The following is a 230,686-nucleotide window of genomic DNA, read 5'->3' on the forward strand; positions in this document are numbered from 1 at the left end:
GTATAGTTTTGGTTGTTGGGGAGGGCAACGATCTTTTTAAATTCTTCCACGCGCAGGTGGTTGATGTAATCATAAAAGCTTTTCTCTGTTTTTGAGTTGATCACCTGCGAGAGGATGCCGCTATGAATATCCAGTTGATCGGCCACATCGCCCAGGGTCAGTTCGGCATTTTTAAATAACAGTGTATCCCGCATCAGTTTCACCAGCCGCCCGTGAATTTCCGTTGCATCTTCGTCGGTCAATGTCGATTTTTCATATTTTACTTTTTCGGGGGCTGCATGTTTCATAAGAACGGCCGGTGCCTGTGCCGCCGGGATCGCCATCACCTCCTTTAACAAAACCGGGCTTTCATCCGGCAATTGCGGCGGCAGCGGGTTTCCGGAACTGCTTCTGTTAAAGATACCTTCCTGCCGCACTCCAAAAAATCCCAGGAAAAAGATAAAAAGGGAAACAGAAATATACAGCGTTTGCGCGGTCAGGTAAAACGTTACAAAAAACCAGATCACCCCGATGCCTCCGATTAAATAACGCAGCCAGTTGAGGGTAATCTTTCCCGTATTTGAAAACTGTCCGGCAATATTCCGGCGATGGCGTTTGAGCAATACCAGCGATGCAATTACATAGCCTACCCCCGAGATAATCGTTGCAATGGTTTGCCCGATGATGACCCCTTTATAGCCCGGTACGCCATGCTCATAGGTATACAGCTTTTGCTCCGGCGACTGGATGAGTACCGGTATCCATATAAGATAATCGACCAGGAATGGTAAAAAATGCCAGATCCAACGGTTTTTATGCCGCTGCTGGTTGGTAAGATATAAGGTATATAAAAACAGGAAGGGGCCATGAATAAAGGGAAAAGGCAACTCCCATCCCAATACACCGGGCACATCCTTGTACTGATCCGTAACGAATAAATAAAGATATACCAGGTGTATGGTAGCCAAAAACTGCCATGCCGTAAGGATCTTATCGGCGGTGGTTTTTTGCGGCTTTGCGATCAGTAGTATTAATAAGTATACCGATACAATAATCCCCGTAAGGTACAGCATGGTTTTGTTTATTTTTCATCCGATCGTTATCAGATCGGGTTCCAGCCCTGGGCGGTAATGGCATGTCGTCCGCCACCTTTGGTAATGATATGCGCTCCGTCCCCGGCTTCCGTCATATAGCCGATAATGCTGATGGCCGGGTTCGCGTTAATTTTTTCATAATCATCCTGTGCCACGGTAAACAGCAGTTCATAGTCTTCGCCCCCGCTCAATGCACAGGCCGTGGGATCGATCTCAAATTTGAATGCCGCGTTGCGGGTTTCTTCGGCAACCGGAATTTTATCTTCATACAATACGCAGCCCAGCTGGCTGTCTTTACAAATATGCAGAATCTCCGAACTCAATCCGTCGCTGATATCCATCATAGCGGTAGGCATTACCGATGCTTCTGCAAAAAATTCAATAATGTCTTTCCGGGCTTCGGGTTTCAGCAACCGTCCGATCACGTAGCTTTCACCTTCCAGATCCGGTTGTACACCCGGGCTTTCGAGGAATATTTTCCGTTCCCGTTCCAGGAAAAGCAGGCCAACATAGGCGGCACCCAGATCCCCGCTTACACAAAGCAGGTCACCCTTTTTTGCGGTGCTCCGTTTTACAAATTTATCCGGGGCCACTTCGCCCAGGGCGGTAACCGAAATCACAAATCCTTTTTGAGACGTGGTGGTATCTCCCCCAATCAGGTCTACACCGTAATGAGTGCAGGCCGCATATACCCCTTCATAAAACTCATCGAGTGCCTCCAGGCTAAAACGGTTGCTGATACCAATGCTGAGGGTAACCTGGGTTGGTACCGCATTCATCGCATACACATCGCTAAGGTTTACCACAATCGATTTGTAGCCGAGGTGCTTCAGCGGGGTATACATCAGGTCGAAATGAACCCCTTCCAGCAGCAGGTCGGTGGTTACCACGGTCTGCTTGCCAAAATGATCGATCACGGCCGCATCATCGCCCACACCTACCAGGGACGACACATTCTGAAGTTCTATGTTTTTGGTTAAATGATCAATCAGACCAAATTCACCCAATTCGGATAATTCTGTACGTTCTGACATACTTTTTACTTTTTTATGTACGAGGTATGATGTACGTTGTACGCCATCACAATGTCAAATTCTCTTTTTGCGTAAAGTTATAATTGTCGCTACAATGATCCTGAGTAAAATCTCTCCTCTTTATAAATAACATCTATTCTTTCTTTAAATACAGGATTAAATGCTGTCAACAATTCAAGAAAGAACAAACTTTCATCTAACTCTTCTTCAACGATTTTCAGCTTATGCAGATGATCGGCATCAGACTTTGCTCTTCTGGACGCCCCTGTAGTTAGCGCCTGTTGAACTAGAGGATCGTATAATTTGTCTTTTGTACGCTATATTAACATGGGTCTCCGGTAATAATTCTGATAAACGGCCAACGTCAATGGCAAATTGCTTCGTTTTGGTTTTTAATTCTTCCGCGTCCATGTTTTATAGGTTTCATAATGATTAAGCAGATATGTACATCCTACATCTACTATCGTACATCATTAATAATATTCAACAATTCTTCGTGTATCCTTCCGTTTGTGGCAATAATCCGGTGCTGATAAGGAGAATAGCGGTCTCCGTTAAAGTCGGTAACCCGGCCACCGGCCTCTTCCACTATTAAAAAACCCGCGGCACTGTCCCAGGCTTCCAGTTTATGCTCATAAAAACCATCAAAGCGGCCGGCGGCTACCCAGCAGAGGTCAATAGCCGCAGCACCGAGGCGGCGTACGGGCACCCCTTCTTTAATCAGCCGCTCAAACACCTGCAACGGTCCATTCTCCATTTGAAGATAAATATAGGGGAAGCCCGTTACCAGGCAGGAGCGCATGGCTTCTGTTTCGGTGCTCACCTTTATTGGTTGCCCGTTCAGCGTGGCGCCCTTGCCTTTTTCCGCAAAGAACAATTCGTTCATATGGGGATTATATACCATTCCCAAAATGATCTCCTTTTTATATTCTATCCCAACAGACACACAATTGATGGGCACCCCATGTGCAAAATTAATGGTGCCATCCAGCGGATCGATGATCCACTTATAATCCGACTCCTGTGCCAGTTCACCACTTTCCTCGGTTAATATAAAATGATCCGGGTAATACTTTCGGATCACTTCGATAATGGCCTTTTCAGATGCATGATCGGCATCGGTAACCAGGTTATTACGGCCTTCTTTATGCTGCACAGAAAACGACTGCTGAAAATAGCGGGTCAGTTCAGCAGCACCTGCTCTCACGGCTTCTTCTAAAACAGTTGCTAACATGATGACAAAGATAGCGATTTGGCTTTCAGCGGTCAGATTTCAGAATTGAGAATCGAGATTTGAGATTTGAGAATCCAACGGCTGAAAGCTGATGGCTCCATGCCCGGTTCCCAAATCTCAATTCCTAATCCCTCAATAACCGAATTCATTTATTTTTGTACACTGCTCCTGCTTTTATAAAAATGACCCTATCTGTTATTATAGTCAGCTACAACGTAAAGTACTTTTTAGAGCACTGCCTGATATCCGTACTGCGTGCTTCAAAAGGCCTGGAAACGGAGATCATTGTTGTAGACAACTGCTCTACAGACGGAAGCCTGGAATACCTGTTGCCGTTGTTTCCGCAGGTTTTGTTTATTGCCAATAAGGAAAATGCCGGTTTTGGCCGTGCCTGTAACCAGGGGCTTCACAACGCTACCGGCCGGTTTGTGCTGTTCCTGAACCCAGACACATTATTGCCGGAGGACGCGCTGGTAAAAAGCCTGGCCGTTTTTGAGAGGGATGCCTCCGTTGGGGCTGTTGGCATCCGGATGTTTAACGGCGAAGGCCGTTTTCTGAAAGAATCCAAGCGTGGATTCCCATCCTTTTCTGCTGCTTTTTTCAAATTATCCGGCATTCACCGTTTTTTTCCGGGATCCAGAATATTTGACCGGTACTATATGGGGCACCTGAACGATGAAAAAGACCAGTACATTGAAGTGCTGGCCGGGGCCTTTATGCTGATTCCCCGGGAGGTGCTCGAAAAAGCAGGAAGTTTTGACGAAGCCTTTTTTATGTATGGAGAGGATATCGATCTCAGCTACCGTATTTATAACGGCGGTTATAAGAACTATTATTTATCTGCCCCACCCATTATTCATTTTAAAGGAGAAAGCACCTCAAAGAACAGCCTGGTATACATTAAAAATTTTTACCAGGCAATGGGTATTTTTGTAAACAAGCATTACCGGGGCGGCAGGCGCATCGGGCTTCGGTTACTGGTGCACCTGGGCATTTGGGCACACGCCTCCTTAAAATATCTATCCGGCCGGATCCGGGCCGGAAAAAAGCAAGCGCCGGAGGACCATGCATCCGTTATCATTATCGGCTCCGAAGCGTCCGTCGCCGGTTTGGTCCGGCAGCTTCCCAACAGTGACCCGGGCATTACCGTTGTTGCCCCCTCCGAGCCCCAACTGGTAGCCCTTCTTAACGCACATCCGCATACCCCGGTATACCTTTGCGAACAGGACATGCATTTTTCGGAACTGATCCGCATCGTTTGCCAAAGCACACATCGCTATCTGAGCTTTTACAGCGGCAATAGTATCATCACCGGAAGCCAGGACCAGTAAAACCGTTCCGGGAGGGTATTAAAAAAAGGCCGCTAACAACTGTATGGTTTCTATCGGTTTTATAGTTACCTTGCAGGCCTTGTTGCCGCGCATTACAGTTGTGCCTTAAAACCCGGTTAAAATACCCGGGGGGAAACATCTATGCGGAACAGGCGTTTCGCTGATACCCGTTTGTTAAAATCGGAAAGCGTTCCACACGAGAGGTACAATTTAGTTTATATGAGCAGACCGGCGTTCAAAGTTGTATCTTTACCGGTTACAGTAGTTAGTAGAATATGGCATCAATAATAGATATTAAATTACCGCGATCGATTGCCAGTGCACTGCGACTTCCTAAGCGTAATGCAAAAACACAGCAACAGAAAGTATTAAAAAAGCTATTAAAAAAGGCAAGATTCACAGAATTTGGCCAGGAATACCGGTTTGACGAGATCCTTCTCTCTAAAAATATTGAAAAAGGTTTCCAACAGCTGGTTCCCGTTTTTGATTACAATAAGATCTATGATCAATGGTGGATAAAAACGCTGGAGGGAAAACCCGATATCACCTGGCCGGGCAAGATCAAATATTACGCGCTGAGCTCAGGAACTTCCGAAGCCTCCAGCAAGTACATCCCCGTTACCACAGACCTGTTGAAAAGCAACACCATCAATTACATCAAACAGCTCATCAGTGTTTTTAGCTATAAACAGGCCAATAAAAAATCCCTCACAAAAGATTTTCTGATCATTGGCGGAGCCACCAACCTTCAAAAAGGAGAAGCCGGCTGGTTTGCCGGGGATCTGAGCGGTATACTTGCAAAAAAACGGCCGTTCTGGTTTCAAACCTTTTATAAGCCCGGAGGCCGGATCGCGGCCATTGCCGACTGGAACCAGAAGCTGAATGAAATTGTAGACAATGCGCATAAATGGGATATCGGCTATATTGTAGGCGTGCCCGCCTGGTGCCAGATGTGTATGGAAATGGTTATTGAACGCTATAAACTGGCAAATATTCATGAAATATGGCCCAATTTTGGCGTTTTTGTACACGGAGGTGTTGCCTTTGAGCCTTATAAAAAATCCTTCGATAAGCTGTTGGGTAAACCCATCGTATATGTAGAAAACTATTTATCCAGCGAAGGCTTTATCGGGTATAAGATGAAAGAGGACCGGGGTATTCAGCTGGTAACCGATAATAATATTTTTTTTGAATTTGTGCCGTTTGACAATTGCAATTTTGATGCGGAAGGCACAATTATCGACCGTCCGGAAGTAAAGCTGATCGATGAGGTGGAGGAAGGCAAAGAATATGCCCTGCTGATGAGTACCAACGCCGGCAGCTGGCGCTACCTGATCGGCGATACCATTAAATTCCTGGATAAGGAAAAAGCCGAAGTGATCATCACCGGGCGAACCAAGCATTTTTTAAGCCTCGTGGGAGAACACCTGAGTGTTGAAAATATGAACCGGGCCATCCAGGATGCAAATGATCATTTTAATATCAGCATACAGGAATACACAGTTATCGGCTTTCCCTACGAAGGCTATTTTGCCCACCGCTGGTATGTGGCCACCAGCGACACCGTGAACAATGAAGCCCTGATGGCGTTTATAGATAATAAGCTCCGCGAGATCAATGATGATTATGCAACGGAACGAACCAGCGCATTAAAAGAGGTGTTTATCGAAGTATTGCCCCCGGAAACATTTATGAAGTTTATGGAACTAAAAGGCAAACTGGGCAGCCAGCATAAATTTCCCCGGGTGATGAAAGGCCGAATACTTTTAGACTGGGAAAATTTTTTAAAAACAGGGAAAATTTGATCCCCTTTTTAAAAACTTCGGCTATATTGTTATCCGATTATGATTGAAGCCTTTATCAAAGGAATAACCCTGGGTCTGCTGCTCTGCATTGCAGTGGGGCCCGTACTCTTTTCAGTCATTAAACACAGCATCAACGTTGGGCACAGGGGCGGACTTGCTTTTGTACTGGGTGTGTCCACCAGCGATACCACCCTGGCGTTTATCAGTAATTTCTTTTCACAATTCTTCACCAGTCTTAGTTCACACAAGGTAGCCATCAGTATTGTGGGTAGTACCTTTCTGATCGTACTGGGCATTTATTATGCCTTTTTTAAAAAGATCCGCATCCGGGACCGCATTAAACGAACGCCACCCGTTTTCCGTAAGCGCGATTATCTTCAGTTATTCCTTTCAGGATTTTTTCTGAATACGCTGAACCCCGGCATTTTTATTTTCTGGCTCACCGCATCCACCACCTTTATTACACATACCATCAATGAACGCCTCGTTATTTTTATAACGGCCTTGCTGATCGTTTTGGCCACAGACATTGCAAAAGTAATGCTGGCGAATAAGATCCGTACCCGGCTTACACCCCGCAATATTCATTTGCTGAACCGCATTAATGGTTTTGTACTGATGTGCTTTGGCATTGCGCTCATCATTCGGCTGGTTATTTAAAGCGGAGCAGCTTTTCATCCATTGGTATTTTTATATATTTAACATCTAACAGGGATTAAATAATCCTATTTTTGTTAAGAGGTTGTATTTGAAATCATTAAGAAATTAAACGATTAAAAGACGCTTAATCATGGATACGGTTTTCAACCCGGTGGCTATAGTATGCATTGGGAAAACCGGTACAGACGGGTGCAGGTTTTTATCAAATCTGCAAAACCGCTGTTGATGCGCATGAATAACGGATCTGTTTTAACACAATGAAGATTCTGAAAGGCATATGGAAATGGGGCAAGCGGCTATTTGTGCTGTTGTTCGTAGGCCAGCTGCTTTATATCGGGCTGCTTAAATGGGTAAATCCGCCCATTACCTTTACACAAATCGGCAGTGTGCTGGATGGCCGGGGGTTTCACCAACAAAACCGGCCGTCGGCCTCTGTTTCTGAAAATGCACGCCTGGCGGTTATTGCTTCCGAAGATCAATTATTTCCGGATCATAACGGGTTCGACTGGAAAAGTATTCAGAAAGCGATGGAATACAACCAGAAAAAGCCGGGCCGGTTAAGAGGTGCCAGCACTATCAGCCAGCAAACCGCAAAAAATGTTTTTTTATGGCAGGGCAGAAGCTGGGTACGCAAGGGGCTGGAAACTTATTTTACTTTTATGATCGAAAAAATATGGGGTAAAAAAAGAATCCTTGAAGTATACCTGAACGTAGCGGAAATGGGCAACGGTATTTTTGGAATTGAACAGGCGTCTCAAACATATTTTAATAAACCTGCAAAAAACCTTACGCAATATGAAGCGGCGGCCATTGCCGCTATTTTGCCCAACCCGGTAAAAATGAGTGTAAAACCCATGTCGCCCTATGTTTCTTCCAGGGCAAGAAAAATTGTGCAGCAAATGAATTTCCTGAAACCCGACCGGGATATACAAAACCTGATCCGTCAGTGACCTACCGTTACGTCGCATTCAGCAGCGGGCCCCATCGTTATAGGTCTGGAGCAACCAACTGCTATTCTTCAATTGTGTTTAAAGATACGCGCGTTACGATAGCATTTTAACAGGAGCAGCCGGTGTATCATTCTGCTTCGTTTTGCAGATCCTGCACCATGCCGTCCACACTTTTAAGAAAGGTGTCCCAGTAATCCTGGTCCTCGGCCAGTATTCCTCTTTTTTTAAGGAAGGCTTCCCCGCCATTGGCCACTACCCGGTACAGCACATGCCCGGCCCCTAAAGGCGAAAAGGTAGATTTGATACGATGCAACAATCGCCTGGCCTCTGCCATATCATTTTCTCGGAATGTCTGTTCCAGGCGAAGCCGGTCTTCATTCCACTGAACCTTTATTTCCGTTACAATATCATTGACGGCATCAATATCGTCACCCAGCAATTCTCTCAGATAATCCAGATTGTTATACTGGGGTTCTGTATCATCCAGAATGGGCTCTGTCATGGTCGCTAGCATTTTGTCAATCTATTTAAAATGGTTTAAGAGCGTCTGTTTCAAAACGGGCATATTCCGCAGCAGGGGCGGATGCACAGCTATTACTTAACGTTTATGATGGTTGTTTTTTATAAAAGGTGCAGCTTTGCCAGCAATGCATCTTTATAACTTTCTGAAACGGGTATGGGTTGGTTTTTGATATACACCAACCTGTTTTCAATATACTCTACCTTGTCTATCGCAATTACATAACTCCGGTGAACCCGCACAAACTTATCCGGTGAAAATTTATCCTCGATGGTCTTAAGGCTTCCGTGAACCATGTACATTTTATCCGGCAGGTTAAACTGTACATAATCACCCTTTGCCTCCATCCATAAAATATCGTCTACATTTATTTTACGGATCACCTTATTTTCTTTTATAAACAGGTGCTTGGGAGTAATGGCATCCGATTGCTGCGACTGCTTAAACCGGATCAGCTCCTGCACTTTGTCAATAGCGGCCATCACCCTGGTTAATGTAAACGGCTTTACCAGGTAATCCATTACATTCAGTTCAAATGCCTCTACTGCATATTGTTCTTTTGCCGTGGTTAAGATCGTATGTGGGCGGTTGGGTAATAATTTTAAAAGATCCAGGCCGCTCATCTCCGGCATCTCCACATCTAAAAATAAAATATCTACATGATTGGCTTCTAAAAAGCTTTTGGCTTCCAGTGCGCTTTCGCATTCTCCAATAACATCGATATTGCTTACATTAAGAAGAATTTTTTTTAAAATAACCCGCGCTACTTTGTTATCGTCAACCAATAAGCATATGAGAGGGCCGTTCGCGTTCATTTATATCGTCTAAAGTTGCCTAAAATTACGGAAAACTTATCATTTGCAAAAATCGATTGCCGTTTAAATTAAAAAAAGCCACTATATAACTCATTTTCGGCCATAAAAAAGGGCCATCCTTTCGGACAGCCCTTAAAAAATCAGTTACACTGCTTATTTCTTAAACTGGGGGATAAGGCCATTTGCCAGCTCCACCATTTGTTTTAATCCTTCTTCCGGCAGATTTCCTTTTTTAAACTCTGCCAGTACCTGCGGATATTTGTTTTCCATTTCCAGGAGGAACATTTCTTCAAATTCCTTCACCTTGTTTACCGGAACGTCTTTGATCAGACCGTTGGTACCCAGGTAAATGATGGCTACCTGTTTTTCTACAGAATAAGGAGAATATTGCGGTTGCTTCAGGATCTCTACGTTCCGGGCACCTTTATCAATTACGTTTTTGGTAGCGGCATCCAGATCACCCCCGAATTTTGAGAAGGCTTCCAGCTCGCGGTATAATGCCTGGTCAAGCTTCAGGGTACCGGCTACTTTTTTCATGGATTTGATCTGCGCGTTACCACCCACACGGCTTACGGAGATACCCACGTTGATCGCCGGACGGATACCGGAGAGGAACAGTGAAGATTCCAGGAAGATCTGTCCATCGGTAATGGAGATCACGTTGGTAGGAATGTAAGCAGATACGTCACCCGCCTGTGTTTCAATAATGGGCAGAGCAGTTAAGGAACCACCACCTTTTACCAGGTGTTTGATGGATTCCGGCAGGTCGTTCATGTCTTTAACGATCTCGTCGTTGTTGATCACTTTTGCAGCTCTTTCCAGCAAACGGCTGTGCAGGTAGAATACGTCACCGGGATATGCTTCACGGCCCGGAGGACGACGCAGCAGCAGGGACACCTCGCGGTAGGCCACCGCCTGTTTAGACAGATCATCATAAATGATCAGCGCCGGGCGTCCGGTATCGCGGAAATATTCACCAATAGCAGCACCTGCAAACGGAGCGTAGAACTGCAGCGGAGCCGGGTCAGAAGCAGAAGCAGCAACGATGGTTGTATATTCCATCGCACCGTTATCTTCCAGGGTTTTCATCACACCTGCAATGGTAGATGCTTTCTGTCCGATGGCTACATAGATACAATATACAGGCTTGCCTGCTTTAAAAAATTCTTTCTGGTTGATAATAGTATCGATCGCGATCGCAGTTTTACCGGTCTGACGGTCACCGATGATCAGCTCCCGCTGGCCACGGCCGATGGGGATCATTGCATCGATCGCCTTGATACCGGTCTGCAGCGGTTCTTTTACCGGCTCCCGGAAAATAACCCCGGGGGCCTTCCGCTCCAGCGGCATTTCATACAATTCGCCGGAAAGCGGTCCTTTACCATCAATGGGCTGTCCCAATGTGTTTACCACACGACCGGTCATGCCTTCGCCTACTTTAATAGAGGCGATCTGGCTGGTACGGCGTACCTTGGAACCTTCTTTAATATCCTTGCCTTCACCCATCAATACCACACCCACGTTGTCTTCTTCCAGGTTCAGCGCAATGGCACGTACACCGTTTTCAAACTCAACAAGCTCACCATACCTTACATTTCCAAGGCCATAAACGCGGGCGATACCATCCCCCACTTGTAATACGGTACCAATTTCCTCTAAATCCGCCTGAGCATTAAAGTTGCTCAGCTGCTCCCGAAGGATGGCACTTATTTCGTCTGGTTTTATTTCCGGCATAAATAATGATATTTAATACGTTGTTGTATAGAAACAGGGCCTAACGCCCGTTTTCAGGCTGCAAAAGTAGTGTATTACCACATTCCCAACAAAAAATAAGGAAGTGAAAATTTTTTGCCATGCATTGTACTGCCGGTAAAATACAGGCGGTCAATCGCTCATCGCCTGCTGTGCCATTTTCAGGGTGGCCGGAGGACCGTTTAGGGGTTGATAATTAGATCACCAGTACTCCTGCAGCTTCAAACCGCACCTGTTTTTCGGGTTTTGTGATCGCATCAATCTCAGCCTGCGGCTTTTTGGCGTCCTCCGCATAATGTTTCAGCTCATTTACCGATACCAGTTTCTGGCGGGCCACTCCTTCCAGCACGACTGTTTTACCGGTAATAGCCGTTGGTACAAAAAAGCCATAGTCTTTAAACTTAACCTGCATTTTGGTCTTGTCCGGCAACTCCATGGTAAGCCAGCATCCTTTTTTTGCGCAAACCGCCAAAACAGGTCCCTTTATCTTGGCCTTTACCTCCTCGTCTTTTGAAGAAGACAGTTTTCCGGCCAGCTCCTCCAGGGAAAGGGCGTCTTTCGCGGTTATTTTTTCACCGTAGGCGTCTCCCTTCCGGGCGCTTCCGGCAGGAGGCTGCGCATATAATAAGATACCTGCAAAAAGGGGCAGCATCAGCAACAGTACTTTTCTCATATTTAGAAGATTAGGTTTCGGATTGGTAAAATCACCATTTAAAGACAATTATCGATCTTTTTTGCCAGTTTGTAATCTTTTTCGGTCACCACATCTCCGGCATCATGTGTAGAAAGCCAGACTTCCACGGTATTATAGGTATTGGTCCAGGTAGGATGGTGGTCCATTTTTTCGGCTGCCAGCGCCACCCGGGTCATAAAGCCAAAGGCTTCATTGAAATCCTTAAAGGAAAATTTCCGGTACAGCTTATGATCGTTTTCCGTCCACATAACAAAAGTTTTAAAAGATCAGGTAATCCTTGTTTTTTATTTTTTCGTTGGTGAGCTCGGTAATCAGCTGCACCCCAGGGATCTCCCGCAGCCAGGCTTTTACCTGCTCCAGGTATTCATCCGTTACCGTGTCATTTTTCATCAGCCACAGGAAATCGAGGTGTTTAAATTCCGGTAACAGAAACTCCCCGTCGTACAGGTTATTATATAAATAATGACAAAGCGAACTGTTGGGATCCCGGTATTCGTATACTGAAAAGAAATAAAGCCGTCTTTTCCGTTTTAATTTGATCTCAATATCATGGTTGATCCGGAAATCCAGCTCGAGCAGATTATTCAGGTTCCAGCAAAATTTATAATCCTTAACCGTAGTTACAATCCCCAGGAGCTTTGTGTCTTCAAAGAATTCCTCGGTGATCTGTTCGGTATTTAAAGATAATTTTACTGTAGCCATGAATGAAACGGGTTTCCGGGAAGCCATATAACAACCGGTCTTCCCCGCCGGACTGATGCGGTAAAGGTAGCAAATAATGCGCCGGAGCCGCGCCCGTACAACGGCATTTTATTTTTTATACCTCTTTGCCGGAAATTTTCCCGGCGCCGTTTTCAACCGATGGCCTGTTTTCCTCGCGGGCTCTCATTTGTTTTCCCGGCCATAACAAAGTTGCAGAACACCTTTTTCCAGTTGCTGTACCTGCATCAGCTCCAGGCTGGCATGGATGCCGGGAAACAGGTTGCCCGCGCCCGTACCCATAATATGTGGCTGAACCAGCAGTTTCCATTCATCTACAAGACCGGAAGCAGCCAGCGTTTTTACAAGTGTTGCACTGCCCTGCACCAGAACCGGACCGCCTTCCTGGCCCCTAAGCTCGGTAATTGCCCTAACCGGATCCTCCTTAATAATGGTGGTGTGCTCCCAGGGAGCCTCCGTTAAGCTGGCGGAAACTACATACTTTTTTGAGGTATTCAGCTTTTCGGCAACACCCATTTCATTATTCTTCAGGGCGCTCCAGTAGGGATAAAGCATCTGATACGTAACGCGTCCATACAGCATGATTTCGCTGTTATGAATGGTTTCCCGGATGGCATTTGCCCTGCTGTCGCTGTGATAAGGATTGAACCATTCGGCCATAGTGCCGGCGTCGGTGATACCGTCCAGCGACATCCATTCTGTTACAATTATTTTTCTCATTGTGATAAAATTTATACCGCAAAAATGCATCGCTGAGGAACCGGAAAATAGAACGGAACCGACAAAATCAGAATTCGGGATTATAGGGCGCCCGCTTTGCCAGGTATTCATTAGGCGTTAAGCCGGTAAACTCTTTAAACACCCGTATAAAATGGCTTTGATCAGCAAACCCGCTGTCATAGGCAATATCCGTAAGTTTCAGTATTTTTTTTTGGTTGACCTGCTGAAAGGCGAACTGGAACTGGCAGATGCGCCGGTAAAGATTGGGAGCAATACCAATATGGCTCTCAAACAGCCGCTGAAAGCTTCTTTCGGTTGTGTGCAGCTCTTTTTGCAGGTTGCTCAATGTATAGAGGCCATTGCTTTTGCGTAACCGGCTTGTGGCAAAAACAATTTTTTCATCGCTTTTAGCTTCCTGTTCCGCCAGCTTTAAAATATACGTATCGATCAGTTCCAGCCGTTTCGCAAGCGAAGTGGTACTCAGCAGCTGCGCTTCCAGGTTGATATCTTTTGCCTGTTTTAACAACATTATATCAAGATCACCCCCGGTTATTTCCCGGGGATTAATACCGAAAAGCGGTTTTAGCGCATGCGGATAAAAAAAGTAGGCGATAAAGACAAAGGGATCTTTAAATTTCAATTCTCCGGGCTGTACCGTTTGCCCGTAAAGCGAAAGATGGCCGGTTGTTTGCCCGGCTTTGATTGCCGGCACAGTCTGAAAAACGAGGGTCGGACAGCCATTGGCAAAAAGGGGAATCACAAACTCGTGCGGGCTACCGAACGCTTCAATAACCAGGATACCACTTACATACTGCGCAATTGGCAAAGGCGGTATAAAAAAAGCGGTTTTCATCATTCAAATATAAAACAGTTGACTGCAAATGTGCCCCGGTCAAAGATCCGCTCATCAGCGCCGCACTGTTTGCTGCCGTTCAGGATTACAACACCGCTAACCGCTCCGCCCATTTTAACCCGTTTGGCATCTCCCTGTCCGAAAACTCAATATGGATCACCCGCCGCGACCGGCTGTTCTGAGTACGCCCCGAGCTATGCAGCAAAAGTGGTTGCATGATCATTATCCCACCCTCAGGAACGCAGCAGGTATGCTCTTTTTCCACCGCCCAGTCGATATTTTCCGGCCGGTAAATGCCTTTCCTATGCGACCCCGGCACTACGTTTAATGCACCGTTGGCAGCATCAGTATCATCCAGGTGTATCCGTACCGTAAAAATATTTTCCAGAAGAGGAACCGGCGGCTGTACGGCAAACTGATCTTGTTTTACCGTCCAGGGACCAAAACCCGCAACGGCGGCCTTCCGGTCAACGGAAATCGTAAGATCCTGGTGGTAGCTTACAAACCAATTGGAAGCAGCAGGCTTATCAAAGTAAATGCTTTTTACTACAAAATAATTACTGCCAAAAAGCCGGTTGATCAGTTGTTTGAGCCGGGCATTAAAAATCAGTGCACGGGTTTCCGGAATCTCCTTCAGAAACTGGCGGATAGCAAAAAGACCACCCGATTTCCGGAAGGTGTCTTTTAATGAATCGGCCCGTTCTATTTCCTGCAGTATTGCAGCTACTTCCTGTGATGTAAAAATACCCGGAACCACCGCAAATCCATTTGTCCCCAGCTCGGGTTGCAGTGTTTGCAAAGGTTCCTGTTCCGTTATTGCCATTATCAAATATACGCAGAGATAGCGGTTCGTGTTTTGCCCTTTACCAGCACCATGCTGAGCCGGATAAATGAAGCCTGCAGGTGGCATCCATGCTGCCAATACCCCATACAAATCACTGCAAAAAATTACCAGCGCTATTTCCCCGATCTTCGCACAAAATGACCAATACGCTTACCGCCTTCGCGCGGGCGTTTAAAAAAACGGGGTTTTATGAATAACTATTTTTTGCTTCTTTTTTTACTGACCGCTTCGGTTGCCAATGCCCAGATATCCGAAAAAAAATTAAAAAAGCACATCCATTACCTGGCAGCAGATCATATGAAAGGCCGCCAAACGGGCAGTAAGGAAGCTGAAACCGCTGCAACCTATATCGAAACACATTTTAAGAAATATGGGCTCAGGCCAATGGGTACGGATGGGTTCCGCCAGCAGTTTGAAGCGAAGGTTAAACGAGTGGTAGTTAAAGACAGCATCCGGAGCTCCGCCAATATTATCGGCTTCTTAGATAACGATGCGCCCTATACCATTGTTGTGGGCGCGCATTATGACCATATCGGGTATGGAGACCTGGGCAATAGCAAAGACTCCCTGAATATTGGAAAAATACATAACGGTGCAGACGACAATGCATCGGGAGTGGCCGGGCTCCTGGAGCTTGCAAAATATTATGCGAAAAACGGGGTTAAAGAGCGTTTTAACCTTCTTTTTATTGCCTTTGGAGCCGAGGAATTGGGACTCCTGGGATCAAAATATTTTGTGGAGCACCCCGTGATGCCTTTAAATACGATCCATTGGATGCTGAATATGGATATGATCGGGAGATATAACCCGGATAACGGGGTGGCCGTAATCGGGTATGGTACCAGCACTGGTTTTCCTGAGATATTTAAAGGAATTACAGCCGGTATAAAATTCTATACAAGCAGAGACGGGAGTGGTGGTTCGGACCAGACCTCCTTTTACAGAAAGCAGGTCCCGGTACTGTTTTTTCATACAGGGGGGCACCCAGACTATCACAAAACCGGTGATGACCCCGCCAAAATAAACTTCAACGCCCTAAAATCCATTCTGGAACTGGAGATCCGGGTTATCGACCGGTCTATGACTGTACCGAAAATGGCTTTTACCCCCACCAATTAAAGCCCCGGATCATCCATAAAATTAGCGATCGGAAACCGCTCGTCTTTATTGTACATTGGCGTTTTATTTATCCGGCAATCCGGATCTAAAAACAAGCCATCATGCCACAACCTGTTTCCCGTTATCATTTTACAGCCGATTGGGGCGGATCCCGGACGGGGTTTGCCGAAATATCCGGACTGAACATTGAAATAGAACCCGTGCTCTTCCGCGAAGGTGCCAGCCCGGAAGACCAGATGCGTAAACTACCCGGCCTGCGCAGCTATTCCAATGTTGTTTTAAAAAGAAGCATCCTTAAAGGTGATAATGATTTTTTGACTGGATCAATACCAAGCAAATGAACCAGATCCAGCGGCGTGATATTGTTATTTCGCTTTTAAATGAAAATCACGAGCCTATTGTTATATGGCGGGTTAAGCATGCATTCCCGGTAAAATATACCGGACCGGTGCTTGCCGCAGGGGCCAATAATATAGCGATGGAAAGCCTGGAGCTCACCCATGAAGGACTAACAGTGGTAAAAATATAACCAACCTTCTTAAGCGGAGCGGTTTGCACGGGACAGCCAGCAGCCAAACCCTACAAATACAGCGGAGACCAGCAGGAACCCTCCTGTTAAAATAAGGCTGTTTAACAACGCCCGCGGATATCCCAGCACCGTTACGTCAACAAAGGGATACGGGTAAAAACCTGATTGTGCGCCCCGTAAAAAAATACAGATGGCATATACGGCCGGATAGATCAGCCACCCGGGAATACGCTTCCAGTACAGCGTGGATTTAGGAATCGCAATCAGCCAGTACAGAATGAACAGCAGGGGAACACCCACATGCAGCAGTTCATCCACCAGCCATTGCCACCCTTCAGGGCTCCATAACCGGCGTAATACCAGGTTATACACCAGGCCCACTATGGTAATATATACCGCAACAGCCGTTGCCGTTCCGGGCCGTATCAAAAACAATCCTGCCCGGCCGGAAGGTTTTACCAGCAGCACGGTGCCATAAACGGCCACGAGCACATTGGTGAGAATGGTATAATAACTGAAGAAACGCAATAAGGTTTCCCCGATCGGATTTTTTGTATTCAGCAGCATCAGGTAAAGCTGCAGGGCCACGGCAAACCAGGCCACTACCGTTACAAGGATCAACAACCAGCGTTTTCTTATTTGAGTATGCATCATATTCGGTTCGTTTGATCCAGGCAATGGGGGTTGGTTCAGTTATTTTGTACGTATTGCAGGGTTAATTGCAAATGATAGTAGCTGGGCCTTATCAGTCCCAACCGGGGATTGTTCAGATCGCTGATGACCAGCATGGTCAGTGATACGGTTACAAAGTATATAAGCGGCACCATATAATGCACCCGCTCTTTTACACCGTTCATAAACCCGACTAAAAATCCGATCAGCATTGAAACAACCACCAACAGGAAAATAACGAAGGCCGGTGTTCGCTCATAGTTTGAATAGGCAAATAGTGAAACCGTATCCTGTAACTGATCAAAATATTCCGCCACTTTATCGATAGCGGCATTGTGTGGTTGATTTTTCAGGGCGATAAGGTTTGCCCAATAGGCATCGCTTTGTTTTTTGGAATTGTAAAAAAAGTCAATATTGCCGGACTGTTCATAAGCCAGCTGGTGCTTTAAAAATGCCTGCAGCATGCTTTTTGTATACAGCCGGAATGAATCCGGCAGCTCCCTGCTGTACCGGTAGAGCGCATCTACATTATTTGCCTCCTTATGCAAATAAGCAAACCGCTCGCGATGCGCATTTCCTGCCTGTAAAAAAGTGAAGGAAATGATGAGGCCAAATATGCCTACGATGGAATTTTCTATACCGGAGTGCTCCCAGCGAGATGTTTTCCGGTAGCGTAGGGCATACCAGATTCCCCCGGCAACACTAAAGAATAGTAGAACAATATAAAGACCAATCACCCATAAAGCGTCCAGCATAACCTGATGCGATTTGACCATTATAATAAAAACAGGAAAGTACGGACCCGGTATTGTTCCGCGTTCCCTGCAACATGCACCTCCCGAATTTACAAAAAAATCGCTGTATTGTTTTAATAAGAACCCGCACCCTGCGCTCCATATAACCGTTTCATCGGATAAGACTGCTTCCGCCGGGTACCGTTTTTTACACCGGAAATTTCGGCCACCAGGGAATCCGCCCCCACCCTGGCATACCGGATCTGCTGGGGAAAATCATGCCGCAGGTTTTCAAATACCAGTTCGGTATCCGAAACCGTTTTAGAAGCAAAGGCAACCGGCACACCATTGTTCTGCTGCCGGACGGTTGCTATGTACAACAACTGCTCATTTTTTTGTACCAGCTTTACCGTTTCAAACACCAGGGTATCTTTTTCTTTGAGCATATAACTGACCCCCGATAATGTTTCACCACCCGATCTTGTCCAGGTTTCATAAATGCTTTTTCCCGGGGCAGGGCGGTACGCCCAGGTTCCCAGCAGCCATTCCGCACTGCGGAGTTGCGGGCGGGTATCTGCTTTCCAGCAGCAGAGGAAAAAAAGTGCGGAGATCAGTAAGATCTTTGTTTTAGAATACATCGGCAACCATTTTAGAGGAACAAAGCTAACCGGTATTGAAAAGCGGGAATTGTAAAAATGCGACAGGCTATTCCACACCATAGAACAATGCCGAGAGTTGCAGGTTGCGCCCATAAAAATCGCCGGGTGTTTTGCCGGTAAATGCCCGGAAGTCCCTGATAAAATGCGCCTGGTCATAATACTCCCCTTCATAGGCAAGGCCGGTAAGGCTGTCGTATTGCTTGTTCAGCAACAGGCGCAGCACGGTTTGCATGCGAACGATCCGGGAAAGTTGTTTCGGGCTAAGCCCGATCATCGTGGCAAACGTCCGTTCCAATTGCCGGCGGTTTACCTGTAACTGTCCGGAAAGCTCATCAACAGCGCAGCGCCCATTCGCCGAAAGGATCATCTCAACCGTTTGTTTGGCTATGCGGTCGATGGTGCGTTGATCCTCCAGCCGCGTCTGCAAAAAGGTTTCCGTTATCGCAATACGTTCCGCAGTTGTTCCGGCTCTTAATATATTCCTGTTCAACCGGCTGCCGGCAGCTGCAAACAGCAGCCTGGTCGAAACGGCCTTATTCTCCATTTCCTTTACCGGCAACGTGGCAAAAGGAATAAACCCTTCCGGCCGGAAACGCACCGCAAAGATACCTGTAGCTCCGGTGGGTTCTATTTCAAGCGGACGGGTGAGCTGTCCGATCACAAAACACCGGGGTTGTACGATACAATGGCTTTGATCCGTATACTGCTTGTACCGGTCGCCATAATGAAAGATCATTTCCATACAGCCATCCGGTACGATCCGTTGCCGCTGCGCCGATGCTTCCGTGCTTTCCAGCGTCCAGTAACATTTTATAAAGCCATCCACGTTCTCCCCTGGCGAAAATGTTTGATAGTTCATAATGCCCGCTATTTTTTAATAGTGCCCCTGATACGAAAACCGCAAATGCGAAACCCCGCTTTTAACAGCGTGGATTTGGACACCTGGTTTTCAATGTTACACCGGGCAGCCGGCACCCGGCCCATGCGATAGGCTTCCTTCTTTAACTCCTGCACGATCAACGTGCCCAATCCCCGCCCGCGGAATGGTTCTTTAACCTGCATATAGATATCTGCATAGGGGATATTATAATTCAGCATCAGGCCGCCACTGGCAGCAATTACACCGTCCTGTACCAGTACATGCGTACTGTCGTCATCTCCCATATCATCCGTGGCCTTCCGTTTACGGAATACAACACCAGGCACCGCCAGCCGGGTGGTATACTGTTCCTCAAAAAGGATCGCTTCCGCATAAATATTCCGGGTGGTTTCATATAGCATGGCGGTCAGCAACCGGTCGTTGGTCTGGCTTTCTACCTGTATCGTATTACTGACTTGCTGAAACTCCCCGAAAATGCGGCTGGCCATTCCCCGGTAGGGAGGCTCCAGGTAAAATTCAAAAATGGTGTCCCGGTCTTCGCGCTTATCCGTTCCCCATACGGCGCCATACCCAGCAGGGGTTCCGTCAACGGTAAAAAGATACGTATCGGCCCAGCCATACAGGTGGCATTTATTACATACAAACTGAAAGCCCCCTTCATTCAGGAAAAGGACCCTGAAAGGCTCGATCACCTCCAACGTTGTTTTTGTAATCTGAAGTGCCATGTGCGTAAACTAAATGTTCATTCCCCGCCGGTTCCTGCAGCCTGTACAAAGCTAAAAAATTTTATGCCTTTATTGCCGACAGGTAAATCCAGGCAATAAAAAACAACTGCAGCGGTACCCGGAACCATAAATAGGCCGGTCCGCTTCCGTGAAATGTGGCTTTCTGGTAATCCACATGCTTCAACGCGGCATATACATTTGCCGGAAGCAGCAGCACAAGGAACAGGATCAGGAACCAGGCCGCAGGCAGCCTCAACGCAGGAATGAGCAAGGCTACAGCAGCACCTATTTCAAGAACCCCGGTGCTATACACAAGCGCTGCCTTTCCGGGGATAAACGCCGGCAGCATCATCGACATCCCTTTTGTAAAAGCAAAATGCCCTGTTGCCGTAAACACCAGCATTACGGCCATAGCAACGCGGGCAGACAGGGCCCAGGCTCCGGGGCGGTGCATGTATGTGGTAATAACAGCGGTAATTGCAAATGTGACGAGTAATACAAGTAAGGGTTTCATTTTTTTTATGCAAAGTTCCGCCCGCCTGTAACGCAAAACAATGAACCTGGATTAATAAATCCGCCTCCGGATGCGGCTCAATGCCTGCGGGGTAATGCCAATATACGATGCAATATATTTTAAAGGGATTTTCTGCAGCAGCTCCGGCTGTTCTGTAAAAAGCTTCAGGTACCGCTGTTCGGCCGTTTCATTGAGTAGTGAAAGTTCCCGCCGGGATTTTTTCAGGAACAGCTCTTCTCCCGCAAACCGCCCGATTGCATTGCCAACGGCGGTTTGCCTGTATACGGCCTGAAGGTCTTCATAAGTCAGCTGCCAAAGGACCGTTTCTGTAAGCGTTTCGATATGGTATCCCGAAGGCAACCGCGTAAGAAAGGAATCGTAGCCGCTTACAAATCCATTGGCAAAGGCAAAAGCAAAGGTTAGTTCCCGTTCTTCCCGGTCTATATAAAACCGAACCGCTCCTTTTTCAATAAACGATAAATAATGCTCGGTTTGGCCGGTTTTTAACAACCGTCTTTTTTTACTGAAAGATCGCTGCACCAGTTTTGAAGCAAAAAAATCCCAGTCAGCATCGCTCAGCTGCACGCTCTGTTCAAAAAGCTTCCGGATCTGTTCCATTCTGTTCTTTATAATCGTTTGTTGGTGAAGCGGCATCCCGCGGGGATTAAAAGTACGGTTTATCATTTTAAAACACCGGGCCTCCCGGCTGGTCCTGAAAAATACCGGACCATCCACCGGCAATACCCGTAATGCATCCTTTCCTTTAGCTGCATATGCCGGGCTCCTAAAACTTTATTACCGGCGGCAAATCCCCTATCTTTAGAACGGAGCGCGGCTGTAAAACCAGCTGTAGCGGTAAGAATAACGGAATATGCACACCTTATTAATTCAGCATATAAACGCCCTGGTTCCCTTAACAAAAGCGGAAGAACTATTGATTGCTGAGGGGTTTCACCAGAAAAATCTAAAACGCAGGCAGTTCCTGGTACAGGAAGGCGATCCCTGCCGGTATTTGAGTTTTGTAACAAAAGGATGCCTTCGTTCCTATTTTACCAACGACAACGGCCAGGAATATATCATCCAGTTTGGCATTGAGGGTTGGTGGCTGAACGACAATGAAAGCTTTTTATTCAATACGCCTTCACAGTTCAATATCGAAGCCCTTGAACCCACAACGGTGTTACAGATCGACCAGCCGGGGCTCGACACGCTTTACCAGCACGTTCCGCAACTGGAGCGCTTTTTCCGCATGCTTTACCAGCGCAGTTTTATTATGTTGCAAAAAAGGGTTATCGCCGCCATGAGCCAACCCGCAGAACAGCGCTACCTCGAGTTTGCAGCCCGGTACCCCGAAATCAGCAGCCGCGTGCCCCAATACCAGCTGGCCGCATACCTGGGCATGTCTGCAGAATTCCTCAGCAAGATCCGGCATAATATTGCCCGCAAAAAATCTTAAACCAGTTCAAGCATTTTTCCTGTACGGCTTCATTTTTTTTGAATGCAGCAAATAGCAGTTTTGCTTTTTGATCACTTAAAAAAAATGAACATGGAAATCCTTAATCAAACACCAGCAATCACTTCCCTGGTACTCCGTCTTACACTGGGCCTTGTAATGCTGCCGCATGGCTGGCAAAAAGTTACGCATTTTCAAAATACGCTGATGCACCTGCAGCAGGACTATCGCCTGCCCTGGCTGCTGGCCGTTGGGGTAATCCTTGCCGAATTTATTGCCCCGCTTTTTTTAATTGCCGGCTTCAGCACCCGCCTGATGGCCCTCCTGCTGATTGTGTTGATGATGGGCGCGGTGATTATGGGACATCACTGGCAACACGGTTTCTTTATGAACTGGTTTGGCAATCAGAAGGGGGAAGGTTTTGAATACCACTTACTGGCCATTGGTCTGGGCATTGGCATCCTGCTTTTGGGAGGCGGTAAATGGTCTGCAGACCTGCTGTTCCTGCGGAAACAATAACCCGGCAGCGGTCCTTTATAAAAGATGAAAGACCGCTGCCCCGCAAAAATGCGCATCCATCTACCTCTTTAAAAAAGGCCGCTTCAAAATCCGGTTCATAGCAGATGATGCTCGTATATTACCCTGAATTTTTATTTATGAACACCATACCGGAGGGCATACAAACAGGTTCGTCTTCGCCGGTTCCTACAGACCCCGAAAAATGCTATATATTTGAAACACGGTTGGTTGTTCATAAAAAAATTCAACAGATTGTATGAAAAGAAGAAACTTCATTGGCCAAACAGCGAAAGGCGCGTTGGCATTTACCATTATTCCCCGTTCTGTATTGGGAGGCAACGGGTTTGTTGCACCCAGTGATCGTATTAACCTCGGATATATCGGTACGGGGAAGCAGTCCTATGGCCTGGTCAATGCCATTAACGGTCCTAAAGAAACGCTGGTACTGGCGGCCTGCGACGTGTATGAAAAAAAACTGGAGCATTTTATCGGGCTGGCCCAGAAGGCCAATGAAAAAAAAGTAGCCACCGATGTAAAAGGGTACAAACATTACCGCGAGCTCCTGGATCGCAAAGACATCGATGCCGTTGTTATTGCCACCCCAGACCACTGGCATGCACAAATTGCCATTGACGCCGCAAAAGCGGGTAAAGATATTTACTGCGAAAAACCGCTGGCGCTTACGATTGCCGAAGGACGTGCGATGGTAAATGCCACACGTAAATACAAGCGTGTTTTTCAAACCGGCAGCATGCAACGTTCATCGTTTAACTTCCGGCAGGCTGCAGAACTGGTAGCAAACGGCTACATCGGTAAAATAAGTGAGATCAACGTTTCGGTGGGTGAGCCGGTAAAACAATGCGACCTGCCTACGGAACCGGTTCCGGATGGACTGGATTGGGATCTTTGGATCGGGCCCTCATTATACCGGGGCTTCAACAAGATCCTGGCGCCTCCGCTGGAAGCAAAGGAATGGGCCTGGTGGCGTGGCTACCGCGATTTCGGGGGCGGCTATATCACCGACTGGGGTGCACATATGTTCGACATTGTACAATGGGCATTGGGCATGGATAACTCGGGTCCTGTACAATTTATTCCTCCGAAAGAACCGGGAGCAAAAAATGGATTGTCGTTTGTTTATGCAAACGGAATAAAAGTCAACCATAAAAACTGGGGGGAAGGCAATGCCATCCAGTTCCTGGGCGATAAAGGCAAGATAGAAGTGAGCAGGGGATTTATCAGGAGTAACCCCGAAAACCTGGCATCACTGAAATTTAAGACCAGCGACAAACGGTTGTACTTTAGTGATAATCACTACCAAGATTGGGTGGATGCCATTAAAAAGCGCTCCAAGCCGATCTGCGATGTGGAAACCGGGCATCGTACCGCTTCGGTTTGTAATGCGGTGAATATCGCTTACGAATTACAAAAGGATCTGAAATGGGATCCTGCAAAAGAGGCCTTTGATAATCCTTACGCCAATATCATGCGCAGCCGGCCCTACCGGGGTGCATGGGATTTTAATAAATTTTAGCAGCGCTTCAAAGCAGCAATATGGAACCAGAAGCGCATTCTTCAAAAACCGGACCTGCAACGTCCGGTTTTTTAAATAACACCTCCATCCCGCTGGGCGTTCAGCTCTGGTCGGTAAAAAATGACCTGGCCCGGGGCATCGATCCCACCCTGGCAAAACTGGCCGCAACAGGATTCCGTTTTGCGGAAGCCGCGGGTTATGATGTAAACAGCCGGACCTTCTTTGGGTTGAAACCCGGTGTGTTCCGGCAAAAGCTTGTGGCTACAGGAATGCAGTGCATCAGCGCCCATGCGCCGGTTTCACCCGAAACGATCCACCAGGCACTGGAAGATGTTTATACGTTAAAAGCAGCCTATCTTATCTGTTCGCTCTATCCGGATGCCGGACGCAGCGCTGCGGACTATTACCGGATCGCAGAAAATTATAACCATATCGGAGACATTGCCCGGAAGGCCGGTGTTCATTTCGGCTATCATAATCATCATTTTGAATTTGCCCCCGTGGAGGGCGAGCGCCCGATCGATATCCTGTTGAAAAATACGGATCCTGAACTGGTAACCTTTGAACTGGATCTTGGCTGGGCAGTACAGGCCGGCACAGCACCGGAAACCCTTTTTGAAGCCTACCCCGGACGTTTTCCGCTCTGGCATTTGCGGGACGTGGATGCGGAAGGAACAGCCGTAAATGCCGGTGACGGTATGGTGCACTTCCACGCATTGCAGCCGCTGAAAAAACAGGCCGGATTTTTGTACGGGATTGTGGAAACCCCCTCCGCCGCCACCGATGGCACGGACCGTGTGACGGCCAGTTTTAACTATATCCGGAGGGAGCAGCTTTACTAAAGGATACCAGCTATCGTATAATATAGTAAGGCGTTTTTGCAGACGCGCGATTTTAATTTTGAGCCACTAAACCCAGCAAAATGAAAATTGTAAAACAGATCGTTTTTACCCTGTTTGCATTGATGTTCCTCAATGCCGGTCTCAACAAATTCTTCAATTATATGCCGGTGCCCAAACTTACGCCGGAACAAATGGAAGCATTTGGTGCCTTTATGAAAATAAAATGGCTGATGCCCCTGCTGGCTACCATGGAAACCACCGGGAGTATACTGGTGATCATTCCTAAAACGCGGGCCCTGGGCGCATTGGTGCTTTTCCCCATCATGACCGGTATTTTGCTGCATCATTTTACCATGGACCCCTCCGGGTTGCCCATGGTGCTGCCGCTGGCAGCGGTCCTGCTCTGGATCATCCTGGACAACCGGAAAAAATATGCGCTGCTGTTGCAGTAGTCCTGCGGGAATACACAATATGGCAACCGGTAAGAACGGTACTGATCTTTAGGGGGTGGTATGCATCCTACCCGGGCCTGCTATAAAAGAAGTATCTTTGACAGATACAAAAATATCCTGTTATGAATACCGGGAAACCTCATTATAGTTATGATACGCTGAGCGAAGCCGTGGATGACCTTATCCGCCGGGGATATACAGAAGATTTTCTGGCAATGGAAGAAAAGGATTGTCTTTATTGCAATCAGCACTCCCTTGAATTGTCGCCGGAAGAATTTGAAATTGACGAGGTCTATCGTTTTGAAGGCATGACCGATCCGGCAGATGAAAGCATCGTATTTGCCATTTCGTCTCAGAAGCACCAGATCAAGGGAACGGTGATCAATAGCTTCGGGGCAGATTTCGGGTACCGTTCTTCCAAACTGGTAGCGCATCTGAAACAGCACCGGGGATAAGCGGGTAACAGATTTTTAGTTTTTTTAACGCAAGGGGCGCGAAGATTACGCAAAGGGTGCTAAGAGGTTGCAACGGGCCGCGTCCATTGCGAACCTTGTGGGTGCGTTGTGTACATAGCGGTTGCTTTTACCGCTAAGAGCACGAGGATTACGCGAAGGGCGCGAAGAAATTACGACGATCCGGCCGTCGTTGCGAACCTAGCGGATGCATTGCGTACATTGCGGTTGCTTTTTCACCGCAAAGGCACGAGCGATACGCGAAGGGCGCGAAGAGATTACCACAGTCAGCCTCTATTGCGAACCTTGCGGATGCGTTGCGTACATTGCGGTTTCTTTTTCACCGCAAAGGCACGAGGGATACGCGAAGAGATTACCACAGTCAACCTCCATTGCGAACCTTGTGGGTGCGTTGCGCACATAGCGGTTAAAGAAGAACCAAAAGATAAGCTGACGAGTTCTGCGTCATAAATGATTTGCAATTCTTCTTATCCCATTTTTAATAAGGGTTACATTAAAGTTGATCAACATTCCGAGCTTACAACCCGAAAGTTTTAAATAGGTTAATACCTGCGCCAAATGAATATCATTTAGTGATTCTACAGCTTTTACTTCCACAATCAGTTTATTTTCGATCAGTAGATCTACGCGATATCCTGCATCCAGTTTTATTTCTTCATAAATGAGCGGCAACGCATCTTGTTTCCGGATAAAAAGCCCGCTTTTGCATAACTCATAAAACAAACATGCCTCATAAGCACTTTCCAGTAATCCCGGGCCTAAATGCTGATGAACTTTTAGCGCAGCGTTAAATACGATTCTGGATAGTTCATTTTCTGTCATAGGTAGCTATTTTGATGTTTAACAATAGGTGTGCGCCTGTGCGAGAGCGCATTCCGGTAGCATTGTAAATATAAATTAAAAAAGCAAAAGGTAGGTGGTTTTGCATTTATCTTATCATGGCGTCCTTACATTGCGGTTTCTTTTTTTAACGCAAGGGACGCGAGGATTACGCGAAGGGCGCGAAGAGATTACCACAGTCAGCCTCTCTTGCGAACCTTGCGGATGCGTTGCGTACATTGCGGTTGCTTTTTCACCGCAAAGGCACGAGGGATACGCAAAGAACGCGAAGAGATTACGACAGTCAGCCTCCATTGCGAACCTTGCGGATGCATTGCGTACATTGCGGTTTCTTTTACCGCTAAGACGCGAGGATTACGCGAAGGGCGCGAAGAAACTACAACGATCCGGCCGTCGTTGCGAACCTCGCAGATGCGTTGCGTACATTGCGGTTTCTTTTACCGCTAAGAGCGCGAGGGATACGCGAAGGGCGCGAAGAGATTACCACAGTCAGCCTCTATTGCGAACCTTGCGGATGCGTTGCGTACATTGCGGTTTCTTTTTCACCGCAAAGGCACGAGGGATACGCGAAGGGCGCTAAGAAAATACAACAATCCGCCTTTATTGCGAGCCTAACGGATGCATTGCGTACATTGCGGTTGCTTTTACCGCTAAGACGCGAGGATTACGCGAAGAGCGCTAAGAGATTACAACGGCCCGATTGCTCCCGTTACCGCTTTCTGTTGGCAGAAATCCAACCACAAAAGACTTATGCCTCTTTTGTGGCGCCGGTAAGTGCATCGGGCACAACTTCATCTGTTTTCTCAACATTTATACTTACCCGTAATGCGCGGAGCCCCGTTACGCCCTGTAACTCTTCGAGCTCTACGGCTTCGAGGTCGTTCAGCAGCAGTCCTTCTTCCTGCAGGTAGGCAATATAATCCCGGTATTCACGGGTTTCACTTTCGTTGAGGTATACCAGCGCAATCTTTCCTGGCTGCGTAAGCCGTTCACCGGTGTTCAGGATCCGCACTTTATCGATCCTTTTTTTGATCACCTGGTACCGGATATTATAACTTCCCTCTACATCAAATTTGTGCTCATCCTGCCGGAATACGATGTCGATGGGTGCCGAACGGATATAGATGAGCTGTGTGGTTTGCAGCGGAATTTCCAACCGGGGCAGCAGTGCATGTGTTTCCCGCGCAATCTCTGCCATTGCCTGTAACTGTCTTAGTCGCAGGTTTTGCAGGTAGTACCGGCTGAAGGGCTTATGCGGCGCAATATCCTGGCCGATATAGATATCAAATTCAAAACCGTCGGTTCTGAATTTTTCAAAATAATAGGGATAAAAAGTCTGCAGCTCATTATTAAACTGCTCCAGCCGTGCATTGATCGTATTGTTCACGGTTTTGAGCGCATTGTCAAACACACGGATGTGCTTAAGCACGCTGCCGGTATTGCTTTCGATCTCCACCAGGTACGGTTGAATGAGCGGCCGCAATGCCAGGTCTTTTTCATTCAGATCCTTCAGGAACGGGGTTATTTTATTTTCCAGGAACTCGTTGAGCTTGCCATATTCCGAATCGCGGATATCATGACTGATCCCCGAAAGCCATTTACGGCATTTGCCGATCATATCGTCTACAAGCAACAACCCGGTCCGCTCACGGATCTGCTCCAGCAAACCGATCAACAGTTCCAGCTGAAAAGCAGCATCGGCCGCCATGGCCTTATTCCGCTCGATGGTAGAGTTGCGGATATCAATCGCTCCATAAAGCGGGTACACTTTTTTAAACGATACTTTACCGATGGTACGTTTCTGATCCGACAGTCGGTTATCGCGCAGGTAATCCCATGCGGCCTGGTTAAACTTCCACTGCACTGCCGGCTGCAGGGCAGTAAACTTATCTTTTACGATGCTGTCCAGATGGTTGTCGAACTCGTCGATTGCATTTTTTAACAACTGAGCAATCACCGGGATGGCATCTTTCAGCTTCACCAGGCTTTGAAGATTGAGCACATCTTTTTTATAGGAATAGATCTCCAGCACACCGGCCACTTCGTTGCTGTGAAAAATGGGGAACAGTGCATAGGCCTGGATACCGGCCATATTTAAGAACTGCAGTAATTGCCGGGCATCTTCCGTTTGAACGGTTTCATCGATCAACACCGGCTTGGGATGATTCAGGTACTCTTCTGCAAGTTTTTGAAAACTTTTCCCGTTATCGATGCAGTGGTTGGGCTGCAGCAAAATACTGTTATTGCCGCTTTCAAGTGTAAATACCAGTTTATTGTTTACCCGCAGGTTGGGCAGCAGCCCAAATTCGATGGCCGGGCTTCCCATTAACACTTTCAATGAGTGAATAACCTGTTCGGTGTCCTCCTTAAGCGCAAACCGGTGCCGGCTGAGCACCACTTCCTTGATGCGCTCTACCGCATGTTCCTGTGTAATTTCTGTTACGGTGATGATGGCCAGTCCCCGGAACTTAAATAAATGCAGCGGCAGCTGTTTGATTCCCTGGCTCCAGTCATAATCCTCTCCCTTTATATCTTTTGCCCACTCAATCAGATTGAGCGGGGGTAGTTCGCCTTTGGCAATCACATCCACAAACCGCGTATCGATATTGATCTTAAAATACCGGGGCAATCCATCTTCCACATAAGACATGGCATAGCTTACCTCATTGCCCATGGGGATCTGCTGGCCGTACAACTTTTCGAAGACGACGGAATATACAAACTCCATGCGCTTCTGCACCATGGATTTGTCCTGTATCGACTGGATCATGGACCGGTGTAACACCTCGTTATTGCCTTCCATCATTTCATAAAAAGCGTCTGTGCCACATATAATCTGGGGGTCCAGGGGCACACTCAGTGCCCAGATCATTTTTTGCTCTTCTGCAAGCGCCGGTTCCACCAAACAGTACACCAATTCCAGTTCGTCTTTAAAGTGCACCATTTCCTCCGGCTTCAGTTCTTCTTTAAGATGCGGATTAGCCAGCAATTTTTCAAGAACAAATTCAAAGAAATGTTTTTTTAAAGTCGTTTCCCGGCTGATCCGGTCTTTAAGATATTGGATCAGCGGGTCAAAGGAAAGCACATTCTCCAGTCCGTCTATACGCACTGCTTTCCATTTTGCTAAATCGAGTAATTTGGTTTGCATGATAGTTTAAAATCTGAATCCAAGACTAAAATGAGGATACCACCCCTCCCTGGAATACCCGGCGAGCAGCTGTACCACCGCGATCTGCGCCGGCACAAAATACAGCCCTCCGCCTACACCGGTATGAATTTTCGGACTATTATACCCTTCGGCCCACACTTTACCGGCATCAAAGAAACCGGAAAAGCCCAGTTGCCCGGGCAGGATATAACTGCCTACATCCGCAATTTTTATGCGTAGCTGCAGGTTATTGTATAAAAGATGCTCCCCGGCAAACCGGAATTTCCGGTATCCCAGCAGGTTTTCCTGTCCGCCTAAAAACAGCGACTGATAAAACGGCGCATTTCCCACCGTAGCTCCACCGCCGATACGATCGGAGAAGACCACATTTCCGGTGGCGCCTAGTTTCCGGAAAAACGATAATTCCAGCAATAGCTGCGCAAAATCACGGGCTGCGGCGTTCAACCCTTTAAATCCCTGAACACGCAGGTTCAAAAGTCCTCCCGATGTGGGCAACAACTGATCATCCCTGGAGTCCGCCTCATAGTTTAAAACAAGTCCTGTGTAATTTTTGTTCTGATCTACCGAAGAACTGTCGTACGTTCCAACAAGCGAAGGCGTTGCAATCAGCTTTCCCAGGTTGTGATCGGCATCATAACGGTAATGCTGGAAAAACGGGGAAACCGACAGGGTTCTTGTATTTTTAAGGCGCCACCGCAGCCCCGGGGCAATATCTACCAGCGTAAACCGGGCACGGTAGTACCCTACGCCTTTTGATTTGTCGTATTCCGTTCCATTACCCAATCCGAAGAAATTCTGCACATTATCGGGAGCCATTACCCGGCCCGTTACCACCAGGTCTGCATTTCCGATGGCATGCAACCAGTCGCTTTTAAAGCGGAAACTGTTTGCCCCGGATGAGAAGGAATGCAGGTACGATAACTGGTGCGAATTGGCATAGGGCTTTTTCCGGAAACCCTGGTTTACAAACCGTACACCCAGCCCCAGCATGATGCCGTCATCCCTGTTAAAACCGAGGTTGGGCCGTATAAAGTACCGGTTGTAGAGGTCTGTGGGCACAAAGGCGGTATTGCTGCTGTCATTCGACAGCCGTTTCCGGATCTGCTGGTCTTCCCCGGTAAAGCTGACCTGTTCTTTTTTCCCGTATATGCGGATATTCTTTCTTCCGTTAAGTACCTGGTATTGCTTTTCATCGTTGTTCCCAATGATCCGCAATCTTATTTTGGAGCGGGTATTGATCACCACCCGGTCGTTACCGGAATGTATATACAGCCGGATCTCTTTCGTAACACCCGGATCAAATACGCGTTCGAACAGCTGATCCGAAACAGCATCTTCCTTATTGATCTTATGAATGCTGATCTTTAGCCCCCCGTTGCCGGCATCGGTGATCTGTACCTGCTCTTTCTTATCGGAGGTTTGTATGTCTACCACCCGGTTATAAAACCGGTAGTAAGTGGTCATTGCTTCCGGAAGCCGGCTCCGCCGTTCTTTCAGGATCGCCAGGAACCGGTCGTGATCCATTGCATAGGAAGATGCCGGGAGCCGTTTCAGCGCAGCTTCCAGCACCGAGTCCGTAACCGCAGCAGCAAAATGATGTACCAGCTCCATCCACTGATCATAATTATACTGGTTAAAAAAGCTGCCGTTTAATCCCCGGCCCGCCATGAAATAGGCATTTATTTTTTTGATCCGGCCCGTAAAGTCATGAAACCGCGGCATGATTGAAGGACCGGATGCAATGGTAGGCAGGATGCCCTGCACCACATGAAAAACCTGGTCGCGGTCACGGGGCACCGGCAGATACCGGCGGTCCTTCTTCTTTTTATCGTAGGCCCAGCGCCACTGGTCTTCATGCCGGTCCCAGTCTCCCACAAGCAGGTCTACCAGGCGGGCTTTGAAATAGGTGGCCGTGTCTACGGTATTGTCGTTATCCTTTAGCAGGTTCTTATACATTTTCTCGGTGTTGTCCGATTTCCCGATCGGCTCCCGCTCTTCCAGTAAACAAACCTTGTTGAAAAAATTATCGGCATAGGGCAGCAATGCCGTATCGGGTGCCACTACACCAATTACCGGGTTGGCATGGGGCACCCCTGCCGCTTCCGCAATCGGAGGCACAATGAGGGCCGAATAGGGATGTTGCCCGCTCAGGGCATCCGTAACGGCGTCCCTGGCAAACGTATTCCGCAACGCTTCCGGCAGCAGGATCTCCATATTCTTGTTCACGTTGCGCAGCACCCATTCTTCCCCGGAAGGACTTACCAGCCGGAGCGATTTGGTTTGAAGTCCGCCACCTTCTTTTACCGGTGTGAGTCCGCCGCTGATCTGTGAAATCCGCAGCACCGGCAGTTTAGCCGGAGCTGCCCATTCTTTTCTGAAATTTTCCCCGAACCAAACCCGGTGCCCACGTCCCGGCTTATCAAGCGCCGCGTTGGTGCGTACCACCACACTATCCATTGTTGCCAGGGATGCATCGTTCACCGCCTTTAACTGCTGCCCGGGTGTCATAAACGGCAGGCGGTATGTAAAGGCCTCCTGCATGCGCCCGCCTTCCATCATATAATAGCGGATCTTCAACACGCCGCCGGTAATAATATCTACGGTTACAAAGCCGCTGTTCTTTTTAGCAAAAAGACTATGCGGTCCTTTTTTTACGTAGGCATTTTTTGCACCCGCCCCGCTTACAATCTGCACTTCCTGCCCTTTTATAAATTGTAGCCCATGCTCATGTCCCGCCACATGCACCAGGTTTTTATACCCGCTGAATACACTGTCAATGAGGGCCGTCATTTCTTTATAGTCCGGATGCCCCTGGTCCTCGGGGTTGGGAATACTGCTCCGGAGCAGGGGATAAAGCGATCCGATCACCGGCAGGGGAATATAAAGGTTCTTATTCAGGTTGGTCAGCGGAAAGATATGGTCCTTCAGGTTATAACGGCCTCCATGCACGCCATAACTCTGGAACGGGTGGTGGCAAACCAGGAAGATCATTTTACCGCGGTTGCGGTTTACGATCTCAGAAAGTTTTTCCAGGAATGCTTCCTTTGTACTGCAGGCACATTCTTCACTGTTCTTTTCATGCTGAAACAACCACCATTCACTGTCGAAGGCGATCAATACCACATTTTCCGAAACCGGAACCTCTTCCGGACCGGGGCAGCCTTTTTCGGGCAGCAGCTTCAGGCGCGGATTGTTTTGTCCGTTCAAAAAAGCACCCTGGGCCAGGATCTTCCGGTATCCCTGTTTGCCCATCCGGTCCCAATCGTGGTTACCCGGTACAAACAGCACTTTTGCCCCCTTCTGAAGCATGGGTTCATACTGGGCAGACAGGACCTTTTCCGCAGCAGTAATGGCGGCCGCATCTTTCAGCGGCATCCCATTGGGATAAATATTATCCCCCAGGAACAATACCGTGGTTTTTTGATCCAATACCTTCTCCGCGGCTGTTTTAATTACCTCCGACTGATGGGGATTGATTTCACCCGCATCCCCGATCAATATCAGGCGGTTTTGAACGGAGTCCTGCGCCTGTATCCCGGTAAGCGGAATGAATAATAAAAGATATCCGATCATTTTCTTCAGCATAAGGGCTATGGTTTAAGCGCGAACTTTAAAACGGTGCCATAAGCTGCCTGATTTTTTTCGTTGCTGATCCATAAATTCCCCGCTTTGTCAAAGGCAATTCCCTCGGGCTGCGGAAACAGGGATGGCTTCAGGGCATGGGTTTCTTTTACATGCCACTCCGGATCGGCTACCAGCAGCAACTTATTTACAGAAGACAATATATACCATTCACCGGTTTTGGGGTTGCGGGCCAGGGCACTGGGCTTCAGCGCCGTTTTTTTCGATTTATTGTTCTGCCGGCCTGCCGCATCCAGCGTAAACGTTGTTTTTGTAACCAGCTCTCCACCGGTCCATTGTAAAATATACCCAGTAACCTGGCTGGTCTTTTTATCCGCTTCACATTGCTTGCACAGCACATACACCTCGTTATTCAGCGGGTCTGCATACAGCGCTTCATATTCCCCCGCAGGTACGGCCTTTTTCCACTCCTTTACGGAAGCCGCTTCGGGTTGCGCCGTTTCATTCAACGGGAAAGCATACAAACTGCCATCGCTCCTCAATACAACGATGTTACCGTTGCTTACAGACAGGTCTTCATAATCGCCTTTCTTACCAAATTTTGTAGCGGCCAGCGCTTTGCTGCCCGGTTGAAAATGAAATACGGTTCCATTTTCATCCTGAACGGCATAAACCGTATCACTGTTTGTGAAGGTAATTCCGGAGATCTCATCCAGTATCACCGGCATGTTGAAGGTTTCCGGCCGGGACAGGTCGTAACCGGCCGGGCTCGTATATTCCTTCTGCCCCATGCAGGAAACCGCCGCAAGGGAAAAAAGCAGCATACCGAATTTATTCATTTTCCGTATTTTTCTTTTAAGTAAAGGTAAATACCCCTTTGCGATCTGAAATCATTTTTGTTTCCGGTCAGGGGTATATTCTGGGCTGCTTCGCCGATCCATACAGCTGCTGCGGTATCCTCCCACTGCATTTGCAGGATCGTCATCAAATCCTTTTTCAACATAGGATCAAGTACAGGAAAACAAACCTCTATTCTCCGGTACAGGTTCCGGTTCATCCAGTCTGCCGACCCCAGGAATACCTGCGGGTTCCCGTTGTTCTCAAATAAAAAGATGCGCCCATGTTCCAGATAACGGTCTACAATTCTTTTTACTTTAATCCGTTCGCTTAAGTTTTCCACACCGGGTACGATCCGGCAAATACCGCGTACAATGAGGTTCACCATTACCCCGGCACAGCTGGCTTCATAAAGCTTAGCGATCATGACCTCCTCCTCAAGATTATTGAGTTTAATGGTAATGCCGGCCTTCCGGCCTTCGCGCGCATGGGCAATTTCCGTATCGATCAGTTTCAGGAATGCCTGCTGCAGGTTAAACTGTGCCACCAGCAGGGTATTAAAAATGCCGCGCTCTTCCGGATGGGGTTTCCGCCGCTTTGCCAGGAAAATAAAAAGGAGTTCCAGCTCCCGCAGCAGTGCCGGCCGCGCGGTAAATAAAATATGATCGGTATAAACCCGTGCAGAGGATTCGTTGAAGTTACCGGTGGAAAAAAGACCGTAGTCTTTTAACCGCCCCTCGTTGCTGATCCGCACCAGGGCCACTTTGGCGTGTACCTTCAATCCCGGAATGCTGTAAATGATCTTTACCCCTGCCGCCTTCATAGTCTTGGCCCAGCGGATATTGTTCTCTTCGTCGAACCGGGCTTTCAGCTCTACAAAAGCCGTTACCTTTTTCCCGTTCCGGGCAGCCGTGATCAGCGCATTGGCGATCCTGGAGTCCCTCGCCACACGGTACATGGTGGTATATATTTCTGCTACCTCCGGCCGCAGCGCTGCTTCATTAAAAAACCGCAGCACCGCATCATAGGAGGCATACGGTGTATGCACGATAAAATCTTTTTCCGCCACCTGTTCAAACAGCGAGACTGCTTCTTCCGGCACCATTGAAAACGGCGGCTCCGGAGGGTACAGCAGGGATGCTGGCCTTACCGGAAACGAAAAAAAATCTTTCAGGTTATGATAGTATCCGCCGGATGTGGTGCTGGCACCCTGCAACCCGTAGGTGTCAATGAGCGTACGCAGCAGTACGGGTGGCAGATCGGGCGGATACAACAGGCGCGTGGCCAGCCCGAAATCCCGTTTCTGGATCTCCTCTTCTATTTTTACAGCAATATCTCCCGCATATTCGTCCTGCAGGTTCAGTTCCGCATCACGCGTTATTTTAATATTGTAGGCGCCTTTAATAATGGCATTTGTAAAGATCACATCCAGGTGCATGCGGATGATATCATCAATAAAAAGCACATAGGTGATGCCGTTGTAAACAGTGGGTAAAAAGCGGGGTACTTTATCTGAAGGGATATTTACGATGCAGGCGCTCCGCCCGGTTTGCTGCTCCAGATCTACCAGCATGTATAGCTTATTGTTTTCGAGGAATGCCGGTTTTTCCGCATCCAGAGGTATCAATACGATATATGCCGCCAGCACGTCGAAAAAATAGGCATTCAGTGTGGCGCGGAGCCCCTCCGGAACGGGTTCATTATATACCAGGTGGATCTTTTCGAGCCGGAGCGCGGGAATGATCTGTTCCCTTAAAATAAACCCAAACTGCTGCTGCTGCTGGTTGATCAGTTCTATTACCACCTCCGTTACCGGGGGGCTTGTATCGGCTTCCAGCTTGCCGATGGCCTTTATTACCGGCATGCGCACCCGGTAAAACTCGTCCAGGTTCGATGAATAAATAGCCAGAAAATTAATCCGCTCCAGTAAGGGCACATCCTGCCGGGCTGCTTCTTCCAGCACCCGTCCGTTAAACTGCAACCAGCTGATATCACGGTCGTTCCGTTTTTGCAATAACTCCATCGCGCTTTATTGACCGTTAGTCGTTAAGGATCATGGCAATTAAAAACCCGATCACCGAAAAAATGATCCCGAACATAAAAATATTATAGGCCAGCCGCAGTAATTTGTATTTACGGCCCAGCACCACGCCTTGTGAAAACACATCTTTGATCAGCGTATCATACAAAAAATCCTTGTCGCCCATGATCTTGCGCATACCCGACGCATACTCATCCAGGTGCATGCGGTAAAAATTACCAAAGAACAGCAGGTTGATCTTTTTTGAATCCACTTCGTCCTGCGTAAACACTCCGTTGGGTAAACTGGGCCTTGTGGCCAGGATGCCCACCACCATGGTTACAACAGCGGTGGAAAGGATCAGGAAGGTGGGATATACCAGCGGGTCCTTTCCATCCAGCTTTCTTAATAATAAGGTGATGATGGCTGAAAGAATGATCGAATTTACGGTGATGAGGATCTGGGCCTTGTTATCGGCCATATCACTCAGCCGCTGATTATTGGTGGAGGTGATCCGGAACATGGTTTCGATACCGCGGCCGGGATCCTTCGGATTCTTTTTACCCGAAGCCGCCGCTTCACCCGCCTGGTCAGTCACCGGCAGCGGGGCCTCCTGCTTTTTTTCCTGCTGTTTGGCCAGCAGTTTTTCCAGGTTTTCCTGTTTTTTATCATTTAAAAGCAACCGGCAGTAGTCGGTATGATACCGATGTTGTTGCAACAGCAGGATAGCACTGTTGCGCCAGTCTTCCTTGGAGATCTTTTTCTGAAAAACGGCTTCTTCTTCTTTACGCATCAGTTTGTTAAACACCTCAAAATCGGCGGTGCCCAAATGAAAAAGATCCGCATCGCATACAATGGCCTCGAGCTGGTTGGTAGGCTGCTGGGGCATCTTTGTAGCTTGTATACACCCGGCAACGGCTGCTATAAACGAGGCATCCGCGTCCTTTGTGGTAAGATATTCGGTGGCCAGGCGGGCACCGGTGTCTTCATGTCCAACCCGCTCGCCGGCATAATATCCCAGGTCATGAAACCAGGCGGCAATCACCACCGTTGCATATTCCGGTTCCGGAAGCTGGTAATGATCTGCAATTTGTTTTGCTGCGGCAACCGCATGGGTAATATGTTCCAGGTTGTGATAATACAACTCCGGTTTGGGATGCCGGGCAATATATTGCCCCACGTATGCTTCAGCATCCTGCAATAAGGCCGTGTACTCCATTTTATTTTTTTAAGTGGCTCGCTAAGGCTCTGTTTACAAAGAAAATAGCGCAGTTAAAGATACGACGCGGATTTCAAAATGATTCAGTTTCAACGGCAGGAGCGCCAGGGTTCCGCCACATACGCCGGCCATCCTACAGAACCGTTTCCACAGGCTGGTTTTATGTGCCGCCGGGCAGGAGCCTGCGGAAAAGAGACGCATGCATGCGCGTTTGGAAGGTTTGAGCCGCTACCACGAATGACTACCTGCTTTTTTTGTAATAACGTTTTTGTAATAAGAAAAAATATCACAGAAATATTATTACAAAATTGTAATAAGAAATGTGTAATTAATATAAATATCACAAAATCTTTATTACAAAACGGCCTCAGCAAAGAACAGCACACCAGGTGTGTTAAATAACGTTTGAGAAGAACCGGTTTTTTAGAGAAACAATCCGAACCGCAGCAGTTCACTGTAACTGGAGCAGCCCAGTTTGCGCATGATATTTTTCCGGTGGGTTTTTACGGTTTCGCAGGAGATGAATAACTGTTCCGCAATTTCCCCGTTATTCAACCCATTGATTACCATGGAAAGGATCTTCCGCTCCCGCCGGGTAAGCTCCTGGAATAACCGGAGGTTTTCCACCAAAAAATCATGGTCGCTTAAAAAGCGTTTGAACCGGTTCAGATAATAAGGGAGGTCCGGTGCCTCCATTTCCATACGGATCACGGCCTTGGCATTATCGGCATCCCATTCCACCGCGATCAGCGGTTTGGTGTCCGGCAGCGGGGCAACAGGGGTTTCTTTCCTGGTGAGCCACTCCATCGCCTGTTTTTCGTTAGCGAAGAACCCGGGCCTTAAGGGCGCTTTACCCACTTCAAAAATTTCATATACAGAAAGCATGGCGAGTATATCCTGGCTTACCAGGATGCCTACTTTTTCCGTTATCCCTTTTTGCGCGCCGGGATAATTCAGAAAAGCATCCGTCCACTTTTGTTCCTCCGGCGTAATAATATGCCCGAATCTTGTGTTGTCCCAAAATGTATACCGGGGAAGCACCCGCTCATACGCCTCCTTAAACGCCCGGATAGCGCTTACATATTCATCTGAAGTTTTACATCTCAGAAAGTCGCCTTTCAGGATATCCGCACCCGGGATATACTCAATGGTGAAAGCATCCGTTTTATATAGGTTTTGAGACATGCTGTTACATTAAAACAAAGATACATATAAACAGGCAACCTCAAAAATACCGTTACAGGAGGCCGGAAAACGATGCGGTGGAACAAACCAGGCCGTTTTACAGCAGGAAACACCGGAAAAATGTTCCCAAAAAAGTATCTTTGCCGCTCATAAAAATCTGGAGCAGTTCATGAGTACACAATCCTTTTCCGAACAGGAAAAAATAAGAAGAGAAAAATTACAAAAATTAAAAGAGGCAGGCATTGAGCCTTACCCGGCTGCATTGTTCCCGGTAAGTCATTTTTCTGCAGATATCAAAAATAATTTTACTGAAGAAAAGAAAGAGGAATTTGCCCAGGTATGTGTTGCCGGCCGTATCATGAGCATCAATGATAAAGGCAAGGTATTTTTTATTAAGATCCAGGATAAACAGGGTCTGATCCAGCTTTATGTAAAGCGGGACGAGCTTTGCCCCGGTGAGGATAAATCATTTTGGGAGAACGTGGTAAAACACGGCATCGATCTGGGTGATTTTATTGGTGTTACCGGGTTTGTATTCATTACCAAAACCGGGGAAACCTCCATCCATACACAAACCCTCACCCTGCTGGCAAAATCATTAAAGCCATTGCCCGTAGTAAAACGGGATGAGGAAGGGAACGTTTTTGATGAAGTTACCGATCCGGAATTCAAATACCGGCAGCGTTATGCAGACCTGATCATTAACCCGGCAGTACGGGAAACCTTCCTGAAGCGTACCCTTCTGGTAAACTCGATCCGGGAATTTCTGAATAAGGAGGGTGCTTTGGAAGTGGAAACGCCGGTGCTGCAATCCATTCCGGGCGGCGCAGCGGCGCGTCCGTTTAAAACACATCACAATGCCCTGGATGTTCCGTTTTATTTGCGCATTGCCAATGAGCTTTATTTGAAAAGACTGATCGTGGGTGGTTTTGACTGGGTGTATGAATTCAGCCGTAACTTCCGTAACGAAGGAATGGACCGCACCCATAACCCGGAATTTACGATCCTGGAATTCTATGTGGCCTATAAAGACTATTACTGGATGATGGAAACAACCGAACAACTGCTGGAAAAAGCGGCACAGGATGTTTGCGGCACCACCGATGTTCCGGTTGGAGATAAAACCATTTCATTTAAGGCCCCTTTTCAACGCGTTTCTATTTATGATGCCATTAAGGAGCATACCGGCCACGATGTAAGTGCCCTGGATGAAGAAGGATTGCGCACCGTTTGTAGCCAACTGAATATTCATGTAGACAAAACGATGGGCAAGGGCAAACTGATCGACGAGATCTTTGGCGCAAAATGCGAAGCGCATTATATACAGCCCACATTTATTATTGATTACCCGGTAGAGATGAGCCCACTTACCAAGAAGCACCGCAGCAAACCGGGCCTGGTAGAACGTTTTGAACTGATGATTAACGGAAAGGAAATTGCAAATGCCTACTCGGAGCTCAATGACCCCGTTGAACAGCGCGAGCGGTTTGAAGAACAGGCAAAATTGCTGGAACGTGGAGATGAAGAAGCGATGTACATCGATTATGACTTTTTACGGGCGCTGGAATATGGTATGCCGCCTACCTCAGGTATTGGCTTTGGTGTAGACCGCCTGGTGATGTTACTTACGAATCAGCCATCCATACAGGATGTATTGTTCTTCCCGCAGATGCGGCCAGAAAAGATGGACTAACTAAAGTGATGTTATATATTCTTGAAACACGCCCGATAGGCGTGTTTTTTTATGTTTCGCCGGTGCGCCGGATCCGCAGCTGAAATGCTTTCCGGTAGGTGTCTCCTACAGGGATCTCCTTCTGACCAATAACCAGCGTGCCCGGTTGTATTTTTTCCAGCCGGTCTATATTCACAATATAAGAACGGTGTACCCGTACAAACCGCTCCGGTGTGAGGCGCAACAGGATCTCCTTCAAATTGGTCAGTACCATAAAACTCCGCCGGACCGTGTAAATACGGATATAATCCCGCAGTCCCTCAATATATACTATTTCGTCCTCCCGGATGGGATGCTGCACACCGCTCTCTTTAATATAGAGCACCGGCACGGGTTGCACCAGGGCCTTCCATTGGCGGAACTTCACAACACTTTTTACAAACCGGTCATAACTTATGGGTTTTAATAAATAGTCGATCACCTGATACTGGTAACTGTCTACAGCATATTGCGGATACGCAGAGGTGATTACGAAACAATTTTGCCGGTTAAACTGGGCCATCAGTTCCATACCTGTTTTCTCCGGCATCCGGATGTCTATAAATACCAGGTCGGCAAGCCCCTCCTCCAGATAGGGAAGCACGGGCTGCAACCTTGTTCCACAGGCTATTACACCCAGCCCTTCTGTTTGCTCAATATAGTTTTTGAGCAGGGTTACCGCAAGCGGTTCATCATCCAGTATCACACAGCGGATCATTTTTATCTGGGTCAAAAATTTATTTGCAAATACACATTATAGATCTGCCCGGTTGTAGCGCATTGCAGCCGGTGCCGGTTGGGATAATAAAAGTTCAGACGCCGCTTTATATTTTCCAGGCCCACGCCTCCCACCGCATCTTTATGCCGCGTGCTGATCTTATTGGTTACTTCCAGCGTTAGCCGGGAAGCCGTTGTTTCCAGCACAATGGTTACCGGCGATGCCGCATCTTCCACCATCCCATGCTTAAGTGCATTTTCTATAAAGGGCGAAATCATAAAAGGCGGGATCAACTGCTGCTCATTGGCGATGCTTTTTTTAAACTGCAGATGCAAGGGTGCTTCATGCCGGAGCTGTTCCAACGCAATCAGGTTATCGATATACTGCACCTCTTCTGTAAGGAAAACGGTTTCCGCACCGGCTTCATACGTGGTAAAACGCATCATGCCCGCCAGAGCCTCTATAGCCGGCAGTGCGGCCTGAGACCGGTTAAATACCAGGGCGTAAATATTGTTTAAAGTATTAAAGATAAAATGAGGATTTACCTGGGCCTTCAAAAACTTTATTTCTGCCGACGCCTGCTGTACCTTCATTTGTGCATTTTCTTCCATCAGGCGGATGTTATGGATCAGCACCCACATAATGGTACTGATCACAACAGCGGGAAAGGCATAATATAAATTATCATACGCATAAAACCATAACGGCGGCGTGCCATAATAATTCCGGTATCCCCAAACAGCCGGGCTGATCACCTGCTCAAAACCATAGCGGATGCATAAAAACAATACATAACTGATCAGCACCGGCAGCAGGTATTTGATAACCGGGTTCTTTTTGCTGAAGAACGGTAATAAAAAAAAGTAATTGATATAAAACACAAGCGCAGTGATGACCAGGTAGGAAACATCAAAGAACCTCAGGCCCGGAAACTGCAGCCGGATTGCAGGTGCATACCCGATCCGGATAAACCGGATCCCTATAAACAAGACCCAGAATACCAGATGAATACTTATTGCTGTTTTTTTCCGGAGCATGCCCGTATTTTTTTATGTGAAGTACGTGGGAATTGACGAAATAACCAACCTGTTTGCAGACAAAAAAAGGGCGTTTGCAGAGTTTTTTTCCTTACATCGACGGCGTTTTACAAATTTGAAAAAATAGTTGATTATGGCAACCCATTCCCTTTACCTGCTATGCAGTTTCTTCCTTTCAATGGTGACCTTTGGGCAGCGCACCGTATTTAAGGATAAATTTGATGACGCAATTCCAGTATTAAACTTCGGCACCTTTCATATGGGATATACTCCGGATGCTACCAAAGTAGCCTTTGACAAAACAAACAAAAAGAACCAGCAGGAGGTGCACGCTATTGCGAAGCTGCTGGCGGCGTTTAAGCCTACCGTTATTGTGGTGGAGCGGGTACCGGAACGAAACCGGGAGTTATTAACGGAATATCAATCGTATGTAAAGACGCCCGGTATGGAATTTAAAAACCTGTCGGAGATCCAGCTCCTGGCTTATGAAGTTGGCCGGCTGAGCGGGGCAACCCGGATATACGGGATCGATTTTCACGAAAACTATAACTATATGCTTTTTAAGACGCTCCGGCAAAAAACGGATTCAATCACCATACCGCAATACAATAAGCTGGTGGAAGCATTTGCAAAGACCCGGAACGAAAAAACAATGGGCGTTAAAGACCGGTTGAAACTAATCAATCACCCGCAAAGCCTCGATTACCTGATCAATGTAAATGCAGACCTGCTCACGTATGTTTCTACAGAGGGGCATGCGGAGGGAGCGGATCAGGCCGCTAAGTTTTATCACCGGAACCTGGTCATGTTCTCCAATCTGAACCAGCTGCCGCTTACAAAAGATGACCGTGTTTTTATCCTGATGGGAGCAACGCACACGGCTTTTTTTAACGATTTTTTCCGCCGTAGTCCCAAATACCTGCCGGTGAATACGTTTGCTTATTTAAAGTAACGCGCCCGGCAAAAGAAGTTCTATCAAAAATTATTTTATACTGTCTTGTCATGCTGCGATGCCTTCCTGAACCTGTTTCAGGGTCCATCCGGTATCCGATTACGGCATCTTCTGTGTACCCGTCTTTATTTGTACTTTTAGCAAAAACATTTCATGACGGAACATATAACACCGGTTTACCTGAACACGGCCGCCTGCGGGCTTATTGCAAACACCGTACTGCAAACCGGACTTCATTTATACCAGGGTTTTGAACACATCGCCTCAGCGGCAAGTGAGCACTGGCGCGATGTACAGGCCCCGGAGATCCGCAGTCATATCGCCCGTTTTATAGCTACCCGTCCGGAAAATATCGCGCTTATTCCCAACTTTTCCTATGGGCTGAACGCGGTCGTGCAGGCGCTTAGCGGACAGGAAACGGTATTACTTTACCGGAAAGACTTTCCTTCTGTATTCATTCCCTTTGTGATCAATCATTTTAAGGTGGTTTGGCTGGATGACGACGACGGGTTTTCGATCGATCTCAATAAGATCGAATCCCTTATACGGTCTGAAAAAATAGATGTGGTAGCCATCAGCCATGTACAATGGCATTCTGGTTTCCGGATCGACCTGCAAGCCCTTTGCAGCCGTTGCAGGGAGCTTGGCGCCCGTACCATTGTTGATGCTACCCAAAGTCTGGGAGCGGTGCAGATCTCTATTCCGGAATTGCGTCCGGACGTGCTTATTGCCAGTAACTACAAATGGATGAATGCCGGTTTTGGTACAGGGATCCTGTACATGAGCCCGGAGTTTGCGGCACAGTATCCGCCCCGCATCTCCGGTGCACACAGCAATGCATTTCAATTTGCGGATCTGTCCTTCCGGCAAAATACCAGCGTTACCAATTACGAACCCGGAAGCCCGAACATGTTTGGCTTTTCTATCCTGAATAAAGCCATTGAGGAAAAAAACAGCCGGGGCATGGAGCAGATAGAAGCCCATAACCGGATGCTGACGGACGCTTTGCTGCAACAGCTCTCCGTTCCTGTTATCGGCGGCAGGGATCTGCAAAACAGAAGTTCGATCGTGGTGATCCGGGAGGAAAACGGGTTACACGAATTTCTTTTGAAAAATAACATCATCACCACGCTACGGAACGGGCATATCCGTGTCAGTATCCATTTTCATAATACCGCAGCCGATATTGAACGCCTGATGCAATGCATTGGCGACCATCATAACGGCTAGGGAGCAATCGCTCCGGTTGCTGGCTTTATGCCAGCTGCTGAAACACAATGGCCGCCAGCACGGCACCGATCAATGGTCCCACTACGGGGATCCAGCTGTAGCTCCAGTCGCTGCCGCCTTTTTTGCCAAGGGGTAAAATCGCATGCATAATGCGTGGTCCCAGGTCGCGCACGGGGTTAATGGCATAACCGGTAGGCCCGCCCAAACTTAAGCCGATAGCCAGCACAATGAATGCCACGGGTAACGCATCCAGGGCGCCCAGGCTATTGGAAGGTGCCACGATAAATAACACCGAAAGCACCAGTATAAACGTTCCGATAATTTCCGTGATCAGGTTATGCGGCGTACTGCGGATGGCCGGAGCCGTACTGAAGGTGGCCAGTTTCAGACCGGTGTCTTCTGTTTGCTGATAGTGTTGCCGGTAGGCCGCCCAAACCCCCAGCTGGCCAAGCATGGCACCCACCAACTGTCCGCCGATATACTCCGGAATAGCCGAGGGTTCTACTTTTCCAAGCCAGGCCAGTGCCACCGTTACTGCCGGGTTCAGGTGCGCACCGCTTACTTTTGCGGATACAAAGACCCCCACAAAAACAGCCATAGCCCAGCCAAACGTTATTACGATCCAGCCGCTGTTGTTTCCTTTTGTTTTATTTAATACCACATTGGCCACGACTCCGTTCCCCAAAATAATAAGGAAGAATGTGCCGATCAATTCACTTGTAAAAATATTCATATGGTTTTGTTTATCGTTTGACGGTTCTTGTTTATCGTTTAAATTTCTTCCGCCCAAACCTGTGCGGCACGTACGGCACGTTTCCATCCCTTGCTCAGTTGATCCCGAACATCATCGCTCATATAGGGTTCAAACTGCCGATCTACCTGCCAGTATTGTTTCACCTCATCCAGGTCTTTCCAAAAGCCAACTGCCAGTCCGCTGAGGTAGGCTGCACCCAGGGCGGTTGTTTCAGTGATCTTCGGACGCACGACCATTGTGTTTAACAAATTGGCCTGAAACTGCATCAGGTAATTGTTCACTGTAGCGCCACCGTCAACCCGCACTTCCTTTATCTCCAGGCCGGAATCGGCCTCCATTGCTTTTAGCACATCCATTGTCTGGTAGGCAATGCTTTCTACTGCTGCCCGCGCAATATGCCCGTCCGAACTGCCCCGGGTCAGCCCGGTAATAATGCCCCTGGCATGTTGATTCCAGTAAGGAGCCCCCAAACCGGTAAAAGCCGGCACCATGTATACCCCGCCATTATCGGCTTCCGTTGCGGTTAAGGCCTCAATATCGCCCGATTTCTGGATCAGCTTCAGTCCATCACGCAGCCATTGCACTACCGCCCCGGCAATAAACACACTTCCTTCCAGCGCATAGCTTACTTCGTTATTGATTTTCCAGGCAATGGTGGTTAGCAGGTTGTTTTTCGAAGGCACGGGTTTATTACCGGTATGCATCAGCATAAAGCAACCGGTGCCATACGTATTTTTTACCATCCCCGATTGTGTACACATCTGGCCGAACAATGCCGATTGCTGATCACCGGCAATACCGCTTACCGGTATCCTTGCGGCAGTGATGAGTTGCTGCGTGTGTCCGTATACTTCGCTGCTGGAACGCACTTCCGGCATCATGCTTTTCGGAATTCCGAATAGCTGCAGCAATTCTTCATCCCAATCCAGGGTATGGATGTTGAATGCCATGGTACGGGAAGCGTTGCTCACATCCGTGGCATGCACCTCCCCGTTGGTCAGCTTCCACAATAACCAGGAGTCTACGGTTCCAAAACACAGATCCCCGTTCTCCGCCCTGGCCCGGGCTCCGTCTACATTTTCCAGGATCCATTTTATTTTGGTGGCAGAGAAATATGCATCTGTTACCAATCCTGTTTTCTCCTTTATTTTTTCAGCCGATCCATCCTTTTTCAGGGTATCGCAATAATCAGAGGTCCGGCGGTCCTGCCATACGATGGCATTATGAATGGGCTGTGAAGTATGCCGGTCCCAAACCACGGTTGTTTCCCGCTGGTTGGTGATGCCGATGCATGCAATATCCTGTGTGGTGAGCCCGGCTTTTACAATGGCTTCGGTTGCTACCCCCAGTTGTGTAGACCAGATCTCGTTGGCGTCGTGCTCTACCCAACCGGGCTGGGGAAAGATCTGTGTAAATTCTTTTTGGGCTACGGCAACAATATTACCGGCCTTATCAAAAATAATAGCCCTCGAGCTTGTGGTTCCCTGGTCAAGAGATAGAACATATTTTGGCATATACAATCTTGTTTATAAAAAAGTGAAAATAAAAAATTCTGTTTATGAGCGGGCAAATAAATTTTTAAAAAATGAGCCGCTCCGGGTTGATCCTTTCGAATGCTGTCCTTTTTCTCCGCTGCGCCTTGCTCGTCTTACATCTTTCTGTTATATCATCCAATACTGGCAAACAAACGAAGAAACTGCTTTATGGATGTGTGCACTCATGAAAATGGTCCCCTGCGGGATAGCTAAATGTGTTTACCAGCTTCCACCTTGCTTTATACAACCCGATAGCGGTATTTTTATATACCAAACTGCCGTTAATATCCAGCAGCTGGTCGGTTCTCCATGTTTCGCCACCGGCACCGGTTGCTCTTGCAATAATGGTTGGATATCCGGAAGGACCGGAAGATACAGATTTAACGCTGCCGGTCGCTTTTATTAATGTAAAAGCGCCTGAGGTTACGTTGAACTTATAGATATTGCCGGAGTTGGTCAGCCAGAGATCCGTTGTACTGCCGTATACCGGAAACAGTTCGTGTGCATTGCCCTGGGGCATCGTATAGGTGGCTTTCAGCGTAAGCTTGGGTGCCGAGCAACTGCCATTGTATGTGAACACCTTTAACTTATCTTTTCCCGCTGCATACAGCTGCTGGCGGGCATGATCCCATACCACATTATGCACATCTTCAAAATCTGCCGCTTTTACCTGGCTGGATTGATCGTTAATATAGGAATCTACGGTGAAGATCATCAGGTACCCCCCGGTAGTGGATGCGGTTACCACATTTCCATTTGGCAGGAGTTCTGCAGAATGGGTATTGCCTCCTGCATAGTCGTACCAGATGGCTTTTTTACTGGATACGCTGATGAGGGCCACTCCGCCTCCGGATGCTGTTGCTAAAATATAGCTACCATTATAAACCAGCTTGGCATCGCTCAGGTTAGAAAACCATGCCTGTGCGGCACTGTGTATCATGGCATATGAGCCGGAGGCCTTCCACTCCCAGGTGATCTGGTTGTTATTGGCAATATCTACCATAATGATGCGGGCATTTTTCTGATCGCAGATAATCACTTCCCTGGGTGTGGCGGCTGCCGTTACAGCACCGGATACTTCTGAGGATAATTTTTTAGCAGCTGCAGGTCCATCATTCAAATTCGTATTCGTCTTATTACAAGCCGGGGTAAACAGCAGCATTGCGGCGATAAGGAATAGTTTCATGCCTGAAATTTATAGATTAAAAAATTGTCGTTTCCGAAGTTTTGAATATGCAGGAACCGGCGTTCCGCTATCAGCAATCGAATCATTCTTATCCGGCCCGCCGAAAAAATGCGCTGTGATCCTTGGACAATATATTCTGCCGATTATCGGACGAACAAATCATGATCTTTCCCAACGATCTTGCCCTACCCTAAAAAGTTATTTCAGCTGGTAAAATAAATCCGGGTAATCGGTGATGAGCCCGTCGGCACCCATATCCGCCAGCTTTTTAATCGTGGCAATATCATCCACCGTCCAGGGAACGATCTTTATATTCCGCTGATGACATTCCTTTACCAGCTCGGGGGTAACAATGGAATAATGCGGACTGTAATACTCCGGTGTATAACCCAGGCTTTGTAACTGCGCTTCCAGGCTACGCTTTTCCTTATCCCCGATCAAAAGCGAGGTTTGTACCTGGGGGTATTTTTCATGCATGATCTTTAATGCCCGTTCGTCAAAACACTGGATGATCATGCGCTTCCCGATATTAAAGGGCAAAATGGTTTGCATAGCCAGGTCTGTAAATTCCGCTACCGGCGGACAATAAACACCTTCTCCCTTGGGATTGGATTTTATTTCGATATTATACTGGATCTTTACGCCTTTCTTTTTGGCATAGGCTTCTGTTGCCGCCAGCAGGTCTTTCAACAGGGGTTTTACGGCTGCTATTTTTTTCTGCCGGGGAACGGCTGCATAAAACTTCTTCCCTACATCATATTTCTTTATAGAGTCATAGGTCATTGTATACAGGATCCGCTTCTTTGCCGTCTCAGGTGTCAGGGTGTCGCCTTCAGGGGTAGTAGTAAATCCATAGTTAAAAGTGGCGTCATGCGATACTACGATCTGCCCGTCCTTGGTTACCTGCATGTCCATTTCCAGCGTGGTAATGCCCATGTCGATAGCGTTCAGCATAGCAGGGATGGTGTTCTCCGGCATCAATCCTTTACCGCCCCGGTGCGCCTCCATGTCGAAGTGCTGGTACTTTGCCGGAAGCACGATCTTCTTTTGCGCATTGCATGCTACCACTGCGGTCAGCAATAATGTGGTGCTTAATAGTTTTAATTTCATCTTACAAGTATTTTCCTTCGTTTAAAATCTTTGCCCACAACCGGTACCCGTTTATGTTCAGATGCAGCCCGTCGTAGGTAAGGGTTTTATCCAGTTTTCCGTCCTTTAAAAAATGCGGGTGCAGGTCTATAATGGTGATGCGTTCTTCCTTTCCCAGCTTTTTCAGCCCTTCATTTACGGCGGCAATATGTTCATCCTTGCCGTAATGGTTCTTCTTTGGTGGCACATCGCTGTTCACCGGCAGTACCGTTTGAAAGTAAATTTTAGTGGCAGGACTTTCCTGTTTGATCTGCCGGATGATGCGTTTATAATTATCCAGGATCACGGCGTCCGGAACATTCCGGGAAATGTCGTTTGTGCCGATCAGGATAAATACTTTCTGCGGTTTCCCTTCGGTTACTTCATGCAGCCGCTCCAGCACGCCAAAAGTAATATCGCCGCTGATGCCACGGTTACGGGCCAGCGGGTTTTGCAACAGCTCGGTCCAGTCAACACCCGCGGTAATGCTATTGCCCAGGAAAACAATATCTTTCGAGGAATTAGGAAAGGATTTAAACTGATCTACCTTTAACGCATAACTGCCGGGGCGGTATGTACTGTCCCAGGCGGTGGTTTGGGCCTGGCTGCTCATACCACCAAGGATACAGGCCACTACAAAGCCGGCCTGTATCCTTTTTTTTAAACTTAATTTCATCGTTTTTGCAATTTCCATTTACGGTTTACTCTATTTCATTTTCGTTTGTGAATAAAAACTCCTGCGGATCACTGAGGTCTTCTCCACATTCATTTTTGATTATATAATCAATGGCATAGTCGCCGGGCGGAAGGCTTACCGGAAACATATAATAATAATTCCTTTGAAAGTTGTGAATAGTGCCGGAACCCATATAACCATAATTCGGCCCGTTTGCCCAAATGGAATATTCGAGTACATAGGGACCGGTTCCGCTAAAATTCATACTAAAACTATTGTACTGGGTTACGGCGTTATATATTACATTCATTGTAAGCCCACTTGTCCAGGTGGTTTCGCTGCAGTCGGTATCCGCGGTGATGCTTTTTAAGTTGTTTAAAAAGCTGCTTTCCCAAAACGTTGTGTAATTGATTTTTTCTAGGATGGTCTGTTTCTGCCAGCCGATAGCGGTTGCAGGCACTACTGATTTTTCTGCTTTTGTGAAGGCTGAAAGGCTGAAGAAGCCGGTCAGCAATGCAAATACTCCGATTGTGAAGAAGATTCCTTTTTTCATGTTTTTATGTTTAAAGGTGATTAAAAAACGTTCGGGATGTATTCAACAACGCATAAATCCCCGCAGTTACTATTCCACAATTTTTGTAATAAGCGAATCATTGGGCCCACTACGGCCGCTTTCTATATCCGCAATAGTAGCCGCTTCATGACCATCTTCCGTTTTTTGAAATAGTTCGACCACGGTCTGCTTCCGGGCTGTGGTCCAACGGCCCAGGGTAATATTATATACGCCGCCCATCATATTATATAAGCCTGCATCTGCCGGTGCAGTGGGGTTGGCAGCATTTACTGCGTAGGGCATGTTGGTGGTATTACCGGTAGAACGATAATGCAAATAAGGTACCACCATCGGTTTGTACGTATCCGGATCGATACCCACAGAATACATCGAGTACCAGTCGTTATTACAGATCCGGTAGCCTAATATGGGGTTCTTGGATGGATCATAAAGAGAGGTGGTTCCTCCCGTGGCTACAAATAGCACATCTTCCGGAACTGATTTTTCGGTAACCGTGGTTCCTTTAAACAATGCCACACCACAGGCGTTTCCGTTATTGGGCCAGGGGCCGGAGCTGCTAAATGTACTGGCCCGTGCCAATCCTCCATCACCGGCATTGGTTCCGCTGGTAGCAAACGTTTTTTGATACCAGTTCGTTTCAGCGGGAAAAGAAACGGTGCCCGCATTGCCATTGATCTTCCTGTTCTGGAAACCGAAATAAAAGAATTGTCCTTTGAGTGCCTTACCCGATGTTATATTCCATTTGATGGTGCGCTGCCCGCCGGTGGCCCATCCGGCATCAAGCGCAGGAGTAGCGGTGCCGGCATTGGCACAAAAAACAATGCTGTACGGCGTAACAGAAAAATCAATATCCCTGGTGGCGATCATCTGCACGTATTCATTGCCGCCATCTCCGCCTTTGGGATCGCCCATAAACCCGGAGATGATCAGGTCCTGTGCGGAAGAACCCATATCGATCATATCATCTCCCGCTCTCGTTCTAAGTTGTACGGCACCTTCCGTTGTACCAAAAGGGATCCCTACATAAGCACCCAGTCCGTACGGCGCATTATTCGCATAACTTACATCTGGATTCGTATACAACGTAACATCTCCAAAACCATCGTTAATTTTTTTAGCGCCGCTGATCACATCCCCTGGCTGCGGTGCCGGGTTGAAGCCGGATTTGTTAATAATGCACAGCGAGCTTTCATAATCGCCCGGCTTTGCCTGCAGCTGAACGGAAGTTATGGCATTTAATGCCACTTTCCCTTTGCCTTTGGGCGTAATGTTGGACGTGGTAATTCCCGTAAGGGTTAAAATACCGTTTTTCCGGGTTATGGTACTGCCAACGATGTCGATCATTACCGAATCGCCCGGATGATAATTGGCGGCTTCTGTGCCAAGATCAATAGAGATCCCTCTTAGTAAACTTAACCGGCGACTGTCCTGCACCACCAACAAGCCCTCCGGAATATTTCCGGCGGTATGGTCGGATATTACCACAGCTGCGAGCCGGGTACCACCAAACAGCATCTCCTTGGTAAGTGTTACGTCCTGATCCTTGTAAATCGGACGCACATCCAGGATGGCAACCACATCATAGGGCGTTCCGCCCGGATAATTTTCGTATGTGTTTTTGGTACAGCCGTTGATCACCGCTGCTACACCTAACACTAAAAAAAGATTGACTATCTGTTTCATCTTTATAATTTTTTTCCCGCATATCCTGGTATTCCTTCCGTCTATGGGGCTTTCTATTTTTAAAGTTATTCTGAGTGATTCCTTACGGCTTCTGCCACCATACATTGGTATTGATCTGATCCGGGCCCTGTGCGGCCACGGCCGTTTTATAATTGGTGGGGTTGGCAGACTGCACATAAACCGGATATACCAGCCGTGCCGGCATTACACCTCCGTTTTGCAAACCGGGGCCCTTGGGCAACTCCGGATGTCCTGTGCGCCGGTATTCAAACCACTGCTGCATATCGGTCATAAATAATGCATAGTACTTCTGCAAATGGATCAGTTCCATTTTACTGTTTTCTCCCGGGCCGGCTTCCAGCGGAAGATCATCCTTCCATACAACGCTACCGGCGCCAAGATTTTCAATATGGGTGGCAAAATTTGTAGATGTGATGCTCTCCGGAAAGTCGGGCACCCAGTAGTTAATGGCAGAAGCGATACCCTGGTAAAAATACGTTTTTGCATCACCGCCAATCCAGCCTTTGGCCGCTGCTTCTGCAAGAATGAACTGCACTTCGGCGTATTGCATAATGATCCCCGTTAAGGCATTTTGCTGCAGCGACATCACGCCACCGGTGCTGGAATTATCATTACTTTGGAAATAACATCCCTTGGCATCTCCGTGGCCGGGAGCATATCCGCTTTCCACGCCAAACCATCCGCCTCCGCTGGCTTGTGAAATGCCCAAACGTCCGATGCTTCCATACCCATAGGGCTTACCTGCCTGAAACCTCGGGTCATTCCATGCAACCAGCTGATCCAGGAAGAAACTACAGATGGCCGGGCTTCTAAAATCCTGTGCCCGGATTCCGTTTACATACGGAGAAGTATAAGGGTCTGTAGTGCTGGTGCCTCCGGTCCAGAGGATCCGGGCGCAATCGGCATTTGAGGTCATGATCGGATAATCTGCCGGGTTTTGAACGATCTGTTTTATTTTATCCTGGCATTGCTGCGCCACGTCGGCCTTTCCGGATATCCGGAGCAATAACCGCAGGTATAAAGAATTTCCAAACTTTCTCCATTTTGAAATATTCCCCCCATAAACCGGATCACTCGACTGCACAATGTGCATAGAATCGTTTACCAACAACTGATTGGCCTCTTCGAGCTTTTTAAATAAATCCAGATAAATATCTTTTTGCCGGTCGAAGGCCGGTTGCATATTTCCCTGTTTTCCTTTTAGCGCATCAAAGTAGGGAATATCTCCATATGTATCCGTTAAGTTCGCAAAGGCCCAGGCTTCGCAAATGCGGGCAATGCCCTGGTAAGACGTGTTTATAATATCTCCCCGGCTTGCCAGGCTGTCAATATCCCGGAAATTAGTCAGCTGCACAAACCAGGCGTTCCAGAGATAGTCTGACTGGTTTGACCGGAAGGCATACCGGAACACCGTGTTATCACCATCACTGATACTCACCGTAACCTGCATCAGCTCATTATTAAAACTCCGGTTGCGCGACATACCCGGCCAAAGAGTATTATAGATTGCCGGCGCCAGTAACTTATCGGCTGAAGTATTTAAAATATTGATCGGGTCAATATTCATTTTTTCAAACCCTTTTTTGCAGGAGAACAGCGTTGACAACGTCAACAACACCACCCCTGCAGAAAATAATGTCTTTTTCATATTTAACTAAATTAAAGTCCAATATTTAAATTAAAACCAAACGTACGCGTAGAGGGAAACTGTCCCACTTCAAACCCGGTTACGATATCTGTTCCGCTAAGTGTACCAAATTCCGGATCAAAGATGGGCCAGGGCGACCAGATGAACAGATCGCGTCCATACACACCAATAGAAGCGGATTTTAATCCAATCCGTTTCAAGGTCTTTGGCTTAAAGGCATAGTAGATAGACGCCTCACGGAATTTGATAAAATCCGTCTTGAAGGTGCTTCCTTCTGCATTATAAGAGCCCATATTATATTGATAGTACTGATCGATATCCGTTGCCACCACATCGTTTTTCCGGTAGCCGGTAACTTCACCTTTATCATTGAGTACTTCCAGTACCCCGTTACCAATAATACCGTTATATCTGCCCGGTAGCGTGGTCTTCAGTTTTCCCTGCTCAATCATCTTATAATGTGTGAGGGAATAGGCCACGGCCCCGGCCTGCGCGTCAAACAACACCTTTAAGCTAAACTGCCGGTATTTAAAATTGTTACCAAGACTGGCTTTATATTTCGGTGTGGTATTCCCTAAGAAAATAATATTGCTTGTAATTTTCGGGAAGCCGGTTGCAGGATCAAAGATTACCTGACCATCCGGGCTTCGCTGATAACCCAGTCCGTATAAATCACCCATACTGCCTCCAATGCTGGCTACGATCTGACCGCTGGCTATTTGCCCGGACCTCAGAAGAATGGTGCTATCCGGCATGGAAACGATCTTGTTTTTATTGGTGGCAAAAGTGGCAAACACATCCCAGCCAAATCCATTCCTGTTTACAATGGGTTTTCCGTTCACCGATAATTCCAGCCCCCGGTTGTTCACCCGCCCGGCATTGATTACCGCATAGTCATAGCCCGAAGACCGGTCTAGGGTTCTTGTTAAGATCTGGTTGCGGGTATTTCCCCAATAAACAGCCAGGTCAAATCCTATCCGGTTTTTAAATAACTGCACCTCCGTTCCTAACTCAAAGGTTGTGGTGGTTAGCGGTTTCAGATTTTCATTAGGCAGCACCCTGGGATTGGATAACGCGCTGTCGGGAAAAAGGCCGCCGCCGCCCACTGTTGCAAGCTGATAGGTATAGGCTGTCCGATAGGGTGTAGTACTACCGCTTCCCACCTGCGATATGGAGGCCCTGAGTTTTGCATAACTAATCGCATCCGGAAGTTTTGTAAAATCAGACAGTACAAAACTGGTATTTAAGGAAGGATAGAAAAAGCCTACATTATCCGTTCTGTTGGCGGTGGCCAACACACTGTTCCAGTCCTGCCTGCCGGTTAATTCTGCAAAAAGGTAATTTTTATAGCTGAAATTCACAATACCATACAAGCTGTTGATCTGATACCGGCTGGTATCCGGCAGATAAATCAACCCATACAGATTACTATCCAGGTTGTATATACCAGGATAAGGCGAACCATTTAGCGAGTCAGGGAACTTCAATCCGTCTGCCCGAACATCTTTTTTATAATATTGATTCTTAAGCTGGCTTCCACCCACCGATACGCCTATTTTTATATCCTTCGACAGGCTTTTGTTATACCGGGCCAAAAAGTCGTAACTGATCTCCCTGGAATACACATCCTGCAGCCGTATTGAACCCTTGGTTAACCGGGTACCGGCATCGTAAGGCCGGTCCTGTTCCCGTTTATCCATAGACCAGTCCAGGTTTCCGCGCACCATCAGGCTCAGTTCTTTTGTAAGCTGGTAGTTCAACTGCACATTACCGGTTACATTATTTCTACGGGTCTTATTTAAATATTCATTGACAATGGCAAAGGGATTTTGCGGAAAAGAACTAAACGGATACCGCATCTTCCGGTACATACTGTCGCTGCTATAAGAGCTACCCGGACTACCCATCCAGTAATTGCGCAGCCAGTTAAAATCAGCATTGGGCTGCCAGAAGATATACCAGTACATCAGCGACTGGTTTCCGTATCCCGCTGCCGGAAGGTTATCACTGCTTCTGTAACCATAGTTTACTTTGGTAGACAATTTCAGTTTCTTGGTAATATCGGTGTTGGTTGTCAAACTTGCAGATTTCCGGTCGAACCCGGTATTAGGAACGATCCATTTGTTATTCTGCACCGCGCCGGTTACCCGGAACGCCGTGGTACCCAGTTTTCCGTCGAGACCCAGGTTATAGGTGAGGTTTTTACCCACATCCCAAAAGTCATTAATATTATTATACGGGATCCATGGCGTTCTTTCAGTGGCCCGGGTTTGCGTTACGGGATCATATTGATAAAAAGATTGCCCGTCAAATTTAGGTCCGTAAGCAGAACTGGTTCCGCTGGTACTGGCACCGTCCACACCCGCACCGTAGGAATAGTAATTAGCTCCACCGGTACCCTGGCCATATTCATATTGAAGATCGGGCGACCGGTTTAATGACTCCATAGAACCATTTGCAGAGAACCGTACATTGATCCGGCCCTTCTTTTTTGCTGCAGAAGACTTAGTGGTAATGATAATGGCGCCGTTTGCACCCCGTTGCCCGTACAAGGCAGCAGCAGCCGGGCCCTTCAGTACCGAAACGCTTTCGATATCCTGTGGGTTTAAATCATTCAGCGAGCTACCGTAATCCGCCGGCAGGTTATCGCTGTTGGTAGCGTACACGTTATCGGATCGATTTGCAGAACGCCGTCCGCTACCGCTGCTGATCACCACTCCATCCACAACGATCAGCGCTTCATTCTCGCCCGTAAGATTGTTCTCTCCGCGAAGGATGATCTTATTAGAACCGGCCGGACCAGAACCGGAGCGTACCAGGTTCAACCCTGCAACCTTTCCCGAAAGCGCATCCGTCCAGTTGGAAGATACCGCTTCCGTTAGCTGAGTGCTGTCGATTTTTGTAAGTGCATACCCCAGGGATTTTTCCTGTCGCTTAATGCCCAACGCCGTAACCACCACTTCATCTTCCTGTTTACCTTCTCCTTCCAGCGCTATGTTGATGGTGGATTGTTGTTCTACTTTACGTTGCTGCTCTTTATACCCTACCGCAGAAAAAACCAATACTTCATTGTTCATTATAACAATGGAATACTGGCCCTGTGCGTTGGTGGTGGTTCCCCTCGAAGAACCTTTGATCAGCACCGTGGCATTGACAATGGGCTCCGACGTTTCCTTTGATGTAACGATGCCTTTTACCGTTTTGCCTTGTGCAAATAAAAGCACCGGGGCCAGCAGCAGCGTTAAACCCAAAAGTAGCGGTTTTAAACGCAGGACCCGATGGATAGTTGATTGAACGATCATACCTGTAGTATTATGTTTTATTTTTCTTTCGGGATAAACCCGGATTGTTGCCCAACAGACATTATATACCTGAACCAGCCGGAGACTGATCATTGCACTGCCCTGCCTGCCGCATCCGGAGCACTCCGTAAGCAGCAGGTACCGCAATCCCTGATATATAAATAGATGCAGCCAGTAGTCGGTAATACGCAACAGTTTTATGGATGGACCCGCTGCCTGATGCTACCGATGTCCAAACCTGGCCATCTGTAAAATTTCCCCGCCCTGCTTTTTTTAACAGGGCGCTTCCGATTCTTTTATGGATTTGTGCTCTTAAAAAAACACAACGGGGGCCCAAATATAGAGCGCCATTGGTATGCGTTGAACAGCCGCTATGGTTGTTAACGAAAACATAATCTAACATGGCTGTTAGCGTATGATGCAATCGACTCATATGGCATTCTTTTAATCGTTATTGCAAGATATATTGCTGTGCAAGTCCGTTAAATCGTTCCGTTTCTTCTTTTTCCCAGCGCTCATCTTTATCTAATGCCCGGGCCATGATGTTGGCTACCGCCCCACTGATCCGTATACTTTCGCGCGCATCCAGCAGCAGCGCCCGTGTTCTGCGCGCCAGCACATCTTCCACCGTACGGGCCATTTCATTGGAAACAGCCCACTCTACCTGAGCCTTATTGATCCGGAGCCGCTCACTGATCCAGTGCCCGTTGCTCTTTTCTTTAATGTAGGCCGCGTCACTGCCATAAAAATAAAAGGGATCATTCCAATCTACGCCGGTGAAAAAGCCATGGATCCGCAAGTGTGGCGTTTGCGATGTCCGCTTTGACCATCCCAGCTTTTTTTCAACATTGTCCAGCATGTCTTCGCCCATCTTCCGGTAGGTGGTCCATTTTCCGCCGATGATGGTAAACAAGCCATTGGGAGAGATCATGATCTTATGGCTACGGGAAATTTCTTTTGTTTTTTGTGCCCCTTCTTTGGGTGCCGCCAGTGGGCGTAACCCCGCAAACACACTGAGCACATCTTTGCGCGTCGGCTTTTTTACGAGGTAGGCGCCTGCCGTTTCAAGAATAAATTCTATTTCCTTTTCCAGCGGACGCGGCTCTACAGATGGTGCACCCACAAGCGTATCCGTTGTACCTACCACTACTTCATTATGCCAGGGCACTGCAAACAATACCCGTCCATCTGCAGTTTTTGGAATCATCAACGCATGAGACGATGAAAAGAATTCACGGCTTAATACAAGGTGAATACCCTGACTGGCCACTACGCTCTTTGACGCAACCGGGTTATCCATCCGGAGAATATCATCTACAAATACACCGGTAGCATTAATTACCGCCTTGGCCTTTATACTGTAGGTGGCCGAACGTTCCGTATCTTCCACAACAACACCGGAAGGCTGATGATTGCCGTCTTTCTGCAATCCGGTAACCTTCATATAATTCAACGCCACGCCGCCCTGTTCAATAATGGTTTGTGCCAGGTTCAGTGCCAGCCGCGAATCGTCGAACTGGCCATCATGATACAATACGCCGCCCACCAGTCCTTTTGCCTTTACATCCGGAATGGCTTCCAGTGTTTTCTTACGGGAGATAAATATGGAAGAACCCAGGGACAACCGGCCGGCAATCCAGTCATAGGCCTTTAGCCCAATCGTATATTTGATCCGGTCCCAGAACGAATAAACCGGTACCACAAAGGTTTGATTTTTTACCAGGTGGGGGGCGTTCTTTTGCAGCAATCCCCTTTCGATGCTGGCTTCCCGAACCAGGGCAATATCGCCTTGAGCCAGGTAGCGCACGCCACCATGCACCAGCTTGGTACTTCTGCTGGAAGTTCCTTTTGCAAAATCAAACTGTTCCAACAATAGCGTTTTATACCCACGGGTTACCGATTCCAGGGCTATGCCCAAACCGGAGGCGCCACCACCGATTACTACCACATCCCATTCGCCGGCTGTAGTTGCCTTTTTTAACAGCTGTTCCCTATCGATAATTCCACTCTTCATTGTATCCTCCGGTTGTCTTTATTTTCGAAACCTTAAAATTAAAAAGAAAACAAAAGATTTCGAAAGCAATAATAACATTTAATATTGAAAAAAGAAAAAAATAATAATAAATTAATAAGCAGGTGAAGCTTTCCTTTTATTTCTTTTACAAATAAAACAGAATCGCTATTTTTGGATATATGAGTAGCTTAGTTGAACGTCATCAACATATACTGGATTCCCTTAAAAAAAAGGGAATGGTACAGGTGTTGGATCTTTGCCAGGAGTTGGATGTTTCATCCGTAACAATCCGAAAGGATTTGCAGTTTCTTGAAGATAAAAACCAGCTTTTCCGTACCCACGGAGGGGCAACGCTGAGCAATCCATATATCGGTGACCGGCCAGTGGTGGAAAAAGTTCGAATGCAATCGACCGAAAAGGAAAAAATAGGCCAATATGCAGCCGGATTAATCGAGCCGAATGACTGTATCCTCATCGCCTCCGGAACCACCGTTTTCTACTTCGCTAAATACATTCAACCAAAAGGAAACGTAACGGTCATTACGGCCGCACTGAATGTAGCCATGGAAATTGCCCATCACCCGGGTATTGAAGTGATCCAGCTGGGCGGCATTATGCGCAAAACCTCCTCATCCGTTACCGGTATCTATGCCGAAAAAATACTGGAAGACTTTTCCTGCAGCAAGTTATTCCTTGGAGTGGATGGCATCGACATGGAATTTGGGTTAACCACCACCAATATGATGGAAGCGCAACTCAACCGCAAAATGATCGCTGCTTCACGAAAAACCATTGTCCTGGCAGATTCCAGCAAATTTGGAAAACGGGGATTTGGTAAGATCTGCGGACTGGAGGATATTGAACAGATCATTACCGACAGCAATATCTCTCCGCATATTGTAGATGAACTGCGGGCAGGGGGGATAGAAGTAACCGTACTGCCTGTTTAATAACTGCTGACAGCGGCCTTGGAGCAGCGCACTTTTCTTTAGTGGCCGCTCTTTCAGGCAACAGGGCAACACCGTGTCGCCGAGTACGCATGCTGGTCGCACGGGTCCCCGATCCTCCCTGAAGCGTCTACGCCCGATATCTTTTCCCGGCTATTTTGCCGGCCGGGGTGCCATTATGAACTGTAATACGCCTCCCCTTAAAATATCACTGTGCTTCAGCGACAGCCCGTTGAAGGTTTGCCCATTCAACAGCACTTTTGACACATATACATTTTTATCGCTTTGATTTTTTACATCAATGGTAAATGTTTTTCCGTTCTCAAGGGTAAGCACCGCTTTTTTTATGGCCGGACTTCCCAGCTGGTAGTCTTCCGCGCCCGGTGCAAAGGGATAAAAGCCAAGCGTACTGAAAATATACCATGCGCTCATCTGTCCGCAATCATCATTACCGCCTAATCCATCAACGGCCGGTTGATATTGTTTCTTCAGGATCATGCGCACCCGCTCCTGTGTTTTCCAGGGCTGACCGGTAAAATTATACAGGTAGGCCACGTGATGCGATGGCTCGTTCCCATGCACATAGTTACCGATAATACCGTCGCGGGTAATATCTTCCGTTTCCTCAAAAAACTTATCCGGCAGGTGCATGGAAAACAGGGAATCCAGGTGGGGTAGGAACCGTTTTTCACCGCCCATCGCCGCAATCATTCCCTTCGGATCCTGGGGTACAAACAAACTGAAGTTCCAGGCATTTCCCTCAATAAAGCCCTGCCCATGTGTAGAGAGCACATCAAATTCTTTACGGAAACTTCCATCACTAAGCCGCGGACGCATGTACCCAATGGATGCATCAAATACCTGCTTCCAGTTTTGCGAACGTTTGATAAACGTGTCATATACATCCATCCTTCCCAGTTTCTTTGCTGCCTGGGCCAGGCTCCAGTCGTCGAAAGCATATTCCATGGTGGTGGAAACCGAATTGGGCCGCACATCATCCGGTACATAGCCTTTTTGCAGGTAAGCATCCAGTCCGTCATAATACCGCACATTGGCCGTTTGAATGCAGGCATCCAATGCCTTGTTGGCGTCAAAATCTGCCGTTCCTTTTACAATGGCATCGGCAATTACCGGAACACTGTGGTAACCGCTCATACACCAGTTTTCATTGGCGTAATGGCTCCATACCGGCAGCATTTTATGTACGCTTTGCTGCTGGTGTGCCAGCATGCTGCGGATCATGTCGTTGTTCCGTTTGGGTTGCACCAGATTAAAGAAGGGATGCAGCGCCCGGTAGGTGTCCCAAAGCGAAAAGGTGGTATAGTTTGTAAATTCCTCTGCTTTGTGCACGTTCTGATCGAGGCCCTTATACTCCCGGTTCTGATCCATGTATACTGTTGGACTTAAGAAGGCATGGTACATGGCCGTATAAAAATTCACCTGGTCTTCCTTGTTCAGGGCTTCTATTTTGATGCGGCCCAGTTCTTCATTCCATTGATCCTGCCCTTTCTTTTTGATCCTTTCAAAATCCTGTCCGGAGGTTTCCGCCAAAAGATTTTCGAGGGCATTGCGGGTACTTACGGGCGAAAGTGCAAACCGGATCCCGATCTTTTCACCGGCCTCCGTTCCAAAGTCGAAATGTGCACGGATCTGTTCGCCGGCCATTTCGGGGAAGTTCTTTGTCTGATCGAACCGTTTGTAAAATCCTTTATACGGATAGGTTTTGAAATTGGCAAATCCATAAGAACGGAACGGTTTTGAAAAAACCATTGCAAAGTATACTGTACGGGTGCGTGCCCAGCCATTGGTTTGTTTAAACCCGGTAATGAGCGTGTCGTTCTCCACGCGTACAAAGGTCCATACATTTTTATCGGCATAGTTATAAATCCCGTGCATCAGGTCAAGAATGATATGGGCGTCTTCCGACTGCGGAAACGTATACTGATGTACCCCTACACGGGTTGTTGTGGTAAGTTCCGCGAGGATATCATGGTCCTCCAGCTTTACTTTATAATAATTGGGTTCCGCCGTTTCGGTAGCATGACGAAAGCGGCTGCGGTACCCTGTTTCGGGATTGGCTGCCGTTCCGGGGTTTAACTGAAGCGGCCCGGTGGTAGGCATGATCAGGAAATCGCCCAGGTCTGAATGACCGGTTCCGCTGAAATGTGTGTGGCTAAAGCCCACGATGGTGGGATCATCATACTGGTAACCGGCGCAATATTTATAAACATCTGCATTATACTTCCCGTTTACATCGTAGGGAAGCGTGTCCGTATCCGGACTTAGCTGTACAGCACCAAAAGGAACCGTAGCTCCCGGAAACGTATGTCCCATTTTGCGCGTTCCGATCAATGGATTTACATATTGAATCAATTGGTCCTGGCCCATTACGGTCTGTGTAAACAACAGCACCAGTATATAAAAGCAAAATCGTTTTTTCATTCCGGTAAATTTAGGACATGTTTGCTTTATTTGGAAACAAAAGGCTGCCGCTGCAATTATTTTAGCGGCACCGCCGGTCAGATTCCGTTTACCGGTGCAGGGCCAGGCATTCCACAAGTTTAAAATGCCGGTTGCCGGCCCAGGCTGAAGCCGGCGGTTCATGCACCGGCAGCCCCGCGGTTAAACAAAAACGCTCTTTTGTTAAGCCGGATCCTTCGCGCATTAAGCGCCCGTTCCTTTTGCTTGTTCACGCCCTCAATTTTACGGTTTAAAAATAAAAAAGATGAAACAACTTGCATGTAAACCGCTACTGATCCTGCTACTGGCAGGGGGCATCGCCTCCTGTAAAAAACCGGATTCGATCAAAATCCCCGGTCAGGAATTTGATCTGGACCTGTTTGAACAAAACATTAAAAATGCCCTGACCGGTAAAACCGTCGGGTTCAGCTACAGTATTTCCCAAAACGGCCAGCAAAAGAAAAAAGGCGCCGGCGGCGCGGCGGTGGCCTCCTGGGATACCCGCACCGGACAGGCCGTACCGCACGCTTATAATAAGCGCCAGGATCTCGCCAGCTGCAGCAAAACCTTTACCGCACTTACCCTGCTGCGGCTGCTGCAGGATAAAGGACTTTCCGAAAAGGCCCTGCTCATCGACTACCTGCCCTCGTTCTGGAAAAGCCCGGCCTGGAGCTTTAACGACATCAGTTTTGAAATGCTGTTGCGCCATGAAACGGGTATGTTACCCAGCGGGCTGGACTATTTTTCTTTAAAGAAAAAGGTGGAGGACGGGGGTATTTATCTTCATGGAAGTTACGACTACCAAAATGTTAATTATGCCTTTTTAAGGATCGCCATTGCCTACCTCAGTCATCCGCTTGAACTGAATTTACTGGAGTTTCAATATGTCAGCTTCCCCACCGAAGCCACCGAAAAAGCCCTGGAAACCGCCATTAACAATTATTATATCGATGAAGTGAACAAAAAAGTATTTGCGCCCTGCGGCATTCCTTATACCTATCCCAAGCCCGATGGCGAAACAAATCCCACCATGAATTATAATTTTACGACTCAGGACCCGGGATGGAACAAAGGCGATATGACCCGCTATGCCGGCAGCGCAGGCTGGAGACTTTCTGCAGAAGAGCAGAATAATATACTGGCCCACCTAAGGTATACGGAAGACATTCTGAACAAGCACTGGAAAAAGAAAATGAACGACCGCGCATTGGGCTGGAGTGGTACCCCCGATGTTAAGAGCGGAAAGGCGTATTACCACGGCGGTTATTTTGAAGATAAATATCCCCCCAATAGTGCGGCAGATCCAAAAGGCCGGGGCTGCTATACCATTCATGTACTGTTTCCGAATAATATTGAAGCGGCCGTTCAGGTTAACTCTTTAAAAGGAACGCTTAATATGGAAAATGTGGTGATACCGGCTTACAATAATGCCTGGAAATAGAACACCGCCGGGAAAGCGATCGCTATCCTGTTCGGAAAAACAAAAAGGGACCGGGAACCTCTTTTTAGATTCCCGGTTCTTTTTTCTTAGTTTCTGACTATATTGCAAGCTGCAAATGCCCCTGTTAAGTCCGGCTATATCATCTCTTGCCCGTATGCGTCAATGGCGTATTGATGGTTGGCGCAGCCACCCGCTGGATGCGCAACGGGAGGTGTTGCAAAACCTGGTTACCTCTGCTCAGTACACGGAATTCGGAAGGAAATATCATTTCAGCAACCTGTATAATATCCGCGATTTTAAAAAAGCCGTTCCCATCCATGAATACAACGACCTCAAGCCTTATATAGAGCGTTGTATGAACGGGGAACAAAACCTGCTCTGGAATTCACCCATTGTGTGGTTTGCAAAAAGCAGCGGTACCAGCGGCGATAAAAGTAAGTTCATTCCCATCAGCGAAGAAAGCCTGGAAGACTGCCACTACAAAGCGGCAAAGGATGTGCTGACGATGTACTATCAGTTTAAACCCGATAGTACCATGCTTACCGGAAAAGGCCTGGTATTGGGCGGAAGCCATAACATCAATGCGTTAAATGAGGAAGCCCAGTTTGGCGACCTGAGTGCGGTGTTGCTGCAAAACAGTCCCTTTTGGGGGCATTGGCTCCGGACACCCGAACTCAGTATTGCATTGATGGAGGACTGGGAAACCAAACTTGAAAAAATAGCAGCGCAGGCTATTACTGAAAACGTTACGTCCGTAAGCGGTGTGCCTACCTGGACGCTGGTGCTTTTTAAACGGATCCTGGAAATCACGGGTAAACCGACCATCGCCGATGTATGGCCGGGGCTTGAATTGTATATGCACGGAGGCGTTTCCTTTACGCCTTACCGCGAGCAGTTTAAAAAGCTCGTAGGAAAAGAGATCCACTATCTCGAAACCTATAATGCCAGCGAGGGGTTCTTTGCCGCACAGGAGGTTCCGGGAGAAGAAGGCATGCTGCTGTTCACCGATCACGGTATTTTTATGGAGTTTATGCCTGTGGGCGAATACGGCAGCGCGCAGCCCCAAACGATTGGCCTGAAGGATGTAGACCTGCATACCAACTATGCCCCGGTGATCAGCACCAATGGCGGACTTTGGCGGTACCTGCTGGGCGATACCATTCGTTTTATATCAAAAGATCCCTTTAAGATCATTGTTTCCGGCAGGGTCCGGCATTTTATCAATGCCTTTGGTGAAGAGGTGATCATAGATAATACAGACAGGGCCATCCATATGGCCTGTGCCGAAACAGGTGCTATCGTAAATGATTATACCGCCGCGCCGGTTTATTTTTCCGATGCCGGCAATGGCGGTCATGAGTGGCTGATCGAATTTGAGAAAACACCGGAAAATATAGCAGCGTTTATAACAAGCCTCGATGCGGCACTCCAATCGATCAACAGCGATTATGAGGCCAAGCGTCATAAAGATATCGCCTTAAAAATGCCCATCGTACATGCGTTGCCCAAAGGTTTTTTTATCGAATGGTTGCATCACCAGGGAAAATTGGGAGGACAGCATAAAGTACCCCGTTTAAGCAATGACCGCCATACGCTTGAAGCGGCCCTTGCTTTCCATAAAGCACAGGGGACTACTTCCTGATCTTTGCTACCAGGTTATACGAATCGGTGATCCATTCTTTTAACAGGCGGTTGGAAACCGATCCATCCACAACAATGGTATTCCAGTGTTTTTTATTCATATGATAGCCCGGCAGTACAGAGGTATACTGTTCTCTTAACTCCTCGGCTTTTTCGGGATCGCATTTTACGTTAAACTGCAGGGGATCATGATCCAGCCCGGTCAGCAGGAATATTTTCCCGTTTACCTTAAACACAAGCGTTTCCGGCCCAAAGGGAAACCCCTCTTCTACAAATGGTTGCTGCAAACAATATTCCCGTAGCTCTTCGATATTCATACCGTGCTATTTGTATTCAATATGCTGTTCGTTGATCAGCGGCTCGCCGTTCATTCTCAAAAAAATCTGTGCCACCGTAACCACATCTTTCTGGCAATAGGTTACAATGCGCTCAATTTGCTGCTCCTTATAAAAAACATCCGCTACCATGCTTCCGTCGATATCATCTTTTGGAGTAGGTACCCCCAGAGCATGGGCCAACAGGTTCAGCGTGGTATAACTTTTAAAGTCGCCAAATTTCCAAAGCTCCATCGTATCCAGGTGATTTACCTCCCAGGGCTTCTTCCCGGCAGTGTTCAAAAGCAAGGGAATGGAAACACCATTGATCAGCATCCTGCGGCACAGGTAAGGAAAGTCAAATTCCTTCCCGTTGTGGGCGCAAAGATATTTTTGCTCATTTGCGGAGAATTTCTGCAGCATTTCCGAAAAAGACTGCAACAGCTGCTTTTCATCATTTCCGTAAAAGGACTTCATGATCATTTTCCGCTGGCCGGTGCTCCCCTGCACAACACCGCAGCTAATGCAAACAATCTTACCAAACTCGGCATAAATACCTGCCCGCTCATATATGCTTTCAGGCGTTTCTTCCTCCCGGTTCCGTAAAAGGGTGCCGGCCTTCCGTTCCCACAAATGCTTCCAGGCTTCCGGTACCTCACTAAAAGAAGCATACTGCGGCACAGTTTCTATGTCCAGGAAAAGAATGGACTGAACGGGGTATTGCGAGAGCATGTTATAGATATTTTTCGTCCTTGTTTCGCTTTACATCTGCAACATAATTTTTGATCTCCTGTTCCTGGTCCTTTTTGCAGATCAGCAGTACATCTTCCGTATCCGCCACAATAAAATCTTCGAGCCCCTGCAGCACCACCAGCTTTCCGCCAGGCACATGGATCATACAGTTATGCGTATCGTATACCATTACATTCTGGCCCACAACCGCATTATCAAAATAGTCCTTGCTCATGTTCTCAAAGGCGCTCTTCCAGGTACCCAGGTCACTCCAGGTAAAAGAGGCCGGTATTACATAAACATTTGATGCCTTTTCCATAATTCCAAAATCGATGGAAATATTGGAGCATTGCGCATAAATCTCCTGGATCACCTTGGCTTCTTCCGGCGTATTGAATTGCTCCTGATAGGCCGCAAACACTTCATGGATCTCCGGCAGGTGTTTTTCAAACGCGGCAATAACGTTTTTCACTTTCCAGGTAAAGATACCCGAATTCCATAAAAAATCCCCGCTCTTTACAAACACTTTCGCCAGCTCCAGGTTGGGCTTTTCTGTAAAGGTCTTAACCTTATAAATACCCGGAGCCGCTTCAATGGTTTCATGCTGTATATACCCGTATCCCGTATTCGGATTCCGGGGTTTAATACCCAGGGTTACCAGTGCATTCACGGATTCTACGAATTTCAATGCATTTTCCACCGTGTCATTAAACGCTTCATCTTCCAGTATTAAATTATCCGAAGGGGCGGCGATCATGATCGCTTCCGGATCCTTTTTCTGAATTTTAAAGGCGATATAGGCGATACAGGGCGCGGTGTTTTTCCGGAAAGGCTCCGTTACGATATTCGCTGCCGGAAGATCCGGTAACTGGTGCGTTACAATATCTTTATATTCTTCAGAGGTTACTACAAAAATATTTTCGGCCGGTACAATTTTATTATACCGGGCAAACGTAGACTGGATCAGCGTTTTGCCGGTATTTAATATATCCAGAAACTGTTTGGGATAGTTTGTCCGGCTTTTGGGCCAGAACCTGCTTCCGATTCCCCCCGCCATTATTGCAACATAACGGTTACTCATAGTTCTTTTTTTATATCAATCCTTCCTTTAGCAGGTCGTGTATGTGAATAATACCTAAAAAACGTTTTCCTTCCACAACCGCCAGCTGTGTGATAGAATTTCTCCGCATGATGTCGAGGGCAGATACGGCCAGCTCTCCCGGCTCGATGGTTTTAGGATGCCGCGTCATAATATTTTGAGCCACGGTGCCTTCAATATCCGTATTCTTTTCCAACATTCTCCGGAGATCTCCGTCTGTTATAATGCCTACCAGCTCTTTTTGTTCATTTACAACCGCTGTAACTCCCAATCTTTTCCGGGTGATTTCAACAATCACCTCTTTCAGCGACTGGTTCTCATAAACCATGGGCCGTTCATTTCCCGGAAATACATCCGCAACACTCAGATATAGTTTTTTCCCGAGTGTTCCTCCTGGATGAAATTTGGCAAAATCATCATCCTTAAAACCCTTCAGGTCCATCAAACAGGTGGCCAATGCATCCCCCATCACCATCTGCGCCGTAGTACTGGATGTGGGTGCCAGGTTATTCGGACAGGCTTCCTGATTAACCGTTGTATTTAAAACCAGGTCTGCCTGCTGGGCAAGATAAGAATTTGTATTTCCCACGATGGCGATCAGCTTATTTCCAAAATTTTTCACCAGTGGCACCAGTGCTTTTATTTCCGGGCTGTACCCGCTTTTGCTGAGAATGATTACCACATCCGACTCCTGCACCATTCCAAGGTCTCCATGCAGGGCATCTGCCGCATGCATAAAAATGGACGGCGTTCCGGTGGAATTAAACGTAGCCACGACCTTCTGCGCAACCAGGGCGCTTTTTCCTATTCCGCTGAAAACCACACGTCCCGTGCAGTTATGAATCAGCAAAACCGCTTGCTTAAAATCATCATTCAATAAAAGCTGTACTTCATTAAGCGCGTCGGCCTCTAATTGGAATGTCTTTCTGGCGCGTTGTAAAATATTGTCACTCATTTATATATCGCCTCGTTAAGAAAACACAAATGTATTATTTATATGGGCACAAAAAACTTTAACCATTAATATTTTAAAAGCAGGCCAACCTTAGCTAAATTCGCTACCCGAAAATTTTTTTTTTCTGAATATCCGGCGTATCTTTTAAGGATATTGATCGACTATTAAAATCTTTTATATTACAGAAATGGCAGTGAAAAGCGAAAAGAAGGCCACCAAGAAAAAGGAACCTGCGGTCAGCCGCGCAACAAAAACAGCTACGAAGACAGATTTACACGGAGAATTGCTAAAGAATTTTGGTTTTCAAAATTTCAAAGGAAAACAGGAAGACATCATTCATTCGCTTTTATCAGGACAGGATACATTTGTTATTATGCCTACCGGAGGGGGAAAAAGCCTCTGCTATCAGCTCCCCGCAGTGATCATGGAGGGTGTTGCAATCATTGTTTCACCACTGATTGCACTGATGAAGAACCAGGTAGACCTGGTGCGGGGCTATAACAGCAACGATGAAATTGCGCACTTTTTAAACTCAACTTTAAATAAAAAGGAAATAAAGGAGGTTCACGATGATCTGCTATCCGGAAAAACAAAACTGTTATATGTTGCTCCGGAAACGCTCACCAAACAGGAGAACCTGGTTTTCTTCAGCGATCTGAATATTTCTTTTTTTGCGGTGGATGAAGCGCATTGTATTTCGGAATGGGGACACGATTTCCGGCCGGAATACCGGCGTTTGCGGGAGATGATGAACCAGATCAATCCAGATGCCGCTGTAATTGCCTTAACAGCTACCGCCACCCCAAAGGTGCAAAGCGATATTATCAAGAACCTGGGGCTTAAAGACGCCAATATCTTTATCTCTTCTTTTAACCGGGATAATCTATACTACGAAATTGTACCCAAGGTTAATAAGAAGCAAACCAACGAAAGTATTGTCCGCTTTATCAAAAGCATGAAGAATAAAAGCGGCATCATCTATACACTCAACCGTAAAACCACGGAGGAGCTGGCCGATATCCTGATGGCCAATGGCATCAAGGCTGTAGCCTATCATGCAGGGCTCGACAGCAAGCTGCGGGCTGAGCGGCAGGACCAGTTCCTGAATGAAGATGTGCAGGTAATTGTAGCTACCATTGCCTTTGGGATGGGGATCGACAAACCGGATATCCGGTTCGTGATCCACTATAATATTTCCAAGTCGATTGAAAACTATTACCAGGAAACCGGCCGCGCCGGCCGTGACGGACTGGAGGGGAAATGCCTGCTGTATTATTCGCATAAGGATGTAAGTAAACTGGAACACCTGATGCGCGATAAACCCCTCAGCGAACGGGAGGTAGGCGCCCAGCTGATTAATGAAACCGTAGCCTACGCCGAAAGCGGGGTTTGCCGCCGGAAAGTAATCCTGAGCTATTTTGGTGAACAATATGAGGTAGAAAATTGCGGACAATGCGATAACTGCAAACATCCAAAAGAACGGATGGAAGCAAAAGAACAGGCCGTGCTGGTGCTGAAGACGCTTAAGGAGCTGGATGAGCGCTTTGCAACCGACTATGCCATCAACATCCTGATCGGGAAACTGACACCGCAGGTAAAAATGTTCCGGCATGAGGGGCTTACTTCCTTTGGGGTGGGAAAAGCACAGGACACCTTGTTCTGGAACTCCCTGATCCGACAGATGCTCCTGGAAGACCTGTTAAAAAAAGACATCGAAGAATACGGCGTATTAAAGATAACGCCCGCAGGAACCGCCTTTTTAAAGAAGCCGAAATCCTTCTCCATTGTGCTGAACAATAAATTTGAAGAAGCCTGGGATGATGATGAGGCCCCGGGTACGGAAGACGGTGAAGGTGCGGCCACCGATCAGCAATTGTTTGAGATGCTGAAGGAACTGCGCCAGAAGGAAGCCAAGAAGAAAAGCCTGCCGCCCTTTGTCATTTTCCTCGAAAACTCGCTGATGGATATGGCCACCCTGTATCCCACCACTGTAGCGGAACTGGAAAAATGCCAGGGCGTAAGCAAGGGCAAGGCCATCCGGTACGGCAAGCCCTTTGTAGAACTGGTAGCACGCTATGTAGAAGACAATAACATCCAGAAACCGGATGATTTTGTAATGAAAAGCGTGGTGAATAAAAGCGGCAATAAAGTATATATCATTCAGCAAACCGATAAAAAGATCCCCCTGGAAACCATTGCTAAAAACAAAGGCTGGCAGATGAATGAACTATTGGAGGAGATGGAAACCATTGCAGCCAGCGGTACCAAGCTGAACCTGGGTTATGCCATTGACGAAATGCTGGATGAGGATGAGCAGGATGAAATCATCGAATACTTTAAAAGCTGCGAAACGTCTTCTCTCCAGCTGGCACAGGAAGAACTGGCCGAATTTGATTTTAATTGGGAACAGCTTAAGATTATGCGGATCAAATTTTTAGCAGAATATGGGATGTAATATTTCCTGAAAGCGATGATACGGGGCAGGCATTGCTTACCCCGCAGCGTTTTTTTTATTTTTTGCCGATATTTTTGACAGTGTGCTGCTGATACGCTATATTTGCAGCCCGCTAAGGCGGAAAGGATGGTGCGGTAGCTCAGTCGGTAGAGCAAAGGACTGAAAATCCTTGTGTCGCCGGTTCGATCCCGGCCCACACCACGAAAAATCCCGGAGTAATTCCGGGATTTTTGTTTTTATGCACTTTGTATATATTCTATATAGCCCAACCTATGATAAGTTTTACATCGGAGAAACTTCCGATGTTGAGGGAAGAACCCTGCAGCACAATTCAAAACATTATCATCATGCAAGTACCGCTTTTACCAGTGATTGGAAGCCACTTCAAACCTGGAAACTTCCCAACAGGACGGCCGCGCTGATCGTTGAAGCTTATCTCAAATCCATGAAATCCAAGAAATATCTGCGGTTGCTTTGCTCCGATAGTAATACGCGGGAGGCATTTAATACCAGGGTTTTTGAAAAATTTCAAATCGAATTTTTATAGTCGCCGGTTCCCCCGATGTATCGGGGCCGGCCCACACCACGAAGAATCCCGGAGTAATTCCGGGATTTTTGTTTTTATGCATTTTGTGTATATTCTTTTATAATCGCCCGCTCCTTTACAACCATAAATAAGCAGTATCCGTTTATTTTAGGATATATCAATTTGGCTTTAACTCATAAAAAATATCATGTTAGAGCCATTTTTACTTTGACTTTTGGCTTTAATACTATTTTTTGTGCATTTATAGCCAAAAAGAACCGTTAATGCTTATTGGTCGTAAAAAGGAGCAGGAGCAACTAACGCAGCTCTACAGGTCTGCACAATCAGAATTTATTGCGCTGTATGGCCGCCGCCGCGTAGGAAAGACCTTTTTAATAAGGGAGGTTTTTAACAGCAGCTTCGACTTTTACGTTACCGGCATGGCAAATGTGAACACCAAACAACAGCTCCTGAATTTTCATCTGGCCCTGAAAAAATATGATCCAGCAGCAAAGGAGCACGTACCTGCCGATAACTGGCTAATGGCTTTTCAGCGGCTGATCGCCCTCCTGGAAGCAAAAAAAAGTGCCCGTAAAGTTTTGTTCCTCGACGAATTGCCCTGGCTCGATACCGCCCAGTCAGGGTTTATGCCTGCACTGGAACATTTCTGGAATTCCTGGGCAAGTAGCAGAACAGACATCGTGCTGGTGGTTTGCGGATCGGCCGCTTCCTGGATGATCAACAAGCTCATTCATAATAAAGGCGGCCTGCACAACCGGGTTACCCGGCGCATCAAGCTGGACCCCTTCTCGCTTGCGGAATGTGAAGCCTTTTTACAAAACCGGAACGCGGTATTTGACCGGTATCAGATCGTACAGTTATACATGGCAATGGGGGGCATTCCGTTTTACCTGAACCAGGTAGATCCCGGCCTAAGTGCAGCACAGAACATTGACCGCATTTGTTTCAGCGAAAACGGACTCCTGGTTACAGAATTTGACGACCTTTACCGGTCTTTATTTAACAAGGCAGAAAAACATATCCTGGTCATAGAAGCCCTGAGTAAAAAAGCAAAAGGACTTACCCGCGATGAAATCATCACCCTTACAAAGTTGTCCAACGCCGGCAGTACTACCCGTATATTAAAAGAGTTGGAGGAAAGTGGTTTTATACGCAGATATCACTCCTTCGGAAAAAAGGAACGGAACAGTTTATATCAGTTATCCGATTTTTATTCCCTTTTTTACCTGCGTTTTATTGTAAACCGGCGGGATGAAAATAACTGGATCAATGGCCTGGATGATCCGAAACACCGGGCGTGGAGCGGCTATGCCTTTGAGCAGGTATGCCTGGCGCATATAAAAGAGATCAAACAGGCCCTCGGCATCAGCGGGGTACAAACATCGGTTTCTTCCTGGACCGGCGAAGGAGCTCAAATAGATCTTGTAATCGACCGGAAGGATCAGGTGATCAATCTTTGTGAAATGAAATTTTTCATTAACGACTTTTCGATCACCAAAAAATACGCGGAGGAGCTAAGAAATAAACTAACCGCATTTCGCGCTGCAACGTCCACCCGGAAAACGCTCTTTTTAACCCTGATCACTACTTATGGGTTAACCCGGAACGCCTATGCCGGATCCCTGGTCCAGAACGACCTGAACATGGAGGTTCTTTTTCATGATTTACCAAACCAATAAGGCGGAACGGATGGTGCAGCATTTATTTCCGGCGGAAACCAGGGGTACTGCTTTCGCCATGGTTCACCGCCGTACCTGTGCATGATCTGTTCCGGACGCAACACGGTCGGCAATTATTCTTAATTCTTTTGCAAATCCGTCTCCTACAGTATCCGGCTTAAAAACGGTCCGTAACGGAGATGCGCCAAACAGCACTTTATACCATACCAATCCGGCAAGATAGCAGCCCGCCGCACTGGCATGATGCGTATCCAGATCCAGTTGCTTCTTTTTATTATAAAAATATCCTACATGCAGAGAATGTGCCTGGTCCGGAAGATCGGGGAAAACGGCCTGCCCTGGCTTAAAGGAAGCATCCTTTTCAAATGCAGTGTTCCTTTTTTGTTGCGCTGCAAAAAAGGCATCGCCAACGGGAATAAGAACCAGCTGCAACGCGGCCGCGGTTGTATGGTATGCTGCGCGCGATTGTTTCCACATCGCTTCAGCAGACTGGGCATGGCCGCCGCCGGAGATCTGTGAAAAGGACGGTGCATCAGTGCGATAGGGCCATGTTTGATGCAGCAAAATCGTTGCGGTGGGTTGCAGCCGGTGAATGTATTCCACCAGCTTGCGCGCATAGGGTTTGTACGTGTTGGAGTCGCCGGATAAAATAGAGGCCTGCTGCAATGTAACCACATCCCAGGTTCCTGAACCCAGCAATTCTTTTAATGATTTTCCGTTATACGCTTTCCCTTTTGGATCGCCGGCCTCTGCGGCTTCAACCAGTTCCCAGTGCCGTTGCAATGAGCAGCCTCCCAGTTCGGCGCGGCCAATGGAAAGGGCAAAACCGCCCTCCTTCGCAAGCTGCGGGAGATATCTTGTGGCATTCTGCGAAAAACTATTGCCAATCAGAAATAACCGTACCGTCTTTTTATCCGTTTCCTGAGTATGCCCCGTGCTAAAGCCCGCAAGAAGCAAAAGCAGCATAATGATCCGGTATGTCTTATTTTTCATTTGTGATTTTATTTTTTCAAACAATGATACAATTGAGTGCCCGCCAGCAGGAAGGCCCCCACTCCATACACCTCCGTGCTTTCCGCATTTACCTTGTCTGGTGCGGCTCCAATGCGTTGTACATAGCCCAACATTCCATCTGCATTCACTGAAGACACCATAACATCCCATGCGCGCTTTGCAGCAGGCCAGTAGGTCGCTTTATCCAACAGGCCATGATTCACTCCCCACAATATCGCATAGCAAAAAAAACCGGTGCCGCTCATTTCCTTTATCGGAAAACTTTCGGGATCCAGCAGGGATGCGTGCCAGCTGCCATCCGGCTGCTGAAGCGAAACCACTTTTGCCATCATCTCTTTATAGAGTTTTTCAAACCTTGCTTTGTCTGGATAGTTGGCGGGCATATTTTCCAGCATCCGTACCAATCCTCCCAATACCCAGCCATTTCCTCTTGACCAAAAAACTTTCTGCCCGTTCTTTTCTTTCTTATTAAAATAACTTTCATCCCTGAAATAAAGCTGTTCAGAAGGGTCGTAAAGAAAATCTGTTGTTTTCCACCAAAGCTTCGCCGCCATATCCAGGTACCGGCTGTCCTTTGTTGCTGTGGTAAGGTAGGCCAGTGAAGGCGGGCCCATAAATAACGCATCGCACCAGGCCCATTCGCGCAATTGTATACTGTTTTTCCAGTTCAGCGGTTCGTCATGGGGTTTTGCCAGGATACTGTCTGCCAGCAATATGAACGGTCCAATCATTTTCTGATCCCGGTACTTCATCGACAGTTGGGCATACGTTTGACCCACACAATAATCATCTGCAAAAAAACGGCGCCGCCCTGTATTCCAGTTCAGCTCATTTCCGATATCCACCAGCGCCTGCAGGTATTTTTTTCCGCCTTTCAGGGTTCCAACACTGTATAACCCGGTATAGCAGGCACCATTAGTCCAGTCGGATTTGGGATACTTAAACCCTTTGGTTTTCCAGTTATCCAGCTGCCAGTCGGCCACCCGGTGCATAATCTTCAATACTTCTTTGGGGTTTGGATCCGCCGCAGTTGCAGCATGGCTGGTTATTGCAAAAAAAGTCAGTGCCCAAAAAACAAACAGGCTTTTAAAAACAGGAGTTGTCATATTGATCTTATTGAATCCCCGTAATCGTTACCGGGGTATGAAAGTAAGAAAAGCGACTGAGAAAAACGGCAGAAATACATGACCGGCAGGAGTGTGCAGCAGCTTCCGCTGATTATTGTTTTAATTAGTAACGCCGGGGCGATGGAATACAGCATTGGGATCCTTTCACACATCAGCGGGTACCCGCTTTTTTTGCTGCCCGCCAGGGAATAAGGGACCCTGCAAGAACGAACAGCGCAATTGTTGCCACCAGTGTGCCTCCCTTTGAGGTAATGCCCGCCAGCACCAGCATCAGCACCGCCATAAACGCCAATGAAAAAGCAATCATCTTTAACCCAAACACATTTTGTGCTTTCACTAACCGGGCTTCTTCCTCATCTATTACCGCAGCTTCTTTTTTCTTGTTTTGCTTATACTCCCTGTATTGCAGGTAGTCTGGGCTAACGCGTTTCTTCTTTGCAGCCACCCATTCATAAACGGCAAGTGCGATCAGCGGCAATAACACACCCAGCAACATTTCATTGGCTCTTGATAATTTATAGTGATTGATCAACGGGATCACCATTTTAAACAGCAGGTTTATTGCAAGACTCAGGATCGTGATGTATATGGTAGCCTTTCCCGACAACCTTTTCGAAAAAAGTGCCCAGATAGGAGGCAACAACAATGGCCCGCCGGTAATGGCCCCTACACTCAGCGTAAACTCCACAATACCGCCGATATAGGGAACGCCAATCGCAATCAGGATCATAAAGATTCCAAAGAACCAGGAGGATGCCCGGGCTACAAACATCAGCTTTTTATCGGAGGCCTGCGGGTTAATAGATCCTTTGTAGATATCATTGGTAAAAACGGCAGACACTACGTTCAGCGCGGTATTGGCCGAAGCGGAGGTTGAAAAATACATACCAGTTAACATAAGTCCCAGCAGCCCGGCTGGCAATACCTGTTTACAAACCATGATATAAGCATTCTCCGCATCGAGCCCGGACAAGCCCGGATGGATCACCTGGTAGGCCATTGGTGGCAACATCCAGATAATAGGACTTATGATATAAAGCCCCGCAAACAGGTAGGCCACTTTTGATGCACTTTTAGGACTGTCAACACTGGTATACCGCTGCACAAAGGTCCAGTTACCTCCGATATAAAAAATATGATAAAGGGCAAATGCAAAAATGAAGCCCCAGCTGTATTCGCCATTTACCAGGTCGAAAAAATGATCGGGAGCCTTATTGATAAACTGCTGCACGCCGCCGGTTTCATGAAACACCAGGGGCAGGATGATCAAAACGGCGGCGGTCAATACCACAAATTGCAATATATCGGTTACCATCACCGCCCAAAGTCCTCCTACAGCGGTATAAGAAATCATCAGAATGCCCAGGATCACCGTAACGGGAATCAACGGATAGCCCAGGGAGGCAGATACCAGTTTGGCAACAGAATACAGCACCGACCCTTTGATGAACACCGAAACAATCGTAAAAATATAGATATAGCTTTTTTGAACCCTGGTACCCAGCCGCATTTTGATGAACTCTGCAGCAGTAAGGTTACCGGTGGCCTTCCATTTGGGCGCCAGGTACAAACCTGTAACCAGCGCGCCAATGCACATCGTCCATTGGATCGTGACCGCCACCCATCCATGCTGATAGGCAATGGCACCCCAGGCAACAAAGGTTCCTGCAGAGAAAAAACTCATAAACAAGGACAAACCGCCAATGAACCAGGGAACGGCCTCTCCCCCGGCAAAAAAAGATTTCAGGTTTCTGCCGGTACGCGAAAAGCTGATACCCACCAGCAGGATGAACACGGAAAAGACAACAACAACAATAGTATCGATCATAAAATACAAATCAGTTTATGAATAACATCTTACAGAAAACAGTGATGCCGGTACCTGTGCGGAAGGATGCTCCACCCGGATCGTCAGCCGCTTCGTGGTTACCGGTTGTTCCAATACAATCGTGTTCAGCGTTTGAAAGTTACCTTCTTTTTGATACAACAGGTTTCCCTGTTCATCTTCTACCTGGTATCGCTGCACGCAAAAAGGCATGGTGGTTTCCGGATGTGTCATCAGCACAGATTCCATGGCATGATCAAAATCGGTATCAAATGCCAGGTGAATCTTCCGGATCTGTTGTGCGGTGTTCCAGCTGAGCGTAACCGAGGGTCGCGCATCCCCGGGATCTGCAATCCAGGCATTGGGCTGATCGGCAGGACGGTCAACACCATTGGTAAGATAGCCGGTACCTGATATAAATACCGGGCTCAAAAAACGCAATGCCAGGTTCTGCCCCTCCGGTCTGCGCTGCGGACACCAGAATTCAAAAGAATCCACACCGGACCCCTCAGGAGCCTGTTGCTTTCCATTGTTGGACACCGCTTTATTTACCCCGTTAAAAACAGATACAAAACCCGTTATCCGTTGATTAGAATACCCGATTTCCACATCGTCATTTTTCAGAAAACAAAGAAACAGGTATTGTGGTTGATCCAGTTGCAGCCGGGCATCTACTTCAATTTCTGTTTCCCCTTCCTGCAGCAAAATAGTTTTCCGCATCAGCGTCTGATCCGGTGTAAATCCGCCCACGCGGCTGCTGGAGCGAACCTCCGCGATCAGTTCGGTAGCCCTGGTAGCCTTTACAGGGAGACGGAATGCCGGTAGTGCGCCCGTGGTAACAGGTATCAGCTGTGCCGCGGCGATCGTTAGCGGTTTATACACTAGTTGCTGTTGATCAAACCCCTCAAAGCTTAGGGAAGAACTTGCGGTAATAGTACTGCTTAGCGACCGGTCTTCCTCATCCCGCAGCATGTTGCCCGGGATATACTGACCCGTTTTCAGCAGCTCTTTCTGCAGTTCCGTCATATAAGCGGTCTCCAGCAATGTTCGTGGATCTGTTCCGAGCCGCGCGCAAAGCGCCGCTGCCACTGCCATTGCCTGACCCGTATAAGCGCTGGTGGCCATCACCCGCGTTGCTCCAAAAGCCACATGGCTTACACTGATGATACGACCCGCCAAAAAAAGATTCTTTATATTCCTGCTGTATAAACAGCGGTAAGGTATCTGGAAGAGCCCCTTGCTATGCCATTGGTTACAGGGCGAGCGGTCGCTGAAAACCCCATCTGCCGGATGCAGGTCAATAGACCATCCGCCATAAGCAACCGCATCCGGATGTATGCGCTGCTCAATCAGATCTTTTTGTGATAAGATATAATCTCCCTCAAACCGGCGGCTTTCCCTTTTGCCCGGGATCATGCCCACCCATTCCAGCGTATAGGTTGCCGCCTCCGGAAAGGCGCCGGAATTTTTGATATAATCCCATACGCCATAGATCACTTTCCACAGCTCCCATTTGATCTTTTCCGTATCATGCACCGTATCCAGCCTTCCACCATATTCTACCCACCAGAGTTTACAGCCATGTTCCTTCGCATTAAAGCTTTTATACCGTGGAATTTCCTTTTGTACATCCATTGCAAAGGAAGGTGCGTGAAATGTTACCGGCTTTCCGGTATCCTTTGTATAAAAATAAAGTGAATGCCCCAGCAACTCCCCATAGCTGATGTCCGGAGCCATCGGCTCGTTGAGCGCTTCGCGGGTTTCTGCGCCCATACGGAATGCTGCACCCGAAAGAAAGCCCACGATACCGTCGCCGGAAGCATCACAGAACAGCGGTGCCCTTAACTCGTATTCGGTAGCATTCTGACTGCAAAAGGCTTTTAACCCGGAGATGCGGTCTGCATCGGCTTTGATCACTTCATACACCGCCGTATTCAACAGCAATGTAATGTTGGACTCCTGCGTTACTTTATCCAGCAGGATCATATCGAGTATGACCGGGTTCCCCTCCGGGTTCCGGTGGGTGTTTTCTACCAGTATTTCGTCGATCACCCCCCCTTCCCGGCTCCACCGGTTGTTGTTTCCCATATGCGAAGTAGCCCCAAGGATCCACAACCGCACTTCGCTGGAGGCATTGCCTCCCAACACCGGGCGGTCCTGTACCAGCAGCACCCTTAGCCCCTGCCGGGCGGCTGTGATGGCGCCGCATACGCCCGACATACCGCCTCCCACAATAACAAGATCCTGTTCAATAATCTCTTTTTTCAGATCCCGTTTCGTTTCTGCATCTTTAATGATCATTCTATCTATTTTTCACGTTGATTGATATTGTTCTTTGTCCCAGCTCATATTCTTTTGTACGAACAGTTCTTCCATCCGTTCCGGTAAGTATTAACGAAAAGAAGACCGGCTGCTGACGATCCGCAGCTACTGTAAATTCAAACGGATAACTGTTTTTGCTGATGACTGCCGGTTTGGATTTTCCTATGCGATACTGCAGCCGCACACTGCTCCATTTAGTATCATCGTCTTCGAGATAAACAAAAAGCCTGCGGCCGTAGCCGCCCAGTTTAAACAGCAGGGCCTTTGCATTTCCTTCGGATATGGAAAGATAATCACGGCTTTTATCCGCAACCGGTTGCAGCAGCTGATCCTGAAAGGCCGACGTAACCACCGCACCTTTCAGCACCACTGCCGTTTGACCATTAGCAGGAACCGTTATTGTAAAACTGCTGTCCTTTAAAGCTTCCTCCTGCTTTTTTTCGCCAAGCACCGTCATTACCGTATTCCCGGGAAACCGGACCCATACAGGATTAACGGTAACAGTTGTTTGAATGGGATGTGCAGACTGATTGGCAAATGCGATGAATAAGGAGTCCTCCTTCCGGGCGGCAATATAATTCAACCCGATATCGCCGATCTTTAACAAGCGTGCCGGCATCCAGAGCTGCACCTGATCCGAGCCCATAAAGCTTCCCTTTTTATGCCCGTAGAATTTATTCTGCAGATAGGCATATCCCTCGATGTAATCATTGGGAAAGTGGATCCGGCCGCCACTTTTAATATACGCATCCGAAGCCAGGTAATCCATAAACAGTGAAGCCATCGGAAGAATATGGTTGTAATGAAAAGAGTTCACGCTTTGTGCCTTGTGTTCATGCAGGGGAAAATCCGGTTTCTCATAGGCCGTTGTGCGCTCCGTATTCATATGATACCCTGGGAAACTGGCGGAGCGCCCCACCAGGGACGCTTTTGCGATCTGGATCAAAAAATCATCCTTCGTATAATACCCGATACGCAGCATCCAGGGCGCAAAGGTTGACATAAAGATACCCCGGTGCCCGGTTGCGGTTCCGGAAGACTCTGGCGTAAGTCCCACTTCCGATACCCGCCAGGCCGGCACTTTTTCTTCCGGATAATACATTTGCTGATGCCCTTTCGATTTCAGGTACCAGTACATGGGAGCCTTGCCGCCTTTGTTTACCGTTATCAGGCTGTCGGGTACAGCCGGTACCATCCAGGTAAATAACGCATAATGCCGGGCGCCGTCATGCGCGGCTTTTAAATAGCGTTCTTCTTTGGTCAGTTCGTACAGTTCCAGCAGGGCCGACCAGTTATTGGTGAACGTGGGCCAGAAAAAATGCGTGCTGATCATCGGATCTCCAAAAGCTTCCATCCGCTGATCCACTCGCTTCTCCAGGTATGCATCCGCCATCTTCCGGCTCATGGTAAGATAGGTGCTATCGCCAGTCATTTTAAAAAGAAACAGGGCATTGATCCAGTTGGAGCCCTTCTCCTCCACATCCAGGTTGCGCACCCGGGTTTTTGTAAATTCTCTTTTTGCCAGTGTTGTATACAAATAATCGTTTCCCGGAAAAACGCTGTGCAGCACACCCAGCTCAGACAGCGGGGCAATGGGTCCCCTGAGTTTACGGGAGGGCGATTGTATCTTCTGCGTACTGTCAAGGCTGAACAGGAATTTCTCACGCGACAACATAAACTCCATTAGCGGATAGGCCCGTTTTTCAAACAGTTCTTTGTCATCCCTGATGATGGCCAGCTCCAACGGATTGAGACTGGATACGTTTTTTACGGCCCCCGGTACATCCGTGGAATACGCAAACCCCTTCAGGCTGTCTACAAACCAGGCGTAGTGTGTTTTGGCGTAGTCAATAAGATTGTCCAGCGTCGTATTCATCGATACGGTGGCATTGGTGCGGTAATCGCTAAACCCAAAAATATTCCGGGCGATCTGTTCATAGGTATCCGTAATCGTATGCGGTGTAACCAACAGATAAAAGGAAAAGCCGAAGGTGGCACCTGCTTTCATAAACGAATGCAGTCCGCCGGGTATGGGCGCAAAAACCTGCGACTGCAATTGCGCTTTTGCATTTAACAGGGCGACCCCAAACTGACTGTTGTCCAGTAGGGGCAGCGGCTGAAAAGGAAGATACCGGGGATGGGCCAGTACGCCCAATGAATTTACCCCATCGCTTACCAGCGTTACCGGTTCTGTTGCCATAAAGGCCGGTGTAAGATAGGGCTGGTCCGGCGTGCGTTTCTCCGTCCACACAAGAGGTTGCCAGGATTCCGTTGTTTCCTGTTTTTCAAAGGACGGAGCTCCCGTATAGCCCACGCTGTAATAGCCCTGTTTCCTGGGTGTCAGTAAAAATCCCATGGCCGGGTACGGCTGGCTTTTTACCAGCCAGGCCTGTAATGAAAAGCCTTCCTGGTTTGCAAAATGAAAGTAGACCGTATCCCCTTTTGCCCAGACCTTATCCGGTTTTATGGTTACAGAATGGCCAACATGGTAAATACTGGCCGTTCTTATTTCTTTTTTGCTGCGCAGGATCTTATCATCAAATCCATCACCGGCTACCGATTCGTTGATGCGTTGCTGGTGGTAATCGGCCTTGGAAGCATCGGTTTTCCAGGTTGGTACATTGTACGGCACCTTGTCGATCCCGGCCGGCTTCAAGGCAAGCGCCGGGTCTGTTTCGCTGTATAAAACGGTAAACTCCGGTGAAAAAATATAGGCTTTCCCCTTTGAGTACCATTCGATGTCCTGGCCGTTATTCCCCAGCTTTACCTGTGCGGCAACCGGGAAAACACCCGCAATCATCATTAAAAAAAAGAAGATCCGTTTCATTGTTTATGCTTCCTTAAATTGTTCCCGCTTTCCTTTGCCGGCAGGGCTTCCAGGTAAAGGACCATCCCCCCGGAAGGCTGCAGTGTGACTGTTGTTTTATCCAGTTGTTCCGGCCGTAATACAGCAGCGGAAAAACCATCATCCTGATCCTTAATAAGTGTGGCCCGGTATGCCGAACGATCTTTTATAAATGACAGGTCTAGTGTTTGCGTAATTGCTTTTTCCTGCCCGTTTACGGCCGCTATATACCAGTCCTTGCCGTTTCTTTTGGCAATGATGGCCGCCTGGCCGATCCGGCTTCCGGACAAAACCACCCGCTCATCCCAGGTAACCGGCAGCTTCCGGAGCAGCGGAAGAATAACCTTGAACCGCGGCTCGCTCAAAAGCGTCAGCGGGTTTTCTGCAATGCACTGGAACGGCGATTCCATCAGGTACAGCAATGCCAGTTGGTGGGCATTGGTTGTAGCACCTTTTTTTGAAAACAGTCCGGGTGTATAATCGCCCGGCCCGGTAATGAACCGGGTAAACGGTAATGCCGCATTATGCCAGGCAGGAATCGGTTCATTCATGATGTTGAGCTCCATACCCCGGATCCCTTCTCTTGTTAATTCATTGGGATAGGTACGGTATGTTCCTGTTGAGGTTTGGCAGCCATGAAAGTTCACCATCAGTTTTCTTTGGGCCGCCGCTTTTAAAAATGCCGTTTCAAAATCAATCAGCTCCTGGGCTTCGCTGTTCATAAAATCGATCTTAATGCCCGCTACACCCAATTGTTGCAGGGTGTCCAGGAATGCATCCCGGTAACTACTATCTCTTAAAAATTTAGAATCCTTCCATACCCACACACCTACTTTCTTTGTTTTTCCAAAAGCAACCAGTTCTTTTAAAACCGTCCATTTATCATTCCATTTTTGCTCCCATCCGTCGTCGATCAATGTGTATTCAAATGCCAGTGCTGCTGCAGCGCTGATCAGCTGTTTTTCAAAATCCGGATCCAGGTAGCGGTCATCTTTAGTAATCCAGCTCCATACGGACCTGCCGGGTTTTATGTATGCCGTATTTTTAAAATCCGCCGGATCGGGCGCCGGATTCAGTGTAGCGATCATAGAATGGTTCACCAGTGCGTTCAGGTCTTTTGCAAAACCAATCACCCGCCAGGGGCTGTAGGCATCCGCAGTTTTTTTCAATATAAAGCCTTGCGGGCCTTCCGTAAAATCAACGGTAAGCCGATTGCCTGTGGCCTTTAGCCGCATACCGCTAAAACCGTACAGTGCCGCCTCGGTAATAAATAAGTACCCACCCTGCTTACATTCCACAATTACCGGCTTGCCCTGTACAGGTCCTACCGGAGAAATCTTGTCCAGGCTATCCGCCCGGGTTTGCATCCACAAACCCGCATAGGATTTCAGTTTCCAGCTATTAGTGCGCTCAAAAAACCAGGCCCGGCTGTTAGGATCCAACGTAAAACCCGTTTGCTCCTCCAGGAGATGTGCTCCGTTTCCGGGCAGTTTATACCGGAAGGCACACCCGTTGTCAAATACGGCGAACTCCATTCCCGCCGTACCGATCCTTACCTGGTATTTCAAATACCGGGTTTGCTTTGCCTGGTAATGATCTTTCAGCAGTGCCAGTGTATCTGTAACAAATGCTTTGCCCTGCAGCACCGGGTATGCGGTATTATCAAATAATGCAGTGCCGTCGATCCGTAAACCCAACGGAGCGGGCGCAAGCAGCGGCCTTCCGTTCTGCGTAACGTTGTAGAAGATGCCGTTATTTTCTTTAAAGATGGTTACCGTTATAGTTCCCGAAGGACTTTTGAGCTGCAACGGTTGTACGCTGCATTGCCCGGTAAAAGGTATCGTAAGCAACAGGAGGCTATTTAATGCAATGATCAACGCAAGGCGCTGTTTTGCAGGTTTGTGAGCGCCTGTATTGCCGGCTGGCTGACACAACCCCATGCACCTCCTCCAACATGTTATGCCCACCGGGCTGAATGATATCGTTCTTCTTTGTTTCATTCTTTATAATAGCTGAAACGTAATCGTCCGGGAAGCCAGGGTTCTTCTTCCGTCGGGCCTGAAATTATAGGCATAATATAATTGGATCACCTGCCCGCCTTCAACACTGCTGGCTCCAACGATGGCCGGGTACCAGGTTTTGGGGCCATCTTCCAGTAATAACTTCGGAGTTTCCCAGGTTTCGGCGTTGGCACTGGCGGAAATATATAATTTACCATCCCAGCCATGCCAGATCATCACGAATTTGTTCAGGTAGGTGTTCCAGTGAACCGAAGGATTTGAACCCGGGTTCATACTAAGCGGGGCTATTGCAGTTTGCTTGCCGCCCAGGCCCGGTTCCGAAAATGCATTGTTGTACCATTTCTTCCAGGAGCCAACATAGCCATTGGGATCCGCTGAAGCAGCCATGCAGATGGCAGTAACGCCGGTGGCCGGGGTGTAATAACAATAATACTTATTGTTTAAATGATTATAAATAACAGCGCCATCTCCCAACCCCGACCAGCGGGGCGTGTCGGGCTTATTTAACTCATGTTTCAGGATCTGGTAGGGCGCGCCCCAGGATCTGCCACTATCACTTGAATAGGCCACACCGATTGATTTGTAGGCATACCAGCCCTGGGTGTTCCGGGGATACCAGTGCGTTTCGGCATGAAAAAAGCCCGCTAACCGGCCGTCATTTAATTGCCGCACGCCAATAAACCACATGCCGCCGTCATTAAACCCGTTAGACGTTCCGTTATTGGGTTGGTTGCCTCCGAATACAGGTGTTAAAGGATTCAAATGGTTCAGATGGTCTTGTAATAACGGGGAGCTGGCAACGGTTCTGTAATTGCGGTACCGGGCCCAAAAAGCAATGTACTGGTTACCCAATTTTAAAACGGGAACTGCGCCGTCCGTATAATATCCGCTGTCACCAGGCGGAAAGCCGCTCTGCGAAAGGGTTGAACGCTCTCCTAACGTAAAACTCCATTCGCCGGAGAGTGCTGTTTTTTGTAGTTTAAGATCGTTTTCAACAGGACGGTCCTGTTTACTACAGGAACTCCAGGAACAAAGGAGTTGAATGCTGAATACAATAAATGAAAGCCTAACCATATAAAGTGTTTTTTGCGGTAAAAAAGGGTTTATAAGAACTGATTATTGTGTTATTGTTGATAAGCACCGGCACCGGTTTCTTTAACTACTTTTCCTCTTATTAAGATCCGTCCCAGGTAAATCACCGACCGGTCATATTTTTCCGGATGTTGCTCAATGTCGGCCCGCTTATCTGCCGGAAGGATCTCCAGCTTGTCTGCTTTCTGTGAAGAAACGGTCACCGTTACATCATGTACGCCGGGCTCCAGCTTTACTACATCAAACTGCCCGCGGTACCGGTTGTTGCAATACGCATTGAACCGGTTCAATACATTGGTGGATGCCGTATCACTTACCTGGTAATAAATAAAACTGCCCTGTTTTTCCCTGCTCAGTGTTATGGGTTTACCATCCACGGTAAATTCCAGTTGCCCGGCCTCCGGACCACCGATATCAAATACACCAAACAGATCTCCTTTAAAGCGAAAACGAAATGCAGCTCCGGGTTGGTTTGCAGTAAAAACGGAGGCAAACCAGGGATTGAATTTTTTTAATGCCGGATCCGGTGCTGTGGCCTGCAACGCCCAGCCTTTGTTTGCCAGGGCTGCAGCTGAAGGTTCCACCATGGTAGCCTCATCCCAGGCGGCGGTTATCATCGGTGCCGGGAGCTGTTTCTTTTTTTCCAGCGTGGGTGTTTTCATTTTTTGAAAAGCCCTGGCAATGGCTGCTGCATACAGGTTTCCCCCGGCCGTGGCCGGATGAATACCGTCTTCGGAGAACAGGATCTTATTATCCGGCGCCGGAGCGCTGCCCTTCCAGGTTAATGTTCCTTCAGCCTCCAGTCTGGCCGCCTCCATGCCCAAATGAACAGCGGGCAATCCATAATAGGCGGCAATGCGCTCCAATCCTTTGATATTGGGTGGTATGTCATTTTTTTGGTAGAATGCCGTTTGCCCGTTCTGTATCGTATACAACAGGCAGAGATCTGTTGCCGGATCTTTTTTTAAGGCTTGCCGGATCATACCCTCCATTGCGTCAGGGTATGCCCCGTTAACCGCAAACTCCATAAAGATCAGATCGGGCTTATGCTTTAATACCTGTTCACTGATCCGGAAGGCACCCAGCTCCGTTCCGGTACCCGAAACACCAGCGTTGATCCATTTGAACCGGGTTGCCGGATATAACTGCTCCAGGTACCGGGCCGTTTGCAACCGGTAACAAAAATTGGCCTGGGTAATACTGCCGCCGATAAACGCCACCACTACATCTTTTCCCTGTTTTATTTTTTCAAAGAAATCCGGAAGCCCCGCACGTACCTGGCATTCCTGCGCCTGGTAGAAACTTCCGGGGCCTACCGCGGGAATACCGGATGCAGCAGCATCAAAATAAAGCGGCGAGGCACCGGCCTGCGAAGCCGCTATCTTGTCGCTGTCGGTACCCGATTGACAAAAGCCTATCACCGGTATGCAAAGCAACCCCAATACCACTGTTTTTATAACCCGCTTATTCATTTCCGTTGAGTACTGTTTTTTTGGATATGATTTTTCCGTCGGCACCTTTAAAATCAAGTGCGATGACGGCATTTGCGCCCATACTTATTTTATTAAAGCTCCATTCATAAGGATACTTTTTTATTTCCTGTGTTTGCTGATTGCAGGTAACCGTTACCGAGTGCCCGCTCAATGGCGCGGTTTCTGCAAATCCATAAAAGCTATCCCAGCCAAACGGTGAGCGGATGCGGAACAGGAACACACGGCCCCAGGGTTTCCCCAGGTCGATGATCTTCATTCCTTCTTTCAGCGGCGGATTTTTTTTACGCGTTGTTGCCGCATGCAATGGAATAGCAATGGCCCTGAACCCTTTTGCAGGCACCGGCACATCAACCCCTGCGTTTTCAATAGCAACCGTTGCAGACTGTCCATCGCTGGTATAGCAAAGGGTCTGGCCTTCCTGTTTTGCACCTGTTTGCTTCGTCCATTTTATGCTCACCGTTTTGTCCTGATCTGCTTCTGAGGAAAGCAGGATCCAGAAATTTTTATCGGAAACAGCCGTTATGTAATTGATCTCCGGATTCTGAACCAGCACCCAATCTTTATGCATCCGCAGGGTAGCCTGAGCGTCTCCGAAAATGGTTCCGTTGCCGCCTCCATACACCCGGTTGTTAAACCACACAAAACCTTCCTGTTTGCTATAGGGAAACGCCACATGACCGTTGGAGCGTTGTATGGCTTCTGTGATCAGATAGTCCAGGCTGAATCCAAGATGCGGAGGTATATGATGATAGTAAATAGAACTTACATCGGGGCCTTTATAGGGAAATGCCGCCGACATGGGTACATCTGTAAAACCGGTACCATAATACCCTGGATAATTTGCATACCGCCCAATGACGGCATTACGGGCATAAACCTCATAAATGGGTTGGTGTGCATATTGGAATAAGCGCAGCAAATGGGGTGCCCAGCTGCTCATAAATACCGGATGCACGGTTTGCCCTTTTACGCGTGTAAAATAAGTACTGGGTTGCTCCAGTCCCAAACCGACCGGGGATACCAACCATTCCGGAACCTCCTTTTCCTGCACATCATCTTTTTTTCTCGGGAATCCCAGGCGATAGGGCCGGTTCCCCTTCCACCAGATATGGGCGATCCCCTCATAACGGTTCCCCGGGTGAATGGTTTGTAACTGATCGCTTACACGGGGATAGCTGCGGATCCCTGCAATGGTAAAGTATCCGCCATAGGCAGCTGCTTTTAAGTAGATTGTATCCTTTGTGGTTTCATACAGGTCCAGCAGATCCCACCAGGGCGCATAAAAGCTGGCATTGTAAAACGGAATATGACTCAGCGGCTTGTTTGAATTTGAATAAATTTTGTTTTGGATAAACAGGTCAGCATCCCTGCGTGCCAGCTGTAACCATTTTGCCTGCCGGGTCATGTGGTAGGCCCAAAGCGCCTGGTTCCAGGGAAGAAAGTCTGTTGAATATCCCTTCGCTGCCCGCAGACTGTCTCCCGGTAATGCAAGGTTTACAAGCCAGGGGTTCAGGCCACCCAGCAGGCGATCTAACCCTGCATAATAGGATGTAGTGAACTGGGAAGTAAGCGGATTCAGCTCCAGCGTTTTCCGGGTATTGTTGAAGGCCGTTGGAACAATATCTGTTGCCCAGCGGTACCCACTCCGGGATAGCGTGTACTCGATGGTAGGGAGTGACCGGCTCAGATAATATTGTTCGTCGTTTTGCAATACAGAAAGCGCCACATTCACCAGTGGCGTAGCATTCACTACAGTTGGTGCCGTTTTAGGATCGCCTTCAATATCATAAAAGCCTTTTAGCTCCTTTGCCCATCCGCCGGCCGAATCGTTCTTTGTTAATTCAATCATATTAAACACGGCGTCTGTAAGTGAGGCCTGTTGCTGTTTCCGGTAATCATGCACCTGAAACAGGACCTTGGAGGCATATGCCAGGGCCGTATCCCAGTTGCCCGGAACCAGGCCGATCATAAACCGCCGGTCGATCAGTTGCCCTGCTTCATATTTTGAATCCTTCATTCCCAAAACGGGGGCAAACATTACCGGTTGTACCTGGTTCTGATGATTTTTAAGTGTAAAGCCGGCAGGGGCATAATCCACGGACCCCCAGTCTTTTTTAAGCGTTTCCGGATCGGCAGCCACATATGTTGAAACAGGTCCGTAGCTTGTTTTGGCAGCAACGATCGCGATGGGTTGTTGCATCATGGAGGTTACCATCATTTGCGGGCCTTCGGAAACCCGCTTATATTGAAACATCGGAGCCATCAATACATTTTCCAGTTCCGGGTCTGCAATCGGCTGAAACGCTGCCACCCCCATACTGTAATATCCCGGTTGAGCCGTTTTGCAAACCAGCCGCAGCTCTATATGCTGCTGTCCCGGCAGCAGCGACCAAAAACCGGTAATGGCCGAACCGTTCCGGGTTACATAGTGTACTTCGATGGTTTGTTTGTTAATGGGACTTACGCTTACAGGAATGGCTTCGCTCAGGTTACCCGATTGAAACGGATTGAACTCATCCCCGGGCTTTTGCACGATATATTTTTGACCTTCGAAAATAAAATACGCACCGGGGTTTTTATTATCCCAGGTAGGATAATATTTATTAAACTGGATGGCCGTGGCATCTGCAGTGATCAAAAATACTTTGTGATCTTCCATCTGGCCTCCGGCTTGTTTCCACCGCCCCTGCTCCCGGATCTCCGTTTTACAGGCGATGGATCGCTGATCCGTACCGGCTTTTACAAATTGCAGGCGAACATTTTCGTTTTCAATACCGGCAATAAGCTTGTCTGCATTGCTTAACCGCAGCGCGGGTGCGGTATTCTTCTTTTCCTCAGCAACTACCGGCTGCGCTTCCGGAAGCTTTTTCCAGGATAGCAGCGTTTTTGTATCTGTTTTGTTAGGGTCAATGGTACTGTCCTGCAGCAGCAGGATGGCATCGCAACGGCCATAGTTAAAATTGTGCAGGCGTAACAATAGTGCTGCCTGTTTAAGATCTGCGGTACCCAGCCGTTCCCAAAAATACCCCGGTTTACCGTGGCCCCCGGCCTTCTTTAACGGGGCATTACCAATAGATAGCTGAAACAGACGCGTACGCGGATAGCTATCAAAATCCGGAGTACGGATCCATACCGCATAGCTTCCGGGTTGTTCTATTTTTAATACGGTTAACGCATCGGATGTTTGATCCTGCTCGCCCTCTAAAAACCGTAAAACAGTGCCGCTGATACTTTCTTTGGCGGGTTCGGTAAACCACTTACCCTTAAACTGGAAATCGGATCCCAACAGCAGGTATTTGCCCGGTTGCGCAAAAGCACTCCCACAGCAGACCAGCAACAGGAACACAAACACCGGTTTTTTTATAATGATGGGGCGCATGTTTCGAACATTTAGTTATAATTAAATGCGTATACCTGCAGCCCATAGGGCGCAATCTTTACACGGTTTACAGAAGCGCCGTTCATGCGTTCCCCGGACGCCGAAAAACATACCGCCGTTTCCTGTTGCAGATGATGACCGGGAATAAACCGGGATCCGTCGATCTTGAGATCTCCCTGCTGCAGCTCGTCGTCATTATTAAGGATAAACAAATAAAACTTCCTCGTCTTCCGGTTCAGCGCACACAGGTAATCCATATTCGGATTGCTTAATGTGATCAGGTTTTGTATAAACAACAGATCTCCCTCCTGATCAAATATTTTTCCTTTCTGGAATCCGAAGGTTTTATGCGGCCCCACTTTGGGCGTAATAAACCCGGAGGGGAAACGGATCCGGTCCTGCGACCGCAACGACAGTTCTGCCATCAGGTAATCGGTGATCCATCCTAATTGCCACCAGGCATGGTGCGGATAGGGACCCGCACCCTTGTTCATTGCACTCCAGTAATAAGAGGCTACGCCGGTGGCCGGATCTACAAATGCGTCTTTACTCAATGCCGCCGTTCTGGCCATTTTAAGGTACAGGGAATCCTTTGTTAACTGAAACAAGCGTACAAACATACCGGCATGACTGGCCAGCATAATGGGTCCGCTGGGATTCGCTGATCCCAGGGCTCCGCCATGTTCAAAACTTAATCCAACCTGGCTGATCTGCCAGTCTTCCAGCTGGCGTCCATTGCTTTTCCGGCTTTGATGCCCCGGTATCGGGTGCGAATAGATCGATGTAGTATAGAATTGTGCCGTCTTTACAGCCGCCTGCTTAAACCGCAGATCGTTGGTGATGTCGTACAGGTCCAGCAGCGCCTGGGCGCTTTGACCGGTAGCAAAGTCCGGGGCAAACCTGGCATCACCGCAAACCCCTAAAAAGTAGCCCTGTTCTACAGCATTTTTAATATACCAGTTTGCGGATCTTATGGCGGCATCAAGGTATTTTTTATCGCCCAGTGTTTTGTATGCAACCAACAACCCGTAAAAAGTTGGCCGGTAATCTTTGAGATCCGTAAACATCGGCTTCGTCGTATGGTTATTGTATGCTACCTCCCAATACCCTTCGGGTTTCATATGGCTCAGGAGCCAGTCTGCCGCAAGACGCAGTGCTTGCCGCAGTTCGGCATTACCGGGTTCAAACAAAAATACATTGCCCATATCCAGCAACATATAATAGGTTGTTGCAATCGGCTCTGTATAAGGGCCCCACTCTTCTGTAAACCGTTTGGATTCGTGTAAGTAATACTGGCCGGCAGCAGCGCCGTAAAAAAAGCCGGCAGCTTTGTTTTGTTGCGCCAGTTTAAAATCCATCGCTGCTTTTAAGCGCTCATGAATAAGAATGGAATCCTGTGTTATGGTTGCCAGCATCCACATCGCACCATAATCTGCATTTTTAACGGCATCTTTGTTCGACTCGTATACGCCTCCCAGATATTCCTGCGCACCAATGATGCGGCCATTATAGTCAAACGTGCGCCAGCGGGAGGTACTGTCATTGCTTACATAATTAAAAAGCTGGCTGATCCTTTCGGATAAGGACAGGCGGGTTTGCTTCAGCTGTAATAAGGCATCAAAATGATACACATCGTTCACCACATGTTGGTAAACCGGGTACCAGTTTGTGGCATTTACGGTATACCGGAAATCAAAGGAAATGGTTTCTCCTTTCTTTAAATAAGATTTCTTCTGCCCCAATACCGGATGATAAAGCGTAGGCGTTAACTGGCCCTGACGGTTGATCAGGGATAAACCCAGAAGCCAGTCGGATTGTGTGGATTTATCAAACAACCAGGGATCCCGGCCTACACCGGGCTCCGCCGTAACTGCCAGCGTAATGCCATCCTTATTGGTAAGCATAGACGTGAGCGCAGCAGCAGTGCGTTCTCTTGCTACTACCGGTTTATCCGGAATGCCGTGGCCATAGCCATAGGCGTCAATAAGATCCCCGTTGATGCGCTTTCCCTGGAAAAGCCCGGGAATACAGGCCCATTGAAACTGGTTTTTATCATTTACAGTAAGCGCCGGACTTGCAATAGAATAATAACCGGGTGCATCCGCCGTTAACCGGATGGATACCCGGAGATCATTTTTATACACAGGATCCAATTGCCAAACCGCTTCCATGGTGGCAACATCCGTCTTTTGCTGAAAAATGATTTTATCGCCGGCCGCTTTATACTGCTGCGGATAAAAAGAAATAGCACGTCCCTCTTTATTCATAGAAACAGCAGAAGTATTCGCTTTCCAGGTTGGAATGATGTACCGGTATTCCGGCTCGGGGAACTGAATGGTTTTCCCTTCCTTATCTGTGATGACCTGTGCGTCCATCTTCGGTTGCTCCGCGCTGTAAAGCAAAGTGTATTGCCCAAGCGGGGCCGCCAAAGACCGCCACCCGTTTAACGCCTTCACCTGTAGCTGCTTTATTTTATAACCGTTGCCGGTGTGCTCCCAGTTTAAACGCAGTGTACTGTTCTTCAATCCGGCGTTAACAGTGGGCTGACCAAAACCTTTTTCAGTTCCTGCTCCCAGCAGTAAAATTGCACTTAAACAACAAAAGAACGAACGATTCATGATGTGTATTTCTTTGTATTTTTTTATGGAGCCGTAATTGTTAATTCGATTTCTTTTACAATAGATGCTGATTCTTTAACATTTACATTGGTTGCTACAAATGCCACTTTATATACTCCGGGTTTGTTATATGCCCTGGTATATTCATATAATTTTTGGGAGATATTTTTGATGGGTTCTCCCTTATCGGGCATTGTTTTGTTGGGATTGAATTGTTTGGTGATCACCCAATCGTCATCCAGATCCGTGCTGTTCCGAACCGTAAGTAATTGTGCAGAGGTAATACTCCAGTTGGTTGCGGGTCCGCTGAAATTAAAGGAGGTCCAGCCGGCCGTTGCCATATTGGCCAACACCGTTTCATCGCCCTGTTGATTCGTGCTCTTCAGATCAAAGGAACGGATCACCCAGCGGTTTTGCTGTGCTTCGGGTTTTATAACATTGGTTTTATAACGCAACGCAATCGCTATATTTTTATTGCGGGCTGCAAAACTGCTCAGGTCGATATTGCCCGAAGGTGTTTGATCCTGGCCGGTTGATAACACCGCTTTATCCGTAATATCTTCCCAGGTAGCAGCTTTTACATTTGTTGAATCGTATTTCCCGCTAAAATCGGTAGACACCAGCAACTTGATAACCGATTGGTCAATGGGCATCAATCCGAATTGTGCATAGGTTTTAAAATTAAGCGATACCGCATTTCCCTCTACAGCCGTACGGTTCCTGAATGCATATACATGCCCGGCCTCGCCCGACCAAAACACCAGGTTATTTGGTTTCCCATTTATCATAAAGCGAATCGGTTCACCAACCTTATAGCTGGTTTTTTCCAGCTCAACGGAAAAATTGTCAAAAGCATCCAGTACATATCTTTTTTTGCAGGAAGCCAGTGAAAGAAAAAACAGCGCAGCAATTATTAGCTTATTCATTGAATACAATTTTTATTACCAACCGGAATTTTGTTTGATATTGGGATTCACCGCCAGTTCACTATTCGGGATCGGGAATAACACCGCCCTTGCTGTTACCCGCTGGGCCTGTGCTACCGCGGGATCGCGCAGCGCCACAGGCATATTCGTTTGGTATTCCCGTGCCTGTACCTGCATTACAGAAGGATAAAGGCCCCAGCGTATCAGATCATGTTTACGAAGTCCTTCAAAAGCCAGTTCCCGCAGCCGTTCGTTTACAATCAACTCCTGAAAGTCTTGCTGTGAAAGGCCGGCCGGCGCATCGGCCTGGGTATCCGGTGCAAGTACATCTTTCCCATAACCTCTCCGTCGCACCATATTAACAGCGGTATACGCTTTTTCGGAAGGACCATTGTTTAAATAGTTATCCGCCTCCGCAAACATTAACAGGATGTCTGCATACCGTAACAGGGGCCAGTTGGTTCCTGTATTATTTTGATTCCGGGGCAACAGGGTTTCATACTCTCTTCTCCATTTTCCATTACTGCGTTCGTAAATTTCACCGGCACCCCATGCAGTGCGTACCACCGTGCTTCCCGTGGTTACAAAGCGGAAGGGGGCAACGGTCCAGTCTCTTCGCAGGTCGCCGTTTGCATAGGCATTATACAGTTTGGCAGTAGCATGCACATAGTCATAACCATACCCGGTATCAATATTGCCACAGGTAATACCGTTATAACTTCCAATGGTGCCGCCTTCCTGTATTTCACCCTGGCTGGTACCTTTAAATTCTACTTCCCAAAGATTTTCCCGGGTATCAAAAATCTCTTTTACATGATTAATATAGATCTGTTTAAAATCGGGATTCAATCCATGTAAGCCTGATTGCATCACACTATCAGCATATGCCCGGGCCTCCGTATACTTCGACAAATCCATCAACGGGGAGCCGGCCATGGTTAAACAAACCCTCGCCAGTATACCCTGTACCGTGGTTTTGGTAATACGGGTATTATATCCGTAATCCGAAACCGACCGCACGAGGCCTGCCGCTTCTTTCATGTCCTTTAATATCTGATCATAGATCTCTTTTACCGAACTTCCGGGCAGGGGTGCTTCTTCCGGGCTTTTGCTGGATTGCAGTTTTAAAGGCACCGCACCAAATTCATCCGTCAGCAAAAAATAATAATAGGCTCTCAGGAAAAGCACCTGCCCCTTTATTTCCTTCCGTTTTGCTTCACCCACCTGTTGCGCTTTGTCTATATTTTCCAACAGCATATTGGCCCGCTCAATACCGGTATACAGGGCCTCCCAATGCCGGTTGATCTCCAGGGTAGACGCATCCACAATGTTGGCATTGATGCCCGAAGTTTGATTTTTCATAAAGAACTCGTCACTCACCACCAGGTAGCTGGCCATACCCTGTGCATACACCCGGTTGTCACCCATGCGGTCATAAACCCCGGCCAGGGCCGATTCCAGCTCGCTTTCTGTATTGTAGTAATTGACCGGCGATACAAAATCCTGCGGGGTTGTATCCAGGATCTTATTGCAGGAGAAACCCAGTAATGCCAGCGCCGTATAGATATAATAGAAACTCTTTTTCATATGAATATTTTTGTTAGTGCTTTATCGCTGCCGTTAAAAAGTGATGTTCATACCAAGTGTAACCGTACGTGCTCTTGGATAAGGACTCCAGTCAAAGCCCGGTGTAAGTGCCGTGTTCCGTACAGAAACCTCCGGATCCAGTCCGGAATATTTGGTCCAGGTTACCAGGTTCTGTGCAGACAGATGTACCCGTGCTGCCTGGATCTTCCATCGCTTCATCAATGCCGGTGAAAGATTATACCCCAGCGATACCGTTTTTAACCGCAGGAACGATCCGTCTTCAATATTCCGGTCAGAATATACATTGGGGCCATAACCACCGGCTACCGGCAGCAAGCTGCTCTGATTATCCAAAGACCACCGGTTCTCGTAGCTTTTGTACATATTCAGATTCATCCTTGCCTCTGCGCCTTCGAAAACGATCCGGTTGGCATTCAACACATCGTTTCCGTACGACCATTGCAGGAACAGGTTCAGATCGAACTGACCGTACCGGAAATTATTGGAAAAACCTCCGATATGTTTTGGATTGGGATTGCCGATAATGGTTTGATCATTGGCATCCACCACACCATCGCCATTAATGTCCTTGTATTTGATATACCCCGGTTTGATCAGGGCACGGTCGCCTCCGTTATTGGGTACATCCGGTTTTAGCTCATAACTTCCATTGGGCAATACATTAAAATCACTTACTGGGTATAAGCCATCAAACACATATCCGTAAAACAAGGCCACAGGCTGTCCGGGCAACGCGATATACGGTAGCGAGTTATTAAAGCTGGCATTCCAGTTGGTGACTCTTGTAATTAAACTGGGCTGATCTCCGTTGAGCTCCTTGATCTCGTTATTATTAAACGCGATGTTGAAATTAGACGACCAGGTAAAGTTTTTGGTACTTACATTCACCGTATTGAGGGTAAACTCAAGCCCTTTGTTTACGACAATACCGATATTCTTAAAGGCAGTCAGGTACCCGGTTGATGTAGGCAGTGAGGCATCTAGCAACAGATCCGTTGTTCTTTTATAATAATAATCTGCAGTTAAACTCAGGCGCTCCTTAAACAGGCTGATGTCAAGACCCATATCCAGGTTGCCCGTACGTTCCCATTTAAGATTATTATTTCCTACGAGGGTAGGCACCGTTCCTTTTATATAGGTGCCATTAAAATAGTACCCGCTCTTTGTATTTCCGGTATTGGCCGACACTTCCTGGTCCAGCACGCTGAGATAAGCAAAATCGGATACCCGGTTATTACCGGTGATGCCATAAGATACCCGGAGTTTGGCAGCAGAAAGCGCTTTAGCCGATTTTAGAAAAGGTTCATTTCCTAAATTCCAGGCAAACGCCCCCGAAGGAAAATAGCCCCACCGGTTCTGAGGTGCAAACTTGGAAGATCCGTCACTCCGGAATGAAGCCGTAAACAGGTACCGCGAATTATAGGTATAATTCACACGCCCAAGCATCGACACAAGGGTAGAATAAGACCCTGAAGTTGTTTTTGAAAGTACGGTTCCCTGGTCAAGCCCCTTAATCCCCAGCACTTCGTTTGGCAACAAGATCGATACAAAGCCGTTCCCCTGCGTACTGTTGCGCTGCATAGTAAATCCTCCAACGGCATCTACCCGGTGTTTGCTGTTAAACGTGCGGTTAAACGTAAGCAGGTTTTCATTCAGCAGGCTGCGGACATTCTGGTTATCGGTCGAGCCATTAATTCCATAAGTAGCCCCGTAAACCGTACGTGGGTTTCCTGCAGCAGTTTTAGAATTGTTGAACCGTTCAAACCGCAGATCCGTTTCGGTTAACCCGCCGTGCACTCTGAATTTAAAATATTTGAGAAACGAATATTCCAGGAATGCATTAGTAAAAAAAGATTTATTAAATGCATACATATACATATTGTTGGAGTTCACCACCGGGTTCACTCTTAAATCTGTATTGGATGCTACTTCATCGTCAAACGGGATGTCCACAAAATCATCGCTTTCTCCCTTTCCGGTAACCGGCCGGTAACCCCAGGTGCTGTAAAGCAGGTACGATGACGCATTGCCGGCGGAAGAACTGTTAAGATTGTCACTGGTTAAATTGGCGATCTGGCCATTTTTTATTGCCTGTGTATAGTTGGTATTAATGCCTGCACGGAAATTTTTTCCAATGCGTTGTTCAATCTGGAACCGTCCCTGGTAACGTTTATATCCTCCGTTGATCACAATGCCATTTTGATCGAGATAGGATCCGCTCACCGAATATTTGGTAGCAGCCGTTCCACCTCTTACGGATATACTGTGATTTTGCATAAAGGCATTTTGCAACACATAGTCCTGCCAGTCTACGCCCGCTATATCTTTATAGGATTCCAGCGTTCTGCCATCCTGCAGGTAGAGGCGCTCTGCTGTTGTACGGTTTAGTTCCAACTGGTATTTTACAAACTCATACGGACTCATTACAGGAAGCTTCTTCATAGGATACTGAAGTCCGAGCCAGTTGTTATAAGCGACTACGGGTGGTCCGGTTTTGCCCTGCTTTGTTTTGATAATGATGACCCCGTTGGCACCCCTTGCTCCGTAAATGGCAGTGGAAGAAGCATCTTTCAATACCTCAATGGATTCAATATCATCCGGGTTAATGGTATTATTATCCGGGCTCTCCAGCGGAAACCCATCTACCACATACAATGGCGAATTGGATTGCGTAATTGAATTACCGCCACGGATCACAATATTGCTGGTACTTCCCGGCTGACCATCATTGGAACTTACCTGCACACCGGCTACCCTTCCTGCCAGCGCATCCTCAAAAGATACTACCGGGGCCTTTTCCATATCTTTCATATTCACGGAGCCTACGGAGCCGGTAAGATCTTTGCGTTTTACCTCTCCATAACCGATCACCACCACATCATCCAGCACCTGGTTATTTTGAGACAGCCGGATCTTGTACTGATTTTCGCCCGAAACAGGAACCGTTTGCGTGGTGTACCCTACCATGGAGATCACCATTACATCATTTTCCCGGATGTTGGAAAGACTAAAATTTCCCTTGGCATCGGTAATACCCGATACTGATTTGCCCTGTATAATAACAGTAGCCTTTGGCAGGGGGGTTCCGTTTTCATCCGTAACAGTGCCGGTAACATTTTTTACGGTCTGCGCCAAACAGCTGATCGGTAAACCAATGGCGAACAGCAACGGCAAGATTTTACTTCGTTTCATACGCAATATTCGTTATTTTATAGTCTGGTCTGGACTGGTATATATACAACAAACATAGGGTTTAATTTTTTGTTTTCAAATTTTTGCGGATATTTTTTTATACTATTTTTAATATCAACCTGTTACATATATTTTCCGGTTTACATGCCCCTGCCCGCTTTCTTCTGGTTTGGTTTGTTTTGGTTATTACTTACTTTTGCCGGAAAGATTTTCTATGAGCGCAGCCGCGGATGCAGGTACAAAGCAGGTTAAAAATGAATTACATGCCAAACTGAAATACGAGCAATTATCAGAATATATTATTTCGCTTATTGAAAGCGACCAGCTGCATATCGGAGATCAGATTCCTTCATTAAAACAACTGCAGTTACAACTCCGGATGAGTAAGGAAACATTGCTGAAGGGATTGAATCACCTCGTGGAAAAAGGTATTATTGAGTCGGTATACCGCAAAGGCTACTTTGTGAGGAAAAAGGCAATTGATCATAATTTCAGGATCTTCCTGCTGCTGGATAAAATGAACATCATGCGCGAGCAGTTCTATCGGAGCTTGTTTGATCATTTAAAAGAACGCGCGGATATCGACATTTACTTTCATCACCATAACTACCAGGTATTTGAAAAACTGATCCGGGAAAACCTGGGAAAGTATACGCATTACGTGATCGCTACTTTTCTTAAAGAAGATGTGGCGCCGTTATTGAACCTGATCCCCGATCGAAAACGGATCATCATCGATCTTCATGAACAAGGATTAACCGGCAACTATAACAGCATCTACCAGGATTTTGGATACGATATCTACCATAGCCTGCTTGCACTGGAAAATGAATTATCCAAATACAAACGGCTTATTCTTGTAGCCCACCCCGAAGCGGTTCATGCACGCCTGGTAATTGATGGTTTCTTACGTTATTGCAGCGAAACCAAATTTCCGTATCTCATCCAATCGGACATTGATGAAAAGAATTTCCAGAAGGGCAACGCATATGTAACCTTTAGCCGCTACAATACCGACGATGTGGCATTGATAAAGCTGGCCCGGAAAAAGAAACTGACCCTTGGTAAAGAAGTAGGATTGATCTCCTATAACGATACCGATGTAAAAGAAATACTGGAAGGTGGTATCACAGTCATTTCAACAGATTTCGAAACCATGGGCCGGTCGGTTGCCGAAGTAATTCTTGGCGATCAAACAACAGTAAAACGCAATCCTACCAAACTCATCAAAAGGAAGTCCTTGTGATGCACGCGCGCTGCCTGCCGTAGCGATAGTTCTGCTGCTCCGACTCTATTTTCAGTTTAATCGTTTAAACATTAATGCTTGATAAAAGTCTGGTCTGGACTGGTGCAACTGATCAATACCCCTATAAATTGGTAGAATAACAATATGTCCCAATGAAAAGTATAAGAGGGGGTTTAAACTTTGGAATGCTTTTAAGACCAGGGGTAAACGAAATAATTCGTATTTATTAGTCTGCAACCGGCACATCAATATGCCGTTCATGATCGCCTTTTTTATCCAATACAAAGTTCAGGGCAAGATAGATAAAATGCAGGTTCCGGTTTCCGGACGGAGCCAGTTCCCGCTGCCACATATAGCCGGTAGAAGCACCAACGGATTTTGTAAACTGATAGCCAAAACCGGTAAACAACCGGTTTCGCTTTAGGAGATCAGCTTCAGGGCCAAAAAACAGTTCTTCAAACCCGTTTATGAAAAAGGTATTGGGCTCCACTTTTTTGTTATTGATGGGTAAGGTGGCACTAAGCCGGTAACGGAACCGCTGATCGGTTTTATTCTCCCCGCTTTGCGGAAAATGAAAATAGCGCTGTTCGGCCCGGCCCCGGTGATCCATTTTCAGCTTCCCGATATTATTGGTAAATGTGTACTGCAGCCAGAGACGCAGCTCCCGCTGATACAATTCATGCTCCTGGAATGTAACATACCGGCCAACGCCGATAAAGGGTTGATTGTTCTTATTGATATTATACCCGATGCCACCCTTGGTTTCCGTATAATCCAACGGTGTAAAATGTTCGATGGAACGTGCCTGCAGTTCGGTATAGGCCATCCATTTTGAATTAAACTTATAGGTAAGTGAAGTCATCAGGAAACCTGAAAGATGTTCCTTCTTGTTGGTTTGGGCAATCCCCTTATAGCCGGTGATCAGAAATAAAAATGTAATAAGTACAATACTGCGAAACATAACTGGTTTTTACCACTGGATTAAAAATTGTCAGTAAACAGGCCTGTCTTTAACGATCGGGCAAATGATCTTTTACACTTACCGGCCCATATACACCATCAGGATCTGGATATCGCTGGGCTTGATCCCCGAGATCCGGCTGGCCTGACCCAGGGTTTGCGGCCGGATGCGGTTTAATTTTTCCTTGGCTTCATTTCCCAATGAACTCAGGCGGGCGTAATCGAAGCTGGCCGGAATTGAAAGATTTTCCATTTCGCTCATCCGGTTAACCAACTCCCGCTCCTTTTCAATATAGGTTGCATATTTGGTAAGAATGGATGCCTGTTCCAGTTCTTCCCGGGTGTAGTTGCGTACCTGTTCCTTTAGAAAAGGAACGGCGTCCACCAGGTGATCGAGTTCAATATCCGGTCGTAACAAGATCTTTTCTGCCTTTTGCTTTTCCTGGATAGGCGATGAATCACGATCCGATAAGAAACCGTTTATCTCTTCAGGCCGAAAAGTAGTTTCCCTTAATATGGTTCTTATATTGGCTATATTTTCATTTTTTAGCCGTATTTTATCCATTCTGTCCTCTGAAGCCAGTCCCAGCTTATAACTGATCGGCGTAAGCCGGGCATCCGCATTGTCCTGGCGAAGCAAGGTGCGATACTCCGCACGCGAGGTAAACATACGGTAAGGCTCTTCAGTACCCTTGTTAATCAGGTCGTCGATCAACACGCCTATATAAGCATCGCTCCTTTTCAACGTGAACGGGTCTTTTTCCTGTACCTCCAGATGCGCATTAATACCCGCCATAATTCCCTGGCAGGCGGCTTCCTCATATCCGGTGGTTCCATTGATCTGACCGGCAAAATACAGATTATGTATTAATTTTGTTTCTAATGTGTTTTGAAGCTGTGTTGGTGGAAAATAATCGTATTCGATGGCATATCCCGGACGGAAAAGACGGGCATTTTCAAAACCGGGAACCATTTTCAAAGCCGCGTATTGCACATCCTCAGGAAGTGAGGTAGAGAATCCGTTTACATAGATCTCCACTGTATTCCACCCCTCCGGCTCCACAAAGAGCTGATGCCGTTCCTTATCGGCAAAACGATTGATCTTGTCTTCAATGCTGGGACAATAGCGGGGACCAACCCCGTCAATCCTTCCTGCATACATCGGACTCCGGTCGAAACCGGTCTTTAGCATATCATGTACCTTCTGATCTGTATAGGTGATCCAGCAGCATCGCTGTTTAGCAGCATCGATTTTTGGTGTATCTGTAAATGAAAAGCCCACGATATCGGCGTCTCCCTCCTGTACTTCCATTTTTGAATAGTCCAGGCTCCTGCCATCCACCCGTGGTGGCGTTCCTGTTTTTAGGCGGTCGCTCTCAAATCCAAGTGTTACCAACTGCTCGGTGATACCGCTGGCAGCCTTTTCGGCCACGCGTCCGCCACCAAACTGCTTTTCTCCAATGTGAATGATCCCGTTTAGAAAAGTACCATTTGTCAATACCACGGCCTTGCTCCGGATTTCATGACCCAATCCAGTGATAACTCCTGCCGCGCGCCCATCTTTTATCAATAATCCTTTCACCATATCCTGGTAAAAATCAAGATTAGGCGTTTGCTCCAGCATTTCCCGCCACTTTGCAGCAAACAGCATGCGGTCGCTTTGTGCCCTCGGGCTCCACATAGCCGGCCCTTTAGAGCGGTTCAGCATCCGGAACTGGATCATAGATACATCCGTTACAATACCGGAATATCCGCCAAGCGCATCAATTTCGCGTACAATTTGTCCCTTGGCGATACCACCCATCGCCGGATTACAGCTCATTTGGGCGATAGTCTGCATATTCATGGTGATCAAAAGGGTCTTTGATCCCATATTGGCTGCCGCAGCGGCAGCTTCACAGCCTGCATGACCCGCACCTACTACTATTACATCATATTCTGGAAACATGGGTGCAAAATTACGCCATTCCTTTTATAAGTGATTCCTATAGGCCCTGCAGGGGAATTAATGGGTGAATTCTCTAATAACACAGCTTGAAGCAACATTAGCCGCATTTACAAGATTGTTTTCACGATCAGCCTATTCTGTTCCACGTGAAACGCCAATTACTACCGAAAGAACCATCCTTCTCAATTTAAGTACCAAATCCTATTTCCCCAAATAGTAGGCTTCTTGCGTCTTCAAAGTCTCTGTTCCACGTGAAACGTCAATTATAAGCAAAAGAACTATTCCTATCGAATTAAGCACTAAACGCTATCGCCCTAAAATAGTAGTTAATTATACCTCCAAAGCCCTGTTCCACGTGAAACAAGAAAACCTTTCAGTATTTCCCGGAGTAAAAGGCATGCTAACAATCAAACAACTCATCTATATTCTCACGGATATCCAACAGCAGTCTTCAAGCACCCTATAGAATTCAACAAAAAGTAAATAAGAAGTTATTCCACGTGAAACGAGAAGACTTCCCCGGTATTTCACGGAACAATAGACATAAGAACAGATATACAACAGCAGTCTTTAAGTAAATCCTTATAGAACCCAATTCAGAGTAAACAAAGAGGCTGTTCCACGTGAAACACAGGAAAAACACGAGGTTTGTATTTATTAAAGTATGGATAGCCATATTCCACGTGAAACAAGAAACCATTAGTTAATACTTCAGCTTTAACAGTTAGTTACCGAAGACGGAAACAGATATTCTGTTAGAACTACTCTCATGAATTAGTAAACTGCTCCAATGAACTAGGCTATAAAAGAATAGCAGTCTATCAATTGTTTCACGTGAAACCTACCTAAAGCCATATCTGTGCAAACATTCATCCTCCTTTTGCCGCATTAGTACTGCTTCCCCCTCCGTTTTATCATTATACCCGCATAAATGAAGGGCTCCATGAAAGATAACCCGGTGCAATTCCTTTAAAAAAGGCACTTTCAATAATGCAGCATTCGATCGAACAGTGTCTATACTAATAAAAATGTCCGCAACCATGGGCTCGGAAGACTTCTCCCGGAGGTCAAATGTGATGATATCTGTGTAATAATCATGTTGCAGGTACTGTTTATTGACCGCCAGGATCTCGGGGTCATCGCAAAACACATAATGCAACATATCCAGCGCCTGGTTGTTTTCCCTAAAGAGGGAAGTAAGGAACTGCCTCAGGCGATTCCGGTCCTTAAGCGTTACCTTTTTATGAAAGGAAAAACTGATTTCGGGTAAATGCTCCACACGTATATTTTTTCAAAATTCGTAAATAAAACACAACTCACAATAGTTAGATTTGCAGCATGGAACAACAAAAGGAACTTCTTCTTTCAGACCTAAAACCCGGGCAACGTGCCCGCATACAGAAATTTACCACGGAAGAGATCTTCCTGAAGCTGATGGAAATGGGCTGCCTGCCCGGTGAAGAGATTGAAATTATTAAAGTAGCCCCCTTAAATGATCCGATCTCAATTTCAGTAGCCGGGTATATCCTTAGCCTGCGACTGGATGAAGCAAGATTTATTGTTGTATCCACGGTAAACTAGTGCTATGCAAATTGGTTTGTTCTTTGGTTCCTTTAACCCCATTCATCATGCGCACCTGATTATTGCCAATCATATCCTTAATGAAGGACTGGTAGAAAAAATATGGTTCGTAGTTTCTCCACACAACCCGCTAAAGGAAACCACCTCCCTTTTGAATGAAAATCAACGGCTGCATTTAACGCGTTTGGCTATTGATGCAGATACCCGGATGCAGGCCACGGATATTGAATTCACATTACCCAGACCTTCCTATACGGCGGTAACCCTGGCACATCTAACGGAGAAATACCCTCAGCATGAATTTGCTGTTATCCTTGGTGGAGACAGTTTTCAAAATATACAAAAGTGGAAGAACTATAAATATATATTAGAAAATTATAATATATTAATATATAACAGACCTGGCTTCAAGATAGACATCAGTTTAGGTAACAATATCCAAGTACTAAACGCTCCCCTGCTTGAAATATCAGCTACGGCCATCCGCCAGCTGATCCGGGCAAAAAAATCCATCCGCTATTTACTACCTGAAAACGTTATTGAGGAAATTGAAAAATCGGGTTACTTCAGAAAATAACCCAACAGCAGGCAAAGAAATACCAGCACCGGTGCCGGAAGCTTGGTAAAGATCAACACCGCAGACGTTCCCAGAACAACCAACAGGTTGGTAATTTCAATGGAACCAATATCAAATATTGAAAGATCCTTTATAATATATACGGTTGAACCCAGCATGATCCCCGTAACCGAAGCATTGATTCCCTCCAGCGAGCGATAGATCACCGAATACTTCTTCAGCATGTTCCAGATCGGAAAGAAAAAAAGTACCAGCAATGCGCTTGGTAAAAAGATACCAACCATCCCGATAATAGCACCCAGTACCTGCATAGACGGGCCCATATCCTTCAATGCCAATCCGCCTGTATAGGAAGCAATAGAAAAAACAGGTCCTGGCATGGCCCGCACCATACCAATACCCGTGAGCATCTCCCCCTTATCGATCTTTATAGCATTGGGATTCTTCTCCTTCACCTCATCCGGCCGCACGCTGTATTGCTCATACATGATGGGCATTAACACATTACCACCTCCAAAAACCAAACTTCCCATCCGGTAATTATTTTCAAAAAGATTCACCGGCTTCCGGTACTCCCATTCATTCTTACGGGCCAACTCGCTGAAGATACCCGCGAGAATAAAAATAATCGCAAACAACCAGATATTCCACCATTGTATCTTCCCTGGTTTTACGTCAACCTGCGGGATCCGTTTCTTACTCAGGTTAGTCACTACTCCTCCCGCTACAATCAACACTGGAACAATAAAGGGCCGCCCAAAGAAAAAGAAGGTAATAAGACCCGATGCCAGTGCAATTACCAGCGTAACGGTATTATTTACAGAGAATGGGAAGACCGACACACAGGCATAAATTAAAAACCCTGCAGCCATAGGCACAACAAACTTGAAAATATTCAGACTATCCTCCCCATTCAGATAATTTACCAAAAATGATAATGCCCCCATAATGCAACAGGCAGGAAGTATCCAAACAAGCAGCGTAAGAATGGCCAGTGGTATCCCTCCTCTTTTAAACCCAATAAGAGTGAGTGTTTGCGTGGAAGAGGCGCCCGGAAGCAACTGACAAAATGCATTGTACTCCATCAACTCCTTCTCCGTTATATACGGCGTTTGTTTTACAAAGGTTTTCATCATCATCGCCAGGTGGGCCTGAGGACCTCCGAAAGCGGTTAAGCCATGCAGCAATACCAATTTCAAAAAATGTAAATGCCTCAGCAACATCTGTAGATGATTCAATGATTCAGTTCTGAAACTTTCCTGATAAAAATAGACAAAAAGATTTTACTATAAAACTTTCCGTAAAAGTTCCTACTTTTAAATACACACTCCCCATAAATCATCAACAATGCTTCGCCACTGCATAACACTCTTTTTACTGTTATTTTCACTCTTTGGCAACGCCCAGCAAACAGATCAAAAGTTAGCTGGTATGGTTCACAACGCCATTAAAGGATTTAACGGAACCATCGGTATCTATATAAAAAATCTGAAAACCGGGAAAACCGTTACCATTAATGCAGATACCGTATTTGCAACGGCCAGTATCATCAAAGTTCCCATACTGATCGGCATTATGGATAAGATCCGGAACGGCGTATATCACTATGATTCTTCCGTGATTTATTATGACTCCCTTTACTATGCCGGTGAGGATATCCTGGGTGAATTTAAAAATGGCGGAAAACTCCGTTTACAAAAACTGATGATGCTGATGCTTACCACGAGTGATAACACTGCCAGCCTGTGGTTGCAAAAGCTGGCCGGCACCGGTACAAGGATCAATGAACTTTTAGACAGCCTGGGTTATCCGGATACAAAAGTAAATTCCAGAACGCCCGGTAGAAAAGCCTTTCAGGACGCAAACGGATGGGGACAAACAACACCCAGAGAAATGGCCCGTATTTTTGAAGACATTTACCGGAATAAAATTTTTTCACCAGCCGCCTGCGAGCGTATGCAACGCTGCCTGGGCAGAAACCTTTGGGATACTGATGAAGGTACCTCACAGGTCCCCCCTTATATAGAAGTATACAGTAAGAACGGATGCGTAGATGAAAACCGGAATGAAATTCTTTTGGTAAATGCCCCCAATCAACCTTATATATTCAGCATCTTTACAAAGGATAATAAAGATACCAGTTGGAACCATCAAAACGAGGCCTGGGTTTTAACCCGGAAACTTTCGGCAATCCTCTGGCATTATTTTGAACCAAAGGATAAATGGGTAAAACCCGCAAGCGAAGGTTATTAAATATTTAATCCGCCGCAAACACTAATCGTTTGCCCGGTGATATACGATCCCATACCAGAAGCCAGGAACAAAGCTGTATTAGCAATATCTTCTGCCTTTGCAAATTTTCCCAACGGGATATCTGAAAGATATTTGGCTGATGCATCGCCATCATGTAAATAACTTGTCATATCCGTTTCCACAAATCCCGGTGCTATGGCATTGCAACGAATATTGCGGCTTCCAAGTTCCTTTGCCACACTTTTTGTAAAACCGATAATACCTGCCTTACTGGCTGCATAGCTGGCTTGTCCTGCATTTCCCATCACTCCGATCACCGAACTCATATTAATGATGCTACCGCTCCTCGCTTTCATCATTGGTTTAATGATCTGCTTGGTCATATAGAAGACACTGTTTAGATTCACCTGCAACACGGTTTCCCATTGTTCCTGTGTCATTCTCAGCAACAAATTATCCTTAGAAATTCCAGCGTTGTTTACACAAATATCCACTGTACCAAATTCCTTCAACACCTCCGAAACAAAATGTCCGCAAGCTTCCATATCCCCCGCATTGCTCTGCCAGGCCTTGATCCGCACTCCTCTTTCGCTCCATTTGTTTACTATAGCATTTGCCTTTTCAGCACTGCTGTCGCTTACATAAGAAAACGCTACAGCGGCTCCCTGTTCTGCAAACTTATCCACGATCGCTTCCCCAATTCCACGCGCCGCACCTGTAACAATGGCAATTTTATTCTCAAGTAATTTCATAAAACAAATGGTTTAATAACAGCTGCAAATAAAGTTAATTATTTTGTTACAATAAAGTTTAATAAAGAATCGATGCAGCTATCACCGTTTTTCTAAAAAATAAATAACTCCGTTCTTATCATCGCTGATAAAAAATGCACGTCTGCTCCACTGGATGATATCACAAGGCCGTCCATAACGGGTATTTTCTGTTTTTCCCTGAAGGAATCCACTGATCACTTCCCGATACCCACCATCTGCTGTCAGTTGTACAATAGCATTTCCACGTTGCCGCCATACGCTGGTGCTGCCGTGCAAAGCCACCAGGAACGTATTGCTCAGCAGCGGATCATCAAAATCCGTTACATATTCAAATCCTAAAGGAGCTGAATGTGCTTTAAATGCATAAGGTGCAATAGCAGGCTTTCTTACAAACGAAGGTCTTTTACTTTTTAAAAATTGTGTGTCTGCAATAATCGTTTTCCGGTACTGATAATAATAAGGCCATCCATAAAAACCATTATCCACAACCGTGTGAAATAATTCTTCCGGCTTATCCGGTCCACGGTTATCTCTACCCATATGGGTAACCCAAAGCGCATCCTTTACCCACTTTATCCCCACCGCATTCCGGATGCCCCGGGCAAAAATCCGCTGATGGCTTCCATCCGGGTCCATTTCCAAAACTGTAGCGCGCACATCTTCCGTTTCCACACAGGCATCACAACTGCTGCCAACACTTACATAAATTTTATTCCGGTAAAAGGCGATGCTCCGCGTCAGGTGCCATCCGCCATATTTATAACTCAATCCGTAATCAGGGAAAGTAGCAATCACCACAGGTTTGCCCGAAGCTACAGAATCACCGGGAGTATATTTATAATAACTCAACTTGCCTGTTTCGGCAATATAGATATATGTTTGTCCACCGGAAGTATAAAATGCTACCTGGTTTGGATTATGCAAACCATTTAAAAAGGTGGTAATTTTTCCAAATGATTTTTTCTTCTCATCCCATTGTTCCAAAATCAACACCCGGCCTTTTTTATTATCGCTCCGATCGTGCATATCGGTAACAAACAACCGCCCCTCCGGGCTCCGCGAAAAAAAACGAGGCCGCTCCAAACCCTGGGCGGCCACATATATCTGGTATCCAACCGGAATCTTTAGCGGGAACGGGCGACCCTTTTTCAACTCAATTGTTTGTGTTGTCCGCAACATAGGTTGTTGCGAAAACAACACAACCGGCTGCAGCGCCAAAAAAGCCAGCAAAAAATTCAATCGCTTTATCATACGCTATTACAGAAAGTGCAGTTACAAACCGGCTGCAGCACTGATTTCCAGCATACGGTCGATGGGTTTCTTGGCGGCCAGTCGCAGGGTTTCATCCATAATGATATCCGGCATTTCATACTTCATGCAGAGATAAAGTTTCTCGAGCGTGTTCCGTTTCATATGCGGGCAATCGTTACAGGCGCAGCTGTTATCCGGAGGTGCCGGAATGAATGTTTTCTCCGGGCTCGCTTTTTCCATCTGATGAAGGATCCCTGTTTCTGTAGCCACAATGTACGCAGTGGCATCATCTTCCCGCGTATACTTCAGTAACCCGGTAGTGGATCCGATATAATCCGCCATCCGCAACAAGGGCTCCTCACATTCGGGATGTGCAATTAGCTTGGCCTCCGGATGCTGATGCTTCAGCCGAGTAATCTTCTCAAGACTGAATATTTCATGTACCATACAGGCACCATTCCACAGCAGCATATCCCTGCCGGTAACTTTATTGATATACGCCCCCAGGTTCTTATCCGGTGCAAAAATGATCTTCTGGTCTTTGGGAAAACTTTCAACAATCACCCGCGCATTGCTACTGGTAACAATCACATCGCTCAATGCTTTAATGCCTGCACTGCAGTTGATATAACTCACCACCACATGATCCGGATGTTGTTCTTTGAATTTTTGAAACAACGGCGGGGGACAGCTGTCGCTCAAAGAGCAGCCCGCTTTAAAATCGGGGATCACTACTTTTTTCGTCGGGTTCAGGATCTTCGCCGTTTCGGCCATGAAATGCACACCCGCAAAAACGATCATATCCGCATTGGTCTTTTGTGCTTCCTGTGCCAATCCCAGGCTGTCGCCAATGTAATCCGCAATGTCCTGGATATCCGGCTCCTGGTAGTAGTGCGCCAGGATCACCGCATTTTTCTCCTTCTTCAATTTTTCAATTTCAACAAACAGATCCAACTTCGGATCCACGGCGATATCCAGAAAACCGTTCCGGTCTAAATCACTTTTTGCTGTTTCCAAAATACCTGAATTCATGATTGAAAAATTTTGTACCTGCAATGATACGACCAAGCCAAATAAAAAATCAAAGTTTTTTCAAATGACCCTTTTGACCTTTAATAATATTTATATTAATTATTTATTTAAAAATCTCTATTATTATTACGGCTGTGAATTAGTGGATAACTGCTTTATGCACGCATTTTATTTTTTTCAGGATCACCGTTACCCACAGCTATTCAACAGTTATTCACATAATGAAGTTACGAATCATATTGGTTACGGTTGCTTATTCACAAAAATGTGAATTACGGAATGTTTACAACGGAGGAAAGACATATTAAATTTACACTATGTTAATATTGTTGGTATAAATTGAAGACAGTCCACCGAAAATTGAAAACACGCACCGGTACGGCAAACTTTCATCCGGTAATACATTTCACATACACGTTTCACGGTGGGTTATGCACATTATTAATACGTAATTCACAGGCTGTTGGGGACAAAAAGGCCTCCAAAAGGCGGAAAAATCAAAGGCAGGCATTAAAAACGAATGTAAGTAAGTAATCAAATTTATTTTATCTTGCCTGATTATAAATTCTGAAAATGATGTCTTTTTTTAAAAAATTTTTCGGCCTGACGGCCGGATTGCTGTCCATAGTGCTGGCGAAAGCCGATGAAGGAATGTGGCTCCCACAGTTACTGGAAAGCCTGAATGAAAAACGGATGCAGCAGCTGGGAATGAAAATCAGCGCAAAAGATATTTATGATATTAATAAAGGGAGCCTCAAGGATGCTATTGTAAGTTTTGGCGGCTTTTGCACAGGCGAGGTTGTTTCGGAAAAAGGACTGGTGCTAACCAATCATCACTGCGGATTTGAATCGGTGCAGAAACATTCAACGCTGGATAAAAATTACATCAGGGACGGTTTTTGGGCGCGGAATCAGGCGGAAGAATTACCCAACGCTGGTTTGTATGTAACATTTATTGTGCGCATAGACGATGTATCGGACCAGGTATTAAAGGGCGTGTCTAAACAAATGAAAGAACCGGAGCGGCAAAGCATTGTTGACCGGAACATCAGTGCATTGAAAAAAGCAACAACACTGGGCAATTTCGAAAATGTACTGATCAGTCCTTTTTTTGAAGGGAATAAATATTATCTGTTTGTAACAGAAACATATAATGACGTACGGCTGGTGGGGGCACCGCCTTCCAGTATCGGAAATTTTGGCCAGGACTCGGATAACTGGATGTGGCCGCGGCATACCGGTGATTTTAGTGTTTTCAGGATCTATGCAGGAAAAGATAACCGGCCGGCAGCATATTCGCCGGAAAACCTGCCCTATGTGCCTAAAAAGGCCTTAACTATTTCCCTGAGCGGCATGCAGCAGAACGATTTTACCATGGTTTTTGGCTTCCCGGGCCGCACTACAGAGTACCTTCCCAGTGAGGCTGTAAGACAGATCATGGAAGTAAACGATCCTGCCAAGATTTTGGTAAGGGACAAAACCCTTGGCGTTATGAACCGGTATATGCGGGCGGATGAGGCGCTGAAAATAAAATATGCCTCCAAATATGCAGGCATTGCCAACGCCTGGAAGAAATGGCAGGGAGAAGTACTGGGGTTGACACGCACCAACGGGTTGCAAAAAAAATTGCAGTATGAAGCAGATTTTCAAAAGAAACTGGAAGCCGGCAACGTACTGAACGCAACGTATGGGCATACATTACCGGATCTGAATAAAGCGTACAAAGCCATCGAGCCCTATGCTCTTACACGCGATTACTATCTTGAAATCACCGGGAAGATCGAATTGTTCGGCATCATCAAACGGCTGCGGGCCTTGAAAGCGGCAACCGGAAAACCAACCTATGAAAAGGAGCAGGAGAAACAGCTGGAAAGCCTCACGGAACTTTACAAGAACCTGAGCGTTGAGGTAGATAAAGATATTTTTTCGGCCCTGCTTCCCCTGTATATGGAAAAGCAACAGGCATCTTATATAGCGCCGGTTGCGCGGCAGCAATTTGAACAGCATGGAAAAAATTATCAACAATGGGCCAATGCACTGTATGCCAACAGCATTTTCCTGGATGCAACAAAAGTATTAAACGGGGTAAGATCGGATCCTGCGGAACTTTTCCGTTCTTTTGAAACGGACCCGTCAGCAAAGCTGATGATTGGCATCACCGATTTTTACGACCGGGAGGTAGCACCCAGGTTAAATGAACTGCAGGCACAAATTAACGGTTTACAACGGGATTATATGCAGGCACAGACCCAGGTGCTTACCGATAAAAAGTTTTACCCGGATGCCAACAGTACGCTTCGTGTTGGTTTTGGAAAGGTAGATGGGTATAACCCGGCGGATGGTATCACTTACGACTATTATACCTACCTGGAGGGTGTAATGGAAAAGTATAAACCCGGCGATTATGAATTTGACGTACCGGAAAAATTGCGCCAGCTGTATCTGAAGAAAGACTATGGCCGTTATGGGGTAAAGAACCCCGCCGGCGGTAACCGGTTGCCGGTGTGCTTTATTGCTTCCAACCATACAACGGGCGGCAACAGCGGCAGCCCCGTACTGGACGCAAAAGGCCACCTGGTGGGCATCAATTTTGACCGGGTATGGGAAGGCACGATGAGTGATATCAGCTACGATGCTTCCATTTGCCGGAACATTATGGTAGACATCCGGTATGTATTATTCATTATTGAAAAATATGCGGGAGCAGGGCATCTGATCCGTGAAATGAAGCTGACAGGCACGGCTGCTGCTTCCCGTAAGTAACCGATAAAATTTAGTATATTTAGATATCTATTGATTCACATTAAATGATTTCTTATGGTAAACAACAAACACATAGCCACTTTTATTCTGGGAGCGCTGGCAGGGCTGGCGGCCGGTAAATACACCAGCATGAGCGATGAGGAAAAAGAGAAAATGATGAACAACCTCAAAGAAAAAGCAAATAAATTAAAGGACGATGCTACGGCTTCTGCAGAGCAGGCAAAGGATTATTTTTCGGAGCTGGCCACCAAGGGCATGGATTCTTTGAAAGAACATTTTCCCGGTGCTGAAAAATGGATGCAGGATCTTTTCGGAAACAAAAAAACAGATACTGCCGCTACAGACACCGGTGCTGCTGCGGATAAGGCAACGGATGCCACCTCCTGATGGCTTGTTTTTATTAAGTGCGGTACCGGTTCTTTCTTCCATCATAAGTCCGGAGCCTGCTTCTGTATGAGCTGATAAACAAAACCAGTCAGCGATTTAATCAGCATCCGGGCCTTATAGAATATTGTTTGGATTGGGTACCAGCTTCAGGATCTTATGCAGGTTCTGCTGGTAATTCTTGCGGTCCAGTTTATAAAAATAGGCACCCTTTTTCGATCCGGTTTTATCCTTATCCCGTTGTTTCTGCAATAACCCCGTAGAAAGCATTTTACGGCTGAAGTTGCCTTTATCAAAACCGGTTTCAAATACATCTTCAAAAAGACTTTGCAGCAACGGCAGTGTAAATTTATCGGGAAGCAGTTCAAACAGGATGGCATGAGAAGTAGCTTTGTATTGCAGCCGCTTTTTTGCCATTTTTACCATCTCTTCATGATCAAAGATCAGGTTGGGGAAATCCTTTATGGAAAACCATTCGGCCTGGTAAGCATCGCTGAGGATCTCCCTGTATTTTTTTATATCGATCAGTGAAAAATACGCAATGGAAACCGTGCGCTCCTGTGTATCCCTGTCGGGATTGGTAAAGGTATAAAACTGCTCCTGGTAAATATCTGTAAGACCTGTGAGTGAAGCCAGGATGCGGCTTGCCGCCTGATCGGCACTTTCATTTTTTGCAACAAAACCACCCATTAAACTCCACCGGCCTTTGAGCGGGGTAAGCGCGCGTTTTATCAGCAGGATCTTCAGATTCTGTCCGTCATACCCAAAAACGATGCAATCCACAGCTACGGCATAACGGGATTGATTACTATACTTTGCTGCCATAAAAATGCCTGGTTTTTCTACATTAGAACTTTCAAAATGACAATTATTGTTGTAAACAAAAGTAATGGTTCTGCTGATGAATAAAACAGCGTTCCCGAATATTTTATTTTTGAGTGGGGAACCCGTTTATATAAAAAAGCATGCGATACCAACCGGTATCGCATGCTTGTATAAGTTCAATACAGACCTGTATTTTTAGGAATTCATGCTTGCCAAAAACTCTTCATTGCTTTTGGTTCCTTTCATGCGGCGAAGCAGTTCCGTCATTGCTTCTTCTGTCTTCATATCCGCCAGGTATACGCGCAGTAAATTCATGCGTTGTAATACATCTTTATCCAGCAGAAGGTCATCCCTTCTTGTAGAAGATGCGGTAAGGTCAATAGCCGGGTAAACCCGTTTGTTGGAAAGCCTTCTATCCAACTGTAGTTCCATGTTACCGGTTCCTTTAAACTCTTCAAAGATCACTTCATCCATCTTGCTGCCGGTATCAATTAAGGCCGTTGCAAGAATGGTCAGCGATCCGCCGTTTTCAATTTTACGGGCGGCACCAAAGAATTGTTTGGGTTTCTGCATAGCGTTTGCTTCCACACCACCGCTCAACACTTTACCGGATGCGGGGGATACGGTATTATGCGCGCGGGCTAAGCGGGTAATAGAATCCAAAAGGATCACCACATCATGGCCACATTCTACCAGGCGTTTTGCCTTTTGCAAGGCTACCGTAGAAACCTTTACGTGCTTCTCAGCGGGTTCATCAAAGGTAGATGCGATCACTTCCGCTCTTACGCTCCGCTCCATATCGGTTACCTCTTCCGGACGCTCATCAACCAGCACCACCATTAAGTAACACTCCGGGTGATTTTCTGCAATGGCATTGGCCACTGCTTTCAGCAACATGGTTTTACCGGTTTTCGGTTGTGCCACAATCAGTCCACGCTGTCCTTTACCAATAGGTGTAAAGAGATCGATGATCCTTGTGGACAGATCTGAAGGACGGGTGAACAGGTTTAATTTTTCGTAAGGAAACAGCGGGGTCAGGTAATCAAACGGTACCCGGTCTCTTACCTCATCCGGTTTTTTACCATTGATGGTATCCACTTTTAAAAGGGCGAAATATTTTTCACCTTCTTTTGGAGGGCGTACCGCACCATGGATAGTGTCGCCGGTTTTTAAACCAAATAATTTTATCTGTGAAGGAGATACATATACATCATCGGGACTGGAGAGGTAGTTATAGTCAGAAGACCGGAGGAATCCATAACCATCCGGCATCATTTCCAGAACGCCTTCGCTCAGGATCATTCCGTCGAACTCCACGTTAAATGAAGGGTTTGTATCTTTTTTGGATGCGTATACTTTATTTTCAACAGGGTAATCTGTTTCTTCCAATATGGGTGGAACAGGCGCATCGTATTTTTCGGTTGCTTTCAAGGCCTGTAAAATAAAGGCTTCTGTAGCAGCATCAGTTTTAAATACGGTTTCTGTTTCTTCTGCGTCTCCGTTACTGTTTTCAGCAGTAGCCGGTTCTTGTTTTGCAACAGGCTCTTCTTCCTCTTTTTTAGAAGGCGCTTTTTTCTTTTTGCCGGCCGGGGCGGCAGCTGCAGGCGCCGGTTTGGCGGCCGTTTTTTTGGCGGCTGCTTTTTTCGCAGGTGCTTTTACGGTTTTTTCTGCAGGTTCTTCTTCCTTTCCTTCTTCTTCCACAAAAGCTTCTTCTGTACCGATAGAGGTAGTGGCTTTTACAATGCGTTTTCTTTTGGGGCGGTCTTCAGAGGAAGCTTTAGAACCGGTTACAGCCTGGCTGTCCAGAATTTTGTAAACCAGGTCCTGCTTGTTCAATTTTTTGGCGTTAGGAATCTTTAACTGTTCGGCAATGTCTAACAGTTCTGGAACGAGCATATCGTTCAATTGTAAAATATCATACATAAATGTGCGGGATTAATCAAAAGATTAAATCTTAAGTGTGATAATAATTTGGTAAAGAATTCAAGTTTTTTGGATTGACAAATGATAATTGATATTATCATTCAGCAGAGATGATCATATGTTGATAGGGTCATTTCTTCAGCAAAATTACTACCTTTTGGGAAAAATCAAAATTTTTTAATTATTATCTCCCCTTTTTGGGTAATTCTTAACGGGCTTTTGGGAAAGTCCTTCAGGCTTAACTGTTGCATCCTAACTGCCACCGTTTCAGCCGAATCCAGCCTGGGGGTTTGGTCATTTCCGGGCAGTTGGATGGTAGAAATGATCCGGCCGCCGGCAAAATCCCCGTTCCTGTTCATCCGCACCTTCAAAATGGGCGCCATTCCCAGGGAGCCTTTCAGGCTTATGGGACCGTAGGTGGCATAATTGCCCAGGCTGTAGGCGATCAGCTTATTGCGGTATAGCTCCAAACCCCGCGCCACATGGGGGCCGCTTCCCAAAACCAGGTCGGCACCGGCATCCACGCAGGCCCGGGCAAATGCATGCATATCTCCCCGGTCTTCTCCGTGAAACAATTCTTTCCGTTTCAATACCCGGTCCATGCCGTCGCCCTCCGCTCCCCCGTGAAAATAAACAATCAGCAGGTCGGTGCTGTCTTTTATCCGACGTATCAGGGCTGTGGTTTGCTCCGGATGACCAATATGCAGGTGTCTCCAGCCAAAGCCTGCCGCAATCACGCCATAGCGGATGCCGTTTTTATGAATAATCCGGTGTGCCTGATGATGTTTGATGCCGGCAAAGCCGATGCCGCTTTTTTCAAGCAGCTGCATGGTTTGCGCCAGCCCGGCATTACCGAAGTCGCCGGAATGATTGTTGGCAAGACTTAAAAAGTCGAAGCCGGCTTCTTTGAAATAATGCTCAGACCCGGGCGGCATACGGAACGCATAACAGTTTTTGGGATTGATACATTTTTTTTCGGGAACGGGTACGCTGGTAATAACCCCTTCCAGGTTCCCGATCAGGAAATCGCCCGATCTTAAGGAGTCCGTCAATGGCGCCAGAATATTCCGCCTGGGCATTCTCCTTCGATCGGGAAAATCGGATCCCAGCATCATATCGCCCACAGCTGTGATGATTACCCCTTCATTTGCTTTAACAGGTGGTTCCTTTTGTTCTGTAACAGGTGCGGCGGGCTTGGGCCGGAGGTCATCGCACCCGGTTATCAAAAGGCTAGCGGTAATAATAAAAAGCAGTCGGATCATTAACACAAAGATAGCCAGAATTGCTGGTGTATCGGGTGAAGGACTGCTGCGGGAATAATGTGTTTCGGAGGTATGCGGGTCGGGTTGATTTGAAGCGTGATGTGCAGCGCTGCCGGTTCATACATCCGCTGCCCGGAACAATAAAAATTACAACAGTATGCCGCATATCATTGATTGCTGTTGATGAGTAACCCGCCGGATGGCTGTTTCCATACCTCAAGGGTGGCAAAAACACTTCTTGTGACTATCTTTGCCGCTCAAGAAAAGTAATATGTTTAACAAAAGGATTAAAATTAAAGAACTCCTACAGCAGGAGCCGGCAGAACAGCAAGTTACCGTAATGGGATGGGTACGTACGTTCAGAAATAACCAGTTTATCGCTTTGAATGACGGATCTACCAATACCAATTTGCAGGTGGTGGCCACTTTGGGGATGTTTGATGAATCCTTGTTAAAGCGGATCACCACCTCGGCATCATTGAAGATAACGGGAACCGTTGTGCCTTCTGTAGGAAAGGGCCAGAAGCTGGAGGTAAAGGCCGATACGATTGAAATACTCGGCGACTCGGATGCAGAGGCGTATCCCCTGCAACCCAAAAAACACTCCCTGGAATTTTTAAGAGAAAAGGCGCATTTGCGTTTCCGGACCAATACATTTGGTGCCGTTTTCCGTGTAAGACACGCGTTGGCATTTGCCGTACACCGTTTTTTTAATGATAAGGGATTTGTATATCTGCACACGCCGATCGTTACCGCCAGTGATGCGGAAGGCGCCGGGGAAATGTTCCGGGTAACCACCCTCCCTTTTGAAAATACACCAAGAAACGAAGATGGTTCTGTGAATTTTAAAGAAGATTTTTTTGGAAAATCGACAAATTTAACGGTAAGTGGGCAATTGGAAGGTGAATTAGGCGCTACTGCTTTTGGCGAGATCTATACTTTTGGCCCTACCTTCCGCGCAGAGAACAGCAATACCGCGCGGCACCTGGCCGAATTCTGGATGATTGAACCGGAGATGGCCTTCTATGATCTTGAAGACAATGCCAATCTTGCCGAGGAATTTATTAAATATATCATCCGGTATGTATTGGAAAACAACCGGGAAGATCTGGATTTCCTGGCACAGCGCCTGGCAGATGAAGAAAAACAGCTGCCGCAGGATAAACGCAGCGAAATGGGATTGATCGAAAAGCTGGAATTTGTATTGAACAACGATTTCCAGCGCCTGTCCTATACCGAAGCCATCGACATTTTAAAGGAAAGCAATCATAATAAGAAAAAGAAATTCCAGTACCCTGTTACCGGGTGGGGAATGGATCTGCAAAGTGAACATGAGCGGTATCTGGTGGAGAAACATTTTAAAAAGCCGGTGATCCTGATGAACTACCCTGCATCCATTAAGGCGTTTTATATGCGTATCAATGAGGACGGGAAAACGGTGGCCGCGATGGATATCCTGGCTCCGGGTATCGGTGAAATTGTGGGCGGATCGCAACGGGAAGAACGGCTGGATGTGTTGCTGGAAAAGATGGAAAAAATGGGTATCCCCGAAGAAGAACTCTGGTGGTACCTGGATACCCGCCGTTTTGGAACCGTACCGCATTCCGGGTTCGGCCTGGGCTTTGAGCGGATGATACAGTTTGTAACAGGGATGAGCAATATCCGGGATGTGATCGCTTTTCCCCGGACCCCCAAAAGTGCAGAATTCTAAATGGGTTACCGGTAATCGGGCCCGTATCTGTACAAAATACAGCAGCAACCTGTTTTTAATGATAATTCGTGATAGTGGCTGTATGTATGCCACAAAAAAGGCAAGTTGTTTTATAACTTGCCTTTTTTGTTAATTATTTGGTCTTTCCGGTAACCAGGACATCCGCGGAATTTTTGCGGGAATCCGGTAATAATTGTTCCTCAACGAATCGTTCCATCCCGCAGGATTTTTATCAAAGCTCTTGCTGTTGAAGTAAACACTGCCCTGTATAGCAGGGTTGTTGCGCAATATTTTTATCTGGTCCGGGATCTGGGACGGTTTTCTCCAGTTGGCATTGCTGGCTTCATAATACCGGTACACCCCATGCCCGATGTAAACATGCCGTCCGTAGCTGTGTTTGGCCCACCAATCTACCATGGTTTCATAAGGGATCAGGTGATCACCAATTTCCCGGTACAGTTGAGGCGTAACATAATCGATCCATCCCATTCTCAGCCACAGCAGAATATCGGCATACAGATCATCATAGTTTGTCAGCCCCGCTTTTGTATTGCTGCCGGCCGGGTCCTGTGAGGCATTTCTCCATACACCAAACGGGCTGATCCCGAATTTGCACCAGGGTTTTACCGCTTTAATGGCGATGTTCAGGTTCCGGATCATAGAATCTACATTGGCGCGCCTCCAATCTGCCTTGCTGAGTTTGGTTCCGGATTGTTTGTAAGCATAATCATCCGGAAAAGGCTTGTTGCCGATGGGGTATGGATAAAAGTAATCATCCATATGAATGCCGTCAATATCATAGCGGCGCACAATGTCCTTTACCACATCAATAACAAACTGCTGTACCTGCTTATTGGAAGGATTAAAATAGCGTGTGGTGCCGTAGGTCACAAACCAGTCCGGACGTTTACGGATCATATTGTCGGAAGCGATGGAAGATTTTCCGATAGAAAACTCCGCCCGGTAAGGGTTTAACCAGGCGTGAAACTCCATGCCGCGTTTGTGGGTTTCCTGGATCATGAAAGCCAGCGGATCATAAAACGGAACAGGCGCCCTACCCTGTACGCCGGTCAGCCACTGGCTCCAGGGCTCATAAGGTGAAGGGTAAAAAGCATCACCACTGGGCCTTACCTGTGCAAGGATCGCATTCATACCATTCCGCTTGTGCAGATCCAGCTGGCGGATGAACTCGGCTTTTTGCTGTGCTACACTGGCGTTTTGCGGAGGCCAGTCGATACCCAGTACGGTAGCGATCCACACGCCGCGAAATTCATACTGAGGTTGCTGGGCAAGGCTGGAATGGCTGATAAGTGTTACTATAAGGCCAATAAGAAAAAAGCGGATCAACGTCATAGCTTACAAATGTAGCCTAACAAAACTTAATAAAAAACCAATCAAACATGCAGTTTATCCAGCATAGAGCTGATCTGTTCTGCTTCTTCTTTGCTTACATTGTGAAAGAATGTTGCGATCCGGTCTTCGGTTTCATCCAGCAGGGCCAGCTTATCAAGCCCCTCCTGGGTAATCACCACATCTACCAGCCGGTTGTCGATATTGTTTGTGCACTTTGTAACCAGGTGCTTCAGCACCAGCCGGTCTACAATGCGACTGGTGTCGCTCATTTTATCGATCATCCGTTCCCGTATCTGTAATGTGGAAAGCGGCTTTGGAAAGCTTCCTCTTAAAATCCGCAGTATGTTGTACTGTTGTACCGTAAGATCTTCCTTTTTAAAACCTGCTTTCAGAAAATACTGAAGGCTGCTGGAGGTATAGATCAGATTCAACGCTAACTTATGATAGCTGCTTTTGAATTGACGTTGGTTTATTTTTTCCTCAATGGACATAGTTCCCTATTTATTGATTCTGTTTACACAGGCGCTGTTGCCGGTCAGAACCCATTATACAGAAATTCCCGGTCCTTATGGTGAAAATTATAGAAAAAACACAAGCAAACAAACATTTGTGATATGTTTTAAGGAAACTTTACTGTTTATTAAAACTTTCTTTTAAATAAGGATGTTGTTTTAGAAATTTGTCATTATGGAATATCGCAGTTTAGGAAACACCGGATGGGCTGTATCCACACTTGGTTTTGGATGCATGTCATTAACCGGATCAAAAGAAGAAAGCGTGCAACTGATTTCAGAAGCGGTTAACGGTGGTATTAATTTTTTTGATACGGCGGATCTTTATGAGAAAGGTGAAAATGAAAAACTGGTAGGCCTGGCATTAAAACCCTTCCGGAAAGCTGTTTTCCTTGCAACCAAGGCAGGGAATCAGTGGCGGGCAGATGGCTCCGGCTGGGACTGGAATCCGGGCCGCGATTATATATTACGCTGTGCGGAAGAAAGCCTGAAGCGTTTGCAAACGGATTATATCGATCTGTACCAGTTGCATGGTGGAACGATCGAAGACAATATAGATGAAACCATCGAAGCATTTGAACTGCTGAAGCAACAGGGAAAGATCCGGCACTATGGCATCAGCAGCATTCGCCCGAATGTGATCCGGGAATATGTGAAGCGTTCTTCGATTGAGTCGGTAATGGTGCAGTATAGCCTGCTGGACCGCAGACCCGAGGAAGCCTTGCTCCCTTTATTAAAGGAACACCATAAAGGGGTGCTGGTAAGAGGTGCGCTGGCGCAGGGGTTGCTTATTAACAAACCAGCCAAGGAATATACAGGGCATGCGGCGAAGACTGTTGAAACAATACAGGATCGGGTAAAGCAGCTTGCAGCAGCCAATCAGATCACCGCGCAGCAACTAGCATTAAACTATGTGTGGAATAACCCTGCAGTAACAACGGTAATAGCCGGTATCCGCACCCGGGAACAGTTACAGCAGTTGATGGCAATAGCAACCGTGCCCGGCAAGGATCTTACAGCGGCCCTGCAAGCGGTCGCTCCCTCAACTTTTTATGAACAACACCGGTAACTATATAATGATGAATGTATGAGCCTCAACGAATAAAACGCACAGATTTAATAAAAAAAGCGCAAAAAACTTTGCTAAAACCAAAAAGGCCCTTATTTTTGCAACCCTTAATAGCACCACGCTATCAGGAACAGATTCCTCCTTAGCTCAGTTGGTTAGAGCATCTGACTGTTAATCAGAGGGTCGCTGGTTCAAGTCCAGCAGGGGGAGCTGAAAATCAATTATTTACAAGGGTCGCATTTCGCGGCCCTTTAAATTTGCCAGTAATTTGCCAGTGGCATATTTATCAGTGAAGCAAAGAGCTGTTAACACTATAAAGATATCTAATTTTCCTGCGTATTTTTATTCTGTTTTCTACAATGGCCATTTGCTGAGAAACCTTTGGCACTGGATCACAAAACGCATACCCTTCCCTTGTTTCCCGAACATGGACGCTACTATTACGTAATACAGCAATAAAGTCTTTAATATTTGCCCTGTAACAGATCACCGTACTAATCTTCTTTTTGGGCAAACAATCCAGGCTCGTGAATTTAAACCCATACCAACGGGCCATGTCCGCTACAAAATAATCCAGCTGCACATCTTTATACACGCGCTCTGTTCTTCTCCAATTCGTTACGAGATCAATATCGGAAATATTGTAAGTATTTACAGTATCCTTCCCTTCCGGTGACTTTGATTTACTATAATGAGACAGATCTGGACACTCTCTGACGATCCGTTCCCCGTGGCTATTTTCCACAGCCACTTCTCCTGTTTCCACCGCCAGTAATGTTCCTCTTTTATCTATTTGTGTATTAAAGTGACTACCGGTTGCGATGAATGTAATAGAGGGGGTTTTTAGAACTAGAGGAACATCTGAACGCTGATTTCCTTCAATATAGATCTCTCCCTTTTCTAATTCTATAAATTGCCCCTTGGAGTTGAGCCGGTCTGGATAAATTTTTATGGTAGTCATTGCATTCAGCCGGATACGGGTTCTATCCGGAAGTTCCACTACATATTGCTGCATGTTGTTTGTGCTTATTTGTTGAGCGCCTTCCCTTAAGCTATCTGCCGTTGCAGAATAAGGCATTGCCATGTATTGAACAACTCCCGGATGAACAAGCACTGCCATTTTCCCATAACGGCGCAACATGCCTTTGTAATTGCTGTCTATAACAAAACACTGTGTACTGTTCACCTGTAGCAGGCAGTAAAAATCTTTAGTGGGAATATTTCCATTGCCAGAATTATCACATAATATGTTGTTAGAACTTTCCTGCCTTTGGTTAAAGACAACTAACATTATAACAACAATAAATATGCTGGCGGCCGCCCAGGATAGGATACGAACCCTCCTGCCCTTTAGTTTTTTTGCTTGTTTTTCTTTTGCTTTTCGCAATATGGCTGCAGTCAGGGCGGCACTATCCGTTTTTGACTCCCGCAGGTTTACCGGCATTTCTTGTTGTAGCTCTTCAATAAAATCGACTATTTCTTCATCATCAAACAAATGCCACATCAATCGCAATGTTGCTTCCTCATTATTACTGGCAATGCCGTCCATGTGCTTTTTGAGCAAGTGTTTAAATAAAATTGATGGTTCTGCCATTGTTCGCTTTTTAAAAGTGACAGTATTAAAATAAAAACAGGTGTAAATAATTGCTGACTATTTTCCGAATCGACTTCCGGGCAATTACCAGCTCATTTCTGATGGTATTGGGAGAACGCCCCAGCACCTCAGCGATTTTTTTTATGGACCAACGTTCTTCCGTACTCAGAATGTACACCCTCTTTTCTTTAGGGGGTAATTCTTCAATTGCAGCGGCAATGATATTCGTTAGTTCATCTAAGCTGATCTCATCATCCAATGCCCCTTTATTTTCTGTATCTTCCAGGTACTCTAATGGAACCGGTATATAATGAATCTCTTTCCTCAACCGGTCTACTGTTTTATTATAGGCCACCTTTAAAAGCCATGCTTTGGGATGCGCCATGAGCGATACTTTTTCCCGTTGCTCCCATAGTTCCAGGAATACATCCATTTGTATTTCTTCGGCCCAATACCGGTTATGCACTACACGAAAAATACGCGCCAACAGCTCATCGCCATAATTGTCAATAATCTGGTGCAGGGCGCTCTCATCTCCTAAGGCAAGACGTTTAAACATTTTGAAAAGGTTTAGCCACCAGGTACGCTGGTAATGATCAAAATATTTCAGTTATGGAAAGTAAACAGAGGTTTCGCCTGCAATCTTCTTAAAAAAAAGTTTTTCTTCAATTAGTCCATTTACTCCCTTTTATACGATTATATATGTAGAGGGTTATTCAAAAAGGAGGTAAATCACAGCACTACTAAGATAACAAAGATTTAAGCAAAAAAGTCATTTTAGTTAAAAAAAATCGGGGGAAAAATAATCTCTCCCGGACAGGAAATCCTTAGCCAGAGCGGGATTCAGAAGTAATGATCTGGTGACAATATAACCTGAAGAGAATTGTGTGTTCACAAATTTGCAGTAAACAGTGATAGTTATATGAACATAAAAAAACACATAGAAGAGGTTATTTATTTAGTGGCAATGTTTTGTTTTTTTTATGAAGGATTATACCTGCTGGTTCGGGTGGAACATTTTGATCTTTGGCTAAAATATTTGCCATTCATGCATGGCGCTCATCGGCAGGTGAGTTATTTGCTCCCATTAACTGAAATGGCAGTAGCAATATTGATTATTTGGCCAAAAACACGTAATGCGGGATTAATATTGGGTCTTGTTGGATGTGTATGTTTTGTTGTGTATCTGTTATTAATCCTGCTTTTTACAGACACATTTGTTTTGCCTTTTCATCGGTACTGGAAATTTATGAAATGGTTTCACAAAATGCTCATCATTGTAAATATGAGCTGGATTTTATTCGGATTGCTTATTGTAAATAAGAACAGAGGTATTTTCAACGAAAAGTATAGAAAGATTGGTCACGTGTAGTATTTGCCCGGGTTTTATATAAAAATGCCTGCGCTTCCATTGCAGGACAGGACTAGCCCAAAACCTGTAGAAAAGAGTAGGCGATATTATTAACTAATAAAATGAACGCCTATGATACGGATTAAATCACTATTCGTAGCATGTGGATTGCTTGCAGTAACCGCAGTTGTTTTTGCTGGTAAACCCAGGTTTGTTTCAGGATTGTATGCTTATGACGGAAGCCAAACCGTTGAAATAGCTGGATCCTATAACACATCTAACCTGGTAACAACAGGAGGTACGGGAGTACAGCAGGCAAAGATCACAGACAGGAATGGAAATTCATTTGACCTTTACGCAGATGATATGCATTCCACTCCTCTTTATTCATCACCATCCTGGTAATTGAAATAACACAGGAGAAAAGAAAAGGGAAACAATCAATTTTTGTTTCCCTTTCTTTATATTTAATAACCTGCGTTTTGATCCAGGTTTGGCCCAGTTTGTAGCTCTGAGGAAGGTAGCGGGTACACTTGATCCGTTTCTTGCCAGGTGCTTGCTTTTATCGGACCCAGAATCTGGCTGGCGATCCCCCACCGTTTTAAATCAAACCACCTATGCCCCCACTCTGCAAAGAACTCAATCTGTTTTTCACGGTAAATGGCAGCAAGCATTTCCTCCTTTGTCTCTATCCGCTTATTATCAAGCCCCGCTCTTGCCCGAATCCGGTTAAGGTCTTCGAGCGCGCCATTCAAATTATTCTTTTCGGCTCTTGCTTCTGCACGAATCAACCATTGTTCGGCAAGTCGCAATGCAGTATTACACTCTGTAAATGGAGTGGATGCGGATTGAGCGGCTTTTCCCAGTTTGTATTTATATGGATAGATGTAGGATTGAGATTGATACGATGTTTGTCCTGTCCAGTCTCTTAGTCTTAAATCTCCCGTTTCAAACTGCGCCAGCAGTTCTGGTGTAATAACAAAATTGGGCGCTGAAGTTGCCTGCGATGGAAAAGGAATAAAATTGATTGCCTCCTGATTTGCAAAAAATGGAGATTGCTTCTTATTGGGCTGAATTTGCCATATAGCTTCTTTGCTTGTGGTTAAAAAAACATCGTTGAGGTTTGCCATCAATGAAAAGAGGCTTGTATTGTTTATTAAGTCCGTGGCCTCTGCTTCCGCATTTGCCCAGTCTTTCTGGTATAAATATACTCTTGCCAGGAGGGCTTTTGCAGCCCATTTTGTGGGTTCAATACGTAACCCTCCTGCGTTATTATAATTCTCTGGTAAATAGTTTTGTGCTTCAACAAGGTCTTTAACAATTTGCGTATAAATATTCTCTGTAGACGTTCGGCTGAGCAAGCTGCTTTCCCTGTAGTTAATGGTTGTAACCAGTGGGATAGCTCCAAAATAACTTGTAAGATAAAAGTTGGTAAAAGCCCTTGCAAATAAGGCATTGGCTTTAAGTCTGTTCTTTGTTGAATCACTAATGAGGGAACGCTCAAGACCAGCGATCACCGCATTGGCTTCATAAATCACGCTAAACGCAGGGCTCCAGAAGGAGGATAAAACCAAGCCATTAGACGCGTTAAGGCTATTCGTCTGAAATTGAACATAAGAATCCTGTGACGATGTAAAAAGCATGAGTTCATCTGCGCTTAACCCGCAAAAAATGGTAGAACCGGCATTTGCATAGTTAACCCCCGTGGATCCCATTTTATAGAACATCCCGGCTACGGCCGCCGTTGCATCATCGGTGTTTTTAAAAACCTGGTCGGTTATTACAAAACCTGTGGATGGCTTAATCTCTATTAGTTTTTTGCAACTGGTTATGGAGATAATGGAGCAAAGAATTGCAATATATATGTAAAGTTTTTTCATGTTGGATCATTTAAAATTTTGCGGAAATACCCAAGTTTACGACACGCAGCATAGGCATATTGCCAAAGCCTGGAATTTCGGGATCAATGCCTTTGTATCGGGTTAACAGAAATAAGTTTTGCCCCTGTATAAAAACAGCGCAATTTTTAATCCCTTTGCCGTTAAACAATTTTTCAGGCAAAGTATAGCTAAGGAATAGGTTTTGAAGGCGTATAAAAGAAGCATCTGAATATACTGCATCTGATGAACCAAAGTTGCTGTAAGAGATATCGCTTCCTGGATTGGTGGTAAACCGGGCCACTGTAGTTATATCCCCCGGGGTTTGCCAGCGCTTCAACACGTCTGTAAGTTGATTGGAGATGCCGCCCGCTGCTTTTAATGAGAACAGATCATTTAACTGCCGCTGCTTTCTGAAGTAAAAGGTTAAGTTTATATTCCAGTTTCTAAAGTTCAGGTTGTTAATAAAGCATCCGTCAAACTTCGGGCTTAAATCAATAATGTATCGATCATCGACAGTTTTACCTCTGTAGTCGATGGTAATTTTGCCATCGCCGGTTTTATCTTCAAAAGTGTATAGACCGGTTTGTGGATCCACCCCAGTATTGTGCAACACTTTAACGATGTTTAAAGATTGACCAACTACATACAGCGATGCGTAGGGTGATTGACTGAGGTTGGGATATGCAATTAATTTATTCCTGTTGATGCCTATTTGAAAGGAAGAAGTCCATTGCATTAGTTTCTTATTGATAATATTTCCCTTTAGCATAAACTCCCAGCCTGTATTACGCACATTAGCCGGACTATTGGAGGTAACGCTTGTAAAACCGGTAAAAGCAGGTGTTGGAAAAGGCACGATCTGATTATCACACCGGTTAGAATACCAGGAAGCGGAAAACGAAATCACATCTTTAAAAAAGCCCAGGTCCAGTGCTATCTCTGTCTTTTTATTTACCTGCCAGTGTAGAGTAGAATCCGTATGATTGTTGGGCAATAGCGGCTGTATATTGTTATAAAGAGCGTTAGCATAGGTCCACCGGCTTAAATACTGGTTATCGTAAGATGGATCGCTGCCAGTAAGCCCATAGCTGCCCCGCAGTTTTCCATAACTTATAAATGGCAGACCGGTATGCATCCATTTTTCTTCGCTAAAGATCCAGGCGCCTCCGGCAGAACCGAAGTTTCCAAACCTATGCCCTGGCCCAAACCTGCTGGAACCATCTCTTCTAAAATTAAAATTGAAAATGTACCGGTTTTTTAAAATATAGTTCAGTCTGCCAAAGGCAGCAACATATTTATATTGCACTTCTGTGTTGGACGCGTAAATTGATGGAGCAGTACCAATATTATCCATTGTGCCATCCTTTACATAACCATAGCCGGACAAAACATTGGATTTGGTATTGTTGGTTTGCAACGAGCCTCCAACCAGTGCGGTTAATTTTCCACTGCCTATAAACCTGCTGTATTCAACCTGTGGCTCTATAATATAGTTTTCAAAAAAGCTATTGCCCAGGTTAGCGTTGCCGGTAGGGTTAGCATCCGGGTTTTGGGAGGCGATCGGTACCTGGGTAAATTGGTCTGTCCTTCCATTACTGTAACCAAGGTTTGCTTTTAAGATAAGGCCTTGCATCAGCTGGTAACTAAGCAATAGTCCATTATTTAAAATATAAGTGTTGCTGTTATAAGGCCGTAGGATGGTGCCAAAGTTGTACAGGTTAGCAAGTGGTCGCCAGCCGATAAAATTCAGCTTTCCTTCTTTATTATATACATCTGGCGCATTGGGCGGGCTGGTTAAAACAGAAGGAAGAAACCGCATATCGCTTAGCGTTTTTGAAAACAAGGACGTAAGCGAAAGCTTAAACCGGTTATTGACCGAACTATGATTAATGTTTGCAGAAAGACCGGCTCTTTTATAAGAGCCGGTGGATGCAGTAATGTCTGCCTGGTAATGGTAATTGGCCCCTACGCGAAATGAGGTAAACGCATTGCCCCCGGAAACACTTAACTCTGCATCCATTGTTTTGCCGTTGCCACCCCACAGGTATTTTTGCCAATCTGTGTATCGAGTAGTATCCCACTCGGTAAGATCGGGTGCAGTATTAATATTTACCGCAAGACCATCGTTGGAAAGGGCTTCCCGCCGCATTGCCAGGTATTGTTCGGTATTCAGCATTTTATTAAACCGCGGTACCTGGCTGTAACCTGTGGTCAGCTTCAGGTCTGCATCTGTTTTGCCGTTCTTCCCTTTTTTAGTAGTGATGAGGATAACGCCATTTGCACCCCGGCTGCCATAAAGCGCAGTAGCATCAGCATCCTTGAGGATTTCGACCGATTCTATATCCTGTGGGTTAATGTTGAAAAACGGGCTTTGTCCATTGGCCGGACTTTGAATGCCACTTTGTATGGTGCCCTTGGAGCCGTACTGGTAGCTATCCTGCTGCATCAGGTCCAAAATAGTGAGGGGTACGCCATCTATAACATACAGGGGGTCACTGGTAAACTTATCGTTAATAGAATTGCGCCCGCGTATTTCTATTTTAACCGGGCCATTGGCATAGCCGCTGGTATTGGTAACTACAACGCCGGGCACCATGCCCTGCAAGGCTTGCAGCGGGTTCATTACCGGTTGTTTGGCAATATCTTCACTGCGCACTACACCAATATTGCCCGTTGCCAGGCGCTGGCTGGTAGTACCATAAGCCTGTACTACCACTTTATCCAGCTCGTTGGTAGCGTCTTTAAGGACTATATTAAGCGGATTATCTTTATTAGCCGTAACTGTTTGGGCTGCATAACCGATGTAACTAATGCGCAGTTTGTCTCTTTCCCGCACTTCGTTTATCGTAAAAGCTCCGGAAGCGTTTGTTACAGTTCCTTTGCCAGTGCGCGTATTTGTTACAGAGGCTCCTGAAAGTGGCTCCCCGGCTGTATTACGAATGGTACCGGAAACAGTTAAAGCGGTATTGGTTTGGCTGAAAACAGTGTTTAGGTACAGGCATAGGATAGCCGCTACAACAAGCGTTGTTATTTTTTTCATACTGCGTCGTGTTAAGAGTTAATAAATAACTCTCATGGGGCATTAACCCGGATGCAGTATGGAGCGATGCTATAATGACACGGTAGAATATTTTTAAGCGCCCCGGCAGCCGGGACGGCAGCAACCATGAGAACATTGCTGCCGTTTTAAACCACGGCTGCCGTTGCTAAACAGGTATTTTAGGCTTACAGGCAAAAAGAACCCTGAATGCTACGGCATTGGCAAGAATAAAATAATATGATGTTGCGGCGCTCATCCGTTTTGGACTGGATGAGTCTCATTGAATAGGAAGACCACATAATTATAATAAACGAATATGGGCCTTACCAGCCACCGCTCTTAGTGACAGCCAAGATGATGGTCTTACGGTAAAACCCATATCCGTTCGGAAGCATAAAAATAATGCTTCTTAAAGACATGGGCATTTTATTACCGTCTCGCCATCTTGGCTGTCAATCTTCGAGCGTCGAGACTCTTTTGTTAATGCCTATTACCTTTTGATGTTTCTATATACTACTTATTTGAGTATTACTTTCTTCAAATATACAACAAAAAACAAAACACCCAAACTATATCTCCATTTTTTTATTACCAAATCGTGCCAGTTTGTGATAAATGAACTTAGAAGCACAATTACAAACGAGCATAAAAATAATAGGCAATTTCGTTTTCGTTGTAAGAACAACGATGGGAATTGGGAAGAAGAAATTCGGACAAATTTGTGATGGATTAAGTGAAACGTACATTAGAAATCTTGAAGAAGGAAGAGCAAACATCACAATTAAAAGCTTGGTGAAATTGAAGTCGGGAATGAACTCAACAATTCCTGCGATAATAACTGGAAATAGTAGAACGTTCTCAAACAAAACTCTAAAAATTGCTCGTAGCGAAGATTTTAATACTGCAAAACAAAATTTCAGTACTCGCCTGTTTGCTCTTATGAAAAATAGGAAATTAAATTCTATTTCATTTAGCGACTATCTCGGCATGGACGAGAGCGCAACCAATAAATATTTAAACGGTAGCGAAAATCCAACTTATTTAATGCTTCTCCGGTTCGCATACGTTTTACGGGTCGAAGTAGTGGATTTTTTTGATTATGGTGGTGTTCTACCAGATAGTTCAAATTATAAGCCACGGTATCTCAACCCATAGAAAAAATACTTAAATAATGATGAATTCGTGGAAGTTATTTGATAAGAAAAAGAGCCGTTATACCTGATATGGAAGCTTTTCTATCATCGAAATATTTAGCAGAAGAAAAACAAATTAATCAACTATCTTTAATCACAGCCTAATTAACATTTTTTCTTTCACAGTCAGATCAAGTAGTAGCTATTACATGTAATAGTCAAAAGAAAATTACTCCCTAACTACAATTTCAACTTGTTCTTCCAATTCAATTCGATTAGCAACTTCTATTCTTTCGTAAATCTCATTTTGCTTGCTGATCGCTTCTAAGCTAATAGCTAACGCAAATGGGACTTCTTTTGCGGTGTCTTTATCCCATCCCTTATGGCCAACTATTGCAAATGATAATTCTTCAGGCAGTACGTTTGATTTTAAAATAACCCAATCTTTTTGGGTAGCACTATCCTGCCGTTTAAAATCTGAAATCTTTCCATAAACAGGAGATGTTGAGATGGACCATTTAATCGAATCAGAGTCAATGGTTTCATCGTCGGGCTTTTCAAAGTGCTTAAGTACTCTTGCAGAAAAAGTCTTAAAATTTTCACCAAGTTTAGATGACTCCCAAGTTAACCACGAACCAAAGTAAGATTTAAGACGTTTTCTGGTTCGACGAGGTGCAGCCGTGTATGTAAGGGTGACTTCGACTAAAACATCGAAGTCAGAACCAGCTCGCCTCAATTCCTGAGGAATGTTTAAAGAATATAAATTTGCTTGTTGAGCAGCGACTTTGCCCTCCGCGACAAATGTAATTCTATATGGAGTATTCTCTATAGCGCGGTTTACATCAGGTATCCCATATCCTAAAAGCCGAAGTGCCTGCGTATCGGGATTATGAAAGACGTGTTCCGGTAAGCGTGCTGATTGAACCAAAAGCGCTTTGTAAAGTAGAGTACTATCATTTGGAAATTTGATCGCTAATTTAGCTAATATATGCGCTACTTTAGGTGTTGCGAAAGACGTACCTATATCCCACCCAACGCGTCCAGCGCCGGTTTTTACCACTCGGGTGGATATGGTATCATGCTGTGTGATGATGTAACCATTTTTCTCTCTTAGAAAATCACCACCGTACTCAACTACCTCGGGTTTTATACAACCCCACATTCCTGGGCCACTTCTTGAAAAAGAGGAAATATGGTCTTTTTTCCCAAACGACATTCTATCGGCATCTTCAAACTCAGCGTGACATACGGATCCCACAGTCAGCCCTAATAGGCTTTGAGCAGGATTAGAAACCCTGGATGTAGGCTCAAACAAATAATCCGGGTAATTTCTCCCAGATTGAAGATGTTCTGTTATTCCCGGCCTATTGGGTATTCTGGTGGTGCTTCGAATATTGCCACATGCAAGGAGAAACAAAATGCCACGTTCATGCGTTAATTGGTCAATGGTTGCAGCCCAAGTCGACATGTGAACTGTCCTACATGTTCCGTCCGCAGCAACTGACATATTAAATATTCTGACGTCCTTGAAATCGTCTACAATCTCTTTCATCAATTGTGGTGGATACAACGATTGGGGTAGTTTATTTGAACTATTTAAAATCCTGGCATTCATTAAAAAACAAGGCGCTTGGTATTGACCACGTTCCGGAATCTGATTCCCATAAAGAATTGCACCAGCTACTTTCGTTCCATGCCCTCCGTTTGGAACCTGATCTGAAGTGGTATTTTCTTCAGGAACATAGTTCATAGAGAGAGGCGATAAAACCGCTGGAGCAAGTAAAATATGTTCTTCCTGAATTCCGCTGTCGATTATGCATATCGTTGGCGCTTCCGGATTTGGTGCGATAATTTCTACATCCATCAAATTGTCGATGTCTGTTATTGTTTCCTCGACTTCAATATTATCAGCTTCACTAATTTCGAAAACATAAGCATACCCATTAATTAAATCTTTTAACGCTTGCCCCGACATATTAGCACGAAAGCCAAAACTATCTTGCAGGTCAATGAAACTACTAACAATTTGGCCCTGGTAGAGAGTTTCTATAAAGTTGGTAAGAAAATCTTGTCGGCTTGCAGCAATCTCATCTCTTTGCATCTCTGCTTCCAGTAACTTCTTTTGCCATCTATTCAATTTCGCATTAAAGCTTTCATCTGTTTCACCTACCCGTTGAGCACGAAATGGCTTTCTTTCTCCTTGCAATTCGTTCTTTTCACTGTGTTTAGCAAGAGCTTGTAAGTAATCCTCATCAGATTCGTCTTCAATCTTTAGAGGTCTTTCGGGAAGTTTTATATAACAAGCGATAGAGACATCAACGGTAAATTGATCGTCATCTGTAATACCAGCTATGTATTTTTCTCTCAAACTTTCAGACAGGATATACTCAATTCTCCACTGGTTCCCCTGAACTATTTGCCATAATTTTGCAGCTTGATCTTTTGACCGACCATTTTCATTAATAAATTTATCTATTTTATCTGCTAAGGATTGAAAGTTGTCGGTATTCGCGCCAATGATAAACCCATTTTCCTCTTCAGAAACAATTTCAATTCCAAATCCTTTTAATGATTCGATGTCAAAATCTTTTGGATCTATTTGTAAGAATAACGGAACGGCATTTTCATCAAATATAGCAGGAAGTCCAAGATCCTCCCTTTTTCTCAAATAACTATTGTAATTCTGGAGAACATTTTGGGATTCGGCGGACAAGCGAGCTGCGTGCAATTGCCTGTTAAGCAAATTGGCTTCTGTCTGTGGATCAACATCCTTTTCTATGCGGCGTTTAGCAAATTTATATCGTCCGTCAATTTTTTGTTTAAGCGTTAGGTGTGGGAAATCTGGCATTTTTATTTGTTATAAAGTTCGTTCTCCGCTAGCGATATATCGAAGAAGACGTCTTTGATGATGCCTTCTCCTTGTATTACAGAAGACTTAGCTGCATCCTGGGCCACTTTTACAACTAACGCTGAAGAAAAACCTTCGAGTTGTTGAGCGACTTTATCCCAATTTAGTCGTTTATCAATCTTCATCGAACCGAGAGTAGTTTTTAATAGACGTAAAATTTCGCTTTTACCTGGTTTGGGAAGCTCTATTATGTCATCAAATCTCCTGAATATGGCATTGTCAATTGAGCCTTCCAAATTAGTGGTTGCGATGATCAAGCCTGGTCCTTTGAAATCTTCCAACACATTCAATAAAATATTAACAACTCTGTGCATTTCTCCGACGTCATGCTTGCCGAGTCTTGATTTTGCAATAAAATCAAATTCATCTAGCAGGAGTACACTAGGGTAAGTTTTTATTGAATCAAATAACTTGGACAGATTACTTGCAGATTCTCCTAAATAAGATGACACTACTGCCTCGAACTTGACTTTTAAGAACGGCAGCCCAATGTTCCAAGCAATTCTTTCAGCACTCATACTTTTACCACAACCGGGATAACCATGAAAAAGAATACGTCTTCGAGGGTGAAGACCAAAATGAGCAAGTCTTTCACGGGCCAAAAATTCCTTTTCAATTCTGCTGATTTTTGCTTCCACTTCTTCAGCAAGAATCATCTCATGCCTTAAAAACGCTCTCTCAACCTCTATCGCTAAAGGAATATTACTCCGTTTGTCAGTTGGAATAAGTACTGAACCACCGAAAATATTTCTAAGTTCCCCATTGATTGATTCATTAGTTTTGAGGTTTCTGTCAAGGATATTTTTTAGACGCCCAGCTAATTTTTCATGTCCTTTTTTCCTTTCATCTTCAATAATGGCTTCAGCAACTAAAACGATATCATCGTTCGGTACCCCATCAATGGATCTAAAAAGACGTAGAAGTAAATCCTGATTCATATCGTTTCCGTAATATATAGCAAATATATCAAAAATACGCTTCCTATATATTAAAGGCATCTACAACCCCAATACAATAAAAACAGTATAATTTTTAGAAGGCCCTAAAGAGCAAATTAGTGTATTTTTAACAACTAAACCAACCGATTTGTTACCTAATCCTTTGATAATAGTTCCTTTAGAGTCCTTCTTTAAATCAATGTAGAACTCAATCGCAGGCAAGGCTCATTTCTACCAATTTTCATAAAACAGCATCGGTTTAAATTCAACCTTTAAAATTTGGGATTATTGCCTTTAAGTATCGTTAAGAAATCTTCCTTAGGGATAATTTTCTCCTTTTGATACCAGTAAATAAAGTTTTCATCGAGACCAGGTAAACGATCAATAAAAACTGGGAAAGTCATGGCATCAATAAATTTTCTCCAGTTCTTTTTAACTAATGTGACATTCTTAAAATAATCATTTTCGATATTCGAATATTTTACAACGAAACCATCTTTCTCAAATTTTTTGAAATTCATTACTCCATACATGTTTGCAAAATTCAATCTTACTATATTTTCCATTTCACGACGGAGTTTTGAAAAGTCAATAGCAGTTGAGAACTTATACAAAAAATAGTTCCCATTTTGACACTCATACGTATTGTCTGCATTGAAACTCATAAAGAAAGGGTCATCAAATAAAGCATCCCGAAAATCATCAAAATTATATTCCCTTAAACCATTCACTGCATCGGGCAGACTTATTTCAATACTCAAATTCTTTTTAATCAAAGCATATTTTACTTGGCACTTGTTTGCCAGATTTTCACCATTTAACACCCAAATCATATTCTTGCTTCCATAAAACATTTCCCGGTCTACAATTTCATCCAATTTAATTGGGCTGTTCTGGATTTCGATTACCAGTCCATTTCCCAATCTAACATCTGCTCTATGAACAACGCTGTTAATATCCTTTATCACTACCTCTCTAAATTCAATAGGAAAAAGATCCTGCCAACCGAAGTGCCATTCACTCATAGGTTCATACCAAGAATCGCAATTTCTACTTTTATGTTTCCAATGCTTTTCTTTAAAATGTCCAAAATGTCCAATAACTATTGAATTACATTCCGGACATAAAGCAATTTGGCCGGAATATTCGACTTCAATTTTGCTTCCTGCTTCATTTTTTGCGTATCTCATAGTGAGCAAAATTTATACTTTTCTAAAATACTTTTGATTACACTTGTAACCGGTTTCTTTCTCATAAATCTTAGGATAGTTAAATACATAGCCGTTAAAACCAATGTATCTTAGCAATAAAATACTGAGCAACGTATAAAGGCTGAGCGAACCGTAATATAAATCCTGATCCTGAACCTCTATTTTTCTGCTTTTTCCTAGTTCCCGATAATCAGGAACTCTGCCATGCAAGAAATCGTTCCTGGAATTAATAATTTTCTCATCAGTACTATCCAGGTTAATGCCTAACGCCCTAAATGGGGCCAACAGCTTTTCCTTATTAGTCATCTGATTTATATTCTCGATCTTTCCCTTCAATGTTTTGTGATCTTTTACATGTTCATTACCTTGATACTTATCAAGGACTGCACTAAGATCGGAGCGAAGAGTCCGACTTGTTGTTTTGTCAGTTATCGGTAAATATCGTTCGGGGGTTTCATTTGTTATAATATCGGTTATAGCTTCTAACGCTACAGAAAATCCAATAGGCCTTAATAATAAATTTGTGCTATTTGATTCGATGATTAATAGAATTACAGAAAAAAAATCTTCTGATGCAAGCATCTTTTTGCATAACGCGGAGAAAATATCAACGCTTACTTTTTTCAATAATTTATGTTTGTAAAAATATTCAGCATCCCGTTTATTAATGGATAACCAACCAAAAGGATTTGCGCTCGTAGGAAATAATACAGAATTGATTTCCTTTTGGCGGGTTTGAAATCTAAATTTACTAATCTTATCTAATGATTTGTGTGAGCAGATAAAGAAGCAACATTCATTTCCGGGATAATAACCTGTAATGTACCCAAGTGCAACGGCAACAATATGAACCTTCCAAGAAAAATCCCGAAACGCTTGTTTGACCCTGGATTGGATAACCAGAAAGCGATTCTTTTCTTCATCATCATCCAAATACATTTCAATAACTTCATTGTCCAAGTAAATAGTTGTGCCTAATCGTGTCTGTTTATTTTCGTCGATATTAAAAAAGCGTGATTCCAGAATAAAGAAGAAGTCAAATCCTTTTTTTACAGGTATTAAAACTTTGTGATATCCGATCGTTTTATCTGAAAATCCCTTCGAGCTAATTGCTTCAGGTGTTCCTTTTAACTTATCTGATCGAGAGTAAATAAAAAAATCTTTCAAGCATAAAACCCTGTTTTCGGGGGTGTGAACTTCTACGTTTTTAAAGCTTCCAAATTGATTTACTTTTCTAATGCGCCTACCTTTATTCTCCAATAAAATTTCAAACTTTTTATTACGATATGTAATTTTCGCAAGGGTGTCGTTATATGCATTACCTAACCCTTTCAATATAGTTCCTTCAGCATCTTTTTTTAAATTATTATAAAACGCAATAGTATTCTTATTGAAAACAATTATCTCAGACATAAAATTCTATTCGATTGATATGTTATCCATTCCTTTTTTCCTTCCGCTTTATACTCTCTTTTCCCTGCTCAAGTGCTTTGCACTGCCATAAATATAACTCCATATTATCTAAATCCTCGCCAATGTACCATGCTCATCTCCAGTCGATCTGGTAAACCGTATGGATAATGATTTTTGACATATTTTTTGCTGTAAGCTCGTCATTCTCACACTAAAAGCTGATTATATAAATAAACGGCAAGCTCCGTTGCAACCGATTCTTCCCATTCAAATGTAAAATGGCGTTAGGCTGGATCTGTAGTTCTCAGCTTATAGCTGTTTACATAAGATGTATGTAATTGGCAATGCGCTCTAAAATTTCTGAAAGAGAAGGCTGGCCTTTGTAGTAAAGATCCCGGGAGGACTGGTACCGCAGTTCAAGGCTGGCCCGGATCTGGGTATTGGTAAGCAAAAATGCTTCGTTTTCTTTGGCCGGTATTTCCAGGTCAGGCTTTGGAAATCGCCTTTTTTTGTGTTCCTGGTATGCGTCTGTTCCCAAAAAATCAATTACAGACTGCTGGCCCAGTAAGCAATAAATATCATAATACTGTCGCATATAGTTGTTGCTGGCTTTCCCGGTTGCTTGTTCTACCCGGTATTTGGTGGCAATGGTCTGTAATTTTTCAACAAAGGTGTATCGTGGGTCGTAGCAAATGATTTCCTTTGCCCGGTTGTCCTTCATGGAAAAGGCTGCCAGGCTTTTAGCCTTTTCATAGGCCCAGGATGTTATTGTTACCGGTTTGTTGGGCATTACGGTATCATACCCGGCTTCCAGTAAAATGCCATCTTTAATGCCCTGGCGGGTTGCCGTCAACTGGTGATAAAACAATCGGATGCCACCACTATTATAGTTTTTTGTATTGTCGTATTCGGTATCGCGCGTTACCTTAATTATTCCAGGTATGTTTATTTCCGCTGCCAGTTGGTCGTAATACTCCTTTTTCTTTTGAGAATTAGCTGGTTTCTCGTTTTTTGGATTTTCGTTGATGCCTAATACTGCTGGCGGATCAATATGGATATCTATATCTTCAGAAAAGCGGTCAATGATTCCATACGCTTTGGATAAAGAGGTTCCTCCTTTCAACTGGAAGCTATATCCCTGTTTTTTTAGCCCGTACAGGCTGTGCATTATCCAGTAATCTTTTTCAATAAGTGTGTCCAGTATTCCAGTCTCATCTTGTAATATCCGGAGCAGGTCACCAAAATCATTATGTTCGTGCAGGTATATTTCTTCCATAGTTTATGCCAACAAAGAATTAAAAAATTTGACGGTAGCAACCTTTCCAAACCGGTTCACCAATGCTTTGAGCCGGCGCGCATCCATGCCTTTTGTTTTTTCTTTTACTTTCTCCAGCACAACATCACGATCCTCTGCCAGTTCGTTTATGTTATTTACAAGGTCCACCAACAGAAACTCATCTGTTACTTTCAGCGGTACATAAGGCTTGCGAACAAAATTAAAAACACGGTTCCCCAATTTAAATTGCCCATGACGTTTCGTATTATATACCCTTTTGGCATTGTATAGTTGAGTGGTTCCTACACCCAGGGTATTGTAGTCGTTATAGGAAGTAAGAAGAAAGTTTGTATCTTTTAAAAAGGACGTTATCAGCTCTTTGTCATTGGCCGGTGCTTTGCCAAACACGGTCTGTTTAGGCACATAATAAAGTCCTCCGGAAAGTTTTTCCAAGGTTCCGTCTGTTACCAGTTGTTGCAAATGCCGGTCTACAGATTTAGACCATTTCTCTAAATCCCGCCGCCGGTATACCTCACCCGGCCTTAAATTTCTTTTTAAAGCCTGTAACTTACTCATAATGCAAAGGTACAAATAAAGGAAAATGTATGAAAAATAATTAAAAATTCATGCAAATATTGTCATATAAAATTTATTATCAGTGTGTTATATTATAAGTCAATAAATGACAATAATCCGACAAATTGCTCAAAATCCAAATTTGGAAGAGATAGGGACCTCTTAAAAGGATGTTTCTTGCTGTGTATCTAATATGCTAAGTAAAAAAGGCCTGCCTTTGAAAAAGCTGGCCGTTGCTAACCTATGAAAAACACCAGTTCCAAGATACAAAAAATCAAAGAACACGAGTGCTACTTTTGTTTTAGCACGTTTAAATCAGAAAAGAAGCCCTCGGTTCCAACATCCACCCATAGTCCGATGGCTCCAGTCGCCCCTGGCCCAAGCTTCGGGTCGTTTACCACAAGAGTGGGCTGCTTGCTGCCATTAAGAAACAGTCGGGCCTGCTCACCCGTCACCTCAATACGCATCGTGATCCACTGATTTAACGCCATATCAGCATAGGATTCATACCGCTCTGGTGATTCCTTGCGCAACCGGTCAAATTTGTAATCCGGATAGGCATAATACTGTACGGAATGGTTCCTGCGCACCTGATCATCGGCTCTTCCATTTGTGGGTCTTAGATATATGCTCTCGTATCTTGTATTGCTGTCATTAATATGGAAGGCAATGCCGATGAAGCCTCTTGCAAATTCTGGTGCGTTGGGGAGCAGCCTGCTAAGCACTTTCACTTCGATAGTGCCGTTTTTGAAATGAACACCGGTTAACCTGGCAAAGGTCGGCTCATCCACAGCTTTTATGGATGAATCTTTAACAACCCTTACAGCATCCTTGCCCATTATTTTTACCTTAGAAACGGAAATCTTATTCGCTGTCAGCGTATACTGCCCCAGCTTAACGGATTGTGCAAACAGCTCCAAAGAGCTAAATAATAAAGTAAGAACCAACACCGAAATTAGCTTTTCCATGATTTTATATTTAACCGGATTATATAACACTTTTTGCTTCTGATCCTGTTACCGTTTTACCTAACGCACCAAATTCGTGAAGATCACCAAATACCTCAATGCGTATGGATTGATCAAGTCCTCCAACACGAACCGGATCAAAGCCTGTATCAAGAATCAATTGCTCCACCAGGCCATCAATACTGGAATCACCTGTAGCATAAAAAAGGACGGATCTTTCGGGCGATTGAAACGCAGTATTAGCCAATGACGCCGCACCCAGTGTTCCGAGGGCTTTTGCGAGCTTTGCATTACGGGGAAGCGAAGCTGCATTAATTTCGCCTGCTGATTCGTTTTGTGCAATAATTTTTTTAAACCCGCCATTTTCATCAGGCGCAATGGGATTGGAGGGATCCACAATGATTTTGCCTTCTAAATCCCCGGCATATTGCTTTATAAATCCTGCAATGGAGCCAAAAGGAATCGAAAGAACCACAATATCAGCCTCTTTTACGGCAGCCGGTATTTCTTCCGGCCTGGCTGAAACGCCCCATCGTGCTGAAAGTTCTTTGGCTTTTGCTATGTTTCTGTCCGCAGCAATAAAGGGGCGATTGGACTTTGCCAGGTTGGCCGCTATTGCCTGTCCGATATTGCCTAAGCCTACTATAGCTACTTTAGAAGTTGTTGTCATACTGTTTCTTTTTTGAATAATACAATGAATTTAACAAAGCAAATTTCAGCACGAACAGACCTCCGCTCCAATGACCTGCATCAAGAAACAGTATTGATCTGGTTTAAGGTTTTTTCTTCGCCATCTTATTCCGCAACCGGCTTAAAAACTCCGGCGTAATGCCTAAAAAAGAAGCGATCTGCGTTTGTGACAAGCGGTTGGACAGGTGCGCGTATACCTGCATAAAGGAAAGATAACGTTCCTCAGCGGTAGAGCTAATGTTCTGCAAAAGGCGATCTTGCAGCGTGACATAGCTGTTTTCTATGAGCACCCGGAAGATTCGGTCAAATTTGGGAGCGAGGGTATAAAGTAAAATCAGGTTATCATAATTGATCTGTAAAAGTATGGTGTCTTCCAGGGCGTCGATATTTAATGCCGATGGTTTTCTGCCATGAAAGCTGCCAATATCCACCGTCCACCAATTTTCTGCCGCAAACTGGATAATATGGGTGTTCCCTTTATCGTCAATTTTATACATTCGCAAGCATCCCCGAACAACAAAGCTAAATTCATTGCATACATTTCCTTCCTGGAGCACATATTGCCTTTTACGATACAGCCGCGGTTTGAAAAGCGATGTAACCAGGTTGGTTTCCCCTGCATTTAAAGGGATCAATGCATTAAAATAGTTAATTAGCGGCTCTGCGGAAGCTTGTATTAAGTTCTCTTTCATTTAACCGGGATGTAATTTCTATGCCAAATTTAGGGCTGTCAGTGTAAAAAATCTCCGAAAAGGAAAAAGGTTTTCTCTCAAAACCAGCTATGGGCTAAATAACCTCGCACTGGTTTCTGCCTGGTACCAAAGACGATGGATTAAATAAAATTTTACTGAATAGCTATTTGTGATCAATAACTTTTTGCAATTGCCGCGCACCGGACCGCAGTTTGTCCGCTTCCTGATTCATAGGGCCCTGTTTTTCAATCGGTCAAGGTTCTTTTATCGCTCTGTACTTTTGCAATAACCGTTGCAGCAAATGCTATGCCGCCGCAGCTTCCAGCGATGGATAAAGAGCGTTAAATAAGTCGGCTACGAGGTCTGCCGGTGATTCTGCTATCTGCGTTGCAGCTTTGCTGACAACACTTTTCTGAACAGGCATTACGATTTAACTGAAATCCACTTTCACCAGCACAAATATTATCAATGCTATAATCCATAATATATCAAGAATAAGGAAGAAAATAAGCGTATTGTATAGGGTAAATATCTTTTTCATACATTAAAATGCTTTTTATCATCTGATAGTTCAAGTCCGATTTCAATAGTGCTGTTTCCAAAAAATCCCGTTGTTCATCAGTAATATTAAATGACCGCACTCAATTCTATTTTCCGCCTTTTGCTATCTTATGCTGGATTCCTTTTACGCGGCTATACTATAAATCCACAGTAAATAAGCGAGCCCACAACTACCAGAATAAAGCTCCGGCAATACGAACAACTATTGTAATGATCCGGGATAAAGTTCCCATAGTGTTCATATTTAGCTAATGAAAAAGTAATAAACACCTGACGAAATAAAATATTCACAAATGAGAGGCGACCAGTTGCAATATACATTGCAGTAATTAACGTTATTCTTTCTGCTTTATGTTTTCCACGTTATGTTTACAAAGCCACTCATCAAATTTATCAGCATGCGGAGCTGCATTGTAATGAATGATGGTTGTATCTAATAGCATAATGGTAAAAATGTTTCCGGAACGGATAAACTTTTTTAAACTCTTGCCCGAATGCGCAAAATCATTGAACATCACTGTATTGCTCTTTGAATTTGAAAATTGATTAGTCATAAAAAAAACCATTAGTGTTTCATAATCTTTTCAATACCTAAGAAATGAATCCATTAATCCCAACCAGAACGTAACCAAGCTTGTTTCTGCTTTACATACATATATTTGGAGCAATGAAATAAAAATGATCTCCTCCTTTCCACTTCAATATCACCTGATCTTCATTGCTGTAGCGCCAGGTCATCTGCCGCTACAAGCAGCCTGAATGAGCGTCTATTGTTCATAGCCACTCTTGATGATTGTTGAAATCATTTTAAAACGTTCATTCGCTTTTATAGTATTCCGGGAATGGGCCGGAATGATTATGGATTGACCGGTTTGCAGCAAGCTTGAATTGCCATCGATCAGTACTTCAGCCCTTCCATCTATTATCTGAATAAAAGTATCAAAGGGAGATGTTTTTTCAGACAGCGCCTCTCCGGAATCAAATGAAACAGCGCTGACGTTTCCGGTTGTTTTTCGAATAATTGTTTTGATGACAACCGAATTGGGAATATATTCCAATATTTCGACAATAATGAAGACCTTAGCTTTTTCTATTTCCGGATTTTCCAATGCTAGAGAGTTTAATACCAATAAATTTAATAAAAATGACAGGGGGGTTAAGACCTGCCATTTTTTTTCACGTATCTCAACGTGTTACAATAATGGGTGTTTTATTGTATATGGATAACACAGGATGGTTTATAATTTAGAGAGGTTCCCCTTTGCAATGATTCCCATTACCTCTTCCGGCTTTTTATCAAGTCTTGCAGAAACTCTTTTAACAAGTTCTGTTTCCTTTCCTGTTTCGTACTTAAGATCATCCGTTGTCAGTTGTGGAAATTTAGTTTTAAGATTTTTAGATTGTACAGACCAATCCCCCGTAATTTTAAAGCTTTTATTTGCTTTGTCGTTCATTGTATTCATTTTAGAAATTTTATTTTGTGAAAGAATTTTCACAAATCAAAGGTGCAGTTATTTATACGGCAGGTTATTACACACTTGTTCTAAAAAGTTACATCATTCACAGGTAATGGCTTCGGAGAGACTTAATAAAATCATTTATTGTTGCTATCAGAAACGTTCCTGTGCCGGATCTTTTATAAAAGGACAGTAGGTAGATTGCACTTACCTGGCTATAAGCTAAAAAATCAATGAACAGATAAATTTGGCCGCTCATCATCAACGCCGATTTTTATCGGATACATCTATAATTCAATCAGCGATTTCCGGAACGATGAAAAAAGGTTTTTTAAATAATAGAATAAACCGGGTGCCTTTTAGTAATTCTGATTCTACTTTTACCTTTACGTGATTAGAAATCAGTATATCGTAAGCAACTGCCAGTCCTAACCCCAGTCCTCCTGGTCTTTTTGTAAAAAACGGACTGAAAATGTTCTTCAGATCATCTTTAGAAATACCGCAGCCATTATCCTCTATTTGTATTATATATCCCTCATCAATTGTTTTTGTCAAAAGACTTAATTTGCCATTATCTGTGGGCATAGCATCAATTGCGTTGATGATAATATTGGTAATGGCGAGGCACATCTGAGACCTGTTAAGTATAATTGCACAGCGCTGTTTGTCGTAATTTTTATTTACTTTAATCTGCTTTAATAGAATCCTGTCGGCAGTGAGGGCCAGTGCCTCATCTAATAACTTATAAACGGCATTATATTGTTCGGTTGGTTCATCTGTATCCCGGAAATTAAGTAAATTTTTTAGGAGGCCATCAATCCTTTCCGAGCTCCGGTCAATAATATTCAGAAAGGGAATCAATCGGTCATCAGAAATTCCCGATTTTAAAATATGCAGCGATAGATTGATATTCGTCAATGGGTTCCGGATCTCATGTGCCAATACAGAAATAAACCGTTTAGGAATGGTTTGTTCCCCCAATGCGGTTGAGGCATTATCCTCAATTGCTGATTTCATTTTTTTAAATTTATATAAATTACTTTTTATTGGTTCAGACAATACTGCGTTACCGGATGAACTGCATGTTTTTATGATAGTCCAGGACTGTGTGCAGGAGTTTGATTTTATTGGAAATTTTATCCTTTAAGGCATGGTGAAATCTGATCATCTTTAATTCAACAAGAGCTGATTCGTAATCTTTTATCGCCGCTTCAAAGAGACCTGCATTTTCATTTCTTCTCGCTTCCCTTAAAATTGGGATGTTATTCTTTCGAAACAAAAAAGAACGAATTAACACAAAACCAATGGGTAATGACATAATAATGATGATTAAATAGCAACAAAACAAATACACGCAAATATCGCTTTATTAAATATCCTATCTCTTACAGCTATTTGCGAAAAGGTTATATAATTCACACATAACCAAATTAAAGAAAATCGTCCGCTATAAGTTATCCAGCATCGACCGCCGTTTATCCTTGAGCTGCTTAAAATGAGAGGGGGTAAGTCCTGTCACCTTTTTGAATTGATTAGACAGATGGGCCACGCTGCTATAATGCATCAGATAAGCAATTTCAGTAAGCTTTAGCTCGTTATATACCAGTAATTCTTTTACACGCTCAATTTTATGCGCAATAAAGAATTTTTCGATTGTTATCCCCTGCACCTCGGAGAAAAGATTAGCCAGGTAGGTATAATTGTAATGCAGCTTATCGCTTAAGTAGCCGGAGAGGTTAACAGCCAAGGGGTCTTCTGAATAATGAACCAGTTCAATAATGGCATTTTTTATTTTTTGAATCAGTACGCTTTTTTTATCATCCATAAGTTCAAGCCCCGATTTCAATAGCGCTATCTTCAAAAACTCACGTTGTTCATTGGTGATATTTTCGATAACCTCGATCTCTCCCAACTCTATTAATGCGTAATGCAACCCCAATTTAACAAGTTCATCCTTCACCACCATTTTGCAACGGATACAAACCATATTTTTAATATATAATTTCAAAAGAGCGGTGTTGGCGTTAATGCCTTCTGCTGCAAATGTACCTACTATTCCCATCCTGATAATTTAAATATCATGCCCGACTTACAATATGCAAGCTAACACAGAGGGTAATCTATGGCAGAAAAGCAGAGTGCTTAAAAACCCTACTGTTCCAATCCGAAACACGGGAAACTATCTAAAGCAGTGAGGTGCTGACAGTTATTCTATTGGCAGGTTCAGCGAAGGCTGCATTTTTTAAAAGCCGTGTTAAGTAATTATGACGTACGCGAACTCATTCCTGCCCTAGGTTTTAAGAATAACTTTCAACGCTTATTTAGCCTGGATTCCTCCAGATCGAGGTTGTTCTCCAGATCTCTTATCACCTCTTCATCATATAGATTTTCCTCATGTATGCTGTGCAGCCCCAACCTCCGGAGTTGCAATAGCTCAAGCAGAATCTTTTTATTGAGATCCTGGGCTGAATCCAGGAGGTCTTTTTCGTCTTGTTCTTTACCTGCCGCAGTTGCATTAATAGTTCTGCGAATTTGTTCCATGATGCGTTGTATAGAGCTGTATTCCGCCATTTCTGACGAATAATTGGATTCCAGGTATGTGGCCGACTGCCTGGCAAGGCGTAACCGAATGGCATCCATCTGTTCATTTGGGAGAAGGTTCTCCTTTGCGTCCTCCACCTTAAGAATCCGTAAGAAAACGGGCAGGGTAAGGCCTTGAAAAACCAGCGTTATCAGGATTACCACAAAAGTAATAAACAAGATCAGGTTACGGTGTGGAAAACTGCTCCCATTATCCATTGTCAGCGGAATAGTAAGGGCAGCAGCCAGTGAAACTACTCCGCGCATACCGGCCCAGCCAATAATAAACGGAAGCTTCCATCCCTGCGTTGGTTCTTTTCTTCTTATGCTGCTGCTCAGGAGACGAGGCAGGAAAAAGGTGAGATAAACCAGGATAATTCTGATCAATATAACAATGCCACTAATAAGGAGGCCATATCCAATAGCCTCCTTCAGGGAATAACTTCCAAGCCCTTCCACGATCATAGGCAGTTCCAGACCAATGAGGATAAAGACAAAGCCATTCAGCAAAAAAACCAATATATTCCATACCTCCTTATTTTGAAGTCGTGTACGGTAATTAAGAAAATCCTTTGCGTGGGAAGACAGATACAGTCCTCCGCTAACTACAGCAAGTACCCCGGACCAGTGAAATTCTTCTGCAATAACGTACATCAGGTATGGAGCAATAATAGTTATGGGGGTAGTCATACGGGATGATTTTGCCCATGAACGAAGTATCCAGAACAGTAAATAGGCCACAACAAGCCCTACAGCAACGCCCATAAATGCAAGCACTGCAAAATCGATTGTCGCTTTTCTAAAAACAAACTGATTGGTCAGTATGGCAACTGTTGCGAACCTGAAAACAGTTAGAGAAGCTGCATCATTTACAAGGCTTTCTCCTTCCAGAATAGTAAGGCCACTCCTCGGCATTTTCATTCCCTTTAATATAGAAGTAGCTGCTACGGCGTCCGGAGGCGAGATAATGCCACCTAGCAAAAAACCCAACGCGAGCGTAAAATCAGGGATGATCATTATGGATAAATAAGCAACGGCCAGAGATGTGGAAAACACCAGGCCAAACCCCATCGAGAAAATGGAACGCTTCCAGGTCAGAAAATTCCTCCAGGAAGTATTCCAGGCTGCTTCAAAAAGCAACGGAGGTAGAAATATCAGGAAGACGATATCGGGATCAATATTGACATTAGGAATGCCCGGCACAAAAGAAATACTAAGGCCGCCAATTACCAGAAAAATAGGATAGGACATCTTCACCCGCTCACTTAAAAGATATAACAGCACCATAAAAAAGAAGAGAACCAGGACAATCAGAAGATTTTGATGAACCATCCTTTAAAGGTACACATATACCTTTTCCGGCTTCTGCTTATTTGTGAAAGGCTTAGGATCAGCAATTAACAGGCAGTTGAAATTTGTTACATTCAATAGCCGACCTAATAACACAATAAAAGTGCATTACGGGCGCATGAGCCCTATATCGTTAGCTGATAAAATAAATTAGTTGTTACACCCGAAATGTATTACCTTCATAAAGTATACGGGCATAAATACGCCACCATCTAGGATAAGATCAGTTACAATATCTATTACACAATAGTTTTTATTTCTCCTCTCCTCTTTTTTGCCGCTTTCATTTTGCCTCATTTTTAACAAAAATATTTATTACAATGAACATGTATGTTTCTAATCTGGGGTTTTATGCCTCAGACGATGATTTACGCGAACTTTTCAGACCTTTTGGTCAGGTGTCCTCAGCAAAAGTAATCATGGACAGGGCCACTGGTAAGAGCCGGGGCTTCGGTTTCGTGGAAATGGGTTCTTTAGGGGATGCCGCTTTAGCAATGAGAGAACTGGACGGAAAGGATGTTGAAGGCCGCAGGATCAACGTTTCTGCTGCTAATCAAAGAGAAGACCGGTCTGATAAAAGAAGGTGGTAGATAACCAATATAAGGGGGAGATTGGCCCCCTTATTTTTATATAAAAAAAATTTGACTAATGACAACCGTAATGATTAAAGCTTTGGTGTTAATGCTACATTAGTGTTTGCATAAAACAGTATAGCAGCATTCTATAAGTCAGGTAAGTGCTCAGAATTTACATCAGATCATTAAAACGGTTTGCCAATCGTTGAGTAACAAAAAATATTCTGATGAAAGTATTATCCGATTTAACAGATCCTACTTATACGGACAAGAGCCGGTTTAACTCTTATGAACGATTCTGGCTGGGCTTTATGAACGATAAAAGAGACCTGCCCTTTCTATACCTGCTGACCCGGATCCACCTATTTATACTTCCTGTAGCAGTGCTACTGTTTACACCCCTATTAAGCGGATGGATCTGGTGGCTGACAGCCCTTGTTTATTTTTACTTTTCTCAATTCTATTTTAAAGGTCGCTTCGGACTGATGTTTCATTGCCTGTGTCACAGGAAAATGTTCAAGCCCGGATATCAGCAAAAAATTCATGGCTACATCAGCTGGATCATTTGCCCGTTATTCGGGCATACACCAGAAAGCTACTTTAGCCATCACATGGGCATGCATCATGTCGAAAACAATGATGAGGAAGACTCCAGTAGCACTATGCCCTATCAACGGGATAGCTTAAGGGGCTTTTTACTTTATTTCTTCCACTTTCTTTTTAAAGGTGTAATAGAAACTTTTCAGTATCTATACACCCGCAAGCGGAAAAAATTATATACCCGTCTGACAGTAGGAGAATGCAGCTATATCGCTTTTTGTATTGTACTTTGCTTTTTAAATCTGAAAGCAACTCTGATCGTGTTTGTATTTCCTTTACTCTTTGCAAGATTGGTTATGATGCTGGGAAACTGGGCGCAACATTCTTTTATCGACAATGAAAATCCCGGAAATATCTATACCAATGCTATTAACTGTATCAATACACCATATAATCATACCTGCTGGAATGATGGATATCATATCATACATCACTTAAGGCCGGGAATGCATTACACAGAAATGCCACAGGAGTTCTTAAAAAAACAGGATGAGTTTGCCCGTCAAAAAGCCATTATCTTTGACGGAATTCACTATCTCCACGTTTTTTATTACCTAATGACGAAGCGGTACGATAAATTGGCCAGGAACCTGGTCAATATCAATAATACATTCGAAACGGAAGCGCAAGCCATTTCCCTGATAAAGAAACGCATTCAAAAAATCCCGGGAAGACATGCACACATATAACGTAAAATAAACCATCAGTGGTTTTAATTCATTCCGTGGGGAACAACGACTTTAGAAAATCATATAAAACCCATGCGCATTCCGGTTCAATTTGAATTTGAAGGGAAAACAATCTTCGGTGAGCTGAGAAGAAGTAGGAGAATGAATTCCAGACATTATCGACTATACGTTAATAATCGAGAAGTGGGAGAATTTTTTAAGACAGAGCGCTCCGGTTGGCAGTATACAACCAAGCAAGGATATTTTCCTGTAATAGCTATGCAGTTATTGACCTATGTGGTTGCCGAATAAGGCTTCTGAAATTACTTTCGGGCTTCGGCAATAATGAAGTTATCCTGGTTGATTTTAAAAAATCTTGCTTTCTACATTATAAGAACACTTTGTTTTTCAACAACGCCTATGTTTCATTATGCAGCAAACACGGAAACAGGAAAGCGCACCTTAATACAACGGACAAATACTAACGAGTAGTAAAAACACTCCTCCTGATCCAGTTAAAGGCAGACACTTCACTTTTTGCCATATCCGGCAGGTCCCGTGTGATTGTTTGTTCAATAATCCGGCCTTCATACAAGCTCACTGGTCCGGCTAGCGATGCATAGAAATTGATCAGGAAAAGAACCTGGTCTCCATTATTCTTATCAAATCTTCTGCGGGTAGGCTCACCGCTAAAAGTATGCCGCCCGTTATTCCAGGTATAATGAGTACCTGCCAGGTCTTGTTTTTTGAAATGCATGCTATTTATGAATATTTATTTTAAAAAATAATATGAAACGCGAACTCTTATGTCATGAGTACGTAAACAAGACAAAGGTGACTGGCTCCTTCTGCCTGTTAATTACCATTTTTGTTTTATCAGTCAGCTCCTATCTCTCTTTTGCTACGGAAATGGCAATTTTTTTTCCCTTAACCTCTTTGCCATCCAGTGTATGCATGGCCATCGCAGCTTCCGAAGCGGAAGCCATTTCCACAAATCCAAAGCCCCGGCTTCTGCCGCTGATCTTATCCGTAATTACTTTGGCAGAATATACTGTTCCAAATGGATTAAAAAGCCCACGAAGATCTGCATCAGAAATATGAATCCCCAGATTCGAAACATACATGTTCATTGTAATAAGTTTTTTTGTTAAAAATGAGGCTAAAGAGAAAGAATGAAATAATCAGGAATAAAATTTTACGCTACATCCACCAAATCCCTTGTGCAACGAGATTGTAGGATTTAATAAACAAATGACTGATATCACCCGGGGAGGAAAAAATCACCCGGCTATCACTCGGCGTCACTAGCTCTATCATATCATTTTTAAGATTTATAGAACGGATTTCGAAGGCATCCGTATTTTCTTTACATGTCTCATCAAACTGTTCTTCTGGTGCTCCGTTAGAAGGAAATCTGCGTATGATATCCCCCTTCCGCAGTAAAGCGATCTGTGCTGTTGTTATTTTATTATTGGTCATAGAAATCATTTTATCAGGTTGAAAGGGATTATTAAAGCTATAATCAGTAAGCAAGGAGTTAAAGAAGCTCGGTCAAGAAATGCTAAACACACTATCCCTAAGCGGAAATAGCCGCTTTTTTAATGCCGGTAACAATATAGTAGAAAGATCCGCTCCTTAGTTCTTTATACCCTTCCCAATCGTCTAAATGTATAGCAGCTCCGGTTGCCGCATAGTTGCTTAATAAAGCGATCGCATTGCTGGTAAAACAAATTTTGGCAGATATAATTTCTTTATCTCCGCTGAGAATTGTCAGCCTGCTAGCCGCGTGAAATTGATTTTTAGACATAGAAAGTATTTAATTTGTACATAAAACAAGGAAGAGGCATCACGTCTTAAGATGCGTTGTCTTTTTTGAAAAATGTATGATGCGCAATCGTTTTAATAACAGAATAATAGGATATACCGGATCAATTTCATGCCAGCGGCTGCCAAAATTTACAGAAGAAGGCTTTTTATGATGATTATTGTGGTACGATTCCCCCAGCATCAGCACATCCACTACTAACAAGTTGCGCGACGTATTTCCGAGTCTGAAATTTATATATCCGTATTTATGGGCGAACCAATTAACCAGCGCACCATGAAACGCGCCCATCGTAATAACAACAGGGAGCAATAAAAACCACCAGAAAGAAGATGCAAAGATTAAAAAGAAGGATATATATATTGCCACCCAAAGCAGACGTGACAGTGGAGAGTTTGCCCAGTGGTCAAAACCTCCCCACTCCGGTAAGTTCCTTACGAATCTTGGCTCTACGGGATAACGGTTGTGTACAATACCTGAGTAAATGGTTCTGGTACGCCACATCATACTGAAAATATTGGAAGAAAAATTTGGAGAATGCGGATCTTTTTCTGTATCTGTATAAGCATGATGCATCCGGTGCATGATAGCATACGCCCGTGGGCTCATATATGAAGATCCTTGTGTAATATAGGAAAACAGAAAGAAGAAACGCTCCCAGAACTTAGTCATCGTGAATGCTCCATGTGCTGCATACCGGTGCTGAAAAAAGGTTTGGCTGAACAGTGAAAGATACCACAGCGCAACAAAAAAAATTAAAATAGTCATACTACTATTCGTAAAACAGGAATGCAGAAAACCTTGTTGAAAAAGAGTCACTTTTGAGGAGAAAGGAAGGGAGTGATAACCCGCGAATGTTTAACTGTATCTGTAACTGTATTAAAGATACGCTTTATTAATGGCATAGTCAAATAATATATTTTCAAAAGCCGGCGTAAAGCAATAGATTTGGACTCTTTAAAAAATCATTTACGGAACATGAAGGCCAGGTAATTACAGATTGTTCATTACTCAATATTTTGCTGGACAGTTATTTATTTGTGCCTACAGATTTTTGACGTTGCTTTACGCCGGACCGCAGTTTCTCCGCTTCCTGATTCATACGATACGCTTTTTCCAGTCGCTCCATATTTCTTTTATTTTCCTTCTCCTGTGCTATAACCGAATCCCTCAATTTTGGATTACATGTATAAATTTGATCCACTTTGTCCAGATAACGCTGCATTGGAACGAGGGCTGTATCCAGCCGGATGAGCCTGTACTTGGTATCATTTTCCTGGAATTGCCCCAGTCTTTGAAAGGTATTGTACCATCCACAGCAAAGCAGGCAGACGGCAATAAAAAGAACCCCGGTGGCTATAATGATCTTATGTACATGATGGTAATGCTCCAGTTTTTGGATCAACGGTTCTGCTAACCGCTCACGAACGGCAGATAGTTCCCGACGCAGTGCTTCTATTTCCTTAGCAGGAAAATTCTGTTTGCTGATAATACGTTCAAATCTTTCTGCTTCCTTTTGAACTATTACCGCTGTATTATTTTCGGTGAGTTTCTGCTGCTGCTGGTTCTCAATAACCTGTTGAATTTTCCCATGCTGTTCTTTAACTTCACCCGTCAAGGCCGCGATATTTTTGTTGTTTTCCTGGTACCGTTCCGAAAACTCATTCAATACAAACAATACGGATTCTTTTTCCTCTGTTTTTATTTTTTCTTCCACAGTGATATAGATTTTATGTTTTTAGAGACTGCCGTTAAATGCCAAAACCGCGTTTTTTCTTCTTCTTTTTATTATAGCGATAATATTGTTTCATGGCCTCGGCAGCAGACAGTTCGTCCGGTGCAGGGTAATAGGGTTTAAACAGTTCAGCAATCAGGTCCGCTGCAGCGCTCGCAATCTGCATGCCGGCTGTGCTCATGTCGATTAATCCCGAATCAAGTATACCCGGTATAAAAGGTGTGTGCTGGGAGAAGGACTTATCGGCTTTTTGTCCATCCGGTCCTATTTGCAGCACCTGTTTTGCCAACAGGATCTTTTCAATAGTGGCTAAAGAATAGCCCAGTTCAGACCCTTTTACCTGCACTTTTTTGTCATCAATAAATGTAATCCCACGCCCTTTGATAACTGTATAGCTCAATTGCTCCATTTTTCCGGAGAAGTCAGCCAGGTTGGTCGCCTGCCTGAGACAACGCTTCAGGTCTTCCTTCATTTTTTCTTTCCGGGCATCGTGCCTGGGTAATAGCTGCTGATCCTTGGGTAAAAATTGTTTGGGGCTGAGCACGGCTGTAAGTCCGTACTGCTTTTCCAATCTCCGGCAGAGCTTGTCCAATTTGTAAAAATTATTACTGGTGCTGGCCGCTTTTCCGTCAAAGCCCACCCGGTTCGCTACCAGGTGAATGTGCTGCTCTTTGGTGTCGTGGTGCTGAACGACGAGGTATTGGTTACCGGCAACACCTAATTCTTTGGCCATTTCTTCTGCAACGGATAACCACTGGTGGCGGGCGAGTGTTTCTCCGGGAGCCAACCGGATAGAGGCATGCAACACGGGTTTTTCTACCCGTTTGCTCAATTTTTTTACGTCCCGGAACTGTTCTGCCAGCTCCTTTTTATTCCCGTAGCACTGATTATAGGCCAGTACTTCCGCCCGGTTTTTATGACGTAAACCATCCCCGGCCGTCAGCTTTTTTTTCTTTTCATCGGTCAGTTGCTGTTTATCTTCCAAACAGTAACCAATACAATGGACGAATGATTTTCCTATGGTTATCGTAGCGATCATTGTAAATAATTTTTAATGGAGGATGCAATTCCCTTCAGCTCTTTTGATAAAATATCCAGCGCAGCACGATCTACCGGCGTTAAAATATCCGTCACGCTGTTATGTCTTTTTGTAAGCTGGTTCAGGTTCGCGGCCATGTGATTGAGGGTGCCGGTAAGCAATAAAACTTCTTTGGGCAGCGCTTTTTCTGTTACGACAATTTGTCCGTGCAGCCCCATTGAGCGCAAAAATTCTGATAAAGTCATCCCTGCTTTTTTAGCGTTACCTGCGATTCGTACCTGTTCATACCGGCTGCATTTGAGCGTCAGCACTACATTACGTTTAATGGCCTTAAACGGCCTGCCGCCTTTGTTTTTAACGGGTTTATCTTCCTGCTTCATAGGATTGTCTTATTTTTCGAATGCCACCCCAAGCGGCATGAGAAGCCCCCGAATCACGCCCCAGCGCGATGAGGGGCCAGCCGTTTTGGTATTACCAAAACATTGCTGGCTACCTCAACGTCGAAGAGGTTTTCTTGTATTTGATCGTTCAAAATGTTCGTCATTTTATTTGCTGTAGGATGCTTTAAAGGGTATTCAACTGTTACGACTTCGGAGTTAAACAGCAAGGAGCCAATGTGCAACAATTGGTACACCTTGCCGTTACCTTCGATGGGAATTAAGAGCGTTTTAATTGTTACGAACCGGGTTGCTTTTTGAATGAGTGGAACCTTTAGATTTGCATCAGAGCCTTCCGGAAAAATTGTCAGCCGCGAAGTGTGGTCCACCAGTTAGAGCAGGGTTACCTTAACTCGTCTCTGTTAAAAACCTTCGGATTGTCAACACCATATTTGCGGAGATTATTCTTTAGGTTCATCCATAACTGGATATTGTAATCGGCAATTTCATGGAGGTCTGTATCTGTTAAACCAAATGGATTTTGTACCGAACCAATGCTGCTTTTTCTTTGCTGGCCTGTGGAAGAAGTGGCGGATGCCTCTGCGCCACCGGTAAGGTTTTGCGGCTCTATGTAGGCAAAAATTGTTGGGGTGGCGCCCTCCCCGATCTGCAACCCCGGCCCGATGGCCATACTGTCTCCATAAAATCTGATATGTTTTCCTGAGTTTAAATACAATACTCTTTTCTTAAAATCTGTCATTGCTTTTATTTTATTGATTAAAAAATATTTCACTACCTGCCGAGACCCAGGCTTCGTTTTTGAACCGCGCGGGCAATTTCCTCGGGTTCACTTTTTTCCAGGGGCTGCTTGTGAGAAGAAAGACTTTGCCGGGTCAGCCATTCATTTAGGTCTGCGTATCCATAATAAAGCAGACTGCGGTCTTTATATTTTGAATTTTCTTTTATAAGCTGAGCCGTACATTTTTGTCCGGCGTTATCACGATCCAGGTATAGATATATGGAAGCGTGCTGCTCTATCACCAGCCGGGCTTTTTCCAAAAAGGCCAGGGAGTTCAGCACCAAAATGTTTGTATTCGTGATCTCCGTTTTTTGAATGACGGCATAGGTTAGGAAATCGAAGAAGCCTTCAAAAACGCTGATCTCCTCAGCGCGGTTGTTCAAAAAGGATACGCTTTTAGGCGCCGTGCTTCCTTTAAAATGTGCATTACGTAACTCGTATCCACCTGCGTTATTGGGAAAGCCAATGGCGTAATATTTTCGATTGTTGAGCTCATATTGTACTTCCCGGCAATATTCCCGGGCTATTCCAAGTGATATTTTCCGTTGCCCCAGGTAGGTAATAAGCGCAGGTGACACAATCGGGCCGGTAGACAACACCTGGATTTTTTTCTCTTTATCAGGGAGCGGAACATTACCCGAATGCGGTAAGTTTTGCAACGGATTGCGATGAAAAGAAAGAAAATCCTGTAACCTGGTCAATGCTTCCGGAATGCCACAGCTGTGATACAACATGCACAGGTCAATAATACTTCCGCCTTTGCCAATCCCATGATCATACCACAGGCCCTTTCTCCGGTCAACTTTAAACGACGGTGTATTTTCATTTCTGCCGGGCAGCGGGGATAAATACCAATATTCCTGGTTATGGCTCATCCGGGGATCGGGATAGTGCCCCAGGGATTCCAAATAATCGACCAGGTCAATTTGTTTTGCGTCGGTTGTAGTAAAGCGTTTCATTTTTCATTCGGTTGATAGTGAATGTTCTTTTTTTGTTTCACATATTCCAGTACTTCGGACCGGATAAAGTAGACCCGGCCGCCTTGTTTATGAAATGGCAGACCACGGTTCATCCAGTCGTGCAGCGTTACAAGGGAGATCCGGAACATGCCTGCGATCTCTTTCCGGTTCAGCAGTGGCTCGCCTTCTTCATTGTTTTGTGAGCTGGGTGCGGGAATATTTTCCAAACATTCTTTCACCGCCTCCCTGATCCACCGGCGAAAGTCTCCTTCATTAGGTAAAAAAACTGTATCCATAAAAATTCGTTTTATGGAGGCAAGATGGGTTAGAAAAGGAGCAAAGTCAATGATGGATACAGTATGGATTTTTATCCATTGAAAATAAATTGCTTACAAAATCTCATGGTTAGGTTTGAAAAGATAAAGCAGCAATAAAAAAAAGAATTAAGAGGTCCTCAGTGATAGAAAAACTCCTCTAAAGCCTGGATCAGTTGTTGTACTTTAGGATTTTTATAGTTCAGTACTTCTCCTTTGTCGCCAACTCTTTTTTGCAGGGTATTTATTTTTCTATCCTTAAAAGCAGCGAAGTGCAACTTAAGTATGGCTGCGATATCAGTGTCTGAGAATTTTTTAAACAGCTGTTCGCCTTTCTGCAGGGACGATGGAGCCTGTACCTCCTGCAGTAAGATCAGGAGCTGTACTATACGTTCTTCGTGGTTACGGTTATTGAGTTCAATATTGCCGGTGGTAAAAGAATTGGTTAATTCGCTGAGTCCGTTCTCGGTCGTTTTCATAATCTGGTCGATATGCATCGATAATTTTTCAGATAATATTTTTACCTGTTGGTCAATATTGGAGGCATTTTTTGATTCCGCATTTTGAATAATTGTATGAAGACCCATTTCTAATTCCTGTTTCAAATCTTGTTGTTCCTGTTGAGCTTTTTCTTGGAATTGTTCCTTCATTACTAATTGCTTTTCAGCAACCCAATCAAGAGCTGTTACCAATTTTCGTGATCTGTTTCCCGATTTTTTTAGCCGGTCATTGATTTCATATTGAAGGAAGCGAAGGAAGTCGGCTTTCTCGGGATATAGGTTATAATGAAACTCTAGGTAATTAATAATATCAAACCCTTGATATTCATGCAGCTTGTTGAAAATTTCATTTAAATAGCGAATTGCAAATGGCTCTTTTTGGAAATACAAGTAGAAATCGTTTTGGTAATTACCCAGCCGGTAAGAAAAGTAAGGCGTAAACCCTCCTGAAGTGTTAGAATATGCCGACCTGTATCCAAACGTTGCCAGCATGTTTCTGACGAAAATCTTAGAGTATAGCCATTGTTTGATTTTCATATGTTTAACAGGTTACAGAGACTTGGCAAATTCAATTTAAAGATACATTTTTTATAAATATAGCAGCTTGTTGTAGATTTGAAGAATTGTCCTATGAGAAGTCGGCGCGAACTGCGCCGGCTAGTAACCTTCTTTTAAAACGGTAAAGCCATTCAAAATAACTGTGATTAATTGAACTGGTTTTTCCGAAAAGAACTTTAATAAAGTAACAATTCCCCGCACTATCAAGTATGAAGAAGGGTCAATCAGCCGGTGTAGAGCGTTTACTAATTAAGAGGATGTTTCAGATTGTTAAATAACCCTTCTATCCTCTGCGGCTCCTTCTCTTTTATTAGACGCAAAGAGTTTGACATATTGGGTTGTTGGTCTCTTGAGAAATACTATTATGATTAAGATACTTAATGGTCAATTGCTAATTCGTTTCGCAGGTAGTTTTAATAACGGGGACCGTTTTTTGTCGATAATTTATTGAGAACGTGTTTTACCTCATTAAGCGACTTCAATATGAAGAAGCATAGATATCGAAGTTTGGAGAATATCGATCAATAGAAAGGGAAATCAGCGAACGGCCAGCTGGGTTTAATCACAGATGTTACAGGTTAAAAACGAGTTTGTTTTATCAAAAACTGGTTGCTATTGATATTTATTTGCTTTCCCTGCACATTTTTTTTTAACTTAGCCTGGTATCGAGACGGTCGTAAGTCATAAAATTTTCAGATAGCTTCATTCTTATTGACTTTTGACCGGGTGGTGTTGGATAGGCCCTCTACTGATTTTGAAAGATTTGGCGGCAATACTTGTACCGGCCTTATCAAAGTAGCGCCTGAATGCCTGATGTTTTACAGAAGGGGTTTGTGCTCATTTATATGAAAATTATACGTGTTCGCCTCATAGAGCGGAAGGATATTTATTTTATCATATAAAAATCAAAGCCATGACACCCAAAAAACTTTGGATTGGCCTATCTGCTGTCGTTATCGGATCTTTTGCGATCTTGATTTTCTTTGGAACTGAAATTTATAGGACAGTACCTCCAGTCCCGGATCGGATTGTTGCCACAGACGGCACTGTTTTAGCTACCGGCCAGGATATTAGAGAGGGACAAAATGTTTGGCAATCAATCGGCGGACAGACTGTTGGGAGTATTTGGGGGCATGGTGCCTACATAGCGCCTGATTGGACGGCAGACTATCTTCACCGTGAATCGCTCCTGCTTTTGGATGAATTGGCAAAGAAGGACGGAAAAGTCTATAAAGATCTTAATGATGAAGAACAGGCGGGATACCGGGTACGGTTAAAGTCGGATCTTCGGACAAATACTTTTGATCAGGCGAAAAAGGAGATTTTATTTAGTGTAGAAAGGGCGCGCGTATACCAGGCGCTTTCGAGTTATTATGCCCGCTTATTTATGGACGACCCTCAGATGGCGCGGCTCCGTGATCAGTATGCCATTCCTGCGAACACGGTAAAGGATAGCATCCGCATGGCTAAAATGAGCGCCTTCTTTGCCTGGAGCTCCTGGGTTTGTATTACAGAACGCCCGGGAAGTAAAGTTACTTATACCAACAACTGGCCACATGATGAGCTTATTGGAAATGTTCCTTCTCCGTCGTTACACTTATGGTCAGGATTTAGCGTTCTGCTGCTGTTGACTTGCGTAGGGTTGCTGGTGTTCTACCATGCCCGGAACAAAGAAGAGGAAATAAGTGAGCAAATGCCGCTCGATGATCCCTTACGTAATATGAAGCCTACTCCTTCTATGAGAGCGACCTTAAAATATATCTGGATCGTTGCGTTTCTTATTTTAATACAAATGCTCTCCGGGGTAATTACGGCCCACTACGGAGTAGAAGGAAGTGCGTTCTACGGCATACCTCTGGATAAATTTTTACCCCAGGCTGTTTCCCGGAGCTGGCATGTACAGCTGGCGATATTCTGGATTGCAACCTCCTGGTTAGCAACGGGACTTTATATTGCTCCTGCGGTATCGGGGTATGAGCCAAAATATCAGAAGCTAGGGGTCAATGTTCTGTTTGCAGCATTATTGATTGTGGTGCTTGGCTCTTTAGCCGGTCAGTGGCTGGGAGTTATGCAAAAGTTAGGGTTAAGAGAAAATTTTCTTTGGGGCCACCAGGGATACGAATATGTCGAATTGGGAAGGATATGGCAGGTTTTATTATTAATTGGGTTGGTGCTATGGCTGGTGCTTATGATACGGGCGTTACTTCCAGCGTTGAAAAGGAGAGATGGCGATCGGCACTTGCTGCTTTTGTTTGTTTTGTCGGCTATTGCAATCGCTCTATTCTATGGCGCCGGGTTAATGTATGGTCAACAAACAAACATGGCTATTGCCGAATATTGGCGCTGGTGGGTGGTACACCTTTGGGTGGAGGGTTTCTTCGAGGTTTTTGCAACGGTAGTGGCCGCATTCCTGTTTACCCGGTTGGGTTTGCTGCGACTCAAAACTGCTACTACTGCAGTGTTGTTTTCAACTATTATTTTTCTTTCAGGCGGCATTGTGGGCACTTTTCACCATCTCTATTTTAGTGCCACACCCACTGCAGTGTTGGCCCTGGGAGCTACGTTCAGCGCCCTTGAAATTGTGCCATTGGTTTTGATTGGTTATGAAGCCTATCAAAACTATCAGCTCAGTAAGTCCACTAAATGGATCAAGGCATATAAGTGGCCTATCTATTGTTTTATTGCAATGTCTTTCTGGAATTTCCTGGGTGCAGGCATCTTTGGCTTTGCTATTAACCCGCCGATAGCCCTCTATTATATTCAGGGCCTGAATACCACTGCCGTTCACGGCCATGCAGCGCTTTTTGGTGTATATGGGATCTTGGGAATGGGCTTAATGCTATTTGTTTTGCGAGGATTGTATCCGGAGCGGCAGTGGAATGACCGGTTAATCGGTTGGGCTTTTTGGATGATCAATATTGGTTTGTTGGTAATGGTAACCGTTAGCATGTTGCCGATTGGTATTATGCAGGCAGTGGCTTCTATCCAGGAGGGATACTGGTATGCACGCTCGGCTGAATTTATGCATACGGATATTATGGGAGTGCTGAGATGGTTACGCGTACCGGGGGATGCCATACTTGCTATTGGTGAATTGCTACTGGTAGTGTTTATTATCGGGTTAAAAACCGGTTGGTCCCTAAAAGAACAACGTTAAGTGAGCGAGGATATTCATAGATACTGGGCGTGCATCTAATTAAGCCATTAAAAAAAACATAGAATGAGTTATAGTACGGCCTCATTTTATGATGATCTTAAATATGAAACGCTTGAGCTTGGAGAGGTAGAGTAATGCTTAAAACAGAATGGACAAAAAAAACAGGATCGTGTCCAGGCGGGGCAGCAAATGAAAGAGCATTCAGTGCCTTATCCAGTTTCAATACAAGTATTAGAAGGATTAATCTAGTTGGGTTGGACAGACAAAGTTCTTTCTTAAAAGGAGGAATGATGATTGGGCTGAGAGCGGACATAGGCACCGCCTAATCGCTGAAGCGACAGTATTATGAAATGTCTTTGTTCCCAAAAGATGCAGCACAACGGTTCAGATGTATGAGTTAATAATTTGGCATCCTTGCTTCAACAAGAAATTAGAATTTCAAAGCTAAAATTTTAGTTCGTTATTGGAAAGCTTGCGAGCAACATTGATAGAAGATGGATTTGATTTCATATTACGGCAATCTTTCGCTTATAGCCAATTGCCCAACACCAAGATATTTCTACATAGTTGCTTTCGAATCGATTTACCGTTTTTTTATTAGTGAATGACTACCTTTGTACAGAGCATACATTCAGCATTAGATTAGACTTCAACCTATGTAGCAGCTGATATGAAATGCGCACTTGTTTTCATGAGAACCATTCCAATTTTATTTTTACTATTCACAATCACCGGTAGCGCCCAAGTGATTGACCTTTCACAGCATAACTTTAATCAAAACATCGGTAGATACGTAAGTTATTACGAGGATAAAACCGGTGCTTTATCTTTAAGCGATATACAGAATGCCTATGAAAGTGGTCGTTTTAAAAAAGGCGCAACCGAACTATTTTTTCATTAAAGCAATCTGAGCCACTAAAATATCTTGAGTTATATAACTCTATTGTTTCCAATTCTTCATCTGTTAGGTATGATAAAATATCTGATCGACTGGCATCAGAAATAATCGGTTTTACAGAATCATAAACGAAATGCAACTTGTTCAATACGATCAGGTATTCAGTTGCGTGGCGCCTTTTTAAACCCTGCGTACATAAATAGAGGCATTTATTACTGGCATTAAAGAAGAAGAGATAACCTTCGGTTTGCATGTCTCGGTCCAGCATCCTCAGGGCTGCAAGGTCCTGCTCATCATTTGAAAGATGTTCCCAGGTTTTACCCGTTCCAGATTTATATCGGAAATAGACGGCATACATCAGTAAATCGTGTACGTATTGATTATTGTTTTCCTCACAGTAGGCTTTTAAACAGGAGAGAGATAGATGAAAATATAATATACTTCTAAGTAACAAATGCGCATGTTGGAATGTCAATAATTTATTGAGAAAAATGCTGCGGAGATCTTTGGTGTGTTTTTGCGTTATTTTTTAATGTTCAAATAATCATTTTTCTCATAAGCAGTTAGTTTTGGTTACGACCGCTGTTTTTACAGGGGTCTATTTGGTGTGTCAGGCATGTTAAGTTGCTTTAGGGTGAAAATCCTGAACACGCCGTTACAGTCGGAAGTGTTAGTTCAAGTCAAGAGTGTCCTTTGTGGGGGAATCTGAGGGAAGCCAGAGGCAAAGGCTTGGCCCCCTTGAACAGGAACTGCATATAGGGCAACTATTGACCGGGTAATGCCGCCAAAGAGGCAAAAGCCATACTGCACGGAGATCTCCCGGCAGATGTAGGGGGCGCAGGAACGAAAGAAACATTAACTTACCCTGAGAGGTCTGTCGGCGACTCGTCGCCATTAACAGAAGTCAACAGAGGCTATGTATGGTAGGCAAGAAACAAGCCTTGTACTCCTCGGAGGAGCGCAGAAGGAAGTTTCACAGATCAAATCAAAAAACCGCATATCAGAATGGCGGCTGAAAAAGTGCATTATTGTCAGGACAACTAGCTGAACCACGTAAGAGAAATTTTATTTATCGAAACGGATAGCGGAACAACCAATAACAAGGTCGTCAAATAAAGGCAGCAGCGGTGCCGATGGCATGCGCTGGAGTGAATTACGCCCCTATGTGAACGACCATTTGCAATTCCTTCGGACGACTATTCTTTTGGGCAGTGACCGGCCAGAGTCGGTAAGGAGCTTAGAAATCCCCAAACTCAGCGAGTGAATAAGGAAGCTGAGTATCCCAACGGTCAAAGACAGGATGTTACAACAGGCAATATCTAACTGGTTATCGTGGCAATACGAAGCAACCTTTTCCAATCGTAGTTACGGGTTCCTGACAGGGCGTAGCGCCCATTAGGCAGTATTGCAGGTTCAACAATACCTGAATACGGTCCGGGTCTGGATCATAGAACTGGGCTTGGAAAAGTTCCTCGATAATGTAAACCACGACCGGTTGATGAGCCGGCTGTTACTCCAGGTTACTGACTGCTGTACCTTATGTAAGCCCTGCTTTTTTGAACCATAACACAAAAAGATAAAACCGTTTGTCATCCTTGATTATTGCGAGCTTCTTTTATTTTACTGATGAAGATCTGCAAGTCTCCTAACGGTTATCATACATGCTGGGTTACCACGGTGTTAGTTTTGAGATATGATGAATCAAGCACAAATAGATCCGTTTTTAATAAAAAAGTATAATCAGCCGGTTCCCCGTTATACAAGTTATCCTACCATTCCGTTTTGGCAGGACCACATTTCGCTGAACCGATGGAGGGAGCAATTTAGAGAGCAATTTGCCATCGAAAATAAGCGTAGTGGCATCAGCCTTTATATCCACCTTCCATTTTGTGAATCTTTGTGTACCTATTGCGGGTGCAACAAAAAAATTACAACCAATCATACCGTAGAAGAACCGTATTTGCTGGCTATCGCCAAAGAATGGAAACAATACCGGAGTCTGATGCAGGAAACGCCGGTGATCCGGGAGCTTCATTTAGGGGGCGGTACCCCAACGTTCTTCTCCCCGAAAAATCTTGAGCGGCTGGTGACAACAATCCTCAGTGACAGCACCTTGCACCCCGACTACGAATTCAGCATTGAAGGGCATCCCAATAACACTACGGCAGCACACCTGGCGGTATTGGCATCTTTGGGCTTCCGGCGTATCAGTTATGGCGTGCAGGATATGGATCCCGAAGTACAGCGAGTGATCAACCGCATACAGCCCTTAGCTAATGTGCAGCGGGCAACAGACGAAGCAAGAAAAAAGGGTTTTACTTCGGTTAATTTTGATCTTATCTATGGCCTGCCCCTGCAAACGGTGAGTGGAATGCAAACCACTTTTCAGCAGGTGTTGCCGCTGCAACCCGACAGGATCGCTTTTTATAGCTATGCCCATGTGCCCTGGACCAGCCGGATGCAACGGCTGTTTGACGAAACACAGTTGCCTGCGCCCGAAGAAAAAATGCAGCTTTATCTGGAAGGTAAAAAATTGTTGCTGGAGGGCGGTTATGAGGATATTGGTATGGATCATTTCGCGCTACCGCACGATGAATTATTCCGGGCGCGGGAAGCAGGTACGCTCCATCGCAATTTTATGGGATACACGATTCAGAATAGCTCCTTCCTACTCGGCCTGGGAGTATCAGCCATAAGCGATATAGGGAATGCTTTTGCGCAGAATAAAAAAAACCTGCACGATTACTATAATGCTATCAACACGAATCAACCAGCCGTAAAAAGAGGTTATTTTCTTAGTGAAGAAGATTTGTCCTTCAGGCACTATATTAAAGACATTTCCTGTAAGGCAGGTACGCTCTTTGATGTAAAAGATCTTGAAATACTGGAGCAGTCCTCATTTCCGTTGCTCGATCAATTGCAGAATGATGGGCTGATTACTTATGACCGGAAAGGAGTTAAGGTAACACCAATGGGACATTATTTTATCCGTACGATCTGCAGTGCCTTCGACCTCTATCTGCAGCGACATACCGCAACAGACAATAATGAATTATTTAGCAAGGCCATTTGATGTTTATTACAGTAAAGATCATGGTTTCTTATGATTTCAGTCATAAAACCGGGCCTGTGTACCACACTACCTTTGGTCAAATCAAACCGAACGAATATGAATAAAAAAATCATCGCAGCCATGAGCATTGTAGGAGCTTTATTGATAGCTGCCTGCGGCGGTGGAGAAAGCTCCGATAATAAATCAACTACTGCCACCGCTCCGCAAATGGAAATACCTGCAGCACCGGCAAGGGGTTCTTATGATCCGAACCGCGGGGAAGGAAAATTCAGTGAAGGCAATGTTACCGTTGGTGCATTAGATGCGGCAATGGCGGGCAAAGGAAAAGCCATTGCGGAAACAAAATGTTTTTCCTGTCATAAAACAACAGGGGAAAAATTAGTAGGGCCCGGCTGGAAAGGCGTTACTGAAAGACATAAGCCTTATTGGATCATGAACTTTATTACCAATCCGGACCCGATGATCGATAAAGATCCTAAGGTGCAGGCGCAACTGGAAATATGCCTGGTGCGAATGCCCAATCAGAATCTTACAGATGAGGATGCCCGCAACATCGTAGAATTTATGCGGCAGAACGATGGCGCTAAATAAAAGGTCACAGGTAAATCAATTTCAATGCATAGCACAACTGATTATTTATGGTTACTAAAAAATTAATAGCCGGCGTATTGACTGTGGTCGTATTAGTTGCCGCCTCCTGTAAACCCAAAGGGTTGGGCAATGCCGTAAGCGCCGATGCGGCAACAAAAGCATATGTGGCACCGGGTAAATATGATGAATTTTACAATTTTGTATCCGGTGGGTTCAGCGGGCAACTGAGCGTGTATGGCTTACCCAGCGGTCGTTTGCTGCGGGTAATCCCCGTTTTTTCTGTTGATCCGGAAAAAGGCTGGGGCTATAGTGAAGAAACGAAACCGATGCTCAATACGTCGCATGGTTTTGTACCCTGGGATGATCTGCACCATGTGGAAATGTCGATGACGGATGGTACAGCCGACGGGAAATGGGTGTTTGTAAATGGCAACAACACGCCCCGACTGGCGCGCGTGGATCTGAAGACGTTCCGCACTGCGGAAATTCTGGAATTGCCCAATAGTGCAGGCAACCATAGCTCACCCTTTAGTACCGAAAATTCTGAGTATATAGTAGCCGGCACCCGTTTCAGCGTGCCGCCGGATGACGTCAATGGAGACGTGCCGATCAGCTCCTATAAAGAAAATTTTAAAGGGCATATCAGCTTTGTAAGCGTTGATAAGACCAATGGTGAGATGAAAGTTGCGTTTCAGTTGAAAACGCCCGGCGTGAATTTTGATCTTTCCCATGCGGGTAAGGGAAAGTCGCACGACTGGTTTTTCTTCAGTACTTATAATACAGAACAGGCCAACACCCTGTTGGAAGTAAACGCCTCGCAGCGGGATAAAGATTTCATAATGGCAGTAAACTGGAAAAAGGCAGAAGAATATGTAAAATCCGGGAAAGGCAAAAAACAGCAGGTAAAATTTGCACATAACAAGTATGATGAGGCTACTCATACTGCGAAATCCGAAATGGAAAATGAAGTAACCGTGTTGGATATTACGGAGTTTCCCGACCTGGTTTATTTTATCCCCTGTCCAAAATCACCGCATGGCTGCGATGTAGATCCAACTGGCGAGTATATTGTGGGCAGTGGTAAACTGGCGGCCCTGTTACCGGTATTTAGCTTTGATAAAATTCAAAAAGCTATAGCGAATAAAGCTTTTGAACCGGAAAAATATTCGGGTATACCCGTAATAAAATATGAAGCAGCATTATACGGGGAAGTACAGAAACCCGGTCTGGGGCCTTTGCATACAGAATTTGATGGCAAAGGGAATGCGTATACTTCTTTCTTTGTATCCTCCGAAGTAGTTAAATGGAATATTAAAGATCTGAAAGTGTTGGACCGGCAGCCTACCTATTATTCTGTGGGGCATTTGATGATACCGGGGGGCGACAGCAAAAAACCTTTTGGAAAATACTTGGTGGCCTATAATAAAATTACAAAAGACCGCTACCTGCCAACTGGGCCGGAGCTTTCCCAAAGTGCACAGCTGTTTGATATCAGCGGCGATAAGATGCAACTGATCCTTGATTACCCAACTATTGGTGAGCCGCACTACGCACAGGCAGTGCCGGCCGACCTGATCAGGGAAAAACAATTGAAGATCTTTGATATCAATGCCAATAAGAACCCTTATGTTACCAAAGGAGAGGCTGATACAAAGGTAGTAAGGCAGGGCAATCAGGTACATGTTTACCTGACTGCAGTACGTTCGCACTTTGCACCAGATAATATTGAGGGGGTTCAAATGGGGGATGAAGTATTTTTTCATGTAACCAATCTGGAACAGGATTGGGATGTGCCGCATGGTTTTGGAGTGAAAGGTGCTGCAAACGGGGAATTATTGATCATGCCGGGCGAAACACTAACATTGAAATGGATTCCTGATCGTGTTGGAATCTTTCCGATCTATTGTACGGATTTCTGTTCGGCGCTGCACCAGGAAATGTCGGGGTATGTACGCGTTTCTCCAAAGGGAAGCAATGTGCCCATTTCTTATAGTCTGGGTAATAAAAATAAACCCGCGGCGCCTGCTGCTCAATAGAACATCGTCAGCCAAATTTCCATATATCAAGGCAGCCGTTTGAGAAAACTGGTTGCCTTTTATTTGCTGACAAATTATAGGGGTTGGCGAAAAGAAATCTGTGAGGCAAAGAACAGGTGGAACAAGAGGTGAGAATTAATATATCGCTCACAGATGCCATTGATTTTCACAGAGGGGTTTTAAAGATCAGTGTAAGTCTGTGTATTCTAAGATTACAAGACGGCTAAAATAAACAAATCATGAAAATTGCGTTTCTTTCAAGAATATTGATCATTGTAGCGACCGTGGCCTTGCTGCTGTCATTATTTGTACCAATCTGGAGCATTTACCTGAATGCTCCGCAATACCCGGAAGGGCTTCGGCTGCAAATATGGGCAAATAAGATCGCGGGGGATATCGATATTGTCAATGGACTGAACCACTACATAGGCATGAAAACATTGCACAGCAAGGACTTTATAGAGTTTACCCTGTTGCCCTATATTATTTGTTTTTATATCCTGGTGTTTGCGTGGGCGGCTGTTACCGGTAAAAGAAAAGCATTGAATATTGTATTGGGTGCATTTGTTTTATTTGGGGTGATTGCCATGGTTGATTTTTGGAAATGGGAATACGATTACGGACATAACCTGGATCCTAATGCAGCTATTAAAGTGCCGGGCATGACTTATCAGCCGCCGCTAATCGGTTTTAAGCAGTTGCTCAATTTTGGGGCTTATTCCGTTCCGGATATTGGCGGCTGGCTGTTTGTAGGGGCGGGCCTTCTATTGTTGATTGCCGTTGTAAAAGAAGCCCGAAGGACGAAGCGGCGGAAATCGTATGCGCTTGCGCTATCCTTTATTGCTGTAGCTATTTTATTTTCTTCCTGCACGAGTAACTCCCCCCAGCCGGTTCTTCTGAATAAAGACGCCTGCGATTTTTGTAAAATGACGATATCCGACGGGCGCTTTGTAGCAGAACTTATTACCAGGAACGGCAGGATATATAAGTTTGATGATATGGGCTGTTTGCTGCATTATATAAAAGAAAATGGGAATGGGAATACCCGGAAGGTTTATGTGGCTGATTTTAAGAAGAATAATGTATTAACAGACGCAACGACCGCCTGGTTTATTCAGAGCGAGGCACTGAAAAGCCCGATGGCAGGAAATATAGCGGCATTTCCGGTGAAAGACAACGCGATAAAGGAAGCTGCAGGCTATCAGGCAGCCGTGATGGATTGGGGGCAATTGAAACAAATAGCAAATGCCAAAGGAAGCCATGAGCACTAATAAATATCTGCGGATCATTTGCTGGTACACGCTATCTATGCTGGTATACACGAACATAGCGGCTAGGGTACTAGAAGTGGGTGCGGGCAAGACTTATTCGGGGATAAAACCGGCGCTTGCGGCAAGCCATAATGAAGATACTATAAAAGTATATAAGGGTATTTATAAAGAGGGTAATATCATAATTGATAAGGCCGTATGCCTCGAAGGAGTGGGACAACCGGTACTGGATGGCGAATTAAAGTATGAGATACTGTCTGTTAGGAGCAGCCATGTTGTGATACGGGGATTCACGCTTCAGCAATCTGGCCGCGCCGCCATGAGCGATCCGGGCGCCATTAAAGTATATGATGCAGCGCAGGTGTTGATAGAAAATAATACGTTACTGGATAATTATTTTGGTATTTACTTGCAATACGCATCTAACTGTGAAGTCAGGAATAATTATATTAAGGCTTCGCAGGTAGAGGAAAGTCAATCAGGCAACGGCATTCATTGCTGGAAGAGTGATAGCCTACGGATCATCGGCAACCACGTGTCCGGACACCGAGATGGTATTTATTTTGAATTTGTGACTCATTCTGTCATCTGGCGGAACATAGCGCAGGACAATCTGCGTTATGGACTGCATTTTATGTTCTCCCATGAGAACGCCTATATTACCAATTACTTTAAAAATAACGGCGCCGGCGTGGCAGTGATGTTTACCAAAAAAGTGGTGATGATCAATAATACCTTTGAGGAGAACTGGGGCGATGCGGCTTACGGGGTATTGTTTAAGGAACTGTCGGATTGCTATTTACAGGGAAATAATTTTGTGCGTAACACTACCGGCATTTTCTTTGATGGCTGCAACCGGCTTATGATCGAGCAAAATAACTTCAGCCGCAATGGCTGGGGAATGCGGTTACAGGCAAACTGTACGGATAACACTATCAGGCGCAATAATTTCAGGGGGAATACTTTTGATGTAGCTACCAACGGCTCCCTGGTGTTGAATCATTTTTCAGAGAATTACTGGGATAAATATGAAGGATACGATTTAAACAAGGATGGTCTGGGGGATGTGCCGTACCATCCGCTTAGCCTGTATTCGGTTATTGTTGAAAAGAATCCTCCGGCGATGTTGTTGTACCGTAGTTTTATGATCACCCTGCTGGATAAAACGGAAAAAATAATTCCCAGTCTGACGCCGGATAGTTTTGTTGATAAAACGCCGAAGATGCGCCCCTATATATTATGATAACGATAAAAGATATCAGTAAACGGTTTGGAAAACTACAGGCCCTCGATAAAGTGAACCTGCAACTGCACGCGAGCGAATGTATAGCGCTTATTGGGCCAAATGGTTGTGGCAAAACAACATTGATAAAAATCATACTGGGGATGGTGCGGCCGGATGCGGGCACTGTTTTATTTAAAGGAAAAGATGTGCGTAATGAAGATGCTTATCGCAGACAAATTGGCTATATGCCGCAAATAGGGCGTTATCCTGAACATATGACTGTTGGACAGATACTAGATATGATCAAAGGGATCCGGAGCGATGAAACGGCGCTGGACCTGGAGCTTTATGATCAATTTGGAATGGAAGAGCTCTTGCAAAAGAAAATGCGGACGCTGAGCGGAGGCACTACCCAAAAAGTAAGTGCCGTTCTTGCTTTTTTGTTTCGCCCGCAGGTGCTGATCCTCGATGAGCCCACTGCGGGGCTGGATCCGGTTGCCGCTGATCTGTTAAAAGAAAAAATAATTAAGGAACGGAATGCCGGGCGCCTGATCCTGATCACCTCGCATATCTTAAGCGAGTTGGAGGACCTCGTAAGTCATGTGGTATTTTTACAGGAAGGAAAGCTAATGCTGCATAAGAGCGCGCTGGCGCTGAAGAGCGATACAGGAGCAAATAGTCTTGCGCAGTCTATCGTTCATTTATTGAAAAATGTGGCGACATGATACGAATATTAAAATATGTAGTGATCGATATTGTAAAGAATAAGATCATCATCGCCTATACGCTTATGCTGGCTCTGTTTTCCTGGAGCGCATTTGGACTGGAGGATAATACGGCGAAGGGGTTGCTTACGGTTTTGAACCTGGTGTTGTTAACGGTGCCGCTGATGTCTGTATTATTTGCTACTATTTATGTATACAACAGTGGGGAATTTATCGAGCTGCTGGTAAGCCAGCCGGTCAAGCGCAGTGCTATCTGGCGGGCGCTGTTTTCCGGACTGTCACTGAGCATGGTGATGGCCTTTTTGACCGGTGTGGGTATTCCGCTGCTGGTGTATACCGACGTTGGTACGGCATTAATAATGTTATTGTCGGGCTCTTTGCTTTCGGTGATTTTTGTGGCGATTGCCTTTTTGAGTGCTGTTATTGCCCGGGATAAAGCAAAGGGTATTGGTGTATCTATCTTGTTGTGGCTGTATTTTGCATTGTTATTTGATGGGCTGGTTTTGTTTTTATTCTTTCAATTCGCCGATTACCCGATAGAAAAAATAGTTGTATTATTAAGTGCCTTAAGCCCGGTAGATCTGTGCAGGATCCTGATCTTATTGCGCTTGGATGTATCGGCTATGATGGGTTATACCGGGGCGGTGTTTAAAAATTTTTTTGGAAGTAACGGTGGGTTGGTAGTTTCATTTTTGCTACTAGTGCTTTGGGTAATCATGCCTTTTTACTTTTCGCTACGAAGATTTAAGAAAAAGGATCTGTAGGAAGAAGCGGGCCGTCGAAGCACCGGAATACCAAATTTTCTGTGTTTCAGCACCTCAGGGTAAAACTTTTCATATACAAATTTGCCGATATGAATCATCATTTACTATTAATTATACATCTTGTTGCCGCAGCAGTTTGGGTTGGCGGCCATTTATATGTTTGCCTTCGCGTTTTACCTGGTGTATTAAAAGACAAAGACCCTGGCCCGCTGTTACAATTTGAAAGAAGTTTTGAGCCGCTGGGTATGCCCGCATTAGTGTTGCTCGTAGGATCGGGTGTTTGGATGGCGCTGCAATTTGGTGTATACCCGCGCCAATGGTTTTCTTTTGCATCGCCGTTGGAGCGGGTCGTTTCCGTAAAATTGCTGTTGTTGTTGTTGACGGTGGTATTAGCGCTCAGCGCTCAATTGCGTGTGATCCCAACATTGAAACAATCCGCCACCCGGCTTAATGAAATGGCCGTTCACGTAGTTTTGGTAACACTTATAGCGGTGACGATGCTGGTATTGGGATCATTTATTCGATACGGGGGGATCTGACATGACGCAGGTTGAGTTTAAACAGACGGCGGCGAAATGTCTGTACGTTATGGCTCCGCAATAATTTAAAAAATGTTGCCTTTGTATTTTTCAGAAACCTGTTTAAACAGGGTTGCTCATTTTGCCAGAACTATTTTTGATTAGTTGAGTTCCGGTAAGAAGCACTATGCCAATTAAAAGAACCAACGCGGCGGCGAATAAAAGTTCATTAATATACGGAACGGGCCGGTAGGTAAAGGCGGCGATACCCTGTACGGTTAAGCAGAGCTCATTGAGCACCACGCCAGATAAGAAAAGAAGTGCGCAGCACCTGGCCGTTTTTGTTATGCTCAGAAACCCACTGGCAAATAGAAATCCAATATAAAATAAACTATACGCGCCCAGGAGTACCAAATGCAGGTAGGCAATTATGACCGGGCGAAAACCGAATACCAACTGGCTCAGGCTTGGGATAGCAGACGCTGCCTGCAATATAAATTTTAGGGTGATTGCCAGGGTCGCCGTGTAAAAAAAGATAGTGACCCAGGTGCCGGGGCCGCTATTAAATTGCTGTCGGATGACGGGCCGCCCTTTTATCAGTAACAGCACCCAGGCAGTTAGCTGCGCTATTGCTGCCGCAACCGTAATACCATACAGCCAAAGAGGAAGTTTTATCCACAACAGCGATAAGAACAGGGTGGGAATAATCGTAGAGCAGAATATTTTATAATAGTTGTTTAATGAAGGAACCCGTTGTTTTAACCAGGGCGCTGCCAGTGCCATAGTGCCAAAGAAAAACCACCCGTTATATTGGAAATGGAGATAGTAGTAAATAGATCCCAGGTAAAAATCGGTATTAATATTTTTACCGGCCATCATATATGCCAGCGAAAAAGGTCCGGCTGAGGAAAAAACATTCAGCAATAACCCTGTAATCGCCCAGGGTTTTGCAGCATGCTCCGGCGGCAATTTCCCGGCATCCTTTATAAAACAAACAGCAAATGCCATAGCAACAAAAATGGAAAGGGTCGAAAATACAATAGAGACGGTCTTATAGCCTTCAAGCGTGAACGCTAACAGCATGCCTATGCCAAATAGCATATTGAGGGAAATAAGCAGGCGGTATTTTTTTTGCTGATTGCCTGGCAAATAGGGCGCCAGTAACAGCGCCAGGCCGCAGTACAGGCAATGGCTTATCCAACCCGTAAAAGCAAAATGCGAATGGGCATGCAGCAGGTTCTTTTGCTGCAGCAGCGGAAGGGCAAATGCTATTTTGTAGCGCATCAGAGCTCCATAGAGCACCACGAGGCTCAGGCTTACCAATCCTGTCCTGAACCAGCTTTTTAAGGTAAAGGTGGTCATAAAAAATCAATAATAAAGTTTATGCTTAAAGATTTTGATCTTTCCTTCTTTATTCATGCGCGACAATGTTCGAATAACCGTTTCAACGGCCAGACCCGTATGATCAGCTATTTGTTGGCGTGTATAGGGGACGCACCATTGCTGCGGGCAGGAGCTCCTTCCTTTTATTTTTTTCAACAGGCGAAGAATTTTTTCTTCCGGTCGTTGGTTTACCCATATTTGTGCGGTTGTTGCCTTATTATAAATTCGTTCTGCAAAATGGTACAGCATCGGCTCATATAAACCCGGGTGATCCTTTAATAAAGCTAAAAAATTTTCTTTCCTGATTTTTATTATTGTGCTGTTCTTACTGGCTTGGGCTGTACTTGGGTAGCGTTTGCCCAGTAACAACGGCGGTTCTCCAAACGTCTCCCTATCGCGGAAAATTCCCTGTGTCAACTCCCGGTCTTCCGAACTGCTGCTGTATAACCGTATTTCTCCTTCCAGTACCTGGTAAAAGAAAAGCGGTAAGGTTCCTTCTAAGAAAACAAATTCCCCTTTATTTACTTTTTTAATTACGGCTCCGTACCTGACAAGAATAGTATGGTCTATTTGCACGATTGAATATGAAATTTATAAATTAATTACAAAGATTTTGTTCTAGCAACAATGCCTTTGGAAACAGGATATTATTCTCCAAATGAATATGGAGATGTAGGTCCACTTCGAATTCTTTTAACAGAGAAAAAGTTGCTTTATAAGTATTGCAGGCGCCTTCGGGGGGTGTGTAATTATTTGTAAGAGCAGCCATTTTACGGAACCGCTCGCCTTCATTGTTATGCTCGTAGAGCATCGCCTCAATGGGGTGTTGAACTGTTCCGAATGGGGCTGTGGCGCGTCCGGTCTCCACCATTTTCCGAATATAAGGGAACAGTATTTGTTCCTCATTTTTTAGATGCGCCGCAAGATCCTTTGCAGACTCGTTGAATAACTGGTCCAGTTCAATAAGTTGCTGATGCTGGTTCCCATGCGCACGGACGAGTTTATTCAGAAAAGATATAATTTCCGGAGTACGGGTGGAAACATAGCGGTGATGTTTCTTTTCAATATAGTCTGCTAACAGATCCTCTGGCCATGCATTGAAATCTGGCGTCGCTATGCTAATTGTCCGTGCGGCATTGGTCAATGTGTCGATTAAAGGGTCTAGGGGAAGACGCTTCTTTTCGCAAGCCTCTGCGATGGTTCGGTTGCTCTTGCAGCAAAAATCAATTCCGTAATTTTTAAAAACCAGGGCGGTACGGTAGTCTTGTGCTACCAAAGCTCCAATAATGGTTTGTGCTGTAATATTCATGATATTGCTTTTTGGGAGTAGATTGAAAAAATGAATAAATACCTTTTTATCTTTTATTTTTTTAAAAAAGTTTAGCGTTTTAAAAAATGTGCTAAGTTTTGCCTGCGCCAGCATTTGGTGAGTTCCTTTCCCCGATCTTTTTAAATTTATCATGAAGCGGGCAGGGCTGTGTTTTGAGTACTCCCGCAAGCCAAGTCCGCACCTCGTAAAAATAGAATTGCTGTCCACTGCGGTTACGATGTCTGCAAGGGAATGCTCAAATGCGGCCTCATCATGATAAAAGCCCCTGGTAGGTCCCTTTAAAGAAAGCACTATTTTTTTTCTGCTTAATTCCTGCAAAATTTTTGCAATAAAATATTCGGGAGTATCAATGCCATTGGCGATCTCAATAATACTTAAGCGCTCCCTGTTCCTGGTTTGCTGTGCGATAAAAATCATCGCCCGGATGGCATATTCGCATGTTTTGGAAAACATTCGATTGGTTTGAATAGCAAAGATAGATATTCTTAAAATAAAGGACAAAAAACTCTTTTATTGTTTATATTGAAATCAGATTAACGATGTGCCGGACGAAACCGGGCAGCTCAAAATGTCTTTTCACGACAATATCCGGAGAGAAGGATACTATCAATAATCACAATAACTATGAATACAACAACACTTGGAAAAAAATGCACAGTATAAAACTGATAGGTATATACGGGGAGTTTAAAACCAACCTGGAATCCGGACAAATGGTTACCTATACACCTGATGAGCTGGTCGCCCAGTTGGCGAATGCTGAATGGGGTGACGGGCACAACCGGGGCATTGAACAGAAAATCAAAAATGCCCGCTTTCTCAACAAGGCTGATCTGGATAATCTTTACTATGACAGCGGTCCAAGTCACTCGATTGGCGGAATGTAGCTTTATTGAGAAGGCCGAATGCTCGCTCATTACGGGCAGCATTGGTATCGGTAAAAGCTAATATTGCCTCCGTTTTAGGTTACCACGCCTGCAGCCGCGGCTGCAGAGCGGTTTATCATAATGTACCGAAGTTGTTCTCCAAACTTAAAATGAGCAAGGCAGACGTCTCCTACCTAAGGAATCGCTAAAATCGAACGTCAACCTTTGCTGATTCTGGACGATTTTGACTGGTAGCCGCTGGATGCCCAAAGCCGCACATCGCTTATGGAATTCATAGAAGACCGGCGTGGTAAAAGCGCTTTGATCATCACTCTCTGGTTCCGGCAGGCAAATGTATGATATTATTGGCGAACAAACTATCGCCGATACTATCCTGGACCGGATCGTCCACAATGCCCACAGGCTGGAATTAAAAGGTGAATCGTTGAAAAAAGAAGGAAACAGGAAACAGAAATTATCTGATAAATTTGTAGTCAAACCAGTCTTGAAAACAGGCTGATGAAATAAAATAATAAACCCTTTTTTTGAACACCCTGAACGCATACGAACTGAAAATCTTTGCCAGTAAAACACGTGGTCAATTTAGCCGGTACTCGCCGAAAATAAAGAAAATAGTCGTTTTGCTTTGGACCAATCCTGTATTGAAAATAAGGCGTAAACTTTCCGGGAGCATTCGAATATTCAACCCTTCTAAATAAGTCCCCACTAATATTCCGGAGCAGCATATTGTTATTAATAAAATCTTTCCAGTTCATTGTTTTTCATTTTAGTTCAAAAATGACAGATAACACAAATGGAATATCCCAGGGGAGTCCATAGGTAGCTTCCACTAAAGTTACTGCATTTTAAAGATTTTAGGATGATCGATGCTGTCTATATAGACTTTTCCGGATTTTTAAAGGCCGTCAATTGACTTGCATATTCTTTTTTCACTTTGTTTTCGAAACTGTCAAGATAATTTTCTGTTGTTTTAATATTCGTATGCCCCAGAGACTCCTGGATAAAAGCTGTGCTTACACCCGCTCGTTTCATGATAGTGGAAAATGTATGTCTTGCCACATAGGTGGTAACCTTTTTTTCTATCCCCAGTTTCTTCCTGATTTTCGCCATCCAGTCATTTATGGCCTGAACAAATAACTCGATTAGTTCTACTTGTCGCAGCGGGGTAATATTATGTTCAAGAATCGGGAAGATATAATTATTGGGGCTTAGATCTTTGTTCCCCCAGTATTGAATGATTTTTTGTAAATCTTCAGTAATAAATACGGTAATAGGCCTTGGGTCAAGACGCGTGGAATTCTCCGTTTTGGCCCGCTCAAAAACCAGGTATTCACCGTCGATGTTTTTATATTTCAGGTAGGCAATATCTGTGGGGTTAATTCCATTAGCCAGGTAAGAGAACAGCCAGAAATCCTTGGCTTTTCGCTCTCGCTCACATTCCGGTTTATAGTAGTAAATTTTGCTTACATCTTCCAGTGTTAGTGCTTTTTTAATATTTCGTGAAGATGGCGGTTGGTATAACCTGCGACCGAAGGGATAACATTTTTCTCTTTTGATAATTCCCTGAAATATGGCTTCATTAAAAATGGCGCGCAGGCAGCGCGTATAAATTCCGACGGTTGTTTTGGAATAGTTTTGTTCCAGCATCCAGACTTCCAGCCTTTTCAGATAGACAACATTTATGTCAATAAACCGAACATTTCCTTTGAATTTGGCAATGGTATTATAAGTTGTTTGGTAATTGGCTGCAGTACGGATACGATGCTCACTCAGCAGCTTACTAATATAAAACAGGAAAGTCGCGAGTATAGTATCCGGTTCTGGTTTCGGCAACCGGAAAATGGGAAACCGGTTATCATACATTACTTCATTGAACTCATGGTTAATCAACGCCGTAGTTTCTTTAATGGCTTTTCGCTGATGAAAAGAGGGGTTATTCAGGATATAATGTTTCTCAAATTCAGCAAAGGTGAATGGCGATAACCCTGTAGCAACATCTTCCGCCTTACGTTCAATTTGTTTTAACTGGTCACGTATAGAACGTAGGGTCGCCGACATGTTCTTTGCGGAAAGCGTGTTAAAATCCTGTTCAGAAAGGTCAAAGATTGTTTGATAACGTTTGGGCACGCTATTGCTGGTGACCAATAATTTCACAGGGTAGGTGCCCGTTTTCTTTTTCACTCTACGGGTGTCAAGTGTAATAACAACAGATACAGACATGGCTTGTTCTATTTCAAATTCACAAATACCCTCGCTTCAAAATTTGCCAGTAATTTGCCAGTAAACCAAGGTTAAAAAGCCTTGTTTTGAAGTTCATCCAAAATTACTGCGCCTGTATAAATAGCTGAAATATAAACCATTAAGTCGGTTTCCGTTAACCCTGATTAAAATAGAAAAAGGGCCTGATCGCGGCTGTTAATCAGAGGGTCGCTGGTTCAAGTCCAGCAGGGGGAGCCTCACTGGACTTTTCAAGTAATTCTTGGGAAGTCCAGTTTTTATTTTCAGCATAACCTTTTGAAATGCAACTCGTTAGACAGAGGAAACCGTTTGCTCTTTTGGTTAGATATTCATGATTTTTGACATCATAATAAACACCGTCAGGAAACAGCTTTTTTTGAATCCTTCTTTTAGTCTCAAGAGCGCCAGAACCCCATATTTCAGGGAGTTTTTGGAGTTTTTCCATGGCCAGGGATAGCAATTTTTCAAGGTTAGATATTTTTGGTGTAAGGGTATTCATTTCTTTGGCGATATTGCTTATTTGATTGCTCAAATGATTAAAAGTAAGATCAAAGGTTTCCCTATCAATTTCGCCTAAGCCGTTACGAATTTTCAGAGTCTTTAACTTTTTCTCCAGAGCGTCCAACTGACTTTTCAGGGCTTGTTCATTTACAGAAACACCCTCATTATAAAAGTTGAAAAATTTTATTAATTGCATCTTAACCAAAGGAACCAGGGATTCCGGTAAGACATATTTTTTCAAATAATCAAAGAATAATTCATTTGCGCCTTTCCTTTTCGCTCGTTTGGTAGTTGCTGCATTTACACTTACTCCATTGCATTTTAAGCACCGATAATAATGAAGATTTTTTTGTTTTACCTTATATCCTACCATAAAACATCCGCACACATTACACTTTAACAACCGACTTAAGGGACGAGCCTCCTCTTCTGAGTTATGTTGAAATCCGGAAGTGTTCTTTTCAAGAAGTGTTTGAACTTTAATAAAGTCCTCTTCGCTGACTAGGGGTTCCCAATTTCCTTTAACGGGCTCATCAATTAATCTATTTATAATTATCCCACAATAAAAAGGATTTCGCCACATTTGACTGAGCTTTTGCTTGCTAACTTTAAGTCCCCGTGCTTCAAGTTTAGATATAATCTGCGCATCACTGTACATATCCGATATCTTCCATTGCCATGCTTCTTTCAAAAGAGCTCCGTCATTATTTATAACCAATCGCTGTTTGAATGAAAAAAATTTCTCATTTTTTACTTTTCGCCCATACTGATCATATCCTGTCGGACAAGGCCCTATCCACGTGCCAGCTTTAATTGCAGCAACCATACTTGGTATTACAATTTCCTTTTTCTCCAAGTTTTCTTTATGAGCATGAAATAAGCTTTCATATATATTTATCTTTCCTCGCTCAGTAATTGTTGTTTGCCCGCTACACACTTCGATGAGATGAACTCCAAGATCTTCAACAAGAGTGTTTACTAGACCAATAGCATTACCCCCGGTGCGTGAAAAACGGCTCATTTTATATACCAATATCCCAAATGGCCTTTTTCTACTTGACCGGACCTTTTCAATCAGGCGCGAAAACTCTTTTCTGGTAAAGTCAGACTTACCACTTTCATAAGTACCTCCAAATTCCTCCGTAATTTCATAGCTGTTCTCCAAAGCATAAGCTTGGTTGGCTTCTTTCTGGCGTTCTACACTAGAGTTTTTATCATATTGGTCTTTAGAACTAACACGAGTATATGACCAAAGGAAGAGATTTGGCTTGAGCATCTCATCCTCTTTTTTAACGACAAACTTTTGAAAGTATTTAATATTGCTCATGGGCTTTTGAATACAGATGATAGATTGCCAGTGATAATTCGTAAACGAATGCTATTAATTCTGCTTTTTGCTCTGCAGTGAAATGTCTGTAACACTCCTGGCTATTAACTTCTTCTTCCGTCAGAAACAAAAAACTAGCTTCATTACCTTGATGCGATCGGTTATCTTTATTCTCCATGTCTTTATCATTTTAAAGGCACTTAAAATAAAAGCGGCCGATCTCAAATATTGTGAGTTATTCCCACCTGGGTTAGAGCCGGATACATAACCCACTACTAAAGTAATAAAAAAAGTCCTTATAAACAAGGATGTATATAAATAAGGATACTTACCCTTTATGCCCAAGTTTTTATGTTGATATGCGTATTTTAGCGTTATGAAAAAAAAGGCAAGGTGAAAAGGAAACAAGCCTATTTGGACAACATTGAACCTAAAGATCAGGCGCTTAGAAAAGTGAGTGCGAGGCTAAAAGAAGTTCGAAAAGAGCAAGGATATTCGAGCTATGAACACTTCGCTATTCAGATGGATATTGCCAGATCATTATATGCTAAATATGAAGCAGGAAGCGATATGAAAGTTTCGACCCTAATTCGAATAGTTCAAGGTATGGGAATGAAATTGTCTGATTTTTTTAAAGGGCTTGACTAGGTTCTTTATGAACATTTTTCGGTAATTAAAACATCCAACGCCATACCACAATTTTCAACGTTTCCAGAGCCGCTATCTTGCTATCGAGATTAGATGATTATCTAATATATCTGAAAGATAATCGCTGGGAGAATCCCCTCTTTCTTTCCGCTTTATCATTTCAATTAAATCATTCTCATCCAAAAGAAGGATTAGTTTACCACTTTCTCTAAGAGCACCCTTCGCCGCAGCAATGGCGTTTTCATGCCCCCCTCTCCTTGTAATAATAATAGCCGATCCCCTTAATGCTGTGGGATAAAGATATCGCTCAGTAGTATAAATTTGGCCTTGATCAATCGGGCTGCTATAATTCTTAAATTCGAAAAGGACATAACGAGATCTGAATGCTTGAACTAATGTGCGCCAAAAATCATCCTGGGAATTTATTTTACAAATGAGATCAAATCTTGATAAACCGTCATCTGTTCGTTGCTGTTTGACCCATCCTGACAAATCGATTTCGAACAAGTATTTTAATATTAAGGCGCAATGATCCTCAAATTGTTTCCAATCTGTTCCCAAGGCGATATCATTCAGCTTTTCAATCAAATCATTTGCTCTGCTTATTTTCTGTACGGGAACATTTGTTTCTTGAGATCCGAAGTAACTTAATGGATTGGGGTCTGTATTTTCATCTACACCATCATACGGGTATTCAATGTCGATTCCCTGTTGGGCTTGCATTAAAAAAGATCCGAAGTCTTCTAAATAATCATCTTTACCGGCGGCAGCTAGAAAATTAGCCAAATTACTTCTATCCCAAATGATTACTCCATAGGCTTTTTGAATTTCACTTTTTAATTGACTAGTCAAAATGCAGGATACAATCAATAACCTATATTCTTCTTCAAAAATAGGAAATGCAGCCAGCGTAGCCGCGGCTGAAAGAATTACGTCAGTGTTTACCCGGCGACTGCGATAATATTTAATCTCACAATGAGCAATGATTTCTCCCCTTTTGATAACCAAATCTGGCCGATAGCCTGTTGAAAAAGCATGCGTTTCTTGTTGAACATCAAAAGAAAGAACTTTTAAAGAATTTAAAACAAATGTTTCAAAAGCAACTTCAACTCGAGTATCCTGGGGATATTTAGCCATGGTTACAAATTTAATAATTCATCCCAATTTTTAACAAAACGACGAAATACTCAAACCCCACTTGTCCCTGATAGCAGCAAAAAGATTTATTACCCATCTACCAACTTCTCACTGACCTTACTTTTTAAGAGATTCATTTTTGTGCCTGATACAAATGGGCCATTATTTAAAAATCCCGAATACAATGGAAACTAAATTTGGGTTGAATATTCTTGACAAAACATATTTCCGTACGCAATTTTCGGCAGTATTCAAGTCTGTCAATGCTAAACGAAAAATACCATGAAAAAATCAAATGAGGATAATACTAAATCCCAAGACGAATTATTATTCGAGCGAACTCAACTGGGAAAGCTGCCGATAATTGACATTGCCGGCCATCCCTTTTATGTTGATGTTCGGATGGAAACCCTTCGGCCTCACGATGATTTTTCAACGTTAGGTATTCCCTTTTCTATATTTAAAGAATTCGAACCAATCTCTTCATCAGCAATTGTGTCTTATAATCCAAGTACTCATACGTTAAAAGAAGTGGATTATTACAGGTTAACAGAAATACCAACAGATTGGATCATGATCGAAATTCCCAATCCTATATACCTTGATCCTGTGGGATACGCTAGAGAATGCAATTGGGACCTTACTGAAACTTTAAAAGCATACCCCATACAGTCAGATCTAAAAGCCAGAATTGTTCCATGGGAAGAAACTACAATCCCTGATATAATTAAAGTAAACACACAGCGAAAAGAACATATAAAAGCCCGGCACAGCATTTTGAAATCCGAAATGAGGAAAAAGGGGCCGCGTAAGTAAACTGCGTTAAAGTCCTATACGATATGAAGGTCTTTTTCATGATAGGGATACGCAATGTAGTAATTGAAAAATGATCAACCCTAAAAATATAGTAGAATGAGCCTGTTCTATAATCTGCTCGAAGAGCAAATAAACGTATTAAAACAGAAAGGATACGATGAAAAAACAATCAATAGTCCGGACCGGGAGGGATTATTGTTCTCACAACTCCATCAGAAATTTTCTTTTGCGATTCATCAAGGTTTTGCAGAAAAGGAGCCAATCGATTTTGAGATCCCAGCAACTGGATTTTATGAAGACCATAAAAGCATCGTTTGTTTTAAGTTCAATTATCAGTTCAACCCGGATACCATTAACCTGTCATTGGTTGAACTAGAATTGCTCAGTCAAGGTATGCTCTCCAGAATACCGATCGCAACGACAGATGATATTCCTCATTCTTCAGAGGCGCTCGCAATATTACATCGTAATCATAAGGCTCATTTTAGGTCCAGAATATTGGATACTTCTACGAAAGCCGAAAGCAAAATCAGAAAGCGGTAAATCAAGAGTCAATATCTAAAAAGAAAAATATGGCAGAAATAAAAAGACGCACGATAATATTTTCCACTGGTAAACAAATCCGGATTTTTGGAAACAGCCTTGGAATCGGAAAGACTTTAGAAGTCGGAGAAGTATACATGCCCAACTTCTTTTCCCTGAATAATGAAACCGATCCAGAGGAAACATCTCGTATTGTACAAAATCCCCATCGCCTCACAGCAGCGGAACTGATGGAACTTGCAGATCTAATGATGTTATATTGGCTACAACTTAAGGAGAACATTCGCAAATTTGGCATTGAGAATCCAAAGGTTTTCATACGAGATACTGGAAAATAATTTTTTAACCGAAGCTGAAAAACACCATGAACGAAGAAAAAATCAAGAACCTATTGGGGTATTTAGAATCTCTTGGATTCAAAAACCAAGCCTTCGAAGATAAAATAAGAATAGTATCAAATGGAAATAATCAGCCTTTTGACCTGGAGCATACAGTAAGCTTTGGTGTGGAAACTATAAAATTTCGTATTGAGTTTTGGTGGGATCACCAATTTAACGCATTCAAACTTGTAAGATATAGAGCCGCATACAAATCTTCTCCAACTGCAGAGGATATCGTCCGGGAATATGGCCCATTGGCAAAGGGCATTTACCATGTAAATTCGGTTTATCACGATATATCGGGCCGGATGGACGACCTGTATGAGAGATTTCAGTCAATGGATTTAGAGTCGTTTACTGATATTGAACTCTACTGGGAGTTGCAGCAGCGGCTTTCTCATAATCCCGAAAAATTTGAAATAAAATGTTTTCATAATGGACCTGAAGGCTTTATTGAGTATATAATCCCCGTTGAGAAAATTAATGCCAATTATGAATTAACAACCTATAAGGCGACTTTAACCCCCATGCCTCCTATTGAGCACGGTTTAAATAATGGAATAGATACGCTTGCGCTTGAAACTTTAATGAAGGATATTGACTGGCGTAATGATCGGAAATTATTCACATTGCACGACGACTCCGATCCGGAATTTACGCCAGAAGTCGAGGAAATTCAGAGCCAGATGTTCCGGCTTGCTACGTTCCCCTCCGGTGCGTTTATTGTGGATCAGCTGAGTCTAAAATACTGGAGAGGTACTACATATTTTGAAGATCAAATTGAGCAAAGTGCCTGGGATTACGAAAAAACACTGCCCCAGAGAATCCAAAACTTTCCTATCACCTTAAAAAGCAGAGCAGCATTTAATGCACTATGTGGTCGGGCAATTTTTCAGACAAGAGTTTACCCCTTTTATGTTGAGAAACCAGCATGGACACGATTTGACTTCACTGCAGTCGGACCCAATGGAAGTTATATATGCGAGGTAATCCCTGGTTTTGAGAAGGAAGACATAAGAAGCGAGCTCAGAAATTTTCCGATTCCTGAAAGTCAGTTTGAACAAATTATTGACAGATTATTACTGGGAGATCAGGCAAAAACGACATTACCTGATGGGAAGAAAGTTTATCTGGAGGCTAATCCTGAAGGGAAAACAATAAATGTGTATGCTGACAGTTTGAAACCTATAATGGTAAACTTTCACTTTTCTCCCGACTGGAACCCACAGCAAAGTGTGGAATTCAACGACGAAGTATTGAAAAGGGTGCGGCGAAAGAACCCGGTAATAAAGGTAGATCCGACTGAAAATAAGAAGAAGTCTCAACGGAGAAGATAACAATTCACATATCCTGAAAAATAAGAGCGAAACTGCCACAATTGCAGTTTTACTCTGCTAAAACAGTGTCTAAACGTTTTAGCGGAGGTTCCAAACGCGCGAAGGCGCATTCAGCAAGATGTATAGTTGTGCACAACTAAAATACCGCGCCTGCAAAGTCGGCGCGGTATAAGCCTCCAGTGTCGGCTTTTATGACAGGGTTAGTTAATGCAATATAGTAAATGCGAAAGAAACAGAACGATAAGGAAGCACTTAAATATGACATTAAGCTCCGGGTTAACCAGTGGCATTATGATCGTTTGTGCAAACTGCTTTCCCTGTCTCATTATAAAAATATGAGTGAGTTACTCCGGGATATTGTTTGCGAACGACAGGTTATCACTTACACCCGAGACGAATCTCTTGGAGTTGTAATGGAAGAGTTGACGCGCGTTCGCAAAGAATTAAATTCTATTGGAACAAACATCAACCAGGCTGTAAAACAAATTCATCAGACCATGGAAAAAAGCAAAACACTTTTACTTGCATTAGAGCTCACCCAACAGCTTCAGGAGGTAAACCACCATACAGCGAAATTATTTCCGATCATTTCTCAACTGGCAAAAAAATGGTTGTAAGGATAAAGAGTGGAAAATCGATTAGAGGTGTCCTGAGCTATAATGAAAATAAAGTTAAGGATAGTGTCGCCCAATGTATCGAAGCTGTGGGATTCGGTTGCCTGCCGGAAGAACTGTCCTTTGGTAATAAATTAAGCCGCTTTATCAAATTAACGGAACGAAATAAAATTGCCAAAACAAATGCCATTCATATTACACTAAATTTTCATCCGGATGAAAAACTAAGCGACGGATCCCTAAAGAATATCGCGGCAACTTATATGGAAAAGATCGGTTTCGGTGACCAGCCCTATCTGGTATATCGGCATTTTGATGCAGCTCACGATCATATTCATATTGCAACCGTCAATATCAGGTCTGATGGAACCCGGATAGATATTCATGATATTGGCAGAAACGAATCCGAACAAGCCCGTAAAGAAATTGAGGAAACATTTCGACTAATCCATGCTGAAGGCCGGGCATATTCGATGACTACAGTACTAAAACCTGCAGATTTAACCCAAGCTAAATACGGAAAACGCCCCACCAAGAATGAAATTTCCAATATAGTGCGTACGGTTGCAAAGTCTTTTAAATACGGTAGCTTCAAAGAGTATAGTGACATTTTAAGAGAATACAATGTACTGGCCAGCCGTGGAGAACCAGGGACAAAAATGCATAAAGAGGGAGGACTTGTGTACCAATTATTTGATAAAAATAAAAACAAAGGTGTTGGCATTCCCATTAAGTCCAGTTCAATATATGAAAAACCCACACTTAAAAATATTGAACAAAGGTTTGAGCAAAATAAAGTGGCGCGCAAGCAATACCGTCAGCGGGTCATTCGGACTGTAGATCGCATTCTGACAAATCCAACGGATAAAAGGGCATTCATTGCTGCGCTTGAGGCCGAAAATATTATTGCAGATTTCAAAACCAATGAGGACCTGTATATCTACGGCATTACGTTTCTCGATAAAAATACGGGTTGTTTTTTTAATGGCAGTGATATTGGAAAAGCCTATAGCGCCAAGGCTATCCTGGATAGACTGCAGACTGGATCCTCAAAAGACAATGCCATCAACCGCGATTTTGTAGAGAAACTCCTGGCAGAAACGGATTTCTCTAAGGACTTTAAAGAAGTATTGTTCACATGGATGCGTACCGGGGCATTGGTAAAAGCATTTGTAACAGAGAGTGGAAATACGCGCTATAAAATCGGTCGTATCCAAACCGAGCCTGAGTCCTATTTACCTGTAGATGGAAAAATTGGAAAATATCTTGCTGTCAACCAGTACGGTACTGCCCAGGCGAATACGATCATTGATTTTCTGGCTAAACGAATTTCCAATCCTGTAATATTCCATAAGAACAGCAGTGACTGGGATAAGATTTTTACAACTTTTGAAAAGGAACTCTTCTCTATTCTGCAAAAACTCTGGGGTCCTGTTTACAGTAATAATGCACTTCCTTTTGAATTATTAAAAGAGGCCCGAAGAAAGAAAAGAAGAAAAAGAAATTAATTAGCCTAAACACCAAAAGATTTTAAACCTATGAATACCGGAGAAAACGATCAGGGATTAAGAGTCATTCTGGACTTTGTCCGGAAAGGAAGTATTATTCTACTCATCTTGCATTTTTACATTAGTTGCTACACTGCTTTTGAAAAATGGGGTCTGACATTTAAAATTTTGGAATCTATTCTACTCAATTTTTCCCGTTTCAGTTTCGTTACACATCCGGTTTATATTAAAGCATTTTCCTTAGGGCTACTTGTTTTATCCTTGACTGGAGTAAAAGGAAAGAAAGACGAAAAGATCAATCGAAGCAGTATCGTGGCTTTTTTGGTATTGGGCATCCTGATTTATTTTATTTCCGGCTTACTATTTTATTCAGCCCTCCCGGCTGAGCCATTAACATGCAGTTATATACTTCTTACGACCTCCGGATATCTTCTTTTTCTTACAGGTGGGGCCAGGTTGTCCAGATTGATTAAACTTCAGCTAAATAAAGACATTTTTAACGAGCAGAATGAAACCTTTCCGCAGGAAGAAAGATTACTGGAAAACAAATACAGTATCAACTTACCAGGCTTATACAAGTTGAAAGGAAAGATCCGGAATATGTATCTGAACCTCATCAACTGTTTTAGAATGGTTTTAATTATCGGCTCTCCGGGAGCCGGGAAAACATTCTACCTGATCAGGGAAATTATTTTACAATCGATAAGAAAAAATTATTGCGTAGTACTATACGACTTCAAATATGACGACCTTACTAAAATTGCTTATAATGCGTGGCTCAAGTATAAACACACCTACCCGGTAGAGCCTAAATTCTACATCATTAATTTTGATGATCCGATAAATAGATGCAACCCACTTGAGCCCTCCACCCTACTGGATATAACCGACGCAACCGAAAGCTCACGCACCATCTTACTCGGGTTAAACATGGAGTGGATTAAGAAGACTGGCGACTTCTTTGTGGAGTCACCAATAAATTTCTTTACCGCCGTTATTTGGTTTTTAAAAAAATATAAGAATGGTGTTTATTGTACGATCCCGCATGCGATAGAGCTCACACAGATGCAATATGACGATCTTTTTCCGGTTCTATCGACAGAACCGGAGATCGAAGTCCTCATTAATCCATTTATTAGCGCTTATATGAACCGGGCAATGGAGCAGCTGGAAGGACAGATTGCTTCTGCCAAAATAGCCCTTGCCCGGATTTCCTCGCCCCTTTTGTATTATGTACTCTCGGGAAATGACTTTTCCCTGGACGTTAACAATCCCCAAGAACCAAAAATTGTGGCGCTGGCTAACAATCCGGAAAAAACCCAGATCTACGGCGCTGTAATTTCTCTATACATCAACCGCCTTTTCCGGATACTGCCTAAAAAAGGCAGACAACACACAGCTATTATTATTGATGAAGCCTCAAGTTTGTTCGCCAATGGCATTGAAAATTACCTGGCCATTGCCAGGGGATATTTTTTAGCAACCTTCCTGGCAATTCAAAATGTGGCTCAGTTAAGGAAATCCTATGGCCGGGAACAGGCTGATGTTATCTTCAACCTAGCTGGCAACATAATCTGCGGCCAGTCCACCGGGGATACCGCAAAAGCGGTATCAGAGGCCATTGGCAAAATTGTACAGGAACGCGAGAGTGTGTCTATAAACAGAACGGACACCAGTATTAGCAAAAATACGCAACTAGATTATGCAGTACCGGCGTCAAAAATAGCAACTATGAGCGCCGGAGAATTCGCTGGTGTAGTTGCTGATAATCCGGATCAAAAGATTGAAAGAAAAGCTTTTCATTGTACAATTATAAATGACCCTGCTAGCATTAATGCGGAGCAAGCCCGTTATATACCATTACCCCCGGCCGGAGTTTCTGCATTGGAAATTCAGAATAATTTTATTCGTATTAAAAATGAGGTCGGAGATATTATTGAATCCGAACTGGAAAGGATCAGGAAGGATCCGAACCTTGCCCATTTATTGTTTGTTAAGCCAGGTTCTGGAGTTCCTCCTGGCGAATAATTAGACTCCTTTCCGTACTTTTATATTTGGTATTTTTTAATATATTTCTTAAATTGTAGCTGGTGTTTTTCATAGGTTAGCAACGCCCAGCTCTGTCAAGGGCAGGGCTTTTATAATTCGGACTTTTTAAAATTATTCTTCTCCAACGCTTCCTCCAGGAACTGGATAAGAGTCTTGGCTTGCCTTGTGGCTAGCAATACACCATGACGATCCTCCCAGGATGATAAGTTTGTAGGATGACCGGCCAATTCCTCGGCTTCAACATAAGTTTTCAAATAGTTTAATAAGGTTGTTATTTCTTGTCCCATTAATTTACATTTTACGGTTTATTCTAAAGCAGACCTCAACACGAGAGAATAAAAATTATAAATATCCTCTTTCACGTAATATCTTGTCGATTTCTTCCTGGGTCATTGGTTTTGGCGCCGGGTATGGCTCGCCCTCTTTAGAATGCGATATTTCATTGACTCTGAGAACCATATTTCCATCCGGGCCAATAAATGGGGTGCGCTCAATATCCCTGGTAATATCTAATACACCAAATTCCTTTAAAAAGCCTGATCGCATGGGGCGGTGCCAATATTCACCAGTGAAAAACTTTTCTTGAGTGCAGAATGCTGGTTTTTTCTTTTTACGCCATTTTAATAAATGGCTCCTGTAATCACTACTATCGAATTCGAGCACAACAGGATAAAACGACATCAACATCATAAAACGCTGATGATATTGTATCTCTTCGGCACTTGGTGGAATAGAAGGCTTAAATGACGGGGCCAACAGAATTTTATATAATGAATCAAAACGTGCTTTAGCCTCCTCGAGCGAGTTGAAATGTATTAAAGCAGATGCCTCACTATCCCTCACTATTAGAGAATCAACATTATTTAATTTTGAACCAATCAGGTATATTTTTTTATTTACAGGCTGATGTTCCATTGGCCATTATTTTCATAATCTGCAATACTATAAATTTACAATATTTATTTAAGGCACGGGTGAATTCATTTCGGCAACTGGTCAAATCAGGGGTGGCCCCTATCACTTAGCAATCTATGGTTGACCAGATTAAGCAATTCAGATTTGTACGTTTTTCCGATCGGTATTTGATCTTCCCGATTTTTAAGCATTAAAAAATTACTTTGTATCAAAGAAATTTTGGAAATCGGTATGATAAATGATTTGTGTATTCTTTTAAAATTTGAGGAAGAAAGTGAATTTTCAATTTCCTTCATCGTTGAGTATACCATGATTATCCGCTTACCGCAATGAAAAGCTATATAGTTATTCTTTGCTTCAATAAAATCAATGTCTGCAAAATTCACCCTGAGTACTTTTCCCTTAGATTCAGCTTTTACAAAAATATAGTCGTCGGCTATTTCCTCGTTTCCATTTTTCTCAGGTCCGGCAGATAATAATTTTCGGATTTTTCGAATAGCTTTCATAAAGCGGTCAAATGGAATTGGCTTCATGAGGTAGTCGACTGCATCAAGGTCATAGCTTTCAACCGCAAACTCGGAAAAAGCTGTGCAGAAAACTACTTGAATCTCCTGATCCAACATATTTATAAGCTCAATACCAGTCACCTCATCCATTTGAATATCCAAAAAAACAACATCAGGCTTGGCGCTTCTTATCAACTCAAGTCCTTTAAGAGGATCCGTAGAGGTACCAACCAGTTCCAGGTCTGAGACTCGTTTAATGTAATTCGTCAGCACATTAATAGCAGATTGCTCATCGTCAATTATGGCACATTTAATCATAAATTAATTTTTTACGGTTAAATGAAATAGATATAGTCCGTCTTTTTTTTCTGCATTCATTTCATACCTGTTACTAAATGCAACATCAAGTCGTTTACTCAGATTTGAAATACCGATGTTGGATGACGAAAATTGTACGTTGCTTTTTTTTATTTTGTTGCAGCAGAAAAAATGGACCTCGCCGGGGGTTAAGTCTACTTTTATTGATAGTGGACAACGCGGGTCATTCAAGTCGCCATATTTAAAAGCGTTTTCCACAATTGTTATAAATGAAAGCGGGGGAACCATATGTCCGTTTATGTGTCCCTCAACATCGTAAACAATCATTTTACTCTCTCCAAACCTCATGTTGTTGATGTCTATAAGGTTCTGAAGGTGATCCAATTCTTTTTGGACAGAGACCTTGCCACTATCAAATTCAAGTGCCTCCATTGAATACCTCATAATGGAAGAAAGCTTCAGAATGTTATCCGCAAGTGCAGGAGAATAATTCAGCGCTTCCGAAAAGAAAGTATTCAAGGTATTGTGTAAAAAATGAGGGTTGATCTGCGATCGAAGAAAAGCATATTCATATTGTAGCTTATCCTGCTGCGCTTTCAACTCCTGCTCTTTTAATTTAGCATTTTCCAGTTCCTGTTGAGATTTTTCCCTTTCAAGCAGCCTTAAGTTCTTTTCTTTTTTCAATGATTCCCTGATATAAAAGTATAGCATGGCAAAAGAGAAAAAGCGCACATATCCCAATACCGCCTCTTGTATAAATGGTTTAAATCCTTTAGAGGAATAGATCACTACGCCAAACCGGGGTAGAATCAAATAAATATAAACATATGCAAGGGATGCCATAATAATAAAAACGATAAAAAAAGATGCTACACTCCACAAGACTCTCTTTTTTTTACGAACGCCTAAACAATAAACACTAATATAAAAGGTGAGGCAGTATGGGAGGATGTAAAGAATGGTATTAGTTATTGAAACATTTGGCTTCGTCAATACCGCTGCAATGTGCAGAAATAATGCGTAAAGGATCCAGGCAAGCAAATGCCAAAGAAATGGTTTTACTCCTTTTCTATTTGCTGAATTGACTTTCCTTAGCACAAACAAAAATTAAGAAGCTATTAATACGCCTTTTCTGTATAGGTCTTGCAATAAAATTACATCAATACTTTCTCTTTTCAGGTGCTGGCTATCTGTTTTATTCAAGAAGCTATATACGGGTGCAGGTATTTCATAAGACAAAAAGTCATGCTTATCAAATAAGTAACTGTGATTTCTTAAATGATATAAACCAAACCATTTCCTATTGAAAATTAGTGGATTATGTGCTTTTTGAAGCGGAGGAATAGGTTCAGATCCACCTTGCTTTAGTACCGAAACTTTGTAAAGATAGAGCCAGGCTTCCCATTGCTGAGGGAACCTTGCAATGTAAGGCGCTGCCACGTTATAAATTTGTTGAACCAATTCTTGTGAATATATCTTACGGTCTGCAGATTGAGTTGGAAGTATGGGCTCAAAAAATTCAATTGTAAGTTGGGTTAATGCAGTCCGATAACAAAGTACTGGCAGCACCGGGGCTTTTGCTAAATGAGACAGAAAGCCCACACCTGTTCGTGCCATTATTTTTTGATTAAGTAAGCTTACTTCTGAGCAGTTTTCGTTCCTGTGAGCCTGATGTCCCGAACCAGTATTCCCATCCATGTAAACCACAAGACATTTACCCTTCTTTATAGCTTTGATCATCTGCAGAGCGGATCCGGGATTTTCCGCATCTATCAATTCAAGCGCTGAATAGCCTCCGTTTCCGGCGCGATGAAAATCTGAGTAAAAGGATGCCCCCTGCTTATCAATCACACTTTTAGCCACAATAAGAGAAAACGGTATGTTATACTTTCCCAAAACCAAATTTATTAAACGATATGAACCCAAATGAAAAGTACATATTATGGATGGTGTCTTTTTTAGGAATTTAACCGCTGCATCTAAGTTTACATAATGTGCATCGTGCAATACCTCTGGCAGTCCCTGTTCAATTAAACTTAGTTTTTGATGGAGTAAGATCCCCCTGAATATTTGATCATGATTTTTGTAGCTAATAGAAGGAAGATAGTTTAACAGCCCGGCGCTTACCAAATGGCTTTGCCGCTGCAGATTTGTATTCTTTTCAATTTCAAGCTGACCGTATTCAGCACTCATACTTTTTATAGTTGAATAGTGCTCTTGCAATTTTACATTCATGGCATCACAATTTTATGTATTTAAAAAAGGAACCGATAAGGCTCCTTAATTTGATTACTGATTTTTTGAAAAAGGTTTCTTCTTTGGCTAAGGCACAGGATAGCAGGACGTCTCTATTGGACCATCAGATGAAGTAATTTCATCCATGCTCATCCCGTTTCCAAAGATTGTACTAAGCGTAGACATGGTACGTTTTTTAATGGTTTAGAAATTTGTTTGCTCTTCAAACATCTGAAGATTTAAAAGCCACAAAAAACGCATTACGTGAACGAATGGATTGTCATTGCAGACTCCTCTATTTTATATGCAAATAGCAAATCTTTGTTTCTTCTATCAGAATTTCATTGGCAATAATTTGGGAGAAATTGACGTAAATTCATGGAAATAAAAATGTGGTGTAAAATCAAATAGCTTGCATATGAGGTTTGCAATGGTGGATGGTAACAAAGTAATTGCAGAACCAGGTTTAAAAGGGTTTTGCCCGGGCTGCTCGCAGCCGGTTGCCGCAAAGTGCGGGGGTGAAAGGGTACATCATTGGGCCCATAGCCGTAATAAAATGTGTGATACCTGGTGGGAGCCGGAAACGGAATGGCACCGCACCTGGAAAAGCAAGTTCCCAGAAGATTGGCAGGAAATATATTTGCCAGATGAGCAAACCGGGGAAAAGCACATTGCAGATGTCAGAACCAGCGATGGCTTTGTGATTGAGTTTCAACATTCTCACATAAATCCCTTGGAACTTAAATCCCGGGAGATGTTCTATAAAAATATGGCTTGGGTTGTTGATGCAACCCGCTTAAAACGGGATTATCCCCGATTCTTAAAAGCGAGGAAAAGCTTTACGATCGAAAAAAAGGGAATTTTTCGGATTAACGATTTGGGTGGATGTTTCCCTTCCGCCTGGCGTAAGAGCTATGTTCCGGTGATTTTCGATTTTAGGGGTAATGAGACAATATCTGATGCCAACGATTTGCGGCATCCTTTATACTGCTTATTCCCATACCAGATTGTTGGCTGTGGTTTAGTTGCTGAAATTTCCAGGAAAGCTTTTATAAATGCAGTATATAACGGTAAATGGACGGAAAAGGCACTTATCTTTATGAAGCCCTATTTTGAGGCCATGAAAGAAAGAGAGGCATTGCGGGAAAGACTGAAAAGCCTGGAACTGGGCTTAGCATTCAACAAATTTGTACGCTCGAGAAACTACCCTAAAAGAAAGCGCTTCTAGCGTGTAAATTTATACTTTCGGCGCATTTAATATTTAAACATGCAATATAAGAAGCATTACTAAACTACGATGACAAATGACAACAAATCCATCGTCGGTAATCAAATAGACACACATCAGGACTATTTGAATATGTCATTGTACTATTGATTCAAACAAAAACCTTTCAATGCTTTTACTTTATTCATTGATATCTCTTCCCCGAACATTTTGCCTTTCATTTTCAGGATCAAGCCATTTGCCTTTTACAAAAACTTTCCCAATTGGAATCTCAAATTTATAGGAGAAACTGTAATGCTCATTTCCTTCACTGTCAATTGATCCAATAAATATCTCAAATCTTTCAGGTGAGATAATGCATTTTGTCAGGTGGAAAACAAATTGGCTCAAATAGTATTGAGATAACTCGCCAGGCTCACTCCAAAAGGTCCAGATAGGAAAGGTCAATTTCATTTCGTCAACATGCCCATCGATGTGATAAATTACAACCTTGGAAATTCTTTTATCCCATTGCTTTAAATGAGGGAAAAATTCTCCCGCGTTTTTCCCATTTATTATGGGTGTCATAAGATAATACTTTTGTAGTAAGCCTCAACTTTAATACCATATTTTACATTTGTAACCCTTTGGGAAGCTTCTTCTTTAGGCACAAGCAAATGTGAAGGACACCAGTCTTTTTCAAAAAGCCTTGGCAACCGTTTTTGAAGCAGAAACCTCACACTTTTGCTTTAAAAGCGCCTGCTTAAGTAAATTGTAATCTTTCTTATTCATTCTTAAGATGGTAAATTAAAATAAGTTTTGCCCGATTTGTCCCTTCGGGATTTTAGATTTATTTTAATAGACCATATGTATCTATTTTTGAAAAATGAGAAAATACGCCATGATTTGAAAATTACCCAAATAATAGCCATTTGGTTGATTTAAAGACTCACTTTTTGTCCTTTTTCTCCCTGATTTCCTAATTTATGTTTGTTGACAGAAAGTCGAAAAATTATCTTTTGGGTAATGGGAAGTGGACAAATGCGCAGAAAGTAACTTTTTGGCTCACGCCTGGAGCGGGTTTCATAAGGCGAAACGTCTTTTGTGTTCGCCCATCTAAAAAGGCAGAAATAGCTTCACAAAAAGATCCATGATGGTACGACTTTACTGCTATTGTAGTACAAAAAACGATCGTAATAGTCGGTTTTGAACAAGTCAGTTTTAAAAAACTCTGCTAAAAAATACAGCCCATGGCAAAAAATGAAAATATAAAAATAAAATTCTTGGGAATGACATTTGAAAGCACCAACTCTGGACGTACAACAATATTAATTCTGGCAATGATATTGATCTTTTTTCTGGCGTTGGTGACTTTGTTGTGTCTTTTTAAAGCGCTCCCCGCTAATGCCCTTAGAAAGGGGGAACTTTATCCGTTAGGAATAATTGAGAGGACGCATCACGAAACATAAACTGCGTAAATGGTATAAAACCATCAATATTAGCATATTTTTGTGTAAAACCGGTTAGTAACTGGCATTTTATTGCCTCAACGTAAATATCTAAATAAAGCTAGTATGATTAAAAATGATACGTTTGAGAGGACAGCAGTTACATTAAAAATGATACTTGAAAAAGGGATTTTACAAGCTAACTTAAAATTAACGTCGGTGCTCAACCCAGAAATTGAAGGCGTACTAAATGAAGACGGCTCAATTACGGTAACTATAAATGGGCAAAAAAGAACATTTTTATACCCAAGTGGGGCTGCAAGGTACGTTGAGCAGAGAAGTATCAACGGATGGATTTATTGGCAGATTGAACTTGAGGGTATGAAGTATACGTTAAGTTATTATAGAGATTTGTATATTAACGCTTTAAAATAAGTGTTAGCTATAAATTCAACAAAAATGCTTAGCAAGCCCGAGTTATCAAAATGTTCGGATCGTCAGTCCATGCCTAAAAAGCATCCAACAGGCGGCAGTCCAGAAGAGTGGTTTCGAAATGAGCAATTGTCTGAAAACAATCTGCTTGGAATTTCCTTTGATTTTTTTATAAACTGGTCTGCTACCCCCTTTTCATTAACACCAGAAATTTGGATAAAACGGATATTAGAAACACCTTATGAATATAGCGATGTGCTAGATAATCTTCAGAACATTATGGCCACTGAATTTGGATTGCAGTACCTTACTAGACTAAGGGATTTTTCCAGCCTACATCTCCTAACTACTCGGTTTATTATTTTTAGAGATGATTACGATTGGAAAAATCAAACAAGTTCCATCCTGATTATTACTTTAACATCAAATAACCTTTCCGATCTTCAGTATAACGCAGAAATTATAAGCATAGCTGATTTTAAAAAACTGATACAACAGCATTCAGGGGGACCAATACAAATTGGAAGTAAAGGCCTAATTTATGGCACATCAAATTTGGAATGCTTTCTTTCCAGAACAGACAGCTTATATCCAGGAGATGTTGATTTAATCCTTCTTGATAGTCAAAATTTGCCAGTGGCTATTATTGAATTTAAAAAACACACATTATCCTCTTCAATTGACGGGCAAAAATTATCAAATTACTACCCGTTCCCGGACAAAAGGAAGTACGATAGACTTGCAATTCTTCGGGACTATTTAAGCCGCCCAAACTTTACTATACCAATTATTGTTATTTACTACCCCACGGCTAGCGCATCAACTGAAGGGATTATGGAGCTTATCGGTGGGTCAGCAGGCGAACTGCATTCTTTAGAAACTTTCAAATTCCTACTTCCGGTCAATCAATCTAAAGAACAAGAGGCATCGATAATCAAGAAGGGTATTGAGATCATTGAGAAATACAAAAGCATCTAACCAAGAGCTGTTCTGCGAATTTCAACCAAGGCTAAAAGCGCATCATAAATGTGTTGTCTTTCAACATTCAACCCAAAGGCCTCTATAATTATATCGTCGAATGTTTGCCGATCTGGTTGTTCCAGCTCATCAGCTACAGGTAAAATGTCTCTGTTAGTTAGAGGCAAGAAAGCCTCCTTTATTTTCTGGATACTATTTTCATCAAGCTCACTCACGTCAAGTACGTGCATATAATTTTCAATACGGTCTTTATTAAGGTCAAGAGCCCCTAGCCCCCTCCCAAATCCCATCCCTTCAATTATAAACATAGAAATAGTGCAATTCAGTATTGCATGGTATAGTTCAATATCAACAGCAGTTCTAGGCACTAATGGAACAAGGCGTTGATCCGCAAAAGCAGGAGGCTCAACTTTGCCAACAAAAAGACGATCGCCATAGTTAATAAACATTGCTAAATTTGCCAAATCATTAGCATCCATTTGATACCATAGTTTTCCGGGCTTTGCCAGTTTGACTACAACCTCGTCCGTTTTAAATCGCTTTATCCAATTTAGGGCTCCAGTGTGTCCTAAATCAGCAAGCTCTTCTTCTGTTTTTGAGCAAGAAAATGCCTCTTTTGTGGCGTCCATACTTAAACGCTTAAAATGACTAGGACTTTTAGCTAAAGGTTTAATATAGTCGGGTTCGATATTATGACCAGGCTTTGGATAAAACAGGTCATTCATTCCTCTTCTTTCACCACGCTTGATGAAAAATATATTTTTCAATGGTTTTAATGGAAAATTTAAAATCCAATCGCAGTTGACGAATTGAGCATTTCCTCCCAATCCTAAAAGCCGAAACCGCTCAATATCAGAAATGCTGACGGCCCTGATCATCATCGTTTCGTTTTGCGTTTGGCCAATTTCGATTTGGGCTGCGGCTATTTGGATAGAATCGTCGTCTGACATTTCCTCAAGCGGTCTGGTTAATACAACATATTTTACTTCGCTATTTTCAACAGCAGTACCAATTTTCTTTTCCATTACAAGAATGTTCGTTACAACCTCGCTGTTCTTAAACCATCTGCCAGCTCCAGATGTAATAACACATTTCAAGTCATAATAGCGGCTAAGTTGCCTGTAGAAGTCATCGCCCCAATCTGTTCCCAACCAGGCGTTTGTGATTATAATTCCTAATCTGCCGCCTTCTGAAAGTAAAGAATATAAAGCAAATGGTAAGTATGCCGCCACATCTGCACGCCCGGTAAAGCTCTTGCTCATTCCCATTGCTGCTGCTACCTTTTGTAATGCATTTCCGTATTGCTTACGCCCGGCTTGCGCAACAAACGGCAAATTGCTTGTTATAGCCTGAAACGTCCCAAGTTTTTCAGAGAATAGGGCACCGTCAGATGGATTACGAAACTCTATGTCTAAATTTGAATCCAAATCAAACGCATCCTTTCTAAAAATTCTCAAAGGAATATGCATAAGATCTGGTCTGGCCAAAGCAAAAGTCGCAATCTGTACCGCCTGTGGATCCTGATCGCTTGCAAAAACAGTTTTAGATGCCAGATCAGGGGAAACACCGGCAGCCAATTTCTGTTCTAACGTGGCCCGTGCAATTGTTCCACTTCCGCAACAGGGATCATATACTCTATCGTTAACAATATCCCGAACACATATGTGTGAAAGCAAGCGAGCCAGTTCAATAGGCGTTGGATATTGCCCTCTTAATTTGCGGGTGGCTACTTCTACCGTTGCTTCCAAAATATTTGACAGTTGTGCCTGATCAACCGAGCCTACACGAAGATCCGTGAGAAGTTTATTAAATTGTTTTAATTGATCCCAGGCCTGGTCGGTTATTTGCTCAAGCCCCAAGCTATTAGAAAAAATAGTCCAGAAATTACAATCTTCTGATAACTTCTTAAATAATTCAATAGCTTCTGCCGGCGTTGTCTCCCCGCCTATTGCTGCCACTTGTTGAGCTCTGTGATCTTTTTCTCTTAAAATATGAGCAAATAGTATTTTACCAATCCAGTTAGATATAACCACTTGCGCGAGTACAGATTCCATCAAACTACCGGCATATTCTGCACGATACCGATCCCACCAAAGTGTCATATTTGCACGTAATACACCGTCATGCCTAGCTGCACCTTTTAAGGATTCTGCAACCTGCCCTGCATTTTCCATAATTAAGGCAGTTACACCACCGCTGCGATACGCCTCAATAAATTGCCGTCCTTCCAGTGTACCACCTTCAAACAAGTCATTTAGGTATCCGAAAATCTCTCTCGCAAGGGTTTCCCATCTTGCTCTATTGTTAATTACGCTTTGTCGTGTAGTTATGTCAGCAAGATCTGACCAGGTTTTTGAACGCACATATTCACCACTTCGAGCATCAAATATGTATAACTGTACGAGCGATACATTCCATAAAATAAAGCTATCTAAACCAAGAGCCCGCGCTTTCAATTCTGCATTTGCGCGAAAATCGACGTCATTGATATCCGTGTCCGGCATCTTAAGTTCCCAACCTTGAAGAATACGGGCTGTTGCGCGATCTCCAAATAAAAGCACATCTGGGAATAAGCTACCTCCATCTGTTCTAATAGTTTGTTCGCCCCCAGCGTCTTTGATAGCTCTGTTGTTTTGGCTTGCTAAACTTTTGAGGGCACCAATAAGATCAATGGCCCATGATCTTTCATTGTAAGCAGTTGTTAAACTCATACGGTTATTTTCGATTCATCGTTAATTAGAGCGTTGACATCTACCATACCACGCTTGTTTAATTGACCAGCCCGCGCAGAAGGCTGAAGTGCAGATAAAAGTGGGGGGGGCTGTTGTTTATCTTTAACAGCATCCTCAACCTCTGCCAATCGCTCCGTTGCAACTTTTATATAATCAATTTGTTTTTCTTTAAATAAATGTACCTCTTCATTTTTCTCAATACCAATAAAGCGCCGCTGCTCAAGTGCCGCTGCAACCAAAAAGCTTCCACTTCCAAATGCATTGTCCAACACCACATCACCTTCCTGGGTAAACATGCGAATTAAGTACCTGCCTAAGGCGACCGGTTTTTGTGTTGGATGCCATACCCTACCACCAGATTCACTTTCCGCTGTTTTACAATATAAAGTGTCTGTTGGATATCGCTCGCCATCACTTTTAACCTGCACAGGTTTAAAGTCTCCATAACTTCCGGTGTACTGTGCCTTACGCACACCTTTATTATATGGCTCCCCGGGGGACATTATTGGAGTATAGTTTGGCTGACTGCCATAAAAAATACAGATATCTTCATGTTGGCGTAAAGGTTGCTTTCGGGCGTTTAGAAAGTTTGTGGGTTTGCTTTTTACCCAAACAAACTTGTACTTAAACCACTGCTCATTACTAAGGATTAGCTTTGCTGTAAAAACACCCTGGGAGGAAAGAGCAATAACGCCTTTGGGCTTTATGATGCGCCTATATTCTGACCACAATTGATCCAGGGGTATAACACTATCCCACTTATTTTGGGTTGTTCCATAAGGCAAATCACACAAAATCATATCAATAGATTCATTCTCAATCTTTTGCATGATTTTTAAACAATCACCCTGATATATTTTGCCGCCCAAATACTTCATTGTTTATATGTAATTCAACCCAAGCAAGGTAACGGTTTTCTGTTTATACCATTGATATCAGCCTAGGGTTAATTTCCCCTTATTTCAGCGTATTAATAACTAGGTAAATTCGCTGATAACCAAAGCGAAGATACAACATGATGCCAAAATCCCAAATTTTTTAGCATTTCATATGTTAATAAGTACTAAGTTTCTACATTAGTCAGGGGTTCAATCCATTTATGCATGTCACTGATGTTACTAAAGCTTGGAAATGGATTATCTTCCCAAGGTGAATTCATTAAGTATGCGTCGAAAAACGCTTCAGTGCTTCGCCTCGGGTGTTGCCATAAATAACTCTCTTGAAAGTTACTAATAAACCCATAATGCTGTTTATAAAGGAATTTTTTCCAGTTGCTATATAATTCATCCTCTACTTTGATATCAATTATATCAACTTCGTAAAATTCTCTATACCGGTTATTTAAAATTGCATCAATCATTAGCTGTTTTGCTTCCACGTCTGACGCCGGCGCACTATATCCAAAAACAGTAACGTATAGCGCCTGCTGTATATACTTTTTCAATTCGTTCCACTCATTTTTTATAGCCGGGTCTGAGTTATAGTCTTTTTTTTCCACAGGGTAAAGCAAGCGCATGGGTTGAAACGGGTCATTGCATCTATGACAACGGTGGTTATACATGTAACCCAAAAGAGTACAATTATAACAGATACCAACAGCTACATTTCCATGTAAGAAGTGCACTCTTGGTAGACTTTTTACATCAGGATGTCTCCGCATGCATTGTAGTAATAGTGGGTCCCAATTAAAGGTTGCGATAATATCCTTATTGGTCAGGGATAATAATAAGTAGTCGTATAAGGTAGGGGTTTCTGGTACCTGTAAATCATAAAAATAATTGTATACAGCCCGGTCAATTTGTTCTTTTAGTTTTTGCTGCTTTAAATCGGCATTAATAATTCCATATAGTTTTTCAAAATCATTAAAATATGGGCTATATTTCTTAGGCAAAATTGATTTTAGCTCAAGCATATCAACCAACGAATTCATTAATGGCAGTTTCCTTCCATTTTTATCACCATTGGGAAAAGCTGCTAAACTAGCACCGGCACCTAATATTACAACGTGCGGAGCATTGCGAGGAGGTATAACGGACATTTACAATTAGTTTTGAGAGTACTTAGTTCCCTTATTTTCTCATTTCCTTCTGCTTATTCGGGCTTTTGCAATTTCGCCAAATTTGTCTTGAATTTTGCTTTTACCGTAGATTTCTCTGAGCTACCCGTACGGCAGGCCATGTTGGTTTCTTTCTTCTTCAATTTAAACTCTTATAGTTATACCCTCTTTATATTTATTTTTAAATTTCATAGCGGAGAAAATAAATTTAATGACAATATTTACATCGACATCGACCAGCTCCGCAAAATATATTAATTCATTATTTGTAAAAGAGCCAGGGTTTTTGCTTTTATTCATAAAGGTGTCATAACCCATGTGCATTAATTTCGCCCATACTGAAGGACCGATAATTGCAAAAACCTGCTCAAAATTTTTTACTTTACCTGAATCAAAATCTGTTTTAAGTGAATTGAGCTTATGCCGAATCTTTCTATCCGCATTTTCTCTTTTTATTTTTTCAGAAAGTTCTAGGGCTTTTCTTGGCATTCATTTAATATTTTACCCCGAAAAGTTAATTCTGTATAATAAAAGCTGGAAAAAACATACAGTTTTATATATTTAATATTCAGATATAGAAATAAAAAACTCTATTATAGAATATTTTGTAAATTTGACTGTACTTTATATTGTTGTATTGTTAGTAAAAAAAATAAAAACATAACTTGCGCTTAAGCAAATAGTAGAAAGCGCTTAACAAGTCTCGCATACCGAACGTGACACTTCCAGGACCGCGAGAGTAGGTTAAAGCGCCCAGCTTCTAATAAAAAGGGGCTGGGCCTACTTACGCGTCTGTGGTTCAGCCCCTGAAAAGGGGTGGGCTTGTCACGGCCCGGTATACAGATGGCGGGTAGGTGCGGCCCCTTTATATTGAAGTTTGGCAAACTGCTCCTATCTTGAAACGAGACTTGCATTTTTAAAAAATGTAGGTTCGGTTGCCAAGGAAACAATCCATATGGTCCCCATCATACCGCGTATTACATAATGCGTTTGAGCAAGCTTGTTCCTTAGACTTTACAAGGGCCGACTCCTGCTACTTAGGAAGCAAGGCCCCGGCACGTTTTAATTCCAGATACTCAAGTTTCCCAAGAAAACCAACATAAGAATCTGCCGGACAGGCAGGCTGCTTTTTCTCATGGAGCGGCTTTGCCCGCTCTGGCGTCCCCTGTGGCCATTATTATTGGAAAATACTGTATACCGCTAACCACTTCCTACCAGAATGGCCAAAGTTTTCCAACAAGATTGCTTAATTCCTAAAATGTTTCCCCATGATAAAATATTTGCTGGCGTATGCCCTGGCAGGGGCATGCCTATACGCGCAGGCCCAGGATAATATAAAACCGCTAACCATTGGAGATACGGTGCCGGATATCACATTTACCAATATAATTAACCACCCTACCCAAGCAGCCCGGCTTTCTGATTTTGGGGGGAGGCCGGTGGTTTTAGATTTTTTTGCTACCTGGTGCAGCAGCTGTATTGCAGCCTTACCTCACCTGGATAACCTTCAGCAACAGTTTAGTAATAAAATACAGCTATTTGTGGTTACCTATGAGCCTAAAGAAAACCTGCACCAGTTTTTTAAAAATGTGCCCCTGGCGCAAAAGCTCCGCCTGCCCTTTATTTACGGGGATACTGTTTTAAAACAACTTTTCCCCCATAAATCCATACCGCACGAAGTGATTATCAGCCAAAACAAAGTGGCTGCCATCACTTTTCCTGAATACATTACCGGTACAACCTTCCAACGCTTATTACAGGACCAGGCAATCAACCCACGGTTAAAGCAAGACCTGGACCGCTATACACCTCGCGGATCTTTATATGATATAGCAACCCGCCAGTTTTGGGAGCGGCTTATAAGTAGTAGCACGTTTACAGGTTTTATAGAAGGCATTGGCTCAAAATCCGGCGTTTTCTACAACCCTGACAGTACTACTAAAAAAATATATAAGATAAACCTTCCGCTGATTTCATTTTATACCCAGGCGTACAACCTGCCCGCGGAAAAAGCCAACAGGGTATTGCTGGAGGTGGCAGACCCCTCCCCCTTTTTTCGTACCAAAGCAGGCATTCATGAATGGTTATTAAAAGGCGGTTTTTGCTATGAGGCTACTGTGCCGAAAACTATGGCAGATAGTGTCATTTATCAAAACATGCTCCATACTATAAATAAAAGCCTTGGGTACCGTTCCTACTTGCAAACCAGGCAGCTAAAATGCTACGTACTAAGGCTTGTTACAGGCGCCGCAGTAAAAACAAGTACAGGCGGGGCGCCTGTTGCAAACCTTTTGGGCAACGCCAACACAAAAACCCTGCGTAATCAACCTATACAAGCGCTGGTTGATGCAATGAACAACCAAACACCCGCAGACCCGTTGTGCCCCATAGTACTGGATGAAACAGGTATCCACACCCCTATCGATCTCGATCTTAAAGTGGCAGATGTACAGGACCTCTCCGCCATGTCCAGGGCGTTAAAACCATACGGACTGGAACTGGCAGAAGTAGTACGCCCGGTAGAGGTTTTGGTTATTCAGGATTATCACACTGATTCTTTCATCTTAAAAGCACGCCCATGAAAACAATTTTTATCTTCATTATCGGTTTGTTTGTATCCCTATTTGCTTCAGCACAGCAAAAGCTATCAACGATTATTTATGGTAAAGTAACAGATAGTAGCAGCAACGCCCCCATCAGCGGTGCTACCATCAGGGTACTGAGTACCGGGGTAACGCTATTAACAAAAGCAGATGGCAGTTTTACTACCACGTTGCAGGGACCGGACACCCTAGTGCTAACCCATACCGGCTATAAGCAAGCCTCATTCTTTGTACCCGCTCGCCCGTCCGGTGCCCTGACGCTGCGGCTGGCTCCTAAAGACAAAACCATGGAGGAGGTTATTGTATCTACCGGCTATCAATCCCTGCCCAAAGACCGGGCTACGGGTTCATTTGTTGCTGTTACAAATAAAAGGTACAACGAGCAGGTGCGGGTAAATGTATTGGATGGACTGGAGCATATTGCCAACGGTGTTACCATGCTTCCCAAAACTGTGGGAGGTGGCCTCGGGCTTAATATACGGGGGGTGAGCTCCTTTACCTATGCCCTTTCCCGGCCGCTAGTCATCCTTGACAACTTTCCTTACGACGGAGATCTCCAAAACATTAACCCCAATGATGTAGAAAACATCACCATTTTGAAAGATGCCGCTGCGGCTTCTATTTGGGGAGCAAAGGCTGGCAACGGGGTAATTGTAATAACTACCAAAAAAAGCCGCTATAACCAACCGGTGCAAATAAGCCTGGTAGCAAATACAACAGTAACGGAAAAGCCCGATCTTTTTTATTTAAGGCAAATACCTGCTGGCGATTATATAAATCTGGAGCGGGCCTTATTTGATTCAGGATATTACAATAACTATATCCCCTATCCAGAGTATTATCCCTTAAGCCCGGTTATTACATTATTGAACCAGCAGAAAAACGGCCACATGAGCGCAGCCGAAGCAGATCAGAAAATAAACCGGTTACGAAACATTGACAATCGCAACGACTGGCTAAAATACATTTACCAACGCGGCAATAATACACAATACAACCTGAACCTGAAGGGAGGAGCCCCGAATATTGCCTGGCTGCTGGGCGCTGGCTATAATAAAAATACCACCACGCTAGGAGCACAAACGGATCGTATTAACCTGCGCTGGGAGCAAACCTACGCGCCTGTTAAAAAGTTACAACTGACCACTTCCGTGTTTTTTACAAAGACCCATACTAGCTCTGGACGGCCGGAATATGGCAGTATTAGCACCAGCAGCGGTAGGCTGCCACCCTATGTGGCCTTGGCAGATGAACGCGGCGCGCCGCTGCCCGTTTACACCAATTACAGGAGTGACTTTATAGATACGGCTTATAGCCGCTACCTGCTCAACTGGAACTATTACCCACTTACGGACTATAGGAATGATTACAGCGTCTCCAATGGTTCTGATATCAATGCAACCATTGGTGGTAGCTATAAAATAACCTCGTGGCTGGCTATGGATATTAAATACCGGTACCAGGCACAGCAGATAGAAACCCGCAACCTTCACGAGCTGGAGAGCTATTACACCCGCAACCTGGTCAACAGTTTCTCCCAGGTTAACCGCCAAACAGGGGCTGTTACACGTATTGTTCCTGCCGGCGATATACTGGACTGGACTCAAAATAAACTCACCGCTCAAAATTTTCGGTCGCAACTTTCCGTCAATAAAAACTGGATCCGGCATTCGCTGAATGCCGTTCTCGGTTTTGAAGGCAGCAAAACTCTTGGCAGCGGCAACAGCTACCGCAGCTATGGTTACAACCCCGAGGTGCTTACAGCTGGCAGTGTAGACTATGCCTACACTTATCCTAACCTGCTAACAGGCGCTAATGCTTTTATTCCCAACCCGGCCTCTCTAAAAAAGACCGACCTGCGTTTTGTATCATTTTATGCCACTGCTGCCTATTCCTACAAAGCCCGGTATATCCTGTCGGCAAGTGCCCGGCGGGATGCCTCCAATATATTCGGGTTGGAAACAAATGATAAATGGAAACCCCTGTGGTCTGCTGGTGCCGGCTGGGAGCTATCCAAAGAAAAGGTTTATAAAATACCTACGCTCCCGTATTTACGATTAAGAACCACCTACGGTTACCAGGGCAACCTGGACCCTTCGATGGTGGCCGTTACCACGCTAAAGTATCTGGATGCTTCGCGGTACTTGGGAACACCTTATGCCCGTATTGACAAATTTGCAAACCCGCAGCTAAAATGGGAGCAGGTGGGTATGTGGAACACCGGGCTGGATTTTCGCCTAAAAGGAAACCGGATCTCCGGCAGCATCGAATATTTTACCAAAAGCATGAAGGACCTATACACCCTGGTACCAATTGATCGTACAACGGGGTTGGGAACGGCCAGCATTGTAAAAAACGGGGGTAAACTAAAAGGCCATGGGCTCGATGTTGAAATAAATTCCGTAAACCTGAAAGGCCGGCTCCAATGGGAAAGTAACTTTATTCTTAATTATTATAAAGATAAAGTGAAAGGTGGGGTTGATGACGCCAATGCTATATATGCCTCCTGGTTAACCCAAGGCGGCACGGTGGCAGGCTACCCCTTTACCGCAATTTTTGCATATAAATGGGGTGGACTGGATCCTACTGACGGCAGTCCCATGGGCTATTTGGCAGGAGTAAAAACCAAGGACTACAATGCCCTAACCGGTAACGGCACCCAGTTTAAAGACCTGGTATATATGGGTACGGCTTTTCCTACCATTTACGGATCGCTGGGCAATAGTCTGCAATTTGCAAACCTGTCGCTGGACTTTAGGATTTCCTACAAACTGGGGTATTATTATCGCCGTCATTCTGTGAACTATACAACACTCTTTCAGGTGGGTGATGGCCATGCCGACTACACCATGCGGTGGCAAAAGCCCGGTGATGAAGCCAGCACCATTGTTCCTTCAATTATATACCCCTCCAACCAGGCTCGGGACCAGTTTTACTCCGGCTCCGAGGTACTCGTTATAAAAGGCGACCATATCCGGTTTCAATATGTAAACCTGGGCTACCGGTTTAAAAACCTCCTGCTTAAAAAGCGGGCGAATAGCTTGCAATTATACTTCACTGCCAGTAACCTGGGAGTTCTTTGGCGAGCGAATAAGGAGGGCATTGATCCCGAATACGGAGATATGGCGGTTCCCGCCGCCCAAACATTTTCTGCCGGCATCAAGGCTGATTTTTAACAATAAACAATTTAGTTATGAAAAAGAATTTAAAATATCTTGGGCTGCTAAGCCTGCTATTGGCTCTTATATCTTGCCAAAAGTTCCTGGATGCAAAACCAGACCAGTCATTGGTAATACCCTCGTCTTTACAGGATTTCCAGGCCTTGCTGGATGATTACATTCGCGTAAACCAAAACGATGCCAGCGCTGGACTGCGAAGCTCAGATGATTATTATTTAACCTATGAAAGCTGGCAGGCAATTGCCGCCCCGGAAGACCGGAATATGTATATATGGGGAAAGGATAACCTGTTTGATAAAAACAATAATAATGACTGGTCGTACACATTTGATAATATACAGCGCGCCAATATTATACTGGAAGGGATGAACAAGACCGAACAACCGGAAGTAAACGCAGCTGACTGGAATGACGTAAAGGGGCAGGCCCATTTTCAAAGAGCTCGCAATTTTTTACAGGCAGCCTTTATTTGGACGCAGGCATATGACCCAGCCACAGCATCAACGGACCTGGGTCTGCCCTTGCGACTGACCCCTGACTTTAATACACCATCTGTGAGAAGTAGCGTTGAGCAGACCTATCAGCAGATAATCGCCGATTTTAAAAAGGCTGCGCAGTTGCTGCCGGTATCCGCTGTACATAAACTACGCCCAGGCAAGGCCGCAGCATTTGCATTCCTGGCTCGAACCTACTTGTCGATGAGAAAATACGACCAGGCAGTACTGTATGCTGATTCGTCTTTGCAGCTAAACGATACGTTGCTCGACTATAACAAAGTCAAAGCGAGTGCTTCCTTTCCGTTTGCTCCCCGCTTCAGCAACCCGGAAGACCTGTTTAACGCTAACATGACCTTGCCCGAATCGCTGTCACCAGCTAAGGCTAAAATAGATACTGTATTATTGGGCATGTATACTGATAATGATTTACGCAGAGGCGTATTTTTTGGTAAAAATGCCGACTCCGGCTACCGGTTTAAAGGAAGCTATATCGGTGCACAAAGCCTCTATAGCGGTATTGCAACTGATGAGGTTTATCTAATAAAAAGCGAGTGCCTGGTAAGAACGGGACTTGTGCAAGAGGGAATATCCATTTTAAACCAACTTCTTCTTAGAAGATGGAAGACGGGTACTTACCTGCCTTATACCACTACCGATCCTACCGAAGCGCTCGCCCTTGTGCTAAAAGAGCGACGTAAAGAGCTTTTAATGCGGGGGCTTCGATGGATGGACATAAAGCGGTTTAATAAAGAAAGTACCGGCATTCAGTTAACGCGCACGCTCGGTACAAGCAGCTATAGTCTTTTACCAAACGACCTGCGATGCGCATTACCCATACCGGAAGATGTGATCGCAATAACGGGAATGCCGCAAAACCCACGGTAACAGATATTTACCACGCTGATTCACTAACAATGATTGAATCCTCAATTATTTGACCGGGCAACCACCCAGGCAATTTATTTAAAATCAAACATTTACAAGGAATGCATCTCGCGGTCCCTTAAATTTGCCAGTAATTTATCAGCGCATATTTAGCAGTGAAGCAAAGAGCTGTTAAGACTATGAAGATTGCTAATTTTTCTACTATTTAACATCCCTTTTTAAGCGCTTTTTAAATCGATTAAATAGAAATGGTATTTACGGGAATAATTCTGGGGGAATTTTTCAGGGAATTATCTATGTATTAGATTTTCGTTTAGTAAATTGATGAATGGGAAAGACGATTATCTTACTTTATAGGATATGCACTTTTGTAATCTATTTTATTTGCACAATAGTATCTTCTTTTTGCCAGACAAAATCAGACCGGGATTGGCTGTTAAAAGATGTAAAAGAACTCCCATTGCCACCGGATACCAACCAGGTGCTGGCAACTTATCCATTGAGCTATGATTCGCAGGTTATTGCTTACCATAACGTGGATCCTTCAAAAGAAATATATGTACCCGGAATTATAACGGGGCGTTATGGAAAAGGCAGGGTCTTAGTCGTGGGCGGCAATGCGTACCTAGAACCGCCGCTCATTCAGGATCCGGATATTATCCGGTTCTGGAAAAACGTTTTTGACTGGTCCGGGGCATCCGGAGCCAAGGCAGGATTTGAGGAGCCTGGATTTGAACGGTTGGTTACAATCGCCCATACAATGAACATTTCTGCAGGTAGCCTGGATCTGCAGCGCCTGTCAGATAACAAAGTCATTTTTGTTACCAATGAGCCGGCCGATCATTCATCTGTGCAAAAGCTGGATGCATTTGTACGGGATGGAGGAACCCTGGTATATGTATCCTCACTTTTCGAGTATAATAAAAAGTCAGATGATTACATATTTGCAACAAAAATGGATAGCCTCCTGCTTAAGGCGGGGTTGTACCATTTGGCAAATCCGATCCATTCAGGATCAACGGATGATACGCTGCGCATTGCGGCGGTCCCAAAGTACCTGATCGTGGATAGCATCCTTTCGAATCTGGCAAACTACAGGTACTACGATCTGTTTTATCACAAAGGTGCAGAGGTTGTGCCGTTGACAATTTTAAAATTGATCTTTTTCATGGCTCCCAGAGATGCTAAAGCATACCAGGACCTTTGCAAACTGATAGAAGACCCCGTTAATAAGTATTCCGATACCGCTTCGCTGAAAAAACCATTGGTAACCGCTTATTGGCCGGATCTTTTTAAATACCTGAACCGGGTAAACAGGGATTATCGGGCTTATGAAAAGGACTCCACCTACAAAGCAACAACCAACGGAGAATTTCCGGGAACAGTGCCGGATAATGCCCTGCGGATAACCAGGAAGCTGCGGATAAAATTCTCTAATAAATGGAGTGGGTTGCCGGAACCGGACAGCTCATTCAGGCGATTGTACAGTACCGGGCTGTATGTAGCGCCGGGTGATATGGTAACGGTTACCCTATCCGATATAAAAGACACCTCCCGGCGGCTAATGGCACAGATTGGCATACATGATGACAATGTATCGGATGCAAATGAATATTACAGGAATCCGTTTAACCTGGTAAGGACGTTTAATCTGGATAAGAAAGCACTAGTGATCCATTCTCTATACGGAGGGCTCCTTTATTTCGGCATCCCCGTTACAGATAAAGGAAGCGTGCTTAATGTTGCGGTAACCGGTGCTGTGGAAGCGCCCTTTTTTCAGCTGGGGAAAACCACAGACAAACAATGGCTGCAAAAACTGCGGCAAAACCCGGCTCCCTGGGCGGAGCTGGCAACCGGTAAAATTATTTTAACCGTTCCTTCGGATAGCATTCGCAAACTTGAGCATCCGCAAAAGTTAATGCAGTTCTGGGATGAAGTAATGGACGCCAATGCAGACCTGGCCTTTATTTCGAAAGATCGCCCGCACCCGGAGCGGATCATTATTGATAATAATGTAAAATGGGGCGCAATGTATACCGTACCGTCAAAGATTGTTGCGCCCAACGACCGTAGTTTAACCAGGATACTGAATGTGCAGCAATTGCGTGACTCCGGAAGCTGGGGACATTTTCATGAACTGGGACACCGGCACCAGTTCGATGGTCTTGATTTTGATGATCTGGGTGAGGTGACCGTTAATTTGTATACATTGTATGTATATCAAACAATTTTGGGGAAGGACCTTTATCACGCAAGGGATGGATCCCCACGGGATAGCATCCTAAAAGCGATCAAAGCATACATTGCGGCACCCGATTATGAAACCTGGAAAAGGGATCCATTTTTACAACTCTTTACACTCTATTATCCGATCATTGACGCTTTTGGCTGGGAGGCGATCAGGAAATTAAACCGGCCGTTACGGAAGCTTTACAATGAACAATATGGCGGCCGAAGCCTGACACCACTTTACAAAAAAACGGATGATGAGCGCCGGGATCAGTATTTTGTATTGCTTTCAAAAGCCATTGGAAAAAATCTAAGCGAATATTTTGAAAGGTTAAAAATACCCGTCTCCGATTATTCGAAACACCAAGTTACTGGTTTGCCGATCTGGATCCCCGATATTTTCAAAAGATAAAATAAAGCTATTCAGTTCTCTTGCCGAATTTTATTATGCTTTCTACCATAACCATTTGCTGAAAAACCTTTAGTATAAAAAAACAGAGACCTCATTTAAAAGGTCTCTGTTTCGAATAATTATTTCTATCGTGCGGTTTTTGTCCCCTCCAGGTTATTGTTCACATATGCGGTAGCTCCGGAAGGAGATGATGGAGACTGGTTTGCAAGATACGTTGCAAATTGCTGCTCTATCGGACCTGAACCGGAGAGTTGGCTATCATCCACACTCACCAGGCAGGTGATCGACCCATCATCACAATCCGCCTCACTAATGTCGGAAATTTCCCAACTTGAGGAAGCCTCATATTGCGTTTCAGACACCGTATTGGGTTTATAGTGAAAATACAAAGTTGAAGACTTTTTTACGGGTTGATCACGCCTTACATTTTTGGCGAACACTCCTGCCGCAACTAATAAGATTGCTACTAAAGGCAGGAGCCACTTAAATTTTGTCATATAATATTATTAATAAAATTGTTTAAAAAGAAAAAACAGATAAGCCTTTGTTACTGCGCAGTAAGTAGAAGGTTATTCGCAACGGGCATTTATTTTTATGCCGGGTGCGGGGTTAGAGGATAGGGCCTACTATATCCTACAGGTATTCGGCAACTCCTGTTATAAATTCAATTGTTTCATTGAAAAATCTTTATTTTAATATTGGATATTTCTATCACAAAGATGCATTTTCGAAGAGGGCAGAAAAATAGTCCAAACGGAAAATTTTGAGGCAAAAAGGCACCGTTTTATGTGTTTTAGGTCATGTTTACAGTTTTGAAAGTAATAAGCGGTTAAACAACCACTATTTTTTGTGCTGATTTTGGTGGGGCTTTGTAAAACCGGGTAAATAATCTACTAAACACATACGGATCAGAATAACTCAATCGCCTGGCCACTTCTGCAATTGACAACTTTTCTACTACAAGAAGATAAAGCGCAAAATGCATTCTTAAGGTTTTGAGCGATACCATTAGGTTTTTAGTGTACGACTTTTTCCAATAGTTAAGCAAGGATCTGTTTTCAATAAAAAAATCCTTTTTTAGCTTTTTTATAATTTCCCGAATGGGCAGTTCGATATGGTTTGCGATAAATGCATTTAACCTTGCATTGAGCCCCGCTTCATTTGCGGCCAAAATAGGATCATGTAACTGTTCGTAATAATGATAAGTAAGATCATTTACTATGGTATTTATTATAAAGGGGATCCTGGTTTTTTTATCCGTAAGATCTTTTAACCGGTTTAGCAGCTCAGTTACTTTACTGTCAAATGGCAACCGTCCCGCGAGTTCTCCAGATTCGTGGCAACCCTGATGACGCTTAATTAACTTTCCAATTCCATCATCATGTTCTGCAAGAGAGTCAATAAGGCCTCCCGGATTTATATACAAATAATGATAAGTGCCGGGAGCAAATAGTACTTGATGCTCGCCTTCTGGTATATACTGCAAGGTGTAAGTGCTTTGGAAAAGAGGAAGACATCCATGTCCCTTTAAATAACCAAAGCTACTCCCCTCAAGCGTATATTGTAATGCGGTAATTGCAGAATGGCACCGTACCTTTATTAATGTGTAGTCAGAGACTTGTATAGTTAAAAAGACAAGGAGCGCTCCATTGTTTTCACATGCTTGTTGAAATATATAATTTTTTACCCGTAACTCCCACTCGACTAAATAGTAAATAGCCCCAGGTAGTACAATCTGCTGTCCTCCCGGAATATTAGCACTCTTTTGAACGCTTTCCTTTCCTGCCGTGGGCACTATAAACTCAAGCGGTATCATCGTAGTAATATTGCAGGTTGGCCAATATTGAAATCATCATTATGGTTAACATACCGGAACGCTTATTTTGATCTCAAACCAAATGTATTCTTTCACCAAGGAAAAAAGTTTTGATTTTGGGATTCTTTTTTGTGTCCTGACACCAGACTGCTCTGGATTCTTTCTGTAACAATAGAAAAATTTCCTATACAGCTTTATCGTTTGCAACGATCATTTATACGTTCACCATGTGAATATTGACTTTCACATAATATTCTTTAGCGCACTGGTGTTATTTAATAACTTGAAAAAGATTGGCAAATCACTCTGCGCGTTAAAAACCGCAGTAACCCTCTTAAAGAAAGTGAATAATGATATATCCAAAAGAAAACAACAAACCTCCGCCGGTCATATTTTTGAGGAAGGTGATGGCGCAACAAAATCAACCAGCGGGATTAGGTTAACGACTTTCGAAATTTTGTTGGTGCATCAGGCAAAAGAAATACTGGAAAAATATATAGATGACAAGCCTCCTTCACTAAAGGAATTATCGCGCATGGTTGGTATTAACGAGTTGAAACTAAAAACCGGCTTTCGGGCAATTTGCAATACCAGCATTTATAAATGGATCAGTACCCAAAAAATGGTAAAAGCAAAAGATCTTGTTTTGAATACAAACATGCCCATAAAGGAAATATCAATGCTCTCCGGATATTCTATGGTTTGTAACTTTATAACAGCATTTAAAAAGCAACACGGGTGCAGCCCTGGTAAGCTTCGGAAAGAACTGTAAAAAGTCAGTGTACCTTATCAACCGGAAGGCGTTTATTAAATGCCTGGTGAAGATTGAATTTATTGCCCACAAAAGTATGTCATATGCGTGAAGCGCGAATTGAAGATAAGGAGACAATTATAGATATCCTATCCGAAGCTTTTGATGCCAATCAAAGTGTGAATTATATTATTCCACAGGATAAGAGCCGGATGCACCGGATCAGGAGGTTAATGTCTTATTCATACAACATTTGCAAACTATTTGGGGAGGTTTTTGTGACCGAAGATGGCAAAGGCTGCGCCTTAGTATTATTTCCTGATCAGAAGAGATTTTCCCTGAAAGGAACACTATCGGACGTTCAGCTCGCCCTTGGCGTAATAGGAATTAAAAACGTTTATAAAGCCATGAAAAGGGAGGCCGTGATAAAGAAGCACCAACCTGATTCAAAGCTATACTATATATGGTTCATTGGGGTTACGCCTGCAGCTCAGGGCATAGGAATAGGTAGCCAGCTTCTGAGCGAATTAATACAAAGAGCTACCAGTTTGAAAAGAACCATTTGTCTGGAGACCTCTACTTTGAAAAATATTCCCTGGTATGAAAAGCAGGGGTTCAAAATTTATAAAGAAATTGATTTTGGGTATTCATTATACTGTATGAAGTACGAGTACCATTAAAGACATGCATTAAAATGCTCATTCCTGGTACAGAGATGCACTTGATCACATTCGGGTTCATTTGTATTGAACTAGTGATGCTCTCTTACCTGTGTCTTTACAGGCTAGCCCGAAAAGATGACAAAACCGTTACCCTTGATTTATGGTTATGTTTTTTCCTGATTATTTATAATATTTCCGGAGGGTTGCTGCCTGACCCGAAATTACCTGGCAGTTTTTTTGTACAGGAATGTATTGCTTATGCCACCGGGTTTATTACCCCCTGCTATTTTCCGTATTATGTGCTGAAATGCTTCAATTTGAAGAAAATGAGATTTCACGCATATGCCGGGGTATTCATCTTTTTGGTTAGCTCTTATGTAACTTTTGTAATAACCCTTAGCATTTCGGGCAACTTAGACGCTGCTAATAATGTGCTTATAGTTCCGATTCTGTACTCCATTTGGGTTCTGGTATCCGTATATAAGGCTGTTCGATACAAGTACCGAGAAGCATTTTCAACCCGGGATGCAAAAGAAGAATTGATTGTATTAATGCTTTGTTTGTCTCCGTGGCTCTGCCTGCCCGTAATTACCTACTTTAATCATGGCCAACCCGTTGAAGCCATAACAACCAATACTGGGTTTCTGCTGCTTTTGGCACTTCACATCAAACAAACCATTAACAGGCTTCGCATTGAATACGACCGGTTGGTAGTATCTGAGTCCAAATTGAAGGAGTGGAATATTGTTCTTCAGCAAGAGGTTGAAAAGCGTACCAGGGAAATTGAGCGGTTAAACAGGGAAGAAAAATTCAGGCTTAATTGTGCCCAGTATCAGCTGACGAATAGAGAAAAAGAAATTGCCTTCCTTGTATTTATTGGTGAATCTTATAAAAATGTGGCCGATAAACTATTTATTGCCGAACGGACAGTCGCTAAGCACGTTCAGAATATATTCTATAAAATTCGGGTATCCAATCGTGTTGAGCTCTGCCAAAAGCTTACTCAGTAAATACGCATTTAATGACCTCTAAATAAAATAGTCAATTTTACGTAGATAAATAGTGGTTTTTGCGTAGTGTGGAGGGCCTGGTCTTTGGTGCTATAAATGCCGTAAGCATATTGTTCACCTAAACCAATGGATATGACTACAGAAACCCTCCAACTCCTGGAAGAGATGAACAACAAATTGTCCAACCTTTCAGGTCTTATTGAAGATGATTTATTTAGTATTCAGCAAGCGATACTTATTACATCCGAAGCGATTGCCCAGCTAAAGGCGCTATTTACAAACTCCAAGTTTGAATCTGTTGCAGCAGAAATCCGGTTCTTCAAAAAGCTAAAGCCCCAATTTGACGGCAGGCTTATCTTTTACCTGATGCAATTACGGATGCATACAAGATCCGCTTCAGATCGAACCGCTATTTACGCCAAGGAATTAGACCGGGCTGAATTATTTTACCAAAAACATTATTCCTTCTGGCAATACTTCAAGATGGGACTTTCCGATCTTGATGAATATTATTTTATAAGAAAGAACACCGATGAGCCAATTTTCCTTGACGAACATCAAATACACTACGACAGCCAAACGAATGCACCAATGAGTGGAATCGTGGCCAGGTTTTACGCGTATGATTTTTTAAAGAAGCACTCTACCAAGTTGACCGAAGCTCATTTTTCGGGCAGCTCCAATAAGCAAGACAAATCACTTTCGTTATCATGGACCTCCGCAAAATCAGAATTGATAGAACTCATTTATGCCCTTCATGAATACCGGGCTTTTAATAATGGGCAGCCCGATATAAAAAAGATAGCGGAATACTTCTCGGCTATATTCAATATCCGGTTTAGTAACATTTATAAGACTTACGAAGATATCAGGCTACGTAAAAAGAACAACACTCCATTTTTGGATGCGCTGAAGGCAGGCCTTGAACGACGTATAGACCGCGACAACGAAAATGCGATGTAGGAAATAATCTTTTACTATATACCAGTATCTCACCCTTATCGCTTGTTCGGATAATCAAATTTGCAACCAGTAGGTACAAAATTTTATTCACGAAATTTTTTAAAAATGCTGGAACAAATAAGCTGGAACCAATTTCTCATCGCCATAGGCGGGGCCGCCGCTGCATACTATGCCATATTGATCGTTAGCGGTAAAATTAAATTCAAAAAAACAAAAGTTCACCGGGAACCAACCGTTTTCGAGTTTTCTCCGGAAAGAAAAGCCTCTCCACCAAGCAATCCTCCATCCGAGGCACCTGTTTCCCCGAAAGGCCGCTCGGAAATGACCGGACCTGATGATTCAAAAGATTCGGGAGACACTGAATTCGCCATGCTGGAGCAGCTGGCAGATGAACTACAGGTGATCATTGTGCAAGTTGGGTCGACCCAGGGGAACAGGGAGCTGCTGCTTGAAAACATGACTAAGATAATTGCCGGGTATCCATCACTGAATAAACCGGCGTTCATACGTGCCATCAATAACCTGATGATGAAGGTTGTTAGCGAGGAATGCTCCTTTACAATTACGGAAGAAGAAGCTGCTTTATGTTGGCCGCAGCTACCCTATGTAGACCAAAAATAAAAGGAAACGGCGGCGTAATGCGGCAGGATATGCTTTTCATGAAACCGCCCTTCCTTTTTCATTAAACGCAATAACCAAATAAAAAATACATGAAAAATATTCTTGCATTCTATCGCGCCCCCAAATGGGTTAACTCCTTTTTAAAATTTCAGTTCCTGGCCGTTATCTCTATGCTAACAGCTCCGGAAACTTCCGCTCAAAGCGGTGCGGGCGGCATCAGCGCCGCTGCCAGCGAAGTAAAAAGCTATTTCAGTGTAGGCACCACACTCATGTACGCTATTGGCGCAATCGTCGGGCTGGTGGGTGCCGTCAAAGTATATAATAAATGGAATTCGGGCGACAATGACACAGGAAAAGTAGCCGCTTCCTGGTTTGGCAGCTGCATTTTTCTTGTGGTAGTGGCAACGGTACTGAAAGGATTTTTTGGGGTATAAAACTGAGACTATGGCAAGTGTGTATGAAATAAACAAAGGCATTAATCGTCCGATAGAGTTCAAAGGTTTCCGGGCGCAATATGTTACCTACCTGGCTATCGGGCTGGTTACGCTACTGTTGCTTTTTGCAATCGGGTATATTATTGGTATTTCATCCTACATATTAGTTGCGGTCATTGGCGGAGGAGGCTTTGCAATGGTGAGCTGGATTTACAAGCTGAGTCATAAATACGGAGAACATGGACTAATGAAAGCCTCCGCCTACCGCAATATTCCTACCGCCATCGTATGCCGGAGCCGTAAACCCCTACTCTCCCTTAAACAAAAAGGAGGTGGAAAATGATTGTTTTTATCCTTTTTGCACTCGTGATCTTTTCGGCGCTGTTACTGCAATTGCGAAATCCGGCTAATAATACAAAAGATCTTGAAAAGATACTACCCATCTATAATATTGAACAAGACTGCCTTGTTTCAAAAAATGGTGACATCACCATTGTTTATGAACTTAGCCTGCCGGAGGTCTTCACACTGTCCGCGGAAGACTACGAGCAACTGCATCATATATGGTTGAGAGCAGTCAAGCTCCTGCCGGCAGGTACTATTGTACACAAACAGGATTGGTACACTGTGGACGCCTATAAGGCTGACGCATCAGGCAACCAATCCTTTCTGAAAATAAATAGTGAATCGTATTTTAATGAGCGGAGCTTTTTAAATCATCATAGTTACCTGATGATCACCCTAAAAGCAGACGGCCGGCGGCCCGCCAATTCGGTATTCTCCAACCTGCTTCGCCCAACACTGGTTCCATCCGTTGCCCTTAGGCCACAGGTTCTTCATGATTTTTTAGATAAGACAAGCCAGGTTACGAAGCTTTTATCTGACGGCAGCCATATTAGATGCCGGCAGCTGCAAGAAGATGAACTGGCAGGCGATGAGAAGACAGCCGGGCTCATAGAACGCTACTGCTTCCTGCTTTCCCAGGGCGAAGATCCCGTAAGAAGGGATATTATATTTAAACCGGAATGGCAGATCGGTGAAAAGCGGGTACAGCTCTATAGCCTTGCAGACCCGGAAGATCTGCCGGCAATATGCGGCAGCCGTATTACCTATGACAAATACTCAACCGATGTCAGTAAATTTTCCGTTGGTTTTGCAGCTTCAGCGGGTTTATTGCTGCGCACCAATCATATCTATAACCAGTTCCTTGTTATACAGGATACGCCCAAAACCCTGAGAAGAATGGAAACCCGGCGCAGGAGGCTTCAGTCGCTATCCGCTTACTCCAGGGAAAATGCCATTTCCTGCGATGCCACCAATGCGTTTTTAAACGAAGCTATCAGTCAGCAGCGTCAACCGGTAAAAGCACATTTTAATATTATTACCTGGACCGATGACCCGGCCCAGGTAAAGGACCTGAGAAATAAGACGTCCTCAGCCATTGCACAAATGGATGCTTCTCCACGCCAGGAGATCATGGGCGCTGCTCAAATTTACTGGGGTTCACTGCCTGGCAACGCGGCTGATTTGCCCGTAAATGAAACCTTTGACACTTTTGCAGAACAAGCCACTTGTTTCCTTACCCAGGAGACCAATTACCGCACCGTAAAACCGGATCAGGGAATCCGCTTTTGCGACCGGTTCGGACGACCGGTATATGAAGACCTCTTTGATCTGCCACGGACCGAATATGGCTGGACCAGTAATATGGGGATGCTCTGTTGTGGTACCTCCGGAGGCGGTAAATCGATGACGCTGAATCATATCCTCCGCTCACTCTACGATCAGGGCGCCCATTGTGTTATTATCGATATCGGTGGCAGCTATAAAGGGTTGTGTCAATTAGTAAAAGGCTACTACTTCACTTATACAGAAAAAGACCCGATTAAATTTAATCCCTTCTGGCTTCCGGAAGGCACTGGTTTAGACACGGAGAAAAAGGAAAGTCTAAAATCGTTATTGATCGCGCTCTGGAAACAGGAAAATGATCCATATAACCGGTCGGAATACGTAGCATTATCCAACGCATTGCAAGGCTATTACCAGTTGCTTGAAAATGATCCGTCCATTTTCCCTTGTTTCAATAGTTTTTATGATTACCTGCAATCTACGTTCTCTGTCATCCTGAAAGAACACAAGGTTAAAGACAAGGATTTTGACCTGGATAATTTTTTATATGTGCTACGCCCGTATTATGATGGTGGTGAATTTGACTATTTGCTGAATGCCAAAGAAAATCTTGATCTACTGGCGCAGTCTTTTATTGTTATTGAACTGGATAATATTAAAGACCATCCCATTTTATTTCCGGTGGTCACGTTGATTGTGATGGAGCTTTTTGTTTCCAAAATGCGCAAACTCGGGCGTGCGCGAAAAGTGCTGGTTATAGATGAGGCCTGGAAGGCAATTGCCAAAAGTGGTATGGCCGAATTTCTCAAATATGCCTTTAAAACGATCCGGAAATTCAACGGTATTCCTTGTGTTATTACCCAGGAGCTGGATGACCTGGTAAGCTCTCCCATTATTAAAGACGCCATCATCAACAATGCGGATATAAAGATCCTGATGGATATGCGCAAGTTCATGTACAAATTTGATAAACTTCAGGATGTACTGGGTCTGTCCGACAAGGCTAAAACCATTTTATTATCTGTAAACAAGGATGATCGCGAGATCTTTATCGATCTGGGTGGCCAGATGTCTAAAGTCTTCAAAAACGAGCTATGCCCTGAAGAATACTTTGCGTTTACAACGGACGGGAAAGAACGTGTGCAGGTAATGGACTATGCCGAACGATTCGGTGGTGATATGGAAACCGCCATCACTCAACTTCTCAAAGATTTGAAAGCACAAAAACATTTACTCAACTAATAAAATCTCCAGTTATGAAAACAGCATGCTTTTTCGTCATTATGTTGATCTTTTCCTGTACCCTGGTTACCCGGAACAAAAATGAGATCGCCGGCACCTACGCGCGTATAGCGGAAAATGAAATTTACATCCTGCATGACACCCTTATCCTTTCACCCGTAAGCAAACAGGCAAACCATGAATACCGGATCATCCAGCGATCCCAGACCAATTTTAAGAACCCGACTGAGCAGAAATTTAACAAGCGAGCCAAACATTTCATAAATGGCACGTATGATCCGCAAACGGGAATCATGAAGACCGATGACCCTGGCCGGCTATACTCTTTCGATCCAAAAGAAACTACGATCACCATCAATGAAATCATTTACCGGAAAATCAAATAAGTATCAAAAACAAACTTATGTACTTAAAAAAAATAATTCTCACCTCAACATTCACCCTTTTGTTGTTGGTTGGTAGCGCGCCGCTGCAACAGGCTAAGGCAATCGGAATATGGCAAATAATAAAGGAAGCGATCGTAAAAGTTATTAAGGCTATAGATCTTGCCGTGCAGCGTGTACAAAACCAGGTTATCCGCCTGCAACATATACAAAAGGAAGTTGAGAATGCAATGGCCAAACTCAAACTAAAAGAAATTGCTGAATGGGGTGAGAAACAACGAAAGCTGTTTCAAACCTATTACGATGAACTCTGGAAAGTGAAAAGAATCATCGCCTATTATAAACGGATCAAAAGCATTGTGGACAACCAGCTGCAGTTGATCCAGGAATATAAAAGAGCCTATGCGCTTGTCAGTAATGATAAAAACTTCAATCCGAAGGAGCTTATTTATATATATGATGTTTACACCGGCATCCTGGATGAGAGCGCAAAGAATATTGATGAATTAATGATCGTCGTTCAATCTTTCTCTACCCAAATGTCGGATGCGGCCCGGCTGGAGCTGATCGCAAAGATGGATGTGGCTGTCAGCAAGAACCTTTCGCATCTGCGACGGTTCACCAATCAAAATATTATGCTGAGTATTTCCCGTACAAAGGATCAGCAGGAAGCCCAAACCATCAGATCCTATTATGGACTTCAATGATTTCATAAAAATTAACCTATATGGAAAACGCCAATACCGAAATTTATTTTAAGCATCAGCGCCCCCTTGAATCCTTGCTTCGTACAAAAGGATACCTTGGCAGCTTTGAGCTTACAGCAAAAAACATCCAGTTTCATCACTTTGGCACTTTAAAGGAATGCCTGCACCAGGCGCTTTCCTACATGGAAGGCAAGAAAATCACCCGTACTGAGTTCTCTTTAAAAACGCATGCGGAATATATCGGTCCTGAGAATTATAAAGAATGCCAGTTCCAGGGAACCTTTGACCTGGAAAAAGGATTTGTTTTTACCCGGTTATTTATCGAATCAAAATTTCCGGATGAAACACAGCAGTTTCAACTCCGCAATAACCAGGAAGCCCCCGGGAAAAATGCCGTCATCGGAAGATTTAGAAAACCGAAGCCCTGGGGGCGGCAGATACGTGGAGATTTTAAATTCAGGCGCAGGCGATAAACAAAGCAACTATGAAAATACCGTATTACTTTTTTTTGCTTCTACTGTGCATGCAGCCCATTTCGGGACATTCTCAGCAAATGGGAGAATGGTTTAATCAGAAGAAAACCCAGATCAGGTACCTCGCCAAGCAAATTGCGGAACTGAAGATTTACCTCGGCTATGTGAAAAGAGGATATAATATTGTATCCGGTGGTCTAAACACGATTAAGGATATTAAAAACGGCGAATTTCAACTGCATGATCTTTATTACAAATCCCTGGGTCTGGTGAATCCACGTATCCGGAACGCGCCCAAGGCGAAAGGCATTGTCAATCATCAACTCTATATCCTCAAAGCAGCCGATGCGATCAACAAATTGCTGGAATCCGATCATACATTGCCTGCATCTCTTAAAACATACGCCGGTGAATCCGTATCACGCTTGCTGGAGGATGTAGAAAAAGTAAGAAAAAGCCTGGTAGAACTTACGACCGATAATGAAATGAAATTAACGGATGACGAGCGACTGAAGCGCCTGGATTTACTTTTTGACTACAGCAAAAACCAGTTTGTTTTTGCACAGAAATTTTCCTCAGAAGTCATTACGCTCATTCAATCAATACAACAGGAACAGCGGGATGAACAAATTCTCAAAAAACTGCATGGATTGCAGTAAAAATCTGCTCGTATGAAAAATTGCATAAAGAAAATAAGATCCTGGTTTTTGATTTTACTGCTAGCGCTGTGCATCAACAGCATCCCGGTTAAAGTGAACGCCCAGGAACACGAAATAGCCCAGCTTGTCCTGAACCTGGAAAAGCTAAACCAGTTACGTAAAATCCTGCAACAGCTTTACGATGGCTATAAAATCATCAGCGATGGTTATAATAAAGTAAAAGACATTACTTCAGGAAACTACAAAATTCATGAACTATTTCTCGACGGGCTCTACAAAGTTAGCCCCACTGTAAAAAAATACCACCGTATTGCAGATATCATTCGTAACCAGGCTGTAATAATAAAAGAAAGCAAGGCAGCACTGAGTAATTTTTCCTCCCAGGGTATTTTTACGAATGGACAGATAGATTATATAGGAAAAGTGTACGAACGGCTGCTGGAAGAAAGCCTGAGAAACCTGGATGAGCTTGCAATGATTATTACATCCGGGCAACTACGGATGAGTGATGATGAGCGCCTGAAAGGTATCGACCGGATCTACTTTGAAATGCAAAAGAAACTGCTTTTCCTGCGCAGCTTTAATAAGCGGCAAAAAATGCTAGCTGCAGAAAAGCTTAAGGACAAAATTGAAAATCAAACATTAAAGGAGCTGCATGACCTGAAATAACTACCCTTTAACTTTCTAAAAACCTATGAATATGCTGACTAAGAAAATAGGGCATTTTATGCCTTTTACATTGCTTTTGCTAATGCCCCAGCTTTTACTAGCCCAGGGAATGCCGGACCAGATTCGGGGCTTACACAAGATACTCGACAACCTTTACAATGAGATGCTGCCTATGTGTGGTAATCTGATTGGGGTAGGCCAGGCGCTGGCCGGTTTTGCAGCGCTCTTTTTTATTGGGGTGCGCGTGTGGAGACATATTGCTGCCGCGGAACCGATTGACTTTTTTCCTTTATTCCGCCCCTTTGTGCTGGGATTTTGTATCCTGAACTTTCATTCTGTTATTGCATTGCTGAACGGGGTACTTAGTCCGACAGTACAAGGAACAAGCGCAATGGTGAACAACACAAACAACGCGATTGAACGGTTAATCGAACAGCGGGAAAAAGAACGCAAAGAGTCCATGGCATATAAAATGTACGGAGTAAATGACGGGGCAGGCGACCGGGATGTTTGGATGCAATACACGCATAGCGATAAGGTTAACGATGAAGGTTTATTAGGAGGTATAGGCTACGATGTGGAGTTTGCCGTTGCAAAAGCCTATTACAATTTTAAAAGCATGTTTAAGGATTTTATTTCCTTTTTATTACAGCTACTTTATGAGGCCGCCGCGCTGTGCATAAATACCATAAGAACCTTTAAACTACTGATCCTTGCCATTCTCGGTCCCATCATTTTGGGTCTGGCGGTATTTGATGGGTTTCAGCATACACTCCCTGTGTATTTGGCTCGCTATATCAATGTATTTCTTTGGCTTCCGATTGCCAACATACTTGGAGCTGTATTGGGGAAAATCCAGGAAGGCATGATTAAACTGGATACAGCCCAAATGCAACAACACGGCGACTCCTTTTTCAGTACGTCCGATGTCGGATATATCGTTTTTATGATCATTGGTATTGTCTCCTATTTTACCATACCCAGCATCGCCAACATGATTGTGAATGCTGGCGGTGGAAATGCCATTACAAGCAGGGCGACCACTATATTTGGAGGGATAGCTAGTGCAGGCATTTCAACAGCTGGAGCTGTTGCCGGTGGCGCAGCGGGAATGACTGCGGACGCTTTTGGTGATGCTAATCTTAAAATGACTCAGGGAATGGGTAAGGCAGGAGCAAATAGCGGGTATTTCAAAGACAAAGTGGATGACAATAGACAGCGGTAATCTTTGATGAAGGAATAGCATTATTCCAACAATAAGTCTTGTTTGCTTCCTACCCTAGGGTCCTTAACTGTTTTGCTGCCAACCATTGCCCGGAGTTATTAAATCTGATATTTGCCGGATCAAGTGTTGAAGAAATCACCTGATCCTCTATATTAAGGCTTTCTAGTCCATAAGCAATTTTAACGAGCATCAACTCTACAAATGGTTTGTCAGATTCTATAAGAGGATATAACTGGTATTTTTTTAATAGCTTCACTAAAGAAAATGCATGTTTTTTAAACTTCAAAGCTGCTTTTTCGTCATTGATCCATGAAGCCAAATAGGTTAAACCTGCTTCCAGGGATGGGCCGACCTGTAGTAAAATCTTGTTTATTAATAAAGCTACCGCGTCATCATTGAAGTCTCCATGTTCAACTTCTTCAGAAAGTGCCGCAAGCGCCCAAATTACCGAAACAGATTCAGGACTGCTTAACCCCTCATTAAGTTCTGTATATTCGGTATAGTTGGCATAAAGTCCATCTACTTCCTCTAATACGGTATTATAATCCGGCTGGAGCTCCAAGTTTGATTTGAAGTAATTAAGAAATACACGCATATCGTGTATCATCCCAGTAAAGTCAATAAAGAATGATGCTCTGCCCGGACTTACCCTTCGAATATCTTCCGCAGCTGTCTTCAACTTTTCGTATATCAGTACTAACTCGTCCTGATTAAAGGTAAGACCGTATTTGGGATTGTTACGCTTGGTAAATTCCAGTAGTGCAATAGTCTGGTGTCCTCCCGTTATTGACGTCCCTTTAATACCGGTTTCCCACAAATCCTGATGCTCAACAATTACCTGTTTAATTCTGTCTGTAATCGCTGTATCATTTTTGGCAAAAAAGAGTGCGATCCTTATAGAGCGACTATTACTTAACTTTTCAAAGTCTACCGTTTTAACCCTTTCATAAATTTCATCCTGTTGCATCTCTGTTAACAGGTAAAATATATTACCTAATACAAATAGTGTGCCCGATGGATTTAATTGAAAATCTTGAATAAGTACATTTATTTGTCCCGCCAGCTCATCAGGGATGCTTAACTTACTTTGCCCGGTGAATAATTTATTTGAGTTTATATAATATAAGTAGGTTATGATTTTATTGGGATGCTGGGGAAATGCCATCAGAAACCTACTTATTATTTTGTACAAGATCTCCCGGTCCAAAGTCACGCGCAGGCCTGCCCTTACGTAATTTTCACATATTGTATTCTGCGGCTCATATAGTTTTCCGTTTTCCTCCAGTTTCTTCAGGGTTTCTGCAAACTGGGCTTGCCAGGCCTCCGGTTCAATGGCAACAAACAATTCGGACGCTAAAATCATGACGGGCTCTGTGCGCTTGTCGAATGCACTGAAAAGATACGCTAAGATATTTGCTTTCTGAGTATTCAGCTTTTCTGACCAGGCTAAATCCTGTCCTATACGTTGTAGGGTATTCTCATGATTATACTGCAGCGAATAATAGGTGAATGGAAATGGCAGGGTCTCAAATCCAACTTTAAAAACCTTATACCAATTCTCACGAGGTATAACGGACATGATCCCACATTGTGCAGGGAAGCCGAAGATAGTTAACAATGATATCACCTGAAGAGGTGCATACTTCTCAAAAGGATGAACCATCGGCTGATCACCAGATGTAGAAAAGCGTCCATTTCCATAGGGAATTACTTCCGACTTAGTTTTATCCAATGACTCAATTAAATCAGTAATGATGTCTACAAAAGAATGGTAGCCTGCCTGACGATATTTTGAAATATGGCTTCGTAATTTACTCTGATTCTGCCAGGTTGCACCCACTTTAATTGCTAACAATAACTCGTAGCTGAACATTTTTTGTTGTTCGCCAACTTTATTGGATGATAATTGAGCTTCGAGTAAGCTCACTGCTGTTTTATGATTAAATTGCGAGAATAAGCCTGCTTTTATATGAAATTCTTCCACCGGCGCGTCCCACTGCTCCAGCTCTTTTTCTAATGATTCAAAATCCAGCGTAAAGGCCGATTGAAATATCTTACCAAGGGGGCTTATCGCAATTTTTTGTTGAGGATTAAAAAACACCTCATTAAGCTCCAGTAAAAATTTCAACTTAGCATCCGTTTCAAACGATGCTGGTAATGTTTTTAAAACATCAATATCCATTACAACGCTAACCGGTATATACAGTTTCTGAATCAATAAAATCAAAAGCTCCAGCATTTTGGACTTACTATCTTCAGAAAGATCTTTCAAATAGAAATCACTAAAAAAACTCAGAAATGAATATTGATGATAAGCACTACCAGGAGATAAATCAGGAATACTCATATTGGAAGCCATACCCGTAGCTTCCTTATAAATTTCTACTAACCGATTTTCATCTATTTTCAGATTTTTAGTTGTACTATCAGCCTTTGCGATATTCCGCCATAAGTCCTGCCATTGACTTTTATCAGCTGAAACTGCAGGGCTTACCGGAGGCGCTATAGCATCGTCACTTGCAAGATATTCGAAAAACATCTGCAATGCCGCCCCACGGGTATTATCTGTTTCCAACTTTTGCTGTGTTTCCGTTTCCAGAAATTCTATAACTTCTTTATTAAGGAGATTGATACTGGCAATACGATGGTTTTCATAATACAGGCTACGACCATCTTCTTGCTCCTGCCTGTCATTTACTTCAATCAGATATATCTTGTAGTCCTTTTTTACCGATCCTTTCTCTGATTGATAAAGTAAATCCCTAACCCAGCCAATCCAGGCAGTAAAGTTGGGATCAACTCCTGAAAAACCAATTAAGCAAAAAGATTCCTGTAATAAGGCAATTCGCATTAACTGGGTAAATGCTTCGTGTTTTTGAGGATACTGCTGATAATGTTCCGCCGATATAATATACTGTTTGCGGGGATCTCTATCAAAACCGAATTTATGACTTTCACGGTCTTCCATGCTGCGCAGAGAACCGTGTAGCTTAATTATATTCTTGTTTTTCTTCAGGCTCAGATCTGCTCCACTAGTAACCAAAGTATAGCTGTTATCTGCCTGCGCATCATTTATGGCAAAAGCTTCCTGTTTAGTGATTACCTCCGCTTCCCATTCAACTATCTGGTAAGAGAGCTCTCTTAATTTCGCGGAAAGCGATTCTAATTTCTCATGCGTATTATCATTGCGGGAAGGATTTTCAGCCGGTGATTCCGGAAAAGTGCTAATATTTAAGATTTCATTTAGCTCATTTATCTTGTGGGTAAGTTCATCTTTCTTGCCTTTGGCTGTGTAAATACTTGTGGTCAACTCATTAATAGCTTCAGAAAGAGTATCATTTTCCTCCTTTAATTTTGTATGCCGTTTAATATCCACACTTGCTTCAAGCAAAGGATCATAATTGGTTGTAAATACATTATTCCAGGGGAAAGATAAAAGAAACTTATGCAGCTTTAACTTTTCCTCGGTAAGCTTCTCCCTCCTTTTATCTTTATAAAGCAGATAATAGTCTCCGTCTCTAGCTAATTCGATAGGAGTATGTTGCTCAATGTAAGTGACAATTGATTCTTCATACCCTCTCCTTGATACATATTCTGAAACAACGTTTAAGTAACCCACCTTCTGAACTATTTTTCCTGCCTGTTCAACTACTATTATTTTTCTTTGCTTTTCATCTATATCCGACGGAATTTTACTATCAATATCGTCCTGGTATAATTCATAAACAAGATTTGTCAACAATTCTGACCAACTCGGGAATTCGCTGCTCACATTCTTGCTAAAACCCGCACCTACCAAAAGCGACATTTTCCTGCCTGCTAGCTTGGTTCTCAAAGCCTGTATGTTTTGTATTTGACTCGACATTTTGATTAGTTTCAGCCTACAAGATAATAAAGTTTAAAGTTAGTAGCAGCCTATGCCCTAGGAATTATAAGCGCTCAGGCTTTAAAGTATAATCAGAAAACATAACAAGCCTATTACCCCTAACAACTCCTTTTATAGGATAGAGCATTTTATCCCGTCCCACCATATAAAGACATTTTATACTTTCCAAATAACAAAATCCCTGTTATAAGCAATGAATTAATTAATAACCCAAAAAATAATTTTTCCCGCCTACCAATATCTCACCATAATCACTCTTGATCGCCCGCACTTTTGTTCCTGACTTTAACCACAATTACAGGAACCTAAATGATCAGACAATTAAAAAACATCGACACCGCTTTTAAGCATATCCGGCTGTTTACAGCGGTCCTTATACTTGCCAGCACAATGTTTGGTGCCTTTTGTTTTTATTACAGCATAAAAAAAGTAAGCGAAGCGCAGCAAACGATTTACCTGGTTGCCAACGGCAAAGCCTTTCAGGCTACTAAATCCAGCCGCAAGGAAAATCTGGCCGTTGAAGGACGCTACCATATAAAGGCATTCCATGAATACTTCCTATCCTTATCTCCCGATGATAAAGCGATAGAGCAAAATATCCGCAGCGCCCTTTACCTGGCTGATGAAAGCGCCAAACAACAATACGATGCTCTAAAAGAAAAAGGGTTTTATGCAAGTGTAGTCAGCGGCAATATAAGCCAGCTGGTTAACTGTGACAGCATCGCACTTAATCTGGGTAAGTATCCCTATCACTTTCGGTATTATGGCAAACAGGAAATCATCCGCCCCAGCACCACCATAGTGCGCAACCTGGTAACAGAAGGTTATCTGCGGGAACTGGATGAGCGCAGCGACAATAATCCCAATGCCTTCCTGATAGAAAAATGGTTCACCATTGACAATAGTATTCTTTCCACTACAAAACGATAAAGCATGTTCAACAGAAAGAAAAAATCATATCGTCTTTTACCTACTGCGGGTTTATTTTATCGAATAAATAGCCGAATACAAAACAAACAGCATCAACTGGCAGACTGGATGCAAAAGAAGACCAGGCACTGGAAAGCAAAACAACAACGATGCTTTTTATTTATCCTTTGCCTGCTTATGGGCGGTACAAGCACGGACAGGCTGCTGGAACTCTTTGATGATAGAATGGACACCTCTACCCCTATTACAAAACAGCAACAACTGCCTTTGCCTGTCATTCCGGCGGAATCTCCGGCTTATTCCTCCCCCGCCGACACTTTTATTTTTAGCCGCTTCCGGAATTATCTGGATAGCCTCCTGGAGACTCCAGAAGGCCGGAAAGTATATAAGGATTTTTTGAAGAAGCGCCCTGGTTTTATGGACAGCCTTGTTTTTGCAGAAAAAACCCTGAAACAATCATTTCCTAATCATTAATTATAAAAAAATGCAAAACACACCACTCATCGAAGAGCGAAAACAAAAATTTCTTATTGTACTCCCGGTACTTGTCATCCCTTTTGTGGCCTTTCTTTTCTATGTCCTTGGTGGAGGAAAAGGTAACAACAGTTCCGGTACCTCACGAACCAGCGCCCTCAGCACCACACTCCCTGATCCATTGGTAAATGAACACCAGCAAATGGACAAACTCAGTCTCTATGAAAGAGCATCAAGGGATTCTCAGGAGCAATCCGGAATTCACGATCCTTTTGAATCCTGGCCTCATTTGGACTCCGGAGCAGGGTTGTATCGACCTCCAATTGGCAATACCTACAGTTATGGTCAGCCCATCCCGCTATATCCTTCTACTCCTCCACTGGATGACCAATTACAACAATCGCGGGAGACCCAATTAGAACAGCGGTTGCAACAGTTGCAAAGCACACTCCAGGTACCCAATGAAGCGGTGATAAATACCCCTGATGGGTTTGCCAATTCTTCAGTAGACAGCGCCCCTGAACTAAAACGCATCGAGTCCCTGATGCAATCACTGTCTGCTGAAACACAAACGGCTGATCCGGGTCTTGCGCAAGCCAGTTCACTGATGGATAAGATCCTTGACGTTCAGCACCCCGAAAGAGTTAATCAACGAATAAAAAAGCAGTCTCTTGAAAATAGAAAAAATGTATTTCCTGTTAGTGCAACGCC

Annotated in this window: 198 protein-coding genes, 2 tRNA genes and 1 pseudogene (2 of these 201 only partly in view); 81 read left to right on the plus strand and 120 right to left on the minus strand. The window is 44.1% G+C overall.

Annotation, left to right across the window (positions count from 1 at the left end):
- The 4 genes from LQ567_RS15675 to LQ567_RS15685 all read right to left on the minus strand — a co-directional run.
- Positions 1 to 1,052, minus strand: partial view of a helix-turn-helix domain-containing protein gene (locus LQ567_RS15675; RefSeq protein WP_231005614.1) — the 5' portion only. Its footprint begins 106 nt before the window's first position; the window shows 1,052 of its 1,158 coding nt (coding positions 1-1,052); its start codon is at positions 1,050 to 1,052; its stop codon lies beyond the left edge, outside the window.
- Positions 1,053 to 1,081: 29 nt separating this feature from the next.
- A complete protein-coding gene (thiL, locus tag LQ567_RS15680) occupies positions 1,082 to 2,107 on the minus strand; it encodes a thiamine-phosphate kinase (protein ID WP_231005624.1) in 1,026 nt (341 codons plus the stop codon).
- Between the two features lie 240 nt (positions 2,108 to 2,347).
- Positions 2,348 to 2,518, minus strand: coding sequence for a four helix bundle protein (locus tag LQ567_RS26290; RefSeq protein ID WP_394800392.1), 171 nt, complete (start codon positions 2,516 to 2,518; stop codon positions 2,348 to 2,350).
- A gap of 49 nt (positions 2,519 to 2,567) precedes the next feature.
- Positions 2,568 to 3,341: an inositol monophosphatase family protein gene (locus tag LQ567_RS15685; protein ID WP_231005626.1), complete on the minus strand. Its 774-nt coding sequence runs from the start codon at positions 3,339 to 3,341 to the stop codon at positions 2,568 to 2,570.
- Between the two features lie 182 nt (positions 3,342 to 3,523).
- On the opposite strand from LQ567_RS15685, the gene LQ567_RS15690 reads away from it, so the two are divergent.
- The 4 genes from LQ567_RS15690 (at position 3,524) to mtgA (ending at position 8,087) form a co-directional block, all read left to right on the plus strand.
- Positions 3,524 to 4,672, plus strand: a complete 1,149-nt coding sequence (locus tag LQ567_RS15690; protein WP_231005628.1) for a glycosyltransferase family 2 protein — start codon at positions 3,524 to 3,526, stop codon at positions 4,670 to 4,672.
- 275 nt (positions 4,673 to 4,947) lie between these two features.
- A complete protein-coding gene (locus LQ567_RS15695) occupies positions 4,948 to 6,477 on the plus strand; it encodes a GH3 family domain-containing protein (RefSeq protein WP_231005630.1) in 1,530 nt (509 codons plus the stop codon).
- A 39-nt stretch (positions 6,478 to 6,516) separates the two neighbouring features.
- A complete protein-coding gene (locus tag LQ567_RS15700; protein WP_231005633.1) occupies positions 6,517 to 7,137 on the plus strand; it encodes a LysE family translocator in 621 nt (206 codons plus the stop codon).
- 257 nt (positions 7,138 to 7,394) lie between these two features.
- Positions 7,395 to 8,087, plus strand: a complete 693-nt coding sequence (mtgA, locus tag LQ567_RS15705) for a monofunctional biosynthetic peptidoglycan transglycosylase (protein WP_231005643.1) — start codon at positions 7,395 to 7,397, stop codon at positions 8,085 to 8,087.
- Positions 8,088 to 8,214: 127 nt separating this feature from the next.
- Here the strand turns inward: mtgA and LQ567_RS15710 are convergent, their stop codons facing one another.
- From LQ567_RS15710 to LQ567_RS15750, 9 genes are all read right to left on the minus strand, one after another.
- The gene (locus LQ567_RS15710; protein ID WP_231005654.1) at positions 8,215 to 8,589 is read right to left on the minus strand and encodes a hypothetical protein; all 375 of its coding nucleotides are present in this window, start codon (positions 8,587 to 8,589) and stop codon (positions 8,215 to 8,217) included.
- Between the two features lie 119 nt (positions 8,590 to 8,708).
- Entirely contained in the window at positions 8,709 to 9,422 is a 714-nt protein-coding gene (locus LQ567_RS15715) for a LytR/AlgR family response regulator transcription factor (RefSeq protein WP_231005656.1), read from the minus strand.
- A 153-nt stretch (positions 9,423 to 9,575) separates the two neighbouring features.
- Entirely contained in the window at positions 9,576 to 11,156 is a 1,581-nt protein-coding gene (gene atpA / locus LQ567_RS15720) for a F0F1 ATP synthase subunit alpha (protein WP_231005666.1), read from the minus strand.
- A 214-nt stretch (positions 11,157 to 11,370) separates the two neighbouring features.
- Positions 11,371 to 11,847, minus strand: coding sequence for a DUF4920 domain-containing protein (locus LQ567_RS15725; RefSeq protein ID WP_231005667.1), 477 nt, complete (start codon positions 11,845 to 11,847; stop codon positions 11,371 to 11,373).
- Between the two features lie 38 nt (positions 11,848 to 11,885).
- Complete coding sequence (locus tag LQ567_RS15730) at positions 11,886 to 12,116, minus strand: 4a-hydroxytetrahydrobiopterin dehydratase (protein WP_231005669.1); 231 nt, start codon at positions 12,114 to 12,116, stop codon at positions 11,886 to 11,888.
- Between the two features lie 10 nt (positions 12,117 to 12,126).
- Positions 12,127 to 12,570, minus strand: a complete 444-nt coding sequence (locus LQ567_RS15735) for an IPExxxVDY family protein (protein WP_231005670.1) — start codon at positions 12,568 to 12,570, stop codon at positions 12,127 to 12,129.
- Positions 12,571 to 12,753: 183 nt separating this feature from the next.
- Entirely contained in the window at positions 12,754 to 13,308 is a 555-nt protein-coding gene (locus LQ567_RS15740) for a dihydrofolate reductase family protein (RefSeq protein WP_231005672.1), read from the minus strand.
- 67 nt (positions 13,309 to 13,375) lie between these two features.
- On the minus strand, positions 13,376 to 14,164 hold the full coding sequence (locus LQ567_RS15745) for a helix-turn-helix domain-containing protein (RefSeq protein ID WP_231005673.1): 789 nt from the start codon (positions 14,162 to 14,164) through the stop codon (positions 13,376 to 13,378).
- A gap of 82 nt (positions 14,165 to 14,246) precedes the next feature.
- Positions 14,247 to 14,984, minus strand: a complete 738-nt coding sequence (locus LQ567_RS15750; protein ID WP_231005675.1) for a phytanoyl-CoA dioxygenase family protein — start codon at positions 14,982 to 14,984, stop codon at positions 14,247 to 14,249.
- A gap of 210 nt (positions 14,985 to 15,194) precedes the next feature.
- On the opposite strand from LQ567_RS15750, the gene LQ567_RS15755 reads away from it, so the two are divergent.
- Positions 15,195 to 16,124 carry a M20/M25/M40 family metallo-hydrolase gene (locus tag LQ567_RS15755; protein WP_231005677.1) on the plus strand — a complete coding sequence of 310 codons (930 nt, stop codon included), beginning with the start codon at positions 15,195 to 15,197 and terminating at the stop codon, positions 16,122 to 16,124.
- Between the two features lie 101 nt (positions 16,125 to 16,225).
- Positions 16,226 to 16,653, plus strand: a pseudogene (locus LQ567_RS26185) (phage tail protein).
- Between the two features lie 9 nt (positions 16,654 to 16,662).
- On the opposite strand, the gene LQ567_RS15765 reads toward LQ567_RS26185, so the two are convergent.
- The 7 genes from LQ567_RS15765 to LQ567_RS15795 form a co-directional block, all read right to left on the minus strand.
- A complete protein-coding gene (locus LQ567_RS15765; RefSeq protein WP_231005679.1) occupies positions 16,663 to 17,307 on the minus strand; it encodes a Pr6Pr family membrane protein in 645 nt (214 codons plus the stop codon).
- A 35-nt stretch (positions 17,308 to 17,342) separates the two neighbouring features.
- The gene (locus LQ567_RS15770) at positions 17,343 to 18,080 is read right to left on the minus strand and encodes a bestrophin-like domain (RefSeq protein WP_231005681.1); all 738 of its coding nucleotides are present in this window, start codon (positions 18,078 to 18,080) and stop codon (positions 17,343 to 17,345) included.
- A 113-nt stretch (positions 18,081 to 18,193) separates the two neighbouring features.
- Positions 18,194 to 18,697: a DUF6265 family protein gene (locus LQ567_RS15775; protein ID WP_231005683.1), complete on the minus strand. Its 504-nt coding sequence runs from the start codon at positions 18,695 to 18,697 to the stop codon at positions 18,194 to 18,196.
- Positions 18,698 to 18,764: 67 nt separating this feature from the next.
- A complete protein-coding gene (locus tag LQ567_RS15780) occupies positions 18,765 to 19,577 on the minus strand; it encodes a helix-turn-helix domain-containing protein (protein WP_231005691.1) in 813 nt (270 codons plus the stop codon).
- A gap of 8 nt (positions 19,578 to 19,585) precedes the next feature.
- Entirely contained in the window at positions 19,586 to 20,323 is a 738-nt protein-coding gene (locus LQ567_RS15785; protein WP_231005692.1) for a GNAT family N-acetyltransferase, read from the minus strand.
- 61 nt (positions 20,324 to 20,384) lie between these two features.
- Entirely contained in the window at positions 20,385 to 20,837 is a 453-nt protein-coding gene (locus tag LQ567_RS15790; RefSeq protein WP_231005694.1) for a DoxX family protein, read from the minus strand.
- A gap of 51 nt (positions 20,838 to 20,888) precedes the next feature.
- The gene (locus LQ567_RS15795; protein WP_231005695.1) at positions 20,889 to 21,455 is read right to left on the minus strand and encodes a Crp/Fnr family transcriptional regulator; all 567 of its coding nucleotides are present in this window, start codon (positions 21,453 to 21,455) and stop codon (positions 20,889 to 20,891) included.
- Between the two features lie 253 nt (positions 21,456 to 21,708).
- On the opposite strand from LQ567_RS15795, the gene LQ567_RS15800 reads away from it, so the two are divergent.
- From LQ567_RS15800 to LQ567_RS15825, 6 genes are all read left to right on the plus strand, one after another.
- Positions 21,709 to 22,293, plus strand: a complete 585-nt coding sequence (locus LQ567_RS15800; RefSeq protein WP_231005704.1) for a Crp/Fnr family transcriptional regulator — start codon at positions 21,709 to 21,711, stop codon at positions 22,291 to 22,293.
- A gap of 90 nt (positions 22,294 to 22,383) precedes the next feature.
- Positions 22,384 to 22,809 (plus strand): DoxX family protein, encoded by a 426-nt coding sequence (locus tag LQ567_RS15805; protein WP_231005706.1) that lies wholly within the window; start codon positions 22,384 to 22,386, stop codon positions 22,807 to 22,809.
- Between the two features lie 256 nt (positions 22,810 to 23,065).
- Positions 23,066 to 24,343, plus strand: coding sequence for a Gfo/Idh/MocA family protein (locus tag LQ567_RS15810; protein ID WP_231005708.1), 1,278 nt, complete (start codon positions 23,066 to 23,068; stop codon positions 24,341 to 24,343).
- Positions 24,344 to 24,363: 20 nt separating this feature from the next.
- Positions 24,364 to 25,185 carry a sugar phosphate isomerase/epimerase family protein gene (locus LQ567_RS15815; RefSeq protein WP_231005709.1) on the plus strand — a complete coding sequence of 274 codons (822 nt, stop codon included), beginning with the start codon at positions 24,364 to 24,366 and terminating at the stop codon, positions 25,183 to 25,185.
- An 80-nt stretch (positions 25,186 to 25,265) separates the two neighbouring features.
- A complete protein-coding gene (locus tag LQ567_RS15820) occupies positions 25,266 to 25,637 on the plus strand; it encodes a DoxX family protein (protein WP_231005711.1) in 372 nt (123 codons plus the stop codon).
- A gap of 122 nt (positions 25,638 to 25,759) precedes the next feature.
- Positions 25,760 to 26,092 (plus strand): phosphoribosylpyrophosphate synthetase, encoded by a 333-nt coding sequence (locus LQ567_RS15825; RefSeq protein WP_231005713.1) that lies wholly within the window; start codon positions 25,760 to 25,762, stop codon positions 26,090 to 26,092.
- 462 nt (positions 26,093 to 26,554) lie between these two features.
- Here the strand turns inward: LQ567_RS15825 and LQ567_RS15830 are convergent, their stop codons facing one another.
- The 7 genes from LQ567_RS15830 to LQ567_RS15860 form a co-directional block, all read right to left on the minus strand.
- Complete coding sequence (locus LQ567_RS15830) at positions 26,555 to 26,932, minus strand: GxxExxY protein (protein ID WP_231005715.1); 378 nt, start codon at positions 26,930 to 26,932, stop codon at positions 26,555 to 26,557.
- A 766-nt stretch (positions 26,933 to 27,698) separates the two neighbouring features.
- Complete coding sequence (locus tag LQ567_RS15835) at positions 27,699 to 30,098, minus strand: GAF domain-containing protein (RefSeq protein WP_231005717.1); 2,400 nt, start codon at positions 30,096 to 30,098, stop codon at positions 27,699 to 27,701.
- 6 nt (positions 30,099 to 30,104) lie between these two features.
- Complete coding sequence (locus LQ567_RS15840; protein WP_231005719.1) at positions 30,105 to 33,704, minus strand: BamA/TamA family outer membrane protein; 3,600 nt, start codon at positions 33,702 to 33,704, stop codon at positions 30,105 to 30,107.
- A 5-nt stretch (positions 33,705 to 33,709) separates the two neighbouring features.
- Positions 33,710 to 34,540: an SdiA-regulated domain-containing protein gene (locus LQ567_RS15845; protein ID WP_231005721.1), complete on the minus strand. Its 831-nt coding sequence runs from the start codon at positions 34,538 to 34,540 to the stop codon at positions 33,710 to 33,712.
- A complete protein-coding gene (gene ppk1, locus LQ567_RS15850; RefSeq protein WP_231005723.1) occupies positions 34,537 to 36,561 on the minus strand; it encodes a polyphosphate kinase 1 in 2,025 nt (674 codons plus the stop codon). The genes LQ567_RS15845 and ppk1 overlap by 4 nt, the downstream gene beginning before the upstream one ends.
- Positions 36,562 to 36,577: 16 nt before the next feature.
- A complete protein-coding gene (locus LQ567_RS15855) occupies positions 36,578 to 37,777 on the minus strand; it encodes a Pycsar system effector family protein (protein WP_231005725.1) in 1,200 nt (399 codons plus the stop codon).
- A gap of 423 nt (positions 37,778 to 38,200) precedes the next feature.
- A complete protein-coding gene (locus LQ567_RS15860; RefSeq protein WP_231005727.1) occupies positions 38,201 to 38,962 on the minus strand; it encodes a helix-turn-helix domain-containing protein in 762 nt (253 codons plus the stop codon).
- A gap of 169 nt (positions 38,963 to 39,131) precedes the next feature.
- Here LQ567_RS15860 and lysS point away from each other — a divergent pair, with 169 nt between their 5' ends.
- Positions 39,132 to 40,655, plus strand: coding sequence for a lysine--tRNA ligase (gene lysS / locus LQ567_RS15865; protein WP_231005729.1), 1,524 nt, complete (start codon positions 39,132 to 39,134; stop codon positions 40,653 to 40,655).
- A gap of 49 nt (positions 40,656 to 40,704) precedes the next feature.
- Here the strand turns inward: lysS and LQ567_RS15870 are convergent, their stop codons facing one another.
- Positions 40,705 to 41,391 (minus strand): LytR/AlgR family response regulator transcription factor, encoded by a 687-nt coding sequence (locus LQ567_RS15870; RefSeq protein WP_231005731.1) that lies wholly within the window; start codon positions 41,389 to 41,391, stop codon positions 40,705 to 40,707.
- An 11-nt stretch (positions 41,392 to 41,402) separates the two neighbouring features.
- Positions 41,403 to 42,428 carry a sensor histidine kinase gene (locus LQ567_RS15875; RefSeq protein WP_231005733.1) on the minus strand — a complete coding sequence of 342 codons (1,026 nt, stop codon included), beginning with the start codon at positions 42,426 to 42,428 and terminating at the stop codon, positions 41,403 to 41,405.
- A 133-nt stretch (positions 42,429 to 42,561) separates the two neighbouring features.
- Between LQ567_RS15875 and LQ567_RS15880 the strand changes: the two genes are divergently transcribed.
- Complete coding sequence (locus LQ567_RS15880; RefSeq protein WP_231005743.1) at positions 42,562 to 43,380, plus strand: DUF5694 domain-containing protein; 819 nt, start codon at positions 42,562 to 42,564, stop codon at positions 43,378 to 43,380.
- A 153-nt stretch (positions 43,381 to 43,533) separates the two neighbouring features.
- On the plus strand, positions 43,534 to 44,610 hold the full coding sequence (locus tag LQ567_RS15885; protein ID WP_231005745.1) for an aminotransferase class V-fold PLP-dependent enzyme: 1,077 nt from the start codon (positions 43,534 to 43,536) through the stop codon (positions 44,608 to 44,610).
- A gap of 25 nt (positions 44,611 to 44,635) precedes the next feature.
- Here the strand turns inward: LQ567_RS15885 and LQ567_RS15890 are convergent, their stop codons facing one another.
- The 10 genes from LQ567_RS15890 to LQ567_RS15935 form a co-directional block, all read right to left on the minus strand.
- Positions 44,636 to 45,343 (minus strand): MIP/aquaporin family protein, encoded by a 708-nt coding sequence (locus LQ567_RS15890; RefSeq protein ID WP_231005747.1) that lies wholly within the window; start codon positions 45,341 to 45,343, stop codon positions 44,636 to 44,638.
- A gap of 38 nt (positions 45,344 to 45,381) precedes the next feature.
- Positions 45,382 to 46,878, minus strand: a complete 1,497-nt coding sequence (glpK, locus tag LQ567_RS15895) for a glycerol kinase GlpK (protein ID WP_231005749.1) — start codon at positions 46,876 to 46,878, stop codon at positions 45,382 to 45,384.
- Positions 46,879 to 47,065: 187 nt separating this feature from the next.
- A complete protein-coding gene (locus LQ567_RS15900) occupies positions 47,066 to 48,085 on the minus strand; it encodes a DUF6528 family protein (RefSeq protein ID WP_231005751.1) in 1,020 nt (339 codons plus the stop codon).
- Positions 48,086 to 48,283: 198 nt separating this feature from the next.
- Positions 48,284 to 49,195 carry a glycerophosphodiester phosphodiesterase family protein gene (locus LQ567_RS15905; RefSeq protein WP_231005760.1) on the minus strand — a complete coding sequence of 304 codons (912 nt, stop codon included), beginning with the start codon at positions 49,193 to 49,195 and terminating at the stop codon, positions 48,284 to 48,286.
- A gap of 1 nt (position 49,196) precedes the next feature.
- Positions 49,197 to 49,889 (minus strand): GDSL-type esterase/lipase family protein, encoded by a 693-nt coding sequence (locus LQ567_RS15910; RefSeq protein WP_231005762.1) that lies wholly within the window; start codon positions 49,887 to 49,889, stop codon positions 49,197 to 49,199.
- 25 nt (positions 49,890 to 49,914) lie between these two features.
- Positions 49,915 to 50,442: a hypothetical protein gene (locus LQ567_RS15915; RefSeq protein ID WP_231005770.1), complete on the minus strand. Its 528-nt coding sequence runs from the start codon at positions 50,440 to 50,442 to the stop codon at positions 49,915 to 49,917.
- Positions 50,443 to 50,511: 69 nt separating this feature from the next.
- Entirely contained in the window at positions 50,512 to 52,146 is a 1,635-nt protein-coding gene (locus LQ567_RS15920; RefSeq protein WP_231005772.1) for a DUF5689 domain-containing protein, read from the minus strand.
- Positions 52,147 to 52,228: 82 nt separating this feature from the next.
- Positions 52,229 to 53,815 carry a SusD/RagB family nutrient-binding outer membrane lipoprotein gene (locus tag LQ567_RS15925; RefSeq protein ID WP_231005774.1) on the minus strand — a complete coding sequence of 529 codons (1,587 nt, stop codon included), beginning with the start codon at positions 53,813 to 53,815 and terminating at the stop codon, positions 52,229 to 52,231.
- Positions 53,816 to 53,826: 11 nt separating this feature from the next.
- Positions 53,827 to 57,066, minus strand: a complete 3,240-nt coding sequence (locus tag LQ567_RS15930; protein WP_231005776.1) for a SusC/RagA family TonB-linked outer membrane protein — start codon at positions 57,064 to 57,066, stop codon at positions 53,827 to 53,829.
- 502 nt (positions 57,067 to 57,568) lie between these two features.
- Positions 57,569 to 59,131, minus strand: coding sequence for a glycerol-3-phosphate dehydrogenase/oxidase (locus tag LQ567_RS15935; RefSeq protein WP_231005778.1), 1,563 nt, complete (start codon positions 59,129 to 59,131; stop codon positions 57,569 to 57,571).
- Between the two features lie 179 nt (positions 59,132 to 59,310).
- Here LQ567_RS15935 and LQ567_RS15940 point away from each other — a divergent pair, with 179 nt between their 5' ends.
- A complete protein-coding gene (locus tag LQ567_RS15940; RefSeq protein ID WP_231005779.1) occupies positions 59,311 to 60,081 on the plus strand; it encodes a DeoR/GlpR family DNA-binding transcription regulator in 771 nt (256 codons plus the stop codon).
- A 150-nt stretch (positions 60,082 to 60,231) separates the two neighbouring features.
- Here the strand turns inward: LQ567_RS15940 and LQ567_RS15945 are convergent, their stop codons facing one another.
- Positions 60,232 to 62,520: a GH92 family glycosyl hydrolase gene (locus tag LQ567_RS15945; RefSeq protein WP_231005781.1), complete on the minus strand. Its 2,289-nt coding sequence runs from the start codon at positions 62,518 to 62,520 to the stop codon at positions 60,232 to 60,234.
- A 283-nt stretch (positions 62,521 to 62,803) separates the two neighbouring features.
- On the opposite strand from LQ567_RS15945, the gene LQ567_RS15950 reads away from it, so the two are divergent.
- On the plus strand, positions 62,804 to 63,979 hold the full coding sequence (locus tag LQ567_RS15950) for a serine hydrolase (protein ID WP_231005782.1): 1,176 nt from the start codon (positions 62,804 to 62,806) through the stop codon (positions 63,977 to 63,979).
- A gap of 154 nt (positions 63,980 to 64,133) precedes the next feature.
- On the plus strand, positions 64,134 to 65,621 hold the full coding sequence (locus LQ567_RS15955) for a GH3 auxin-responsive promoter family protein (RefSeq protein WP_231005784.1): 1,488 nt from the start codon (positions 64,134 to 64,136) through the stop codon (positions 65,619 to 65,621).
- Here the strand turns inward: LQ567_RS15955 and LQ567_RS15960 are convergent.
- The 4 genes from LQ567_RS15960 to LQ567_RS15975 are packed head-to-tail and all read right to left on the minus strand — an operon-like array spanning position 65,611 to position 68,720.
- A complete protein-coding gene (locus LQ567_RS15960) occupies positions 65,611 to 65,937 on the minus strand; it encodes an MmcQ/YjbR family DNA-binding protein (RefSeq protein WP_231005791.1) in 327 nt (108 codons plus the stop codon). The genes LQ567_RS15955 and LQ567_RS15960 overlap by 11 nt on opposite strands.
- Before the next feature lie 6 nt (positions 65,938 to 65,943).
- Positions 65,944 to 66,666: a 3'-5' exonuclease gene (locus tag LQ567_RS15965; protein ID WP_231005793.1), complete on the minus strand. Its 723-nt coding sequence runs from the start codon at positions 66,664 to 66,666 to the stop codon at positions 65,944 to 65,946.
- Position 66,667: 1 nt separating this feature from the next.
- The gene (locus LQ567_RS15970; protein ID WP_231005795.1) at positions 66,668 to 67,747 is read right to left on the minus strand and encodes a mannose-1-phosphate guanylyltransferase; all 1,080 of its coding nucleotides are present in this window, start codon (positions 67,745 to 67,747) and stop codon (positions 66,668 to 66,670) included.
- A gap of 10 nt (positions 67,748 to 67,757) precedes the next feature.
- Complete coding sequence (locus LQ567_RS15975; RefSeq protein WP_231005797.1) at positions 67,758 to 68,720, minus strand: KpsF/GutQ family sugar-phosphate isomerase; 963 nt, start codon at positions 68,718 to 68,720, stop codon at positions 67,758 to 67,760.
- A 187-nt stretch (positions 68,721 to 68,907) separates the two neighbouring features.
- Here LQ567_RS15975 and recQ point away from each other — a divergent pair, with 187 nt between their 5' ends.
- The 4 genes from recQ (at position 68,908) to LQ567_RS15990 (ending at position 73,401) form a co-directional block, all read left to right on the plus strand.
- Entirely contained in the window at positions 68,908 to 71,175 is a 2,268-nt protein-coding gene (recQ, locus tag LQ567_RS15980; protein WP_231005799.1) for a DNA helicase RecQ, read from the plus strand.
- Positions 71,176 to 71,303: 128 nt separating this feature from the next.
- Positions 71,304 to 71,376, plus strand: a tRNA-Phe gene (locus LQ567_RS15985).
- Positions 71,377 to 71,413: 37 nt separating this feature from the next.
- On the plus strand, positions 71,414 to 71,722 hold the full coding sequence (locus tag LQ567_RS26295; RefSeq protein WP_394800393.1) for a GIY-YIG nuclease family protein: 309 nt from the start codon (positions 71,414 to 71,416) through the stop codon (positions 71,720 to 71,722).
- A gap of 263 nt (positions 71,723 to 71,985) precedes the next feature.
- Complete coding sequence (locus LQ567_RS15990; RefSeq protein ID WP_231005802.1) at positions 71,986 to 73,401, plus strand: AAA family ATPase; 1,416 nt, start codon at positions 71,986 to 71,988, stop codon at positions 73,399 to 73,401.
- 63 nt (positions 73,402 to 73,464) lie between these two features.
- Here the strand turns inward: LQ567_RS15990 and LQ567_RS15995 are convergent, their stop codons facing one another.
- From LQ567_RS15995 to LQ567_RS16055, 13 genes are all read right to left on the minus strand, one after another.
- On the minus strand, positions 73,465 to 74,394 hold the full coding sequence (locus LQ567_RS15995; protein WP_231005804.1) for a DUF4886 domain-containing protein: 930 nt from the start codon (positions 74,392 to 74,394) through the stop codon (positions 73,465 to 73,467).
- An 8-nt stretch (positions 74,395 to 74,402) separates the two neighbouring features.
- Positions 74,403 to 75,521: a glycoside hydrolase family 88/105 protein gene (locus LQ567_RS16000; protein WP_231005806.1), complete on the minus strand. Its 1,119-nt coding sequence runs from the start codon at positions 75,519 to 75,521 to the stop codon at positions 74,403 to 74,405.
- Positions 75,522 to 75,693: 172 nt separating this feature from the next.
- On the minus strand, positions 75,694 to 77,370 hold the full coding sequence (locus LQ567_RS16005; RefSeq protein WP_231005815.1) for a sodium:solute symporter family protein: 1,677 nt from the start codon (positions 77,368 to 77,370) through the stop codon (positions 75,694 to 75,696).
- 15 nt (positions 77,371 to 77,385) lie between these two features.
- Positions 77,386 to 79,668 carry an FAD-dependent oxidoreductase gene (locus LQ567_RS16010; RefSeq protein WP_231005826.1) on the minus strand — a complete coding sequence of 761 codons (2,283 nt, stop codon included), beginning with the start codon at positions 79,666 to 79,668 and terminating at the stop codon, positions 77,386 to 77,388.
- 1 nt (position 79,669) lies between these two features.
- On the minus strand, positions 79,670 to 82,516 hold the full coding sequence (locus LQ567_RS16015) for a hypothetical protein (RefSeq protein WP_231005833.1): 2,847 nt from the start codon (positions 82,514 to 82,516) through the stop codon (positions 79,670 to 79,672).
- Positions 82,513 to 84,411 (minus strand): glycoside hydrolase family 97 protein, encoded by a 1,899-nt coding sequence (locus LQ567_RS16020; protein ID WP_231005841.1) that lies wholly within the window; start codon positions 84,409 to 84,411, stop codon positions 82,513 to 82,515. The genes LQ567_RS16015 and LQ567_RS16020 overlap by 4 nt, the downstream gene beginning before the upstream one ends.
- Positions 84,412 to 84,537: 126 nt before the next feature.
- On the minus strand, positions 84,538 to 85,629 hold the full coding sequence (locus LQ567_RS16025) for a hypothetical protein (RefSeq protein WP_231005843.1): 1,092 nt from the start codon (positions 85,627 to 85,629) through the stop codon (positions 84,538 to 84,540).
- Positions 85,630 to 85,679: 50 nt separating this feature from the next.
- Entirely contained in the window at positions 85,680 to 87,119 is a 1,440-nt protein-coding gene (locus LQ567_RS16030) for an SGNH/GDSL hydrolase family protein (RefSeq protein WP_231005845.1), read from the minus strand.
- A complete protein-coding gene (locus LQ567_RS16035; RefSeq protein WP_231005847.1) occupies positions 87,112 to 90,519 on the minus strand; it encodes a hypothetical protein in 3,408 nt (1,135 codons plus the stop codon). Before LQ567_RS16035 ends, LQ567_RS16030 begins: the two co-directional genes overlap by 8 nt.
- Before the next feature lie 11 nt (positions 90,520 to 90,530).
- A complete protein-coding gene (locus LQ567_RS16040) occupies positions 90,531 to 93,137 on the minus strand; it encodes a glycerophosphoryl diester phosphodiesterase (protein ID WP_231005849.1) in 2,607 nt (868 codons plus the stop codon).
- 23 nt (positions 93,138 to 93,160) lie between these two features.
- Positions 93,161 to 94,063, minus strand: coding sequence for a DUF5017 domain-containing protein (locus tag LQ567_RS16045; RefSeq protein ID WP_231005851.1), 903 nt, complete (start codon positions 94,061 to 94,063; stop codon positions 93,161 to 93,163).
- Between the two features lie 15 nt (positions 94,064 to 94,078).
- Positions 94,079 to 95,650, minus strand: a complete 1,572-nt coding sequence (locus tag LQ567_RS16050; RefSeq protein WP_231005854.1) for a RagB/SusD family nutrient uptake outer membrane protein — start codon at positions 95,648 to 95,650, stop codon at positions 94,079 to 94,081.
- A 33-nt stretch (positions 95,651 to 95,683) separates the two neighbouring features.
- Positions 95,684 to 98,863 (minus strand): SusC/RagA family TonB-linked outer membrane protein, encoded by a 3,180-nt coding sequence (locus tag LQ567_RS16055; protein WP_231005856.1) that lies wholly within the window; start codon positions 98,861 to 98,863, stop codon positions 95,684 to 95,686.
- A gap of 214 nt (positions 98,864 to 99,077) precedes the next feature.
- Between LQ567_RS16055 and LQ567_RS16060 the strand changes: the two genes are divergently transcribed.
- Positions 99,078 to 100,109 carry a GntR family transcriptional regulator gene (locus LQ567_RS16060; RefSeq protein WP_231005857.1) on the plus strand — a complete coding sequence of 344 codons (1,032 nt, stop codon included), beginning with the start codon at positions 99,078 to 99,080 and terminating at the stop codon, positions 100,107 to 100,109.
- A gap of 226 nt (positions 100,110 to 100,335) precedes the next feature.
- Here LQ567_RS16060 and LQ567_RS16065 read toward each other — a convergent pair whose 3' ends face one another.
- The 3 genes from LQ567_RS16065 to ybeY form a co-directional block, all read right to left on the minus strand.
- Positions 100,336 to 101,070 carry a DUF2490 domain-containing protein gene (locus LQ567_RS16065; protein WP_231005858.1) on the minus strand — a complete coding sequence of 245 codons (735 nt, stop codon included), beginning with the start codon at positions 101,068 to 101,070 and terminating at the stop codon, positions 100,336 to 100,338.
- A gap of 78 nt (positions 101,071 to 101,148) precedes the next feature.
- Entirely contained in the window at positions 101,149 to 103,017 is a 1,869-nt protein-coding gene (gene mnmG / locus LQ567_RS16070; protein WP_231005861.1) for a tRNA uridine-5-carboxymethylaminomethyl(34) synthesis enzyme MnmG, read from the minus strand.
- 841 nt (positions 103,018 to 103,858) lie between these two features.
- The gene (gene ybeY / locus LQ567_RS16075; protein WP_231005871.1) at positions 103,859 to 104,296 is read right to left on the minus strand and encodes an rRNA maturation RNase YbeY; all 438 of its coding nucleotides are present in this window, start codon (positions 104,294 to 104,296) and stop codon (positions 103,859 to 103,861) included.
- Positions 104,297 to 104,355: 59 nt separating this feature from the next.
- On the opposite strand from ybeY, the gene LQ567_RS16080 reads away from it, so the two are divergent.
- Positions 104,356 to 104,598 (plus strand): FeoA family protein, encoded by a 243-nt coding sequence (locus LQ567_RS16080; RefSeq protein ID WP_231005881.1) that lies wholly within the window; start codon positions 104,356 to 104,358, stop codon positions 104,596 to 104,598.
- A 4-nt stretch (positions 104,599 to 104,602) separates the two neighbouring features.
- Positions 104,603 to 105,175 carry a nicotinate (nicotinamide) nucleotide adenylyltransferase gene (nadD, locus tag LQ567_RS16085; RefSeq protein ID WP_231005883.1) on the plus strand — a complete coding sequence of 191 codons (573 nt, stop codon included), beginning with the start codon at positions 104,603 to 104,605 and terminating at the stop codon, positions 105,173 to 105,175.
- Here nadD and LQ567_RS16090 read toward each other — a convergent pair.
- On the minus strand, positions 105,160 to 106,374 hold the full coding sequence (locus LQ567_RS16090; protein WP_231005885.1) for a chromate transporter: 1,215 nt from the start codon (positions 106,372 to 106,374) through the stop codon (positions 105,160 to 105,162). The genes nadD and LQ567_RS16090 overlap by 16 nt on opposite strands.
- Positions 106,375 to 106,522: 148 nt before the next feature.
- Between LQ567_RS16090 and LQ567_RS16095 the strand changes: the two genes are divergently transcribed.
- Positions 106,523 to 107,428, plus strand: a complete 906-nt coding sequence (locus tag LQ567_RS16095) for a serine hydrolase (RefSeq protein ID WP_231005887.1) — start codon at positions 106,523 to 106,525, stop codon at positions 107,426 to 107,428.
- Here the strand turns inward: LQ567_RS16095 and fabG are convergent.
- The 3 genes from fabG to nadA all read right to left on the minus strand — a co-directional run bounded on the left by fabG (position 107,425) and on the right by nadA (position 110,484).
- Positions 107,425 to 108,180 carry a 3-oxoacyl-[acyl-carrier-protein] reductase gene (gene fabG / locus LQ567_RS16100; RefSeq protein WP_231005894.1) on the minus strand — a complete coding sequence of 252 codons (756 nt, stop codon included), beginning with the start codon at positions 108,178 to 108,180 and terminating at the stop codon, positions 107,425 to 107,427. The two genes, LQ567_RS16095 and fabG, sit on opposite strands and share 4 nt — an antisense overlap.
- A gap of 81 nt (positions 108,181 to 108,261) precedes the next feature.
- Positions 108,262 to 109,452: a PQQ-dependent sugar dehydrogenase gene (locus LQ567_RS16105; RefSeq protein ID WP_231005896.1), complete on the minus strand. Its 1,191-nt coding sequence runs from the start codon at positions 109,450 to 109,452 to the stop codon at positions 108,262 to 108,264.
- A 21-nt stretch (positions 109,453 to 109,473) separates the two neighbouring features.
- Positions 109,474 to 110,484, minus strand: coding sequence for a quinolinate synthase NadA (gene nadA / locus LQ567_RS16110; protein WP_231005898.1), 1,011 nt, complete (start codon positions 110,482 to 110,484; stop codon positions 109,474 to 109,476).
- Positions 110,485 to 111,057: 573 nt separating this feature from the next.
- Between nadA and LQ567_RS16115 the strand changes: the two genes are divergently transcribed.
- Positions 111,058 to 113,247, plus strand: a complete 2,190-nt coding sequence (locus tag LQ567_RS16115; protein ID WP_231005900.1) for a S46 family peptidase — start codon at positions 111,058 to 111,060, stop codon at positions 113,245 to 113,247.
- A 54-nt stretch (positions 113,248 to 113,301) separates the two neighbouring features.
- On the plus strand, positions 113,302 to 113,634 hold the full coding sequence (locus LQ567_RS16120; RefSeq protein WP_231005902.1) for a hypothetical protein: 333 nt from the start codon (positions 113,302 to 113,304) through the stop codon (positions 113,632 to 113,634).
- A 114-nt stretch (positions 113,635 to 113,748) separates the two neighbouring features.
- On the opposite strand, the gene LQ567_RS16125 is transcribed toward LQ567_RS16120, so the two are convergent.
- The 3 genes from LQ567_RS16125 to LQ567_RS16135 form a co-directional block, all read right to left on the minus strand.
- Positions 113,749 to 114,456 (minus strand): NUDIX hydrolase, encoded by a 708-nt coding sequence (locus LQ567_RS16125; protein ID WP_231005904.1) that lies wholly within the window; start codon positions 114,454 to 114,456, stop codon positions 113,749 to 113,751.
- Between the two features lie 195 nt (positions 114,457 to 114,651).
- Entirely contained in the window at positions 114,652 to 116,379 is a 1,728-nt protein-coding gene (gene rho / locus LQ567_RS16130; protein ID WP_262909617.1) for a transcription termination factor Rho, read from the minus strand.
- 167 nt (positions 116,380 to 116,546) lie between these two features.
- Positions 116,547 to 117,641 carry a CapA family protein gene (locus LQ567_RS16135; RefSeq protein ID WP_231005906.1) on the minus strand — a complete coding sequence of 365 codons (1,095 nt, stop codon included), beginning with the start codon at positions 117,639 to 117,641 and terminating at the stop codon, positions 116,547 to 116,549.
- 271 nt (positions 117,642 to 117,912) lie between these two features.
- Between LQ567_RS16135 and asnS the strand changes: the two genes are divergently transcribed.
- Complete coding sequence (asnS, locus tag LQ567_RS16140) at positions 117,913 to 119,352, plus strand: asparagine--tRNA ligase (protein ID WP_231005908.1); 1,440 nt, start codon at positions 117,913 to 117,915, stop codon at positions 119,350 to 119,352.
- 129 nt (positions 119,353 to 119,481) lie between these two features.
- Here asnS and LQ567_RS16145 read toward each other — a convergent pair whose 3' ends face one another.
- Both LQ567_RS16145 and LQ567_RS16150 read right to left on the minus strand, forming a co-directional pair.
- Complete coding sequence (locus LQ567_RS16145) at positions 119,482 to 120,705, minus strand: glycoside hydrolase family 10 protein (protein ID WP_231005910.1); 1,224 nt, start codon at positions 120,703 to 120,705, stop codon at positions 119,482 to 119,484.
- Between the two features lie 41 nt (positions 120,706 to 120,746).
- Entirely contained in the window at positions 120,747 to 121,196 is a 450-nt protein-coding gene (locus tag LQ567_RS16150; RefSeq protein ID WP_231005912.1) for a MarR family winged helix-turn-helix transcriptional regulator, read from the minus strand.
- Positions 121,197 to 121,392: 196 nt separating this feature from the next.
- Here LQ567_RS16150 and LQ567_RS16155 point away from each other — a divergent pair, with 196 nt between their 5' ends.
- A complete protein-coding gene (locus LQ567_RS16155; protein ID WP_231005913.1) occupies positions 121,393 to 122,286 on the plus strand; it encodes an aldo/keto reductase in 894 nt (297 codons plus the stop codon).
- 136 nt (positions 122,287 to 122,422) lie between these two features.
- Positions 122,423 to 122,496, plus strand: a tRNA-Asn gene (locus LQ567_RS16160).
- 76 nt (positions 122,497 to 122,572) lie between these two features.
- On the opposite strand, the gene LQ567_RS16165 is transcribed toward LQ567_RS16160, so the two are convergent.
- The gene (locus LQ567_RS16165) at positions 122,573 to 123,880 is read right to left on the minus strand and encodes a FecR domain-containing protein (protein WP_231005915.1); all 1,308 of its coding nucleotides are present in this window, start codon (positions 123,878 to 123,880) and stop codon (positions 122,573 to 122,575) included.
- Positions 123,881 to 123,905: 25 nt separating this feature from the next.
- Complete coding sequence (locus LQ567_RS16170; protein WP_223709456.1) at positions 123,906 to 124,439, minus strand: RNA polymerase sigma factor; 534 nt, start codon at positions 124,437 to 124,439, stop codon at positions 123,906 to 123,908.
- Positions 124,440 to 124,802: 363 nt separating this feature from the next.
- Between LQ567_RS16170 and LQ567_RS16175 the strand changes: the two genes are divergently transcribed.
- Positions 124,803 to 125,252, plus strand: coding sequence for a MauE/DoxX family redox-associated membrane protein (locus LQ567_RS16175; protein ID WP_231005917.1), 450 nt, complete (start codon positions 124,803 to 124,805; stop codon positions 125,250 to 125,252).
- Between the two features lie 111 nt (positions 125,253 to 125,363).
- Positions 125,364 to 125,636 carry a hypothetical protein gene (locus tag LQ567_RS16180; protein WP_223709459.1) on the plus strand — a complete coding sequence of 91 codons (273 nt, stop codon included), beginning with the start codon at positions 125,364 to 125,366 and terminating at the stop codon, positions 125,634 to 125,636.
- A gap of 62 nt (positions 125,637 to 125,698) precedes the next feature.
- Here the strand turns inward: LQ567_RS16180 and LQ567_RS16185 are convergent, their stop codons facing one another.
- Both LQ567_RS16185 and LQ567_RS16190 read right to left on the minus strand, forming a co-directional pair.
- The gene (locus LQ567_RS16185; protein ID WP_231005931.1) at positions 125,699 to 127,111 is read right to left on the minus strand and encodes a RagB/SusD family nutrient uptake outer membrane protein; all 1,413 of its coding nucleotides are present in this window, start codon (positions 127,109 to 127,111) and stop codon (positions 125,699 to 125,701) included.
- Positions 127,112 to 127,121: 10 nt separating this feature from the next.
- A complete protein-coding gene (locus LQ567_RS16190) occupies positions 127,122 to 130,151 on the minus strand; it encodes a SusC/RagA family TonB-linked outer membrane protein (protein ID WP_231005941.1) in 3,030 nt (1,009 codons plus the stop codon).
- Between the two features lie 615 nt (positions 130,152 to 130,766).
- Between LQ567_RS16190 and LQ567_RS16195 the strand changes: the two genes are divergently transcribed.
- The gene (locus tag LQ567_RS16195) at positions 130,767 to 131,306 is read left to right on the plus strand and encodes a helix-turn-helix domain-containing protein (protein WP_231005943.1); all 540 of its coding nucleotides are present in this window, start codon (positions 130,767 to 130,769) and stop codon (positions 131,304 to 131,306) included.
- 207 nt (positions 131,307 to 131,513) lie between these two features.
- On the opposite strand, the gene LQ567_RS16200 is transcribed toward LQ567_RS16195, so the two are convergent.
- The 14 genes from LQ567_RS16200 to LQ567_RS16265 form a co-directional block, all read right to left on the minus strand.
- A complete protein-coding gene (locus tag LQ567_RS16200; RefSeq protein WP_231005945.1) occupies positions 131,514 to 134,132 on the minus strand; it encodes a S8 family peptidase in 2,619 nt (872 codons plus the stop codon).
- 2 nt (positions 134,133 to 134,134) lie between these two features.
- Positions 134,135 to 135,130, minus strand: a complete 996-nt coding sequence (locus LQ567_RS16205; protein ID WP_231005947.1) for an AAA family ATPase — start codon at positions 135,128 to 135,130, stop codon at positions 134,135 to 134,137.
- A 272-nt stretch (positions 135,131 to 135,402) separates the two neighbouring features.
- On the minus strand, positions 135,403 to 136,320 hold the full coding sequence (locus tag LQ567_RS16210; RefSeq protein ID WP_231005949.1) for a competence protein CoiA family protein: 918 nt from the start codon (positions 136,318 to 136,320) through the stop codon (positions 135,403 to 135,405).
- A gap of 12 nt (positions 136,321 to 136,332) precedes the next feature.
- Positions 136,333 to 137,754, minus strand: coding sequence for a hypothetical protein (locus LQ567_RS16215; protein WP_231005951.1), 1,422 nt, complete (start codon positions 137,752 to 137,754; stop codon positions 136,333 to 136,335).
- A 319-nt stretch (positions 137,755 to 138,073) separates the two neighbouring features.
- Complete coding sequence (locus LQ567_RS16220) at positions 138,074 to 139,030, minus strand: nucleotidyl transferase AbiEii/AbiGii toxin family protein (protein WP_231005953.1); 957 nt, start codon at positions 139,028 to 139,030, stop codon at positions 138,074 to 138,076.
- A gap of 3 nt (positions 139,031 to 139,033) precedes the next feature.
- Positions 139,034 to 139,606, minus strand: a complete 573-nt coding sequence (locus LQ567_RS16225) for a hypothetical protein (protein WP_231005954.1) — start codon at positions 139,604 to 139,606, stop codon at positions 139,034 to 139,036.
- 290 nt (positions 139,607 to 139,896) lie between these two features.
- Positions 139,897 to 140,574: a DUF1080 domain-containing protein gene (locus tag LQ567_RS16230; protein WP_231005956.1), complete on the minus strand. Its 678-nt coding sequence runs from the start codon at positions 140,572 to 140,574 to the stop codon at positions 139,897 to 139,899.
- A 19-nt stretch (positions 140,575 to 140,593) separates the two neighbouring features.
- The gene (locus LQ567_RS16235; RefSeq protein ID WP_231005959.1) at positions 140,594 to 141,244 is read right to left on the minus strand and encodes an NADPH-dependent F420 reductase; all 651 of its coding nucleotides are present in this window, start codon (positions 141,242 to 141,244) and stop codon (positions 140,594 to 140,596) included.
- Positions 141,245 to 141,347: 103 nt separating this feature from the next.
- A complete protein-coding gene (locus LQ567_RS16240) occupies positions 141,348 to 141,956 on the minus strand; it encodes a Crp/Fnr family transcriptional regulator (protein WP_231005961.1) in 609 nt (202 codons plus the stop codon).
- 1,328 nt (positions 141,957 to 143,284) lie between these two features.
- Positions 143,285 to 143,626 (minus strand): cupin domain-containing protein, encoded by a 342-nt coding sequence (locus LQ567_RS16245; protein WP_223709487.1) that lies wholly within the window; start codon positions 143,624 to 143,626, stop codon positions 143,285 to 143,287.
- Positions 143,627 to 143,755: 129 nt separating this feature from the next.
- A complete protein-coding gene (locus tag LQ567_RS16250; RefSeq protein ID WP_223709488.1) occupies positions 143,756 to 143,971 on the minus strand; it encodes a hypothetical protein in 216 nt (71 codons plus the stop codon).
- 297 nt (positions 143,972 to 144,268) lie between these two features.
- A complete protein-coding gene (locus LQ567_RS16255) occupies positions 144,269 to 144,991 on the minus strand; it encodes a sensor histidine kinase (protein WP_223709489.1) in 723 nt (240 codons plus the stop codon).
- A 430-nt stretch (positions 144,992 to 145,421) separates the two neighbouring features.
- On the minus strand, positions 145,422 to 146,036 hold the full coding sequence (locus tag LQ567_RS16260; RefSeq protein ID WP_223709493.1) for a helix-turn-helix domain-containing protein: 615 nt from the start codon (positions 146,034 to 146,036) through the stop codon (positions 145,422 to 145,424).
- Between the two features lie 248 nt (positions 146,037 to 146,284).
- Positions 146,285 to 147,886, minus strand: coding sequence for a Na+/H+ antiporter (locus LQ567_RS16265; protein WP_231005971.1), 1,602 nt, complete (start codon positions 147,884 to 147,886; stop codon positions 146,285 to 146,287).
- A 338-nt stretch (positions 147,887 to 148,224) separates the two neighbouring features.
- Between LQ567_RS16265 and LQ567_RS16270 the strand changes: the two genes are divergently transcribed.
- Together LQ567_RS16270 and LQ567_RS16275 are read left to right on the plus strand one after the other, a co-directional pair.
- On the plus strand, positions 148,225 to 148,494 hold the full coding sequence (locus tag LQ567_RS16270; protein ID WP_223709496.1) for an RNA recognition motif domain-containing protein: 270 nt from the start codon (positions 148,225 to 148,227) through the stop codon (positions 148,492 to 148,494).
- Positions 148,495 to 148,706: 212 nt separating this feature from the next.
- On the plus strand, positions 148,707 to 149,768 hold the full coding sequence (locus tag LQ567_RS16275) for a fatty acid desaturase family protein (RefSeq protein WP_231005974.1): 1,062 nt from the start codon (positions 148,707 to 148,709) through the stop codon (positions 149,766 to 149,768).
- Positions 149,769 to 150,228: 460 nt separating this feature from the next.
- Here LQ567_RS16275 and LQ567_RS16280 read toward each other — a convergent pair whose 3' ends face one another.
- The 12 genes from LQ567_RS16280 to LQ567_RS16335 form a co-directional block, all read right to left on the minus strand.
- Positions 150,229 to 150,504 (minus strand): hypothetical protein, encoded by a 276-nt coding sequence (locus LQ567_RS16280; protein WP_231005975.1) that lies wholly within the window; start codon positions 150,502 to 150,504, stop codon positions 150,229 to 150,231.
- Positions 150,505 to 150,634: 130 nt separating this feature from the next.
- Positions 150,635 to 150,877, minus strand: coding sequence for an RNA recognition motif domain-containing protein (locus LQ567_RS16285; protein WP_223709499.1), 243 nt, complete (start codon positions 150,875 to 150,877; stop codon positions 150,635 to 150,637).
- A gap of 70 nt (positions 150,878 to 150,947) precedes the next feature.
- A complete protein-coding gene (locus tag LQ567_RS16290; RefSeq protein WP_223709500.1) occupies positions 150,948 to 151,226 on the minus strand; it encodes a hypothetical protein in 279 nt (92 codons plus the stop codon).
- Positions 151,227 to 151,323: 97 nt separating this feature from the next.
- Positions 151,324 to 151,554 carry a hypothetical protein gene (locus LQ567_RS16295; protein WP_223709501.1) on the minus strand — a complete coding sequence of 77 codons (231 nt, stop codon included), beginning with the start codon at positions 151,552 to 151,554 and terminating at the stop codon, positions 151,324 to 151,326.
- 39 nt (positions 151,555 to 151,593) lie between these two features.
- The gene (locus LQ567_RS16300) at positions 151,594 to 152,340 is read right to left on the minus strand and encodes an acyl-CoA desaturase (RefSeq protein WP_223709502.1); all 747 of its coding nucleotides are present in this window, start codon (positions 152,338 to 152,340) and stop codon (positions 151,594 to 151,596) included.
- 262 nt (positions 152,341 to 152,602) lie between these two features.
- The gene (locus LQ567_RS16305; protein WP_231005977.1) at positions 152,603 to 153,289 is read right to left on the minus strand and encodes a hypothetical protein; all 687 of its coding nucleotides are present in this window, start codon (positions 153,287 to 153,289) and stop codon (positions 152,603 to 152,605) included.
- A 34-nt stretch (positions 153,290 to 153,323) separates the two neighbouring features.
- Positions 153,324 to 154,346: a relaxase/mobilization nuclease domain-containing protein gene (locus LQ567_RS16310; protein ID WP_231005979.1), complete on the minus strand. Its 1,023-nt coding sequence runs from the start codon at positions 154,344 to 154,346 to the stop codon at positions 153,324 to 153,326.
- Positions 154,343 to 154,726 (minus strand): plasmid mobilization protein, encoded by a 384-nt coding sequence (locus tag LQ567_RS16315; RefSeq protein WP_231005981.1) that lies wholly within the window; start codon positions 154,724 to 154,726, stop codon positions 154,343 to 154,345. The genes LQ567_RS16310 and LQ567_RS16315 overlap by 4 nt, the downstream gene beginning before the upstream one ends.
- Positions 154,727 to 155,126: 400 nt before the next feature.
- Positions 155,127 to 155,483, minus strand: a complete 357-nt coding sequence (locus LQ567_RS16320; RefSeq protein WP_231005983.1) for a hypothetical protein — start codon at positions 155,481 to 155,483, stop codon at positions 155,127 to 155,129.
- Between the two features lie 32 nt (positions 155,484 to 155,515).
- Entirely contained in the window at positions 155,516 to 156,481 is a 966-nt protein-coding gene (locus tag LQ567_RS16325) for a toprim domain-containing protein (RefSeq protein WP_231005994.1), read from the minus strand.
- Positions 156,478 to 156,777, minus strand: coding sequence for a helix-turn-helix domain-containing protein (locus LQ567_RS16330; RefSeq protein WP_231005996.1), 300 nt, complete (start codon positions 156,775 to 156,777; stop codon positions 156,478 to 156,480). Before LQ567_RS16330 ends, LQ567_RS16325 begins: the two co-directional genes overlap by 4 nt.
- 158 nt (positions 156,778 to 156,935) lie before the next feature.
- Entirely contained in the window at positions 156,936 to 157,832 is an 897-nt protein-coding gene (locus tag LQ567_RS16335; protein ID WP_231005997.1) for a hypothetical protein, read from the minus strand.
- Positions 157,833 to 158,766: 934 nt separating this feature from the next.
- Between LQ567_RS16335 and LQ567_RS16340 the strand changes: the two genes are divergently transcribed.
- Complete coding sequence (locus tag LQ567_RS16340) at positions 158,767 to 161,010, plus strand: nitric-oxide reductase large subunit (protein ID WP_231006000.1); 2,244 nt, start codon at positions 158,767 to 158,769, stop codon at positions 161,008 to 161,010.
- Positions 161,011 to 161,701: 691 nt separating this feature from the next.
- Positions 161,702 to 161,911 (plus strand): hypothetical protein, encoded by a 210-nt coding sequence (locus LQ567_RS16345; protein ID WP_231006002.1) that lies wholly within the window; start codon positions 161,702 to 161,704, stop codon positions 161,909 to 161,911.
- Here LQ567_RS16345 and LQ567_RS26300 read toward each other — a convergent pair.
- The gene (locus LQ567_RS26300; protein WP_394800408.1) at positions 161,877 to 162,266 is read right to left on the minus strand and encodes a DMP19 family protein; all 390 of its coding nucleotides are present in this window, start codon (positions 162,264 to 162,266) and stop codon (positions 161,877 to 161,879) included. The genes LQ567_RS16345 and LQ567_RS26300 overlap by 35 nt on opposite strands.
- 1,335 nt (positions 162,267 to 163,601) lie before the next feature.
- On the opposite strand from LQ567_RS26300, the gene hemN reads away from it, so the two are divergent.
- The 8 genes from hemN to LQ567_RS16385 all read left to right on the plus strand — a co-directional run bounded on the left by hemN (position 163,602) and on the right by LQ567_RS16385 (position 172,132).
- A complete protein-coding gene (gene hemN / locus LQ567_RS16350; protein WP_231006005.1) occupies positions 163,602 to 164,981 on the plus strand; it encodes an oxygen-independent coproporphyrinogen III oxidase in 1,380 nt (459 codons plus the stop codon).
- Between the two features lie 96 nt (positions 164,982 to 165,077).
- A complete protein-coding gene (locus LQ567_RS16355; protein ID WP_231006007.1) occupies positions 165,078 to 165,572 on the plus strand; it encodes a c-type cytochrome in 495 nt (164 codons plus the stop codon).
- A gap of 47 nt (positions 165,573 to 165,619) precedes the next feature.
- A complete protein-coding gene (gene nosZ / locus LQ567_RS16360; protein WP_231006008.1) occupies positions 165,620 to 167,608 on the plus strand; it encodes a Sec-dependent nitrous-oxide reductase in 1,989 nt (662 codons plus the stop codon).
- A 239-nt stretch (positions 167,609 to 167,847) separates the two neighbouring features.
- Positions 167,848 to 168,879 (plus strand): nitrous oxide reductase accessory protein NosL, encoded by a 1,032-nt coding sequence (locus LQ567_RS16365; RefSeq protein WP_231006009.1) that lies wholly within the window; start codon positions 167,848 to 167,850, stop codon positions 168,877 to 168,879.
- Positions 168,854 to 170,122: a nitrous oxide reductase family maturation protein NosD gene (locus LQ567_RS16370; protein WP_231006010.1), complete on the plus strand. Its 1,269-nt coding sequence runs from the start codon at positions 168,854 to 168,856 to the stop codon at positions 170,120 to 170,122. Before LQ567_RS16365 ends, LQ567_RS16370 begins: the two co-directional genes overlap by 26 nt.
- The gene (locus LQ567_RS16375) at positions 170,119 to 170,829 is read left to right on the plus strand and encodes an ABC transporter ATP-binding protein (protein WP_231006012.1); all 711 of its coding nucleotides are present in this window, start codon (positions 170,119 to 170,121) and stop codon (positions 170,827 to 170,829) included. Before LQ567_RS16370 ends, LQ567_RS16375 begins: the two co-directional genes overlap by 4 nt.
- The gene (locus LQ567_RS16380; protein WP_231006014.1) at positions 170,826 to 171,593 is read left to right on the plus strand and encodes an ABC transporter permease subunit; all 768 of its coding nucleotides are present in this window, start codon (positions 170,826 to 170,828) and stop codon (positions 171,591 to 171,593) included. The genes LQ567_RS16375 and LQ567_RS16380 overlap by 4 nt, the downstream gene beginning before the upstream one ends.
- Positions 171,594 to 171,682: 89 nt before the next feature.
- Positions 171,683 to 172,132 (plus strand): CopD family protein, encoded by a 450-nt coding sequence (locus tag LQ567_RS16385; protein WP_231006016.1) that lies wholly within the window; start codon positions 171,683 to 171,685, stop codon positions 172,130 to 172,132.
- Positions 172,133 to 172,234: 102 nt separating this feature from the next.
- On the opposite strand, the gene LQ567_RS16390 is transcribed toward LQ567_RS16385, so the two are convergent.
- From LQ567_RS16390 to ric, 3 genes are read right to left on the minus strand one after another with little or no spacing between them, the layout of a single operon-like run.
- Positions 172,235 to 173,473: a hypothetical protein gene (locus LQ567_RS16390; RefSeq protein WP_231006018.1), complete on the minus strand. Its 1,239-nt coding sequence runs from the start codon at positions 173,471 to 173,473 to the stop codon at positions 172,235 to 172,237.
- Positions 173,474 to 173,479: 6 nt separating this feature from the next.
- Positions 173,480 to 174,070 carry a Crp/Fnr family transcriptional regulator gene (locus tag LQ567_RS26190; RefSeq protein ID WP_231006020.1) on the minus strand — a complete coding sequence of 197 codons (591 nt, stop codon included), beginning with the start codon at positions 174,068 to 174,070 and terminating at the stop codon, positions 173,480 to 173,482.
- Positions 174,071 to 174,092: 22 nt separating this feature from the next.
- Entirely contained in the window at positions 174,093 to 175,277 is a 1,185-nt protein-coding gene (gene ric / locus LQ567_RS16400) for an iron-sulfur cluster repair di-iron protein (protein ID WP_231006021.1), read from the minus strand.
- A 197-nt stretch (positions 175,278 to 175,474) separates the two neighbouring features.
- Between ric and LQ567_RS16405 the strand changes: the two genes are divergently transcribed.
- Both LQ567_RS16405 and LQ567_RS26305 read left to right on the plus strand, forming a co-directional pair.
- A complete protein-coding gene (locus tag LQ567_RS16405) occupies positions 175,475 to 175,711 on the plus strand; it encodes a hypothetical protein (RefSeq protein ID WP_231006023.1) in 237 nt (78 codons plus the stop codon).
- 331 nt (positions 175,712 to 176,042) lie between these two features.
- On the plus strand, positions 176,043 to 176,210 hold the full coding sequence (locus LQ567_RS26305; RefSeq protein ID WP_394800398.1) for an ATP-binding protein: 168 nt from the start codon (positions 176,043 to 176,045) through the stop codon (positions 176,208 to 176,210).
- Positions 176,211 to 176,584: 374 nt separating this feature from the next.
- Here LQ567_RS26305 and LQ567_RS16410 read toward each other — a convergent pair whose 3' ends face one another.
- The 3 genes from LQ567_RS16410 to LQ567_RS16420 form a co-directional block, all read right to left on the minus strand.
- A complete protein-coding gene (locus LQ567_RS16410) occupies positions 176,585 to 177,931 on the minus strand; it encodes a tyrosine-type recombinase/integrase (RefSeq protein WP_231006026.1) in 1,347 nt (448 codons plus the stop codon).
- A 199-nt stretch (positions 177,932 to 178,130) separates the two neighbouring features.
- Entirely contained in the window at positions 178,131 to 179,777 is a 1,647-nt protein-coding gene (locus LQ567_RS16415; protein WP_231006028.1) for a recombinase family protein, read from the minus strand.
- Positions 179,764 to 179,955 (minus strand): hypothetical protein, encoded by a 192-nt coding sequence (locus LQ567_RS16420; RefSeq protein WP_231006030.1) that lies wholly within the window; start codon positions 179,953 to 179,955, stop codon positions 179,764 to 179,766. The genes LQ567_RS16415 and LQ567_RS16420 overlap by 14 nt, the downstream gene beginning before the upstream one ends.
- Positions 179,956 to 180,170: 215 nt before the next feature.
- Between LQ567_RS16420 and LQ567_RS16425 the strand changes: the two genes are divergently transcribed.
- The gene (locus LQ567_RS16425) at positions 180,171 to 180,425 is read left to right on the plus strand and encodes a helix-turn-helix domain-containing protein (protein ID WP_231006032.1); all 255 of its coding nucleotides are present in this window, start codon (positions 180,171 to 180,173) and stop codon (positions 180,423 to 180,425) included.
- Between the two features lie 72 nt (positions 180,426 to 180,497).
- Here the strand turns inward: LQ567_RS16425 and LQ567_RS16430 are convergent, their stop codons facing one another.
- On the minus strand, positions 180,498 to 181,562 hold the full coding sequence (locus LQ567_RS16430) for a hypothetical protein (RefSeq protein WP_231006042.1): 1,065 nt from the start codon (positions 181,560 to 181,562) through the stop codon (positions 180,498 to 180,500).
- A gap of 282 nt (positions 181,563 to 181,844) precedes the next feature.
- Here LQ567_RS16430 and LQ567_RS16435 point away from each other — a divergent pair, with 282 nt between their 5' ends.
- From LQ567_RS16435 to mobC, 7 genes are all read left to right on the plus strand, one after another.
- Entirely contained in the window at positions 181,845 to 182,378 is a 534-nt protein-coding gene (locus tag LQ567_RS16435; protein WP_231006044.1) for a hypothetical protein, read from the plus strand.
- A gap of 96 nt (positions 182,379 to 182,474) precedes the next feature.
- Positions 182,475 to 182,921: a hypothetical protein gene (locus tag LQ567_RS16440; protein ID WP_231006046.1), complete on the plus strand. Its 447-nt coding sequence runs from the start codon at positions 182,475 to 182,477 to the stop codon at positions 182,919 to 182,921.
- A gap of 29 nt (positions 182,922 to 182,950) precedes the next feature.
- Positions 182,951 to 183,259 carry a hypothetical protein gene (locus LQ567_RS16445; protein WP_231006048.1) on the plus strand — a complete coding sequence of 103 codons (309 nt, stop codon included), beginning with the start codon at positions 182,951 to 182,953 and terminating at the stop codon, positions 183,257 to 183,259.
- A gap of 26 nt (positions 183,260 to 183,285) precedes the next feature.
- The gene (locus tag LQ567_RS16450; protein WP_231006050.1) at positions 183,286 to 184,638 is read left to right on the plus strand and encodes a hypothetical protein; all 1,353 of its coding nucleotides are present in this window, start codon (positions 183,286 to 183,288) and stop codon (positions 184,636 to 184,638) included.
- A gap of 221 nt (positions 184,639 to 184,859) precedes the next feature.
- Positions 184,860 to 185,255: a plasmid mobilization protein gene (locus LQ567_RS16455; protein ID WP_231006052.1), complete on the plus strand. Its 396-nt coding sequence runs from the start codon at positions 184,860 to 184,862 to the stop codon at positions 185,253 to 185,255.
- Positions 185,246 to 186,760, plus strand: a complete 1,515-nt coding sequence (locus LQ567_RS16460; RefSeq protein ID WP_231006054.1) for a relaxase/mobilization nuclease domain-containing protein — start codon at positions 185,246 to 185,248, stop codon at positions 186,758 to 186,760. Before LQ567_RS16455 ends, LQ567_RS16460 begins: the two co-directional genes overlap by 10 nt.
- Before the next feature lie 30 nt (positions 186,761 to 186,790).
- Entirely contained in the window at positions 186,791 to 188,788 is a 1,998-nt protein-coding gene (gene mobC, locus LQ567_RS16465) for a conjugal transfer protein MobC (RefSeq protein ID WP_231006056.1), read from the plus strand.
- A 110-nt stretch (positions 188,789 to 188,898) separates the two neighbouring features.
- Here mobC and LQ567_RS16470 read toward each other — a convergent pair whose 3' ends face one another.
- The 5 genes from LQ567_RS16470 to LQ567_RS16490 all read right to left on the minus strand — a co-directional run bounded on the left by LQ567_RS16470 (position 188,899) and on the right by LQ567_RS16490 (position 192,783).
- Positions 188,899 to 189,096 carry a hypothetical protein gene (locus LQ567_RS16470; RefSeq protein WP_231006058.1) on the minus strand — a complete coding sequence of 66 codons (198 nt, stop codon included), beginning with the start codon at positions 189,094 to 189,096 and terminating at the stop codon, positions 188,899 to 188,901.
- A 55-nt stretch (positions 189,097 to 189,151) separates the two neighbouring features.
- Positions 189,152 to 189,724, minus strand: a complete 573-nt coding sequence (locus tag LQ567_RS16475; protein WP_231006060.1) for a hypothetical protein — start codon at positions 189,722 to 189,724, stop codon at positions 189,152 to 189,154.
- An 86-nt stretch (positions 189,725 to 189,810) separates the two neighbouring features.
- Positions 189,811 to 190,548, minus strand: coding sequence for a LytR/AlgR family response regulator transcription factor (locus LQ567_RS16480; protein WP_231006061.1), 738 nt, complete (start codon positions 190,546 to 190,548; stop codon positions 189,811 to 189,813).
- A gap of 3 nt (positions 190,549 to 190,551) precedes the next feature.
- Positions 190,552 to 191,646: a sensor histidine kinase gene (locus LQ567_RS26195; protein ID WP_231006069.1), complete on the minus strand. Its 1,095-nt coding sequence runs from the start codon at positions 191,644 to 191,646 to the stop codon at positions 190,552 to 190,554.
- 9 nt (positions 191,647 to 191,655) lie between these two features.
- The gene (locus tag LQ567_RS16490; protein ID WP_231006078.1) at positions 191,656 to 192,783 is read right to left on the minus strand and encodes an LpxL/LpxP family acyltransferase; all 1,128 of its coding nucleotides are present in this window, start codon (positions 192,781 to 192,783) and stop codon (positions 191,656 to 191,658) included.
- 418 nt (positions 192,784 to 193,201) lie between these two features.
- Here LQ567_RS16490 and LQ567_RS16495 point away from each other — a divergent pair, with 418 nt between their 5' ends.
- The gene (locus LQ567_RS16495; protein ID WP_231006080.1) at positions 193,202 to 194,011 is read left to right on the plus strand and encodes a competence protein CoiA; all 810 of its coding nucleotides are present in this window, start codon (positions 193,202 to 193,204) and stop codon (positions 194,009 to 194,011) included.
- A 180-nt stretch (positions 194,012 to 194,191) separates the two neighbouring features.
- Here LQ567_RS16495 and LQ567_RS16500 read toward each other — a convergent pair whose 3' ends face one another.
- Positions 194,192 to 194,578 (minus strand): hypothetical protein, encoded by a 387-nt coding sequence (locus tag LQ567_RS16500; RefSeq protein ID WP_231006081.1) that lies wholly within the window; start codon positions 194,576 to 194,578, stop codon positions 194,192 to 194,194.
- Between the two features lie 662 nt (positions 194,579 to 195,240).
- On the opposite strand from LQ567_RS16500, the gene LQ567_RS16505 reads away from it, so the two are divergent.
- The 3 genes from LQ567_RS16505 (at position 195,241) to LQ567_RS16515 (ending at position 196,848) form a co-directional block, all read left to right on the plus strand.
- Positions 195,241 to 195,459, plus strand: a complete 219-nt coding sequence (locus LQ567_RS16505) for a hypothetical protein (protein WP_231006083.1) — start codon at positions 195,241 to 195,243, stop codon at positions 195,457 to 195,459.
- 105 nt (positions 195,460 to 195,564) lie between these two features.
- Positions 195,565 to 195,873 carry a restriction system modified-DNA reader domain-containing protein gene (locus LQ567_RS16510; RefSeq protein ID WP_231006085.1) on the plus strand — a complete coding sequence of 103 codons (309 nt, stop codon included), beginning with the start codon at positions 195,565 to 195,567 and terminating at the stop codon, positions 195,871 to 195,873.
- Positions 195,874 to 195,897: 24 nt separating this feature from the next.
- A complete protein-coding gene (locus LQ567_RS16515; protein WP_231006087.1) occupies positions 195,898 to 196,848 on the plus strand; it encodes a hypothetical protein in 951 nt (316 codons plus the stop codon).
- Here LQ567_RS16515 and LQ567_RS16520 read toward each other — a convergent pair.
- The 4 genes from LQ567_RS16520 to LQ567_RS16535 all read right to left on the minus strand — a co-directional run bounded on the left by LQ567_RS16520 (position 196,845) and on the right by LQ567_RS16535 (position 202,125).
- The gene (locus tag LQ567_RS16520) at positions 196,845 to 199,559 is read right to left on the minus strand and encodes an N-6 DNA methylase (protein WP_231006089.1); all 2,715 of its coding nucleotides are present in this window, start codon (positions 199,557 to 199,559) and stop codon (positions 196,845 to 196,847) included. The two genes, LQ567_RS16515 and LQ567_RS16520, sit on opposite strands and share 4 nt — an antisense overlap.
- Positions 199,556 to 200,458 carry a DNA-methyltransferase gene (locus tag LQ567_RS16525; protein ID WP_231006098.1) on the minus strand — a complete coding sequence of 301 codons (903 nt, stop codon included), beginning with the start codon at positions 200,456 to 200,458 and terminating at the stop codon, positions 199,556 to 199,558. The genes LQ567_RS16520 and LQ567_RS16525 overlap by 4 nt, the downstream gene beginning before the upstream one ends.
- A gap of 185 nt (positions 200,459 to 200,643) precedes the next feature.
- Positions 200,644 to 201,618 (minus strand): hypothetical protein, encoded by a 975-nt coding sequence (locus LQ567_RS16530; protein ID WP_231006100.1) that lies wholly within the window; start codon positions 201,616 to 201,618, stop codon positions 200,644 to 200,646.
- A gap of 162 nt (positions 201,619 to 201,780) precedes the next feature.
- Positions 201,781 to 202,125: a hypothetical protein gene (locus LQ567_RS16535; protein WP_231006102.1), complete on the minus strand. Its 345-nt coding sequence runs from the start codon at positions 202,123 to 202,125 to the stop codon at positions 201,781 to 201,783.
- A gap of 779 nt (positions 202,126 to 202,904) precedes the next feature.
- Between LQ567_RS16535 and LQ567_RS16540 the strand changes: the two genes are divergently transcribed.
- The 4 genes from LQ567_RS16540 to LQ567_RS16555 all read left to right on the plus strand — a co-directional run bounded on the left by LQ567_RS16540 (position 202,905) and on the right by LQ567_RS16555 (position 211,441).
- The gene (locus LQ567_RS16540; protein ID WP_231006107.1) at positions 202,905 to 204,218 is read left to right on the plus strand and encodes a TlpA family protein disulfide reductase; all 1,314 of its coding nucleotides are present in this window, start codon (positions 202,905 to 202,907) and stop codon (positions 204,216 to 204,218) included.
- Positions 204,215 to 207,415 carry a SusC/RagA family TonB-linked outer membrane protein gene (locus LQ567_RS16545; RefSeq protein WP_231006160.1) on the plus strand — a complete coding sequence of 1,067 codons (3,201 nt, stop codon included), beginning with the start codon at positions 204,215 to 204,217 and terminating at the stop codon, positions 207,413 to 207,415. Before LQ567_RS16540 ends, LQ567_RS16545 begins: the two co-directional genes overlap by 4 nt.
- A 17-nt stretch (positions 207,416 to 207,432) precedes the next feature.
- Positions 207,433 to 208,800: a RagB/SusD family nutrient uptake outer membrane protein gene (locus LQ567_RS16550; protein ID WP_231006170.1), complete on the plus strand. Its 1,368-nt coding sequence runs from the start codon at positions 207,433 to 207,435 to the stop codon at positions 208,798 to 208,800.
- A 460-nt stretch (positions 208,801 to 209,260) separates the two neighbouring features.
- Complete coding sequence (locus LQ567_RS16555) at positions 209,261 to 211,441, plus strand: M60 family metallopeptidase (RefSeq protein WP_231006184.1); 2,181 nt, start codon at positions 209,261 to 209,263, stop codon at positions 211,439 to 211,441.
- Between the two features lie 125 nt (positions 211,442 to 211,566).
- On the opposite strand, the gene LQ567_RS16560 is transcribed toward LQ567_RS16555, so the two are convergent.
- A complete protein-coding gene (locus LQ567_RS16560) occupies positions 211,567 to 211,938 on the minus strand; it encodes a DUF6520 family protein (protein WP_231006186.1) in 372 nt (123 codons plus the stop codon).
- Positions 211,939 to 212,270: 332 nt separating this feature from the next.
- Entirely contained in the window at positions 212,271 to 213,257 is a 987-nt protein-coding gene (locus LQ567_RS16565) for a helix-turn-helix domain-containing protein (protein WP_231006188.1), read from the minus strand.
- A gap of 283 nt (positions 213,258 to 213,540) precedes the next feature.
- Between LQ567_RS16565 and LQ567_RS16570 the strand changes: the two genes are divergently transcribed.
- From LQ567_RS16570 to traJ, 14 genes are all read left to right on the plus strand, one after another.
- Positions 213,541 to 214,029, plus strand: a complete 489-nt coding sequence (locus tag LQ567_RS16570) for a helix-turn-helix domain-containing protein (protein WP_231006190.1) — start codon at positions 213,541 to 213,543, stop codon at positions 214,027 to 214,029.
- A gap of 83 nt (positions 214,030 to 214,112) precedes the next feature.
- The gene (locus LQ567_RS16575; RefSeq protein ID WP_231006192.1) at positions 214,113 to 214,688 is read left to right on the plus strand and encodes a GNAT family N-acetyltransferase; all 576 of its coding nucleotides are present in this window, start codon (positions 214,113 to 214,115) and stop codon (positions 214,686 to 214,688) included.
- Between the two features lie 14 nt (positions 214,689 to 214,702).
- Positions 214,703 to 215,680: a helix-turn-helix transcriptional regulator gene (locus tag LQ567_RS16580; RefSeq protein WP_231006194.1), complete on the plus strand. Its 978-nt coding sequence runs from the start codon at positions 214,703 to 214,705 to the stop codon at positions 215,678 to 215,680.
- Positions 215,681 to 215,812: 132 nt separating this feature from the next.
- Complete coding sequence (locus tag LQ567_RS16585; protein ID WP_231006196.1) at positions 215,813 to 216,643, plus strand: RteC domain-containing protein; 831 nt, start codon at positions 215,813 to 215,815, stop codon at positions 216,641 to 216,643.
- Between the two features lie 105 nt (positions 216,644 to 216,748).
- A complete protein-coding gene (locus LQ567_RS16590) occupies positions 216,749 to 217,264 on the plus strand; it encodes a hypothetical protein (RefSeq protein ID WP_231006198.1) in 516 nt (171 codons plus the stop codon).
- Between the two features lie 89 nt (positions 217,265 to 217,353).
- The gene (locus tag LQ567_RS16595; RefSeq protein ID WP_262909618.1) at positions 217,354 to 217,698 is read left to right on the plus strand and encodes a DUF4134 domain-containing protein; all 345 of its coding nucleotides are present in this window, start codon (positions 217,354 to 217,356) and stop codon (positions 217,696 to 217,698) included.
- A 10-nt stretch (positions 217,699 to 217,708) separates the two neighbouring features.
- Positions 217,709 to 218,041, plus strand: coding sequence for a DUF4133 domain-containing protein (locus tag LQ567_RS16600; protein WP_231006200.1), 333 nt, complete (start codon positions 217,709 to 217,711; stop codon positions 218,039 to 218,041).
- Positions 218,038 to 220,569, plus strand: a complete 2,532-nt coding sequence (locus tag LQ567_RS16605) for a TraG family conjugative transposon ATPase (protein ID WP_231006201.1) — start codon at positions 218,038 to 218,040, stop codon at positions 220,567 to 220,569. Before LQ567_RS16600 ends, LQ567_RS16605 begins: the two co-directional genes overlap by 4 nt.
- A gap of 14 nt (positions 220,570 to 220,583) precedes the next feature.
- Positions 220,584 to 220,955, plus strand: coding sequence for a hypothetical protein (locus LQ567_RS16610; RefSeq protein WP_231006203.1), 372 nt, complete (start codon positions 220,584 to 220,586; stop codon positions 220,953 to 220,955).
- Positions 220,956 to 220,972: 17 nt separating this feature from the next.
- The gene (locus tag LQ567_RS16615; protein ID WP_231006205.1) at positions 220,973 to 221,659 is read left to right on the plus strand and encodes a conjugal transfer protein TraI; all 687 of its coding nucleotides are present in this window, start codon (positions 220,973 to 220,975) and stop codon (positions 221,657 to 221,659) included.
- 20 nt (positions 221,660 to 221,679) lie between these two features.
- Positions 221,680 to 222,132, plus strand: a complete 453-nt coding sequence (locus tag LQ567_RS16620; protein WP_231006207.1) for a hypothetical protein — start codon at positions 221,680 to 221,682, stop codon at positions 222,130 to 222,132.
- 80 nt (positions 222,133 to 222,212) lie between these two features.
- Positions 222,213 to 222,791 carry a hypothetical protein gene (locus tag LQ567_RS16625; RefSeq protein WP_231006209.1) on the plus strand — a complete coding sequence of 193 codons (579 nt, stop codon included), beginning with the start codon at positions 222,213 to 222,215 and terminating at the stop codon, positions 222,789 to 222,791.
- Between the two features lie 12 nt (positions 222,792 to 222,803).
- Entirely contained in the window at positions 222,804 to 223,460 is a 657-nt protein-coding gene (locus tag LQ567_RS16630; RefSeq protein WP_231006210.1) for a TerB family tellurite resistance protein, read from the plus strand.
- Between the two features lie 31 nt (positions 223,461 to 223,491).
- Complete coding sequence (gene traJ / locus LQ567_RS16635; protein WP_231006212.1) at positions 223,492 to 224,685, plus strand: conjugative transposon protein TraJ; 1,194 nt, start codon at positions 223,492 to 223,494, stop codon at positions 224,683 to 224,685.
- A 49-nt stretch (positions 224,686 to 224,734) separates the two neighbouring features.
- Here the strand turns inward: traJ and LQ567_RS16640 are convergent, their stop codons facing one another.
- Positions 224,735 to 228,550 (minus strand): SIR2 family protein, encoded by a 3,816-nt coding sequence (locus tag LQ567_RS16640; protein WP_231006214.1) that lies wholly within the window; start codon positions 228,548 to 228,550, stop codon positions 224,735 to 224,737.
- 330 nt (positions 228,551 to 228,880) lie between these two features.
- Between LQ567_RS16640 and traK the strand changes: the two genes are divergently transcribed.
- The 3 genes in view from traK to traM are tightly spaced (at most 10 nt apart) and all read left to right on the plus strand, a layout consistent with a single transcriptional unit that may run on beyond the window.
- Complete coding sequence (traK, locus tag LQ567_RS16645; RefSeq protein WP_231006216.1) at positions 228,881 to 229,501, plus strand: conjugative transposon protein TraK; 621 nt, start codon at positions 228,881 to 228,883, stop codon at positions 229,499 to 229,501.
- A gap of 3 nt (positions 229,502 to 229,504) precedes the next feature.
- Complete coding sequence (locus LQ567_RS16650) at positions 229,505 to 229,975, plus strand: hypothetical protein (protein WP_231006225.1); 471 nt, start codon at positions 229,505 to 229,507, stop codon at positions 229,973 to 229,975.
- Positions 229,976 to 229,985: 10 nt separating this feature from the next.
- Positions 229,986 to 230,686, plus strand: partial view of a conjugative transposon protein TraM gene (gene traM, locus LQ567_RS16655; RefSeq protein ID WP_231006227.1) — the 5' portion only. The gene runs 571 nt beyond the window's last position; the window shows 701 of its 1,272 coding nt (coding positions 1-701); the start codon lies at positions 229,986 to 229,988; its stop codon lies off the right edge, out of view.

Source organism: Niabella pedocola, assembly GCF_021044425.1.
GTDB classification, from domain to species: domain Bacteria; phylum Bacteroidota; class Bacteroidia; order Chitinophagales; family Chitinophagaceae; genus Niabella; species Niabella pedocola.

Bases quoted from the DNA above. Each gene is read 5' to 3' on its own strand.
- thiL (WP_231005624.1), bottom strand. From the start codon at position 2,107: ATGTCAGAACGTACAGAATTATCCGAATTGGGTGAATTTGGTCTGATT.
- LQ567_RS26290 (WP_394800392.1), bottom strand. From the start codon at position 2,518: ATGGACGCGGAAGAATTAAAAACCAAAACGAAGCAATTTGCCATTGAC.
- LQ567_RS15685 (WP_231005626.1), bottom strand. From the start codon at position 3,341: ATGTTAGCAACTGTTTTAGAAGAAGCCGTGAGAGCAGGTGCTGCTGAA.
- LQ567_RS15690 (WP_231005628.1), top strand. From the start codon at position 3,524: ATGACCCTATCTGTTATTATAGTCAGCTACAACGTAAAGTACTTTTTA.
- LQ567_RS15695 (WP_231005630.1), top strand. From the start codon at position 4,948: ATGGCATCAATAATAGATATTAAATTACCGCGATCGATTGCCAGTGCA.
- LQ567_RS15700 (WP_231005633.1), top strand. From the start codon at position 6,517: ATGATTGAAGCCTTTATCAAAGGAATAACCCTGGGTCTGCTGCTCTGC.
- mtgA (WP_231005643.1), top strand. From the start codon at position 7,395: ATGAAGATTCTGAAAGGCATATGGAAATGGGGCAAGCGGCTATTTGTG.
- LQ567_RS15710 (WP_231005654.1), bottom strand. From the start codon at position 8,589: ATGACAGAGCCCATTCTGGATGATACAGAACCCCAGTATAACAATCTG.
- LQ567_RS15715 (WP_231005656.1), bottom strand. From the start codon at position 9,422: ATGAACGCGAACGGCCCTCTCATATGCTTATTGGTTGACGATAACAAA.
- atpA (WP_231005666.1), bottom strand. From the start codon at position 11,156: ATGCCGGAAATAAAACCAGACGAAATAAGTGCCATCCTTCGGGAGCAG.
- LQ567_RS15725 (WP_231005667.1), bottom strand. From the start codon at position 11,847: ATGAGAAAAGTACTGTTGCTGATGCTGCCCCTTTTTGCAGGTATCTTA.
- LQ567_RS15730 (WP_231005669.1), bottom strand. From the start codon at position 12,116: ATGTGGACGGAAAACGATCATAAGCTGTACCGGAAATTTTCCTTTAAG.
- LQ567_RS15735 (WP_231005670.1), bottom strand. From the start codon at position 12,570: ATGGCTACAGTAAAATTATCTTTAAATACCGAACAGATCACCGAGGAA.
- LQ567_RS15740 (WP_231005672.1), bottom strand. From the start codon at position 13,308: ATGAGAAAAATAATTGTAACAGAATGGATGTCGCTGGACGGTATCACC.
- LQ567_RS15745 (WP_231005673.1), bottom strand. From the start codon at position 14,164: ATGATGAAAACCGCTTTTTTTATACCGCCTTTGCCAATTGCGCAGTAT.
- LQ567_RS15750 (WP_231005675.1), bottom strand. From the start codon at position 14,984: ATGGCAATAACGGAACAGGAACCTTTGCAAACACTGCAACCCGAGCTG.
- LQ567_RS15755 (WP_231005677.1), top strand. From the start codon at position 15,195: ATGAATAACTATTTTTTGCTTCTTTTTTTACTGACCGCTTCGGTTGCC.
- LQ567_RS15765 (WP_231005679.1), bottom strand. From the start codon at position 17,307: ATGATGCATACTCAAATAAGAAAACGCTGGTTGTTGATCCTTGTAACG.
- LQ567_RS15770 (WP_231005681.1), bottom strand. From the start codon at position 18,080: ATGCTGGACGCTTTATGGGTGATTGGTCTTTATATTGTTCTACTATTC.
- LQ567_RS15775 (WP_231005683.1), bottom strand. From the start codon at position 18,697: ATGTATTCTAAAACAAAGATCTTACTGATCTCCGCACTTTTTTTCCTC.
- LQ567_RS15780 (WP_231005691.1), bottom strand. From the start codon at position 19,577: ATGAACTATCAAACATTTTCGCCAGGGGAGAACGTGGATGGCTTTATA.
- LQ567_RS15785 (WP_231005692.1), bottom strand. From the start codon at position 20,323: ATGGCACTTCAGATTACAAAAACAACGTTGGAGGTGATCGAGCCTTTC.
- LQ567_RS15790 (WP_231005694.1), bottom strand. From the start codon at position 20,837: ATGAAACCCTTACTTGTATTACTCGTCACATTTGCAATTACCGCTGTT.
- LQ567_RS15795 (WP_231005695.1), bottom strand. From the start codon at position 21,455: ATGGAACAGATCCGGAAGCTTTTTGAACAGAGCGTGCAGCTGAGCGAT.
- LQ567_RS15800 (WP_231005704.1), top strand. From the start codon at position 21,709: ATGCACACCTTATTAATTCAGCATATAAACGCCCTGGTTCCCTTAACA.
- LQ567_RS15805 (WP_231005706.1), top strand. From the start codon at position 22,384: ATGGAAATCCTTAATCAAACACCAGCAATCACTTCCCTGGTACTCCGT.
- LQ567_RS15810 (WP_231005708.1), top strand. From the start codon at position 23,066: ATGAAAAGAAGAAACTTCATTGGCCAAACAGCGAAAGGCGCGTTGGCA.
- LQ567_RS15815 (WP_231005709.1), top strand. From the start codon at position 24,364: ATGGAACCAGAAGCGCATTCTTCAAAAACCGGACCTGCAACGTCCGGT.
- LQ567_RS15820 (WP_231005711.1), top strand. From the start codon at position 25,266: ATGAAAATTGTAAAACAGATCGTTTTTACCCTGTTTGCATTGATGTTC.
- LQ567_RS15825 (WP_231005713.1), top strand. From the start codon at position 25,760: ATGAATACCGGGAAACCTCATTATAGTTATGATACGCTGAGCGAAGCC.
- LQ567_RS15830 (WP_231005715.1), bottom strand. From the start codon at position 26,932: ATGACAGAAAATGAACTATCCAGAATCGTATTTAACGCTGCGCTAAAA.
- LQ567_RS15835 (WP_231005717.1), bottom strand. From the start codon at position 30,098: ATGCAAACCAAATTACTCGATTTAGCAAAATGGAAAGCAGTGCGTATA.
- LQ567_RS15840 (WP_231005719.1), bottom strand. From the start codon at position 33,704: ATGCTGAAGAAAATGATCGGATATCTTTTATTATTCATTCCGCTTACC.
- LQ567_RS15845 (WP_231005721.1), bottom strand. From the start codon at position 34,540: ATGAATAAATTCGGTATGCTGCTTTTTTCCCTTGCGGCGGTTTCCTGC.
- ppk1 (WP_231005723.1), bottom strand. From the start codon at position 36,561: ATGGAGTTATTGCAAAAACGGAACGACCGTGATATCAGCTGGTTGCAG.
- LQ567_RS15855 (WP_231005725.1), bottom strand. From the start codon at position 37,777: ATGGAGTACACGGCCTTATTGCAGGATGCTGAAGCATACGTGGGGCAA.
- LQ567_RS15860 (WP_231005727.1), bottom strand. From the start codon at position 38,962: ATGTCTCAAAACCTATATAAAACGGATGCTTTCACCATTGAGTATATC.
- lysS (WP_231005729.1), top strand. From the start codon at position 39,132: ATGAGTACACAATCCTTTTCCGAACAGGAAAAAATAAGAAGAGAAAAA.
- LQ567_RS15870 (WP_231005731.1), bottom strand. From the start codon at position 41,391: ATGATCCGCTGTGTGATACTGGATGATGAACCGCTTGCGGTAACCCTG.
- LQ567_RS15875 (WP_231005733.1), bottom strand. From the start codon at position 42,428: ATGCTCCGGAAAAAAACAGCAATAAGTATTCATCTGGTATTCTGGGTC.
- LQ567_RS15880 (WP_231005743.1), top strand. From the start codon at position 42,562: ATGGCAACCCATTCCCTTTACCTGCTATGCAGTTTCTTCCTTTCAATG.
- LQ567_RS15885 (WP_231005745.1), top strand. From the start codon at position 43,534: ATGACGGAACATATAACACCGGTTTACCTGAACACGGCCGCCTGCGGG.
- LQ567_RS15890 (WP_231005747.1), bottom strand. From the start codon at position 45,343: ATGAATATTTTTACAAGTGAATTGATCGGCACATTCTTCCTTATTATT.
- glpK (WP_231005749.1), bottom strand. From the start codon at position 46,878: ATGCCAAAATATGTTCTATCTCTTGACCAGGGAACCACAAGCTCGAGG.
- LQ567_RS15900 (WP_231005751.1), bottom strand. From the start codon at position 48,085: ATGAAACTATTCCTTATCGCCGCAATGCTGCTGTTTACCCCGGCTTGT.
- LQ567_RS15905 (WP_231005760.1), bottom strand. From the start codon at position 49,195: ATGAAATTAAAACTATTAAGCACCACATTATTGCTGACCGCAGTGGTA.
- LQ567_RS15910 (WP_231005762.1), bottom strand. From the start codon at position 49,889: ATGAAATTAAGTTTAAAAAAAAGGATACAGGCCGGCTTTGTAGTGGCC.
- LQ567_RS15915 (WP_231005770.1), bottom strand. From the start codon at position 50,442: ATGAAAAAAGGAATCTTCTTCACAATCGGAGTATTTGCATTGCTGACC.
- LQ567_RS15920 (WP_231005772.1), bottom strand. From the start codon at position 52,146: ATGAAACAGATAGTCAATCTTTTTTTAGTGTTAGGTGTAGCAGCGGTG.
- LQ567_RS15925 (WP_231005774.1), bottom strand. From the start codon at position 53,815: ATGAAAAAGACATTATTTTCTGCAGGGGTGGTGTTGTTGACGTTGTCA.
- LQ567_RS15935 (WP_231005778.1), bottom strand. From the start codon at position 59,131: ATGAAGAGTGGAATTATCGATAGGGAACAGCTGTTAAAAAAGGCAACT.
- LQ567_RS15940 (WP_231005779.1), top strand. From the start codon at position 59,311: ATGAGTAGCTTAGTTGAACGTCATCAACATATACTGGATTCCCTTAAA.
- LQ567_RS15945 (WP_231005781.1), bottom strand. From the start codon at position 62,520: ATGAAAAAACGATTTTGCTTTTATATACTGGTGCTGTTGTTTACACAG.
- LQ567_RS15950 (WP_231005782.1), top strand. From the start codon at position 62,804: ATGAAACAACTTGCATGTAAACCGCTACTGATCCTGCTACTGGCAGGG.
- LQ567_RS15955 (WP_231005784.1), top strand. From the start codon at position 64,134: ATGCGTCAATGGCGTATTGATGGTTGGCGCAGCCACCCGCTGGATGCG.
- LQ567_RS15960 (WP_231005791.1), bottom strand. From the start codon at position 65,937: ATGAATATCGAAGAGCTACGGGAATATTGTTTGCAGCAACCATTTGTA.
- LQ567_RS15965 (WP_231005793.1), bottom strand. From the start codon at position 66,666: ATGCTCTCGCAATACCCCGTTCAGTCCATTCTTTTCCTGGACATAGAA.
- LQ567_RS15970 (WP_231005795.1), bottom strand. From the start codon at position 67,747: ATGAGTAACCGTTATGTTGCAATAATGGCGGGGGGAATCGGAAGCAGG.
- LQ567_RS15975 (WP_231005797.1), bottom strand. From the start codon at position 68,720: ATGAGTGACAATATTTTACAACGCGCCAGAAAGACATTCCAATTAGAG.
- recQ (WP_231005799.1), top strand. From the start codon at position 68,908: ATGGCAGTGAAAAGCGAAAAGAAGGCCACCAAGAAAAAGGAACCTGCG.
- LQ567_RS26295 (WP_394800393.1), top strand. From the start codon at position 71,414: ATGCACTTTGTATATATTCTATATAGCCCAACCTATGATAAGTTTTAC.
- LQ567_RS15990 (WP_231005802.1), top strand. From the start codon at position 71,986: ATGCTTATTGGTCGTAAAAAGGAGCAGGAGCAACTAACGCAGCTCTAC.
- LQ567_RS15995 (WP_231005804.1), bottom strand. From the start codon at position 74,394: ATGAAAAATAAGACATACCGGATCATTATGCTGCTTTTGCTTCTTGCG.
- LQ567_RS16000 (WP_231005806.1), bottom strand. From the start codon at position 75,521: ATGACAACTCCTGTTTTTAAAAGCCTGTTTGTTTTTTGGGCACTGACT.
- LQ567_RS16005 (WP_231005815.1), bottom strand. From the start codon at position 77,370: ATGATCGATACTATTGTTGTTGTTGTCTTTTCCGTGTTCATCCTGCTG.
- LQ567_RS16010 (WP_231005826.1), bottom strand. From the start codon at position 79,668: ATGATCATTAAAGATGCAGAAACGAAACGGGATCTGAAAAAAGAGATT.
- LQ567_RS16015 (WP_231005833.1), bottom strand. From the start codon at position 82,516: ATGAAACGGATCTTCTTTTTTTTAATGATGATTGCGGGTGTTTTCCCG.
- LQ567_RS16025 (WP_231005843.1), bottom strand. From the start codon at position 85,629: ATGGTTAGGCTTTCATTTATTGTATTCAGCATTCAACTCCTTTGTTCC.
- LQ567_RS16030 (WP_231005845.1), bottom strand. From the start codon at position 87,119: ATGAATAAGCGGGTTATAAAAACAGTGGTATTGGGGTTGCTTTGCATA.
- LQ567_RS16035 (WP_231005847.1), bottom strand. From the start codon at position 90,519: ATGCGCCCCATCATTATAAAAAAACCGGTGTTTGTGTTCCTGTTGCTG.
- LQ567_RS16040 (WP_231005849.1), bottom strand. From the start codon at position 93,137: ATGAATCGTTCGTTCTTTTGTTGTTTAAGTGCAATTTTACTGCTGGGA.
- LQ567_RS16045 (WP_231005851.1), bottom strand. From the start codon at position 94,063: ATGAATAAGCTAATAATTGCTGCGCTGTTTTTTCTTTCACTGGCTTCC.
- LQ567_RS16050 (WP_231005854.1), bottom strand. From the start codon at position 95,650: ATGAAAAAGAGTTTCTATTATATCTATACGGCGCTGGCATTACTGGGT.
- LQ567_RS16055 (WP_231005856.1), bottom strand. From the start codon at position 98,863: ATGAAACGAAGTAAAATCTTGCCGTTGCTGTTCGCCATTGGTTTACCG.
- LQ567_RS16060 (WP_231005857.1), top strand. From the start codon at position 99,078: ATGAGCGCAGCCGCGGATGCAGGTACAAAGCAGGTTAAAAATGAATTA.
- LQ567_RS16065 (WP_231005858.1), bottom strand. From the start codon at position 101,070: ATGTTTCGCAGTATTGTACTTATTACATTTTTATTTCTGATCACCGGC.
- mnmG (WP_231005861.1), bottom strand. From the start codon at position 103,017: ATGTTTCCAGAATATGATGTAATAGTAGTAGGTGCGGGTCATGCAGGC.
- LQ567_RS16080 (WP_231005881.1), top strand. From the start codon at position 104,356: ATGGAACAACAAAAGGAACTTCTTCTTTCAGACCTAAAACCCGGGCAA.
- nadD (WP_231005883.1), top strand. From the start codon at position 104,603: ATGCAAATTGGTTTGTTCTTTGGTTCCTTTAACCCCATTCATCATGCG.
- LQ567_RS16095 (WP_231005887.1), top strand. From the start codon at position 106,523: ATGCTTCGCCACTGCATAACACTCTTTTTACTGTTATTTTCACTCTTT.
- fabG (WP_231005894.1), bottom strand. From the start codon at position 108,180: ATGAAATTACTTGAGAATAAAATTGCCATTGTTACAGGTGCGGCGCGT.
- LQ567_RS16105 (WP_231005896.1), bottom strand. From the start codon at position 109,452: ATGATAAAGCGATTGAATTTTTTGCTGGCTTTTTTGGCGCTGCAGCCG.
- nadA (WP_231005898.1), bottom strand. From the start codon at position 110,484: ATGAATTCAGGTATTTTGGAAACAGCAAAAAGTGATTTAGACCGGAAC.
- LQ567_RS16115 (WP_231005900.1), top strand. From the start codon at position 111,058: ATGATGTCTTTTTTTAAAAAATTTTTCGGCCTGACGGCCGGATTGCTG.
- LQ567_RS16120 (WP_231005902.1), top strand. From the start codon at position 113,302: ATGGTAAACAACAAACACATAGCCACTTTTATTCTGGGAGCGCTGGCA.
- LQ567_RS16125 (WP_231005904.1), bottom strand. From the start codon at position 114,456: ATGGCAGCAAAGTATAGTAATCAATCCCGTTATGCCGTAGCTGTGGAT.
- rho (WP_262909617.1), bottom strand. From the start codon at position 116,379: ATGTATGATATTTTACAATTGAACGATATGCTCGTTCCAGAACTGTTA.
- LQ567_RS16135 (WP_231005906.1), bottom strand. From the start codon at position 117,641: ATGATCCGACTGCTTTTTATTATTACCGCTAGCCTTTTGATAACCGGG.
- asnS (WP_231005908.1), top strand. From the start codon at position 117,913: ATGTTTAACAAAAGGATTAAAATTAAAGAACTCCTACAGCAGGAGCCG.
- LQ567_RS16145 (WP_231005910.1), bottom strand. From the start codon at position 120,705: ATGACGTTGATCCGCTTTTTTCTTATTGGCCTTATAGTAACACTTATC.
- LQ567_RS16150 (WP_231005912.1), bottom strand. From the start codon at position 121,196: ATGTCCATTGAGGAAAAAATAAACCAACGTCAATTCAAAAGCAGCTAT.
- LQ567_RS16155 (WP_231005913.1), top strand. From the start codon at position 121,393: ATGGAATATCGCAGTTTAGGAAACACCGGATGGGCTGTATCCACACTT.
- LQ567_RS16165 (WP_231005915.1), bottom strand. From the start codon at position 123,880: ATGGCAGAACCATCAATTTTATTTAAACACTTGCTCAAAAAGCACATG.
- LQ567_RS16170 (WP_223709456.1), bottom strand. From the start codon at position 124,439: ATGTTTAAACGTCTTGCCTTAGGAGATGAGAGCGCCCTGCACCAGATT.
- LQ567_RS16175 (WP_231005917.1), top strand. From the start codon at position 124,803: ATGAACATAAAAAAACACATAGAAGAGGTTATTTATTTAGTGGCAATG.
- LQ567_RS16180 (WP_223709459.1), top strand. From the start codon at position 125,364: ATGATACGGATTAAATCACTATTCGTAGCATGTGGATTGCTTGCAGTA.
- LQ567_RS16185 (WP_231005931.1), bottom strand. From the start codon at position 127,111: ATGAAAAAACTTTACATATATATTGCAATTCTTTGCTCCATTATCTCC.
- LQ567_RS16190 (WP_231005941.1), bottom strand. From the start codon at position 130,151: ATGAAAAAAATAACAACGCTTGTTGTAGCGGCTATCCTATGCCTGTAC.
- LQ567_RS16195 (WP_231005943.1), top strand. From the start codon at position 130,767: ATGAACTTAGAAGCACAATTACAAACGAGCATAAAAATAATAGGCAAT.
- LQ567_RS16200 (WP_231005945.1), bottom strand. From the start codon at position 134,132: ATGCCAGATTTCCCACACCTAACGCTTAAACAAAAAATTGACGGACGA.
- LQ567_RS16205 (WP_231005947.1), bottom strand. From the start codon at position 135,130: ATGAATCAGGATTTACTTCTACGTCTTTTTAGATCCATTGATGGGGTA.
- LQ567_RS16210 (WP_231005949.1), bottom strand. From the start codon at position 136,320: ATGAGATACGCAAAAAATGAAGCAGGAAGCAAAATTGAAGTCGAATAT.
- LQ567_RS16215 (WP_231005951.1), bottom strand. From the start codon at position 137,754: ATGTCTGAGATAATTGTTTTCAATAAGAATACTATTGCGTTTTATAAT.
- LQ567_RS16220 (WP_231005953.1), bottom strand. From the start codon at position 139,030: ATGGAAGAAATATACCTGCACGAACATAATGATTTTGGTGACCTGCTC.
- LQ567_RS16225 (WP_231005954.1), bottom strand. From the start codon at position 139,606: ATGAGTAAGTTACAGGCTTTAAAAAGAAATTTAAGGCCGGGTGAGGTA.
- LQ567_RS16230 (WP_231005956.1), bottom strand. From the start codon at position 140,574: ATGGAAAAGCTAATTTCGGTGTTGGTTCTTACTTTATTATTTAGCTCT.
- LQ567_RS16235 (WP_231005959.1), bottom strand. From the start codon at position 141,244: ATGACAACAACTTCTAAAGTAGCTATAGTAGGCTTAGGCAATATCGGA.
- LQ567_RS16240 (WP_231005961.1), bottom strand. From the start codon at position 141,956: ATGAAAGAGAACTTAATACAAGCTTCCGCAGAGCCGCTAATTAACTAT.
- LQ567_RS16250 (WP_223709488.1), bottom strand. From the start codon at position 143,971: ATGAACGACAAAGCAAATAAAAGCTTTAAAATTACGGGGGATTGGTCT.
- LQ567_RS16255 (WP_223709489.1), bottom strand. From the start codon at position 144,991: ATGAAATCAGCAATTGAGGATAATGCCTCAACCGCATTGGGGGAACAA.
- LQ567_RS16260 (WP_223709493.1), bottom strand. From the start codon at position 146,036: ATGGGAATAGTAGGTACATTTGCAGCAGAAGGCATTAACGCCAACACC.
- LQ567_RS16265 (WP_231005971.1), bottom strand. From the start codon at position 147,886: ATGGTTCATCAAAATCTTCTGATTGTCCTGGTTCTCTTCTTTTTTATG.
- LQ567_RS16270 (WP_223709496.1), top strand. From the start codon at position 148,225: ATGAACATGTATGTTTCTAATCTGGGGTTTTATGCCTCAGACGATGAT.
- LQ567_RS16275 (WP_231005974.1), top strand. From the start codon at position 148,707: ATGAAAGTATTATCCGATTTAACAGATCCTACTTATACGGACAAGAGC.
- LQ567_RS16280 (WP_231005975.1), bottom strand. From the start codon at position 150,504: ATGCATTTCAAAAAACAAGACCTGGCAGGTACTCATTATACCTGGAAT.
- LQ567_RS16285 (WP_223709499.1), bottom strand. From the start codon at position 150,877: ATGAACATGTATGTTTCGAATCTGGGGATTCATATTTCTGATGCAGAT.
- LQ567_RS16290 (WP_223709500.1), bottom strand. From the start codon at position 151,226: ATGACCAATAATAAAATAACAACAGCACAGATCGCTTTACTGCGGAAG.
- LQ567_RS16295 (WP_223709501.1), bottom strand. From the start codon at position 151,554: ATGTCTAAAAATCAATTTCACGCGGCTAGCAGGCTGACAATTCTCAGC.
- LQ567_RS16300 (WP_223709502.1), bottom strand. From the start codon at position 152,340: ATGACTATTTTAATTTTTTTTGTTGCGCTGTGGTATCTTTCACTGTTC.
- LQ567_RS16310 (WP_231005979.1), bottom strand. From the start codon at position 154,346: ATGATCGCTACGATAACCATAGGAAAATCATTCGTCCATTGTATTGGT.
- LQ567_RS16315 (WP_231005981.1), bottom strand. From the start codon at position 154,726: ATGAAGCAGGAAGATAAACCCGTTAAAAACAAAGGCGGCAGGCCGTTT.
- LQ567_RS16320 (WP_231005983.1), bottom strand. From the start codon at position 155,483: ATGACAGATTTTAAGAAAAGAGTATTGTATTTAAACTCAGGAAAACAT.
- LQ567_RS16325 (WP_231005994.1), bottom strand. From the start codon at position 156,481: ATGAAACGCTTTACTACAACCGACGCAAAACAAATTGACCTGGTCGAT.
- LQ567_RS16330 (WP_231005996.1), bottom strand. From the start codon at position 156,777: ATGGATACAGTTTTTTTACCTAATGAAGGAGACTTTCGCCGGTGGATC.
- LQ567_RS16335 (WP_231005997.1), bottom strand. From the start codon at position 157,832: ATGAAAATCAAACAATGGCTATACTCTAAGATTTTCGTCAGAAACATG.
- LQ567_RS16340 (WP_231006000.1), top strand. From the start codon at position 158,767: ATGACACCCAAAAAACTTTGGATTGGCCTATCTGCTGTCGTTATCGGA.
- LQ567_RS16345 (WP_231006002.1), top strand. From the start codon at position 161,702: ATGAGAACCATTCCAATTTTATTTTTACTATTCACAATCACCGGTAGC.
- LQ567_RS26300 (WP_394800408.1), bottom strand. From the start codon at position 162,266: ATGTATGCCGTCTATTTCCGATATAAATCTGGAACGGGTAAAACCTGG.
- hemN (WP_231006005.1), top strand. From the start codon at position 163,602: ATGATGAATCAAGCACAAATAGATCCGTTTTTAATAAAAAAGTATAAT.
- LQ567_RS16355 (WP_231006007.1), top strand. From the start codon at position 165,078: ATGAATAAAAAAATCATCGCAGCCATGAGCATTGTAGGAGCTTTATTG.
- nosZ (WP_231006008.1), top strand. From the start codon at position 165,620: ATGGTTACTAAAAAATTAATAGCCGGCGTATTGACTGTGGTCGTATTA.
- LQ567_RS16365 (WP_231006009.1), top strand. From the start codon at position 167,848: ATGAAAATTGCGTTTCTTTCAAGAATATTGATCATTGTAGCGACCGTG.
- LQ567_RS16370 (WP_231006010.1), top strand. From the start codon at position 168,854: ATGCCAAAGGAAGCCATGAGCACTAATAAATATCTGCGGATCATTTGC.
- LQ567_RS16375 (WP_231006012.1), top strand. From the start codon at position 170,119: ATGATAACGATAAAAGATATCAGTAAACGGTTTGGAAAACTACAGGCC.
- LQ567_RS16380 (WP_231006014.1), top strand. From the start codon at position 170,826: ATGATACGAATATTAAAATATGTAGTGATCGATATTGTAAAGAATAAG.
- LQ567_RS16385 (WP_231006016.1), top strand. From the start codon at position 171,683: ATGAATCATCATTTACTATTAATTATACATCTTGTTGCCGCAGCAGTT.
- LQ567_RS16390 (WP_231006018.1), bottom strand. From the start codon at position 173,473: ATGACCACCTTTACCTTAAAAAGCTGGTTCAGGACAGGATTGGTAAGC.
- ric (WP_231006021.1), bottom strand. From the start codon at position 175,277: ATGTTTTCCAAAACATGCGAATATGCCATCCGGGCGATGATTTTTATC.
- LQ567_RS16405 (WP_231006023.1), top strand. From the start codon at position 175,475: ATGCACAGTATAAAACTGATAGGTATATACGGGGAGTTTAAAACCAAC.
- LQ567_RS26305 (WP_394800398.1), top strand. From the start codon at position 176,043: ATGTATGATATTATTGGCGAACAAACTATCGCCGATACTATCCTGGAC.
- LQ567_RS16410 (WP_231006026.1), bottom strand. From the start codon at position 177,931: ATGTCTGTATCTGTTGTTATTACACTTGACACCCGTAGAGTGAAAAAG.
- LQ567_RS16415 (WP_231006028.1), bottom strand. From the start codon at position 179,777: ATGAGCAATATTAAATACTTTCAAAAGTTTGTCGTTAAAAAAGAGGAT.
- LQ567_RS16420 (WP_231006030.1), bottom strand. From the start codon at position 179,955: ATGGAGAATAAAGATAACCGATCGCATCAAGGTAATGAAGCTAGTTTT.
- LQ567_RS16430 (WP_231006042.1), bottom strand. From the start codon at position 181,562: ATGGCTAAATATCCCCAGGATACTCGAGTTGAAGTTGCTTTTGAAACA.
- LQ567_RS16435 (WP_231006044.1), top strand. From the start codon at position 181,845: ATGAAAAAATCAAATGAGGATAATACTAAATCCCAAGACGAATTATTA.
- LQ567_RS16440 (WP_231006046.1), top strand. From the start codon at position 182,475: ATGAGCCTGTTCTATAATCTGCTCGAAGAGCAAATAAACGTATTAAAA.
- LQ567_RS16445 (WP_231006048.1), top strand. From the start codon at position 182,951: ATGGCAGAAATAAAAAGACGCACGATAATATTTTCCACTGGTAAACAA.
- LQ567_RS16450 (WP_231006050.1), top strand. From the start codon at position 183,286: ATGAACGAAGAAAAAATCAAGAACCTATTGGGGTATTTAGAATCTCTT.
- LQ567_RS16455 (WP_231006052.1), top strand. From the start codon at position 184,860: ATGCGAAAGAAACAGAACGATAAGGAAGCACTTAAATATGACATTAAG.
- LQ567_RS16460 (WP_231006054.1), top strand. From the start codon at position 185,246: ATGGTTGTAAGGATAAAGAGTGGAAAATCGATTAGAGGTGTCCTGAGC.
- mobC (WP_231006056.1), top strand. From the start codon at position 186,791: ATGAATACCGGAGAAAACGATCAGGGATTAAGAGTCATTCTGGACTTT.
- LQ567_RS16470 (WP_231006058.1), bottom strand. From the start codon at position 189,096: ATGGGACAAGAAATAACAACCTTATTAAACTATTTGAAAACTTATGTT.
- LQ567_RS16475 (WP_231006060.1), bottom strand. From the start codon at position 189,724: ATGGAACATCAGCCTGTAAATAAAAAAATATACCTGATTGGTTCAAAA.
- LQ567_RS16480 (WP_231006061.1), bottom strand. From the start codon at position 190,548: ATGATTAAATGTGCCATAATTGACGATGAGCAATCTGCTATTAATGTG.
- LQ567_RS16490 (WP_231006078.1), bottom strand. From the start codon at position 192,783: ATGAATGTAAAATTGCAAGAGCACTATTCAACTATAAAAAGTATGAGT.
- LQ567_RS16495 (WP_231006080.1), top strand. From the start codon at position 193,202: ATGAGGTTTGCAATGGTGGATGGTAACAAAGTAATTGCAGAACCAGGT.
- LQ567_RS16500 (WP_231006081.1), bottom strand. From the start codon at position 194,578: ATGACACCCATAATAAATGGGAAAAACGCGGGAGAATTTTTCCCTCAT.
- LQ567_RS16505 (WP_231006083.1), top strand. From the start codon at position 195,241: ATGGCAAAAAATGAAAATATAAAAATAAAATTCTTGGGAATGACATTT.
- LQ567_RS16510 (WP_231006085.1), top strand. From the start codon at position 195,565: ATGATTAAAAATGATACGTTTGAGAGGACAGCAGTTACATTAAAAATG.
- LQ567_RS16515 (WP_231006087.1), top strand. From the start codon at position 195,898: ATGCTTAGCAAGCCCGAGTTATCAAAATGTTCGGATCGTCAGTCCATG.
- LQ567_RS16520 (WP_231006089.1), bottom strand. From the start codon at position 199,559: ATGAGTTTAACAACTGCTTACAATGAAAGATCATGGGCCATTGATCTT.
- LQ567_RS16525 (WP_231006098.1), bottom strand. From the start codon at position 200,458: ATGAAGTATTTGGGCGGCAAAATATATCAGGGTGATTGTTTAAAAATC.
- LQ567_RS16530 (WP_231006100.1), bottom strand. From the start codon at position 201,618: ATGTCCGTTATACCTCCTCGCAATGCTCCGCACGTTGTAATATTAGGT.
- LQ567_RS16535 (WP_231006102.1), bottom strand. From the start codon at position 202,125: ATGCCAAGAAAAGCCCTAGAACTTTCTGAAAAAATAAAAAGAGAAAAT.
- LQ567_RS16540 (WP_231006107.1), top strand. From the start codon at position 202,905: ATGATAAAATATTTGCTGGCGTATGCCCTGGCAGGGGCATGCCTATAC.
- LQ567_RS16545 (WP_231006160.1), top strand. From the start codon at position 204,215: ATGAAAACAATTTTTATCTTCATTATCGGTTTGTTTGTATCCCTATTT.
- LQ567_RS16550 (WP_231006170.1), top strand. From the start codon at position 207,433: ATGAAAAAGAATTTAAAATATCTTGGGCTGCTAAGCCTGCTATTGGCT.
- LQ567_RS16560 (WP_231006186.1), bottom strand. From the start codon at position 211,938: ATGACAAAATTTAAGTGGCTCCTGCCTTTAGTAGCAATCTTATTAGTT.
- LQ567_RS16565 (WP_231006188.1), bottom strand. From the start codon at position 213,257: ATGATACCGCTTGAGTTTATAGTGCCCACGGCAGGAAAGGAAAGCGTT.
- LQ567_RS16575 (WP_231006192.1), top strand. From the start codon at position 214,113: ATGCGTGAAGCGCGAATTGAAGATAAGGAGACAATTATAGATATCCTA.
- LQ567_RS16580 (WP_231006194.1), top strand. From the start codon at position 214,703: ATGCTCATTCCTGGTACAGAGATGCACTTGATCACATTCGGGTTCATT.
- LQ567_RS16585 (WP_231006196.1), top strand. From the start codon at position 215,813: ATGACTACAGAAACCCTCCAACTCCTGGAAGAGATGAACAACAAATTG.
- LQ567_RS16590 (WP_231006198.1), top strand. From the start codon at position 216,749: ATGCTGGAACAAATAAGCTGGAACCAATTTCTCATCGCCATAGGCGGG.
- LQ567_RS16595 (WP_262909618.1), top strand. From the start codon at position 217,354: ATGAAAAATATTCTTGCATTCTATCGCGCCCCCAAATGGGTTAACTCC.
- LQ567_RS16600 (WP_231006200.1), top strand. From the start codon at position 217,709: ATGGCAAGTGTGTATGAAATAAACAAAGGCATTAATCGTCCGATAGAG.
- LQ567_RS16605 (WP_231006201.1), top strand. From the start codon at position 218,038: ATGATTGTTTTTATCCTTTTTGCACTCGTGATCTTTTCGGCGCTGTTA.
- LQ567_RS16610 (WP_231006203.1), top strand. From the start codon at position 220,584: ATGAAAACAGCATGCTTTTTCGTCATTATGTTGATCTTTTCCTGTACC.
- LQ567_RS16615 (WP_231006205.1), top strand. From the start codon at position 220,973: ATGTACTTAAAAAAAATAATTCTCACCTCAACATTCACCCTTTTGTTG.
- LQ567_RS16620 (WP_231006207.1), top strand. From the start codon at position 221,680: ATGGAAAACGCCAATACCGAAATTTATTTTAAGCATCAGCGCCCCCTT.
- LQ567_RS16625 (WP_231006209.1), top strand. From the start codon at position 222,213: ATGGGAGAATGGTTTAATCAGAAGAAAACCCAGATCAGGTACCTCGCC.
- LQ567_RS16630 (WP_231006210.1), top strand. From the start codon at position 222,804: ATGAAAAATTGCATAAAGAAAATAAGATCCTGGTTTTTGATTTTACTG.
- traJ (WP_231006212.1), top strand. From the start codon at position 223,492: ATGCTGACTAAGAAAATAGGGCATTTTATGCCTTTTACATTGCTTTTG.
- LQ567_RS16640 (WP_231006214.1), bottom strand. From the start codon at position 228,550: ATGTCGAGTCAAATACAAAACATACAGGCTTTGAGAACCAAGCTAGCA.
- traK (WP_231006216.1), top strand. From the start codon at position 228,881: ATGATCAGACAATTAAAAAACATCGACACCGCTTTTAAGCATATCCGG.
- LQ567_RS16650 (WP_231006225.1), top strand. From the start codon at position 229,505: ATGTTCAACAGAAAGAAAAAATCATATCGTCTTTTACCTACTGCGGGT.